208 protein-coding genes, 3 tRNA genes and 6 pseudogenes (1 of these 217 running past the window's edge) are annotated in these 224,518 nt (G+C 72.2%); 87 read left to right on the top strand and 130 right to left on the bottom strand.

Features of this window, described 5'->3' with window-relative positions:
* The 3 genes from AC0666_RS09640 to AC0666_RS09630 form a co-directional block, all read right to left on the bottom strand.
* Window positions 1–37, bottom strand: partial view of an ABC transporter ATP-binding protein gene (locus tag AC0666_RS09640; RefSeq protein ID WP_468965461.1) — the start only. It extends 779 nt beyond the left edge of the window; the window shows 37 of its 816 coding nt (coding positions 1–37); it begins with the start codon at window positions 35–37; its stop codon lies beyond the left edge, outside the window.
* Window positions 38–83: 46 nt separating this feature from the next.
* Window positions 84–611, bottom strand: a complete 528-nt coding sequence (locus AC0666_RS09635) for a hypothetical protein (RefSeq protein ID WP_478707356.1) — start codon at window positions 609–611, stop codon at window positions 84–86.
* Window positions 612–710: 99 nt separating this feature from the next.
* Entirely contained in the window at window positions 711–1,022 is a 312-nt protein-coding gene (locus AC0666_RS09630) for an SH3 domain-containing protein (protein ID WP_468965465.1), read from the bottom strand.
* Between the two features lie 107 nt (window positions 1,023–1,129).
* Between AC0666_RS09630 and AC0666_RS09625 the strand changes: the two genes are divergently transcribed.
* Window positions 1,130–3,274, top strand: coding sequence for a protein kinase domain-containing protein (locus AC0666_RS09625; protein WP_478707355.1), 2,145 nt, complete (start codon window positions 1,130–1,132; stop codon window positions 3,272–3,274).
* Between the two features lie 136 nt (window positions 3,275–3,410).
* Here AC0666_RS09625 and ilvD read toward each other — a convergent pair whose 3' ends face one another.
* The 4 genes from ilvD to AC0666_RS09605 all read right to left on the bottom strand — a co-directional run bounded on the left by ilvD (window position 3,411) and on the right by AC0666_RS09605 (window position 8,575).
* Entirely contained in the window at window positions 3,411–5,261 is a 1,851-nt protein-coding gene (gene ilvD, locus AC0666_RS09620) for a dihydroxy-acid dehydratase (RefSeq protein WP_468584142.1), read from the bottom strand.
* A 123-nt stretch (window positions 5,262–5,384) separates the two neighbouring features.
* Window positions 5,385–6,002, bottom strand: a complete 618-nt coding sequence (locus AC0666_RS09615; RefSeq protein ID WP_468584140.1) for a TetR/AcrR family transcriptional regulator — start codon at window positions 6,000–6,002, stop codon at window positions 5,385–5,387.
* On the bottom strand, window positions 5,999–6,835 hold the full coding sequence (locus AC0666_RS09610; RefSeq protein ID WP_478707354.1) for a sugar phosphate isomerase/epimerase family protein: 837 nt from the start codon (window positions 6,833–6,835) through the stop codon (window positions 5,999–6,001). Before AC0666_RS09610 ends, AC0666_RS09615 begins: the two co-directional genes overlap by 4 nt.
* Before the next feature lie 810 nt (window positions 6,836–7,645).
* Window positions 7,646–8,575, bottom strand: coding sequence for a Ppx/GppA family phosphatase (locus AC0666_RS09605; protein ID WP_468584138.1), 930 nt, complete (start codon window positions 8,573–8,575; stop codon window positions 7,646–7,648).
* A gap of 63 nt (window positions 8,576–8,638) precedes the next feature.
* Here AC0666_RS09605 and AC0666_RS09600 point away from each other — a divergent pair, with 63 nt between their 5' ends.
* On the top strand, window positions 8,639–9,454 hold the full coding sequence (locus AC0666_RS09600; protein WP_468965472.1) for a DUF3109 family protein: 816 nt from the start codon (window positions 8,639–8,641) through the stop codon (window positions 9,452–9,454).
* Window positions 9,455–9,476: 22 nt separating this feature from the next.
* On the opposite strand, the gene AC0666_RS09595 is transcribed toward AC0666_RS09600, so the two are convergent.
* Entirely contained in the window at window positions 9,477–11,195 is a 1,719-nt protein-coding gene (locus AC0666_RS09595; protein ID WP_478707353.1) for a BACON domain-containing protein, read from the bottom strand.
* Window positions 11,196–11,344: 149 nt separating this feature from the next.
* Here AC0666_RS09595 and radA point away from each other — a divergent pair, with 149 nt between their 5' ends.
* On the top strand, window positions 11,345–12,745 hold the full coding sequence (gene radA / locus AC0666_RS09590; RefSeq protein ID WP_356846677.1) for a DNA repair protein RadA: 1,401 nt from the start codon (window positions 11,345–11,347) through the stop codon (window positions 12,743–12,745).
* A gap of 286 nt (window positions 12,746–13,031) precedes the next feature.
* On the top strand, window positions 13,032–14,156 hold the full coding sequence (disA, locus tag AC0666_RS09585; RefSeq protein ID WP_468584133.1) for a DNA integrity scanning diadenylate cyclase DisA: 1,125 nt from the start codon (window positions 13,032–13,034) through the stop codon (window positions 14,154–14,156).
* Between the two features lie 78 nt (window positions 14,157–14,234).
* Here disA and AC0666_RS09580 read toward each other — a convergent pair whose 3' ends face one another.
* Complete coding sequence (locus tag AC0666_RS09580) at window positions 14,235–15,035, bottom strand: hypothetical protein (RefSeq protein ID WP_468966476.1); 801 nt, start codon at window positions 15,033–15,035, stop codon at window positions 14,235–14,237.
* Between the two features lie 239 nt (window positions 15,036–15,274).
* On the opposite strand from AC0666_RS09580, the gene AC0666_RS09575 reads away from it, so the two are divergent.
* From AC0666_RS09575 to AC0666_RS09550, 6 genes are all read left to right on the top strand, one after another.
* Complete coding sequence (locus tag AC0666_RS09575) at window positions 15,275–16,216, top strand: HhH-GPD family protein (protein WP_468965477.1); 942 nt, start codon at window positions 15,275–15,277, stop codon at window positions 16,214–16,216.
* 218 nt (window positions 16,217–16,434) lie between these two features.
* A complete protein-coding gene (locus AC0666_RS09570) occupies window positions 16,435–17,007 on the top strand; it encodes a SigE family RNA polymerase sigma factor (RefSeq protein WP_468965479.1) in 573 nt (190 codons plus the stop codon).
* Between the two features lie 122 nt (window positions 17,008–17,129).
* Window positions 17,130–17,765 (top strand): hypothetical protein, encoded by a 636-nt coding sequence (locus AC0666_RS09565; protein WP_468965481.1) that lies wholly within the window; start codon window positions 17,130–17,132, stop codon window positions 17,763–17,765.
* A gap of 31 nt (window positions 17,766–17,796) precedes the next feature.
* The gene (gene cseB, locus AC0666_RS09560) at window positions 17,797–18,510 is read left to right on the top strand and encodes a two-component system response regulator CseB (protein WP_361724671.1); all 714 of its coding nucleotides are present in this window, start codon (window positions 17,797–17,799) and stop codon (window positions 18,508–18,510) included.
* Window positions 18,507–19,820: a two-component system sensor histidine kinase CseC gene (gene cseC, locus AC0666_RS09555; protein ID WP_468584124.1), complete on the top strand. Its 1,314-nt coding sequence runs from the start codon at window positions 18,507–18,509 to the stop codon at window positions 19,818–19,820. Before cseB ends, cseC begins: the two co-directional genes overlap by 4 nt.
* A gap of 81 nt (window positions 19,821–19,901) precedes the next feature.
* Window positions 19,902–21,131: a LamG-like jellyroll fold domain-containing protein gene (locus tag AC0666_RS09550; RefSeq protein WP_468965483.1), complete on the top strand. Its 1,230-nt coding sequence runs from the start codon at window positions 19,902–19,904 to the stop codon at window positions 21,129–21,131.
* A gap of 54 nt (window positions 21,132–21,185) precedes the next feature.
* Here AC0666_RS09550 and AC0666_RS09545 read toward each other — a convergent pair whose 3' ends face one another.
* Together AC0666_RS09545 and AC0666_RS09540 are read right to left on the bottom strand one after the other, a co-directional pair.
* Window positions 21,186–21,791 (bottom strand): M23 family metallopeptidase, encoded by a 606-nt coding sequence (locus AC0666_RS09545; RefSeq protein ID WP_468965485.1) that lies wholly within the window; start codon window positions 21,789–21,791, stop codon window positions 21,186–21,188.
* Window positions 21,792–22,356: 565 nt separating this feature from the next.
* Window positions 22,357–24,882 (bottom strand): ATP-dependent Clp protease ATP-binding subunit, encoded by a 2,526-nt coding sequence (locus AC0666_RS09540; RefSeq protein ID WP_356846662.1) that lies wholly within the window; start codon window positions 24,880–24,882, stop codon window positions 22,357–22,359.
* A gap of 452 nt (window positions 24,883–25,334) precedes the next feature.
* On the opposite strand from AC0666_RS09540, the gene AC0666_RS09535 reads away from it, so the two are divergent.
* Window positions 25,335–25,940, top strand: coding sequence for an SCO3374 family protein (locus AC0666_RS09535; protein WP_478707352.1), 606 nt, complete (start codon window positions 25,335–25,337; stop codon window positions 25,938–25,940).
* On the opposite strand, the gene AC0666_RS09530 is transcribed toward AC0666_RS09535, so the two are convergent.
* The 7 genes from AC0666_RS09530 to AC0666_RS09500 form a co-directional block, all read right to left on the bottom strand.
* Window positions 25,919–26,257 carry a histone-like nucleoid-structuring protein Lsr2 gene (locus tag AC0666_RS09530; protein WP_356846658.1) on the bottom strand — a complete coding sequence of 113 codons (339 nt, stop codon included), beginning with the start codon at window positions 26,255–26,257 and terminating at the stop codon, window positions 25,919–25,921. The two genes, AC0666_RS09535 and AC0666_RS09530, sit on opposite strands and share 22 nt — an antisense overlap.
* A gap of 164 nt (window positions 26,258–26,421) precedes the next feature.
* Window positions 26,422–26,952 carry an amino-acid N-acetyltransferase gene (locus AC0666_RS09525; protein WP_468965491.1) on the bottom strand — a complete coding sequence of 177 codons (531 nt, stop codon included), beginning with the start codon at window positions 26,950–26,952 and terminating at the stop codon, window positions 26,422–26,424.
* 10 nt (window positions 26,953–26,962) lie between these two features.
* Window positions 26,963–27,487: a BlaI/MecI/CopY family transcriptional regulator gene (locus tag AC0666_RS09520; RefSeq protein ID WP_478707351.1), complete on the bottom strand. Its 525-nt coding sequence runs from the start codon at window positions 27,485–27,487 to the stop codon at window positions 26,963–26,965.
* Between the two features lie 155 nt (window positions 27,488–27,642).
* Window positions 27,643–27,810 (bottom strand): hypothetical protein, encoded by a 168-nt coding sequence (locus AC0666_RS09515; RefSeq protein WP_361712046.1) that lies wholly within the window; start codon window positions 27,808–27,810, stop codon window positions 27,643–27,645.
* Between the two features lie 14 nt (window positions 27,811–27,824).
* Window positions 27,825–28,439 (bottom strand): hypothetical protein, encoded by a 615-nt coding sequence (locus AC0666_RS09510; RefSeq protein ID WP_478707350.1) that lies wholly within the window; start codon window positions 28,437–28,439, stop codon window positions 27,825–27,827.
* A gap of 16 nt (window positions 28,440–28,455) precedes the next feature.
* Entirely contained in the window at window positions 28,456–28,719 is a 264-nt protein-coding gene (locus AC0666_RS09505) for a DUF397 domain-containing protein (protein ID WP_468965497.1), read from the bottom strand.
* 225 nt (window positions 28,720–28,944) lie between these two features.
* On the bottom strand, window positions 28,945–30,123 hold the full coding sequence (locus tag AC0666_RS09500; RefSeq protein WP_478707349.1) for a threonine aldolase family protein: 1,179 nt from the start codon (window positions 30,121–30,123) through the stop codon (window positions 28,945–28,947).
* A gap of 53 nt (window positions 30,124–30,176) precedes the next feature.
* Between AC0666_RS09500 and AC0666_RS09495 the strand changes: the two genes are divergently transcribed.
* The 5 genes from AC0666_RS09495 to AC0666_RS09475 are packed head-to-tail and all read left to right on the top strand — an operon-like array spanning window position 30,177 to window position 35,728.
* Window positions 30,177–31,118, top strand: a complete 942-nt coding sequence (locus AC0666_RS09495) for a Rossmann-like and DUF2520 domain-containing protein (protein WP_361712042.1) — start codon at window positions 30,177–30,179, stop codon at window positions 31,116–31,118.
* Window positions 31,115–32,152 carry a pantoate--beta-alanine ligase gene (gene panC, locus AC0666_RS09490; RefSeq protein ID WP_468584107.1) on the top strand — a complete coding sequence of 346 codons (1,038 nt, stop codon included), beginning with the start codon at window positions 31,115–31,117 and terminating at the stop codon, window positions 32,150–32,152. The genes AC0666_RS09495 and panC overlap by 4 nt, the downstream gene beginning before the upstream one ends.
* Window positions 32,149–33,918, top strand: a complete 1,770-nt coding sequence (locus AC0666_RS09485) for an L-aspartate oxidase (protein ID WP_468965501.1) — start codon at window positions 32,149–32,151, stop codon at window positions 33,916–33,918. The genes panC and AC0666_RS09485 overlap by 4 nt, the downstream gene beginning before the upstream one ends.
* A gap of 47 nt (window positions 33,919–33,965) precedes the next feature.
* Complete coding sequence (gene nadC, locus AC0666_RS09480) at window positions 33,966–34,919, top strand: carboxylating nicotinate-nucleotide diphosphorylase (RefSeq protein ID WP_478707368.1); 954 nt, start codon at window positions 33,966–33,968, stop codon at window positions 34,917–34,919.
* On the top strand, window positions 34,919–35,728 hold the full coding sequence (locus AC0666_RS09475; RefSeq protein WP_356846641.1) for a type III pantothenate kinase: 810 nt from the start codon (window positions 34,919–34,921) through the stop codon (window positions 35,726–35,728). Before nadC ends, AC0666_RS09475 begins: the two co-directional genes overlap by 1 nt.
* On the opposite strand, the gene AC0666_RS09470 is transcribed toward AC0666_RS09475, so the two are convergent.
* Window positions 35,698–35,952: a hypothetical protein gene (locus AC0666_RS09470; RefSeq protein WP_468584103.1), complete on the bottom strand. Its 255-nt coding sequence runs from the start codon at window positions 35,950–35,952 to the stop codon at window positions 35,698–35,700. The genes AC0666_RS09475 and AC0666_RS09470 overlap by 31 nt on opposite strands.
* A 107-nt stretch (window positions 35,953–36,059) precedes the next feature.
* Here AC0666_RS09470 and AC0666_RS09465 point away from each other — a divergent pair, with 107 nt between their 5' ends.
* Window positions 36,060–37,181: a DUF5937 family protein gene (locus AC0666_RS09465; protein ID WP_468965505.1), complete on the top strand. Its 1,122-nt coding sequence runs from the start codon at window positions 36,060–36,062 to the stop codon at window positions 37,179–37,181.
* A gap of 153 nt (window positions 37,182–37,334) precedes the next feature.
* Entirely contained in the window at window positions 37,335–38,891 is a 1,557-nt protein-coding gene (locus AC0666_RS09460) for a M28 family metallopeptidase (protein ID WP_468965507.1), read from the top strand.
* A gap of 170 nt (window positions 38,892–39,061) precedes the next feature.
* Here the strand turns inward: AC0666_RS09460 and AC0666_RS09455 are convergent, their stop codons facing one another.
* On the bottom strand, window positions 39,062–40,051 hold the full coding sequence (locus AC0666_RS09455) for an SAM-dependent methyltransferase (protein ID WP_468965508.1): 990 nt from the start codon (window positions 40,049–40,051) through the stop codon (window positions 39,062–39,064).
* A gap of 107 nt (window positions 40,052–40,158) precedes the next feature.
* Between AC0666_RS09455 and AC0666_RS09450 the strand changes: the two genes are divergently transcribed.
* Together AC0666_RS09450 and AC0666_RS09445 are read left to right on the top strand one after the other, a co-directional pair.
* Entirely contained in the window at window positions 40,159–41,361 is a 1,203-nt protein-coding gene (locus AC0666_RS09450) for a sensor histidine kinase (protein WP_468965509.1), read from the top strand.
* Between the two features lie 17 nt (window positions 41,362–41,378).
* A complete protein-coding gene (locus AC0666_RS09445) occupies window positions 41,379–42,056 on the top strand; it encodes a response regulator (RefSeq protein ID WP_468965510.1) in 678 nt (225 codons plus the stop codon).
* A 14-nt stretch (window positions 42,057–42,070) separates the two neighbouring features.
* Here the strand turns inward: AC0666_RS09445 and AC0666_RS09440 are convergent, their stop codons facing one another.
* From AC0666_RS09440 to AC0666_RS09420, 5 genes are all read right to left on the bottom strand, one after another.
* Window positions 42,071–42,676, bottom strand: a complete 606-nt coding sequence (locus AC0666_RS09440; RefSeq protein ID WP_478707348.1) for an alkaline shock response membrane anchor protein AmaP — start codon at window positions 42,674–42,676, stop codon at window positions 42,071–42,073.
* 28 nt (window positions 42,677–42,704) lie between these two features.
* Complete coding sequence (locus AC0666_RS09435; protein WP_468965512.1) at window positions 42,705–43,388, bottom strand: DUF6286 domain-containing protein; 684 nt, start codon at window positions 43,386–43,388, stop codon at window positions 42,705–42,707.
* A gap of 36 nt (window positions 43,389–43,424) precedes the next feature.
* Window positions 43,425–43,829, bottom strand: a complete 405-nt coding sequence (locus AC0666_RS09430) for an Asp23/Gls24 family envelope stress response protein (protein ID WP_468584089.1) — start codon at window positions 43,827–43,829, stop codon at window positions 43,425–43,427.
* The gene (locus AC0666_RS09425; RefSeq protein ID WP_361712031.1) at window positions 43,826–44,005 is read right to left on the bottom strand and encodes a hypothetical protein; all 180 of its coding nucleotides are present in this window, start codon (window positions 44,003–44,005) and stop codon (window positions 43,826–43,828) included. The genes AC0666_RS09430 and AC0666_RS09425 overlap by 4 nt, the downstream gene beginning before the upstream one ends.
* Window positions 44,006–44,080: 75 nt before the next feature.
* Entirely contained in the window at window positions 44,081–44,563 is a 483-nt protein-coding gene (locus tag AC0666_RS09420) for an Asp23/Gls24 family envelope stress response protein (protein WP_468965514.1), read from the bottom strand.
* A gap of 178 nt (window positions 44,564–44,741) precedes the next feature.
* Between AC0666_RS09420 and AC0666_RS09415 the strand changes: the two genes are divergently transcribed.
* The 3 genes from AC0666_RS09415 to AC0666_RS09405 are packed head-to-tail and all read left to right on the top strand — an operon-like array spanning window position 44,742 to window position 46,422.
* Window positions 44,742–45,389 (top strand): RNA polymerase sigma factor, encoded by a 648-nt coding sequence (locus AC0666_RS09415; RefSeq protein WP_468965516.1) that lies wholly within the window; start codon window positions 44,742–44,744, stop codon window positions 45,387–45,389.
* Entirely contained in the window at window positions 45,380–46,060 is a 681-nt protein-coding gene (locus tag AC0666_RS09410; protein WP_478707347.1) for a hypothetical protein, read from the top strand. Before AC0666_RS09415 ends, AC0666_RS09410 begins: the two co-directional genes overlap by 10 nt.
* Window positions 46,057–46,422: an Asp23/Gls24 family envelope stress response protein gene (locus tag AC0666_RS09405; protein WP_468965519.1), complete on the top strand. Its 366-nt coding sequence runs from the start codon at window positions 46,057–46,059 to the stop codon at window positions 46,420–46,422. The genes AC0666_RS09410 and AC0666_RS09405 overlap by 4 nt, the downstream gene beginning before the upstream one ends.
* 199 nt (window positions 46,423–46,621) lie before the next feature.
* Here the strand turns inward: AC0666_RS09405 and AC0666_RS09400 are convergent.
* The 3 genes and pseudogenes from AC0666_RS09400 to AC0666_RS09390 all read right to left on the bottom strand — a co-directional run.
* Window positions 46,622–47,011: pseudogene (locus AC0666_RS09400) on the bottom strand (DnaJ family domain-containing protein); the annotation flags it as partial.
* An 83-nt stretch (window positions 47,012–47,094) separates the two neighbouring features.
* Window positions 47,095–48,450, bottom strand: a complete 1,356-nt coding sequence (locus tag AC0666_RS09395) for a PH domain-containing protein (protein WP_468965522.1) — start codon at window positions 48,448–48,450, stop codon at window positions 47,095–47,097.
* Window positions 48,447–48,938 (bottom strand): PH domain-containing protein, encoded by a 492-nt coding sequence (locus AC0666_RS09390; protein ID WP_468965524.1) that lies wholly within the window; start codon window positions 48,936–48,938, stop codon window positions 48,447–48,449. Before AC0666_RS09390 ends, AC0666_RS09395 begins: the two co-directional genes overlap by 4 nt.
* A 31-nt stretch (window positions 48,939–48,969) precedes the next feature.
* On the opposite strand from AC0666_RS09390, the gene AC0666_RS09385 reads away from it, so the two are divergent.
* The 4 genes from AC0666_RS09385 to AC0666_RS09370 all read left to right on the top strand — a co-directional run bounded on the left by AC0666_RS09385 (window position 48,970) and on the right by AC0666_RS09370 (window position 51,749).
* Complete coding sequence (locus AC0666_RS09385; RefSeq protein WP_468584077.1) at window positions 48,970–50,112, top strand: NADH-quinone oxidoreductase subunit D; 1,143 nt, start codon at window positions 48,970–48,972, stop codon at window positions 50,110–50,112.
* A gap of 47 nt (window positions 50,113–50,159) precedes the next feature.
* Window positions 50,160–51,032: an arylamine N-acetyltransferase family protein gene (locus AC0666_RS09380; protein ID WP_468965526.1), complete on the top strand. Its 873-nt coding sequence runs from the start codon at window positions 50,160–50,162 to the stop codon at window positions 51,030–51,032.
* A gap of 90 nt (window positions 51,033–51,122) precedes the next feature.
* A complete protein-coding gene (locus AC0666_RS09375) occupies window positions 51,123–51,338 on the top strand; it encodes a hypothetical protein (protein ID WP_468584074.1) in 216 nt (71 codons plus the stop codon).
* A gap of 75 nt (window positions 51,339–51,413) precedes the next feature.
* Window positions 51,414–51,749, top strand: coding sequence for a hypothetical protein (locus AC0666_RS09370; protein WP_478707346.1), 336 nt, complete (start codon window positions 51,414–51,416; stop codon window positions 51,747–51,749).
* On the opposite strand, the gene AC0666_RS09365 is transcribed toward AC0666_RS09370, so the two are convergent.
* Window positions 51,740–52,624 (bottom strand): NAD(P)-dependent oxidoreductase, encoded by an 885-nt coding sequence (locus AC0666_RS09365; protein WP_478707345.1) that lies wholly within the window; start codon window positions 52,622–52,624, stop codon window positions 51,740–51,742. The two genes, AC0666_RS09370 and AC0666_RS09365, sit on opposite strands and share 10 nt — an antisense overlap.
* A 145-nt stretch (window positions 52,625–52,769) precedes the next feature.
* Between AC0666_RS09365 and AC0666_RS09360 the strand changes: the two genes are divergently transcribed.
* Window positions 52,770–53,372 (top strand): TetR/AcrR family transcriptional regulator, encoded by a 603-nt coding sequence (locus AC0666_RS09360; RefSeq protein ID WP_468965532.1) that lies wholly within the window; start codon window positions 52,770–52,772, stop codon window positions 53,370–53,372.
* Window positions 53,373–53,384: 12 nt separating this feature from the next.
* On the opposite strand, the gene AC0666_RS09355 is transcribed toward AC0666_RS09360, so the two are convergent.
* The 4 genes from AC0666_RS09355 to AC0666_RS09340 form a co-directional block, all read right to left on the bottom strand.
* Window positions 53,385–54,323: a hypothetical protein gene (locus AC0666_RS09355; RefSeq protein WP_468965534.1), complete on the bottom strand. Its 939-nt coding sequence runs from the start codon at window positions 54,321–54,323 to the stop codon at window positions 53,385–53,387.
* A 101-nt stretch (window positions 54,324–54,424) separates the two neighbouring features.
* On the bottom strand, window positions 54,425–55,411 hold the full coding sequence (locus AC0666_RS09350) for an ABC transporter substrate-binding protein (protein ID WP_478707344.1): 987 nt from the start codon (window positions 55,409–55,411) through the stop codon (window positions 54,425–54,427).
* 65 nt (window positions 55,412–55,476) lie between these two features.
* The gene (locus tag AC0666_RS09345) at window positions 55,477–56,142 is read right to left on the bottom strand and encodes an ABC transporter permease (protein ID WP_478707343.1); all 666 of its coding nucleotides are present in this window, start codon (window positions 56,140–56,142) and stop codon (window positions 55,477–55,479) included.
* Between the two features lie 4 nt (window positions 56,143–56,146).
* Window positions 56,147–56,833 carry an ABC transporter permease gene (locus AC0666_RS09340; protein ID WP_468584064.1) on the bottom strand — a complete coding sequence of 229 codons (687 nt, stop codon included), beginning with the start codon at window positions 56,831–56,833 and terminating at the stop codon, window positions 56,147–56,149.
* Window positions 56,834–56,986: 153 nt separating this feature from the next.
* Here AC0666_RS09340 and AC0666_RS09335 point away from each other — a divergent pair, with 153 nt between their 5' ends.
* Window positions 56,987–57,967: an ABC transporter ATP-binding protein gene (locus tag AC0666_RS09335; protein ID WP_468965541.1), complete on the top strand. Its 981-nt coding sequence runs from the start codon at window positions 56,987–56,989 to the stop codon at window positions 57,965–57,967.
* A 131-nt stretch (window positions 57,968–58,098) separates the two neighbouring features.
* Here AC0666_RS09335 and AC0666_RS09330 read toward each other — a convergent pair whose 3' ends face one another.
* Window positions 58,099–59,208 carry an alpha/beta hydrolase gene (locus AC0666_RS09330; RefSeq protein ID WP_468965543.1) on the bottom strand — a complete coding sequence of 370 codons (1,110 nt, stop codon included), beginning with the start codon at window positions 59,206–59,208 and terminating at the stop codon, window positions 58,099–58,101.
* A 152-nt stretch (window positions 59,209–59,360) separates the two neighbouring features.
* On the opposite strand from AC0666_RS09330, the gene AC0666_RS09325 reads away from it, so the two are divergent.
* From AC0666_RS09325 to AC0666_RS09300, 6 genes are all read left to right on the top strand, one after another.
* Window positions 59,361–61,214 carry a phosphatidylglycerol lysyltransferase domain-containing protein gene (locus AC0666_RS09325; protein WP_468584060.1) on the top strand — a complete coding sequence of 618 codons (1,854 nt, stop codon included), beginning with the start codon at window positions 59,361–59,363 and terminating at the stop codon, window positions 61,212–61,214.
* Window positions 61,215–61,519: 305 nt separating this feature from the next.
* A complete protein-coding gene (gene folP, locus AC0666_RS09320; protein WP_478707367.1) occupies window positions 61,520–62,383 on the top strand; it encodes a dihydropteroate synthase in 864 nt (287 codons plus the stop codon).
* Window positions 62,384–62,435: 52 nt separating this feature from the next.
* On the top strand, window positions 62,436–62,879 hold the full coding sequence (locus tag AC0666_RS09315; protein ID WP_468965545.1) for a nuclear transport factor 2 family protein: 444 nt from the start codon (window positions 62,436–62,438) through the stop codon (window positions 62,877–62,879).
* Between the two features lie 131 nt (window positions 62,880–63,010).
* Complete coding sequence (gene folB / locus AC0666_RS09310) at window positions 63,011–63,370, top strand: dihydroneopterin aldolase (RefSeq protein WP_356846612.1); 360 nt, start codon at window positions 63,011–63,013, stop codon at window positions 63,368–63,370.
* Complete coding sequence (gene folK, locus AC0666_RS09305) at window positions 63,367–63,975, top strand: 2-amino-4-hydroxy-6-hydroxymethyldihydropteridine diphosphokinase (protein WP_468965548.1); 609 nt, start codon at window positions 63,367–63,369, stop codon at window positions 63,973–63,975. Before folB ends, folK begins: the two co-directional genes overlap by 4 nt.
* 60 nt (window positions 63,976–64,035) lie before the next feature.
* The gene (locus tag AC0666_RS09300) at window positions 64,036–64,524 is read left to right on the top strand and encodes a DUF3180 domain-containing protein (protein ID WP_356846609.1); all 489 of its coding nucleotides are present in this window, start codon (window positions 64,036–64,038) and stop codon (window positions 64,522–64,524) included.
* 137 nt (window positions 64,525–64,661) lie between these two features.
* On the opposite strand, the gene AC0666_RS09295 is transcribed toward AC0666_RS09300, so the two are convergent.
* The 7 genes from AC0666_RS09295 to dacB form a co-directional block, all read right to left on the bottom strand.
* Entirely contained in the window at window positions 64,662–66,311 is a 1,650-nt protein-coding gene (locus AC0666_RS09295; RefSeq protein ID WP_468965550.1) for a PKD domain-containing protein, read from the bottom strand.
* A gap of 302 nt (window positions 66,312–66,613) precedes the next feature.
* On the bottom strand, window positions 66,614–67,222 hold the full coding sequence (gene folE / locus AC0666_RS09290; protein WP_361711998.1) for a GTP cyclohydrolase I FolE: 609 nt from the start codon (window positions 67,220–67,222) through the stop codon (window positions 66,614–66,616).
* Window positions 67,223–67,334: 112 nt separating this feature from the next.
* Window positions 67,335–69,359, bottom strand: a complete 2,025-nt coding sequence (gene ftsH / locus AC0666_RS09285; RefSeq protein WP_356846604.1) for an ATP-dependent zinc metalloprotease FtsH — start codon at window positions 69,357–69,359, stop codon at window positions 67,335–67,337.
* 209 nt (window positions 69,360–69,568) lie between these two features.
* On the bottom strand, window positions 69,569–70,129 hold the full coding sequence (hpt, locus tag AC0666_RS09280) for a hypoxanthine phosphoribosyltransferase (protein ID WP_243339812.1): 561 nt from the start codon (window positions 70,127–70,129) through the stop codon (window positions 69,569–69,571).
* A 67-nt stretch (window positions 70,130–70,196) separates the two neighbouring features.
* Window positions 70,197–71,225, bottom strand: coding sequence for a tRNA lysidine(34) synthetase TilS (gene tilS / locus AC0666_RS09275; protein WP_478707342.1), 1,029 nt, complete (start codon window positions 71,223–71,225; stop codon window positions 70,197–70,199).
* Window positions 71,226–71,456: 231 nt separating this feature from the next.
* Window positions 71,457–72,602: a zinc-dependent metalloprotease gene (locus AC0666_RS09270; protein ID WP_468965556.1), complete on the bottom strand. Its 1,146-nt coding sequence runs from the start codon at window positions 72,600–72,602 to the stop codon at window positions 71,457–71,459.
* Between the two features lie 46 nt (window positions 72,603–72,648).
* Window positions 72,649–74,073, bottom strand: a complete 1,425-nt coding sequence (dacB, locus tag AC0666_RS09265) for a D-alanyl-D-alanine carboxypeptidase/D-alanyl-D-alanine endopeptidase (RefSeq protein WP_468965558.1) — start codon at window positions 74,071–74,073, stop codon at window positions 72,649–72,651.
* A gap of 163 nt (window positions 74,074–74,236) precedes the next feature.
* On the opposite strand from dacB, the gene AC0666_RS09260 reads away from it, so the two are divergent.
* Window positions 74,237–74,731, top strand: coding sequence for an inorganic diphosphatase (locus AC0666_RS09260; RefSeq protein WP_030031597.1), 495 nt, complete (start codon window positions 74,237–74,239; stop codon window positions 74,729–74,731).
* 179 nt (window positions 74,732–74,910) lie between these two features.
* Window positions 74,911–76,557: a threonine/serine exporter family protein gene (locus AC0666_RS09255; RefSeq protein ID WP_468965560.1), complete on the top strand. Its 1,647-nt coding sequence runs from the start codon at window positions 74,911–74,913 to the stop codon at window positions 76,555–76,557.
* 80 nt (window positions 76,558–76,637) lie between these two features.
* Here AC0666_RS09255 and AC0666_RS09250 read toward each other — a convergent pair.
* The 6 genes and pseudogenes from AC0666_RS09250 to AC0666_RS09225 all read right to left on the bottom strand — a co-directional run.
* Window positions 76,638–77,297, bottom strand: a pseudogene (locus AC0666_RS09250) (DedA family protein); the annotation flags it as partial.
* 152 nt (window positions 77,298–77,449) lie between these two features.
* Window positions 77,450–78,208, bottom strand: a complete 759-nt coding sequence (locus tag AC0666_RS09245; RefSeq protein ID WP_478707341.1) for a MerR family transcriptional regulator — start codon at window positions 78,206–78,208, stop codon at window positions 77,450–77,452.
* Window positions 78,209–78,292: 84 nt separating this feature from the next.
* Complete coding sequence (locus AC0666_RS09240; RefSeq protein WP_468584046.1) at window positions 78,293–78,805, bottom strand: DinB family protein; 513 nt, start codon at window positions 78,803–78,805, stop codon at window positions 78,293–78,295.
* Window positions 78,806–78,959: 154 nt separating this feature from the next.
* Window positions 78,960–81,029 (bottom strand): annotated as a pseudogene (gene mrdA / locus AC0666_RS09235) (penicillin-binding protein 2); the annotation flags it as partial.
* An 85-nt stretch (window positions 81,030–81,114) separates the two neighbouring features.
* Window positions 81,115–82,572 (bottom strand): aldehyde dehydrogenase family protein, encoded by a 1,458-nt coding sequence (locus tag AC0666_RS09230; protein WP_468965565.1) that lies wholly within the window; start codon window positions 82,570–82,572, stop codon window positions 81,115–81,117.
* Between the two features lie 89 nt (window positions 82,573–82,661).
* On the bottom strand, window positions 82,662–83,540 hold the full coding sequence (locus AC0666_RS09225) for a helix-turn-helix domain-containing protein (RefSeq protein ID WP_468584043.1): 879 nt from the start codon (window positions 83,538–83,540) through the stop codon (window positions 82,662–82,664).
* A 317-nt stretch (window positions 83,541–83,857) separates the two neighbouring features.
* Here AC0666_RS09225 and AC0666_RS09220 point away from each other — a divergent pair, with 317 nt between their 5' ends.
* A complete protein-coding gene (locus AC0666_RS09220; RefSeq protein ID WP_468584041.1) occupies window positions 83,858–84,355 on the top strand; it encodes an ATP-binding protein in 498 nt (165 codons plus the stop codon).
* Between the two features lie 122 nt (window positions 84,356–84,477).
* Here AC0666_RS09220 and AC0666_RS09215 read toward each other — a convergent pair whose 3' ends face one another.
* Entirely contained in the window at window positions 84,478–84,693 is a 216-nt protein-coding gene (locus AC0666_RS09215) for a DUF397 domain-containing protein (RefSeq protein ID WP_051696354.1), read from the bottom strand.
* A 233-nt stretch (window positions 84,694–84,926) separates the two neighbouring features.
* Window positions 84,927–86,099: a DUF2786 domain-containing protein gene (locus AC0666_RS09210; RefSeq protein ID WP_478707340.1), complete on the bottom strand. Its 1,173-nt coding sequence runs from the start codon at window positions 86,097–86,099 to the stop codon at window positions 84,927–84,929.
* A 706-nt stretch (window positions 86,100–86,805) separates the two neighbouring features.
* On the opposite strand from AC0666_RS09210, the gene AC0666_RS09205 reads away from it, so the two are divergent.
* Window positions 86,806–88,476, top strand: coding sequence for a bifunctional 3'-5' exonuclease/DNA polymerase (locus AC0666_RS09205; protein ID WP_468965570.1), 1,671 nt, complete (start codon window positions 86,806–86,808; stop codon window positions 88,474–88,476).
* A gap of 5 nt (window positions 88,477–88,481) precedes the next feature.
* On the opposite strand, the gene AC0666_RS09200 is transcribed toward AC0666_RS09205, so the two are convergent.
* The 5 genes from AC0666_RS09200 to AC0666_RS09180 form a co-directional block, all read right to left on the bottom strand.
* Window positions 88,482–89,723, bottom strand: a complete 1,242-nt coding sequence (locus tag AC0666_RS09200) for a hypothetical protein (protein ID WP_478707339.1) — start codon at window positions 89,721–89,723, stop codon at window positions 88,482–88,484.
* A 56-nt stretch (window positions 89,724–89,779) separates the two neighbouring features.
* A complete protein-coding gene (locus AC0666_RS09195; RefSeq protein WP_468584035.1) occupies window positions 89,780–90,292 on the bottom strand; it encodes a SigE family RNA polymerase sigma factor in 513 nt (170 codons plus the stop codon).
* A gap of 80 nt (window positions 90,293–90,372) precedes the next feature.
* A complete protein-coding gene (locus tag AC0666_RS09190) occupies window positions 90,373–90,900 on the bottom strand; it encodes a GNAT family N-acetyltransferase (protein ID WP_468965574.1) in 528 nt (175 codons plus the stop codon).
* A gap of 95 nt (window positions 90,901–90,995) precedes the next feature.
* Entirely contained in the window at window positions 90,996–92,246 is a 1,251-nt protein-coding gene (locus AC0666_RS09185) for a serine hydrolase domain-containing protein (protein WP_468965576.1), read from the bottom strand.
* A 123-nt stretch (window positions 92,247–92,369) separates the two neighbouring features.
* Entirely contained in the window at window positions 92,370–93,002 is a 633-nt protein-coding gene (locus AC0666_RS09180) for a hypothetical protein (RefSeq protein ID WP_468965577.1), read from the bottom strand.
* 389 nt (window positions 93,003–93,391) lie between these two features.
* On the opposite strand from AC0666_RS09180, the gene AC0666_RS09175 reads away from it, so the two are divergent.
* A complete protein-coding gene (locus AC0666_RS09175) occupies window positions 93,392–93,775 on the top strand; it encodes a hypothetical protein (RefSeq protein ID WP_478707369.1) in 384 nt (127 codons plus the stop codon).
* The gene (locus AC0666_RS09170; protein WP_478707366.1) at window positions 93,729–93,938 is read left to right on the top strand and encodes a GNAT family N-acetyltransferase; all 210 of its coding nucleotides are present in this window, start codon (window positions 93,729–93,731) and stop codon (window positions 93,936–93,938) included. The genes AC0666_RS09175 and AC0666_RS09170 overlap by 47 nt, the downstream gene beginning before the upstream one ends.
* Before the next feature lie 69 nt (window positions 93,939–94,007).
* Here AC0666_RS09170 and AC0666_RS09165 read toward each other — a convergent pair.
* From AC0666_RS09165 to bldG, 10 genes are all read right to left on the bottom strand, one after another.
* A tRNA-Thr gene (locus AC0666_RS09165) sits at window positions 94,008–94,081 on the bottom strand.
* Between the two features lie 147 nt (window positions 94,082–94,228).
* Complete coding sequence (locus tag AC0666_RS09160; RefSeq protein ID WP_468965580.1) at window positions 94,229–95,800, bottom strand: alpha/beta hydrolase; 1,572 nt, start codon at window positions 95,798–95,800, stop codon at window positions 94,229–94,231.
* Between the two features lie 217 nt (window positions 95,801–96,017).
* Entirely contained in the window at window positions 96,018–97,229 is a 1,212-nt protein-coding gene (locus AC0666_RS09155; RefSeq protein ID WP_468965582.1) for a DNA polymerase III subunit delta', read from the bottom strand.
* A gap of 142 nt (window positions 97,230–97,371) precedes the next feature.
* Window positions 97,372–100,620, bottom strand: a complete 3,249-nt coding sequence (tmk, locus tag AC0666_RS09150) for a dTMP kinase (RefSeq protein ID WP_478707338.1) — start codon at window positions 100,618–100,620, stop codon at window positions 97,372–97,374.
* A gap of 201 nt (window positions 100,621–100,821) precedes the next feature.
* A complete protein-coding gene (gene topA, locus AC0666_RS09145) occupies window positions 100,822–103,668 on the bottom strand; it encodes a type I DNA topoisomerase (protein WP_468584023.1) in 2,847 nt (948 codons plus the stop codon).
* Between the two features lie 592 nt (window positions 103,669–104,260).
* Complete coding sequence (locus AC0666_RS09140) at window positions 104,261–105,781, bottom strand: DUF7059 domain-containing protein (RefSeq protein WP_478707337.1); 1,521 nt, start codon at window positions 105,779–105,781, stop codon at window positions 104,261–104,263.
* Between the two features lie 152 nt (window positions 105,782–105,933).
* On the bottom strand, window positions 105,934–106,497 hold the full coding sequence (locus tag AC0666_RS09135; RefSeq protein WP_468584020.1) for a small secreted protein: 564 nt from the start codon (window positions 106,495–106,497) through the stop codon (window positions 105,934–105,936).
* 136 nt (window positions 106,498–106,633) lie between these two features.
* Window positions 106,634–109,045: a sodium-translocating pyrophosphatase gene (locus AC0666_RS09130; protein WP_468965589.1), complete on the bottom strand. Its 2,412-nt coding sequence runs from the start codon at window positions 109,043–109,045 to the stop codon at window positions 106,634–106,636.
* A 294-nt stretch (window positions 109,046–109,339) separates the two neighbouring features.
* Window positions 109,340–109,810 carry an ATP-binding protein gene (locus AC0666_RS09125; protein ID WP_468965591.1) on the bottom strand — a complete coding sequence of 157 codons (471 nt, stop codon included), beginning with the start codon at window positions 109,808–109,810 and terminating at the stop codon, window positions 109,340–109,342.
* A 117-nt stretch (window positions 109,811–109,927) separates the two neighbouring features.
* Window positions 109,928–110,269, bottom strand: a complete 342-nt coding sequence (gene bldG / locus AC0666_RS09120) for an anti-sigma factor antagonist BldG (RefSeq protein WP_030152678.1) — start codon at window positions 110,267–110,269, stop codon at window positions 109,928–109,930.
* 82 nt (window positions 110,270–110,351) lie between these two features.
* On the opposite strand from bldG, the gene AC0666_RS09115 reads away from it, so the two are divergent.
* The gene (locus AC0666_RS09115; RefSeq protein ID WP_478707336.1) at window positions 110,352–112,832 is read left to right on the top strand and encodes a DEAD/DEAH box helicase; all 2,481 of its coding nucleotides are present in this window, start codon (window positions 110,352–110,354) and stop codon (window positions 112,830–112,832) included.
* 203 nt (window positions 112,833–113,035) lie between these two features.
* Here AC0666_RS09115 and AC0666_RS09110 read toward each other — a convergent pair whose 3' ends face one another.
* The 7 genes from AC0666_RS09110 to ssd form a co-directional block, all read right to left on the bottom strand.
* The gene (locus AC0666_RS09110; RefSeq protein ID WP_478707335.1) at window positions 113,036–113,461 is read right to left on the bottom strand and encodes an Rv3654c family TadE-like protein; all 426 of its coding nucleotides are present in this window, start codon (window positions 113,459–113,461) and stop codon (window positions 113,036–113,038) included.
* Window positions 113,458–113,835 (bottom strand): TadE family type IV pilus minor pilin, encoded by a 378-nt coding sequence (locus tag AC0666_RS09105; RefSeq protein WP_468584015.1) that lies wholly within the window; start codon window positions 113,833–113,835, stop codon window positions 113,458–113,460. The genes AC0666_RS09110 and AC0666_RS09105 overlap by 4 nt, the downstream gene beginning before the upstream one ends.
* A complete protein-coding gene (locus tag AC0666_RS09100; protein ID WP_478707334.1) occupies window positions 113,822–114,019 on the bottom strand; it encodes a DUF4244 domain-containing protein in 198 nt (65 codons plus the stop codon). The genes AC0666_RS09105 and AC0666_RS09100 overlap by 14 nt, the downstream gene beginning before the upstream one ends.
* 83 nt (window positions 114,020–114,102) lie before the next feature.
* Window positions 114,103–114,879: a type II secretion system F family protein gene (locus AC0666_RS09095; protein ID WP_468966487.1), complete on the bottom strand. Its 777-nt coding sequence runs from the start codon at window positions 114,877–114,879 to the stop codon at window positions 114,103–114,105.
* 5 nt (window positions 114,880–114,884) lie between these two features.
* Window positions 114,885–115,751: a type II secretion system F family protein gene (locus AC0666_RS09090; RefSeq protein ID WP_478707365.1), complete on the bottom strand. Its 867-nt coding sequence runs from the start codon at window positions 115,749–115,751 to the stop codon at window positions 114,885–114,887.
* A gap of 14 nt (window positions 115,752–115,765) precedes the next feature.
* Window positions 115,766–116,914 (bottom strand): TadA family conjugal transfer-associated ATPase, encoded by a 1,149-nt coding sequence (locus tag AC0666_RS09085; RefSeq protein WP_478707333.1) that lies wholly within the window; start codon window positions 116,912–116,914, stop codon window positions 115,766–115,768.
* Window positions 116,911–118,062: a septum site-determining protein Ssd gene (gene ssd / locus AC0666_RS09080; protein ID WP_478707364.1), complete on the bottom strand. Its 1,152-nt coding sequence runs from the start codon at window positions 118,060–118,062 to the stop codon at window positions 116,911–116,913. The genes AC0666_RS09085 and ssd overlap by 4 nt, the downstream gene beginning before the upstream one ends.
* A gap of 638 nt (window positions 118,063–118,700) precedes the next feature.
* Here ssd and AC0666_RS09075 point away from each other — a divergent pair.
* Entirely contained in the window at window positions 118,701–119,537 is an 837-nt protein-coding gene (locus AC0666_RS09075; RefSeq protein WP_361712054.1) for an HAD family hydrolase, read from the top strand.
* 519 nt (window positions 119,538–120,056) lie between these two features.
* Here AC0666_RS09075 and AC0666_RS09070 read toward each other — a convergent pair.
* On the bottom strand, window positions 120,057–120,878 hold the full coding sequence (locus AC0666_RS09070) for a Fic family protein (protein WP_468965600.1): 822 nt from the start codon (window positions 120,876–120,878) through the stop codon (window positions 120,057–120,059).
* 109 nt (window positions 120,879–120,987) lie between these two features.
* On the opposite strand from AC0666_RS09070, the gene AC0666_RS09065 reads away from it, so the two are divergent.
* Window positions 120,988–122,115 (top strand): ATP-binding protein, encoded by a 1,128-nt coding sequence (locus AC0666_RS09065; RefSeq protein WP_478707332.1) that lies wholly within the window; start codon window positions 120,988–120,990, stop codon window positions 122,113–122,115.
* Here AC0666_RS09065 and AC0666_RS09060 read toward each other — a convergent pair.
* Window positions 122,069–123,379, bottom strand: a complete 1,311-nt coding sequence (locus tag AC0666_RS09060; RefSeq protein ID WP_478707331.1) for a polysaccharide deacetylase family protein — start codon at window positions 123,377–123,379, stop codon at window positions 122,069–122,071. The two genes, AC0666_RS09065 and AC0666_RS09060, sit on opposite strands and share 47 nt — an antisense overlap.
* 257 nt (window positions 123,380–123,636) lie before the next feature.
* Here AC0666_RS09060 and AC0666_RS09055 point away from each other — a divergent pair, with 257 nt between their 5' ends.
* The 5 genes from AC0666_RS09055 (at window position 123,637) to AC0666_RS09035 (ending at window position 131,390) form a co-directional block, all read left to right on the top strand.
* Window positions 123,637–126,066 (top strand): SulP family inorganic anion transporter, encoded by a 2,430-nt coding sequence (locus tag AC0666_RS09055; protein WP_478707330.1) that lies wholly within the window; start codon window positions 123,637–123,639, stop codon window positions 126,064–126,066.
* A 164-nt stretch (window positions 126,067–126,230) separates the two neighbouring features.
* Complete coding sequence (gene acs / locus AC0666_RS09050) at window positions 126,231–128,228, top strand: acetate--CoA ligase (protein WP_468584006.1); 1,998 nt, start codon at window positions 126,231–126,233, stop codon at window positions 128,226–128,228.
* Between the two features lie 219 nt (window positions 128,229–128,447).
* Window positions 128,448–129,893 carry a Na+/H+ antiporter NhaA gene (gene nhaA / locus AC0666_RS09045; protein ID WP_478707329.1) on the top strand — a complete coding sequence of 482 codons (1,446 nt, stop codon included), beginning with the start codon at window positions 128,448–128,450 and terminating at the stop codon, window positions 129,891–129,893.
* 73 nt (window positions 129,894–129,966) lie between these two features.
* Complete coding sequence (locus AC0666_RS09040) at window positions 129,967–130,425, top strand: phage holin family protein (protein WP_468965610.1); 459 nt, start codon at window positions 129,967–129,969, stop codon at window positions 130,423–130,425.
* A complete protein-coding gene (locus AC0666_RS09035) occupies window positions 130,422–131,390 on the top strand; it encodes an alpha/beta fold hydrolase (protein WP_468584004.1) in 969 nt (322 codons plus the stop codon). The genes AC0666_RS09040 and AC0666_RS09035 overlap by 4 nt, the downstream gene beginning before the upstream one ends.
* A 344-nt stretch (window positions 131,391–131,734) precedes the next feature.
* Here AC0666_RS09035 and AC0666_RS09030 read toward each other — a convergent pair whose 3' ends face one another.
* The 3 genes from AC0666_RS09030 to nth form a co-directional block, all read right to left on the bottom strand.
* A complete protein-coding gene (locus AC0666_RS09030) occupies window positions 131,735–132,937 on the bottom strand; it encodes a MarP family serine protease (protein ID WP_468965612.1) in 1,203 nt (400 codons plus the stop codon).
* Between the two features lie 13 nt (window positions 132,938–132,950).
* Complete coding sequence (locus AC0666_RS09025; protein WP_468965614.1) at window positions 132,951–133,817, bottom strand: NUDIX hydrolase; 867 nt, start codon at window positions 133,815–133,817, stop codon at window positions 132,951–132,953.
* 136 nt (window positions 133,818–133,953) lie between these two features.
* Window positions 133,954–134,715, bottom strand: a complete 762-nt coding sequence (nth, locus tag AC0666_RS09020) for an endonuclease III (RefSeq protein ID WP_468965616.1) — start codon at window positions 134,713–134,715, stop codon at window positions 133,954–133,956.
* A gap of 332 nt (window positions 134,716–135,047) precedes the next feature.
* Here nth and AC0666_RS09015 point away from each other — a divergent pair, with 332 nt between their 5' ends.
* Complete coding sequence (locus tag AC0666_RS09015) at window positions 135,048–135,722, top strand: Crp/Fnr family transcriptional regulator (protein ID WP_003981529.1); 675 nt, start codon at window positions 135,048–135,050, stop codon at window positions 135,720–135,722.
* Window positions 135,723–135,911: 189 nt separating this feature from the next.
* Complete coding sequence (locus AC0666_RS09010) at window positions 135,912–136,715, top strand: nucleotidyltransferase domain-containing protein (RefSeq protein WP_468965617.1); 804 nt, start codon at window positions 135,912–135,914, stop codon at window positions 136,713–136,715.
* Between the two features lie 213 nt (window positions 136,716–136,928).
* Here the strand turns inward: AC0666_RS09010 and AC0666_RS09005 are convergent, their stop codons facing one another.
* The 5 genes from AC0666_RS09005 to AC0666_RS08985 form a co-directional block, all read right to left on the bottom strand.
* Entirely contained in the window at window positions 136,929–137,216 is a 288-nt protein-coding gene (locus tag AC0666_RS09005) for a hypothetical protein (RefSeq protein WP_478707328.1), read from the bottom strand.
* The gene (locus tag AC0666_RS09000) at window positions 137,213–138,058 is read right to left on the bottom strand and encodes an MBL fold metallo-hydrolase (RefSeq protein ID WP_478707327.1); all 846 of its coding nucleotides are present in this window, start codon (window positions 138,056–138,058) and stop codon (window positions 137,213–137,215) included. Before AC0666_RS09000 ends, AC0666_RS09005 begins: the two co-directional genes overlap by 4 nt.
* On the bottom strand, window positions 138,055–138,972 hold the full coding sequence (locus AC0666_RS08995; protein WP_468965623.1) for an NUDIX hydrolase: 918 nt from the start codon (window positions 138,970–138,972) through the stop codon (window positions 138,055–138,057). The genes AC0666_RS09000 and AC0666_RS08995 overlap by 4 nt, the downstream gene beginning before the upstream one ends.
* Before the next feature lie 196 nt (window positions 138,973–139,168).
* Window positions 139,169–139,642, bottom strand: coding sequence for a RidA family protein (locus AC0666_RS08990; protein WP_356846519.1), 474 nt, complete (start codon window positions 139,640–139,642; stop codon window positions 139,169–139,171).
* Complete coding sequence (locus AC0666_RS08985; RefSeq protein ID WP_007264966.1) at window positions 139,639–139,800, bottom strand: Sp36 family protein; 162 nt, start codon at window positions 139,798–139,800, stop codon at window positions 139,639–139,641. The genes AC0666_RS08990 and AC0666_RS08985 overlap by 4 nt, the downstream gene beginning before the upstream one ends.
* A 72-nt stretch (window positions 139,801–139,872) precedes the next feature.
* Here AC0666_RS08985 and bagA point away from each other — a divergent pair, with 72 nt between their 5' ends.
* Both bagA and bagB read left to right on the top strand, forming a co-directional pair.
* Entirely contained in the window at window positions 139,873–140,853 is a 981-nt protein-coding gene (gene bagA, locus AC0666_RS08980) for an ATPase BagA (RefSeq protein ID WP_361711875.1), read from the top strand.
* 86 nt (window positions 140,854–140,939) lie between these two features.
* On the top strand, window positions 140,940–142,193 hold the full coding sequence (gene bagB / locus AC0666_RS08975; RefSeq protein ID WP_478707363.1) for an ATPase BagB: 1,254 nt from the start codon (window positions 140,940–140,942) through the stop codon (window positions 142,191–142,193).
* Window positions 142,194–142,275: 82 nt separating this feature from the next.
* Here the strand turns inward: bagB and AC0666_RS08970 are convergent, their stop codons facing one another.
* Complete coding sequence (locus tag AC0666_RS08970) at window positions 142,276–142,626, bottom strand: WhiB family transcriptional regulator (RefSeq protein WP_030299276.1); 351 nt, start codon at window positions 142,624–142,626, stop codon at window positions 142,276–142,278.
* A 398-nt stretch (window positions 142,627–143,024) separates the two neighbouring features.
* Between AC0666_RS08970 and AC0666_RS08965 the strand changes: the two genes are divergently transcribed.
* A complete protein-coding gene (locus AC0666_RS08965; protein WP_478707326.1) occupies window positions 143,025–145,307 on the top strand; it encodes a transglycosylase domain-containing protein in 2,283 nt (760 codons plus the stop codon).
* Window positions 145,308–145,386: 79 nt separating this feature from the next.
* On the opposite strand, the gene AC0666_RS08960 is transcribed toward AC0666_RS08965, so the two are convergent.
* A complete protein-coding gene (locus tag AC0666_RS08960) occupies window positions 145,387–145,848 on the bottom strand; it encodes a GatB/YqeY domain-containing protein (RefSeq protein WP_361711871.1) in 462 nt (153 codons plus the stop codon).
* Window positions 145,849–145,916: 68 nt separating this feature from the next.
* On the opposite strand from AC0666_RS08960, the gene AC0666_RS08955 reads away from it, so the two are divergent.
* Entirely contained in the window at window positions 145,917–146,855 is a 939-nt protein-coding gene (locus AC0666_RS08955; RefSeq protein ID WP_361711869.1) for a metallophosphoesterase, read from the top strand.
* 114 nt (window positions 146,856–146,969) lie between these two features.
* Window positions 146,970–147,043: transfer RNA gene (locus tag AC0666_RS08950), tRNA-Pro, on the top strand.
* A gap of 269 nt (window positions 147,044–147,312) precedes the next feature.
* Here AC0666_RS08950 and AC0666_RS08945 read toward each other — a convergent pair.
* Window positions 147,313–147,708, bottom strand: a pseudogene (locus tag AC0666_RS08945) (site-specific integrase); the annotation flags it as partial.
* Window positions 147,709–147,988: 280 nt separating this feature from the next.
* Here AC0666_RS08945 and AC0666_RS08940 point away from each other — a divergent pair.
* Both AC0666_RS08940 and AC0666_RS08935 read left to right on the top strand, forming a co-directional pair.
* The gene (locus AC0666_RS08940; RefSeq protein ID WP_478707325.1) at window positions 147,989–148,558 is read left to right on the top strand and encodes a lytic polysaccharide monooxygenase auxiliary activity family 9 protein; all 570 of its coding nucleotides are present in this window, start codon (window positions 147,989–147,991) and stop codon (window positions 148,556–148,558) included.
* 100 nt (window positions 148,559–148,658) lie between these two features.
* Window positions 148,659–148,844, top strand: coding sequence for a DUF6009 family protein (locus tag AC0666_RS08935; RefSeq protein ID WP_468965631.1), 186 nt, complete (start codon window positions 148,659–148,661; stop codon window positions 148,842–148,844).
* Window positions 148,845–149,143: 299 nt separating this feature from the next.
* Here the strand turns inward: AC0666_RS08935 and AC0666_RS08930 are convergent, their stop codons facing one another.
* From AC0666_RS08930 to AC0666_RS08905, 6 genes are all read right to left on the bottom strand, one after another.
* Entirely contained in the window at window positions 149,144–149,488 is a 345-nt protein-coding gene (locus AC0666_RS08930) for a VOC family protein (RefSeq protein WP_468965633.1), read from the bottom strand.
* 42 nt (window positions 149,489–149,530) lie between these two features.
* The gene (locus AC0666_RS08925) at window positions 149,531–150,058 is read right to left on the bottom strand and encodes a DUF5956 family protein (protein ID WP_468965636.1); all 528 of its coding nucleotides are present in this window, start codon (window positions 150,056–150,058) and stop codon (window positions 149,531–149,533) included.
* 74 nt (window positions 150,059–150,132) lie between these two features.
* On the bottom strand, window positions 150,133–150,747 hold the full coding sequence (locus tag AC0666_RS08920) for an HD domain-containing protein (protein WP_478707324.1): 615 nt from the start codon (window positions 150,745–150,747) through the stop codon (window positions 150,133–150,135).
* Window positions 150,748–150,758: 11 nt separating this feature from the next.
* A complete protein-coding gene (gene codA / locus AC0666_RS08915; protein WP_478707323.1) occupies window positions 150,759–152,117 on the bottom strand; it encodes a cytosine deaminase in 1,359 nt (452 codons plus the stop codon).
* A gap of 42 nt (window positions 152,118–152,159) precedes the next feature.
* On the bottom strand, window positions 152,160–152,327 hold the full coding sequence (locus AC0666_RS08910; protein WP_356846504.1) for a hypothetical protein: 168 nt from the start codon (window positions 152,325–152,327) through the stop codon (window positions 152,160–152,162).
* A 173-nt stretch (window positions 152,328–152,500) separates the two neighbouring features.
* The gene (locus tag AC0666_RS08905) at window positions 152,501–152,665 is read right to left on the bottom strand and encodes a hypothetical protein (RefSeq protein WP_468965644.1); all 165 of its coding nucleotides are present in this window, start codon (window positions 152,663–152,665) and stop codon (window positions 152,501–152,503) included.
* Between the two features lie 101 nt (window positions 152,666–152,766).
* Here AC0666_RS08905 and AC0666_RS08900 point away from each other — a divergent pair, with 101 nt between their 5' ends.
* Together AC0666_RS08900 and AC0666_RS08895 are read left to right on the top strand one after the other, a co-directional pair.
* Window positions 152,767–154,572: a S9 family peptidase gene (locus AC0666_RS08900; RefSeq protein ID WP_468965646.1), complete on the top strand. Its 1,806-nt coding sequence runs from the start codon at window positions 152,767–152,769 to the stop codon at window positions 154,570–154,572.
* 109 nt (window positions 154,573–154,681) lie between these two features.
* Window positions 154,682–155,563: an SURF1 family protein gene (locus tag AC0666_RS08895; protein WP_468965649.1), complete on the top strand. Its 882-nt coding sequence runs from the start codon at window positions 154,682–154,684 to the stop codon at window positions 155,561–155,563.
* Here the strand turns inward: AC0666_RS08895 and AC0666_RS08890 are convergent.
* The 7 genes from AC0666_RS08890 to AC0666_RS08860 all read right to left on the bottom strand — a co-directional run bounded on the left by AC0666_RS08890 (window position 155,529) and on the right by AC0666_RS08860 (window position 161,640).
* On the bottom strand, window positions 155,529–156,626 hold the full coding sequence (locus tag AC0666_RS08890) for a hypothetical protein (RefSeq protein WP_478707322.1): 1,098 nt from the start codon (window positions 156,624–156,626) through the stop codon (window positions 155,529–155,531). The two genes, AC0666_RS08895 and AC0666_RS08890, sit on opposite strands and share 35 nt — an antisense overlap.
* On the bottom strand, window positions 156,623–157,357 hold the full coding sequence (locus AC0666_RS08885; RefSeq protein WP_361711846.1) for a SigE family RNA polymerase sigma factor: 735 nt from the start codon (window positions 157,355–157,357) through the stop codon (window positions 156,623–156,625). The genes AC0666_RS08890 and AC0666_RS08885 overlap by 4 nt, the downstream gene beginning before the upstream one ends.
* Window positions 157,358–157,514: 157 nt before the next feature.
* Window positions 157,515–158,603 carry an aspartate-semialdehyde dehydrogenase gene (locus AC0666_RS08880; RefSeq protein WP_468965654.1) on the bottom strand — a complete coding sequence of 363 codons (1,089 nt, stop codon included), beginning with the start codon at window positions 158,601–158,603 and terminating at the stop codon, window positions 157,515–157,517.
* The gene (locus AC0666_RS08875; protein ID WP_356846495.1) at window positions 158,600–159,880 is read right to left on the bottom strand and encodes an aspartate kinase; all 1,281 of its coding nucleotides are present in this window, start codon (window positions 159,878–159,880) and stop codon (window positions 158,600–158,602) included. Before AC0666_RS08875 ends, AC0666_RS08880 begins: the two co-directional genes overlap by 4 nt.
* Before the next feature lie 108 nt (window positions 159,881–159,988).
* Window positions 159,989–160,645 carry a DUF5063 domain-containing protein gene (locus AC0666_RS08870; protein ID WP_468583981.1) on the bottom strand — a complete coding sequence of 219 codons (657 nt, stop codon included), beginning with the start codon at window positions 160,643–160,645 and terminating at the stop codon, window positions 159,989–159,991.
* Window positions 160,638–161,237, bottom strand: coding sequence for a recombination mediator RecR (recR, locus tag AC0666_RS08865; RefSeq protein WP_468965657.1), 600 nt, complete (start codon window positions 161,235–161,237; stop codon window positions 160,638–160,640). Before recR ends, AC0666_RS08870 begins: the two co-directional genes overlap by 8 nt.
* Window positions 161,238–161,295: 58 nt before the next feature.
* On the bottom strand, window positions 161,296–161,640 hold the full coding sequence (locus AC0666_RS08860; protein ID WP_361711838.1) for a YbaB/EbfC family nucleoid-associated protein: 345 nt from the start codon (window positions 161,638–161,640) through the stop codon (window positions 161,296–161,298).
* A 254-nt stretch (window positions 161,641–161,894) separates the two neighbouring features.
* Here AC0666_RS08860 and AC0666_RS08855 point away from each other — a divergent pair, with 254 nt between their 5' ends.
* A complete protein-coding gene (locus tag AC0666_RS08855; protein ID WP_478707321.1) occupies window positions 161,895–162,659 on the top strand; it encodes an SLATT domain-containing protein in 765 nt (254 codons plus the stop codon).
* Window positions 162,660–162,707: 48 nt separating this feature from the next.
* Here AC0666_RS08855 and AC0666_RS08850 read toward each other — a convergent pair whose 3' ends face one another.
* The 4 genes from AC0666_RS08850 to AC0666_RS08835 form a co-directional block, all read right to left on the bottom strand.
* Window positions 162,708–163,358, bottom strand: a complete 651-nt coding sequence (locus AC0666_RS08850; protein ID WP_468583977.1) for a hypothetical protein — start codon at window positions 163,356–163,358, stop codon at window positions 162,708–162,710.
* A gap of 161 nt (window positions 163,359–163,519) precedes the next feature.
* Window positions 163,520–165,436, bottom strand: a complete 1,917-nt coding sequence (locus AC0666_RS08845; protein WP_478707320.1) for a glycosyltransferase family 2 protein — start codon at window positions 165,434–165,436, stop codon at window positions 163,520–163,522.
* Window positions 165,437–165,468: 32 nt separating this feature from the next.
* Window positions 165,469–166,149, bottom strand: a complete 681-nt coding sequence (locus AC0666_RS08840) for a GntR family transcriptional regulator (protein ID WP_468965666.1) — start codon at window positions 166,147–166,149, stop codon at window positions 165,469–165,471.
* Between the two features lie 144 nt (window positions 166,150–166,293).
* The gene (locus AC0666_RS08835) at window positions 166,294–167,667 is read right to left on the bottom strand and encodes an aminotransferase class III-fold pyridoxal phosphate-dependent enzyme (RefSeq protein ID WP_478707319.1); all 1,374 of its coding nucleotides are present in this window, start codon (window positions 167,665–167,667) and stop codon (window positions 166,294–166,296) included.
* Window positions 167,668–167,881: 214 nt separating this feature from the next.
* Between AC0666_RS08835 and AC0666_RS08830 the strand changes: the two genes are divergently transcribed.
* From AC0666_RS08830 to AC0666_RS08790, 9 genes are all read left to right on the top strand, one after another.
* Window positions 167,882–168,592: a DJ-1/PfpI family protein gene (locus AC0666_RS08830; RefSeq protein WP_478707318.1), complete on the top strand. Its 711-nt coding sequence runs from the start codon at window positions 167,882–167,884 to the stop codon at window positions 168,590–168,592.
* A complete protein-coding gene (locus tag AC0666_RS08825; RefSeq protein WP_468965670.1) occupies window positions 168,585–169,085 on the top strand; it encodes a MarR family winged helix-turn-helix transcriptional regulator in 501 nt (166 codons plus the stop codon). The genes AC0666_RS08830 and AC0666_RS08825 overlap by 8 nt, the downstream gene beginning before the upstream one ends.
* Window positions 169,086–169,371: 286 nt before the next feature.
* Window positions 169,372–170,478 carry an alpha/beta hydrolase gene (locus AC0666_RS08820; RefSeq protein ID WP_478707317.1) on the top strand — a complete coding sequence of 369 codons (1,107 nt, stop codon included), beginning with the start codon at window positions 169,372–169,374 and terminating at the stop codon, window positions 170,476–170,478.
* Window positions 170,471–171,685: an acyltransferase family protein gene (locus AC0666_RS08815; RefSeq protein WP_468965674.1), complete on the top strand. Its 1,215-nt coding sequence runs from the start codon at window positions 170,471–170,473 to the stop codon at window positions 171,683–171,685. The genes AC0666_RS08820 and AC0666_RS08815 overlap by 8 nt, the downstream gene beginning before the upstream one ends.
* A 10-nt stretch (window positions 171,686–171,695) precedes the next feature.
* Entirely contained in the window at window positions 171,696–173,003 is a 1,308-nt protein-coding gene (locus tag AC0666_RS08810; protein WP_478707316.1) for a sensor histidine kinase, read from the top strand.
* On the top strand, window positions 173,000–173,680 hold the full coding sequence (locus AC0666_RS08805) for a response regulator (RefSeq protein ID WP_468583963.1): 681 nt from the start codon (window positions 173,000–173,002) through the stop codon (window positions 173,678–173,680). The genes AC0666_RS08810 and AC0666_RS08805 overlap by 4 nt, the downstream gene beginning before the upstream one ends.
* Before the next feature lie 87 nt (window positions 173,681–173,767).
* The gene (locus AC0666_RS08800) at window positions 173,768–175,102 is read left to right on the top strand and encodes a sensor histidine kinase (protein WP_478707315.1); all 1,335 of its coding nucleotides are present in this window, start codon (window positions 173,768–173,770) and stop codon (window positions 175,100–175,102) included.
* Window positions 175,099–175,773, top strand: coding sequence for a response regulator (locus AC0666_RS08795; RefSeq protein ID WP_468965681.1), 675 nt, complete (start codon window positions 175,099–175,101; stop codon window positions 175,771–175,773). Before AC0666_RS08800 ends, AC0666_RS08795 begins: the two co-directional genes overlap by 4 nt.
* A 37-nt stretch (window positions 175,774–175,810) precedes the next feature.
* On the top strand, window positions 175,811–177,013 hold the full coding sequence (locus AC0666_RS08790; RefSeq protein WP_478707314.1) for a cytochrome P450: 1,203 nt from the start codon (window positions 175,811–175,813) through the stop codon (window positions 177,011–177,013).
* Window positions 177,014–177,103: 90 nt separating this feature from the next.
* Here the strand turns inward: AC0666_RS08790 and AC0666_RS08785 are convergent, their stop codons facing one another.
* Both AC0666_RS08785 and AC0666_RS08780 read right to left on the bottom strand, forming a co-directional pair.
* Complete coding sequence (locus AC0666_RS08785; RefSeq protein WP_478707313.1) at window positions 177,104–178,684, bottom strand: ABC transporter permease; 1,581 nt, start codon at window positions 178,682–178,684, stop codon at window positions 177,104–177,106.
* Window positions 178,681–179,628, bottom strand: coding sequence for an ABC transporter ATP-binding protein (locus AC0666_RS08780; RefSeq protein WP_468583954.1), 948 nt, complete (start codon window positions 179,626–179,628; stop codon window positions 178,681–178,683). Before AC0666_RS08780 ends, AC0666_RS08785 begins: the two co-directional genes overlap by 4 nt.
* Window positions 179,629–179,703: 75 nt before the next feature.
* Between AC0666_RS08780 and AC0666_RS08775 the strand changes: the two genes are divergently transcribed.
* Window positions 179,704–180,183: a GbsR/MarR family transcriptional regulator gene (locus AC0666_RS08775; RefSeq protein ID WP_468966501.1), complete on the top strand. Its 480-nt coding sequence runs from the start codon at window positions 179,704–179,706 to the stop codon at window positions 180,181–180,183.
* A gap of 36 nt (window positions 180,184–180,219) precedes the next feature.
* On the opposite strand, the gene AC0666_RS08770 is transcribed toward AC0666_RS08775, so the two are convergent.
* On the bottom strand, window positions 180,220–181,038 hold the full coding sequence (locus tag AC0666_RS08770) for a diacylglycerol kinase family protein (RefSeq protein WP_468584160.1): 819 nt from the start codon (window positions 181,036–181,038) through the stop codon (window positions 180,220–180,222).
* Between the two features lie 184 nt (window positions 181,039–181,222).
* Between AC0666_RS08770 and AC0666_RS08765 the strand changes: the two genes are divergently transcribed.
* A complete protein-coding gene (locus AC0666_RS08765) occupies window positions 181,223–182,506 on the top strand; it encodes an adenylosuccinate synthase (protein ID WP_468583953.1) in 1,284 nt (427 codons plus the stop codon).
* A 55-nt stretch (window positions 182,507–182,561) separates the two neighbouring features.
* On the opposite strand, the gene AC0666_RS08760 is transcribed toward AC0666_RS08765, so the two are convergent.
* Window positions 182,562–183,152 carry a TetR/AcrR family transcriptional regulator gene (locus AC0666_RS08760; protein ID WP_468583952.1) on the bottom strand — a complete coding sequence of 197 codons (591 nt, stop codon included), beginning with the start codon at window positions 183,150–183,152 and terminating at the stop codon, window positions 182,562–182,564.
* A 92-nt stretch (window positions 183,153–183,244) separates the two neighbouring features.
* Between AC0666_RS08760 and wrbA the strand changes: the two genes are divergently transcribed.
* On the top strand, window positions 183,245–183,856 hold the full coding sequence (gene wrbA / locus AC0666_RS08755; RefSeq protein ID WP_361711805.1) for an NAD(P)H:quinone oxidoreductase: 612 nt from the start codon (window positions 183,245–183,247) through the stop codon (window positions 183,854–183,856).
* Window positions 183,857–183,901: 45 nt separating this feature from the next.
* Here the strand turns inward: wrbA and AC0666_RS08750 are convergent, their stop codons facing one another.
* Window positions 183,902–184,375: a carboxymuconolactone decarboxylase family protein gene (locus AC0666_RS08750; protein ID WP_478707312.1), complete on the bottom strand. Its 474-nt coding sequence runs from the start codon at window positions 184,373–184,375 to the stop codon at window positions 183,902–183,904.
* A 409-nt stretch (window positions 184,376–184,784) separates the two neighbouring features.
* Window positions 184,785–185,021 carry a DUF397 domain-containing protein gene (locus AC0666_RS08745; protein WP_468966507.1) on the bottom strand — a complete coding sequence of 79 codons (237 nt, stop codon included), beginning with the start codon at window positions 185,019–185,021 and terminating at the stop codon, window positions 184,785–184,787.
* Between the two features lie 546 nt (window positions 185,022–185,567).
* Between AC0666_RS08745 and AC0666_RS08740 the strand changes: the two genes are divergently transcribed.
* On the top strand, window positions 185,568–185,930 hold the full coding sequence (locus tag AC0666_RS08740) for a hypothetical protein (protein WP_468965690.1): 363 nt from the start codon (window positions 185,568–185,570) through the stop codon (window positions 185,928–185,930).
* On the opposite strand, the gene AC0666_RS08735 is transcribed toward AC0666_RS08740, so the two are convergent.
* The 4 genes from AC0666_RS08735 to AC0666_RS08720 all read right to left on the bottom strand — a co-directional run bounded on the left by AC0666_RS08735 (window position 185,855) and on the right by AC0666_RS08720 (window position 189,648).
* A complete protein-coding gene (locus tag AC0666_RS08735) occupies window positions 185,855–186,739 on the bottom strand; it encodes an alpha/beta hydrolase family protein (RefSeq protein WP_468965692.1) in 885 nt (294 codons plus the stop codon). The two genes, AC0666_RS08740 and AC0666_RS08735, sit on opposite strands and share 76 nt — an antisense overlap.
* A gap of 167 nt (window positions 186,740–186,906) precedes the next feature.
* Complete coding sequence (gene kynU / locus AC0666_RS08730; RefSeq protein ID WP_478707311.1) at window positions 186,907–188,139, bottom strand: kynureninase; 1,233 nt, start codon at window positions 188,137–188,139, stop codon at window positions 186,907–186,909.
* Complete coding sequence (locus AC0666_RS08725) at window positions 188,132–188,977, bottom strand: tryptophan 2,3-dioxygenase family protein (RefSeq protein WP_468965695.1); 846 nt, start codon at window positions 188,975–188,977, stop codon at window positions 188,132–188,134. The genes kynU and AC0666_RS08725 overlap by 8 nt, the downstream gene beginning before the upstream one ends.
* A 257-nt stretch (window positions 188,978–189,234) precedes the next feature.
* Window positions 189,235–189,648: a DUF3151 domain-containing protein gene (locus AC0666_RS08720; protein WP_468965697.1), complete on the bottom strand. Its 414-nt coding sequence runs from the start codon at window positions 189,646–189,648 to the stop codon at window positions 189,235–189,237.
* Window positions 189,649–190,069: 421 nt separating this feature from the next.
* Here AC0666_RS08720 and AC0666_RS08715 point away from each other — a divergent pair.
* Window positions 190,070–191,161, top strand: a pseudogene (locus AC0666_RS08715) (IS701 family transposase); the annotation flags it as partial.
* 193 nt (window positions 191,162–191,354) lie between these two features.
* Here AC0666_RS08715 and AC0666_RS08710 read toward each other — a convergent pair.
* The 7 genes from AC0666_RS08710 to AC0666_RS08680 all read right to left on the bottom strand — a co-directional run bounded on the left by AC0666_RS08710 (window position 191,355) and on the right by AC0666_RS08680 (window position 197,906).
* Window positions 191,355–191,768: a hypothetical protein gene (locus AC0666_RS08710; RefSeq protein WP_478707310.1), complete on the bottom strand. Its 414-nt coding sequence runs from the start codon at window positions 191,766–191,768 to the stop codon at window positions 191,355–191,357.
* Window positions 191,769–191,950: 182 nt separating this feature from the next.
* A complete protein-coding gene (fbaA, locus tag AC0666_RS08705; RefSeq protein ID WP_361711786.1) occupies window positions 191,951–192,973 on the bottom strand; it encodes a class II fructose-bisphosphate aldolase in 1,023 nt (340 codons plus the stop codon).
* Between the two features lie 238 nt (window positions 192,974–193,211).
* Window positions 193,212–193,751 (bottom strand): orotate phosphoribosyltransferase, encoded by a 540-nt coding sequence (pyrE, locus tag AC0666_RS08700; protein WP_361711784.1) that lies wholly within the window; start codon window positions 193,749–193,751, stop codon window positions 193,212–193,214.
* Between the two features lie 21 nt (window positions 193,752–193,772).
* Window positions 193,773–194,570, bottom strand: a complete 798-nt coding sequence (locus tag AC0666_RS08695; protein ID WP_468965699.1) for an aldose epimerase family protein — start codon at window positions 194,568–194,570, stop codon at window positions 193,773–193,775.
* A 33-nt stretch (window positions 194,571–194,603) separates the two neighbouring features.
* The gene (locus AC0666_RS08690) at window positions 194,604–195,506 is read right to left on the bottom strand and encodes an SRPBCC domain-containing protein (protein ID WP_468965700.1); all 903 of its coding nucleotides are present in this window, start codon (window positions 195,504–195,506) and stop codon (window positions 194,604–194,606) included.
* Window positions 195,507–195,577: 71 nt separating this feature from the next.
* Window positions 195,578–197,224, bottom strand: coding sequence for a polyamine aminopropyltransferase (locus AC0666_RS08685; protein WP_468965702.1), 1,647 nt, complete (start codon window positions 197,222–197,224; stop codon window positions 195,578–195,580).
* Window positions 197,225–197,363: 139 nt separating this feature from the next.
* The gene (locus AC0666_RS08680) at window positions 197,364–197,906 is read right to left on the bottom strand and encodes a DUF2617 family protein (RefSeq protein WP_468583938.1); all 543 of its coding nucleotides are present in this window, start codon (window positions 197,904–197,906) and stop codon (window positions 197,364–197,366) included.
* Window positions 197,907–198,678: 772 nt separating this feature from the next.
* Here AC0666_RS08680 and AC0666_RS08675 point away from each other — a divergent pair.
* Both AC0666_RS08675 and AC0666_RS08670 read left to right on the top strand, forming a co-directional pair.
* Window positions 198,679–199,869 carry a pyridoxal phosphate-dependent aminotransferase gene (locus tag AC0666_RS08675; RefSeq protein ID WP_478707309.1) on the top strand — a complete coding sequence of 397 codons (1,191 nt, stop codon included), beginning with the start codon at window positions 198,679–198,681 and terminating at the stop codon, window positions 199,867–199,869.
* Between the two features lie 225 nt (window positions 199,870–200,094).
* Window positions 200,095–201,252 (top strand): hypothetical protein, encoded by a 1,158-nt coding sequence (locus AC0666_RS08670; RefSeq protein ID WP_478707308.1) that lies wholly within the window; start codon window positions 200,095–200,097, stop codon window positions 201,250–201,252.
* Window positions 201,253–201,288: 36 nt separating this feature from the next.
* Here the strand turns inward: AC0666_RS08670 and AC0666_RS08665 are convergent, their stop codons facing one another.
* Window positions 201,289–201,831 (bottom strand): type III secretion system chaperone family protein, encoded by a 543-nt coding sequence (locus tag AC0666_RS08665; protein WP_356846430.1) that lies wholly within the window; start codon window positions 201,829–201,831, stop codon window positions 201,289–201,291.
* Window positions 201,832–201,933: 102 nt separating this feature from the next.
* Window positions 201,934–204,534: an ATP-dependent chaperone ClpB gene (gene clpB / locus AC0666_RS08660; RefSeq protein ID WP_478707307.1), complete on the bottom strand. Its 2,601-nt coding sequence runs from the start codon at window positions 204,532–204,534 to the stop codon at window positions 201,934–201,936.
* A gap of 122 nt (window positions 204,535–204,656) precedes the next feature.
* Here clpB and AC0666_RS08655 point away from each other — a divergent pair, with 122 nt between their 5' ends.
* Window positions 204,657–205,070 carry a pyridoxamine 5'-phosphate oxidase family protein gene (locus AC0666_RS08655; protein ID WP_468583933.1) on the top strand — a complete coding sequence of 138 codons (414 nt, stop codon included), beginning with the start codon at window positions 204,657–204,659 and terminating at the stop codon, window positions 205,068–205,070.
* A 133-nt stretch (window positions 205,071–205,203) separates the two neighbouring features.
* On the opposite strand, the gene AC0666_RS08650 is transcribed toward AC0666_RS08655, so the two are convergent.
* Window positions 205,204–205,518 (bottom strand): (2Fe-2S)-binding protein, encoded by a 315-nt coding sequence (locus AC0666_RS08650; RefSeq protein ID WP_356846426.1) that lies wholly within the window; start codon window positions 205,516–205,518, stop codon window positions 205,204–205,206.
* Window positions 205,519–205,844: 326 nt separating this feature from the next.
* Here AC0666_RS08650 and AC0666_RS08645 point away from each other — a divergent pair, with 326 nt between their 5' ends.
* Window positions 205,845–206,858: a helix-turn-helix transcriptional regulator gene (locus AC0666_RS08645; protein ID WP_361711765.1), complete on the top strand. Its 1,014-nt coding sequence runs from the start codon at window positions 205,845–205,847 to the stop codon at window positions 206,856–206,858.
* Between the two features lie 79 nt (window positions 206,859–206,937).
* Here AC0666_RS08645 and AC0666_RS08640 read toward each other — a convergent pair whose 3' ends face one another.
* Genes AC0666_RS08640 through dnaK form a run of 4 tightly spaced genes read right to left on the bottom strand, consistent with a single transcriptional unit; the run spans window position 206,938 to window position 211,143 of the window.
* Window positions 206,938–207,408 carry a heat shock protein transcriptional repressor HspR gene (locus AC0666_RS08640; protein ID WP_361711763.1) on the bottom strand — a complete coding sequence of 157 codons (471 nt, stop codon included), beginning with the start codon at window positions 207,406–207,408 and terminating at the stop codon, window positions 206,938–206,940.
* A gap of 1 nt (window position 207,409) precedes the next feature.
* Entirely contained in the window at window positions 207,410–208,588 is a 1,179-nt protein-coding gene (gene dnaJ / locus AC0666_RS08635) for a molecular chaperone DnaJ (RefSeq protein ID WP_478707306.1), read from the bottom strand.
* 39 nt (window positions 208,589–208,627) lie between these two features.
* Window positions 208,628–209,287 (bottom strand): nucleotide exchange factor GrpE, encoded by a 660-nt coding sequence (gene grpE / locus AC0666_RS08630; protein ID WP_468583928.1) that lies wholly within the window; start codon window positions 209,285–209,287, stop codon window positions 208,628–208,630.
* On the bottom strand, window positions 209,287–211,143 hold the full coding sequence (gene dnaK, locus AC0666_RS08625) for a molecular chaperone DnaK (protein ID WP_468965714.1): 1,857 nt from the start codon (window positions 211,141–211,143) through the stop codon (window positions 209,287–209,289). Before dnaK ends, grpE begins: the two co-directional genes overlap by 1 nt.
* 325 nt (window positions 211,144–211,468) lie before the next feature.
* Here dnaK and AC0666_RS08620 point away from each other — a divergent pair, with 325 nt between their 5' ends.
* The 3 genes from AC0666_RS08620 (at window position 211,469) to AC0666_RS08610 (ending at window position 215,880) form a co-directional block, all read left to right on the top strand.
* Window positions 211,469–212,047: a sugar transferase gene (locus AC0666_RS08620; protein ID WP_478707305.1), complete on the top strand. Its 579-nt coding sequence runs from the start codon at window positions 211,469–211,471 to the stop codon at window positions 212,045–212,047.
* 110 nt (window positions 212,048–212,157) lie between these two features.
* The gene (locus tag AC0666_RS08615) at window positions 212,158–214,731 is read left to right on the top strand and encodes a (Fe-S)-binding protein (RefSeq protein ID WP_468965718.1); all 2,574 of its coding nucleotides are present in this window, start codon (window positions 212,158–212,160) and stop codon (window positions 214,729–214,731) included.
* Between the two features lie 249 nt (window positions 214,732–214,980).
* Window positions 214,981–215,880: a Yip1 family protein gene (locus AC0666_RS08610; RefSeq protein WP_361711751.1), complete on the top strand. Its 900-nt coding sequence runs from the start codon at window positions 214,981–214,983 to the stop codon at window positions 215,878–215,880.
* A gap of 97 nt (window positions 215,881–215,977) precedes the next feature.
* Here AC0666_RS08610 and AC0666_RS08605 read toward each other — a convergent pair whose 3' ends face one another.
* The gene (locus tag AC0666_RS08605; RefSeq protein WP_361717133.1) at window positions 215,978–216,475 is read right to left on the bottom strand and encodes a phosphoribosyltransferase; all 498 of its coding nucleotides are present in this window, start codon (window positions 216,473–216,475) and stop codon (window positions 215,978–215,980) included.
* Window positions 216,472–217,059, bottom strand: a complete 588-nt coding sequence (gene dcd / locus AC0666_RS08600) for a dCTP deaminase (protein WP_356852054.1) — start codon at window positions 217,057–217,059, stop codon at window positions 216,472–216,474. The genes AC0666_RS08605 and dcd overlap by 4 nt, the downstream gene beginning before the upstream one ends.
* A gap of 475 nt (window positions 217,060–217,534) precedes the next feature.
* Between dcd and AC0666_RS08595 the strand changes: the two genes are divergently transcribed.
* Window positions 217,535–217,608 (top strand) — tRNA-Gly (locus tag AC0666_RS08595).
* Between the two features lie 51 nt (window positions 217,609–217,659).
* Here AC0666_RS08595 and AC0666_RS08590 read toward each other — a convergent pair.
* The 3 genes and pseudogenes from AC0666_RS08590 to AC0666_RS08580 all read right to left on the bottom strand — a co-directional run.
* A pseudogene (locus AC0666_RS08590) lies at window positions 217,660–218,757 on the bottom strand (tyrosine-type recombinase/integrase); the annotation flags it as partial.
* A gap of 455 nt (window positions 218,758–219,212) precedes the next feature.
* Window positions 219,213–219,737, bottom strand: a complete 525-nt coding sequence (locus AC0666_RS08585; protein WP_468965723.1) for a hypothetical protein — start codon at window positions 219,735–219,737, stop codon at window positions 219,213–219,215.
* A gap of 289 nt (window positions 219,738–220,026) precedes the next feature.
* Window positions 220,027–220,317, bottom strand: a complete 291-nt coding sequence (locus tag AC0666_RS08580; RefSeq protein WP_468965725.1) for a hypothetical protein — start codon at window positions 220,315–220,317, stop codon at window positions 220,027–220,029.
* Window positions 220,318–221,449: 1,132 nt separating this feature from the next.
* On the opposite strand from AC0666_RS08580, the gene AC0666_RS08575 reads away from it, so the two are divergent.
* The 4 genes from AC0666_RS08575 (at window position 221,450) to AC0666_RS08560 (ending at window position 224,308) form a co-directional block, all read left to right on the top strand.
* A complete protein-coding gene (locus AC0666_RS08575; protein ID WP_403733636.1) occupies window positions 221,450–221,653 on the top strand; it encodes a cold-shock protein in 204 nt (67 codons plus the stop codon).
* 313 nt (window positions 221,654–221,966) lie between these two features.
* On the top strand, window positions 221,967–223,481 hold the full coding sequence (locus AC0666_RS08570; protein ID WP_478707304.1) for a DEAD/DEAH box helicase: 1,515 nt from the start codon (window positions 221,967–221,969) through the stop codon (window positions 223,479–223,481).
* A gap of 46 nt (window positions 223,482–223,527) precedes the next feature.
* A complete protein-coding gene (locus tag AC0666_RS08565; protein WP_468965729.1) occupies window positions 223,528–223,944 on the top strand; it encodes a CBS domain-containing protein in 417 nt (138 codons plus the stop codon).
* Between the two features lie 49 nt (window positions 223,945–223,993).
* Window positions 223,994–224,308, top strand: coding sequence for an SCO5918 family protein (locus AC0666_RS08560; RefSeq protein WP_468965731.1), 315 nt, complete (start codon window positions 223,994–223,996; stop codon window positions 224,306–224,308).
* The last annotated feature ends 210 nt before the right edge of the window (window positions 224,309–224,518 follow it).

Below are 224,518 nucleotides of genomic sequence, written 5' to 3'. Positions count from 1 at the left end.
CGGGGTCGCCGGTCGCCCGGCCCCGGTTATTCATCATGTGATGAATAATGCTCCTGCGGGTGCCGGGCGTCAACGCGGTGCGATTACTTCTTGCGCTTGGGGCGGCGCGCGGCCGGGTTGCCCGTACGGGTGCTGCGGCGGCGGGCGTACTCGGCCGTGGCCCGCTCGTACTCGGCACGGCACAACTTCTCGCCCGGCGCCTCGACGAAGCACCGCAGGAAGTACGCGATGAGGGAGCCGATGAAACCGATCGTCTTCAGCCCCTTGAGGGCGGCCTCGTCGGAGGAGGGACGCGGGCGGCGGCTGAAGGACTCCCAGGTCTTGGCGAAGGCGATGGAGCTGGCGATCGCGAAGAGGACGACGACGGAGATGCTGAGGAAGGGGCCGACGTTGCCGATCTCCAGGCCCTCGTAGGAGAGGCGGAGCAGGACGGCGGCGGCGATGGCCGTGACCAGCGAGCCGAGGGCGAGGGCGACGCGGCGCAGGGCGTAGCCGCCGTCGTGGTGCACCCAGGTGGTGCCGAAGAAGCGGATCGGCTCGGGCCGGGGGCCGGCGGCGCTCTGGTCGCGCGCGTCGCGCAGGTCTCGCTGGTCTCGCTGGTCGTCGCTCACACCGGCGATTATCCACCGCGGGGTGGGTCGGGCCGGGGTTGTCTCACGTGTCAGACGGCTGTCAGACGGCCGACTGCGCCGCCCGGCCCGGCGGTGCGGTCATGCGCAGCGGGTGGCCACGTAGCCGTCGCTGCCCGTCTTCACGTACGCGTCGGAGACGAAACGGCCGTTGCCGATGCAGTCCCAGATGTCCGAGGTGCCGTACGGGCCCGAGACGGTGGTGCCGTCGCACTGGCAGCGGATCGTGACGGTGGCGCCGTACGGCAGGGTGTCGATGACCGAGTAGTTGGTACCGGGGCCACTGCGGACGTTCAACCGGTAGCCGGGAGCGACCGGGAAGGTCGGGAAACCGGAGCCTTCGGCAAGGCTCGCGGCGCTCTCCATATGGCTGGAATCGTTCTCGACCGGCATGTGAAATCTCCCCCCCATGGGCGTTGCCGTGCGCAACTCGCGCAGGGTAGCAGGACCTTGGAGATTCATACGGCGTATCGACTAGGCTCCGGCGGGGGTGGTGAGCGGTGCATGCGCTGCGCGCGGATCACGCGGGGTTTCCGGAGTACGCCGGGCAATACCGGCTGGAGTCCGTGCTGGGATCCGGCGGCATGGGCGTCGTCCACCTGGCCACCTCGGACTCGGGGCTGAAACTCGCCGTCAAGATCGTGCACGCCGAGCATGCGGTCGACCCCGAGTTCCGGGCCCGCTTCCGGCAGGAGGTGGCGGCGGCCCGGCGGGTGAGCGGAGCCTTCACCGCGCCGGTCGTGGACGCCGATCCGGATGCCGAACGGCCCTGGATGGCCACCCTGTTCATCGACGCCCCGACGCTCGCCGAGCGCGTACGGGCCCAGGTGCTGGACGCCGCCGAACTCGGCAGGCTCGCGGCGGGGCTGGCGGAGGCCCTGCGCGACATCCACCGGGCGGGGGTGGTGCACCGCGACCTGAAGCCGAGCAACGTGCTGATGGCCCCGGACGGGGTCCGGGTCATCGACTTCGGGATCTCGCGGCCCGCGGACAGCGATCTGCGGACGGAGACCGGGAAGCTGATCGGGACGCCGCCGTTCATGGCGCCCGAGCAGTTCCAGCGGCCGCGGGAGGTGGGCTCGGCGGCGGACGTGTTCGCCCTGGGGGCCGTACTCGTCCATGCGGCCACGGGGCACGGCCCCTTCGACTCCGACAGCCACTACCTCGTGGCGTACCAGGTGGTGCACAGCGAGCCCGATCTGACGGGGCTGCCGCCGCTGCTCGCGCCCCTCGTGGCGCGCTGCCTGGCCAAGGATCCGGCGGAGCGGCCCACCGCCGACGAACTGATCGCCTCGATGCGGGCCATCGCGTACCCGACGGGTGAGGACACCCAGGCCTTCATCCCGCAGCCGCGCCGGCCCGTGGAGGCGGGGCCCGCCGGGGCCGGGGAGACCACCCACCGGCGGGACGGGATCGAAGCCCCCCTGCGGCGGCCCGCGGGGCGGCGGGGCAGGCGGACGGCGGTGGCGGCCGGGGCCGGGGCGGCGCTGCTGCTGCTGGCCGGCGGCGGGTACCTGCAGTTCGGGGCGGGGGCGAAGACCGCGGCCGGGCCGACCGGGTCGACGGCCGCGGCGGCGGCGCCCGCGCCGGTCACGCCGTGGGCCGTTCAGCTGGCCAGGGCGGGCGGCGGCGCGGGCGGGCCCGGGGCGTGTTCCTGGCAGGCGGGAGCCCTGTACTGCGCCGCCCCCGGCCTGGCCGCGGCCCGGATCGACCCGGCGAACGGCTCGACCGTGTGGTCCGTGGCGGCGAGCGGCCCGGCCGCCCGGACGGCGACGGACGGTGCCCCGCAGCACGCGGGCGGGCTGGTCCTCGTCGTGGCGCCGGGCAGCGAAACGCTCCAGGCGCTGGATCCGGGTACGGGTACGGAGCGCTGGAAGCGGAAGCTGACGAGCGGGACGCGGGCGGTGGCCGCCGGCGGGCAGGTGCTGCTCGTCGGACCGACGGGGGAGGTCGACGCACTGGACGCGGCGAGCGGCCAGGCCCGGTGGACCCGGCGGATCGGCGGCACCGGATCGGTGTGGTGGGCGGCCGAGGCGCCGGTGGCCGCCCTGTACGTGGCGACGCCCGAGACCGACGGCGGGGCGACGCAGGTGGCGTCGGTGGATCCGGCGAACGGAGCGCTGCACTGGCAGGTCCGCACCCCGGGGCGGCTGCGGCCGGTCGGGACGGCGCGGGAGGGCCTGTACCTGCTGGACAGCGACGCGTCCGCGAAGACGACGGCGGTGGTGCGGGTCGAGGCCGCGGGCCGGGGGGCGGCGCAGCGGGTGCGGTTGGCCGCGCCGCTGTTCGACGCGGAGGCGACGGTGGGTGCGGACGGGGTCGTGTACGTGTCCGGCACCTCGGGCGCGCTGGTGGCGGTCGGGGCCGGCAAGGAGCAGTGGCGACTGGAGACGGGCGTGACGGTGGCCTCGCGGCCGGTGTCCGCCGACGGCCGCGTGTACCTGACGGCGCCGGACGGGCGGCTGCTGGCCGTCGACGCGGGGACGGGGCGGCTGGCGGGCCAGACCGCCCCCCGGATGGGGGACGCCGGGAACCGCTTCACCGCGACCCTGGCGGCGCCGGTGGTTTCGGCCGGCCGGGTCTACGCCTCGGCCCCGGACGGCTCCCTCTTCGCGGTGCCGTCCACGAACCCGTCGGGCTGGTAGCGCGGCGCTCCGGGCCTGGCGGGAACCCCCGCGATGCGATCCCGGCCCGGCCCCCGGGCCCGCACAGGTGGGCGGGTTCGGGGCCGGGCCGGGGGACGGCGGAGGCCGTGGGGACGCCGTGGGACGGCGGGCGGGCTCAGCCCAGGCGGCTCACGTCGCGGACCGCGCCCTTGTCCGCGCTCGTCGCCATCGCCGCGTACGCCCGCAGCGCCGCCGAGACCTGGCGTTCGCGGTTCTTCGGGGCGTAGACCCCGCCGAGGGCCTCGCGGCGGGCCGCGAGGGTCTCCTCGGGGACCAGCAGGTCGATGCTGCGGTTGGGGATGTCGATGCGGATGCGGTCACCGTCCTCGACCAGGGCGATGGTGCCGCCCGAGGCCGCCTCGGGAGAGGCGTGGCCGATGGACAGGCCCGACGTACCGCCCGAGAAGCGGCCGTCCGTCACCAGCGCGCACACCTTGCCGAGGCCGCGGCCCTTGAGGAAGGACGTCGGGTAGAGCATCTCCTGCATGCCGGGGCCGCCGCGCGGGCCCTCGTAGCGGATGACGACGACGTCGCCCGCCTTGACCTCCTTGCGCAGGATCTTGTCGACGGCCTCGTCCTGCGACTCGCAGACGACCGCCGGGCCCTCGAAGGTCCAGATCGACTCGTCGACGCCGGCCGTCTTCACGACGCAGCCGTCCTCGGCGATGTTGCCGCGCAGCACGGCGAGGCCGCCGTCCTTGGAGTACGCGTGGGCCACGGAGCGGATACAGCCGCCCTCCGCGTCCAGGTCCAGGGATTCCCAGCGCTCGGACTGCGAGAAGGCGGTCGCGGAGCGCTTGCACCCGGGGGCCGCGTGCCACAGCTCCATGGCCTCCTCGGAAGCCGTGCCGGAGCGGGCGTCCCACGTGCCGAGCCAGTCCTCCAGGTTCGCGGAGTGGACGGTGGTGACGTCCTTGTTCAGCAGACCGCCGCGGTGCAGCTCGCCGAGGATGGCGGGGATGCCGCCGGCGCGGTGGACGTCCTCCATGTAGTACGTGCCGCCGGGCGCCACGTTCGGGGCGACCTTCGCCAGGCACGGGACGCGGCGCGAGACCTCGTCGATGTCCTTGAGGTCGTACTCCAGGCCGGCCTCCTGCGCCGCGGCGAGCAGGTGCAGGATCGTGTTCGTGGAGCCGCCCATGGCGATGTCGAGCGCCATGGCGTTCTCGAAGGCCTCACGGGTGGCGATGTTGCGCGGCAGCACCGAGGCGTCGTCCTGCTCGTAGTACCGCTTGGTGATCTCGACGACGGTCCGGCCGGCGTTCTCGTACAGGGCGCGGCGGGCGGTGTGCGTGGCGAGGACGGAGCCGTTGCCCGGGAGGGCCAGGCCGATGGCCTCGGCGAGGCAGTTCATCGAGTTGGCGGTGAACATGCCGGAACAGGAGCCGCAGGTGGGACAGGCGTTCTCCTCGATCCGCAGGACGTCCTCGTCGGAGACGTTCTCGTTGGAGGCGTCGACCATGGCGTCGATCAGGTCGAGCTTGCGGACGGTGCCGTCCACCAGCGTCGCCTGGCCGGCCTCCATCGGACCGCCGGACACGAACACGACCGGGATGTTCAGGCGCATCGCGGCCATCAGCATGCCGGGGGTGATCTTGTCGCAGTTGGAGATGCAGATCAGGGCGTCGGCGCAGTGCGCCTCGACCATGTACTCCACGCTGTCCGCGATCAGGTCGCGGGACGGCAGGGAGTACAGCATGCCCGCGTGGCCCATGGCGATGCCGTCGTCGACCGCGATGGTGTTGAACTCGCGCGGAACGGCGCCCGCGGCGCGGATGGCGTCGGAAACGATCCGGCCGACCGGGGCCAGGTGCGTGTGGCCGGGCACGAACTCGGTGAACGAGTTGGCGACCGCGATGATCGGCTTGCCGATGTCCTCGCTCGCTACGCCCGAGGCGCGCATCAGCGCACGTGCGCCTGCCATGTTGCGGCCGTGGGTGACGGTGCGGGACCTCAGCTCGGGCATCGGGTTCACTCCCCATGAGTGCGGCTGCGCGAGCGCAGCCGCGACGGTAGGTATGACTCAGTTACGAGGCTACGCCCCGGGCCCGCGATACGGACAGGATGTCCGGATGGCGGGACGACCGGCTCAGTCTTCGGTCAGGTACCGCTGAAGGGTCGGGGCGACCAGGGCCACGATGGCCTCCGGGTCCGCGGAGGCGAGCGGCTCGACCTGGACGACGTAGCGCAGGATCGCGATGCCGACCATGTGGGAGGCGGCGAGCTCGGCGCGGAAGGTGGGGTCGGGCACGTCCAGGTCGGCGGCGACCCGTTCCAGGACCCGGCGCAGCACCAGGCCGCGCAGGACCTTGGCCGCCGCCTCGTGGGTGAGGGCCGAGCGCATGACGGCGAGGAGCGGGGCGCGGGTGACCGGGTTCTCCCAGATGCCGAGGAAGTAGCGGGCCAGCCGCTCGCCGATCCCGTCCGGGCCCTCGCCGAGGACCGCGGGGACGACGAGGGCGGGCTCCATGCTCAGCTCGATGGCCGCGGCGAACAGGTCGTCCTTGCTGCCGAAGTAGTGGTGGACCAACGCCGGGTCCACGCCGGCGGCCTTGGCGATGCCGCGTACGGAGGTCTTGTCGTAGCCACGCGCGGCGAACTCGGAGCGGGCGGCGAGCCGGATGCGCTCCTGGGTCCCGGGCCCGTCGTCGGCCTCGTCCTGGCGGGGACGGCCGGGGCCACGGCGGGGCTTGGCGGGCTGGGTCATCGGCGGGGGCTCTTGATCGGGCTCGGGGCGGCGGTGGTCGCGAGGTGGAGGCGGGTGAAGGCGAGGGCCTCGGCGAGGTCGGCCTCGCGCTCCGCGGAGGACATGGCGCGGCGGGTGTTGACCTCGATGACGACGTGCCCGTCGAAGGAGACCCGGGCGAGCCGCTCCAGCACCTCCGCGCACGGCTGCGTACCGCGGCCGGGGACGAGGTGCTCGTCCTTCGCCGAACCGTTTCCGTCGGCGAGGTGCACGTGCGCCAGCCGCTCCCCCATGCGGTCGATCATGGCGGCGGCGTCGGTCCGCGCGGTCGCGGTGTGCGACAGGTCGACGGTGAAGTGCCGGTAGTCGTCCTTGGTCACGTCCCACTCGGGCGCGTACGCGAGCATCTCGCGGTCACGGTACCGCCACGGATACATGTTCTCGACGGCGAACCGCACCTCGGTCTCCTCGGCCATCCGCCAGATCCCGCTGACGAAGTCGCGGGCGTACTGGCGCTGCCACCGAAAGGGCGGGTGCACGACGACGGTGCTCGCCCCGAGGCGTTCGGCCGCGGACTGGGCACGCTGGAGCTTGGTCCAGGGGTCGGTGGACCACACCCGCTGGGTGATCAGCAGACAAGGCGCGTGAACGGCAAGGATCGGCACGTGGTGGTAGTCCGACAGCCGCCGCAGGGCGTCGATGTCCTGGCTGACCGGGTCCGTCCAGACCATGACCTCGACGCCGTCGTAGCCGAGGCGGGCGGCGATCTCGAAGGCGGTCGCCGTCGTCTCCGGATAGACGGAGGCGGTGGACAGGGCGACCTTCGCGGTCGGAATGCGGACTGGTTTTGCCACGGGGACAGGTTACGGTCCCCAAGCCGCCCCCCGCCGTGACAACGACCACCTCACCCCGTTCCCGCCCCCGGGCCCGCCGCGGCCAGCGGTCAGCCGCCCGCGGGGGATGCAGACGCTGCTGGAGAGCCGGGCACCGCCTCTGAACTCGAACGCTCCTGACGAACGACGTCCGTCGCCGCAGACCGACCCCAAACGCGACCCACGGCGGTTCGCCGCCCCCATCCAGCAGTATGTAACGGTCTTGGGCGGCTCACATCCAGCCCAGACGGCCCGGGGAGACGCTGAGACGCGAGAAGCGCGTAGCGATCTGGCGCGCGCGGCCCGCCTCCGCGCTCCTGAGCGTCATCTGGTCGTCGTCCGACTACGGCTGGGCCGCCCCCGACCCGGAAGGGGCCTGCACATGCGCCCGGCGTGGGTGTCGCCCCCTCGGGCACCTGCCCGGGCCTCGCCGATCGACCCGCATGCGTGTCCCTGCCCCGTGGCCGCCTTTTTGGGGGCTTCCCGACAGTCCTGTCTTTCCGGGGCGGGACGGGCAGTCACGGGTGGCCGAAGGCCATCGCGAAGCGACGCGACCGAAGGGAGCGCCCTTGACGGCCCGGCCCGCCCCGGAGAGACGATGGGACTGACGGGAACCCCCATGCCCGCTCTGATGCCGAGCGCAGGCACCGCCCCGCAGGCCACCGGCAGCCAGGCACACGACCCGCCCGGCACACCCGTACAGCCACAACCACAAGCACGGCCCCCACCCCGGAAGGGGCACCGCCCCGACCCCGGAAGGGGCACCGCCCCCACCCCGGCAGGGGCACCGCCCTACGACGGCAGGTGGTCCAGCCGCCGCAGGATGACGCCCTCACGGAGGGCCCAGGGGCAGATTTCGAGGTCGTCCACCCCGAAGAGGTCCATCGCGCCCTCCGCGACCAGGGCCCCGGCCAGGAGCTGGCCGGCGCGGCCCTCCGAGACGCCCGGGAGGGCGGAGCGCTGCGAGGTGGTCATCGCCGCCAGGCGCGGGACCCACTCCTCCAGGGACTTGCGGGTCAGGTCCCGCTGCACGTACAGGCCGTCCGCCGAGCGGGCCGCGCCCGCGATGCGGGCCAGCTGCTTGAACGTCTTCGACGTCGCCACCACGTGGTCCGGCGTCCCGAAGCGGCTGAACTCGCCGACCGTGCGCGCGATCTGCGCCCGTACGTGGCGGCGCAGCGCCCGGATGTCCGAGGGGTCCGGCGGGTCGCCCGGGAGCCAGCCCGTGGTGAGGCGGCCCGCGCCCAGCGGGAGGGAGACGGCCGCGTCCGGGTCCTCGTCGATGCCGTACGCGATCTCCAGCGAGCCGCCCCCGATGTCCAGGACCAGCAGTTTGCCCGCGGACCAGCCGAACCACCGGCGGGCCGCCAGGAAGGTCAGCCGGGCCTCGTCCTCGCCGCTGAGGATCGGCAGGTCGATGCCGGTCTCCAGCTTCACGCGGGCGAGCACCTCGTCCGCGTTCTTGGCCTCGCGCACCGCGCTGGTCGCGAAGGGCAAGACGTCCTCGCAGCCCTTGTCCTCGGCGGCCTGCACGGCATCGCCGATCACCGAGAGGAGGCGCTCGATGCCGTCCGGGGTGACGGCGCCGTGCTCGTCGAGCAGCTCCGCCAGTCGCAGTTCCACCTTGTGCGAGTGCGCGGGCTGCGGGCGCGCACCGGGGTGCGCGTCCACCACCAGCAGATGCACCGTGTTCGAACCCACATCAAGGACACCGAGTCTCATACGAGGAAACGCTACTGTGCGCCGAGATTCTGGGTGGAGTAAGGGGCGCTTAGGCTTGGGTTTGTGCCAAATACGAAGAAGGCCAACAAGTCCAAGATCATCAAAAAGCCCAAGAAGCCCGAGCCCACTCCCCTCAGCGACGAGAAGGGCCTCGACTTCCCCCGGGCCTGGGTGGAGTTCCAGGACCCCGCCGACGACGAGCAGGTCTTCCGCTGCGACCTGACGTGGCTCACCTCCCGCTGGACGTGCATCTTCGGCAGCGGCTGCCAGGGCATCCAGGCGGGCCGCGCCGATGACGGCTGCTGCACCCTCGGCGCGCACTTCTCGGACGAGGACGACGAGAAGCGGGTGGCCGAGCACGTGGCGCGGCTGACGCCCGACCTGTGGCAGTTCCACGACGTGGGCACCACCTCGGGCTGGGTGCAGAAGGACGAAGACGGCGAGCGCCAGACGCGCCGCTGGGAGGGCTCTTGCATCTTCCAGAACCGGCCCGGCTTCGCGGGCGGCGTGGGCTGCTCGCTGCACATCCTGGCACTGCGCGAGGGGCGTGAGCCGCTGGAGACCAAGCCCGACGTGTGCTGGCAGCTGCCGATCCGCCGCACCTACGAGTGGATCGACCGGCCCGACGACACGCGCGTGCTCCAGGTCTCGATCGGCGAGTACGACCGGCGCGGCTGGGGCCCCGGCGGCCATGACCTGCACTGGTGGTGCACCTCGGCCACCTCGGCGCACGGGGCCGGCGAGCCGGTGTACGTGTCGTACCGGGCCGAGCTGACCGAGCTGATGGGCAAGGAGGGGTACGAGGCCCTCGTGAAGCTGTGCGAGGCACGGCTGTCCTCGCTGCTCCCGATGGCCCCGCACCCCGCGGATCCCGTCTAGGCCGGAGCCGGCCACCGGCGTACTACGGCGAGCCGGGCACCGGCGTGTCCGGGTCGGAGGGCGGGGAAACCGTTCCTCCTGACGGGCTCGGCGTCGGAGTCGCAGTCGGATTCGGCGTGGCCGTATCCGTGTCCGCGGGGGTAGGCGTCGGAGTCGCGGTCGGCGTCGGCGTGGGCGTGGACGGCGGCGTCGGGGTGGGCGTCGGCGTGGGAGCCCGGCGGCCCCGGCCCCGGATGGAGACCACCGCTCCGCCCGGGTCCACACCGACCCGGGCCGCCCAGGCGCCGACGGGCTGGGCTTCGGTGTCGACGGTGATCCACAGGGTGACCGATTCTCCAGGGGCGAGGGTGCCCGAGGTACGGCTGGCCTGCAGCCAGGGGGCGTCGGACCACAGCCGCCAGTCGACCGGGGCGCCCCCGGACGCGGTGAGGGTGAGCATGGTGGTTGAGCCGTGCGGGGAGGCGGCCACGGTGAGCCGGCCCGCAGGGGCCGGCTGGTCGGAGGTGGCCGGCGGCCCGGTGCTGATCACCTCGACGGAGACGTCCGAAGCCGCGTCGGCGCGGGCGCCGGTGACGAAGCCCGGCTCGCCGGTGGTACGGGCGGTGTTGCCGGCGTTCTCGAAGGCCCGCAGCGGGCGCCCGTCGGTGTGCGGCAGCGGGATCTCGGACTCGCTCGCCCAGATCCGGGTGGAGTCCGGCCCGGCGGATTCGCCGGTGCTGGGGGCTCCGCGGTAGGCGGCCCACAGCGCGAGGACGGGGGCCGCGACGACGGTGGCGACGACGGTGGTGGTGACGGCCCGCGCGCGCAGCCGGTCCCGGCGGGCCGCGCGGTCCCGGGGGTCCATCGGGAAGCCGGTGCGGTCGAAGCGCGGGGCGGGCCGCCCGCGCCCTCGGCCCCCGGAGCGCAGCAGGGCCGCGCGGACGGCGGCGCGGGGCGCGGGTACGAGCGGGAGGGCCGCGTCGATGCCGCCGGAGCCGGGCCAGGGCGCGCCGGAGTCCACGCGTTCGGCGACGCGGCGGCATCGCGGGCAGTCGTCGACGTGGCGGACGAGCTCGGCCCGCAGGCTGGTGGACAGCAGCACCTGGCCGTCGCCGGTCAGCCGGGACACCGCGGGGCAGCCGCCGGTCTCGACGACGGCGAGGGCGGCCCGGGTCCGCTCCACCTCGCAGGCGGCGCCGGACAGCAGTTCGCGGGCGCTGGCGGCGGGCGTGCCGAGGACGGCGGCGAGCTCGGGGACGCCGAGGCGGTGGCGGACGGCGAGTTCCAAGGCTTCGCGCTGCTCGGGCGTGGTCCCGGCGGCCTCGGGCCAGGCGAGCCGGGCCAGCTCGGTGCGCCGGTACGCACTCACGTCCAGGGAGCGGTGCGCCCCCGGCGCATGCTCCCCCTCGGCGTGCTCCGGCGTGCGCCGGGCGGAATGCGCCCCCGGGCGGCCGCGCCGCTGCTCGGCCAGCCTGCGCAGGCAGGCCCAGCGGGCGAGCGCGTACAGCCAGGCCCGCCGGCCGCCCTCGTCCGGGCAGCGGCCCGGATGCCGCTCGGCGACGGCGAGTACGTCCGCCAGGACCTCGGTGGCCGTGTCGTGATCGCACAGGACTGACAGGCAGTAGGTGAACAGTCCGTCCAGATAGGGCTCGTACCGGAAGGGGGGCGGCTGTTCTCCTTCGGGGCCCTCGGAGGGCGTGCGCCCGTGCGCCCGGTGTGCGCCGGTGCCCTGGGCGGAGGTTTCCTGGTCGCTGCTGCTCACCCTGGCGAAGGTAGGCGGCACGCGGGTGACGGCCGTGAAGCCTTCAGCTGTTTTAGCCCTTACGGGTGAACAGATCGAACCCGCGCTGACCGCCGCCCTGACGCCCGCCCGCGCGAGCACTGTCACCGGCTGCCGCTACGGTGGGCCGCATGGCTGCCCGTACATCCCGTTCATCCGCCAAGGACCGGCCGTCCTACCGCTGCTCCGAGTGCGGCTGGACGACCGCGAAATGGCTCGGGCGGTGCCCCGAATGCCAGGCGTGGGGCACCGTCGAGGAGATGGGCGCGCCCGCCGTGCGCACCACCGCCGCGGGCCGGGTCTCGACCGCGGCGCTGCCGATCGCGCAGGTCGACGGCCGGACGGCGACCGCCCGCAGCACCGGCGTGGACGAGCTGGACCGGGTCCTGGGCGGCGGGCTCGTCCCCGGGGCCGTGGTGCTGCTCGCCGGCGAGCCGGGCGTCGGCAAGTCGACGCTGCTGCTCGACGTGGCGGCGAAGGCCTCCAGCGACGCGCACCGCACCCTGTACGTCACGGGCGAGGAGTCGGCGAGCCAGGTGCGGCTGCGGGCCGACCGGATCAACGCGCTCAGCGACCACCTCTACCTGGCTGCCGAGACCGATCTGTCCGCCGTCCTCGGGCACCTCGACGCCGTGAAGCCGTCCCTGCTGATCCTGGACTCCGTACAAACGGTCGCCTCCCCGGAGATCGACGGCGCCCCCGGCGGCATGGCCCAGGTGCGGGAGGTGGCCGGAGCACTGATCCGCGCCTCGAAGGAACGCGGGATGGCCACGCTGCTGGTCGGCCATGTCACCAAGGACGGGGCCATCGCCGGTCCGCGCCTGCTGGAGCACCTGGTGGACGTCGTCCTGAGCTTCGAGGGCGACCGGCATGCGCGCCTGCGCCTCGTACGCGGGGTGAAGAACCGGTACGGCGCCACCGACGAGGTCGGCTGCTTCGAGCTGCACGACGAGGGCATCACCGGGCTCGCCGACCCGAGCGGGCTGTTCCTGACCCGGCGGGCGGAGGCCGTCCCCGGTACCTGCCTGACGGTGACGCTGGAGGGCAAGCGCCCCCTCGTCGCGGAGGTGCAGGCGCTGACCGTGGACTCGCAGATCCCCTCTCCCCGGCGGACCACCTCCGGCCTGGAGACCTCCCGTGTCTCGATGATGTTGGCGGTGCTGGAGCAGCGGGGGCGGATCACCGCGCTGGGCAAGCGCGACATCTACAGCGCCACGGTGGGCGGCGTGAAGCTCACCGAGCCGGCCGCCGACCTGGCGATCGCGCTCGCGCTGGCGTCCGCCGCCAGTGACGTCCCGCTGCCGAAGAACCTGGTGGCGATCGGGGAGGTCGGCCTGGCGGGCGAGGTGCGGCGCGTGACCGGCGTACAGCGCCGGCTCGCGGAGGCGCACCGGCTCGGTTTCACGCACGCCCTGGTGCCGGTCGACCCCGGGAAGGTCCCGGCCGGCATGAAGGTGCTGGAGGTGGCGGACATGGGCGACGCCCTGCGGGTCCTGCCGCGCGGCCGGTCGCGGGCCGCGGCGAAGGAGTAGGCGACCGGAGGCACCGGCCACCGGAGGAGCACCGCCACCGCAGGCACACAGGCAGGAGGGGCACCGGCCACCGGGAAGCACCGCAGAAGGCGCACCGGCCGGAGGCGCACCAGCCGGAGGAGCCGCTGCTCAGGGGGCGGTACGGGGGGTGCCGAGGGGGCTCGTACGGGCCCCCGCCGGGGCGCACCTGGCCAAGCCACGGCGGGCGCACAGCGCGCGCCGGTAGACTTTGTGCTGGTCCGCCCGGCCGTACGCAGGCGGCGCAACCCGCGACCGGAGGAGTGCAGTGGCAGCCAAGGACGGGGCAGCAGCACCCGGGAAGTCCGGCGCGAGCTCCAAGCACGAGGCGTTGATGCGCGCTTCGCTGAGCGCGGTCGCCCCTGGTCAGCCGCTGCGCGACGGCCTGGAGCGCATCGTCCGCGGCAACACCGGCGGCCTCATCGTGCTGGGCATGGACAAGGCCGTCGAGGCGATGTGCACGGGCGGATTCGTCCTGGACGTGGAGTTCACCGCGACTCGGCTGCGCGAGCTGTGCAAGCTCGACGGCGCGCTGATCCTGGACAAGGACCTCACGAAGATCCTTCGGGCGGGCGTGCAGCTGGTGCCGGACGCGTCGATCCCGACGGAGGAGACCGGCACCCGCCACCGCACGGCGGACCGGGTCTCGAAGCAGTGCGGTTTCCCCGTGGTGTCCGTCTCGCAGTCGATGCGGCTGATCGCCCTGTACGTGGACGGCGAGCGGCGCGTCCTGGAGGAGTCCGGGGCGATCCTGTCGCGGGCGAACCAGGCACTGGCCACGCTGGAGCGGTACAAGCTGCGTCTGGACGAGGTCGCGGGGACGCTGTCCGCGCTGGAGATCGAGGACCTGGTCACCGTGCGCGACGTGACGGCGGTCGCCCAGCGGCTGGAAATGGTTCGCCGCATTGCCACGGAAATCGCCGAATACGTGGTGGAACTCGGCACCGACGGCCGCCTGCTCTCCCTCCAGCTGGACGAGCTGACGGTCGGCATCGAGCAGGAGCGGGAGCTCGTGATCCGGGACTACGTGCCGGAACCCACGGCGAAGCGTTCCCGCACGGTGGACGAGGCGCTGCCCGCGCTGGACGCGCTGACGCACCCGGAACTGCTGGAGCTGGCGATCGTGGCGAAGGCGCTGGGCTACACCGGCTCCCCCGAGACCCTGGACTCGGCGGTGTCCCCGCGGGGCTACCGGCTGCTGGCGAAGGTTCCCCGGCTCCCGGGGGCCATCATCGAGCGGCTGGTGGAGCACTTCGGGGGCCTCCAGAAGCTGCTGGCCGCGAGCGTGGACGACCTCCAGGCCGTGGACGGCGTCGGCGAAGCCCGCGCCCGCAGCGTGCGCGAGGGCCTGTCCCGCCTGGCGGAGTCCTCCATCCTGGAACGCTACGTCTGACCGGCCGGGTCCGCGCCGACCGGTCCCCCGGCACCGGCCCACCCCGCAGCAGCACCGGCCCACCCCGCAGGGCCCGGCCTAGTCCTGCTTCAGGACGAACGAGGTCCGCGCCACCGGCATGCCCGGCGACTTGACCTCCACCACGTACGTGTCGGCAGCCGCGCTTCCCGCCGGGGGCGCCTGGCACTGGTCGGCCGCGCTGAACCGCCGGTCCCACTCCACCGCCTGCTTCGCCTCACCCTGCGCCGGCACCCGGAAGAACGCGTTGGCCGGGCCCGACGGGCAGTCCGCCGAGGACCAGACGGCCTTGCTGGTGCTCGCCTGAAGGATCGTCACCACGGCCTGTCGCGGCCCGAGGTCGATCTTGCAGGTGGTGCCGGAGACGTTGCGCGTGACGAGTTCGAGACGGGGCTTCTCGTTCGTCTCGTACTCGTTCTTCACGCTCTTGACCTCCCACTGCAGCCCGCTCGGGGCACAGGAGGGCAGCGGTGAGTCCGCCGGGACCTGGACGCCCGCGCCGCCCGCGCCCCCGGCCCCGTCGCCGCCGGGGGCTGCGGACGATCCCGCGCCACCCCCGTTCGCGCCGCCGGCAGGGGGTGAACTCGCGCCCGGATCGGTGTTCTTGCCCGCGCCGTTCCCCGAGTCGCCGCGCCCGCCCGGGGCCTGACTGATCGCCGGCCCCGTCCCCGAGGGTCCAGGGGTGATCGAGGCGGCCGGGTGGGGGCCCTTCTGGCCCTTGCCGTTCGTACTGCTCGTCTTCCCGCCACCGGAACTGACGGTCCATACGGCGAGCAGCGCCAGGAGCGCGACGACGGAAGCCAGCACGGCCCTCCGTCGCCAGTAGATGGAGGAGGGGAGCGGCCCGACCGGATTGCGCATAGATCCCACGGACGGAACTTTACGAGAATCGGCGGGCCGATCTGCGCCCCACATGCCGCGCACCCGGCTTGTTTTGGCGATGATCATCCTGCGAGCGGACATCCGTGGGTCGAAAATCAGCCACGCACCCGAAAGGGCATGGAGCACCCTTGAACACCGTCGGTGAGCGCGGACACCTCGGCCATACGTTCACCGCCGCCACGCCAGGGGACCCGAAACATGCCAGGATGCGGAGTGCCATGACTGCATCCCCCGCCTCCACCGCGTCCCCCGCCGTCTCCCAGTCCCCCGCCGTCTCCCACGCGCTGCACTCCCCCGTCATCGCCTGGTTCGACGAGCACGCCCGCGATCTGCCCTGGCGCCGCCCCGAGGCCGGCCCCTGGGGCGTCATGGTCAGCGAGTTCATGCTCCAGCAGACCCCCGTCAGCCGGGTGCTGCCGGTGTACGAGCAGTGGATCACCCGCTGGCCCCGCCCCGCCGACCTGGCCGCGGAGGCCCCCGGTGAGGCCGTACGGGCCTGGGGGCGGCTCGGTTACCCCCGGCGGGCCCTGCGCCTGCACGGTGCAGCCGTGGCGATAACGGAGCGGCACGGCGGCGACGTACCGCGCGAGCACGCGCAGCTGCTGGCGCTGCCCGGGATCGGCGAGTACACCGCGGCTGCCGTGGCCTCCTTCGCGTACGGGCAGCGGCACCCCGTGCTCGACACCAACGTCCGCCGGGTCTTCGCCCGCACCACCACCGGGGTCGAGTACCCGCCCAACGCCACGACGGCCGCCGAGCGCCGCCTGGCCCGGGCCCTGCTGCCCGAGGACGAGGCCGTCGCGGCCCGCTGGGCGGCGGCGTCGATGGAGCTCGGCGCGCTGGTGTGCACGGCCAAGTCGCCGGACTGCGCCCGCTGCCCGGTGGCGGGGCTGTGCGCGTGGCGCCTGGCCGGCAAGCCCGCGCACGACGGGCCGCCGCGGCGCGGCCAGACGTACGCCGGCACCGACCGGCAGGTGCGCGGCAGGCTGCTCGCCGTGCTCCGCGAGGCGGTGGGCCCGGTTCCGCAGGCCGTGCTGGACACCGTCTGGGAGGAGCCGGTGCAGCGGGCCCGGGCGCTGGACGGGCTGGTCGCGGACGGGCTCGTGGAGCCGCTCGCCGGGGGCCTGTACCGGTTGCCGCAGGGACCCGCCGCGAGCTGAGCACGAGCCGGGTGGAAGCCCGCTGGAAGCCGGGTGGAAGCTGAGTCGAAGATTCCGCTTGTCTCGGTGTCACCGCAGCTCACAGCCGTTGTTACACAACCTATGGGTGTCCGTGCGTCCACCGCAGGCTGGCCCGCACAGGCTCGTGACAACGCCTCCGTACCGTCGGGATCCGCAGGGCAGCGGATGAGCGGTGCACGGAACGGAGGCGGTCTGAGATGGCGCACGGCGAGGTACTCGGGTTCGAGGAGTACGTACGCACTCGGCAGGACGCGCTGCTGCGCAGCGCCCGGCGCCTGGTTCCGGACCCCACCGACGCGCAGGACCTCCTCCAGACGGCCCTCGTGCGCACCTACGGCCGCTGGGACGGCATCGCCGACAAGTCCCTCGCCGACGCCTACCTGCGCCGCGTCATGATCAACACCCGTACCGAGTGGTGGCGTGCCCGCAGGCTGGAGGAAGTCCCCACCGAGCAGCTCCCCGACGCCTCCGTCGAGGACGGCACCGACCAGCGGGCCGACCGCGCCCTGCTGATGGACATCCTCAAGGTGCTCGCGCCCAAGCAGCGCAGCGTGGTCGTGCTGCGACACTGGGAGCAGATGAGCACCGAGGAGACGGCCGCGGCGCTCGGCATGTCGGCGGGTACCGTGAAGAGCACTCTGCACCGCGCACTGGCCCGCCTCCGGCAGGAGTTGGAGAGCCGGGACCTGGACATGCGCGCGCTGGAGCGCGGTGACCACCGCGGAGACCACACCATCCGGTACGAGGGGCGTGAGCGGTGCGTGGCCTGATGGGCCAAAGTCCGAGTCAGAGTCCGAGTCACAGCCAGGATGAAGGTCCGGGCCGCAGTCCGGGGAAGCCGCCGGGCAGAGGCCTCGGCCGGAGCCTGGACGGCAAGAGCTCGTTCGTACTGATGTCGGCGGGGACGGTCGTCCTCGCCGGCACCGTGCTGTTCGCGGCCGGCTGCTCCGGCGGCGGCACCGGGCTGCGCGACGGGGGGCCCGCCCGGACCGAGTCCGTGGGCAAGACCAGTGCGCCGGCCGCCCCGCCCGACCACGTCCCGGCCACTGCGGAGCCCTCGGTCAAACCCGCCCGGAACATCGATCCGGTCGCACTGCTGCGGGCCGACCCCAAGGTCAGCGCGGAGGTCAAGCGGGACCTCAAGCCCTGCAGCGGCAAGGAGTACCCGGTCGACGTGAGCTACGGGAAGATCACCGGGAGCAGCGCCGTCGACATCGTGGTCAACGTGCTGTCCTGCGCCGACGCACTGGGCCGCGGCTCGTACGTGTACCGGGGGGACGGCACGACGTACGAGAATGTGTTCGCCGACGAGCAGCCCCCCGTCTACGCGGAGATCGACCGGGGCGAGCTCGTGGTCACCAAGCCGGTCTACGCGAAGAGCGACACGCTCACCTATCCGTCGGGCGAGGACGTGATCACCTACCACTGGAGCGGCGAGCAGTTCGCCGAGCGGGACCGGGTGCACACCGACTACAGCAACATCGACGGCGGAGGCCAGCCCGCCCCGGCGACCAGCCAGAAGAACTGACCCACCAGAAGAACCGAGGCGAGGCGTGCGCATGGCCGAGACCCATGTCCTTTTCGTGGAGGACGACGACGTCATCCGTGAGGCCACGACCCTGGCGCTGGAGCGCGACGGGTTCGTCGTCACCGCCATGCCCGACGGCCTGTCCGGCCTGGAGTCCTTCCGGGCCGACCGGCCGGACATCGCGCTGCTCGACGTGATGGTGCCCGGCATGGACGGCGTCAGCCTGTGCCGGCGCATCCGCGACGAGTCCACCGTCCCGGTGATCATGCTGTCCGCGCGGGCCGACTCGATCGACGTGGTGCTCGGGCTGGAGGCGGGAGCCGACGACTACGTCACCAAGCCCTTCGACGGCTCGGTCCTCGTCGCCCGCATCCGTGCGGTGCTGCGCCGCTTCGGCCACGCGGGCGGCCCGCAGAACGGCGCTGCGGGGGCGGGCGGCGAGGATCCCGAGGAGGAGCGCGGGGTGCTCGTCTTCGGCGACCTGGAGGTCGACACCGAGGGCATGGAGGTCCGCCGGGCGGGCGACCCGGTGGCCCTGACCCCGACCGAGATGCGCCTGCTGCTGGAGTTCTCCTCCTCCCCCGGCACCGTGCTGTCGCGCGACCGGCTGCTGGAGCGGGTCTGGGACTACGACTGGGGCGGCGACACCCGCGTCGTGGACGTCCACGTCCAGCGGCTGCGCACGAAGATCGGCCAGAACCGGATCGAGACGGTCCGGGGCTTCGGATACAAGCTCAAGGCATGAGGCGCTTCACCCTCCGCACGGGGATCCGCTGGAAGATCACACTCGCCATCGCCGCGGTCGGCGCGCTCGTCGCCGTGGCGCTGAGCCTGGTGGTGCACAACGCTGCCCGCGTGTCGATGCTGGAGAGCGCCCGCGACGCCCAGCTGGAACGCGTGCAGTTCATCGCCCGCTACGCCGAGGCCGGGCGCAAGCTGCCGTTCGGCGCCAAGCTCAACGACCCGGAGCTGCCGGGCGAGCTGCGCGAGAAGGCCCGGTCGGGGCGGCGCGGGACCTACATCCAGGAGCACCCGCGGGCGGTCCCGGAGGTGTGGGCGGCGGCCCCGCTGGGGAACGGCCAGGTGCTGTCGCTGCACGGCCCGTTCAAGGAGAGCGCCAACCTGGTGCGTGACCTGGACCGGGCCCTGGTCGTCGGGTCGCTGTCCGTGGTGATCGCCGGTGCGGCGCTCGGCGTGCTGATCGGCGGGCAGATCTCGCGCCGGCTGCGCAAGGCGGCGGTCGCGGCCCAGCGGGTGGCGCACGGGGATCCCGACGTACGGGTGCGGGACGCGGTCGGCGGCGTCGTACGGGACGAGACCGACGACCTGGCCCGGGCCGTGGACGCCATGGCCGACACCCTGCAGCAGCGGCTGGAGGCCGAGCGGCGGGTGACCGCGGACATCGCGCACGAGCTGCGGACGCCGGTGACGGGCCTGCTGACCGCGGCGGAGCTGCTGCCTCCGGGGCGGCCGACCGAGCTGGTGCTGGACCGCGCGCGGGCGATGCGGGCGCTGGTCGAGGACGTGCTGGAGGTGGCCCGGCTGGACAGTGCGTCCGAGCGGGCGGAGCTCCAGGACGTGGCGCTCGGCGAGTTCGTGAGCCGACGGGTGACCGTGCTGATGCCGGAGGCGTCCGTACGGGTCGTGGCCGACGAGGTGGTGAGCACCGACCCGCGCCGGCTGGAGCGGATCCTCGGCAACCTGCTGGCCAATGCCGCGCGGTACGGGCAGCCTCCGGTGCAGGTCGACATCGAGGGCCGGGTGGTACGGGTCCGGGACCACGGGCCGGGCTTCCCGGAGGCGCTGCTGCGCGAGGGGCCGAGCCGGTTCCGGACCGGGTCCACGGACCGGGCCGGGGTGGGGCACGGGCTGGGGCTGACCATCGCGGAGGGCCAGGCCCGGGTCCTGGGCGCCCGGCTGACGTTCCGGAACGTGGCGGCGCCGGGCGGCACCGACCGCGCCGGGACGGCGGCGGGCGCCGTGGCGGTGCTGTGGCTGCCGGAGCACGCGCCGACGGCGACGGGCAGCTTCCCGGTGGTCAGGCTGTCGGGGTGAGCCGGCCCGGGCAGCGCCTCGGGGCCGTTCAGCGGGACCGGGCCGTTCGCCCCGGCGGGCCCGTGTTTTAGCATCCGTGGCATGACCGACGGTACGCATCCCTCCAGCAACCCGCAGCCCGAGCCCGCCCCGGGGAACGGGGGCTACGGGTTCCCGCCGGTCCCCCCGGCCCCGGGCAACGGCTACGGCTTCCCGCCGGGCGCGCCCGCCGCCGGCGGCGGCTTCGGCCCGCCGCCGCAGATCCCGCCCGCGGACGGCGGCGGCTACGGCTACCCGCAGCCGGGCGCCGCCCCGCCGAACCCGTACCAGCCGGCCCCGGCCGGCCAGCCGCAGCCGTGGGCCCAGGGGCTGCCGATCCAGAGCACGCAGCCGCCGGCCGCGCCCGGGCCGTTCCCGCCGCCCCAGTCGGACCAGCCGGACTGGGAGGCCCTGGCCGACCGCTCGGCGGCCGAGCGGCGCAAGAAGCGGCTGTGGATGATCGGCGGCGGCGTGACCGTACTGCTGCTGCTCGCCGGCGGTGGAACGTTCCTGCTGCTGGGTGACGACAAGGACAAGGAGGAGGCGGCTCCCACGCCCTCCCCGTCGGTCTCGGCCTCGCCCTCCCCCAGCGGGTCCAAGAGCAAGGCCCCCGTCGACAACACCCCCACCGTCAAGGACGACCCGACCCAGATCCGGGACCGCAGCGGCAAGGCCCCTCTGAAGATGGGCCCGGACGCGGGGGTCTTCCCGATCGAGAAGCGGTTCGAGATCCGCACGAAGGGCAACGAGAACTCGTACGCCGAGTCCGAGAAGCGCGTCGTGGACACGGCCAAGAGCTTCACCGTCTCGGCCCACGTCTGGAACCGGGCTCCGAAGGGGCGGCAGATCGCCGTCAGCCAGGGGAACGAGAAGTCCTTCTCGTTCGAGCTGGGCCTGGACCAGGTGAACGGGAAGCCGAGCTGGATCTTCAGGGTCCAGACCGGCGACCAGGGCGCGGAGGCGACCATGGTCACCGTGACCGGCGAGAGCCCGAAGATGGAGAAGACCTTCTCCACGCTGACGGCCACCTACGACGCCGAGCGCAAGCTGATCGCCCTGTACGTGAACGGGAAGAAGACCGGCGAGGCGCCGGTCTCGGGCATCTACCAGGCCCAGGGGCCGCTGGAGATCGCCCGTTCGCGCCACGAGGACAAGTGGACGGCCCCGTGGAGCGGCGCCATGGAGACCCTTCAGACCTACGACGTGGTGCTCTCGCCAGCGCAGATCGACACCCTCAAGCCGGGCCGCGTGGACGCGAAGACCAAGCCGACGGCCTCCTGGCTGCTGTACTGAGCCCGTCGCCGCAGGGGCTCCGGACGGGGCCCCTGCGGGAGGTCGGAGGTGGGGTCAGAGGGTGACGCCGGCGCTGCGCAGGAAGGCCACCGGGTTCACGGCCGAGCCGTAGTTCGGGGTGGTCCGGATCTCGAAGTGCAGGTGCGGGCCGGTGGAGTTGCCGGTGTTGCCGGACAGCGCGATCCGGGCGCCCTTGGAGACCTTCTGGCCGATCCGGACCTGGATCTTCGAGAGGTGCGCGTACTGGGAGTACGTGTTGTTCGCGTGCTTGATCACGATGGCGTTGCCGTAGGCCGGGCCGTCACCGCCGCCGTTCGGGCCGGCCTTGACGACGGTGCCGTCGTGGACGGCCTTGACGGGGGTGCCGACGGGGCAGGCGAAGTCCTGGCCGGAGTGCTTGTGCGACCACAGGTTGCCGCCCTTGCCGAAGGTCGCGGACAGCGTGTAGCGGGCGACCGGCTTCTGCCAGGAGACGGACTTCGAGGCGGCGGAGGCCTGGTCCGAGGCCTGGGCCGCGACCAGCTCGGCGGTACGCGTCAGGGTGGGGGCCTCGTCGGCGAAGGCGGCGGCCGTCCCGGCCCCGAGCGCCAGGGCCGCACCGAGAGCGGTTGCGCCGAGGACAAGACGGGTAGGACGGGTGCTGACGCGCTTCGCGGACATAGGAAGACCTCCGGGGCCGGGGACAGGAACGGTTCGCTGGCTCCGGCCCGCCGGGGCACGAAGCGACCCGGCACGCTGAGCGGGGTGCCGGGCTTGCCCATCCTTGGTAACCCGTGTCCCGCCACATCCCCAAACCTCCCGATTACTACGGGCGCTCGTAGGTGCGGAGTGTGACGCAGATCTGCTTGACCACGGCCTTCCTGGGCCAACATGGGGGACAAATCGGACACTGGATCTACGAAAGGTTCTAGTAGGTCCGATTTGTCCTGTGCGGCTTGTCACCGCAGGAGGGACGAATGGATCTCCTGCGGGTGCCGCGCCGCCGCCCGATGCACCGTCCTGCGACCGCAGCGGCTTCCCGGCCGCCCGGGGGCGGGTGGGGGCTCCGCAGCCACCCGGGAGCCGTCCAGGCCGGCCACCGGGACCAGGGGCGCGCCGGGCGGCGCAGGGCCGCGGGAACGGCACGGCGCTCGCACCGCTCACACCGTGCACGCACGGCAAAGGGGCGGCCCCGGAACCTTGTGGTTCCGGGGCCGCCCCTTGGACGCCTACCGAGCGGTGGCGCTTACGCGCCCTTGCTCAGGTCCGGGCCCGAGCCCGTGGCCTCGATCGGGGGGAGGTCCGGCAGGGCCGACTTCTCCTCACCGCGGAAGGTGAACTTGGCCTCTTCGCCGTCACCCTCCTTGCCGACGACCACGATGTGACCGGGGCGCAGCTCGCCGAAGAGGATCTTCTCCGACAGGATGTCCTCGATCTCGCGCTGGATGGTCCGGCGCAGCGGGCGGGCGCCCAGGATCGGGTCGTAGCCCCGCTTGGCGAGCAGGAGCTTCGCGTCGCCGCTCAGCTCGATGCCCATGTCGCGGTCCTTCAGGCGCTCGTCGACCTTGGCGATCATCAGGTCGACGATCTGGATGATGTCTTCCTGCGACAGCTGGTGGAAGACGACCGTGTCGTCGACGCGGTTCAGGAACTCCGGCCGGAAGTGCTGCTTGAGCTCTTCGTTGACCTTCGCCTTCATCCGGTCGTAACCGGTCTTGACATCACCCTGGGCGGCGAAGCCCAGGTTGAAGCCCTTGGAGATGTCCCGCGTACCCAGGTTGGTCGTCATGATGATGACCGTGTTCTTGAAGTCCACGACCCGGCCCTGGGAGTCGGTCAGGCGACCGTCCTCCAGGATCTGGAGCAGGGAATTGAAGATATCCGGGTGCGCCTTCTCGACCTCGTCGAAGAGGACGACGGAGAACGGCTTCCGGCGCACCTTCTCGGTGAGCTGGCCGCCCTCTTCGTAGCCCACGTAGCCGGGGGGCGAACCGAAGAGACGGGAAACCGTGTGCTTCTCGCTGAACTCGGACATGTCGAGCGAGATCAGCGCGTCCTCGTCGCCGAAGAGGAATTCGGCGAGCGTCTTGGAGAGCTCGGTCTTACCGACACCGGACGGGCCGGCGAAGATGAACGAGCCACCCGGGCGCTTCGGGTCCTTCAGACCCGCACGGGTACGGCGGATCGCCTGGGAAAGCGCCTTGATGGCGTCCTTCTGGCCGATGACCCGCTTGTGGAGCTCGTCCTCCATGCGGAGCAGTCGCGAGGACTCCTCCTCGGTGAGCTTGAAGACGGGAATGCCGGTCGCGGTCGCGAGGACCTCGGCGATCAGCTCGCCGTCGACCTCGGCGACGACGTCCATGTCGCCGGCCTTCCATTCCTTCTCGCGCTTGGTCTTCGCCGCCAGCAGCTGCTTCTCCTTGTCACGGAGAGACGCCGCCTTCTCGAAGTCCTGGGAGTCGATGGCCGACTCCTTGTCGCGTCGCACGCCCGCGATCTTCTCGTCGAACTCGCGGAGGTCCGGCGGCGCGGTCATCCGGCGGATGCGCATCCGGGAGCCGGCCTCGTCGATCAGGTCGATCGCCTTGTCCGGCAGGAAGCGGTCCGAGATGTACCGGTCGGCCAGCGTCGCCGCCTGGACGAGGGCCTCGTCCGTGATGGAGACGCGGTGGTGGGCCTCGTAGCGGTCGCGCAGGCCCTTGAGGATCTCGATCGTGTGGGGGAGGGAAGGCTCCGCCACCTGGATCGGCTGGAAGCGGCGCTCAAGGGCCGCGTCCTTCTCAAGGTGCTTGCGGTACTCGTCCAGGGTCGTGGCACCGATGGTCTGGAGCTCACCACGGGCCAGCATGGGCTTGAGGATGCTGGCGGCGTCGATCGCTCCCTCGGCGGCGCCCGCACCCACGAGGGTGTGGAGCTCGTCGATGAACAGGATGATGTCGCCGCGGGTGCGGATCTCCTTGAGGACCTTCTTCAGGCGCTCCTCGAAGTCACCGCGGTAGCGGGAGCCCGCGACCAGGGCGCCCAGGTCCAGGGTGTAGAGGTGCTTGTCCTTGAGGGTCTCGGGCACCTCGCCCTTGACGATCGCCTGGGCCAGGCCCTCGACGACGGCGGTCTTGCCGACGCCGGGCTCGCCGATGAGGACCGGGTTGTTCTTGGTACGGCGGGACAGCACCTGCATGACCCGCTCGATCTCCTTCTCGCGCCCGATGACCGGGTCGAGCTTGGATTCGCGGGCGGCCTGCGTCAGGTTGCGGCCGAACTGGTCCAGGACGAGCGAGGTCGAGGGGGTGCCCTCGGCCGGGCCGCCGGCCGTCGCCGACTCCTTGCCTCCGCCGGAGTATCCGGAGAGCAGCTGGATGACCTGCTGCCGGACTCGGTTGAGATCGGCACCCAGCTTCACCAGGACCTGGGCGGCGACGCCCTCGCCCTCGCGGATCAGGCCGAGCAGGATGTGCTCCGTGCCGATGTAGTTGTGGCCGAGCTGGAGGGCCTCTCGGAGCGAAAGCTCCAGGACCTTCTTCGCCCGCGGGGTGAAGGGGATGTGCCCGGACGGGGCCTGCTGGCCCTGGCCGATGATCTCCTCAACCTGCTGGCGAACAGCCTCGAGCGAAATCCCGAGGCTCTCCAGGGCCTTAGCGGCGACACCCTCACCCTCGTGGATCAAGCCCAGGAGGATGTGCTCGGTGCCGATGTAGTTGTGGTTGAGCATCCGGGCTTCTTCCTGAGCCAGGACGACAACCCGCCGCGCGCGGTCGGTGAACCTCTCGAACATCGTTTATCGCTCCTCAGAGCGGTCGGGCAGTTCGGGGTCGGTCCCCGCCCTGTCCTTCCGCATGCTAGTCCCGCGGGGCGGGACAGCTCATTCCAACTGCCGACATCCGTCTGCGGCTCACCCCCGTGTGCGTGGGGAAAACCAGCTTCAACAGCCGACAACTGCTCCAACCCGATGGTGCGAGACGATGTTCCCGCAGGCCAGGCAGATACCCGTCACAGGTGTACGCCGATGGCGAACGGGACCCGCCCAAATCAGCGTGTCGTCCCCCATCCACTAGGAATGTCTTACCCGCAAGGACTGACACTCCATGCCGGGGGCGCCGGTTCCCTCCGCTGAGGGCGAACAGGAATCTGTCCCGAATGTGGGACTCCGCCTCGATGGACCTTTACGTTCCGCATCGAGTCCGGTGCGGAACGTAACCCCGGAGCCTCTCGGGAGTTGCTCCGGGCATGGCCCTCACCGTTCCGCCGCCGCGCGTCACGCCCGAGGATGCGTACCCCGATGCGGATACCTATGCGTATGCCGCCTGGTACGAGCGCGTGCTCGGCTGGAGCACCGCGGGCGGTCCGCCGGCCCAGCTGGTCACCGGACTCCGGTTCGACGTCCTGGAGCTGCCCGCCGACGCGGGGGCGGAGCTGCTGCGCAGGCCGGTCGCGACCGGTCCGGTGGCGCTGATGGGGCGCAGGATGCGCTTCCTGGTGGCCCCCGGCAGCGCGGAGGAGCTGGAGGGGCTGCTCGACTGGCTGGAGTGGGGCGGGGTCGCCCTGGACCTCGGCGCCGTCGGTACGGGAGGCCGGATCACGGCCCCGGTTCCTCCAGGCTATCCCGTGCTGGGGAGTCCCCGGGGGGCCGCCGTGTGGCTGCGACCCCCCGAGCAGGGGTGTGAAGCACTGCTGCCGTCCCTGCCCGGTCCTGGGCAGGGCGCTGCCGGGCCCGCGCACGGGCCCGATCTCGTACGCCTGGTGGCCGCGGCGGCGACGGAGTGCCACCGGGCCCGCCTGCGTCGGCGTACGCCGCTACGGGACGCCGCGGGTCAGCCCTTGGCGTTCTCGTAGGCGTCGCGGATGTCCTGCGGGACGCGCCCGCGGTCGTTGACGTTCATCCCCTGGGCCTTGGCCCACGCGCGGATCTCGGCGGTGTCCGGGTTGCCCGAGGGCGCGGCCGCCCGGCCCTTGGTGCGGCCCGCGGCGGCACGGCCACCGGTGCGGCGGCCGCTCTTGATGAACTGCTCAAGCGCGCCACGGAGCTTTTCCGCGTTGGCGGTGGTGAGGTCGATCTCGTAGGTCTTGCCGTCCAGAGCGAACGTCACGGTCTCGTCCGCCTCGCCACCGTCGAGGTCGTCGACAAGAAGGACCTGAACCTTCTGTGCCACCGGATTTCCTTTCATCGAAAAGCAGTACGCGGAAAGGAAACCGCTTTTGCCTGGAAAACACAAACCCCCTGGGAGAGGTTCGAGACCGCAACGGGGAGGGAAACGTGCGCGATTCGGACATAGGCCACAGGTGTGCGGAGCACGGGAAAAGCCGCCGTGATCGTTCAGAGGTGCAGAAGCATCCGGCTGTTGCCCAAGGTGTTCGGCTTCACTCGTTCGAGACCGAGGAACTCGGCGACGCCCTCGTCATAGGAACGCAGGAGCTCCATGTACACATCGGTCGCGACCGGGGTCTCGCCGATCTCGACGAAGCCGTGCTTGGCGAAGAAGTCCACTTCGAAGGTCAGGCAGAAAACCCGGCTGACCCCCAGAGCGCGGGCCGTGTCCAACAACTGCTGGAGCAGCTGATGGCCGACTCCACCGCCCTTCAAGGTGCGGTCGACGGCGAGAGTACGGACTTCGGCGAGGTCTTCCCACATGACGTGGAGAGCGCCGCAGCCGACCACCTCGCCGTCGGAGTCGCGTTCCGCGACCCAGAACTCCTGGATGTCCTCGTAAAGGACGACGGGGGCTTTGTCGAGGAGGATCCTCTGCTGCACGTACTGGTCGAGCAGGCGGCGCAGCGCGGGAACATCACCGGTGCGGGCACGGCGGATCGTCACTGTTTTTGCTTGTGCAGCGGAAAACTCAGCCATGCCCCGGACGCTATCGCCCCGGACCCGCCGGGCGCTCGGCGGAGTCCTCTTCGGCGGGAGGCGCCTCGGGGGCTGCTCCGGCGGCGGCTCCGGGGGGTGCTCCGGGGCCTGCCGCGGGGGGCGCCGCGGGCGCCGCTTCCGGGTGGCCCGGGTGGCTGTCCGGCGCGGATTCGTCGTCGTAGCCGACGATCCGGAAGGCGTCGCGGAGGGCTTCGCGCTGCTCCGCGGACATCATGCCGAAGAAGGCCACCAGGGCGGCGGCGGGGTTGTCGCTCGTCGACCAGGCTTCGTTCATCAGTGCGGCCGAGTAGGCGGCGCGGGTGGAGACCGCGGTATATCGATAGGCGCGGCCTTCGGCTTCCCGGCGGACCCAGCCCTTCTGATGGAGATTGTCCATAACGGTCATGACCGTCGTGTAGGCGATGGACCGTTCCTGCTGAAGGTCTTCCAGGACTTCCCGGACGGTGACCGGGCGGTTCCACTGCCACACCCGCGTCATGACCGCGTCTTCGAGTTCTCCCAGGGGGCGAGGCACAACAGCACGATAGTGCGGGTTGTGCGGAATTGCCCGACTATAGCGGGGGCAACGCGCAAGAAAATCGGGCGCACGCTCCGGGGAGCGTGCGCCCGATGTCCTGCGGTACCGCAGCGTGCGGACCGCGTCCGCGCCGCTGTTGCTTTTGCCTGCTGCTACTTCTGCGGCCGGCGGGCGGCCTCGGCGCGGGCGAGCACGGCGTCGACCGCCGCGTCCTCCTTGGCCTTGTTGGCGCCGCCCTGGCTCTTCACGATCGTCACGACGAGGGCGATGAAGAACGCGGCCATCACGATGGGGGGCACGAGCGCGGAAACGTAGTCCATGGCCCCCAGCGTAGCTACCCGGCGGCCAGGTCCGCCCCGGGGGGCGGGGCCGGCTTGCGGCGGGGCGGGAAGACCTCGCCGGGGGTCGGGACGGGCCGCTCCGGCCGCGCGGGCTCCTTGGGGGCCGGGGTGGGCGCGGGCCCGGGCGCGGGGGCGGGCCGCGGGGGCTCGTCCTTGTCCTTGCCGCCGGCCAGGGCCAGCAGCCGGGTGCGCGGGGCGGGGGTGGTGGTCAGCCGGCGCCGTACGGAGCGCTCGGCGACGGCCTGGCAGCGGTCGAGCACCGCCGAGGCGAGCGGGTTGCCGCGCAGGGCGCGCAGGGCGGCGAGGTCGTCGGGGGTGGGCTCGTACCCCGCGGCCAGGGCGTCCTGGAGCAGCTCCAGATATCCGGGGAGGCTGCCGGGCAGGGCGCCCCGGTAGCGGGCGAGGTCGGCGAGGAGGAACTCTCTGAGTCGGCCCGCCTCCTGGACCGCGTCGTCCACCGACTGCGCGAGGCGCAGGCAGTCCTGGACCTCGGAGGTCGTCAGGGGGGCCGTGGAGGACTGGAGGGCGTGGGCGAGCGTTCGCCTGAGCAGGTGCAGCTCGGCGTCGCTGAACGCCATGCCGCCGCGGGATCCGTAAGGCGTGGGCATGGGCCGAAGATACGCGCTAATCGGACAAAATCCCCTGAGGGGCGCGATTCCGGCGCGGCGGGTGCGGGGCGGCCGCGGTGTCCGCGCCGGCCGGGCCGTCCGACGTCTTGACGGCGTCCAGGAAGGCGGTCCAGGCGGCCTGGGTGGTGGCCAGAACCAGGTGGGCCGGGTCGGCCCGGTCGGCCACCCGGACCAGGTGTCCGGGGGCGGCGGCAACGTACACGCAGGCCTCGCCCTCGCCGCAGTACGAGGACTTCCGCCAGGCGGGTTGAACGGTCATGGAGCGTCTCCTCCGGTCGACGGCGCAGGTGGTTCCCGTGGCAGGACGGTAACGCCGAGTGGGCTGCGTACCGGCGATTTCCGCGAAATCCGCCCTCCGCGCCCCCGCCGCGCGCCCCGGGCACCCCTGCCTGCCCGGCCGGAACGGGCGCCGGCCCCCGCGCTTCCCGGCCATGCTCACCGCCCCGCCTCCGCCGTGCTTCCCTGCCGCCCCCGGGTGCGGGGGTCAGAGGTGGAGGCGGGCCGTGAAGGCCTCGGCGGCCCGGTGGACGTCCTCGGGGGTCCAGGTGAGGCCCGGGGCGGTGACCTCCAGCTCCGTCATGGCGATGCCGGGCGCGCCGCCCTCCGCCGACCACGTGCGGAACAGCACGGTGCCCGTCTCCTCGGCGAGCCTGGCGCCCGCCTCCGTCAGCCGGTCGGCCCCGTACGGCAGCCACACCTGGAACTGGTGGGTGTGCGGGGGCTGCGGGTGGATCCGGAACCACGGGAGCCCGGCCGCGGCGAAGGCAGACTCCAGCTCCTGCGCGACCATCCGCGCCTGGGCGACGTACGAGGGCAGCAGCGGCAGTTCCCGGTCCAGCCCGGCCAGCGCCGACAGCGCCTGCGGGAACTGGCGGAAGACCTGGCCACCGTACCGGTGCCGCCAGACCTTGGCCTCGGCGATCAGGGAGGAGGGGCCGGCCAGGACCGCCCCGCTCAGCGCGCCCAGCGACTTGTAGAGGGACACGTACACCGTGTCCGCGAGCCCCGCGATCTCCGGCAGGCTCCGGCCGAAGTGCACCGTGGACTCCCACAGCCGGGCCCCGTCGAAGTGCACCACCGCATCCCGCTCGCGGGCCGCCTCCACGAGCGCCTCCAGCTCCTCCCACGAGGGGAGCAGGAAGCCCGCGTCCCGCAGCGGAAGCTCCAGCATCAGCGTGCCGAAGGGCTCCGGCAGGTCCGTGACCTCCGCGGCCGTCGGCTGGCGCGCCTCCCCCGTCGGATGCACGGTCCGCAGGCCGGAGACCAGCCCCAGCGCACCGCCCTCCCACCGTTCCGGGTGGCTCATCGGGTGCAGGGCCACCACCGGGTTCCCGGTCCGCCCCGCCCAGCAGCGCAGCGCCACCTGCTGGGCCATCGTCCCCGTCGGGAAGAACGCCGCCTCCTGCATCCCGAGCAGCTCCGCCACCCGCCGCTCCAGGCGGCCCACCACCCCGTCCCCGTACAGGTCGCCCGGCTCGTCCGGATCGGGAACGCCCAGCGCGGCCAGCTCGGCCACCAGCTCCCCCACCGTCGGCTCGCGCAGACTGCGGGAGAGCATCCGCTCCGCCCCCCGCCCCGCCGCGACCAGCCGCTTCCTCGATTCCTCGTCGCCGCTCATGCCCCTGATCATCGCCGACCGGCCTGGACGCCCAGGGGCTAGCATGGCGGCGTATCGTCCGGTACCCCCCGCGGACTGGAACGGAAGGCCCTCCCCGCGTGAACGCACCCCATCAGACGGAGCCACGGGATCCGTCCGACCGCCCTGCCCGGCTCACCGTCGGCGTCGTCGGCGCCGGCCGGGTCGGTCCCGCGCTGGCCCGTGCCCTCCAGCACGCCGGACACCGGCCCGTCGCCGTCTCCGGCGTCTCCGACGCCTCGCGCCGCCGGGCCGAGCGGATGCTGCCGGACGTGCCGCTGGTACCGCCCGCCCAGGTGCTGGAGCGGGCCGAACTGGTCCTGCTCACCGTGCCCGACGACGCGCTGCCCTCCCTCGTCGAGGGCCTCGCCGGGACCGGGGCGGTCCGGCCCGGCCAGCTCCTCGTCCACACCTCCGGGCGCTACGGGACCGCGGTGCTGGACCCGGCCCGGCGTGCGGGCGCGCTCCCGCTGGCCCTGCACCCCGCGATGACCTTCACCGGCACCGAGGTCGACGTCCAGCGCCTGGCGGGCTGCTCGTTCGGCGTCACGGCCCCCGAGGAGCTGCGGCTGGCCGCCGAGGCCCTCGTGATCGAGATGGGCGGGGAGCCCGAGTGGATCGCCGAGGAGGCCCGCCCGCTCTACCACGCGGCGCTCGCCCTCGGCGCGAACCACCTGGTCACGCTGGTCGCCCAGGCCATGGAGCTGCTGCGCAAGGCCGGGGTCGAGCACCCCGACCGGATGCTCGGCCCGCTCCTCGGCGCGGCCCTGGACAACGCCCTGCGCTCGGGCGACGCGGCGCTGACCGGGCCGGTGGCCCGCGGTGACGCCGGTACGGTCGCCGCGCACGTCTCGCAGCTGCGCGAGCACGCCCCCGGCGCGGTGGCCGGGTACCTCGCGATGGCCCGCACCACCGCCGACCGGGCCCTGGCGCACGGTCTGCTCAAGCCCGAACTCGCCGAGGACCTGCTCGGGGTCCTGGCCGACAGCGCGAACGGCGCGGATGGGAGCACGGACCGGTGAGCCGAGACCTGACCCGGGATCCGGCCCGCGATCTCCTGCTGATCGACACCGCGCAGGAGCTGGCGGGCCTCCCGCGCTCCGGCGCCGGCCCCCGGGCCGTCGTCATGACCATGGGCGCCCTGCACGAGGGGCACGCCACCCTGATCCGTACGGCCCGCGAGCAGGCCGGACCGGACGGCCAGGTCGTGGTCACCGTCTTCGTCAACCCCCTCCAGTTCGGGGCGAACGAGGACCTCGACCGCTACCCCCGCACCCTCGACGCCGACCTCCGGCTGGCCCGTGACGCGGGCGCGGACGCCGTCTTCGCCCCCGCCGTCGACGAGGTCTACCCGGGCGGCGCCCCCCAGGTGCGGATCAGCGCGGGCCCGATGGGCGAGCGGCTCGAAGGGGCCACCCGTCCGGGCCACTTCGACGGCATGCTGACCGTCGTCGCCAAGCTGCTCCACCTCACCCGCCCCGACCTGGCCCTGTTCGGCCAGAAGGACGCGCAGCAGCTGGCTCTGATCCGGCGGATGGTGACCGACCTGAACTTCCCCGTGGAGGTGGTCGGCGTACCGACCGTCCGCGAGGAGGACGGGCTCGCGCTGTCGTCCCGCAACCGCTACCTGTCCGCGCAGGAGCGCCGCACGGCCCTGGCCCTGTCGCGCGCCCTGTTCGCCGGGCAGGACCGCCTCGCCGCGCAGGCCGCGCTGCTCGCCCGCGCCGAGGCCGCACCGGCCAGCGACGAGCGGGCCACCGCGCTCGCCCGGCTCGGCGAGATCCGTGCCTCCGCGGACGCGCACGCCGTGTCGGCGGCCTGCGCCGCCGGCACCGACCTGCCGGAAGGCGTACGGGCGGCGGCACGCCACGTCCTGGAGGAGGCGGGCCGGCACGAGCCGCCGCTGGTCCTGGACTACCTCGCGCTGGTGGACCCGCAGGACTTCACCGAGGTCGGCCCCGACTTCACCGGGCAGGCCGTGCTGGCCGTCGCCGCGAAGGTCGGCACGACCCGGCTGATCGACAACATCCCATTGGAGTTCGGAGCACACACGTGAGCACCCCTGGCACCAGCGCCGCAGGCACCGGCCCTGCCGGTTCCGGCACCGGCATACGGCTGCACGCCCCCGCCCCCGGCTGGGCCCTCGAAGCCGACGTCGTGGTCGTCGGCTCCGGCGTCGCCGGCCTGACCGCCGCGTTGCGCTGCGCCGCCGCGGGCCGCCGAACCGTCGTGGTCACCAAGGCCCGGCTGGACGACGGCTCGACCCGCTGGGCCCAGGGCGGCATCGCCGCCGCGCTCGGCGAGGGCGACACCCCCGAACAGCACCTGGACGACACCCTGGTCGCGGGCGCGGGCCTGTGCGACGAGGCCGCCGTGCGGCTCCTGGTGACCGAGGGCCCGGATGCGGTACGCCGCCTCATCGCCACCGGAGCCGTCTTCGACACCTCCGCCGAGACCGGCGAGATCGAGCTGACCCGCGAGGGCGGCCACCACCGGCGCCGGATCGCGCACGCGGGCGGCGACGCGACGGGTGCGGAGATCTCCCGGGCGCTGGTCGAGGCCGTGCACGCGGCCGGCATCGAGACTGTCGAGAACGCGCTGGCCCTGGACCTGCTCCAGGACGCCGAGGGCCGCACGGCCGGTGTCACCCTGCACGTCATGGGCGAGGGCCAGCACGACGGCGTCGGCGCCGTCCACGCGCCCGCCGTGATCCTCGCGACCGGCGGCATGGGGCAGGTCTTCTCCGCCACCACCAACCCGTCGGTGTCCACCGGCGACGGCGTGGCGCTCGCGCTGCGCGCCGGGGCGGAGGTCTCGGACCTCGAATTCGTCCAGTTCCACCCGACGGTGCTCTTCCTCGGCCCGGACGCCGAGGGCCAGCAGCCCCTGGTGTCGGAGGCGGTCCGCGGCGAGGGCGCGTACCTCGTCGACGCGGACGGCGTCCGCTTCATGGTCGGACAGCACGAGCTGGCCGAGCTGGCCCCGCGCGACATCGTCGCCAAGGGCATCATGCGGCGCATGCAGGAGCAGGGCGCCCGGCACATGTACTTGGACGCCCGGCACTTCGGCGCCGAGATGTGGGAGCAGCGCTTCCCGACCATCCTGGCGGCCTGCCGTACCCACGGCATCGACCCGGTGACCGAGCCCATCCCGGTGGCGCCCGCCGCGCACTACGCGTCCGGCGGGGTCCGCACCGACCTGCACGGCCGGACGACCGTCCCCGGCCTGTACGCGTGCGGCGAGGTGGCCTGCACCGGCGTCCACGGCGCGAACCGGCTCGCCTCCAACTCCCTGCTGGAGGGCCTGGTCTTCGCCGAGCGCATCGCCGAGGACATCGTCGCGCACGCCCCGTCCGGCACCGGCCCGGTCGTCCCGGAGCCCGCGAAGGGCCCGCTCCAGCCGGCCGAGGCCCGCTACGAGGTCCAGCGCATCATGACGGACGGCGCGGGCGTGCTGCGTTCCGCGCAGTCGCTGGCCGGCGCCGCGACCGCCCTGGAGGACCTCTACCTCGCCGCCCTGAACGGCCTGGAGACCCACGGGAAGACCGCCGAACCGGGCGTCGACACCTGGGAGGCCACCAATTTGCTGTGCGTGGCCCGGGTGCTGGTCGCCGCCGCCCAGCGGCGGGCGGAGACCCGCGGCTGCCACTGGCGCGAGGACCACCCCGACCGGGACGATGCCGCCTGGCGCCGCCACCTCGTCGTGCGGCTGTCGCGCACCGAGAAGCGGGCCCTGGTCGTCACCACCACCGACTCCGCGGGCTTTCCGCCCGTACAGCACCAGTACCCCGAGCACCCCCTGAGCCAGGAGCAGTCATCGTGAGCACCCCCGAACAGCACGACCACGAGCACGGGCACGCGGAGCTTCCGCTGCTCGACGAGTCCGCGGCGGGCGGCGGCTGCGGCGACGGCTGCGCCTGCGGTGACGGCGAGGAGAGCGGCCTGGACCCGGCGCTGGCGCAGCTGCTGGCGGACGCCGGCCTGGACCCGATCGAGGTCGAGGACATCGCCCACATGGCGATCTCCGAGGACCTGGACGGCGGGGTCGACGTGACCACCGTCGCCACCGTCCCCGAGGACGCGGTGGCGTACGCGGACTTCACGGCGCGCGAGGCGGGCACGGTCGCCGGTCTGCGGGTCGCCGAGGCGGTGCTCTCGGTGGTGTGCGAGGACGAGTTCGAGGTCGAGCGGCACGTGGAGGACGGCGACCGGGTCCGGCCGGGCCAGGTGCTGCTGACGGTGAAGGCCCGGACCCGGGACCTGTTGACGGGCGAGCGCAGCGCGCTGAACCTGCTGTGCCTGATGTCGGGCATCGCGACGGCGACCCGCGCCTGGGCCGACGAGCTGGAGGGCACCAAGGCGAAGGTCCGCGACACCCGCAAGACCACGCCGGGCCTGCGTTCGCTGGAGAAGTACGCGGTGCGCTGCGGCGGCGGCGTCAACCACCGGATGTCGCTGTCGGACGCGGCACTGGTGAAGGACAACCACGTCATCGCGGCGGGCGGTGTCCGGGAGGCCTTCCAGGCGGTGCGCGAGCAGTTCCCCGACCTGCCGATCGAGGTCGAGGTCGACACCCTCCAGCAGGTCCGGGAGGCCCTGGACGCGGGCGCGGACCTGATCCTGCTCGACAACTTCACGCCGCTGGAGACCGAGGAGGCGGTGGCGCTGGTGCACGGCCGGGCGGTGCTGGAGTCCTCGGGCCGCCTGACGATGGCCAACGCCCGCGCGTACGCCGAGACGGGTGTCGACTACCTCGCGGTGGGCGGGCTCACCCACTCCGCCCCGATCCTGGACATCGGCCTGGACCTGCGCGAGGAGCGGTAATGCTGCTGACCATCGACGTCGGCAACACCCACACCGTGCTCGGCCTGTTCGACGGTGACGACATCATCGAGCACTGGCGCATCTCCACGGACCCGCGCCGCACCGCCGACGAGATGGCCGTGCTGATGCAGGGCCTGATGGGCATGCACCCCATGCTCGGCAGCGAGCTCGGCGACGGCATCCACGGCATCGCGATCTGCTCGACGGTGCCGTCGGTGCTGCACGAGCTGCGCGAGGTCACCCGCCGCTACTACGGGGACGTCCCCGCGGTCCTGGTCGAGCCGGGCATCAAGACGGGCGTCCCCATCCTCATGGACAACCCGAAGGAGGTCGGCGCGGACCGCATCATCAACGCGGTCGCGGCCGTGGAGCTGTACGGGGGCCCGGCGATCGTCGTGGACTTCGGCACGGCGACGACCTTCGACGCGGTGTCGGCGAAGGGCGAGTACGTGGGCGGGGTGATCTCCCCGGGCATCGAGATCTCGATGGAGGCGCTCGGCGTACGGGGCGCGCAGCTGCGCAAGATCGAGCTGGCGCGGCCGCGCAACGTGATCGGCAAGTCGACGGTCGAGGCGATGCAGTCGGGCGTGGTCTACGGCTTCGCGGGCCAGGTCGACGGGGTCGTCACCCGCATGGCGAAGGAGCTGGCGGGTCCGCACGGCGACCCGGACGACGTCCGCGTCATCGCGACGGGCGGCTTGGCCCCGATGGTCCTGGGCGAGTCCTCGGTGATCGACGACCACGAGCCGTGGCTCACCCTGATCGGCCTGCGCCTGGTCTACGAGCGCAACGCGCCGAACTTCGACTGAGGCCGGTGCCGCCTCCCCTGCTCCCCGGCCCGGATCAGGAGGCGGTGCAGGGCGGCGTGCCAGGGGTGCCGGGCCGGGCGGCCGTCCAGGACGGCCCGGAACTGCTCGTACGTACGGGCGGCCCGGACGACGGCGACGTCGTCCCGGCCCGGCGGCGGGGGCATCGGGGCGCCGTGCTGGGAGGCCCGGTACGTGTCGATGAGGTACTGCTCGATCGCGGTCATGCCTCCACCCTCGCCCCGCCGCGGGCGGCCCGCACGACGATTGACCGTCCCCGTCAATCGGGCGGTGTCCGTGCTGGTCGCAGCGGTGTGCCGGGGAGAATGGGGCGATGAGCGTCACCATCGACATCGCCGGGCTGCCCGCCGAGCGGATCACCTTCGCGCCGTCCCCGCTCGCGGAGCTCTGCATGGCCCTGCATGCGCTCTCACAGCCCGCCCACCACCCGGGGCTCGCCTCCTGGACCACCGCCACCGCCGCCGCGCTCGACCGCAGCCTCGCGGAGCGGCTGCTCGAAGCCGAGTTCATGTGGCGCAGTTCGTTCTCCGACATCTTCATGGCCTTCGCCGGGGTCCCCGGCGGGACCGGGCGGCCCGCCGCGACGCTGGCCGAGGAGCTCGACGTACTCGACCGGATGGATGACGAGCGGTTCGTGATGGCCGCCCTGGAGCACTGCTGGCTGGCGCTCTACAACGAGGGCGGCGGCCCGTCCCCGCTGCGCGATCCGGCCGCCCGGGCGAAGGCCCTGGAGGTGGCCGCCGCGCGCGGCCCGCGCCAGTTGGAGTTCTCGGTCCGGCTGCTGGACGACACCGCCGGGGTGCGGGTGTGGCTGCGCCGGCTGTTGGAGGACTGCGACGAGGCCTTCTTCGCCGAGACCTGGCAGCGCATCGAGGCGCAGCAGTCTGCCGACGCGCGGCACAAGACGCAGGTGCTGCGGCGCAAGGGGCTGGCCGCCGTGCTCCAGGAGGTGTCCCCGGCGCTGAGCGTCGACGAGGGCCGCACGGTCATCACCGCCGACAAGATGGTCAACGGCTCGGCCACCGCCACCGATCCGGCGGCCGGCCCCGGGCTGGTCTTCGTACCGACCCACTTCGGCTGGCCGCACCTGCTCGTCCTGCACGCCCCCGGCTGGATGCCGGTGGTCCACTACCCCCTCGGCTCGCCCGAGCTGCCCGCGCCCGGCTCCGTGGAACTGCTCCAACGGCGGATGGAGGCGCTGGCCCACCCGATGCGGATGCAGCTGTGCCGGAGCCTGGCCCGGGCCCCGTACACGACGAGCGAGCTGGCCACCGTGTACGGGATCACCGCGCCGGAGGTGTCCCGGCACCTGTCGGCGCTGAAGAAGGCCGGGCTGCTCCATACGCGGCGTCAAGGCCGCTACGCCCAGCACCAGTTGGACCTGACGGCGGTCGCCCGGATCGGATCCGACTTCATCGAGGGCATCCTCCGTTAGGCCCCCGACCGGTTGCAGACTGCGTGGATTCACCGATATACGGATTTCACGAACCGGAATCAGTGAAAGCTATGGCCAGATCGGCTTCTCCGTCTATACCGTGCGTCCACCGCTCACCTCATGCCTGCTCGCATCTGTCGTGGAAGGAACTTCATGCCCTCACGCCGTATAGCCGCAGCCACCGCCGCCCTGGCAGCCGCGGCCCTCGTCTCCCCCCTGCTGCTCGCCGGTCCCGCCGGAGCCGCGGGCAGCCCGCAGAGCGACGCCGCGCGGGGTGACGCACTGGCCAGGAAACTGGTCAAGGACGCGACCGGCAAGGGGGCTTTCAACCATCTGAAGGTCCTTCAGTCCATCGCCGACTACAACAACGGCACCAGGGTGGCCGGCTCCAAGGGCCACGTGCAGTCCGCCCAGTACGTCGAGGCCGTCATGCGGGCCGCCGGCTACAAGGTGACGAAGAACGAGTTCGAGTTCGTGTACGTCGAGACGATCGCCGAGACCCTCAAGGTCAACGGGACGGGCGGACGCGACGTCCCGGTCAAGCTGATGACGTACACCGCGAGCGGCCCGGAGAACGGCGTGACGGCGCAGCTCGCCGTGGCCCCCGTCGACGCGGACGGTACGAACGGCTGCGAGCCCGGTGACTTCGCCGCGGGCGCCTTCACCGGCAGGATCGCCCTGGTCAAGCGCGGCGGCTGCACCTTCGCGGTCAAGCAGGCCAACGCCGCCGCGGCGGGCGCGGTCGGCGCGATCATCTACAACAACACCGAGGGCGCCCTCAACGGCACCCTGGGCGACCCCAATGCGGGCAAGGTCCCGACCGGCGGCGTCACCAAGGCCGAGGGCGAACGGCTCGCCGCCGAGGCCGCGGCCGGCCCGGTCGAGGTCACCCTGGACATCCGCGAGCTGCGCGAGAACCGCAAGACGTACAACGTCATCGCGGAGACGCGGGGCGGCGACGAGAACAACACCGTCTTCCTCGGCGCCCACCTCGACTCGGTCTCGGCCGGCCCCGGCATCAACGACAACGGCTCCGGTTCGGCCGGCATCCTCCAGGTCGCCCAGCGCCTCGCGAGCAGCCAGAACAAGATCAAGAACAAGGTCAAGTTCGCCTGGTGGTCGGCGGAGGAGTTCGGCCTGCTCGGTTCCGAGGCGTACGTGGGCGGGCTGACGCCGGAGCAGAAGAAGCAGATCAGGCTGTACCTGAACTTCGACATGATCGCCTCGCCGAACGCCGCGTACTTCGTCTACGACGGCGACGACTCGGACCACGTCGGCTCGGGCCCCGGCCCCGAGGGCTCGGCGCAGCTGGAGAAGGGCATCACCGACTTCCTCGACGCGCAGAAGATCCCGCACGAGGGATCCGACTTCACCGGCCGCTCGGACTACGGCCCGTTCATCGAGGCGGGCATCCCGTCCGGCGGCACGGACACGGGCGCCGAGGGCATCAAGACGGCGGCGCAGGCCGCGAAGTTCGGCGGCCAGGCCGGAATCGCGTACGACGTGAACTACCACGGCAAGGGCGACACGATCGCGAACATCGACCAGAAGGCGCTCGACATCAACGTGGACGTCATCGCGAACGCGGTCGGCCACTACGCCTTCGACCTGGCCCCGCTGTCGCAGCCGGTCGTCGCGAAGCCGACGGACGGCGGCGCAGGGGCCGGCGGGGGCCTGCGCGAGGGCCACGGGCACGACGTCACGGAATAACCCCGCGGAACAGCCCCGCGGAACGAGGGATCCGCCTGCGCGGGGCCTCGCTGCGCGCGGCGGGCCCGGGTCGGTTCAGGGCCGGCTGCGGCCAGGGCCGGTCCGGTCCGGTCCGGTCCCGGGTTGGCCCCGGGTCGGTCCGGGCCCGCCGCGGCCAGGGCCGGTCCGGCTCAGCCCGGCCAGGGCGCGACGCCGACCGGCTGGACGAGCCACAGGAAGTCCCCCAGCCCGCCGCGCGCGGTGAGTTCCGCCGCCTCCCCCGCGGAGGCGAGCGCACGGACGTACCCCGCCGGATCGGAGGAGGCCAGGGCCAGCGGCGGCCGGGCCCCGGAAACACCGAGGAGGCCCAGCGCCTCCCGCTGGCTCAGCAGCGCCGACCCCGGCCCCCCGCACGCGTCCAGCGCCACGTGCGCGGTGACGTCGCAGCTCCCGTCGGGCACCGGCCGCACCTCCCGGCCCCCGCGGAACCCGGTCAGCGTGCCGTAGGGAGGCCGGGCCCCGCGGGTGTGGGCGTAGTCCACGGCCACCGCCAGCCCCGCCTCCAGGGTCGCGACGGCCGCCGCCCAGGCCTCGTCGCGCGGCCTGCCGATCTCCGCGCGCCCCGCGGGCCAGGCGTCCGGCCACCACCGCTCCAGCCAGACCCGGTCCGGGCCGTCCACCACCGGGCCCGGGGTCTCCGTACCGTCCTGGGCGACGAGCACGTAGCGCCCGTCCTGCGCGACGTCCACGGGTACGTTGTCCAACCACTCGTTCGCGAACAGCAGGCCCCTCGTCCCCTCGGGCGGCGCCGGCACCCATTGGATCCGCGGGTCCAGGCCCTCCGGCCGCCCGGCGCGCTCCACCGCGTACGGGCGCACCCGCTGCGCGACCTGCGCGGGCAGCGCGGCCAGCACCCCGGCCAGCAGCTCCCCCCGCCCGGCGCCGACATCGACCAGGTCCAGGTCCCCGGGGTGGCCGAGCTCGGCGTCCACCCACCGCAGCAGCCGGGCCACGGCCCCCGCGTACAGGGCGGAGGCGTGCACGGAGGTGCGGAAGTGCCCGGCGGGGCCCGCCCCGCCGGGGCGTACGTAGAAGCCGTCCGGACCGTAGAGCGCCCGCTCCGTCGCCGTGCGCCAGCGGACGGGCTCCGCCCCTTCACCCCGAGTGCTCTGCATGCTCATCCCCCAGAGGCTAAGGGCGCCCTCCACCTTGCGGAGTACACCCCCGTCCCGAGGTTCGCACCTGTGGTTGACTCCGGCACCCATCTGCGTTGCCTACGCTGGGTTACGTGCAGCGCCTCTACGACTTCCTCCGCAGACACCCGACGGGCGTCGACAGCTTCTGGGCTGTCCTCCTCGTCGGGATCGCGATGCTGGAGGTCGCCGAGCCCGGCCCCGCGGGCGCCGCGACCCGCATGGTCGCCGTGCCCTCCGTGCTGGCGATGGGCGCCGTCGTCGCCCTGCGCCGCAAGTGGACCGTGCCCATGTTCTGGCTGGCCGTCGGCACCGGTGTCTACCAGCTGCTGACCGGCAGCGACGTGCACGCCGGCGACTTCGGGATGCTGGTGGCCCTGTACACGGTCGCCGCCTCGGCCGAGGTCTCGCGCCGGTTCTCCCGTACGGCCTTCGCCATCGGGCTGACCGCCTCCCCGCTGTACGCCCTGCGCTTCCACGTGGACAAGGGCGGCACCACCGACAACGTCTTCTTCACCCTGTTCGCCATCGTCCCCTTCGCCCTCGCCTGGGTGCTCGGCGACTCCCTGCGCACCCGGCGCGCGTACTACGCACAGCTCGTCGAGCGGAACCAGCGCCTGGAGAAGGAGCGCGAGGCCCAGGCCAAGGTCGCCGTGGCAGCCGAGCGGGCCCGGATCGCCCGCGAGCTGCACGACGTCGTCGCGCACAACGTCTCGGTGATGGTGGTGCAGGCGGACGGCGCGGCCTACGTGATGGACGTGGCGCCGGACCAGGCCAAGGAGGCCCTGGAGACCATCTCCGGCACCGGCCGCCAGGCGCTGGCCGAGATGCGCCGCCTCCTGGGCGTGCTGCGGACCGGCGAGCCGCAGGAGTCCGAGGACTACGTGCCGCAGCCGGACGTCGAGCAGATCGAGGTCCTCGTCGAGCAGGTACGGGCGGCGGGCCTCCCGGTGGACTTCGAGGTCGAGGGCGCCCCGCGGCGGCTGCCCAGCGGCGTCGAGCTCACCGCGTACCGGATCGTCCAGGAGGCGCTGACGAACACCCGCAAGCACGGCGGCCCCGAAGCGAAGGCCAGCGTGCGGCTGGTCTACTTCGACGACGGGCTCGGCCTGCTGGTCGAGGACGACGGCCGGGGCGCGGCCCACGAGCTGTACGAGGACGGCGGCGCGGACGGCGCCGGGCACGGGCTGATCGGCATGCGGGAACGGATCGGTATGGTCGGCGGAACCCTGGACGCGGGCCCCCGCCCGGGCGGAGGCTTCCGGATCAGCGCCCTGCTCCCGCTCAAGAAGAAATGACGAGGTCGAGGTAACTGATGTCCATCCGAGTGATGCTGGTCGACGACCAAGTGCTGCTGCGCACGGGCTTCCGGATGGTGCTCGCCGCCCAGCCGGACATGGAGGTCGTCGCCGAGGCCGGTGACGGCCTGGAGGCGTTGGAGGTGCTGCGTGCCACGAAGGTGGACGTGGTGCTGATGGACGTGCGGATGCCGAAGCTGGACGGGGTGGAGGCGACGCGGCGGATCTGCGAGCGGCCCGAGCACCCCAAGGTGATCATCCTGACCACCTTCGACCTGGACGAGTACGCCTTCTCGGGCCTGAAGGCGGGTGCGAGCGGCTTCATGCTGAAGGACGTTCCGCCGGCGGAGCTGCTGGCCGCGATCCGCTCGGTGCACAGCGGAGACGCGGTGGTGGCGCCGTCCACGACCCGGCGCCTGCTGGACCGGTTCGCCCCGCTGCTGCCGACCGGCACGCAGGAGCCGCAGAACAAGGAGATCGAGCGGCTGACGGAGCGCGAGCGGGAGGTCATGCTGCTGGTCGCCCAGGGCCTGTCGAACGGCGAGATCGCGGGCCGCCTGGTGCTGTCCGAGGCCACGGTCAAGACGCACGTGGGCCGGATCCTGACGAAGCTCAACCTGCGCGACCGGGTCCAGGTCGTGGTCCTCGCCTACGAAACGGGCCTGGTCCGCGCCGGCGGCGGCGCCACCGGCTAGGTGCCTCTGCTCCGCTATTCGGCACGGTGCGTTTTGTGCGGGGCGACCTGCAGGCGTGCCCGGGCGGAAAGGCGGGCCCGGCCGGTGGACCGCCGTGCGCGTTCCAGAGGACCGTCGCACAGTTCCTGCAGAACGGCGCCGGGCTCGCTGTCGGGGGTGAGGACGAGGTCGATGTGTGCGGTCGGGTGGTCGGCGCGGCCGGTCATCCGCACCCGTGCGTGCTGCACGCCGGCCTGGTGACCGACATCGGCGGCGAGGGCGTCGGCCAGGGCGTGCTCGCGCAGTTCCACCCCGTCCGCCGCAGGTGTTCCTCCGACGGGTACGGGGCCGGGGTGCGTGCGGCGTAGCTGCGCCAACAGCCACCACAGTGCGAGCAGCACGACGACGGCCAGGACGGCGATCACCACGGGCCACCACCAGCTCTCGTCCGTCCAGCGGGTGCGGTCCGCCGCCTTGAGCAACACGGCGTGCGGGGTACTCACCGGCCAACCGTCGGGGGGCCGCAGGTTCCACCGCCGGTACACGTCGAAGCCACCCGCCAACATCAGCAGACCCGCGACGGACAGGACGAGGCCCGTCACGGCCAGCAGGACCCGGTTGACTGCGGATTTCCTCTTCATGGGATCCGTCTCCTGTTCTCCCCGCGAGTCACTTGCGGCGGCTGCGTACCCGGACGGTGAGCCGTGGCGGGCGGGCCAGGGCGAGCCGGTCGCGTTGCTCGCGCAGCGCGTCCAGCAGATCGGCCCTGACATCGGCTTCGGGACGGAAGCGGACCTCCGCACGCGCCGTGACGCGCTTTCGGCCGACCCGGATCCTGGCGGCACCGACGCCGGGGACGCGCATGGCGGCATCGCGCAGTACGAGAGCGGCGGCCCGGCGGTCCAGCCCGGCCTCTACCTGGTCATCGTGCGTGGTGAGGGGCAGCTGACGACGCAGGCCGGGGCTCAGTGCCAGGATGATCAGCCAGAGGCCGACGACGGTGAGGACGGCCGCTCCCGTGCGGATCCAGACGTCGTCCAGAGGGCGGGTGGCCAGTTCGTCGGCGAGGCGCGTGCGCCAGGCGGCGGCGGAGTGGCCCGCGCGGACCCTGACGACGTCGTACAGCAGGATCCCGGCCGCCGCTGCGATGACCAGGGCCGTCAACGCGGCAGGTATCCGGCGTGCGGACCACGGGCGGCGCGAGGGACGCGGACCGCCGGCCGCGTCGTTGCCGGACTCGCGCTGCGGGGTGTCGGGAGCCTGCTTGTCCAGCAGGTCCACCGTGGGGGAGGGGCCCTTGCCGGTGGCGGGGGGCGGCTCCCTGTCGGCCGTGGGGTCTTGGTCCCGTGTCATGCCTGCTCTCCTTCCGGGGGGGTTGCCCGGTCCAGCTCACTGCACACGTCTGTGTGCGCGTCCGCCGGAGGGGACCAGGTGCTCGATGGTCAGCGTGACCTCGGTGACCTTCATGCCGGTCAGCTGGGCCACGCGCTCACCGACGTAGTGCTGCACCTGGCGGGCGGTACCGGCGAGATCTGCCGGGTACGGCAGGTCCAAGGCCAGGCCCAGCCGTGCGGATCCGCCGGCGACGGCCACCGAGGCGCGCGGAGCAGCCAGTTCCGTGCGTGTCGCGCCTGCTTGCCCGTGCAGGGCCTCGCGTGCCGCGCGGGCCGCAATGCGGGCCACCACCTTGTCCGGGATGACCGTCGCACCACGCTCGGCCGCCGGTGGCAGCGCCCGTGGGGCGCCGGAGCCGGCGGCTCCCCCGGGCAGGGCGGGGGCGCCCTGCGAGGTCACAGCCGGTCCCGGGACCGCTTGAAGTCGGACATCTCCATGTCGCCCTGCAGCATGAGGCCGACCACCAGGCCCACGGCGCCCAGGACGGCCACGAGCAGGAAGGCCCAGAACCCGCCGAAGAAGGCGGCGAAACCCAAAGCCATTCCGGCCAGCAGGCCCACCATTGCTGCGCTCATCTCACTCACCTGCATCTCACGTCGATCGGTTCGTCCTGCCCGGCCGCGGAACGCGGGCGGGCCGGTGGCGCCACGTCACTGGACGCGGCCCTCGCCCTCCTCGCCTTCCTCCTCCTCGTCGGGCAGGTGAACGTCGTCGACGGCGATGTTCACCTCGACCACTTCCAGGCCGGTCATGCGCTCCACGGCCGTGATGACGTTGGTGCGGACGTCGCCGGACACGTCGACGATGGACACGCCGTACTCCACGACCACGTCCAGGTCCACGGCCGTCTGCCGTTCGCCCACCTCGACCTTCACGCCCCGGCTCACGCTGGAACGCCCTCCCGGAACCTTGTCCCGCACGGCACCCAGGGTGCGGGTCATCCCGGCGCCGAGGCTGTGGATGCCCGGTACCTCACGGGTGGCCATCCCTGCGATCTTCTCGACGACGCTGTCGGCGATGGTGGTCCGCCCCCGCGTCTCGGGCGCGGCGCCGACGCCGCTCTGGCCCTGCAGGGGGTTGCCCGCGCTGTCCGGCCGGCTCTGACCTGAGACGGGGCTGATGCTGTCCGACATGAGGACCTCCTCCAAAGGATGTCCGTGCGGGCGCCGGTGCGGTGCCCTCGAAGGATCAGACACACTGCAGACCAATTCCTCACGTTCCTCACGTTCGTCACGTTCCTCCCGCCGCACGTACCATCGAGGAGTACGTGCGAAGACCGAGACGACGCCTCCGACGGGAAGCGAGCGGCGGATGCACGAGCGGACCGGGTCCCCGACCCCACCAGGCGCGGCAGACCGGCGCCAGGCCGCCGCACAGTCCGTCGCCGATGGCCCGGCCGGCTCGGACGCGTCCGGTGGCGCTCTGTCGGACAAACTGCTGGCCGTCCGGGCTGCGGAAGGGGACGACGACGCGTTCGCCGTCCTGGTCCGCCGCCACAGCCATCGGCTGACAGCCCTCGCGTACCACCTGCTGGGCAACCGGCCGGATGCCCAGGACGCCGTCCAGGACGCCTTCCTCAGCGCTTGGCGACAGCTGCCCGAATTCCGCCATGGCGCCGGGTTCGGCACCTGGATGTACCGCATCGTCACCAACCGCTGTCTCAACGCACTGCGCCGCCGGCCCCCCGCCATCCCCCTGGACTCCGTCCCGGAGCCCCCCGCCACCGACGCAGGCAGCACACCACCCCGCATGGCCGAGAGCGACGCCACGGCGGCCGCACTGACCCAGGCGCTGAGGGGACTCACCCCCGAGCTGCGGACCTGCTGGGTCCTGCGCGAGCTGCACGGCCTGCACTACGACGAAATCGCCCACGTGACGGGCACCAGCGAGCAGACGGTGCGCGGCAGACTCTTCCGTGCACGACGAGCTTTGACGGAGGCGATGCGCCCATGGCGCTAGACGACCCGCACCCCACCTCGGGCGAGGACCCGACGGCCGCACGCACCCGGAGGGCGGACGGCACGCTCTTCCCCGAAGCGGAGCTGCTCGCCGGTGGCGAACTGCTGCCCTGCGGCCGCCCCCTCCTCGACGCCTGGCAACAGGCCCGCAGCCCCGGCGCCACGGCACTCGACGCGCACACCGGCGGCTGCCCCCACTGCCGACAGGCCGTCGAGGGGCTGCGCGCCCTCGACCGGGCCACCGAGTCCCTGCGCGCCAAGGAGCAACCCGACGTACACAGCCTCGCCAACCGGGTCATCAACGCGGTCCGGGCCGAGGTTCGGCTCGGTACGTCGCTGCCGCTGGACGACCCCGACCACAACCTGCGCATCGCCGAAAACGCCGCCGCGAAAGTGCTGCGCCGCGCCGCCGACACCGTGCCCGGCGCCCGCGCAGCCAGCTGCCACCTGAGCCCCACTCCCGACGACACCGCCGTCCATGTCGTCATGACGCTGGCCACCACTCTCGACCGACCAATGCGAGAGCGGGCCGCACACGTACGCCAAGCCGTCCTCCACGCCGCGCACCACGAGCTCGGCCTGGCCGTCACCGGCGTCGACTTGGACATCACCTCCCTGCTGGAGCCCCTCCACGCGCCCTGGGACGACGTACCCGCAGCGAGCAGACGATGACCCCCACCCCCGGCATGGACCTCCGCCAAGCCGCAGCCCGCGCTGCCCTCGACGTTCCCGGTGTGGCAGCCCTCCAGCCCGTCCTGGCCGACCGCCTCGCCGCCGTGGCCTCCCGGGTACGGCACGGCGTGGACGCCGACCCCCATCCCGCCGTGGCCGGAATCCGGGCCGAACGCGTCCCCGAGAGCGGCTGGCATGTGGAAGTGCGGTGCATGGTGCACGACGGCCACCGCGTGGTCGACGTCGCCCGACAGGTATGCGAAGACGTACAGGCCGCCGTCACCGCCCACTTGGTCCGACACGGCTCACCGGCACCCGTCACCGTCCAGGTCATGGTCACCCGCACCCTTTTGACCGCATGAGCATGCCGGGCCAGGCATCCGCCGTCCCGGGCAGCGTCCGCCGGACGTGGCCGGGCTAGGGCCGGTCCTGTCCGGGCTCGGGTCGGTCCTGTCCGGGCCCGGGCCGGTCCTGTCCGGGCCCGGGCCGGTCCTGTCCGGGCTCGGGCCGGTCCTGTCCGGGCTCGGGCCGGTCCTGTCCGGGCTCGGGCCGGCTGCCGGGCCCCGGGCGACGGGCCGCCAGCACCTCTTCGACGTCGAACTCCGCCAGGCCGAGGGGCGGGCCGGGCGGCGGCCTGCGCAGCGCCGCCCGTATCTTCTCGTTGATCTCGGAGAGGATCGCGCGGGCCTCCCGCTCGGAGCGCGCCGCCGAGACCGCCTCCAGGGCGTCCTCGGCCTCCTTGCGGAGCGCGAGCGCGGGCGGCAGGACCGCGAAGCCTTCGCGGTGCATCTTCTCCTTGATCCACCACATCTCGTCGTACGGGGCGTCGAGCGAGGGCAGCGGCTTTCCCAGCCCGGGCAGTTCCGCGAAGTCGCCGCGCTCGGCGGCCTCCCTGATCTGCCGGTCCACCCAGGACTCCACGCTGACACCCGGGGGTTTGCGCTCCGTCACGGTGCCCTCCTCGTCCCTCGCCCTGGCCTGGCCTGCCCTTTGAACGTACTGCCGCGGTCCACGGTTCCGCCCCGGCACCGCACTCACGTCATCCAGCGCTCCGGGCCGGCCGAGGCCCGGGACGTCCGGGAACGCGCCGCCTGGGCGTGCAGCAGCTCGGCGGCGTCGGCCGTCGCCCGCAGGCGGGCGGTGACCGTGGCGTTCGCACCGGTGTCCACGTGCACGTCGGCCACCCCGCACACCCGCTCCCACGGCCCCTGGCTCAGCCGCACGCTCTGCACCTTGGCGTGCGGGACGAGCTCCGTACGGCGGCACAGGCGCCCGCTCCGAGCGGCGAACACGTCGTGGGAGACGGCCACCGCGTAGCCCTTCCACCACACCGGGACCGCCCACCGGGCGCCGGCCGGTGAGGGCGCGAAGCCGAGGGCCGCGAGGTCCACCCCCGGCAGCACCCGGGCGATCACCGCCTGGGCGGCGGCCCGCGTGGCCACCGGGACCAGGACCGTGTTCTTCGAGCCGGCCACGGCCAGCTCCACCCGGACCCAGTTCCGGCGCCGCCACAGCAGCGGTTCCACGATCCGCACGCTCTGCACCCGCCCGGGCGGCACCGTCTCGTGGGCCCGGTCCAGCAGCCCGTGGTCCAGGCGCAGCCCGTCCGGGGACTCGGCGACCCGCCAGTCGTACTCGGCCAGGAAGCGGCCGGCGGTGCCCGCCCAGACCCCGCCCAGGACGGGCAGCAGGGTGCCGAGCGCCACCCAGGGGTTGGCGCTGACCCACCACACGAGGACGGGTGCGGCCAGGCCGACGGGGACCGCCGCCCACACGGAGAGGGTGAGGGCCAGCGAGCCGAGGAGTTCGCGGGGGCGGACGCGGAGCAGTTCGTGCTCCGGGGCCTCGCCCACCGCGGCGGCCCGTTCGGGCGCGAAGCCGGCCGCCCGGGCGAGCAGTTCGGCGCGCAGCGCCACCGCCTCGCGCTCGCCGAGGAAGGCCAGCTCGTCCTTGTCGCCGGTGCCGATGACGTCGAGCCGGAGCTTGGCGACCCCGGCCAGGCGGGCCGCGAGGGGGCGGGTGACGTCGACGGCCTGGATCCGGTCGAGGCGGAGGTGCGCGGTGCGGCGGAAGAGGAGCCCGGTGCGGATGCGCAGCTCGGTGTCGGTCACGGCGTAGTGCGTGAACCACCAGCTCAGGAACCCGTACAGGCCGAAGAGCAGGACCAGTGCGGCCGCGCCCGCGGTCCGCTGGGCGGTGGAGAGGTCCGCGAGCCACTGCGCCGCCCGCTCCCCCTGGTGGCCGGCCACGCCGAGGAGCGCGGCGATCGGCACCCAGGCGCGGCGCAGCGGGGTGAGCACGTGCAGCCGCCGCTCCCCGGCCGCCGCGGAGGCCGCCGCGTCGGCCGAGGCGGGGACGGAGGCGTCGGCGGCCGCGGGGTCGCCGGTCACAGCCCCGCCGACCTTGCCTCGCCGAGCTCCGTCAGCCGGTCCCGCAGCCGCTCCGCCTCGGCGGGCGCCAACCCGGGGATCTTGGCGTCCGTCGCCGCGGCCGCCGTGTGCAGCTGTACGGAGGCCAGGCCGAAGCGGCGCTCCAGCGGGCCCGAGGTGACCTCGACCAGCTGCATCCGCCCGTAGGGGACCACGGTCTGGGTCCGCCACAGCACCCCGCGGCTGATCAGCAGGTCGTCCGCCCGCTCGGCGTAGCGCCAGGACCGCCAGTTGCGGCCGAGCAGCACCCCGCCCCAGGCCCCGACGCCGAGCCAGAGCGCCCCCGCCGCCGCCCATGCGGGGCCGGCCGCCAGGCCCAGTACGACGGCCGTCCCCACGCCGAGCAGGCCCGTCCAGCCCCACAGCAGCAACCGCCGCAGCGCCAGCAGTCCCCCGGGCAGCCCCACCCACTCGGGGCGCCTCGTCTCACCCTCTGTCCCCGTTTCCATGCCCTCACCCTAGGACTGAGACAATGCGGCCATGACGGAGACCACGGTCGGCATCGGCGGTGCGGCGGAGAGCACCGACATGGTGCTCAACATCGGACCGCAGCACCCTTCGACGCACGGCGTGCTGCGCCTGCGCCTCGTCCTGGACGGCGAGCGGATCGTCAGCGCCGAGCCGGTCGTCGGCTACATGCACCGCGGCGCCGAGAAGCTCTTCGAGGCCCGTGACTACCGCCAGATCGTGATGCTCGCGAACCGCCACGACTGGCTCTCCGCGTTCTCGAACGAGCTCGGCGTGGTCATGGCCGTCGAGCGGATGCTCGGCATGGAGGTGCCCGAGCGGGCCGTGTGGATGCGGACCCTGCTCGCCGAGCTGAACCGGGTGCTGAACCACCTGATGTTCCTCGGCTCGTACCCCCTCGAACTGGGTGGGATCACCCCGATCTTCCACGCGTTCCGCGAGCGCGAGGAGCTCCAGGCCGTCATGGAGGAGATCTCCGGCGGCCGGATGCACTACATGTTCAACCGCGTCGGCGGCCTCAAGGAGGACCTGCCGGCCGGCTGGCTCGGCCGGGCCCGCGCCGCGATCGCCGACGTGCGCACCCGCATGGACGTGTACGACAAGCTGGTCCACGGGAACGAGATCTTCCGCGGCCGCACCCGCGGCGTCGGCGTCCTGTCCGCGGAGGCGGTCCACGCGTACGGGGTCTCCGGGCCGATCGCCCGCGCCTCCGGGGTCGACTTCGACCTGCGGCGCGACGAGCCCTACCTCGCCTACGGGGAGCTCCAGGACGTCCTGCAGGTGGTCACGCGCACCGAGGGCGACTGCCTGGCCCGGTTCGAATGCCTGCTGGACCAGACCCACAACTCCCTCGACCTCGCCGTCGCCTGCCTGGACCGGATGGCCGAGCTGCCGCCCGGCCCGATCAACCAGCGCCTGCCGAAGGTGCTGAAGGCGCCCGAGGGGGCCACGTACGCCTGGACCGAGAACCCGCTCGGCATCAACGGCTACTACCTGGTCTCGAAGGGCGACAAGACCCCGTACCGGCTGAAGCTGCGCTCGGCGTCGTACAACAACATCCAGGCCCTGTCGGTGCTGCTGCCCGGCCAGCTGGTCGCGGACATGGTGGCGATCCTGGGGTCGCTGTTCTTCGTCGTCGGAGACATCGACAAGTAATGTGCTCGGGCTGCGGAGTTGTCACACCCACCCCCTAGTCTGCGGGGATGACCCCAGAGATATCCGACGGCTACCTGCGGCGGCTGGGCTTCGCCCGGCCGCCGCGGCCCACCGCCGAGGCGCTGTTCGCGCTCCAGCGCGCGCACCTCGAACGCATCCCGTACGAGAACGTCGACATCCAGCTCGGCCGGCCGCCCGGCATCGACCCCGAGCTGTCGGCGCGCCGCTTCGCCGCCGGGCGCGGCGGGTACTGCTTCCACCTCAACGGTGCCTTCGCGCTGCTGCTCGAAACCCTCGGATACGAGGTGACCCGGCACCTCGGGGGCGTCCTCGGTGCGGGCGACCGGGAGCGGCGCGACGTCAGCGGCGACCATCTCGCGCTGACGGTACGGGTGGAGGGCGAGGAGTTCTTCGTCGACGCCGGGCTGGGCGACGGGCCGTACGAGCCGCTGCCGCTGCGGGCGGGGACGTACCGGCAGGGCGGGTTCACGTACGAGCTGGCCCCGCTGGAGGACGGCGGCGGCGGAGGCGGGGGCGGCTGGCGGTACGTCAACGACGGCGGGCCGTGCCCGGTGGTCAACTTCCGCTCCGCGCCCGCCGTGACGGCCGACTTCGAGGCCGAGCACCTGCGGCTGTCGACCTCCCCGGACTCCGGTTTCGTACGGACCCTCGCGCTGCTGCGGCGTGACGCGAAGGGCATCGACGTGCTGCGGGGGCGCGTGCTGAGCCGGATCGAGCCCGGGGAGGAGAAGAGCGAGCGGGTCCTGGACACGCCGGAGGAGCTCTGGGCGGTCATGGGCGGGCTGTTCGGGCGGGAGCTCGACGATCTGACGCCCGTGGACCGGGCCGCGCTGTGGGCCGCGGCGTGCCGGTCCCACGAGGCGTGGCTGGCCGACCGCGCGGACAGCTCCGTCGGCTGACGCCGGTGCGGGGCGCGGTACCGCCCTGCCGGTGCCGGGACGGGGCGCTGTCCGGCGGCCGATGTCGGTGCGGGGGTGCAGACTGGGGCCATGTCCCACTCCCCCAGACGGGCCTGCCCCGTATGCGGGCGCGACTGCGCCGTGACCGCCGGCCGGATCGCCCGTCACGACCCTCCCGCCGGGCGGGGCCGCGGCGATCTGGTGTCCTGCCCGGGTTCCCGGGCGCGGGTGGTGCTCGGCGCCTCGGCGCCGACCCTGGACGGCTTCGTACTGTCCCCTCTTCCGGGGCAGTTGCCGCTGTTCTGAGCTGAGTACGCGGCTGCGCGGGTCTGAGTACCCGCGCGGATCCGCCGTACCGCCCGCCCCGGACACGATGACGGCATGACCTGGTACCAGCAGCCCGCCGTCCTCGACCCCGCCTCGCCCGAAGCCGTTTCCCGGCGCCGGGGCCGGACCTCGCGGATGACCGCCGCGCTGTTCCCGCCCGCCCTGGTGGCCGCGAAGGTGATGGTGCTGGCCACCGAGCGGGGCACGGCCTGTGTGATGCAGGGCGGCTGCGCCCCCTTCCCCGGTGTGTTCTTCCTGGCCCTGCTCGCCGCCGTGGTGGCCTCGGTCGTGGTGGTGGCGGCCGCGCCGCGCCGCTTCCAGGGGCCGGCGCTGGCCGTTCAGCTGGCGCTGGAGACCGTCGCCGTGCTGATGGTCCTCGCCTACCCCTGAGCCGGGCTCCCCAGCAGCTGGACGAGGCGTGAGCTGCTCTCGCCGCCGAAACCGGCGTCGACCCCGCGCCGGTACAGCTCGGCGTGCGCGGCGAGGATGCCGGCGTCGACGCCCGAGTCGGCGGCGGTGTGCAGGACGTGCTCGACGCTCGCGGCGCACATGGACAGGCGCTGGTCCCGGCCGTCGTGGTCGTCCGCGTCGAGGGCCGCGGCGCTGTGGGTGTAGAAGCCCCGCATGCTGTCGGCCGTGTACCCCGCGTACGGGAGGATGTCGGCCGCCGTCAGCCCGTTGGCGCGGGCGACGGCGACGGCCTGGTACCAGCCGGTGTACGCCGTCCAGAACATGATCATGTTGAGCTGGTAGTAGAGCTGCGCGTATCCGGGGTCCTCGCCCCGGTAGTCGGTGGCGGCGAGGACGTCGAGCGCGTCGCGGTGCTCCGCGTAGGCGCGCCGCGGACCGCTGACGAAGATCGAGGAGCCTTCCTGTCCGATTCCGGCGGGCGGCACGTTGACACCGCCGGTGAGGTAGGAGGCGCCGCGCGCTTCCGCCCACCCGGCGGCCTTGCGCGCCTTGTCCGGGACGTCGGAGGACAGGTTGACCAGGACCCGGCCGTCGAGGTCGGCGCCCGCGAGGACGGTGTACATGGCCTCCACGTCGATGAGGCTGAGGACGGTGAGGGGGCCGGCGGCGACGGCCTCCGCGGCGGAGCGGGCCCGGCGGGCACCGCGTCCGACGAGGTCGACGTCCTTGCCGGCGCTGCGGTTCCAGACCGTGACCTCGTACCCCGCGTCGAGGTAGGCGGCGGCCATGGCCCGGCCCATGGGGCCGAGGCCGATGACGGTGACCGCGGCTTTGGTGCTGCTGCTCTGCTGCATGGCGGAGTTCTCCCCGGATTGGGTGGCGATGGCAGGGGCCTTGGAGGGGCGCTCTGTAGAACGAGCGCTCTATCCAGTGCCCGCGGCGACGGTAGCACGACACTAGAACGAGCGCTCTATCTATTTTCGCGGGTAGGATTCCGCCATGACAGCGACGAAGCCCGAACTGGGGACGCGCGAGCGGCTGGTCCGCACCGCCTCCCGCCTCATGCAGCACGGCGGGTACGAGAACACCCCGGTCAAGCAGCTCGTCCGCGAGGCTGAGGCCACCCTGGGCTCCCTCTACCACTTCTTCCCCGGCGGCAAGCAGGAGCTCGCGGTCGCCGCCCTCCAGTACGGCGACGCCGAGTTCGCGGAGCTGCTGCGGGCCGGACTCGCCGCGCACGCCGACCCGGCACGGGCCCTGGAGGAGGTCACGGGCCTGCTCGCCAACGCCCTGGCCGCCTCGGACTGGCGCGACGGCTGCCCCGTGACGGCGACCGCCCTGGAGACGGTCGGCCGCCTGCCCGACCTCCAGGCCGCCTGCGCCCAGGCCTTCGCCCACTGGCAGGAGTTGGTGGCGGCGAAGCTCCTGGCCTCGGGCTGGCCGGAGCCGGAGGCCCGCGACCTCGCGGTGACCGTCGTGAGCACGCTCGAAGGCGCGGAGATGACCTCGCAGGTCACCCGGAGCCGGACCCCGCTGCTGCTGGCCGGCCGTCACCTGGCCCGGCTGGTGGGCTCGTACGCCCCTGACTCGTACGCCCCCTGAGGGGGACGGGGACTACGAGATGGCGGTGCGCAGCCGCGCGACGTCGATCGGCTCGGTCTCGTCGTGGGCCGTCAGGTCGATGACCTGGCCGGGCGCCTCCTGCTCGGGGGCCGCCCCGGACTCCGGCTCGGCTGGGGCCTGCTCGCTCTCCGCCTTGTGGACCGCGAGGGCCTCGGCGCCGACCACGTCGGCCAGGTCCTCGTTCTGCACCGACTCGATCGCCGCGCGGGCCTGCGCCGCGCTCTTCGTGCCGAAGAAGTCGAAGCCGCCCTCGGTACGGGACGCCGTCCGCCGCGGACCCGCGTACGGGGCGACGGTCGCCGCCTGCCGCCGCGCCGGAACCGCGGATGGCGCGGGAGCGGCAGCCTGCTCCGCCCGTCGGGCCAGCGCCGCCAGCGCCGCGTGGGCACGGGCGTAGCCGACCGAGGTGGGCGCGCCGCCGGACGTGCGCTCCTCGGAGACCGGCGGGAGCTGCTTCGGGGCGGCCGGAGCCGCCGCGGCCTCGATGGCGAGCAGCCGGCGGCCCTCCAGGGCGCTGGCCCGCTCGGTCTCGGCGGTCGCGTACCGCCGCAGCAGCGCGGCGTGCTCGCCCCGCAGCCCGGCCAGTTCGACGCGCTTGGCCCGCAGCTTCGCGTCGAGCTTGGCGCGCAGCATCCGGGCCTCTTCGAGGTCGGATTCGAGCTCGGCTATGCGCTCTTCGGTCTTCCACTCGTCCTTGACCCGCTCCCGGGCCAGTTCCGCGACGCGGCGCCCGGCCGCGCGGTCCCAGGCGCGCATGACGACGGCGCCCGCGACACCCGCGGCGGCCGTGACGGCGACGAGCAGCCGCAGCGCCACTGGCTCCGCCAGCAGCCAGGCCGCTGCCGCGCTCGTGAGGGAGACACCGGCGACCGTCGTCGGCGTGAGCAACCGGTGCAGGGGTTCGGGATTGCGGTGGCGTCCACGGGGCATGGCCTGAAATTTACAGGGCGTGGACGTCGAGTGGGGTAACTGCCCGGCAATCTGTAGCCGGGCAGTTACCTGTCATTTCTCCATCAAACCGGTAGCTACTCCTACTTCAACAGGCCCTTCGCCTTGAGGTAGGCCTTCGCGACGTCCGCCGGCTTTTCCCGCAGGGCGTCCACGCTGTGGTTCAGGTCGACGAGGTCGGCGGTCGTGAGGACCTTGGTCAGCTTGTCGAGCACGGCGGCGACCTGGGGGGACCCGGCGTCCTTGGCGTTGACCACCGGCAGGACGTTGTCGGCGTTCTGCAGCTTCTTGTCGTCCTCCAGCAGCTTCAGGCCGAAGCCGTCGAGGGTGGCGTCCGTGGTCGTGGTGAGCGCCAGCTGGTCGACGCCGTCCTTGACGGCCTGCTTGGCCTGCGGTGTGCCGACGCCCTTCGGGTCGATACCGGAAACGTCGATTCCGTATGTCTTCTTCAACCCCGGGGCGCAGAAGGGCCGTACGGCGCATTCGTCACCGGCCGCGATCTTCACCTTCAATCCCGACTTGCCAAGATCGGAAAGTGTCTTGAGGTTGTTCTTCGCGGCGAATTCGGCCGATACCGCGAAGGCGTTCTGGTCGACCGCCGGCCCGGCCGGCAGCACCTTCAGCCCGAGCGGGGCCGCCAGCTTCTCCAGGCCCGACACGGTCGCCGCCACGTCGCTGGAGGCGACCGGCTTCTCCTCAGGCGCCTTGGGACCGTTCACCTTGGCGTTGAGGAACTCCGCGAGGGTGGCCGCGTACTCCGGGACCACGTCGATCTCGCCCTTCTCCAGCGAGGGCTCGTACAGCTCACGGTTGTTGACCGTGGTGATCGACGTCCTGTAGCCCGCGTCCCGCAGCACCTGCGCGTACAGCTCGGCCAGCACGTTCGACTCGGTGAAGCCGGCCGCGCCGATCACCAGCTTGCCCTTGCCGGATCCGGAGCCGGACTCCGTGGACGCGCTCCCGCCCGCGTCCTTGCTCTTCTCCAGGCTGTCGCCGCCGCACGCGGTCAGCGAGACGGTCAGGGCCACCGCCCCCAGGGCCGCGCCGAGGACGCGCGTGGACTTGCTCATGGTTGCTCCTCCAAGGGAGACGAGATGACAGGGACAGGGGACCGGCGGAGCCGGCCGGGCAGGACTCAGCGCGCCGCCGGACGCGGGAAGAGCCGGTCCGCCGCCACCAGCACGCCCTCCACCAGCAGGGCCAGCGCCGCCACCAGCAGGGCTCCCGCGACGACCTGCGCCGTGTTGTACGTGTTGAAGCCCGCCGTGATGATCCGGCCGAGGCCGCCCTGCCCGACCATCGCCGCGATGGTGGCCGTGGCGATCACCTGGACGGCGCCCGAGCGCAGCCCCGTCATCACCAGACCGCGTGCCAAGGGCAGTTCCACCCGCCAGAACAGCTGGCCGCCGGACAAGCCCATGCCGCGGGCGGCCTCCAGCACCGAGCGGTCCACCTCGCGCATGCCCACGTACGCGTTGGTCAGCAGCGGCGGGACGGCGAACAGCACGAGCGCGACGATCGTCGGCAGGTAGCCCGCGCTGCGCAGCGGCGAGACCATGAACAGCGCCAGCACGGCGAAGACCGGCACGGCCCGCCCGGCATTGGACAGGTTCACCGCGAGGGCGCCGCCCTTGCCGATGTGGCCGAGCCACAGGCCGAGCGGCAGCGCCACCGCACAGGCGAGGCCGAGGGCGATCCCGCTGACGTAGACGTGCTCGCCGAGACGGTGCCACACGCCGTTCTCCCCGGACCAGTTGGCGCCGTTCGCCAGCCAGTCCCAGGCCCCTGACAGCGCACCCATCTCCTCAGGCCCCCTTCGCCGGTCGGGCCGCCCGCGTCCACGGCGTGAGCAGCCGCTGGAGGCCGAGCAGCAGCAGGTCCGCCACCAGGGCGAGCAGCACGCACAGCACCGAGGCGGTGAGCACCTGGGCCTTGAAGGAGCTGTTCACGGCCGGGGCGATCAGGTTGCCCAGGCCGCCCTTGCCCACGATGGAGCCGACGGTCGTCAGCGCCACCGTCGACACGGTGGCGATCCGCACCCCGGCCAGCAAGGCGGGCAGTGCCAGCGGCAGTTCGACCTGCCACAGCAGACGGCCCGGCCCGTACCCCATGCCGCGCGCGGCCTCCCGCACCTCCTCGGGGACGGCTTCCAGACCGGCGATCACATTGCGGACCAGGATGGTCAGCGAATACAGCACCAGGCCGGTCACCACGAGCGCCGCCGACAGCCCGAAGAACGGCAGCAGCAGGGAGAACATGGCCAGCGAGGGGATCGTGTAGAGCAGGGTGGTCAGGCCCAGCACGGGTGCCGCCCAGCGGCGGCCGCGGCGGGCCAGCAGGGCGAGCGGTACGGACACGAGGAGGCCGATCAGCACGGACACGCCCGTGATCCAGACGTGTTGGAGCGTGGCGTCGGTGAGCTCCCGGGACCGGGAGCTGACGTAGTCCCAGCAGATCCAGTCGTTCGCCACCAGGCAGTTCTGCCCGCTCATGCCCCCACCCCCCTGCCGCCGCACGCACGTCTTCCCGTACCGGATGCCCTCACGAGCGACCATAACCCCCGCCGCCCGCCATGGCCGGAATCCTTCGCAGTGGGGCAACACTCCCTTTACAGAACGGCTGTGCCGGTAGGGAAGGATGGCGGTGTGATCCGATTCGAGCACGTGACCAAGCGGTACCCCGACGGGACCACGGCCGTCGAGGACCTGTCCTTCGAGGTGGCGGAGGGCGAGCTGGTCACCCTGGTGGGCCCGTCCGGCTGCGGCAAGACCACCACCATGAAGATGGTCAACCGCCTGATCGAGCCGACCTCCGGCCGGATCCTGCTCGGCGGCGAGGACATCTCCGGCGCCGATCCGGTCGAGCTGCGCCGCAGGATCGGGTACGTCATCCAGCAGGTCGGGCTGTTCCCGCACAAGACGGTGCTGGAGAACACCGCGACCGTGCCGCAGCTCATCGGCACCCCGAAGGCGAAGGCCCGCGCCCGGGCGGCCGAGCTCCTGGAGTTGGTGGGCCTCGACCCCGCGGTGTACGGCAACCGCTACCCCGAGCAGCTGTCCGGCGGCCAGCGCCAGCGCGTCGGGGTGGCGCGCGCGCTCGCCGCCGATCCGCCGGTGCTCCTGATGGACGAGCCGTTCGGGGCGGTGGACCCAGTGGTGCGCGAACGCCTCCAGAACGAGTTCCTCGCGCTCCAGCAGACGGTGCGCAAGACGATCCTGCTGGTCACGCACGACCTGGAGGAGGCCATCCGGCTCGGCGACCGCATCGCCGTCTACGGAGAGGGCACCATCGAGCAGTTCGCCCGCCCGGCCGCAGTGCTGGGCGCGCCGGCCACCCCGTACGTGGCCTCCTTCGTCGGCGCGGACCGCGGGCTCAAGCGGCTCGCGGTCACCCACGTCGAGGCCGCCGACCTGGCGCGGCCCGACGACCGCGTCCCGGGCGCCCCCGGCGCCCAGGCCGCCTCGGTCCCGCTGGGCGCGACGCTGCGCGAGGCCCTGGCGGCGCTGCTGCAGGAGGACTCGGGGCGGATCGGGGTCACCGACCCCGACTCTGGCGCGCTGGTCGGCGTCCTGACCCCGGAGGGCGTGCACCGGGCGCTGCGCCGGGCCCATGTGCAGGACGCCTGAGGCGGGCAGGCCCGGAAGGCACCGGGCAGCGGCCGGCGGCCGGCGGCCGGCGGCCGGCGGCCCCGGAACGACGTGTGACCGGCCTGGTCGGGCCGGTCACGGTCATTCCTGGCGGGCCGTCCCGCCGCGGGTCAGGCCTGGATGCGGTTGCTCAGCCACACCAGCATCGGCGGGATCTCGCGGCGCCAGGTGTTGAAGTTGTGGCCGCCGCTGTCGAGGATGATCGAGGAGACCCGGTCCGGTCCCTTGACCAGCTTGATGAACTTCTTGGTGTCCTCCAGGTTCGGCTCACCGGTCTGGCTGCTCGTCACGAGGAAGGACGTACCGGCCGGCTTCTTGTGCTCCATGCTGTAGAGGACGTCCGCGCGCTTCTTCAACTTGTCGTCGCCCTGGAACAGGTTGCCCGTCGTCGCGTCGTTCGCAGCGTCGTAGTACGCGGACAGGCCCACCCCCGCGCCGAAGGTCTGCGGGTAGTGCGCGGCGATCTTCAGGGCGCAGTAGCCGCCCGTGGAGTTGCCGATGAAGGCCAGGTTCTGGGGCTTCTTGCCGACCCGGAAGGTGTCCTGGATGGCCTGCGGCAGGTCCTGGGCGAAGAAGGTCTCGGTCTGCGGCCCACCCGGTATGTCCACGCACTCGGTGTCACGCGGCGGCGCGACGGTCGGGCGCAGCATGACCAGGATCATCGGCTTCATCTTGCCCGCCTTGGCCTGCTTGAAGGCCGTCATCGGGTAGTTCAGCCCTTTGATCAGGTTCTCGGCGGTGCCCGGGTAACCGGTCAGCACGATGGAGGCCGGGAAGTTCTTGTCCTTGTGCTGCGGCTGGAAGTACTCCGGCGGCAGCCACACGTACCCGGGGCTCGTTATTTTCGACTTCTGGCCGGTTATGGCAACCTTCAGGATCTGTCCGCCCACCTGGGGCTGGGCACCGCCCGGCACGTCGAGCTTCTGCTTGTCGACGACCTTGATGTCCTTGCTGGACAGCGAGTGGTCGACGACCTTGCCGACCGATGTCTGCTGGCCGAACAAGTCGGCCCATGAGCCGTAGAAGGAGAACGACTTGTTCGCCGCCAGACCGACTGCGGAGAACAGCGCCAGCTGGGTCGCGAGCAGGAGGCCGATCCGGCCGAGCAGCGCACGCCAGGTGCGGCCCGAGAGCCGAGGCCAGAACCACACCGTGGCTGCGAACAGCAGCACACCGGCGACGATGGCCAGCGCCAGAACCGTATTACTGGTGAGACCCATGAGCAGTCAGTCGACTTTCTGATGGCAGGACTAGTTTTTCTCGACGGAAGAGTGAACCCGCTCGGCCTCGATGTCGTCCTAGTGGACGCACCACACCCCGGAGGCTGTCGCGGCCTTCGGCCACATGATCTCTCGCGGAGCAACGGGAAGCGATGTCTAGCAGGATAGATGGCGATAAGTCGGGACAGGTTCCGAAGCGGGCCCGCCGAATCCTCCGTGGTCCCCGACCGGAGTCGGTGCCCGGCCTGGTGGGTACGGCCGTAACGGTCGTCGGCCTTCTGGACATCGCCGCGGGAGTCTTCCCGCGCTTCCGGCACAGCCGGATCCACGCGGTGACCGAGGTCCTGCCCGGCTCGCTGGGCCCCTTCGCGGCAGCGCTCGCCCTCAGCGCGGGCGTACTGCTCCTGCTGCTGGCCCACGGCCTCAAGCGCCGCAAGCGGCGGGCCTGGCGGGCCGCCGTGGTGCTGCTGCCGGCAGGCGCTGTGGCGCAGTTCACGTACCGGCACTCCGTCATCGGGGTCGTCATCGCGGCGGTGCTCCTCGGGCTGCTCGTGCGCCACCAGAGTGAGTTCAAGGCACTGCCGGACCCGCGCAGCCGCTGGAAGGCACTCGCCAACTTCGTGCTGATGGGCGCCGGCTCCATCGGCCTCGGCCTGGTCATCGTCAACTCGCACCCGGGCCGTGTCGTCGGCCATCCGGGTATTTACGAGCAGATCAGCCACGTCGTGTACGGCCTGTTCGGCTTCGAGGGACCGGTCGACTACGCGGGCCGGGTCTCCTGGACGGTGGGCTACTCCCTGGGCGCCCTCGGCATGCTGACCGCGCTCACCACCATCTACCTGGCCTTCCGCCCCGAACACCCGGCCGCCCGGCTCACCTCCGACGACGAGCTCAGGCTGCGCGAGCTGCTCGCCAAGCACGGCGGGCGCGACTCGCTCGGCCACTTCGCGCTGCGCCGCGACAAGGCCGTCGTCTTCTCCCCCAGCGGCAAGGCCGCCGTCACCTACCGCGTCGTCTCCGGCGTGATGCTCGCCTCCGGCGACCCGATCGGCGACGTCGAGGCCTGGCCGGGCGCCATCGAGCGCTTCATGGAGGAGGCCAAGGCCCACTCCTGGACCCCGGCGGTCATGGGATGCAGCGAGACCGGCGGCGAGGTCTGGACCCGCGAGACCGGTCTGGACGCCCTGGAGCTCGGTGACGAGGCGATCGTCGATGTCAAAGACTTCTCCCTCTCCGGCCGGCCCATGCGCAATGTCCGCCAGATGGTGAAGCGCATCGAGCGCAACGGCTACACCACCAAGGTCCGCCGCGTCAGCGAGCTGACGGAGGAGGAGCTGGAGCAGGTGCGCGGCGCCGCCGAGGCCTGGCGCGGCACCGACACCGAACGCGGCTTCTCCATGGCGCTCGGCCGGGTCGGCGATCCGGGCGACGGCGACTGCTTCATCGCCACCGCCCACCGCGTGGAGGAGGGCGACACCAGCCCCTTCGGCGACCTCAAGGCGATCCAGCACTTCGTCCCCTGGGGCAAGGACGGCATGTCGCTGGAGCTGATGCGCCGCGACCGCGCCGCCGACCCCGGTATGAACGAACTGCTGATCGTCGCCTCTCTGGAGGCTGCGCCGTCGCTGGGCATCGAGCGGGTCTCGCTGAACTTCGCGATGTTCCGCTCCGCGCTCGCCCGCGGCGAGAAGATCGGCGCCGGGCCGGTGCTGCGGATGTGGCGCAGCCTGCTGGTGTTCCTGTCCCGCTGGTTCCAGATCGAGTCGCTGTACAAGTTCAACGCGAAGTTCCGCCCCCGCTGGGAGCCCCGCTTCGTCGTCTTCCGGCAGACCCGCGACCTGCCCCGCATCGGCTTCGCCGCGATGCAGGCCGAGGGCTTCGTGACCCTGGCGCTGCCGCGGCTGTTCGCCGCCCGCCGCCGGCCCAAGCCGGTGCGCACCTGCGCCCACACCCACCTGACCGCCACGGTCCCGGCCCAGGCGGAGCGCGAGGTCCAGGCCGCGTAAGGAGTGTCCGGCCGGGCGGGGCCCGGCCGAGCCGCCCGGCGCCCCGGAGCCCGGCCCCCGCCGTCGCGGGGCGCCGGGCTCCGGCGTTTCCGGGGTCCGGCGGCAGCTGCCCGGCCCGGTGGCGACGGCCGGTGCCCGACCCGGAGCACCGGCCCACGGCGGGGGCCGGGGCCGGGCCCCGAACCGCGCCCCGTCTCCGCCCGAAGGCAGTGCCCGGGGCCACGCCCGGTACGGGCCGGAGGCGCCCGTACCCTCCTCACGCCCGGCCAGGGCAGTGGCGGCCCTACTCTGGGACCATGAACACGATGCACGGGGCCGCCGGACGGGGCCGGGTCGCAGGGCTGCCGGAATGGGACCGCTGCGGGGTCATGGGCGTCGTGAACGTCACCCCCGACTCCTTCTCCGACGGCGGCCGCTGGTTCGACACCACCGCCGCCGTCAAGCGCGGCCTCGACCTCGTCGCCCAGGGCGCCGACCTCGTCGACGTCGGCGGCGAGTCCACCCGCCCCGGCGCCATCCGTGTCGACGAGGAGGAGGAGCTGCGCCGGGTCGTCCCCGTGGTCCGCGGCCTCGCCTCCGAGGGCATCACCGTCTCCGTCGACACCATGCGCGCCTCCGTCGCCGCCCGGGCCGTGGCCGCCGGGGCCACGCTGGTCAACGACGTCAGCGGCGGCCTCGCCGACCCCGGCATGATCCCGGCGGTCGCCGCCGCCGAGGTGCCCTTCGTGGTGATGCACTGGCGCGGCTTCAGCCAGGACATGAACAGCCTCGCCGTGTACGGGGACGTCCTCGCGGAGGTCACCGCCGAGCTCCGCGCCCGCATCGACGCGGTCGTCACCGGCGGCATCGCCCCCGAGCGGCTCCTCGTCGACCCCGGACTCGGCTTCGCGAAGAACGCCGAGCACGACCTCGCCCTGGTCGCCCACCTCCCCGAGCTGCGCGCCCTCGGCTTCCCGCTGCTGGTCGCCGCCTCGCGTAAACGATTCCTCGGCCGGGTCCTGGCCGGCGCCGCCGACGCTCCGCCCCCGCCCGCCCGGGAACGCGACGCCGCCACCGCCGCCGTCTCCGCCATCGCCGCCCACCAGGGCGCCTGGGCCGTACGGGTCCACGAGGTACGGGCGACCGCCGACGCGGTTCGGGTGGCCCGCGCCGTGGAAGGGGCTCTGTGATCCGGCCCATCCGGCCCTCGGGTGGGACCCGTACAGCCTGGGAAGGGGAACGGTGAGCCGTACCGACGTCGAAGCGGTCGAAGAGACCAACACGGCCTTCTACGAGGCCATGGAGCGGGGGGACTTCGACATGCTGTCGGCGCTCTGGCTCGACGACGAGATCTCCTGCGTGCACCCCGGCTGGCCGGTGCTCTCGGGCCGCGGCGAGGTCCTGCGCTCCTACGCGCTGATCATGTCGCACACCGACTACATCCAGTTCTTCCTCACCGACACCAAGGTCGCCGTCATAGGCGACACCGCGCTGGTGACGTGCACCGAGAACATCCTCAGCGGCGGACCCGCCGAGGACGGCGGGGAGCTCGGCCCGCTCGTCGGCCAGCTCGTCGTCGCGACGAATGTGTTCCGACGCACATCCGAGGGCTGGCGGCTGTGGTCCCACCACGGTTCTCCGGTCCTGACGGAGTCCGAGGAGGACGAGGAGGAGGGCTCCGCCTGACCCCTCCGGCGGGGTCCGGGCCGTTTCGCAGGTAAATTCGAAGACGGACGACGCCGACCGCACTCGGCGTAGGCCCATGGATCCGGGGAGTCCCGGACCGGAAGCACCTACGAAAAGCAGGAGTGATTCGCGTGGATCGTGTCGCACTGCGCGGCCTGAAGGCTCGCGGGCACCACGGCGTCTTCCCCCGGGAACGCGAGGAGGGCCAGACCTTCATCGTCGACCTCGTGCTGCACATCGACGCCCGCCCTGCGGCGGCCGACGACGACCTGGCGAAGACCGTGCACTACGGGGTCGTCGCCGAGGAGGTCGTCGACGTGGTCCAGGGAGAGCCCGTCGACCTCATCGAGACCCTCGCCGAGCGGATCGCCCAGCAGTGCCTCAAGCACGAAGCGGTGGCACAGGTGGAAGTCGTCGTCCACAAGCCGGACGCGCCCATCACCGTCCCCTTCGACGACGTGACCATCACGATCACCCGGAGCCGCGTGTGAACAACGCACTGAACGCCCAGAGCGACCCCACCGTCCAGCCCGTGCCCGCCTCCGTCGTCGAGACGGTGGACGCGGCCGACGTGACCCTGTCCAACCCCAAATGGGCCGTGATCGCGCTCGGCGCGAACCTCGGCAACCGGATGGAGACCCTCCAGGGCGCCATCGACGCCCTCGGCGACACCCCCGGCCTGCGGGTCAAGGGCGTCTCCCCCGTCTACGAGACCGAGCCGTGGGGCGTCGAGCCCGGCTCCCAGCCCGCGTACCTGAACGCGGTCATCACCCTGAAGACCACCCTGCCGCCCTCCTCCCTGCTGGAGCGCGGCCACGCCATCGAAGAGGCCTTCGACCGCGTCCGCGAGGAGCGCTGGGGTCCGCGCACCATCGACGTCGACATCGTGTCGTACGCCGACGTGGTCTCGGACGACCCGGTCCTGACCCTCCCGCATCCCCGCGCCCACGAGCGGGCCTTCGTCCTGGCCCCGTGGCACGACATCGACCCGGAGGCGCGGATCCCCGGCCGCGGCCCGGTGGCCGCCCTCCTGGCCGCGATCGGCCCGGCCGGCATCACGCCGCGCCCGGACCTGGAACTCCGCCTGCCCGAGTAGTCGTTAGTAGCCTGGGCACGGCTGCCGACAGGCAACGGGACGGAAGCGGGGAGCGGGCACGTGAAGCAACTGAGGCCGGCGGTTCTGGCGGGGATCTTCGCCGTCGCCGGGGTCCTGTCCTGGGCCGGCGCCCGGCTGTGGAGCGCGTACGGGACGCTGCCCGGCGTCCCGCTGGCCGCCCCCATCGTCCTGGGCGCCATCGCGGTCGTCCTGCTGGCCACGGCCCTCTCGCTGCGCTCCCGCCTGAAGGCCCAGCGCGAGCGCCGTCCGGACGCCAAGGGCGTGGAGCCGCTCATGGCGGCCCGCGCCGTCGTCTTCGGCCAGGCCAGCGCCCTGGTGGCGGCCCTCGTCGCGGGCATGTACGGCGGTGTGGGGGTCTTCCTCTGGGCCGGCGGCCTGGAGGTGCCCGCCCGCCGCGACCAGGCCTGGTACGCCGGTTTCTCGGTCCTGGCGGGCGCGGCGGTCATCGCCGCCGCCCTCTTCCTGGAGCACGTCCTCAAACTCCCGGAGGACGACGACACCACTCCCCAGTCCTCGGCCCGCGCCTAGAGCGAGCATCCCGGAGAGCGTCACAGGCACGCGGCCGGGGCCCGCCTTGTGAGCGCGGGCCCCGGTGGTCCTGCCGTCAGGCGGTGAAGCCGGGCAGTCCGTCGACGGACGCTCCGGGAGACCGGTACTCCTGCGGATCAGTAGGCGTCGTACTCGCCGAACCAGTCGACGATGTAGTGGACCTCCCGGCTGCTCTGGTTCCAGAGGTCGACGATCTCGTGCGGGCCGGGCTTCGCCTGGACCAGGTTGGAGACGTCCTTGCCCGCCGTCCAGTTCAGGGCCGAGGAGGTGGGCCGGGGCGGCGGGACCGGGCGCCCGTCGCGGTACGCGTCCATCGAGTACGGGTCGGGGGCGACTGAGAGGTGGCCCGCTCCGGTCGTTGCGGCGACGGTGAGGTTCAGGACGTAAGCCTCGATGGGGAGATCACCGCGGTTCATGGAGTCCATGTTCATGGGGAAGTACCCGCCGGCGAGACAGGGCCAGCTGCCGGGGTGCATGCCCCGGGAGTCCATCAGCCGCCACGGTGCGCCCTCCCAGATGCCGGGCGTCGTGCTGGTGAAGGCCGCCTTGCTGCCGGCGCCGTAGTAGCCGACGACGTCGACGATGACGTCCGTTCCGGCCCAGGCGCCGTTGCGGACGTTGATCTTCCCGTCGACGCCGACGGGAACGATGACGGAGTTGGCGACCGTCTGACCGGGGGTGAAGTTCAGGCTGGAGGTGGACGGGGCCGCCTGACCACTCGGGAAGACGGTCAGGTGGCCTGCCTGCTTCGGGTTGGTGACGGTCACGTTGAGCGCCACGGCGGTCGCGCCTGCAGGAATGCCGCTCCTGCCCGTGATCTGGACTCCGAAGGTGCCCTGTCCGGCTACCTGGCCGCGCGCCGCGCCGAGGCCTTCGCGGGTGTCGACGAAGCGGACCGGGTTCAGCGAGGTGTAGCCGTCGGCGGCCGTACGGTCGAAGTAGCCGGTCACGTCCGCGATCAGGTCCACCGCGTTCCAGCCGCCGTTGTACAGCTCGACGTACCCGTCCTTGCCGACCGGAACGATCACCTGGTTCGGGACGGTCTGGCCGGTGCCGTAATTCAGGTTCGAGCTCTCGGGCCGCTTCCTGCCCGAGGGGTAGACGCTGACGTGCCCGGCGGCGGTTGTGTTGGTGACCGTGACGTTGAGGACCACCGCGGCGACCCCGGCCGGTACGTTCGCACTGCCCGCGATCTTCAACCTGATCGGCGTGTACGCACCGACCTTGGCCTTCGCCGCGCCGACGCCGGCCCGGGTGTCGAGCAGCCGGGTGGGGGCGTGCGGCACGAAGAAGGAGCCCGCTGTCGAGAACTGGAGCTGGTTGACGGCCTGGACGTGGTTCACGCTGTCCGTCGCGGTCACGGTGATGGTGTAGTCGCCGGGCCGGGGGTAGGTGTGCCTGACGTCGCGCAGGATCTCACCGCCGATGACGGTGGCCGTGTGCGTCGTGCCGTCGCCCCAGGCGACGGTGACCTCGTGGGGGACGGGCGCGCCCTGGTAGAGGTTGACGCCGAAGGACAGGCTTCGTGCGGTCCTGATGTCGGCCCACATGCCGAGTTCGAGGTTCGACGTGGTGGCGGAGGCCTCCGCCGAGCCGCCCTTGGCCGCACCGGAGGGCAGGACCGTACGGACCGTGTCCTCGCCCGGGCTGCGGAAGGTTCCGGTCTCCGCGGCGGCCGACTCCTCGGCAGCGGCCTCCGGGGGCGGTGCAGACACCCCGGGCGTGGCCGGGCCGGCGGCCTGCGCCGCGCCCGGTAGGAAACCCACGCCGACCGCGAGAGCGGCAGCTGAGACAACGAGTCGGCGACTACGCACCGGCCCCCCATTCCGTTGCTGATTGAACAAGCTCGAAAGCCTGTTCAGCGTACCGATCGGCACGGACATGTCATGAGCCTGACCGGGGCTGCGCAGGCCACGGTTTGATCACGCGGCGTCCGGGCAACCGCCCGGGCGGGTCCCACCGCGGGCCTGGCTCTTGACGAGGCGACACCCCTTGGCCGGCCCGCCAAAAAGCAGTCCCCTCTGCGATGTCACAGAGGGGACCGCGGCGGGCCGCACCGGCGACCTGCCTATCGAGCGAGGATGAGGCTCATGGCCTCGCTGCGCGTCGCAGGGTCACGCAGCTGGCCGCGCACCGCGGAGGTGGTGGTCTTGGCGCCCGGCTTGCGGATTCCGCGGACCGACATGCACATGTGCTCGGCCTCGATCACGACGATGGCTCCGCGAGCCTCCAGGATCGCCATGAGGGAGTCGGCTATCTGCGTCGTGAGACGTTCCTGCACCTGCGGCCGCCGGGCGAACACGTCCACGAGACGGGCCAGCTTCGACAAGCCGGTGATCTTGCCGCTCTCCGCCGGGACATAGCCGACGTGGGCGACACCGTGGAAGGGCAGGAGGTGATGTTCGCACAGGGACACGATTTCGATGTCCTTCACCAGGACCAGCTCATCGTGTCCCAGGTCGAACACCGTCGTCAGGACGTCCTCGGGCTTCTGCCACAGGCCCGCCAGGATCTCGCGGTACGCACGCGCCACACGGGCCGGGGTCTCCAGGAGGCCCTCCCGGTCCGGGTCCTCGCCGACCGCGATCAGGAGTTCGCGGACCGCCGCCTCGGCGCGCTTCTCGTCGAACGTGCCGATCGTGCCCTCGTCACCGGACAGGGTCACTGGGTCCGTCATCTTTTCCTCGTTCCTGTGTGCACTGGCGCATGCGGGCACATGAAAGTGCCGCGCCCCCACAGGCTAGAACCTGGGGGGCGCGGCATCCATTCCGGGACGGACCCGGCGCCGGCTACTCGGCGCGGTCCTCCGGGGAGGGCTCCTTCTCCACCGACACGACCGGCGCGCTCGCCGCCGACGTGCCGTTCGCCGCGTTCGTCAGCTGGAGCTCCTTGGGAGAGAGCACCGGCGGACGGGTCGACGGAGTGCGGTGGGCGGAACCGGTCCACGCCGGGCGGGCCGGGCGCTTCACGATCGTCGAGAAGATCTCGGCGATCTCCTCCTTGCCCAGCGTCTCCTTCTCCAGGAGCGCGAGGACCAGGTTGTCGAGCACGTCGCGGTTCTCGACCAGGATCTCCCAGGCCTCGTTGTGCGCGGTCTCGATGAGCTTCTTGACCTCTTCGTCGACCAGCGCCGCGACCTCTTCCGAGTAGTCGCGCGGGTGCGACATCTCACGGCCCAGGAACGGCTCCGTGTTGTCGCCGCCGAACTTGATCGCGCCCAGCCGCTCGGTCATGCCGTACTGGGTCACCATCGCGCGGGCCGTCGCCGTGGCCTTCTCGATGTCGTTCGCCGCACCGGTGGTCGGGTCGTGGAAGACCAGCTCCTCGGCCGCGCGCCCGCCCAGCATGTAGGCCAGCTGGTCGAGCATCTCGTTGCGCGTGGTCGAGTACTTGTCCTCGTCGGGCAGGACCATGGTGTAGCCCAGGGCCCGGCCGCGGGACAGGATCGTGATCTTGTGGACCGGGTCGGAGTTCGGGGACGCCGCCGCGACCAGGGCGTGGCCGCCCTCGTGGTAGGCGGTGATCTTCTTCTCGCGGTCCGACATGATCCGGGTCCGCTTCTGCGGGCCCGCGACGACGCGGTCGATCGCCTCGTCCAGCATGTGGTTGTCGATCAGCTTCCGGTCCGAGCGGGCGGTCAGCAGGGCCGCCTCGTTCAGCACATTGGACAGATCGGCACCGGTGAAGCCGGGGGTGCGGCGGGCGACGGCCGACAGGTCGACGTCCGGAGCGACCGGCTTGCCCTTCTGGTGGACCTTGAGGATCTCCAGACGGCCCTGCATGTCCGGACGGTCGACGGCGATCTGCCGGTCGAAGCGGCCCGGGCGCAGCAGCGCCGGGTCGAGGATGTCCGGGCGGTTCGTGGCGGCGATCAGGATGACGCCGCCCTTCACGTCGAAGCCGTCCATCTCGACGAGCAGCTGGTTGAGGGTCTGCTCGCGCTCGTCGTGGCCGCCGCCGAGGCCCGCACCGCGGTGCCGGCCGACGGCGTCGATCTCGTCGACGAACACGATCGCCGGGGCGTTGGCCTTGGCCTGCTCGAACAGGTCGCGGACACGCGAGGCGCCGACACCGACGAACATCTCGACGAAGTCGGAACCGGAGATCGAGTAGAAGGGGACCCCTGCCTCGCCGGCGACGGCGCGCGCCAGCAGGGTCTTGCCCGTGCCGGGCGGGCCGTAGAGCAGGACGCCCTTGGGGATCTTGGCGCCGACGGCCTGGAACTTCGCCGGCTCCTGGAGGAACTCCTTGATCTCGTGGAGCTCCTCGACGGCCTCGTCCGAGCCCGCGACATCGGCGAACGTCGTCTTCGGGGTGTCCTTGGTGATGAGCTTGGCCTTGGACTTCCCGAAGTTCATCACCCGGGAGCCGCCGCCCTGCATCTGGTTCATCAGGAACAGGAAGACGACGACGATGAGGACGAAGGGCAGGAGCGAGAGCAGCACGCTCAGGAACGGGCTGGTCTTGTCCGGCGCGACCTTGTAGCCGTCCGGGATCTGGCCGGCTTCGTACTTGGTCTGGAGGTTCTGGGCGAGCTGGACGCCCTGGTCCCCGATGTAGTTGGCCTGGAACTTCGAGCCGGAGTTGTCGGTGAGCTTCTGGTCCTTCTTCAGCTCGACCTTGATCATCTGACTGTCGCCGGTGGTGAGCTCGGCGCTCTGCACCTGGCCACTGTTGATCGCCTTGATGACCTCGCTGGTGTCCACCGTCTTGTAGCCGCCGCTGGAGCCGACGACATTCATCAACACGACCACGGCGAGGACGGCCAGCACGATCCACATGACCGGCCCACGGAAGTATCGCTTCACGTCCATCCATACGGGGCGCCGGGCGCCCCGTCCCTCCTGCCCGTAGGTAAATGCTGCTGTGAGTAAAGACTGTTCTTCGGAATGTACCCCTGTATTGTCACCCGCGGCCTCGTGGGACGGCTGACAGAACTGCTTTCCCCTGCTCCAACGGCGGGAATCGCTCCAGGGTTCCCGGTCGAGGGCCCCGGCCGGGGCCCTCGTGCGCCAGGGAGGCGTCAGCCGCCGTAGACGTGGGGCGCGAGGGTGCCCACGAACGGCAGGTTGCGGTACTTCTCCGCGTAGTCGAGGCCGTAGCCCACGACGAACTCGTTCGGGATGTCGAAGCCGACCCACTTCACGTCGATGGCGACCTTGGCGGCGTCGGGCTTGCGCAGCAGCGTGACGACCTCCAGGGAGGCCGGCTGGCGGGAGCCCAGGTTCGACAGCAGCCAGGACAGGGTCAGACCGGAGTCGATGATGTCCTCGACGATCAGGACGTGCTTGTCCTTGATGTCGGTGTCGAGGTCCTTGAGGATCCGGACCACGCCGGAGGACTGGGTACCGGCGCCGTACGAGGACACCGCCATCCAGTCCATCGTGAGCGGGGTGGACAAGGCGCGCGCCAGGTCCGCCATCACCATCACCGCGCCCTTGAGGACACCGACGATGAGCAGGTCCTTGCCCGCGTACTCCGCGTCGATCTTCGCGGCCAGCTCGGCCAGCTTCGCGTCGATCTCTTCCTTGGTGATGAGCACCGACTGGAGGTCGTTGCCCATGTCCTTCTCGTCCACCCGCATCACTTTCGTTGTCGGCCGGGGTCTCCGGGGGGTGCCCCCGGAGGACTCAGCCGTGTCTCAGCACCAATCAGCCCTGCCGGATGACAAGTCTGCCACCCTGCCGCTGGGCCTCGACCCGTCCGGGCAGGTTGATGGCGCCCTGACCCCGCCATCCGGTGATGAGCCGGTCGACTTCCTCGATGTGGCGGGCGAAGAGGGAGCCTGCGGGGGAACCAGCCGCGATCACGGCCCTGCGCAGCACGCGGCGGCGGACGGCCGGGGGCAGGGCGTACAGCTTGGCGCACTCCAGCCGGCCGTCCGCGTCCCGTACGCCGACCTCGGCCTCGGCGGCCCAGGCGTCCAGGGCGTCGGCGTCGTCGCGGGAGAGCTGGGCGGTGCGGGCCAGGGCCTCGACGACTCCCTTGCCGAGCGCCTTCTCCAGGGCGGGCAGTCCCTCGTGGCGCAGCCGGGAGCGGGTGTAGGCGGGGTCCATGTTGTGCGGGTCGTCCCAGACGGGCAGCGACTGGACCATGCAGGCCTTGCGGGCGGTCTGCCGGTCGATCTGCAGGAAGGGCCGGCGGTAGCGGTGGGAGCGGCCGGGACCGCCCGACACTTCCGCCATGCCGGAGAGCGAGCGGATGCCGGAACCGCGGGCGAGACCCAGCAGGACGGTTTCGGCTTGATCGTCCCGGGTGTGGCCGAGCAGCACGGACGCGGCGCCGAGCCGGTCGGCGGCCTCGTCCAGGGCGGCGTAGCGGGCGTCGCGGGCGGCGGCCTCGGGTCCGCCGTCGCGGCCGACGCGCACGGCGACGGACTCCACCGGGTCCAGGCGGAGTGCGGTCATGCGGGTGACGACCTCGGCGGCGCGCAGGTCGGAGCCGGCCTGGAGCCCGTGGTCGACGGTGACGCCGCCGGCCCGGATACCGAGCTTGGGGGCCTCGAAGGCGAGCGCGGAGGCGAGCGCCATGGAGTCGGCGCCGCCCGAGCAGGCGACGAGCACGAGCGGCGACTCGCCTCCCGCGGTCCGCTCGGCGAGGTCGGGGAGGTCGGTGAGGACGTCGTGGAGTACGCGGCGGACCGCCAGGCGTATCGCCGCGACCGCAGGATGGGGACCCATGTCCGGTGCCCTTCGGTGGAGTCGGATGCCTCGAAGGCGTGGGGTGTGGTGCTCGGGTGTGCCGGTCGCCCTCCCGCGCGGGCGCCCCCGCGGGAGAGAGTTGTCACTCAGAGTGCGTCGATGGTGACAGAATCGAGCGGTTCCCTGAGCATCGCACGGCGTTCCGCGCCCCACGGTCCCTCGGACGGGTGACGCTGCTTCCCCCAGTGAGACATGTTTACGCCCCCTGAGTCACTCCCCTTCGCTCTGTTCGCTCCCCTTGCGGTGGACGCGGGCCACCCAGTCGGCCGGGCTGGCGATCTCGGCCTTCGTCGGCAGCGTGTTCGGAGAGGTCCACACCCGGTTGAAGCCGCCCATGCCCACCTGTCCGACGACGGCACGGACGAAGCGCTCGCCGTCGCGGTACTGGCGCAGCTTGGCGTCCAGGCCCAGCAGTTTGCGCAGGGCGGCGTCCAGGCGGCCCGCGCCGCTGGCCCGGCGCTGCTGGAACTTCTCGCGGATCTCGGTGACGGAGGGCACCACCTCGGGGCCGACCCCGTCCATGACGAAGTCGGCGTGGCCCTCCAGCAGGGACATGACGGCGGTGAGCCGGCCGAGCACCTCGCGCTGCTCGGGGGTCTGGATGAGGTCGACCAGCGAGCGGCCCTCGTCGCCGGTCTCTGCGTCGGGGCGGCCCCCGACGAAGGACTGGGCGGCTTCGCGCAGCCGCTCCAGAATGGTCGCCGGGTCCATCTCGGTGGCGCCGAGGAAGGTCTGGATCTCGCCTTCGAGGTGGTCGCGCAGCCACGGGACGGCACTGAACTGCGTACGGTGCGTCTCCTCGTGCAGGCAGACCCACAGCCGGAAGTCGTGCGGGCGCACGTCCAGCTCGCGCTCGACCTGCACGATGTTGGGGGCGACGAGCAGCAGCCGGCCGCCGCCCGCGGCGGAGCCCGGCAGGTCGCCGCCGGCGGGCGCGAAGGTCTCGTACTGGCCGAGCACGCGGGAGGCCAGGAAGCTCAGCAGCATGCCCAGCTCGACGCCGGTGACCTTGCCGCCGACCGCTCCGAAGACGGCGCCCCCGGGGGAGTTCGACCGGCGGTCCTGCATCCGGCCGAGCAGGGGCCCGAGGAGCTCCCGGAAGCCGGCGACATTGGCCTTGACCCAGCCCGCGCGGTCGACGACCAGCACGGGGGTGTCGGGGACGGCGACGCCCTCGGGCATCATCCGCGTGAACTCGCGGACGTGGCGCTCGGAGGTCCTGGCATGCCTGCGCAGTTCCGCCACCACGGCCCGGGCCTCGTCCCGGCTGACCTCCGGGCCCGGCCGGACCAGCCGGGTCGCGGTCGCCACCGCGAGGTTCCAGTCGACCATCTCGGCACCACCGATGCTCGTCATGCGTCAACCGTACGTGGACCGGGGCCGGTGCGGATCCCCTGCGAATCTACGAAGCGCGCGCCACGGCGGCGGCCAGCTTGTCGAGGCCCTTCTCCGCGGCGGCCCCGTCGGGGGCGTTCGCCGTCAGGAACGCGAAGGCGAGCAGTCGCCCGGAGGGGTCGACCACCGTCCCGGCGAGTGAGTTCACCCCGGTCAGGGTGCCCGTCTTGGCGCGGACCAGGCCGGCGGCCGGGGAGGTGCCGGCGTTGCGGCTGCGCAGGGTCCCGGTGAAACCGGCGACGGGCAGCCCGGTGAGCACCGGCCGCAGCTCCGGCCGCTGCGGGTCGGCGGCCTTGGCGAGGAGGGCGGCCAGCAGACCGGTGTTGATCCTGTCCGCGCGGTTGAGGCCGCTGCCGTCGGCGAAGCGGGACCCGGAGACGTCGATGCCGAGGGCGGCGAGGCGGTCGGTGACGGCCTTCTCGGCGCCTTCGAAGTCGGCGGGCTGCCCCGAGGCGAGGGCGGTCTGCCGGGCCAGCGCCTCGGCGATGTCGTTGTCGCTGTTGGTCAGCATCCGCTCGACGAGGCCCGAGAGCGGGGCGGACAGGGTGGTGGCGAGCGGCGGGGCCCCGGCGGCGGGTCTGGCCCGGGCGGGTTCGCCGCCGACCTTGATGCCGCGTTCCCCCAGGAGGGCGGCGAAGGCGCGGGCGGCCTCCAGGGCCGGGTCCTCGACCCGGTCGACCGGTCCGGAGGTGGAGTCGTCGATACGGCCTTCGTCGGCCGTCAGGGCGCTGACCGGTGCGATGTTGGGGTTGAGGCCGATCGGATGGCGGGCGGGGCCGGTGTAGAGGGAGTCGTCGTAGCCGAGGACCACCGTGTCGGTCCCGGCGGCCTTGAGGGCCTGGGCCGTGTCGGCGGCCAGGGCGAGGAGGCTGCCCCCGGATCCGGCGGGGCTCTTCTTGCGGGCGGTGAGGGAGGGGTCGCCGCCGCCGACCAGGACGATCTGCCCGGGGGCGGTGCCGGGGGCGACGACGGTGCGGATCCGGTGCTCGGGGCCGAGCGCGGTCAGGGCGGCGGCCGCGGTGGCGATCTTGATCGTGGAGGCCGGAGTCATCGGCTCGCGCGAGCCGGACTCGTACAGCACCTGGCCGGTGGCGGTGTCGATCACGGAGGCGGTCCGCAGGGTGCCGAGCGCGGGGTCGGACAGCAGGGGGGCCAGGGTCTGCGCGAGGGACCCGGAATCGGCCGCGGCGGCCTTCCGGGGGGCGCCGGGGCCGATCCCGCCGAGCACCCCGGGAGCGCTCGGCGCGGCCTGCGGGAGCGGCCCGGTGCCGTGATCTGCGCCACCCGTGAGGCTCCAGGAGGCGGCCCTGTCCCGCTCGGCCTTACGCTGGCCGGAGTCCCAAGGACCGGCGGCGGTCACCGCTGCCACCGACAGGGCGAGGCCGGCGACGGCCGAACCCGCGATGAGCTGCCACGTCTTGACCAATGGCACCTCGGACCAGCCCCTTTCGCGATCACACACATGCGTGAGGGACACTTAACCACTGCGTCTTGCCGCGAGCATGGCACCCCACCCGGGAGGGCTGGGGCGGACGCGCACGCAGGTGAATCAACGCAGTCTCGAAGCAATGAAGCTGATCATGGAGGAGCAGGACGTGGAGTTCGACGTCACCATCGAGATCCCCAAGGGTTCGCGGAACAAGTACGAGGTGGACCACGAGACCGGCCGGATCCGTCTGGACCGTCGCCTGTTCACCTCCACCAGCTACCCGGCCGACTACGGCTTCGTCGAGAACACCCTCGGCGAGGACGGCGACCCGCTGGACGCGCTGGTCATCCTGGACGAGCCGACCTTCCCGGGCTGCCTGATCAAGTGCCGCGCGATCGGCATGTTCCGCATGACGGACGAGGCGGGCGGCGACGACAAGCTGCTGTGCGTGCCGGCGTCCGACCCGCGCGTGGAGCACCTGCGCGACATCCACCACGTGTCGGAGTTCGACCGCCTGGAGATCCAGCACTTCTTCGAGGTCTACAAGGACCTGGAGCCGGGCAAGTCGGTCGAGGGCGCCAACTGGGTGGGCCGCGCCGAGGCCGAGGCCGAGATCGAGGCCTCGTACAAGCGCCTTGAGGCGCAGGGCGGCCACCACTGAGCCCATGGGCTCCGCCGGGCGACCGGCAGGCGGGACCTCCCGCCGCCCCGTGACACCGCTCGGGCGGCACCCCCTCGTGCAGGGGGTGCCGCCCGTCGGCGTTTTCGGGACCGGCCCGCTTCGCGGCGGATGAGGGCGTTCCGCATACTGATACCCGGGCTGGGCGGACTGGAGGGCGCGTGACGGAGGCCGAGGGATTCGGGCCGGAAGACCGGAAGCCGACATCGGACGAGGCGCACAGCGCCTTCACCCCGCCGCCCGGGATGGAGCCGGAGGCCCCGGAGGACGACCAGCCGACCTCGGAGTTCTCCGTGCCCGGCGGCTTCGAGGCGCCGGCCCCCGCCCCCGAGGGCTCGGCCTTCGCGCCGCCGGCCACCTACAGCGCCCAGCACTCCCCGCCCGCCTACACCCCCGCGCACGGGTTCCCCGTCTCGCGCATGCCCGAGTCCCCCTGGCAGGACCGCATGCGCACCATGCTGCGCATGCCGGTCGACGTCCGGCCCGTCCCCGAGCACGTGCACAAGCACAGCGAGTCCGGGCCCGCCGTCGGCCGCGTGCTCGACCTGACCCTGCGCATCGGCGAACTGCTGCTCGCGGGCGGTGAGGGGGCCGAGGACGTGGAGGCCGCGATGTTCGCGGTGGCCCATTCGTACGGGCTGGACCGCTGCGAGCCCACCGTCACCTTCACCCTGCTGTCGATCACTCACCAGCCCTCCCTGGTGGACGACCCGGTCTCGGCGAGCCGGACCGTCCGGCGCCGCGGCACGGACTACACGCGCCTGGCGGCCGTTTTCCGGCTGGTGGACGACATCAGCGCCCCCGAGATCGACATCTCCCTGGAGGAGGCCTACCGGCGCCTGGCGGAGATCCGCCGCAACCGCCACCCCTACCCCACCTGGGTACTGACGACCGCCGCCGGGCTGCTCGCCGGGGCCGCCTCCACCCTGGTCGGCGGTGGCGTGGTCGTCTTCTTCGCGGCCGCGATCGGGGCGATGCTCGGCGACCGGCTCGCCTGGCTCTGCGCCGGCCGCGGGCTGCCCGAGTTCTACCAGTTCGTCGTCGCGGCGATGCCGCCCGCCGCGATCGGCGTGGCCCTGAAACTGGCCGACATCGACGTGCTCGCCTCCGCGGTGATCACCGGCGGGCTGTTCGCGCTGCTGCCCGGGCGGGCGCTGGTCGCCGCCGTACAGGACGGCCTGACCGGCTTCTACATCACCGCCTCGGCCCGGCTGCTGGAGGTCATGTACCTCTTCATCGGCATCATCATGGGTGTCCTGGCCGTGCTGTACCTCGGGCTCCAGCTGGGGGCCGCGCCCAAGCCGGAGGAGGCCATCCAGATCACCCAGCGGCCGCTGATCCAGATCGCGGCCTCGATGGTGCTGGTGTTCACGTTCGCGATCCTGCTCCAGCAGGAACGTTCCACCGTGTGGATCGTGACGCTCAACGGCGGGGTGGCCTGGGTGACCTTCGGGGCCCTCCACTACGCCGGCGGCATCCCGCCCGTGCCCTCCACCGCCGTCGCCGCCGGCCTCGTCGGCCTGTTCGGGCAGCTCTTCTCCCGCTACCGCTTCGCGTCCGCCCTGCCGTACGTGACCGCCGCGATCGGGCCGCTGCTGCCCGGCTCGGCGACGTACTACGGGCTGCTGCTCATCGCCGAGAACGAGCTCAACCGGGGCCTCGGCTCGCTGACGAACGCCGCGGCCATCGCGCTCGCCATCGCGATCGGCGTCAACCTCGGTTCGGAGACCTCGCGGCTGTTCATGCGGATCCCGGGGGCCGCGACCGCCGCCAAGCGCCGTGCGGCCAAGCGGACCCGCGGCTTCTGAGACACGTACGCCCCGGGACTCCGGCGGAGTCCCGGGGCGCGGGCCGCGTCCTGCGCGGCAGGCCGTCAGCGCTTGGCGTGGCGGCGGCGCTCGCCCACGGGCGGGCCGTCGGCCGCGGCGGCCCTGCCCTCCTTGCGGGCCTTCAGCACCTCGAAGATCACGGGGATGAGGGAGAGGAGGACGATCAGGACGAGGATCGCCTCGACGTTCTCCTTGATGAACGTGATCTGGCCGAGCCAGTAGCCCGCGACCGTCAGCCCCGCACCCCAGGCGATGCCGCCGATGACGTTGTACGTCAGGAAGGTGCGGTACTTCATGGAACCGGCGCCCGCGACCATCGGGGCGAACGTGCGGACGATCGGGACGAAGCGGGCGAGCACGATGGCCTTCGGACCGTGCTTGTCCATGAACTCGTGCGCCTTGTCCAGGTTCTCCCGCTTGAAGAGCTTCGACTTCGGCCGGTTGAAGATCTTCGGCCCGAAGAACTTGCCGATCATGTAGCCGACCTGGTCGCCGATGACCGCGGCGGCCGCGATCAGGGTGCACACCAGCCACAGCGGCTGCTTGATGTACTCGCCGTTCGCGACCAGCAGGCCCGCCGTGAACAGCAGCGAGTCGCCGGGCAGGAAGGCGAACAGCCCCGACTCCGCGAAGACGATGACCAGGATGCCGATCAGGCCGTAGTGCGAGATCAGATAGTCCGGGGACAGCCACTCAGGGGCGAGCGCAAGGGTGTACACGAGTTCCGGGCTCTCCTGGATCGGGGGGCGTCCGCGGGTGTCGGCGGTGCGGCGGACGAGAGGGCGGTCTCAATTATCAACGCACCCGGCCCCCGCCCGGTTCCAGGTACCGGGAGAGGGCCGTTTCACAGGTGCGGTGCAGGTGGACGTCGCTACACAGCGCGGACCGCGTTGGCGACGATCGCGTCCCGCACGAACGCCGCCAGGCCGGGGCGCATCGCGTCGTAGTAGGCCGTGAACCGCTCGTCCGCGACGTACATCTCACCCAGGCAGGTGTGCATCTCGTGCGAGCAGGAGTAGCAGTTGCGGTCGATCCAGCCGCGGTGCTCCTCGGCCAGGTCCATGGCCTCGCCGGAGTCCGCGGCCGCACCGGCCTCCATCAGCGCGACGAACCGGCGGTTGATGCCGTCCGCCTCGTCCTGGAAGCGCTTCCAGTCCTCCTTCGTGTAACCCGCCGTCCGGCGCGCGGACTCCTTGTACGCGTCCGTGTCGCCCCAGCGCTGGTACGCCTCGTCCGCGTACTGGTCGGGGTCGAAGTCCCCGAAGACCTCGAACTTCTCCTCGGGCGTGAGATTGATGCCCATCCTCTGTGCCTCCATGGCGCGCTCCACGGCCTCGGCCATCTGCTGGAGCCGGGCGATCCGGTCGGACAGGAGGGCGTGCTGCCGGCGCAGGTGCTCCCTCGGGTTCGTGTCCGGATCGTCCAGCAGGACCGCGACCTCTTCGAGCGGGAAGCCGAGCTCCCGGTAGAACAGGATCCGCTGCAGCCGGTCGAGGTCGGCGTCGTCGTAACGCCGGTGACCTGCGGTGCTGCGGTTGCTCGGGGAGAGCAGGCCGATCTCGTCGTAGTGGTGCAGGGTGCGCACCGTGACCCCGGCGAATCCGGCGACCTGTCCCACGGAGTAGCCCATCGTTTCCGCTCCTCTGTTTGGGTACGCCCTTCACTCTGGGTCCTCACGCCACGTGAGGTGCAAGTCCTCCGCGGGAGGGCGGGGCTATCCCATGGCCTTGGTGCCGTCCAGGGACTCCCGGATGACGTCCGCGTGGCCCGCGTGCCGCGCGAACTCCTCCACCAGGTGCAGCAGCATCCAGCGCATCGAGACCTTGCCGTTCTCGGGGAACCAGGGCGCCGGCGGCAGCGGGAAGGTTTCGTCGAGGCTGGGCAGCTCCCGCACGAAGCTCGTGAGCTCCGCCGTGACCCCTTCCCAGAAGGCCTGGACGGACGCGACGCTCTCGCCGTCGACGAGGCGGAAGGCCTCGCCCCAGGTCTCGGCGGTGCGCTGGATCTCGTTGGGCCGCTGCTGCGCCATGCGCAGCCAGCCCAGCTCGACCTCCGCCACGTGCTTGAGCAGCCCCGAGAGAGACAGCTCGCTGGCGCTGGGACGGCTCGCCGCCTGCTCCTCGGTCAGTCCGGCCAGCGCTTCGCGGATCGCCGTGCGCTGGGATTCGACGAAGAGCAGGAGGGTGCCGCGCTCGTCGCCCGGGATCTCTTCGGAGAGGTGAGCCATGACCAACCGCCTTTTTCCGTGGTTCTTCCGGTTCTTCCTGCTGACAAGAACCACGCTACTGAGCCTTGAGGTCAGATCCTGTCCTAAATCCCGATCTCTTGCCGACGTCCTCTTCGTCGACCTCTTGCCTCGCTGATCGCCCCTACTGGGCGACGCCGTCCGGCCGGATCACCGGCAGGGCCGTCTGGGGCTTGGGCAGCAGCGCCTTGGCCAGGTCCTGGTTGCCCTTCTCGTCCAGCCCGTACATCGCCTCGTAGATCTTGCGGACCGCCGGACCCGAGGCGCCCGAGCCCGTACCGCCCTGGGAGATCGTCATCACGATCGCGTAGTCCTCGGTGTACGAGGCGAACCACGAGGTGGTCTGCTTGCCCTGGACCTCCGCGGTGCCCGTCTTCGCGTGCATCGGGATCTGCTTCTGCGGCCAGCCGCCGAACCGCCACGCGGCGCTGCCCGTCGTGGCCACGGAGGCGAGCGCGCCGTCGATGTCGTCGCGCAGCTTCTCGTCCATCGGCAGTCGGCCCTGCTCCTTCGGCGCGATCTCCTTCACCGAGGTGCCGTCGGCGCTGACGATCGCCTTGCCGATGCCGGGCTGGTGGAGGGTGCCGCCGTTGGCGATGGCGGCGTAGATCGAGGCCATCTGGATCGGCGTGACCAGCGTGTCGCCCTGCCCGATCGAGTAGTTGATCGCGTCGCCCTCGCGCAGCTGGTTGCCCTGGCGGCAGTTCTCGTAGGCGATCTTCTCGGCGAAGCTGCCGTCCTTCTTGCCGTCGCGGCACCAGGCGGCCTTGTTCGCCTCGAAGAAGTCCTTCTTCCACTGGCGGTCGGGGACGCGCCCGGCCACCTCGTTGGGGAGGTCGACGCCGGTGGGCTTGCCCAGGCCGAACTGGTGGGCCGTCTTGAAGAACCAGTCGCTCGGCTCCTTCTTCGGGTTGATCCCGCCGTCTTTCTTCCACTCCTTGTCGGCGATCGCGTAGTAGACGGTGTCGCAGGAGACCTCCAGGGCGCGGCCGATGGTGATGTCGCCGTAGCCCTGGGACTCGAAGTTGGTGAAGGTCTGGCTGCCGACCGAGTAGGAGCTGGGGCAGCCGTACCGGCCGTTGAAGGGGTAGCCGGCGTTGACCGCGGCCGTGGACGAGACGACCTTGAAGATCGAGCCGGGGGCGGCCTGGCCCTGGATCGCCCGGTTGAGCAGCGGGTAGTTGGATTCCTTGTCGGTGAGCGCGGCGTAGTCCTTGGCGGAGATGCCGCCGACCCACGCGTTCGGGTCGTAGGTCGGGTTGGAGGCCATGGCGACGATCCGGCCCGTCTTGGCCTCCATGACCACGACCGCGCCGGAGTCGGCCTCGTAGTTCTTGTGCGTGTTCTTGTCGTACGTCTTGCGGGCCTCGACCATCGCGTTGTTGAGCTCGCGCTCGGCCACCGCCTGCACGCGCGAGTCGATCGAGGTCACGATGTTCGCGCCGGGCGTGGGCTTGTCGGCCTGGGCCTGCCCGATGACCCGCCCGAGGTTGTCCACCTCGTAGCGGGTGATGCCCGCCTTGCCGCGCAGCTCCTTGTCGTACGTGCGCTCCAGGCCCGAGCGGCCCACCTGGTCGGAGCGCAGGTACGGGGAGTCAGTCTTCTTGGCCTTGGTGATCTCCGCGTCGGTGACCGGGGAGAGGTAGCCGAGCACCTGCGAGGTGTTCGCCCCGTCGGGCCCGGCGTACCGGCGCAGGGCGGTCGGCTCGGCGGTGATGCCCGGGAACTGCTCGGCGTGCTCCCTTATCTCCAGCACCTGGTCGGTGGTCGCCTCGTCGGTGATGGGGATCGGCTGGTACGGGGAGCCGTTCCAGCAGGGCTTGGGGGTCTTGGCGTCGCACAGGCGGACGCTGTTGACCACGTCCTCGGGGTTCAGGCCCAGGACGCCGGCGAGCCGGGTCAGGACGTCCTTGCCCCGGTCCTTCATCTTCGTGAGGTCGGTGCGGCTGGCCGAGACGACCATGCGGGTCTCGTTGTCGGCGAGCGGGACCCCGCGGGCGTCCAGGATCGAGCCGCGCACGGCGGGCTGGACCACCTGCTGGACGTGGTTGTTCTTCGCCTCGTCCGTGTACTCCTGGCCGTTGCGTATCTGGAGGTACCAGAGGCGGCCGCCGAGGGTGAGCAGCAGCGAGAAGACGACCACCTGGATGATGACGAGGCGGTTCTGGACCCGGGGCGTGCGCCCCGTCTCCGGAATGTTGCTCAACTCAGGTCTCCCCCGGAACGCTGCCTGCCGCTGTCCCGGTCGAGTCTAGGGGTGAGGGGTCTGTGGGGAGTGAGGTGCCTGTGGGTCAGAAGGGGAAGCTGCTGCGGCCGTGCTGGACCGAGATCCACTTCTGGGTGGTGAAGGCCTCGACGGTCGCCTCGCCGTTCAGCCGGCCCAGTCCCGACGCCTTCTCCCCGCCGAAGGCGGCCAGCGGCTCGTCCCCGATGGTGGAGTCGTTGACGTGGATCATGCCGGTCTCGATCCGCTGGGCGAAGCGGACGCCGCGCTCGACGTCCCGGGTGTGGACGGCCCCGCTGAGCCCGTACGGGGTCGCGTTGGCCAGCCGTACGGCCTCCTCCTCGCCGTCGAAGACCACCAGCAGCGCCACCGGGCCGAAGATCTCCTGGCCCAGCAGGGGGGAGTCCTCGGGGATGCCGGTCAGCACGCTCGGCTCCACCAGGTTGCCGCGCGTAGACCCGTGCACGAGGGCCCGCGCCCCGTCCGCCACCGCCTGGTCGACGAGGGCGGTCAGGGCGTCGGCCTGGAAGGAGTTGATCAGCGGGCCGATGTGGGTGTCGGCCTCGCGCGGGTCGCCGGTCTTGAGGCCGCGCACGCGGGCGGTGAACTTTGCGGTGAACTCGTCGGCGACCGCGGCGTCGACCAGGATGCGGTTGGCGGCCATACAGACCTGGCCCTGGTAGACGAAGCGGCTGAACACCGCGGCGTCCACCGCGTAGTCGACATCGGCGTCGTCCAGGACGACGAGGGCGCTGTTGCCGCTGAGCTCCAGGACCGTGCGCTTGAAGTGCCGGGCCGCCACGGCGCCGACGTGCCGGCCGACCCGGTCGGAGCCGGCGAAGGATATGACCTTGGGGACGGGGTGCGTCAGGAGCGCGTCGCCTATCTCCGCTATGTCGGTGACCAGCACGTTGAGGAGCCCGGCGGGCAGCCCCGCCTCCTCGAAGATCTTGGCGATGACCCCGCCGCCGACCACGGGCGCGTTCTGGTTCGGCTTGATCACCACGGCGTTGCCCAGCGCGAGGGCCGGGGCGACCGACTTCAGGGTGACCAGGAAGGGGAAGTTGAACGGGCTGATCACGGTGACGACGCCGACCGGGAGGCGCTGGATCCGGTTCTCCTTGCCCTCGACGGGCGAGGCCACGATCCGGCCCTCGGGACGGATGGCCAGCTGGATCGACTCGCGGAGGAACTCCTTGGCGAGGTAGACCTCGTACTCGGCCTTGGGACGGGTCCCGCCGAGCTCGTCGATCATCGCCTCGATGATCTCCTTCTCGCGCTGCTCGGTCACCCGCAGGGCGCGCTCCAGGACCGCGCGTCTGGCGTAGGGGCTGGTGGCCGCCCAGTCTCTCTGGGCGCGCTCGGCGCCGCGGTAGGCCTGGTCGACCTGCTCGACGGTGGCCACGGTGATGGCCGCGAGCTTCTCCCCGTTGTACGGGTTGACGTCGATGATGTCCCACGAACCGGTGCCGGCCAGCCATTCGCCGTCTATGTACTGGTGGGCCACGTCGGTGAATATGGACATGCCATCCCTTACTGCGAGCGCGCGCCCGTGCGCTGCACCGGAGACCGATCGGTCATCATGCACTGATCAGACGTCATACTACGTGCGAATCAAGACAGTTGGAGAAGTCCGCGGAGAAGATCCCGCGTGCTGTCGGGGTCCGGGCAGTCGGCCTGGAGCCGTTCCATGGCCCTCTCGTACTGCCCCACTTCCTCGTCCTTGTCCAGGTAGAGGGCGCTGGTCAGCTGTTCCAGATAGACGATGTCCTGGAGGTCGGACTCCGGGAAGCGCAGCAGGGTGAAGGCTCCGCTCTCGCCCGCGTGTCCGCCGAAGGAGAAGGGCATCACCTGGAGCTGGACGTTGGGACGCTGGGAGACCTCGATGAGGTGCTCCAGCTGGCCGCGCATGACGGCGCGGTCGCCGTAGGGGCGGCGCAGGGCGGCCTCGTCGAGGACGGCGTGGAAGACCGGGGCGTTCTCGGAGACCAGGACCTTCTGGCGCTCCAGGCGCAGCGCGACGCGGCGGTCGATCTCGGCCTTCGAGGCGCCGGGCATGCCGCGGCTGACGACGGCCTGGGCGTAGGCCTCGGTCTGCAAGAGGCCGTGCACGAACTGGACTTCGTAGATCCGGATGAGCGAGGCCGCCCCCTCCAGACCGATGTACGTCTGGAACCACCCGGGCAGCACGTCGCCGTAACTGTGCCACCAACCGGCCGCGTTGGCCTCGCGGACCAGTCCCAGCAGGGACTCGCGCTCGGCGCCGTCCGTGACCCCGTAGAGCGTCAGGAGGTCCTCTACGTCTCTTGCCTTGAAGCTCACCCTTCCCAACTCCAAGCGGCTGATCTTCGATTCGGATGCGCGGATCGAGTAGCCGGCCGCCTCACGGGTGATGCCGCGGGATTCTCGGAGTCGCCTGAGCTGCGAGCCCAGGAGGATGCGGCGCACCACGGAACCGCTGGCTTCTGCGGTCACTAGTCCTGCCCTCCCCATCGCAATGTCTGCGCGTGGTCTGCGCGGTGGTGTGCGTCGCTGGGACCCCCGTACCCCAGGGGCCGAAGTCTGCCACCAAAACGCATCGGCCCGTACTCGTTCTGTAACGGAATCCCGGCTGCCGCAAAAGAAGTCCGTAAGTATGCGTAGGAAGAAATGAGCAAGAACCATCACGGGAGGGGACAGGTCCGGCGCGTGCACGTGCATCTGCCCTTGCATCCGGCTTCGGCATTCGGAACGATGGTGCCGCGCACCTGCGTGCCCCGCAGTTCTTTCGAATCCCGGGAGTGCCTCGCATGGGGACGAATGGATCGACCATGCTCGAGCCGTTACGGCAGGGGCTTCCCCCGGTCGACCCCACGGCTGTCTCCGGGTCCGCTTCCTGCGCCCTGCCCGCCCGCTTCGAGGCGGTGCGCGGGGCGCGCTCCTTCACCCGTTCGACGCTGTCCCAGTGGGGCCTGGACGAGCGCTTCGACGACGTGGCCCTGGTGGTCTCCGAACTCGTCACCAACGCGCTGCGCCACGCCCTGCCCGAGGACACGCGCCCCCGGGCCGTGGCGGCGGGCGAGCCGGAGGCCGCGGTACGCCTGCACCTGATGCGGTGGAGCACCCGGCTGGTGTGCGCCGTGCGGGACCCGAGCGAGGACCGCCCGGGCGGGTCGTTCACACCGGAGCACACGGAGGAGAACTGCGACCTGGAGTCGGGGCGCGGGCTGTTCCTCGTGGACTCCTACAGCGACAGCTGGGGCTGGCACCCGCTCGCGGGACGGCTGACCGGCAAGGTGGTGTGGGCGCTGTTCATGCTCCACGACTAGGAGCGCGACTAGGAGCGCGAACGCCGGGCACGACCGGGCGGAAATACGACGACTGGCCGGGACCGATCGCTGCGATCGGTCCCGGCCAGTGCACGTGAACGGCTTGATCAGTGCGCTGTTCCTCAGGCGATGAGGTGGTCGAACTCGCCGTCCTTGACACCCAGCAGCAGCGCTTCTATCTCGGCCGGCGTGTAGACGAGCGCCGGTCCGTCCGGGAAGCGCGAGTTGCGCACGGCGACGGCACCGCCCGGCAGCTTCGCGAACTCCACACAGGAACCTTGCGAGTTGCTGTGTCTGCTCTTCTGCCAGGTCACTCCGTCGAGTTCTGCAGCTGCCATCCCGTTGTACGCGTGGTCCACAGGAAGCCCCCGATAGTGCAGATGTCAACTGCACTGGATCATAGCTGTGTTCACTGGCAGCTGCATGGGCAGATGCACGTGCACGCGCAGTGCCGAGCTGATCACAGCTCAGGTCCGGAGCCTCCCGGAGACCTCTTCGAGCGGGTCCGGCGGCCGCCGGTTCGGCGCCCGCAGCCGGCTCCCGGGGCCGAGCGTACGGCTTCGGGGAGCGCCTATCCGGGCAGCGGGCGGCGGCGTCCGCCCATGTGGGCCCGGTCGGCGGCGGCGGTGCCGTCGGTCCAGCCCGCGTGGTCGGAGGCCCCGCGCAGGCGGGTCGTGGTGGTCCGGGGGAACATCTCGTCCGCGCGGGCCGTCACGGCGACGTCGCGGGCCACCAGGGCCGGCAGGTGGTCCGGGGCCTCGGTCGCCGTGTGCTCGGCGGTCTCGGCGAGGCGCTGGCCGAGGCGGCTGGCGTAGGCGAGCAGGAAGGACTGCCGGAACGTCTTGGTCCGCTTGCGGCCGCCGGAGCGCTGTGCCGCCTCGGCCCGGGTCATGGCGGCCGTGCCCTGCACGAGGAGGGAGGTGTAGAGCAGCTCGACGGCCTCCAGGTCGCTCTCGAAGCCGACCACCGTGGAGAAACCGAAGCCGCTGTTCCACACGGCCCGGCAGCGGTTGGCGCCGGCCACGGCGTCGAGCAGCACCGCCTTGGCCTCCTCGTACGGCGGGTCGACCCCGATCCGGCAGGCCCCGGGGACCTGGGCCGGACGCTCGCCGCGGGCGGCGAGCAGGGCCTCGTCGACGGTGTGCCGGGCCATCAGCTCCTGGGCCTTGGCGCTGAGGGCCTCCGCCTCCTCGGGGAAGGTGGTGGCCTCGGCCTTGGCCAGCAGGGCGCGGATCCGGGCGAGCATGCGGGGCTCGATGTGGGCGTGCCCGTGGAGGGTGTCGGCGGCCGGGTCCCCGGGGGCGGGGGCCACCGGCTCGATGGAGGGCAGCCGTATCAGCAGCCGGAACACCTCCAGCAGGGCGGTGGCCAGGCTGAACCGGTCGGCCCGCTCCCGCTGCACGAGCCGCTCCCCGTACTGCGGGTCCTCGCCCCACCAGACCTCGGCGTCGGTCCAGCGCTCGGGGAGGCGGGCGTAGCGGCGGGCCTCGGCGGCGATGAGGTCGCGGGTGATCCGCACGTGCCGGTCGTCGAGGTCGCGGCGGACGAGCCGGAGCACGTCGGCGGGCTGCCAACCCCGCTCCCAGGCCTGCCGCACGTACGTCTCCCCCCGCCCGAGCAACTCCCGCCCGACGTCCCCCCACCGCCCGGGCTCGGAGACGAGCAACGAAGCCCCGCTGTCCAGGCCGCTGTCGTCCGCCACGTAAAGGGCGACCTCACAGGCCCGCCCGACGATCTCTCTCACCCCCTCAGCTTGACACGCCGCGGGGACGGGGCGCGGGGGGCGGGGGCGGGGGGCCTCGCCGTCGGGGGGGGGCGCCGCCGGGGCGGGGGCGGGCTTCGCCGCGGGGCGGGGGCGGGGTTCGCGGCCAGGCGGGGCGGGATCCTGAGCCGGGGGCGGAGGCGAGTCCGGGGCGGGAGGCGGGCCCGGTGCGATGCCCGGACAACGGGCCGGGGTGCCGCTGAGCGGGACCGGCCTGTGGCGGGGCGGGGCCACTCCGGAAGTTCGTCTCGACTCGCGGATCCTGGCCGCATCAGGAACGGACTCGGCGGTGACCGCTCATCCTCGACTCACCACCGCAGTGTCCCCACCCCACCCGCCGATGGCCGACCGGATCCCCTTCCGCCCTTGCGATGCAGCACGGTCCCAATCCAGCCTCGCCCCTGCGATCAGGCACGGGCCCGCCGATCCAGCCCCGCCTTTGCGATCAGGCACGGGCCCAATCCGCCCCGCCCCCGCGATGCGGCGCGGGCCAAATCCAGCCCCGCCGGCGTTTGAGGCGCGGGGGCCCGGGGGCTGGCCCCCGGCAACGGCGCCGCACACGCAACGGGACCCGGGTGCGGGCCGGCCCGATCAGCCGGTGCGCGGCACATACAGCCCGCCGGCGATTGAGGCCCGGCACCGGCGCGGAGGCGGGGCGTTGTCGGAGGCGGGTGGGAGACTCGCATGCATGAGCGACCGCACCCCCCGCTGGGCCCTCGCCGAGGACGGCGACGGCCACTGGCAGGCCGGCCCCCTCACCGGCGGCCCGCCGATCGGCGTGCGGGATCCCGCCGAGGCGGTGCGGGCCGCGCCCGCCGGGACCCGGTGGGTCTGGCGGTCCACCGCCGCCGTGTACCCCCGTCTGCTCACCGCAGGGCTCCGCGTCGAGCGGTGCCACGACATCGAGAACACCGAGCTCCTCCTCCTCGCCCACGAGGGCCGCTCCGGCGAACCCCGCTCCGCAGCGGCCGCCTGGGCCCGGCTCACCAACGCCCCCGTACCCCCCGACCCCCCGCAGCGCGCCACCGCGCCCACCGCCCAGAGCCCCCTCTTCGAGGCACGGCCCGCCGCACCCCTGCCCCTGGACGCGCTCATCGCCGTCCACGAGGACCAGGCCCGGCGCCTCGCCGCCACCGTCCACCCCGACCGCATGCGCCTGCTGGCGGCCGCCGAGTCCGCCGCGTTCCTCGTCGCCGCCGAGATGAACCGCGCCGGCCTGCCCTGGCGGGCCGACGTGCACCGCGCCCTGCTCACCGAGCTCCTCGGCGAGCGCTACGCCGGCGGCGGGGAGCCCCGCCGGCTCGCCGAGCTGGCCGACGAGATCTCCGCCGCCTTCGGCCGGCGCGTGCGCCCCGAGCTGCCCGCCGACGTCGTCAAGGCCTTCGCCGAGGCCGGGATCCGGCTGAAGTCCACCCGCCGCTGGGAGATCCAGGAGCTGGACCACCCCGCCGTGGAGCCCCTCCTCACGTACAAGAAGCTGTACCGGATCTACACCGCCCACGGCTGGGGCTGGCTCCAGGACTGGGTGCGCGACGGCCGCTTCCGCCCCGAGTTCGTCCCCGGCGGGACCCTCACGGGCCGCTGGGTGACCAAGGGCGGCGGCGCCCTGCAGATCCCCAAGGTGATCCGCCGGGCCGTCATCGCCGATCCCGGCTGGCGGCTCGTCGTCGCCGACGCCGACCAGATGGAGCCGCGCGTCCTGGCCGCGATCTCCCGCGACCCGGCCTTCATGGAGGTGGCCGGGCGCCCCGAGGACCTCTACACCGCCATCTCCCGCCAGGGCTTCTCCGGTGACCGGGACATGGCCAAGCTCGCCGTCCTCGGCGCCGTCTACGGCCAGACCTCCGGGGACGGCCTGAAGAACCTGGCCGCGCTCCGCCGCCGCTTCCCCCGCGCCGTGGCGTACGTGGACGACGCGGCCAAGGCGGGCGAGGAGGGCCGCCTCGTACGGACCTGGCTCGGCCGCACCTGCCCGCCGCCCGCCGGCGCCGCCGAAGACGGCGAGGCGGGCATCCCCCAGGACCGGGAGGACGCCTGGACGCCGAGCTACGCCTCCACCAACACCCGGGCCCGCGGCCGGTTCACCCGCAACTTCGTCGTCCAGGGCAGCGCCGCCGACTGGGCGCTGTTGCTGCTCGCGGCCCTGCGCCAGGCCATCGCCGCCGCCGGGCTGCGGGCCGAGCTGGTGTTCTTCCAGCACGACGAGGTGATCGTGCACTGCCCGGCCGAGGAGGCAGGCGCCGTCACCGAGGCGATCCGGGCCGCCTCTGACCGGGCCGGCCGGATCGCCTTCGGCGACACCCCGGTCCGGTTCCCGTTCACGACCGCGGTTGTGGAGTGCTACGCGGACGCCAAATAGTCCGCTCAGCCCAGCCACTTCGGGTCGAGCGCGATCTTCCTGAGCTGCTCCAGAGTGAGGACGGGCTCGTCCCGGGTCGCCGGCTTGTTCTGGTTGCCGGTGTTGAAGGCGGATACCACCACGCGCCGACCGTCCGGGCGCAGGACGTCCACGCTCCACCACACCACGCCCCGGCCGCCCTTCTCCCCGGCCTTCTGCTCCGCCGCGACCTTGGTGCCGTCGGGCAGGACCGTGATCCCGGGCCCGGTGAAATGACCGGCGAGCAGCTCACCCATGTGCGACTGCACGTTGGCCTCGACGAGGGATGCGCCCTTGCCGTCGTCGAGTACGACGTACCCGTAGTCCTGTCGGCCGCCCTTGCTCACGACCGTGATGCCGCCGCCCGGCAGCAGGGACTGCAGGACCGCTCCGGCGTCCGCCACCCCGGACGACGGGGAGGTCTGGTGGCCCACCGGTGCGGCCGCCGGCATGTCGGCCAGGGCGGGGTGCCACAGCGGGGAGGTCACCAGCGCCTGCAACTGCTCCGGGTCGAACGGCGGGTTGGTGCGGGACACCGGCTTGCCCTTCTCGGCCGGCGCGTTCCACTCCTGCACGTCAACCTGGTAGCCCTCCGGGGTGACCAGCGTGGCCCGCCACAGCTTCGTGGGCACGCGGCGGTCCGGGTACTCGTAGCCCTGGAAGACCAGGAGTTTCGCACCGTCGGCGAGCGTCCGGGCGGTGCAGCCGTCGAAGTCGACGAGGTTCTTGTCGGGGCAGGCCACCGCCTGCGCGGTGGCCTCGTCCTTCGGGTCCACGCGGGAGAGCCCGATACCGACAGCCGCCTTGCCCTGACCGTCGTCGTAGACCGCGGAGACCATCGGGGGAACGGGCTCACCGGTGCCGCGGGCCTCCGTCTCCGAGAGGCTGCCGCCCGGCAGCAGCTGCTTGAGGACGCCGATCAGCTGCTCGGCGGAGACGGCCCCCGAGCCCGCGCCCTCGCCTCCCGGCGGGGCGGTCGGGAGCGCGGGCGGTGCGGCCACGGTGGGCGGCCCGGAGGCGCCCGCCCCGTCGAACAGGCCGCCGGTGTAGGCGGCCCCCGCCCCGATCACGGCCAGGGCCACCACCGATCCGCCGACCACCGCGGCCCGGCGACGGGCCACGAGACGGCGTCCGTGCTGCTCACCGGCATCCACGAGCGCGCGCCGGTCGGCCGTGAAACCGTCCCCCGCGCGGCGCAGGGCTTCGCCGAGGTCATCTTCAAAGGGCATGGGGAACCAGACCTTCCACCGAGTAGTAAGGGGCGAGAGGCACGCGGGAGGGTGCGTCAGCGGGACACGAACTCCGTCAGCGAACCGCCCAGTTGCTCCCGCATCCGGGACAGGGCCCGCGAGGTGCGGGTCCGCACGGCCGCCGGGCTGGCGTCCATCGCGTCGGCGGTCTCCTCGACGCTGCGGTCCTCCCAGAACCGCAGCACCAGCACCGCCCGGTCCTTGGGGGCCAACCGCCCCAACGCGTCCAGGAGCGTGAGGCGCAGCTCGGGATCCGGGCCGCCGGCCGCCGCGCCCGGCTCGGGGAAGTCCCCGACCGGGCGCTCGCGGGCCGAACGGCGGCGCCGCTGCGTCAGGAAGCTCCGTACGAGGACCATCTGCGCGTAGGCGGCCGGATTGTCGATACGGGAGATCCTGCCCCAGAGCAGGTACATCCGGCCCAGGGTCTCCTGGACCAGATCCTCCGCGAGGTGGGTGTCCCCGCTCGCCAGCAGACAGGCCGACCGGTACAGCGGCCCGGACCTGTCTTCGGCGAATTCACGGAACCCGTCCCTGCGCCCCTGCCGCATGTACTCCCCCTCGCGCCCGTCTCACCCCACTGACGCGATGGCGGTGCAGAAATGTTTCACCGCCCTGGCACCGCCCCCCGTCAGAGCCCCCGGAGGCCCTGGAGTCCGTGGAAGTAGATGTGGAACTCCTCGCGCTCGAAACCCTCCGCCTCGTAGAGCCCCTGCGCGATGTGGTTGTCGTACGCGGTCTCCAGCTGTACGCCGGCCACCCCGGCCTCCTTCGCGCGGCGCAGCACCTCGCGCAGCAGCGCCCGGCCCGCGCCGCTGCGACGGCCGGCCGGGGCGACGTACAGGTCGCTGAGGATCCACATCGGCCGCAGGGACAGCGACGCGAAGGTGCGGTAGACCTGGGCGAATCCGACGGTGCCGGCCTCGTCACCGGGCAGGTCGGCCAGCAGCACCAGCGACTCGTCGCGTGCGATCCGCTCCGCCAGGAAGGCACGGGGCAGATCCGGGTCCTGGACGGTCACCTCGTAGAAGTCCAGGTACCCGCGGAACAGCGTCGCCGCCGTGTCGACATCGTCCTTCGTCGCGGTGCGCACCACCACGCCGTCGAGCCCCCGGCTCTCCGTGCCCGCCGCGCTCTCCGTGCTGTTCGCGCTCTCCATGTACGTCTCCTTCTCCGACCCGTGCGGCCTCCATTGTGCGCGGGCCGCCGCACGCTCTCACAGCGGCGGCGGCCCGGCTCGGGCGGTGAGGGCCCTCAGTGCCCGGTGACGGGCTGGGCGGGGAGACTGAAGACGTGGTCCGGGGTGACGGTCCTGGTGATGGCCTCGCCGAACAGTGTGCTGGGTTCCGAACCCGCCGAGAGGATGTCGGTGTTGAGCAGCACCACCAACGTGGCCTGGGATTCGGGCAGGTAGATGGTCAGCGACTCGTAGCCCGGCAGCGAGCCGTTGTGCCCGATCCAGCCGTTGACCTTGAAGATGCCGAGGCCGTAGCCGGCGTCGGGCATGTTGGCCGCCGGCAGGACCTTCAGCCGCTCGGCCTGGGTGGCGGGCTTCAGCAGCTCACCGGTGGCCAGGACCTTGGCCCACTTCCGCAGGTCACCGAGGTCGGAGATCATCGCTCCGGCGGCCCAGCCCCAGGAGGGGTTCCAGTCGGTCGCGTTCTCGACCTTCCCGGAGGCGGTCTGGTCGGTGTAGCCCTGCGGGTGCGGCTCGGGGAACTCCGCGCCGGCAGGGAAGATCGTGTGCGTCAGTCCGGCGGGCTTCACCACTTCCTCGTGGATGAAGTCGGCCAGCTTCTGCCCGCTCACCTTCTCCACGACCAGTCCCAGCAGGATCAGGTTCGTGTTGCAGTAGAAGAACTTGGCGCCCGGCTCGAACATGACCGGGTGCTTGAAGGCGTACGCGAGCAGTTCCTGCGGCGTGAACGGCCGCTTCGGATTGGTCGTCAGGGCCTTGTAGAAGCCCTCGTCCTCGGAGTAGCTGAACAGCCCGCTCCGCATCTCGGCCAGCTGACGCAGGGTGATCCGGTCCCCGTTGGGGACGCCCTGCACGTACTTGCCGATCGGGTCGTCCAGACCGAGCTTCCCGTCGTCCACCAGCTCCAGCATGGCGGTCACGGTGAAGGTCTTGGTCTCGCTGCCGATCCGCACGTACATGTCGGTGGTCATGGGCGCCTTGGTGGACTTGTCGGCGACGCCGAAGGTCCGCACGTACGCGCCCTTGCCGGGCGCCGACAGGGACACCATCACCCCGGGCACCTTGGCGTCGCTCATCACCTTGCGGACGGCGTCATCCAACTTCTGCGCCATCGCGGGCGTGAGCTGCGGGAACTCGGAGTCGGAATCGAAGTCCGGGGCCGAGGGCTTCGCCGAAGCCGTGGCCGGGGCCGAGGGCTCGGGGGGCGTCGGCTGGTCCAAGGCGTGTCCCGGGCCCGCCCCGAGGGCCGCCACCACCAAGCCCACCGCGGCCACCCCCACCGCAACTCTGCGCAAGCGTGTCGTCATGCCGACCTCCTGCCACACGAACCACTGGGGTCCAGCCTTCCCAAGCTAGCCCGGCTCCGCCCGGCGGGCGAGCCGGGACGAGTACGCCGGCCGGTTGCGCAGGGTCACCGCCCTGCCGGCGGGTCAGGCCGACGTCGTCGCCACGCCGTCTTCCCCGGGCGTACGGCCCGCGCGTACGGCCGTGTACACGGCCCCCGCCCAGAGCACGGCCGCGCAGCCGAGGCCCGGTACGGCCTGCCAGACGGCGTCCGGCGCCCCCGGCACCAGCGAGGCCAGGGCCGCGACGGGGACGGTGGCGATCATCAAACCGCCGATCACCCGGAGCATCGGGGCACGCAGGGTGCGGGCCATCGGGAAGAAGTGCGCGCCCACGACCAACGCCGACCAGGACAGCATGAGTTCGGGGCGGTGCAGCCCGGTGCGCACGTAGTTGTTGCCGACCCCGAGGACGATGGCCTCCACGATCACGACGGTCATGAACCGCGGCCCGTCACCGCCCGGCACCACCGGCGCACCCTGCTGCTCGGCGGGGGTGCGCGCGGCCGCACGGAAGAGGTGGACGACCCCGCCGATGCTCGCGGCGAGCAGGACCAGCCCGGCCGCCAGCACGGCCGGCCGGGCGGAGCCCTCGACGGCGGCCTGGCCCAGGGCGAACCACATCAGGCCGAAGGCCGTCCCGATCAGGGACCCCCTGCCCCCGTTGCGGAGTTGCTCGCGTCGGGTGCGGAACACGGGGCGGGGGGTGGTCTCTTCCACGGGGTGATGCCTCCTGGTGATGCCTGGTGCTGTCTGGTGCAGCCGGACGGTTCGTCGGACGATCCGGGTCACGCGGTGTCGTGGCCGCGCGCCGGTCGGCACCCGCCGCGGCGGGGCGGGGCCGTCCGCCTCTTGGGACGGACCCCCATCTTTTCGCAGCGCCCGGACCGGCCCCCGGTCGGGTCCGACACGTCGTCACCTGCGCTTGCCCGCAGGCGAGTCGGCGACCGGCCAGTCCTCGTCGAGGCCCCGCCGCCCCGCCCGAACACGGTCGCCGAACCGGCCCGCACGGTCACCGCGAACGGCAAGGCCCGCACGTCAAGGGCTCTCCCCCGGCGCCGGTCCGAACGCACGCTCCGCCGGCGGCACCGCATGACATGCTCCCTCTCATGCCGCACGAACGCGCCCTCGACCTCGTCCAGATCACCGACCCGCGCGACGTCACCCCCGGACTCCGGCGCGAGCTGATCGACTGCTGGATCGCTGTCGCCAACGCGGGCGGCGCCGCCGGATTCCCCTTCCCCCCTGTCGGCGCTCACGACGTCGAGCCTGTTGCGGACAAGGTCGTCGGCCGACTCGACCCGCAACAGAGCCGGCTCCTCATCGCCAAGGCCGGGGGCGCGCTCGCCGGATGGGTCGTCCTCAACCGCGACCCCTACCGGCTCGTCCAGCACTGGGGCACCGTTCACCACCTCCAGATCCACCCCCGACCGGCGCGGCCGAGGCATCGGCGCCGCCCTCGTCCAGGAGCTCCGGAAGATCGCCCGCGATGAGCTGGGTCTGGAGCAGCTCCATCTCGCCGCCAGGGGAGGCGAGGGGCTTGAGGACTTCTACGGACGGCTCGGATGGCGCGAGATCGGCCGCTGGCCCGGAGCCCTCCGACTCTCACCCGACGACACCCGCGACGAGGTCCTCATGGTCCTCGCCCCCCTCTGATCACGGGACCCTTCCCCGGAAATAGCAAAAGCCCCAGGTCACGGCGAGTGAGTCCTGGGGCTTCTACAGAGCCGCCTTCGGGATTCGAACCCGAGACCTACGCATTACGAGTGCGTTGCTCTGGCCAACTGAGCTAAGGCGGCACCGCTGGTCCGACAAGTATTCCCTTGGGAGGGAGTGCTCATCAGCAGCGGCGCCAAGTCTACAGGCTCGAACGGGGTGCCCCGAACCGGGTTCCGCAGGGTGCGGCATATCGGGCGTATCGGTATCACATGGCCCCGCCCCGCGGGCTAGGAGCACTTCTTGCCGTTCTGCGGGGGCTTGCCCTCCAGGAGGTAGGTGTTGATCGCCGTGTCGATGCAGTCGCTGCCCCGGCCGTACGCCGTGTGGCCGTCGCCGTCGTACGTGAGGAGGACGCCCGAGTCGAGCTGGCCCGCCAGGGCCTGTGCCCACTTGTACGGGGTCGCCGGGTCGCGGAGCGTGCCGACCACCACGATCGGCGGGGCGCCCTTCGCGGTCAGCGGGTGAGCCGTGCCGGTGGCCTTGACCGGCCAGTACGCGCAGTTCAGCGAGGCCCAGGCCAGGCCCGCGCCGAAGACCGGGGAGGCCTTCTCGAAGGACGGCAGCGCGGCGTCGACCGCCTCCGGGCCGCTGAAGGCGGGAGGCTGGTCGAGACAGTTGACGGCGGCGTTCGCGTACATCAGGTTCGCGTACCGGCCGTCCGGCTCGCGCTCGTAGTAGCTGTCGGCGAGCGCGAGGAGCCCGGAGCCGTCGCCGTTCATCGCCCCGGCGAGGGCCTCACGCAGCTGCGGCCAGGCCGTCTCGTCGTACAGCGCCGCGATCACCCCGGTCGTGGCCAGGGACTCGCCGAGCGGGCGCGCGGAGTCACCGCTGGGCACGGGCCGGGCGTCGACCTTGCGGAAGAACTCCTTCAGGCGGTCCGCCACCGCCTCCGGGGTGCCCTTGCCGAGCGGGCAGTCCGGTTGCTTCACGCAGTCCTTGGCGAAGGAGCGGAAGGCCGTCTCGAAGCCCGCCGTCTGGTCCCGGTTCAGTTCGAGAGCCGGGCGGGAGGGGTCCATCGCGCCGTCCAGGACCAGGCGGCCCACCCGGCCGGGGAAGAGGTCCGCGTACGTCGCCCCGAGGAAGGTGCCGTACGAGGCCCCCACGTACGTCAGCTTCTCGTCGCCCAGCACCGCCCGCAGGATGTCCATGTCGCGGGCGGCGTCGACGGTGGAGACGTGCGGCAGGACCCGCTTCGAGCGGGACTGGCAGCCCGCCGCGAAGTCCTTGAACGCGGCCACCAGCCGCGCGCGCTCCGCCGCGTCGTCCGGGGTCTGGTCCACCTGCGTGTATGTGTCCATCGCCGGGCCCGTCAGGCACTCGACCGGGCTGCTGCGGTCCACTCCGCGCGGGTCGAAGGAAACCATGTCGTACTGGGCACGGACGGGCGCCGGGTACCCGACGCCCGCGTACGCCTGGAGGTACCCGATGCCGGAGCCGCCCGGGCCGCCCGGGTTGACCACGAGCGAGCCGAGCCGCGTGCCGGGGCCGGTGGCCTTGCGGCGGGCGACCGCGATGTCGACGTCCTGGCCGGACTCGGGGTGGGCGTAGTCCAGCGGGGCCTTCATCGTCGCGCACTGGAAGCCCGGGACACCGCAGTCGCGCCAGCTCAGCTTCTGCTCGTAGTACGGGCGCAGGGCCGCCGGGACCGCGGTCGGCTCGGCCGAGGGCGCGGCGCCCGCGGCGGAGGAGGACGCAGCGGCCGGCGGCCCGCCCGAGCCCCCCGAGGTGCATCCGGAGAGCAGCAGTCCGGCGGCTGCGATCACGGTTCCGGTGGTGCGCAGCACGCGCCTGGTGTCCATTCCAGGAGCCTACGTCCTGACCGGTGACCGGGCCCGGGGGATGTCCGTGCCCGCCCGGCCGGCCCCGTGCGGGACGGCGCCGCGACCGCGCCGGTACCCCCGCTGACCCGGGGCGGCCGCGGCGGGGGTCCGCCGCACGCGTCCCGCCGCGGCGGGACCGCCCGTACGGGTGAAGGGTCAAGCCCGCTGTCAGCGGATGCGGGTGCTCCGGCCCGGCTCAGCCCGCGCGCAGCGCCATCGTCATCGCCTCGACCGCGAGGAGGGGGGCCACATTGCGGTCGAGGGCCTCCCGGCAGGCGATGATCGCCTCGATGCGGCGCAGCGTGCGCTCCGGGCCGGAGGCGCGGGCGATCCGGTCCAGGTCCGGCCGTATCTCCTCGTTGGCGATGGCCAGGGAGGAGCCGAGCTGGAGGGCCAACACGTCCCGGTAGAAGCCGGTGAGGTCGGTCAGGGCCAGGTCGAGCGTGTCGCGCTGGGTGCGGGTGCGGCGGCGCTTCTGCCGGTCCTCCAGCTCCTTCATCACGCCCGCCGTGCCGCGCGGCATCCGGCCGCCGGTACCGGCTCCGGCCCCCAGTGCGGCCCTCAGCTCCTCGGTCTCCTTCGTGTCGACCTCTTCCGCCACCTGCTTGGCGTCCTCGGCGGCGGCGTCGACCAGTTCCTGCGCCGCCTTGAGGCAGCTGCCCACGTCGTCGATGCGGAGCGGGAGCTTCAGCACGGCGGCCCGGCGGGTCCGTGCGGCCTCGTCCTGCGCGAGCCGGCGGGCCCGGCCGATGTGTCCCTGGGTGGCGCGGGCGACGGCCGCGGCGACGGCGGGCTCGATGCCGTCGCGCCGGACCAGTACGTCGGCGACGGCGGCGACGGGCGGGGTGCGCAGGGTCAGGTGGCGGCAGCGGGAGCGGATGGTGGGCAGCACATCCTCCAGGGAGGGCGCGCACAGCAGCCACACCGTCCGCGGGGCGGGCTCCTCCACGGCCTTCAGGAGCACGTTGCCCGCACCCTCGGTCAGCCGGTCGGCGTCCTCCAGGACGATGACCTGCCAGCGGCCCACGGCCGGCGAGAGCTGCGCCCGGCGGACCAGGTCGCGGGTCTCCTTCACACCGATGGAGAGCAGGTCCGTGCGGACGAACTCCACATCCGCGTGCGTGCCGACCACGGTGGTGTGGCAGCCGTCGCAGAACCCGCAGCCGGGCTCGCCGCCGAGGGCCCGGTCGGGGCTGGTGCACTGCAGGGCCGCGGCGAAGGACCGGGCGGCGGTGGCCCGGCCGGAGCCGGGCGGGCCGGTGAACAGCCAGGCGTGGGTCATCTTGGATGCGGAGGGCGGCGCGGCCCCGGCCTCGACGGCGGTGACCAGGGCGTCGGCGTCACGGGCGGCGGCGGCCAGCTGCGCCTGTACCCGCTCCTGCCCCACCAGGTCGTCCCACACGGGCATCGCGCCCACCGCCTTCCACCGGCCGTCTTCCCCTGGCCGTCCGTGCCGTACCGTCCACGGCCGGACCTGCGTCCGTGCCGTGCGTGCCGTCCGTCGTATCGCTGCGTGCCCCAGTGTGGCGCGCACCACTGACAATCCCCCGTCAGCGGCGGCGGCGCGGGCCGCCCTCGCCGTCCTCGTCCTCGTCCCGGTGCGGGCCCAGCAGTTCGTCCGCCAGCGTCGGCAGGTCGTCCAGCGGGGTCTCCTCGGCCCAGTCGGGGCGCTCCCGGCGCGGGCGGCCGTCCTCGCCGAGGGCGGGCAGCTCGCGGGTCGCCTCGTTGCCCGGGTCGCGGAAGATGCCCGGCGGCACCCGGTCGGCCGGGCTCTCCTGCGAATGCCGGGCCGTGGGCCGCACGGCCTGCCCGTACGCGGCCTCACCGTACGCGGTCCGGGCCGTCGGGCCGCTCGGCGCGTCCTCGCGGGACGGGCGTACGGGGGGCAGGACCGCCGTCTCATCGGCCGGGACGGCCGGGGTCACCGAGGTCTCCGCCGCCGGGTCGGTCTTGGGCACCGGGACCGTCTGGGTCACGTCGTCCGGCTGGACGACCCGCTTGATCAGCGGCGTCTCGACCGTCACCGCGTCGTCCGGATACGGCTCCTTGGTCATGTCGACCTTGGGCGCGGCCGGAGCCTGGTGCGCAGCCTGGTGCGTCTGGTGCGCGGCCGGTGCCTGGTGGGCAGCCGGTGCCTGGTGGGCAGCCGGGGCGTGGTGCGCAGCCGCCGCGGGCGCAGCCGGAGCCGCCGCCGCAGCAGCAGCCGCCCGGGCCGCCGCCGCAGCCGCCTCGGCCTCCGCCTGCCTGCGGGCCTCCTCGGCCTTCAGCAGGGCCTCCTCGGCGCGCCGCTGCTTCTCCAGCCGCCGCTCCTCGGCCTCGGCCCGCAGCCGGGCCTCTTCCTCCGCCTGCCTGCGCAGTCGTTCCTGCTCCGCCGCGCGGGCCTTCTCCTCGGCCTCCGCACGCAGCCGCTCGGCCTCGGCCCGGGCCCGGGCCTCCTCCTCGGCGCGCTGCCGCTCCTCCTGCGCCCTGCGGGCGGCCTCGGCCTCGGCCCTGATCCGGGCCTCCTCGGCCTCGCGGGCCCTGCGGGCCTCCTCCTCGGCGCGCAGCCGCTCCTCCTCCGCCTTGCGCGCCGCCTCTTCCTCGGCCTTGCGCCGGGCCTCCTCCTCCGCGAGGCGCCGGGCCTCGGCCTGGGCGGCAAGCTCGGCCTCCGAGAGCGGGAGCATCCGGTCCAGGCGGTGGCGTACGACGGTGGTCACCGACTCCGGGTCCTGGCCGGCGTCCACCACCAGGTAGCGCCCGGGATCGGCGGCGGCGAGCGTCAGGAAGCCGGCCCGCACCCGCTGGTGGAACTCCGCCGGCTCGGACTCCAGCCGGTCCGGGGCCTCCGTGAACCGCTCCCGCGCCGCCTCCGGCGACACGTCGAGCAGCACGGTCAGGTTCGGGACGAGGCCGCCGGTGGCCCAGCGGGAGATCCGGGCGATCTCGGTCGGCGACAGGTCGCGGCCCGCGCCCTGGTAGGCCACCGAGGAGTCGATGTACCGGTCGGAGATGACGACCGCGCCGCGTTCCAGGGCGGGCCGGACGACGGTGTCCACGTGCTCCGCCCGGTCGGCGGCGTACAGCAGCGCCTCGGCGCGGTTCGACAGCCCGGCCGAGGAGACGTCGAGCAGGATCGAGCGCAGCCGCTTGCCGACCGGGGTGGCGCCCGGCTCACGGGTGACCACCACCTCGTGGCCCTTGCCCCGTATCCACTGGGCCAGCGCCTCGACCTGGGTGGACTTGCCGGCGCCGTCGCCGCCCTCCAGGGCGATGAAGAAGCCGGCGGCGGACGGCGCCTGCACCGGTTCACCGCCCCGCAGCGCCTCGCGCAGGTCGCGGCGCAGCGGTACGCCGCTGCGGTCGTCGGCCTTGGCGAGCACGATCACCGCGACGGGCAGCAGCAGGGCGCCGACCAGCATCAGCGTGAAGGCGCCGCCGCCGTGCGCGAAGACGAGGTCCCCGGCGGCCAGCCGGTGCGGGCCGATCGCGGCGGCCAGGACCGGCGCGAGGACGGCTCCGACGGCCACGGCCACCCGGACCACGGCCTGCAGGTGCTCGGTGACGCGGCCGCGGCGGAACTCCTCGGTCTCCTGGTCCAGCAGGGTGTGCCCGGTGTTGGCGGCGACGCCCGCGGCGAGGCCGGCGAGCAGCGACAGGAAGACCACCGTCGCCGTGTCCGGCACCAGCCCGGTCAGCAGCAGCGCCAGCCCGCTCACCGCTATGGCCAGGGCCAGCAGCCGCCGCCGGGAGAAGGCGGGGAGCACCTTCCCGGCCTGGGCGGCCCGGATGCCGAGGGCCGTACCGCCCAGCAGGGCCAGGACGATCAGCGCGAAGGAAGCCGGGCCGCCGCCCAGGTCGAAGGCGTGCAGCACGGCCACGGCTGCGGCGCAGGACACGGCCGCGGCCACCGCGGCACAGGCCAGCACGAGCAGCGGGATGGCCCCCGTACGGCCCTTGTCGGGGCGGTCCCCGGCCTTGGGGGGACGCAGGCCCTCCAGCGGGGAACGCGGCCGCGGGGTCTTCGCCTCGGGCAGCGTCAGCGGCAGCAGCAGCGAGACGGACGCCGCGAACAGGCCGGAGGCCACGTACGAGCCGAGGGCGGCCCGGTTCTCGGCGAACCAGTCCACCCCGAGGCCGAGGGCCTTGCCGACGAGGGTCGCGACGAGCAGGACGGCGGCGGCCAGGGGCAGCGCCGCGAAGGACGTACGCAGCGTCAGCCGGCGCAGGGCGTCGAGGTGGTCGGGCAGCGGACGTACGGTCGCACCCTCGGGCGGCGGCGCGGGCAGCAGGGCGGGCGCGGCGCTGTCCTTGGCCAGGCTCCACAGCCGCTCGGCGGCGCCGGACACGAAGACGGTGGCGAGGAGCGCCGTCAGCGCGTGCGCCGGGATCCAGTCGAGCCACAGCGGGGCCACGACGAAGAGGCCGAGCCGGATGCCGTCGGCGGCGACCATCGTCCAGCGGCGGTCGAGCGCGCCGCCGGGGGCGGTGAGCCCCGCGAGCGGGCCGAGCAGGACCGCGCCGAACAGCAGCGTGGACAGGATCCGCACCCCGAAGACGGCGGCGATGGTCAGGGCCCAGCCCTGGTAGCCGCTGCCGAAGGTCTCCTCGGAGACGGCCGCCTGGAAGGCCAGCAGGACCAGCACCAGCAGGGCGAGGGCATCACCGATGCCGCTCACCAGCTGGGCGCTCCACAGACGGCGCAGTCTGGGGGTGCGCAACAGTGCGCGCACCGCCCGCTCGCGGGAGTCCGCGGCGAGGGCTTCGTCGTAGGTGGGGTTCTCGGGGGCGGTCACGACCGTTGGCTGCTCGGCTCGCGTCATCCGCCCAGCCTATCCGCTGCGCTTGGTGCCTGCGGAAGCCTGTGGACAACCCCGGGTGTGACCCCGCCCGCACCTCTGGCCTGCGGGGCCGCGGGCCGGCTCCGCACGGGACGGCCGGGACCCCCTGCGCACTGCGCAGGGGGTCCCGGTCACGTCAGCGGTCACGTCAGCGGTCACGCCGCCCGGTCGCCGACCGGCGGACTACTCGTCCGACTCCGCCTCGGCGGTCGCAGCGGCCGAGGCCGTCTTCTTCGCCACCGTCTTCTTGGCGGCGGCCTTCTTGGCCGTCGTCGTCTTCGCCGCCGTCGTCTTCTTGGCGGCAGCGGTCTTCGTCGCCGTCGCCTTCTTCGCCGGGGCCTTCTTGGCCGTCGCCTTCTTGGCCGGGGCCTTCTTCGCGGTCTTCTTCGCCGGGCCCTTCGCCCGCTTCTCCGCGAGCAGCTCGTAACCCCGCTCCGGCGTGATCGTCTCGACGTCGTCGTCCCGCCGCAGCGTCGCGTTCGTCTCGCCGTCCGTCACGTAGGGGCCGAAGCGGCCGTCCTTGACGACCACCGGCTTCTCGCTGACCGGGTCCGTGCCCAGCTCCTTCAGCGGCGGCTTGGCCGCGGCCCGCCCGCGCTGCTTCGGCTGCGCGTAGATCGCCAGGGCCTCGTCCAGGGTGATCGAGAACAGCTGGTCCTCGGTCTCCAGCGACCGCGAGTCCGTGCCCTTCTTCAAGTACGGGCCGTAGCGGCCGTTCTGGGCGGTAATCTCCACGCCCTCGGCGTCCGCCCCCACGACCCGCGGGAGCGACATGAGCTTCAGCGCGTCGTCGAGGGTGACCGTGTCGAGCGACATCGACTTGAAGAGCGAGGCCGTCCGCGGCTTCACCGCGTTCTTGCCGGTCTTCGGGGTGCCCTCGGGAAGGATCTCCGTCACGTACGGCCCGTAGCGGCCGTCCTTCGCGACGATCTGGTTCCCGCTCACCGGGTCCTTGCCCAGGTCGAATTCACCGCTCGGCTTCGCGAACAGCTCCTCCGCGTACGCGACGGTCAGCTCGTCGGGCGCCAGGTCGTCCGGCACGTCCGCACGCTGGTGGCCCTCCGCGTCCTTCTCGCCGCGCTCGACGTACGGGCCGTAGCGGCCCACCCGCAGGACGATGCCCTCGCCGACCGGGAAGGAGGAGATCTCCCGGGCGTCGATCGCGCCCAGGTCCGTGACCAGCTCCTTCAGGCCGCCGAGGTGGTCCCCGTCGGCCGGCACGACCTCCGTGGCGTCCTCCGAGCCGAAGTAGAAGCGCTTCAGCCACGGCACGGCCTGGGCCTCGCCCCGCGCGATGCGGTCGAGGTCGTCCTCCATCTTCGCGGTGAAGTCGTAGTCGACGAGCCGGCCGAAGTGCGTCTCCAGCAGGTTCACCACGGCGAACGACAGGAAGGACGGCACGAGGGCCGTGCCCTTCTTGAAGACGTACCCGCGGTCCAGGATCGTGCCGATGATCGACGCGTAGGTCGACGGGCGGCCGATCTCCCGCTCCTCCAGCTCCTTGACCAGGGAGGCCTCGGTGTAGCGGGCCGGCGGCTTGGTCGAGTGGCCGTCCGCCGTGATCTCCTCGGCGCTGAGCGCGTCGCCCTCGGCGACCTGCGGCAGCCGCTTCTCACGGTCGTCGAGTTCGGCGTTCGGGTCGTCCGCGCCCTCGACGTACGCCTTCATGAAGCCGTGGAAGGTGATCGTCTTGCCGGATGCGGTGAACTCGGCGTCCCGGCCGTCCGACGCCCGGCCGCCGATCTTGACGGTGACCGAGTTGCCGACCGCGTCCTTCATCTGGGAGGCGACGGTCCGCTTCCAGATCAGCTCGTACAGGCGGAACTGGTCGCCGGTCAGGCCCGTCTCGGCGGGAGTGCGAAAACGATCACCCGAGGGGCGGATCGCCTCGTGCGCCTCCTGCGCGTTCTTGACCTTGCCCGCGTAGACACGCGGCTTCTCCGGCAGGTAGTCGGCCCCGTACAGCTGCGTGACCTGCGCCCGCGCCGCCGCCACGGCCGTCTCGGAGAGCGTGGTGGAGTCCGTACGCATGTAGGTGATGAAGCCGTTCTCGTACAGCTTCTGCGCGACCTGCATCGTCGCCTTCGCACCGAAGCCCAGCTTGCGCGAGGCCTCCTGCTGGAGCGTGGTCGTACGGAACGGGGCGTACGGGGAGCGGCGGTACGGCTTGGACTCGACCGACCGGACGGCGAACGAGGCGCCCTCCAGCGCGGCGGCGAGCGCCCGCGCGTTGGCCTCGTCGAGGTGCAGCACCTCGCTCTTGAGCTGCCCGTTCGCACCGAAGTCGCGGCCCTGCGCGATGCGCTTTCCGTCGACCGTGTTCAGGCGGGCGACCAGCGACGACGGGTCACTGGGGTCACCGGCGCGGCCGGTGGAGAAGGTGCCCGTCAGGTCCCAGTACTCGGCGCTGCGGAAGGCGATGCGCTCGCGCTCGCGCTCGACGACGAGGCGGGTGGCCACCGACTGGACGCGGCCGGCCGACAGGCGCGGCATGACCTTCTTCCACAGGACCGGCGAGACCTCGTAGCCGTAGAGGCGGTCGAGGATGCGGCGGGTCTCCTGGGCGTCGACCATGCGCTGGTTCAGCTCGCGCGGGTTGGCGACGGCGTCGCGGATCGCGTCCTTGGTGATCTCGTGGAAGACCATCCGGTGGACGGGGACCTTGGGCTTGAGGACTTCCTGGAGGTGCCACGCGATGGCTTCGCCCTCGCGGTCCTCATCGGTGGCGAGGAAGAGTTCGTCGGACTCGGCCAGCAGCTCCTTGAGCTTCCTGACCTGCGCCTTCTTGTCCGCGTTCACGACGTAGATCGGCTGGAAGTCGTGCTCGACGTCCACACCGAGGCGTCGGACCTCGCCCGTGTACTTGTCGGGGACCTCGGCGGCGCCGTTCGGGAGGTCGCGAATGTGCCCGACGCTCGCCTCGACGACGTATCCCGGGCCGAGGTAGCCCTTGATCGTCTTCGCCTTGGCAGGGGACTCGACGATGACGAGTCGGCGGCCGCCCTTTGCGGTCTCGCTAGTCGGGGACAACTTGGCTCTTCTCTCCGGTCGGCACTCGGTCGCAGTACGGCGACGCTGCGGAGTGTGACGGTACAACCCGCACCCGTGTCAAACGGCACAAGCCCGCAACGGCCACTCGAACGGTAACCCGACAAGTGCCATTTCTGCCGCCCGGATACCGCGCCGGACCCCTCCCGGTCACCGGGCCGAGTGCGCCGAGGGCCGTCTGGCCGCGCGCCCGCACCCCGTCTGACGTCCTGTTTCCGACGATGATCTACGGCCGGATGTGCCCGGGTGACCACGTCCGGCCGAGACTGCGGATTCGCCGGCGCCGGCCCGCCCGCCCCGGCGGGCGGCGCCGCCGCCACGGCTGCTGCGGCCGGCCCGGGGCGCGCGCTCTGCGCCATCGGGGCGCGGTGCAGCGCCCGCGCCCCGCCCGGACCGGTAGTGCGGCCCCGAACAGCAGGAACGCGGTCGCGGAGCGCTCCCCGGACCGCCTTCCCTGCCGTTTCCCCTTGGCCCCGGGGCCGCTCACAGGACCCTGCGGATCCCCCCGGATCCGCCTGGCTCCCCCCGGCAGGAGAGCCTGCCAGCCCCCGGGGAACAGCGGGCGAACCCCGGGTTACATCACGGGGGCGCGGCGGTCGACCGGCTCCAGGAACCCCTGCTCGACGAGGACACGGATCGCCTCGGGCGTCCGGTCCCGCAGGACGACCGGGTCCTCCTGCACCAGCTGCGCGATCGCGTCGAGGATCCGGCCCGCGGTGAGTGAGCCGTCGCACACTCCGGCGAATCCGGCCCCGACGGTGTCCACCTTGGTGGCGCGCCGCATGCCGCGGTTCTGCCGGAGCACCACGTGCTCCGGGTCCTCGGCCCCGGGCGCCCCGACCTGCTCCTGCACCACTTCGGCGGCCAGCACGAAACGGTCCTCCAGCAGGGACGCGTCGTCGTGTGCGCGCAGGTAGTCCTGGCGGGCGAAGTGCGCCAGGACGGCGTCGCCGAGCGGCTGCTCCACCGAGTGCGGCCACTCCTCGACCACGATCGACGGCTCCTGCGCATCGCTGCGGCGCAGGGTGATCCAGCCGAAGCCGACGGCCTTGGTCTTGCGGGCCTCGAACTCGTCCAGCCAGTCCTCGTAGCGGCGCGCGTACTCGGCGGGCTCGGTGCGGTGGTCGCCGGCGTCGCGCAGCCACAGCTCCGCGTACTGCGTGACGTCCTGCACGTCACGCTGCACGATCCACGCGTCGCAGCCGCGCGGCACCCAGGAGCGGACCCGGTCGTGCCAGTCCTCGCCCTCCACGTGCTGCCAGTTGCCGAGGAACTGCGCGTACCCGCCCGGGTTCAGGTGGGCGCCGGCCTCCTGGACCAGGGTCCGGCACAGGTCGTCGCCGCCCATGCCGCCGTCCCGGTACGTCAGGCGCGCCCCGGGCGAGATCACGAAGGGCGGATTGGACACGATCAGGTCGTACGTCGCCTCGCCGACCGGCTCGAACAGCGACCCGGCGAGCAGCTCGGCCTCCGGGGCACCGGACAGCGCCAGGGTCAGGCGGGTGAAGGCGAGGGCCCGCGGGTTGACGTCGGTGGCGGTGACCCGGGTGGCGTGCTGGGCGGCGTGCAGGGCCTGGATGCCGGATCCGGTGCCGAGGTCGAGGGCGCTGGCGACGGGGACGCGGACGGTGATGCCGGCCAGGGTCGTGGAGGCGCCGCCGACGCCGAGGACGACGCCTTCCTCGCGGCTGCCGATCCCCCCGGCGCCGCCGACGGCGCAGCCGAGGTCGGAGACGATGAACCAGTCCTCGCCGTCGGGCCCTCCGTACGGGCGCACGTCGACGGTCGCGTACACCTCGTCGCCCTCCCGGCGCAGCCAGCCGTCGGCCACCGCGGCCTCCACGGGCAGCGCGGCCGCGGCCCGCCCGTACGGCTCCGGCTGCTGGAGCAGGAACAGCCGGACCAGGCTCGCGAGCGGGCCGTCGCCGGGCCCGCGGGTGGCGCGCAGGGCGGGGACCGTCTCACTGCGCGCCAGCGCGGCGTAGGCGGGGGCGCCGAGCAGGTCGAGCAGCCCGTCGGCGGTGAAGCCGGCGGCGAGCAGGGCGGTGCGCAGCTCGGCGGCGCGGTCGGGCGAGGGAAGGCTGCTGGTACTCACCCGTCCATTGTGTCGGCTGCCGCGGGCAATCGGTGCGCCGCGCGGAGGGTCGGCGTGTGCCGGACCCCGGATGCGCGCGGGCGGCCGGCACGGGCAGGGTCCGGCCGCCCGGCTGGGCGCCCCGCGCCGTCACGGGGACGGCGGGCGCCGTCTCACTTCGTCGGCGACGGCGCGCTGACCTGGCAGCCCTTCTGGCGGTTCAGGGACTTGTCCAGGCCGCCGGTCTTGAGGCGGGCGCGGGCCTCGACGGCTCCCTTGGAGGCCTCGTCGATCCCGCCCGCGACCTCCTTGAGGCCCGCGGCGAACTTGCCCTGGTCCGCGGGGTCGAGGGCGTCCATCTTCGTCTTCAGGTCGGCATAGCCCTTGGAGGAGGTGTTGAAGCCCGTGGCGGCGGCCTCCGCGGTCGCGTTCCCGTCCTTGACCGGCGGGTCCCCGGCCGAGGTGAGGGCGGAGGCCATCGACTTGTAGGCGTCCGAGATCTGCTGGAACGCCGCGGAGTCGGTCGTCTTGACCTCGTCGGGCTTGCTGCTCTCGGTCGCCACGCGCTTGATGTCGGCGTTGGCGGTCTCGATCTTCTTCAGCTCGGGCGACCACTGGTCGCAGACCTTCTTGGCCCAGCTGTTGGCCTTCTCGTCCCCGTCGTCACCGCCGCAGCCGGACAGCACGAGCATCAGTACCGCACCGCCGGACACCGCGGCCGCAAGCTTCTTGTTCACCGGATTGGTCCCTTCGAAGGCTCTCGGCCCGGAAGATACACGCCCGTCATCACCGCACGCAGAAAGGCGGACAGACGGCGCGTCAGTCCGCGCCGCCTGTCCGCCGTTCGGTCGTATGTCCGAGTGGCCCCTCGGATCAGGAGACCACCGCGGGGTCGCTCGACTGCGTCACCCGCTCGGCGGGCGTCGCGGCGTCGCCGTCGGTGTCGTCGCCGACGGCGATGCCGCGGCGCTTGGAGACGTACACCGCGCCGATGATGACGGCGATGGCGATGGCCGCGACGACGGCCCGTACGGTCGCGCTCGTGTCTGCGCCGTAGCTGAACTGCACGACCGCCGGGGCGATCAGCAGGGCCACCAGGTTCATGACCTTCAGCAGCGGGTTGATGGCGGGACCGGCGGTGTCCTTGAACGGGTCGCCGACGGTGTCGCCGATGACGGTCGCGGCGTGGGCCTCGCTGCCCTTGCCGCCGTGGTGGCCGTCCTCCACGAGCTTCTTCGCGTTGTCCCAGGCGCCGCCGGAGTTGGCGAGGAAGACCGCCATCAGGGTGCCGGTGCCGATGGCGCCCGCGAGGAAGGAGCCGAGCGCACCGACGCCGAGGGTGAAGCCCACCGCGATCGGGGTGAGGACGGCGAGCAGGCCGGGCGTGGCGAGCTCGCGCAGCGCGTCCTTGGTGCAGATGTCCACGACGCGGCCGTACTCGGGCTTCTCGGAGTAGTCCATGATGCCGGGGTGCTCGCGGAACTGGCGGCGCACCTCGTAGACCACGGCGCCCGCGGAGCGGGACACCGCGTTGATGGCCAGGCCGGAGAACAGGAACACGACGGCCGCGCCCAGGATCAGGCCGACCAGGTTGTTGGGCTGCGCGATGTCCAGGCTGAGGTTCATCTCCCCGGCCTTGGCGCCGACCTCCTTCACCGCGTTGGCGATGGCGTCGTTGTACGAGCCGAACAGCGCGGCCGCGGCGAGCACGGCCGTGGCGATGGCGATGCCCTTGGTGATGGCCTTGGTGGTGTTGCCGACGGCGTCCAGGTCGGTCAGCACCTGCGCGCCCGCGCCCTCGACGTCACCGGACATCTCGGCGATGCCCTGGGCGTTGTCGGAGACGGGGCCGAAGGTGTCCATGGCGACGATGACGCCGACGGTGGTGAGCAGGCCGGTACCGGCCAGGGCCACCGCGAACAGCGCGAGCATGATCGAGGTGCCGCCGAGCAGGAACGCCCCGTACACGCCGAGGCCGATGAGCAGCGCCGTGTAGACGGCGGACTCCAGGCCGACGGAGATGCCGGCGAGGACGACGGTGGCGGCGCCGGTCAGGGAGGACTTGCCGATGTCCCGGACGGGACGGCGGTTGGTCTCGGTGAAGTAGCCGGTCAGCTGCTGGATCAGGGCCGCGAGCAGGATGCCGATCGCGACGGCGACGAGGGCGAGGACGCGCGGGTCGCCGGAGTGGGTGGTGATCGCGGGGTTGTCGACGCCGACGAGGTCCTGGTAGCTGGACGGCAGGTAGGCGAAGACGGCGATCCCGACCAGCACCAGGGAGATCACGGCGGAGATGAAGAAGCCGCGGTTGATGGCGGTCATCCCGCTGCGGTCGGAGCGGCGCGGGGAGACCGCGAAGATGCCGATCATGGCGGTGATGACGCCGATGGCGGGCACGATCAGCGGGAAGGCGAGGCCCAGGTCGCCGAAGGCGGCCTTGCCGAGGATCAGTGCGGCCACGAGGGTGACGGCGTACGACTCGAAGAGGTCGGCCGCCATGCCCGCGCAGTCGCCGACGTTGTCGCCCACGTTGTCGGCGATGGTCGCGGCATTGCGTGGATCGTCCTCCGGAATGCCCTGCTCGACCTTGCCGACCAGGTCGGCGCCGACGTCGGCGGCCTTGGTGAAGATGCCGCCCCCGACACGCATGAACATGGCGATCAGGGCGGCGCCGAGGCCGAAGCCCTCCAGGACCTTGGGGGCGTCCGCGGCGTAGACCAGGACGACGCAGGAGGCGCCGAGGAGGCCGAGGCCGACGGTGAACATGCCGACGACGCCGCCGGTGCGGAAGGCGATCCGCATGGCCTTGTGGGCGACGTCGGTGAGGTCCTTGGCGGGCTCGCCCTCGGCGGGGGTGGCCTCGCGTGCGGCGGCGGCGACGCGGACGTTGGCACGGACCGCGAGGCGCATGCCGATGTAGCCGGTGGTCGCCGAGAAGAGGGCGCCCACGAGGAAGAAGGCGGAACGTCCCGCCCGCTGGGTCCAGTCGTCGGCGGGCAGCAGGAACAGCAGGAAGAACACGACGACGGCGAAGACGCCGAGGGTGCGCAACTGCCGGCCGAGGTAGGCGTTGGCGCCCTCCTGGACGGCTGCCGCGATCTTCTTCATGCTGTCGGTTCCCTCGTCGGCGCTGAGGACCTGGCGGACCAGGATCTGCGCGACGACAAGTGCGGCAAGTGCCACGCCCGCGATCACCATCACGATGAGCCGATTGTCATCGGTGAGTACTGCGGCTGCCAGATCAGTAGTGCGATCCGGCGCGATAGGGGTGAAGAGCCCCGTCATTCGTCCTCCTTGACGTGATGAGCTCAAGATGTGGACGGATTGTAGGGAGCGGACTCGGATCAAAACAGTACGCGGGAAACGGAATTGGCCTTCTCTTGCTCCTCAGCAATAGATCCCGTCACTCCATTACCCTCGAAAGAAGTAATGGGGCAAAGGCATTGACGGAAGGTCATTGATCTAGAAAATGCCGCCAGAGCATGAAAAAGGCCCTGCTCAGCAGGGCCTTGAATAAGATCGGATGATCCGTTTTCCGTGGTGTCCCAGGGAAGGTTTCCGTGGTGCCCGGAGGGTGACCTAGGGGGCCTGGGTGTCGGCTCCGGCTTCCGCTCCGGTTTCGGACGACCTGGAAACGGGCCAGCTCATGCGGATCGTCCCGCCCGCCTCGCCCGTGGTGACCTCGACGTCGTCGACGAGGCCGCTGATGACGGCGAGGCCCATCTCGTCCTCGCTGTCCACGTCCGGGTCCAGGGCCGCGTCGAGGCCGGGCATGGCGGCGGCCGGCCCGCCGGCCGGCCCGGGAGCCCCGTCGCCGACCTCGATGGAGAACACCTTCTCCTCTTCGGTCAGGACGACCCGGACGGGATCGGTCAGCCGGTTGCTCAGGTGCAGTCCGACGGCGCGCGAACAGGCCTCGCCCACGGCGAGGCGGACCTCGTCGAGCACGGCTTCGTCCACCCCGGCCCGCCGCGCCACGGCGGCCGCGACCAGGCGGGCCGTGCGGACGTGTTCGGGCTGGGCGCTGAAGCGCAGTTCAACGATGGCCATGCGCGTCCCCCTCGGACTACGGGCGTGCCTTGCAGGGGCGCGAACCATTGCGGCCCGTGCCCCCGCTCCTCTTCGGCTCCCCCGGGGCGCCGGACGGCACCCCGGGACGCGGAGCCGTCAGTCGGTGGCCGCGACGGCGTCTTCCACCGTCGTGTGGATCGGGAACACCTTGGTCAGACCGGTGATGCGGAAGATCTTCAGGATGCGCTCCTGGTTGCACACCAGCCGCAGCGAGCCCTCGTGCGCCCGAACGCGCTTGAGACCTCCCACGAGCACACCAAGCCCGGTGGAGTCGAGGAAGTCCACTCGCTCCATGTCGACGACCAGGTGGTAGCTGCCGTCGTTCACCAACTCGACCAACTGCTCGCGCAGCTTGGGCGCGGTATACACATCAATCTCGCCACCGACCTCCACGACCGTGCGGTCGCCGACAGTGCGAGTCGACAGGGACAGGTCCACGGATCCTCCAGCACCTTGCTATCGAGCGGCGCCCCCCAGGGGCCTCCCCAACCCGTAGGCAAGGGAGGGATTGGCTGCCGCGATGGCATTCAATCACTTACCGGCAGGCGCGCACGACGCCTTCGGACCATTGTCCCGCACGCCGGTGACACACTCAGTTCCAATGGCCAACACTCACCGCCCCGGTCGGCCCACGGCCCCTGCGGACCCCCGACCCACTCCCGGCACGGTTCTGGACCGCCTGTCACGGGGGCCTTCCCGAGCTGCGCGCATCACTCATACGGAGCACTTGCCCCCTCGGGAGGGTCGTCATGCAGTGTGGCCCGACCGCATCCGAACGGATGTCGTAGCGGCCGTCCAGGCTGCGGGGATCGCCCATCCGTGGGAGCACCAGGCCGCAGCCGCCGAGCACGCCCTGGACGGCGCCTCGGTGGTCGTCGCCACCGGCACCGCCTCGGGCAAGTCGCTGGCGTACCTGGTCCCCGTGTTGTCGGCCCTGGCGGACGGGGCCGAGGCCCCGAACGGGCGTGGCGCGACCGCCCTGTACCTGGCCCCCACCAAGGCCCTGGCCGCCGACCAGTGGCGGGCCGTGCGGGGCCTCGCCGCGCCGCTGGGCAACGCCGTCCGGCCGGCCGTCTACGACGGCGACACGCCGGTCGAAGAACGCGAATGGGTGCGCCAGTACGCGAACTACGTGCTCACCAATCCCGACATGCTGCACCGGGGGATCCTGCCCGGCCACGCCCGTTGGTCCTCCTTCCTGCGCACGCTGCGCTACGTGGTGATCGACGAGTGCCACACCTACCGGGGCGTATTCGGCTCCCACGTGGCCCAGGTCCTGCGGCGGCTGCGCCGGCTGTGCGCCCGCTACGGCGCCGACCCGGTCTTCCTGCTGGCCTCCGCCACCGCCGGCGACCCGGCGGCGGCCGCCTCCCGGCTGACCGGGGTGCCGGTCATCGAGGTCGCCGACGACGCCTCCCCGCGCGGCGAGGTGGTCTTCGCCCTGTGGGAACCGCCGCTGACCGACCTGCGGGGCGAGAAGGGCGCCCCGGTACGGCGCACCGCCACCGCCGAGACCGCCGACCTGCTGACCGATCTGGTCGTCCAGGGCGTCCGTACGGTCGCCTTCGTCCGCTCCCGCCGCGGAGCGGAGCTGATCTCGGTGATCACCCAGGAGCGGCTGGCCGAGGTCGACCGGTCCCTGCCCGGGCGTGTCGCGGCCTACCGGGGCGGCTACCTGCCCGAGGAGCGCCGGGCCCTGGAGCGTGCCCTGCACTCCGGGGACCTGCTGGGGCTGGCCGCCACCACCGCCCTGGAGCTGGGCCTGGACGTCTCGGGGCTGGACGCCGTGCTGATCACCGGCTACCCCGGTACCCGGGCCTCCCTGTGGCAGCAGGCGGGCCGGGCCGGGCGGGCCGGCCAGGGCGCCCTCGCCGTGCTGATCGCCCGGGACGACCCGCTGGACACCTACCTGGTCCACCATCCCGACGCCCTGTTCCGCCGACCGGTGGAGGCCACGGTCCTGGACCCGGACAACCCGTACGTCCTGGCTCCCCACCTGTGCGCGGCCGCAGCCGAGCTCCCGCTGACCGAGGCGGACCTCGCCCTCTTCGGCCCGGCGACCGAAAGCCTCCTCCCGCAGCTGGAGGCGGCGAAGCTGCTGCGGCGCCGGGCGACGGCCTGGCACTGGACCCGCCGGGAGCGGGCCTCGGACCTGACGGACATCCGGGGCGAGGGCGGCCGCCCGGTGCAGATCGTGGAGGCGTCGACCGGCCGCCTGCTGGGCACGGTCGACGAGTCCGCGGCCCACACCGCCGTCCACGACGGGGCCGTCCACCTCCACCAGGGCCGTACCTACCTCGTGCAGCGGCTGGACCTGGAGGATGCGGTGGCCCTCGTCGAGGAGGCCAGTCCGCCCTACTCGACCACCGCCCGCGACATCACCTCCATCTCCGTCCTGGAGACCGAGGCCGAGGTCCCCTGGGGCCCGGCCCGGCTCTGCTACGGCTCCGTCGAGGTCACCAACCAGGTCGTCTCCTACCTGCGCCGCAAACTGATCACCGGCGAGGTGCTCGGCGAGACCAAGCTGGACCTGCCGCCCCGCACCCTGCGCACCCGGGCCGTGTGGTGGACGGTCACCGAGGACCAGCTCGACGAGGCCCGGATCAATCCGGAGATCCTCGGCGGCGCCCTGCACGCCGCCGAGCACGCCTCGATCGGCCTGCTCCCGCTGTTCGCCACCTGCGACCGCTGGGACATCGGCGGGGTCTCCATCCCGCTCCATCCCGACACCCTCCTTCCGACGGTCTTCGTGTACGACGGCCACCCCGGCGGCGCGGGCTTCGCTGAGCGCGCCTTCCACACGGCCCACGGCTGGCTGACGGCCACCCGCGATGCCATTGCCTCCTGCGAGTGCGAGGCCGGCTGCCCCTCCTGCATCCAGTCCCCCAAGTGCGGCAACGGCAACGACCCCCTCCACAAGGGCGGCGCCATCCGCCTCCTCACCCGCCTCCTCTCCGAGGCCCCACCCCTGCCCCAGGGCACCGCCCCGGACCCCTCGTAGCCCTGCCTCCTCCCTCACCGGAGCCCACCCGATCCGCCGACGCAGGGATTGAACCGACCCCGTTAGGCCGAACGGGTGAAAACCGCCCCGTTGGCCCCTCCGACCAGCCGCCCCACCGAGCCGCGCAGGCGGCCCGCCCCCTGCGGACGGCTCCGACCCGGTCGGCGGTGGCCCGGGCGGCGACCCGGCCCCGCCGTCGGTCCCTATGGGGGCGGTGGTCCCGATCCGGGCGGTGGGCTTGGCCCAGGTGGGGGGTCTGGGGGGGTCTGGGGGGGTCTGGGGGGGGCCGGGGGGTCCGGGGGGAGGGGTGGGCCCGCGCGGCCGGTGATCGGCGGGTGGAAGGGGCCGGTGGTGGGCCGGGCCGTCACCGCCGCCACCTCCCCCTGGACGGTGCAGGCGGTCAGGGCCGCTCCCTGGGCTCCGGCCACCCTCCGGGCGGCGGCGCAGGCCTGCTCCGGGCCGTGGGCCCAGGTGGCCGCCGCGGCGAGGGCCGCCAGGTCGGCTGCCGCCGCCGCACGGTGCCGGGCCACCACGGCCTGGCCGAGCAGGAGCACGCCGCCGAACACCGCGCCCAGGACCGTCGCCACCAGCGCGGCCCAGACGGTGGCCGAACCCCGGTCCCGGCTCACGGCGGCGGCCCCACGCTGTCCTCGGCCAGCGCCACCGCCTGCGCGCCGAGCCGTACCGGCAGGCCGTTCGGCCCGGGTGCGGGCGCCGTCACCCGCACCCGCCACAGATCCCCCTCCCGCTCCAGCCCCACCCGAGCCCCCGGCGGGGCGGCCGCCCGGGCCGCCGCCACCGCCCCCTCCGCCGTCTCCGAGCGGGCCGCCGCACGGGCGCCCGCCCGCGCCGCGTCCACGCACCGGATCTGCGCGGCCGCCGCCATCAGCGCCCACACCAGCAGCGTCGCGAAGAGCACCAGGGCCGGGATCACGAGGGCGGCTTCCGCCGTCACATATCCGCGGTCTCCCCCGGCCCTCCGCTTTCCCTCAGAACGGCACATCGAGCGCCTTCCCGATGGTCGACTGGAGGGCCGTGGAGACCCCTTCACTCGTCACCACCTTGTACAGAACGGCCGCGAATGCACAGGCCGCGATCGTGCCCATGGCGTATTCCGAAGTGGACATCCCCGCATCGCGCGTCCCGCCGCTCAGCGCCGTCCGCAGCCGAAACCAGATGATCCTCATGGCAACCTCCCATTGATCTTTTTTTGACGTGATCTCATTTGTGATTTCAGTACGCTGGTTCAGGGCTGGTTTGAGGGCCTGCTTCAGGTTCCGGAGAGAAGCCCGGAGGCCATTCCGATCACCACCGGAGCCACGCCCACCGCAAGGAATGCGGGCAGGAAACACAGCCCCACCGGCGCCGTGACGAGGACCGCCGCCCGCTGTGCCCGGGCGCCCGCCTGCCGGGCCCGGTCCTCCCGCAGGGCCGTCGCCAGGCGGGAGACCGGCTCCGCGGCCGGCGCCCCCGTCCGGGCGGCCCGCTCCAGGCATTCGGCGAGCGGCCGCGCCCCCGGTAGCGCGGCCAACCTGCCCCACGCCGCGCCCGGTTCGCCGCCGAGCCGCAGCTCCGCCCCGGCCAGCGCCAGCCGCTCACCCACCGGCCCGCCCAGCGACTCCCCCACCACCTCAGCGGCCTCCACGGGCGCGGCCCCTGCCGCCAGGCACGCCGCCAACAGATCGGCCGCAAAGGGGAGCTGACGCTCCGCCTCCCGCTCGTCCACCGCTGCCGCCGGCCGCTCCCGACTCAGCCACCGCCAGACGCCGAAGGCCACTGCACCGCCGGCCAGCACCCCCGGGACGCCTCCGACCACCACCCAGGCCGCCAGCAGGGCCCCGAGCGGTGCGGCCCACGCCGTCACCACCCGCCGGGCTACGGAGCCGAACAGCGGCCCGCGGCGCGCCCGTTCACCGGCCGGCAGCGCGGTGAACCTGCGCCGAGCCGCCCGGCGCCGGATCCGCGCCGCCACCGCCCTGGCCGCACACAGCCCCGCCACGGCGAGGCACAACGCCGTCCCCAGCCTGTGGATCAGCACCTCCTCCATCTCCATCACCGCTCCCCCACCCGCACGATCCGCCGGCACCACAGCAGCCCCAGCGCCTCCAGCACCCCGCCCGCCAGCAGGCAGCCCCACCCGACCGGGCTGTGCAGCAGCACCCGCAGCGGATCGGCTCCCAGCCCGGTGCCGATCAGCAGCCCGACCAGAGGCAGCAGGGCGAGCACCACCGTCGTCGACCTCGCGCCCGCCAACTGGGCCCGCAGTGACTCCCGGCGGTCCCGCTCGGCCCGCAAGGCCCCTTCCAGCCGGTCCAGCCCGGCCGCGAGCCCCGCACCGCCGTCCACCGAGATCCGCCAGCAGGCGGCCATGCCGGCCAGCCCCTCCGCGCCCGGTTCGGCCGACGCCATCCGCAGCGCCTCCGGCACGTCTCCGCCGAACGCCGCCGCGGCCAGCACCGCCGCTTCCGCCGGCCCCGGCCCGCCGGGCCCGGCCACCGTGCGCCGTATCGCCGCGGTCAGTGCCTGCCCGGGCTGCGCGCCCGCCCGCAGCTCACCCACCGCCGCCCCGCACAGGGCGATCACCTGCGCGGCCCGCGCACCACGCTCCTGCTCCCGGCCCCGGGCCCGCAGCCACCGCCGCACCAACGGCACCGCCGCGGCCCCCACCACCACCGGGATCAGCGATCCACCGAGCAGGCCCACGACGAGCCCGACACCGAGGCAGCCCCACTCCCGCCACCGCACGGCCCGCACCCGCACCGCGATCACCAGCCGCTCCCGGCGCACCGGCCCGCCCGGCGCCACGGCACCGCCCCCGGCCAGCACCACCCGGGCCCGCCGCGACACCCGGTCACCCCCGACGAGGCCCCAGGCCGCCGTACTCGCACAGAGCACACCGGTGAACAGGGACACCGACATCACCGAAACGCCGCTCACCGGACACCTCCCAGCAGCGGCCGCAGCCGCTCCCAGCCCCGCTCCCGGACGAACCCCCGCGCCGCCCAACGCAGCGCCGGTACGGTGACCACCAGTCCCGCGGCATCCCGCTCCAGCACGTGGAGCTCCGCCACCCGGCGCCGTCCGGCCCGGTCCCGGACCAGGTGGATCACCAAGGTCAGGGCGGCCGCCACCTGGCTGTGCAGGGCGGCCCGATCGAGCCCCGCCACCGTCCCGAGCGCCTCCAGCCGGGCCGGGACATGAGCGGCAGCATTCGCGTGGACCGTGCCGCAGCCCCCCTCGTGCCCGGTGTTGAGGGCGGCCAGCAGATCCGCCACCTCCGCGCCCCGGACCTCGCCGACGACGAGCCGGTCCGGCCGCATCCGCAGCGCCTGCCGAACCAGGTCCGCGAGGGTGACCAGGCCCGCCCCCTCCTGATTGGCGGGACGGGTCTCCAGCCGCACCACATGGGGATGGTCGGGGCGCAGCTCGGCCGAGTCCTCGGCCAGCACGATCCGCTCCCCCGGACCGACCAGTCCGAGCAGGGCGCTGAGCAGGGTGGTCTTGCCGGTGCCGGTCCCTCCGGAGACGAGGAAGGACAACCGGGCCTCGACCATCTCCCGGAGCAGCCGCTGCCCGCCCGGCGGCAGTGTCCCCGCCTCGACCAGCTCCTCCAGCGTGAACGCCCTCGGCCGCACCACCCGCAACGAGAGGCAGGCCGAGCCGACGGCGACGGGCGGCAGCACGGCATGCAGCCGGGTGCCGTCCGGCATCCGGGCGTCCACCCAGGGCCGGGCGTCGTCCAGCCGCCGACCCGCGACGGCGGCCAGCCGCTGGGCGAGCCGCCGCACGGCACCGGCATCGGCAAAGGTCACGCCGGTCAGCTCCAGCCCGCCCCCGCGGTCCACCCACACCCGGTCGGGGGCGGCCACCAGCACGTCGGTGACCTCCTGGTCGGCGAGGAGCGGCTCCAGCGGGCCGGCGCCGACCAGCTCGGACCGCAACTCGGCGGCCACGCCCAGCACTTCCGCATCCCCCAGCAGTCGGCCCTGAGCGCGCAGGGCCGCCGCCACCCGGGCCGGGGTCGGTTCCGCCCCACTCTCGGCCAGCCGCTGGCGCACCGCGTCCAGCAGCACGGCGCTCATGCCGCCACCCCCGGGGCGGGACCGAGCGCCCGCTGCCAGAAACCGTCGCAGAACCGGGCCAGCGCACCCCGCCCCTGCGCACCCGGCGGTTCCCCCTCGGCGACCCGCCCCGGGAGCCCCACCTCGACCGGCACCTCACCGGCCAGCGGCGCCCCCAGCAGCCCGGCCACCACCTCGGCGTCGAGGCCGCCCGGGCAGCGCCCCCGTACGACCACCCGCACGTCCCGGGCCACCATCCGCACCCCGGCCGCGACCCGGCCCGCGGCAGCCACCGCACGCAGCTCGCCCGGCACCACCAGCAACACCAGGTCCAGCTGGGCCAGCGCCTCGGCCACGGCTTCGTCCACCCGCCGCGGCAGGTCCACCACCACGACCCCGCCCCGGCGCCGTGCCGCCGCCACCACCGAGCGCATGGCAGCGGGCGGCACCACCACCCGCTCACCGCGGTCCCAGCTGAGCACCCGCAGTGCATGCAGCTCGGGCAGTGACTCCTCCAGCGCCCCGGCGCCGACCCGGCCCCGGGAGCCGGCGAAGTCGGGCCAGCGCAGCCCTTCGGCGCTCTCGCCCCCGAGCAGCACGTCCATCCCGCCGCCGAGCGGATCCCCGTCGATGAGGATGGTCCGCTCGCCGGCCCGGGCAGCCCGCAGGGCGAGCGCACAGGCCAGGGTGGAGGCCCCGGCGCCGCCGCTGCCGCCGATCACTCCGACGGCCAGGGCCGGCCTCCCCGCTCCCTCCACCACATCGGCGATCCGGTCGACGAGCCGGCTCTCGGCATCGGGGAGCCGCAGCACCTCCTCGGCCCCGATCTCCACCGCCCGCTGCCACACGAGGGAGTCGTCGAGGTCCCGGCCGACAAGGAACACGCCGTCGCGGCGCGGCGCCCCCCTTACCCGGCGGGCGGCATCATCGCCCACCAGGACGAGCGGGGCGGTCTCCCACCCGACGCTCCCGCGCCCCCGCTCCACGGCTGCGGCACCGCTCTCGCCCCATCCGCCCCCTTCACCGCTGCCGCCGCTGCCACCACCGCCTCCACCACCTCCGCCTGCACTGGGCTCGGGCACCGCATGCTGCACATGCGGCTCCGCGCCCGCGGCGGCACACAGCCGCAGCAGATCGTCGAGCAGCAGCGGGTCCTCGGTGATGATCAGCGGACGTCCGGGCCCGGGCCCCGCACCGCTCCCGGCCCCCGCACCGCCCTCGGCGGCCGCACGGCCCCCGGCACCGCCACGACCCGATGGCTTGATTGCGCCCGCCGTGACGAGCTCCGACGCTTCACACGACTTCGATCCAGCCACGATCTCCGCCTCCTTCTCACCGCAAATCCCGGCGCCGCGGACTTCGCGGCCGGAATCACCGTGCAGCGATCCGGAAAAAGAAGTGGATCTTGGTCGAAAACTGTGGACAACCGAAGCGTTGTGAATAACTCCGTCACACCCACAGGTGAGTTCCATAGCGCGGCGGAACCACTACGCACCGTCACGAGTCTGATGGGGTGAGGGCCTTCGCCGCGCGGCCCCACCGAAGAAGGAGGGCTGCAGGGATGGTCACTTAGGGCCGAAGGCAGGGACGCGAACCGCGTCCGGACATGCGACGACCCCCGCCGGGGGGGAGAGCGGGGGTCGTCCCCACGGTCCGACTCGGGGGGGGAGGAGCCAGACCGGGTTAGCACGGTCGCGAACGATCCGTGACTTCCATGGTGTACCCGAGAGCCTCCTCAGGCAAACCCACGCGCCACACCTTACGCCGAATGGTGGGCGCATATGCTCGGGGCGTGGAAATCCAGCCCTTGCCGCACTCGTCGCCCCGCACCGCAGCCTTCTTCGACCTGGACAAGACGGTCATTGCGAAGTCAAGCACTCTGACGTTCAGCAAGTCCTTCTACCAGGGCGGCCTGATCAACCGCCGCGCCGTGCTGCGCACCGCCTATACCCAGTTCATCTACCTGGTCGGCGGAGCCGACCACGACCAGATGGAGCGGATGCGGGAGTACCTGTCCGCCCTCTGCAAGGGATGGAACGTCCAGCAGGTGCGGGAGATCGTCGCCGAGACCCTGCACGACCTGATCGACCCCCTCATCTACGACGAGGCGGCTTCCCTCATCGAGGCCCACCACACGGCGGGCCGGGACGTGGTGATCGTGTCCACCTCCGGAGCGGAAGTGGTCGAGCCCATCGGTGAAATGCTCGGCGCGGACCGGGTCGTCGCCACGCGCATGGTCATCGGCGAGGACGGCTGCTTCACCGGCGAGGTGGAGTACTACGCGTACGGACCGACCAAGGCCGAGGCCGTGCGGGAGCTCGCCGAGTCCGAGGGGTACGACCTCTCGCGGTGCTACGCGTACAGCGACTCGGTCACCGACATCCCCATGCTGGAGGCGGTGGGCAACCCGCACGCGGTCAATCCGGACCGGGCACTGCGGCGGGAGGCCGTGGCCCGGGAGTGGCCCGTCCTGGTGTTCAACCGGCCAGTGCGGCTGAAGCAGCGGCTGCCCGGGCTGTCCATGCCGGCGCGGCCGGCGCTGGTCGCCGCCGCAGCGGTGGGCGCAGCCGCCGCCACCGCCGGGCTGGTCTGGTACGCCAGCCGCCGCCGGGCCAGCGCCCTGGCCGCCGCCGCCTCGGCCTGACCTTCACACCGTGGCCACCCAGGGCGGCCTCAGTACCGGCCCCACCGAGCCGGCCTCCGCACCAGCCGCACGGCCCCAGCTCCACCCGCCCCCGGGATCCCGCGACCGATCCCGGGGGGCCCGCCTGCGGCGATAGAGGGGTCCGACGCACGACACGTGGGTGTCCGATGCGTCCCGACCTGGGGTGGAAAGTAAAAAAAGTGGCCAGGGGTTCCGCTTCGCTCCCAAGCGGAGTAGAAAGGAGTCACGGCCCGCGAGACCAAAGAACATCCGAGAGGATCATCTTTAAAACGCAGTAAGGCCCACGGACCGAAGCAGGAACGCTTAGCACCCACGCGACGTCGACCCGTCGATTACGGGCCAGCCGCACCAGGTGACGGGCAAAGTTCCCGACCTGATGGGCAACCATCGAGGACGCTTGGTAACTGGGCGTGAATGCCAGCGGCGACACCAAAGCAAGACGGTGTCGCCGCAACCCTGTGTACAGGGCAGGTCAGCCCCCGAGCGCTCCCGGCCGACTCAGGCCGCGCCGCGCTGCAGCGCCTCGCAGACCGCCGTCGACTCGCGGGCACCGAGCTCGATCGCACGCCCGCAGTGAGCGATCCAGGTCGCCATCCCGTCCCCGGTTCCGGAGACATAGCCCTCGAAGGCCGCCAGGTAGGCCTCCGCGCCCTGCTCCGCGTGCCCCACCTCCGCCGGGCAGATCGCCTTCGGGTCCAGACCGCTGTTGATCAGCACGATCCGCTCCGCCACCCGCGCGATCAGGCCGTTGTACGAAGCGAAGGGCCGCAACGCCAGCAGCTCGCCGTGCACCACGGCCGCCGTGACGAGCGCCGGCGCCGAACCGCCCGCGATGATCAGCCGGGACAGCCCGTCCAGCCGCCCCGCGACCTCGTCCGCACCGGGCAGCGGCAGGTCGACCAGCGGCTCGTCCACCGGCTCACCGGCCAGCCTCGGCCGGCCCACCACGTCGCCGTCAGCGGTCGAGCCCGCTGCCACCAGGTGCAGGCGTGCCAGCACACGTAGCGGCGACTGGCGCCAGATGCTGAGCAGTTGGCCCGCCTCCGCCGTCAGCCGCAGTGCCGCGCCGACCGTGCGCGCCTCTGCGTCGGCGCCGAAGTCGGTCCGTCGCCGCACCTCCTCCAGCGCCCAGTCCGCGCCGGACAGCGCGGCGCTTCCGCGCGCTCCGCGCAGCGCCGCCTCCGAGGTGATCTCCCCGCTGCGCCGGCGCATCACCCGGTGCCCGTAGACGCGGTCCACTGCCTTGCGTACGGAATCCACGGACTCGGCGACACCGGGGAGGGATCCCAGGGCGGCCAGCGGGTCGGAAGCGCTACTCATAAGTAAGGAGCCTACGCACTGCGGCGCCATAGCACCGACCCCTCCTTGGAGTGGTCTTCTTCACTCACCTAGAGCACGTAGCGCTACCGACCCGCTACTCTTGGTGAACATGAAGATCGCTTTCGTGGGAAAGGGCGGCAGCGGCAAGACGACCCTGTCCTCCCTCTTCATCCGCCACCTCGCCGCCAATGAGGCCCCGGTCGTCGCGGTGGACGCCGACATCAACCAGCATCTGGGCGCCGCGCTCGGACTCGCCGAGGAGGAGGCGGCCGCCCTGCCCGCCCTCGGCGCCCACCTGCCCCTGATCAAGGAGTACCTGCGGGGCTCCAACCCGCGCATCGCCTCCGCCGACACGATGATCAAGACGACCCCGCCCGGTGCCGGCTCCCGCCTGCTGCGGGTCACCGAGGACAACCCGGTGTACGAGGCCTGCGCACGCACCGTGCTGCTCGACGGGGAGCCCGTACGGCTCATGGCCACGGGGCCGTTCACCGAGTCGGACCTCGGCGTGGCCTGCTACCACTCCAAGGTCGGGGCGGTGGAGCTCTGCCTGAACCACCTGGTCGACGGCCCGGACGAGTACGTCGTCGTCGACATGACCGCCGGCTCGGACTCCTTCGCCTCGGGCCTGTTCACCCGCTTCGACGTGACGTTCCTGGTGGCCGAGCCGACCCGCAAGGGGGTCTCCGTCTACCGGCAGTACAAGGAATACGCGCGGGACTTCGGGGTCACGCTGAAGGTGCTCGGCAACAAGGTGCAGAGCACGGACGACATCGAGTTCCTCCAGGACGAGGTGGGTGAGGACCTGCTCGTCACCTTCGGGCACTCCGACTGGGTGCGGGCGATGGAGAAGGGTCGGCCGGCGAGCTTCGAGCTGCTGGAGGCGAGCAACCGGCTCGGCCTGCAGTACCTCCAGGACGCGGCCGACGATTCGTACGCCCACCGCGACTGGCAGCGGTACACCGAGCAGATGGTGCACTTCCACCTGCGCAACGCGGAGATCTGGGGCAATGCCAAGACGGGGGTCGACCTGGCTGCCCAGGTCGACCCCGATTTCGTGCTGCGCGAGAGCTCCCTGCACGAGGGCTGCGCCGGCGACCGGGACGGCGACCGGGACCGCCGCGCCCACGCGGGCGATCAGGACGGCACCCGGGACCGTGACGGTGCCGGCGCCACGGCCGAAGACCTCGTCAGTCCTCGTCCGAACCGGCTTCAGCCGTCTCCTCAGCCTGCTTGACCCCGGCGGGGGCGGTCGGCGCGACCGGCGGCCCCGCCGTCAGGAGCTTGGTCCAGCCCTCCTTCGGCGCCTCGCCGACGTCGAGGGTGCGCAGCCACTCCAGGACCTTCGGGTCCTGGGCGTCCAGCCAGTCCGCCAGCTCGCGGAACGGCACGCACCGGACCTCCTTCTTCGTGCAGACGTGCTCGATGACCTCCTCGACCGCACGCATGTAGGTGCCGCCGTTCCAGGACTCGAAGTGGTTGCCGATGATCAGCGGCGCGCGGTTGCCGTTGTAGGCCCGGTCGAAGGCCTGCAGCAGGCCGTCGCGCATCTGGTCGCCCCAGTACTGGTGCTGCGAGGGGTCGCCCTGCGTGGTCGTCCCGGACTGGTTGACCAGGTAGTTGTAGTCCATGCTCAGGGTGTCGAAGGCGCGGCCCGGCATGGGCACCAGCTGCAGCGGCAGGTCCCAGAGACCGTCCGTCTTCTTCGGCCAGATCTGCTTGCTGATGCCGCTGGAGTCGTAGCGGAAGCCCATGCCCTTGGCCGCGAGCATGAAGTTCTTCTGGCCTTCGAGGCAGGGGGTGCGGGCGCCGATGAGCTCCTTGTCGTAGTCGAAGGGGAGCGGCTCCATGTCTTTGAGACCCGCGTTCGTCTTCCAGTTCTTCACGAAGGACTTGGCCTGGTTGATCTCGCTCTTCCACTCCTCCACGGACCAGGTGCCGACGCCTCCCTCGGGGCCGCAGAAGTGGCCGTTGAAGTGGGTTCCGATCTCGTTGCCCTCCAGCCAGGCGCCGCGGACCTGGGTGGCGGTGTCCTTGATGCCCTGGAGGTCGCCGAAGCCGATGTCGGAGCGGCCCGGCTCGTGCTGCGGCGCGGTGTAGAGGGAACGCTTCTCCTCGGGCAGCAGGTACACGCCGCTGAGGAAGTAGGTCATCCGGGCGTTGTACTTCTTGCCCACCCCGCGGAAGTGCGAGAAGAGCTTCTGGCTGTCCTCGCCGGCCCCGTCCCACGAGAACACCACGAACTGCGGCGGCTTTTCGCCGGGCGCCAGCTTCTGGGGCTTCTGCACGTTCGGCTGCGAGCCGGTGTACGCGGTCGAGCCGTCGCCGATGAGCCGGTTGACGCTGCCGGGGGCCGGGGCCCCGGGAGCGGGGGCACCCTTCTTGGCGCCCGGGGCCCCGGGGCGGGGCTCGGCGGGCTCGGAAGTGCTGCACCCGGCGACGCCCAGCACCAGTGCCGTGGCGACCACGCCTCCGGCGATCTTCTTCGTGGCGGCGATCATCCGTCCACCTCTCCTCGCAGTTCCCTCGCGGGTCTTCTCGCTCGCGGGCCTTCCGCTCTTCCGCGCCGCAACGTCCCATGCGCTCCACCATGAGGATGGTGTGACAAGCCGGACAAAATGCTTAATCACCCGCCAGGGGTAATTTCTCAGCTGTTTGCCCGCATTTCCTTTCGCAGCCCTTTACCTGCCATTACCTTTCATTTACCGAGTGTTGAGACTCCCGCCGCTTCACCCCTTCGCAGAGGAGACGGGACCTTATGACAGCCACCTCCCCCACCTGCTCCACCCCCACGAGCCCGCCCACACCCGCTGCCACCACGGCCCTCACCGCGCTGGGAGCCCTCAGAAACCCGCGGTCCCCCCAGGCACCCGACGGCCTGTCGGCGGACCTCTCCGCCTCCCTGACCGTCTTCCTGATCGCCCTGCCGTTCTCCCTCGGCATCGCCCTGGCCACCGGCGCCCCCCTCCAGGCGGGCCTGGTCGCGGCGGCCGTCGGCGGGATCGTGGCCGGGCGGCTGGGCGGCTCCCCGCTCCAGGTGAGCGGGCCCGCCGCCGGACTCACCGTGGTCACCGCGGAATTGGTCCAGCGCTACGGATGGCGCACCACCTGCGCCATCACCGTGCTCGCCGGCTGCTGCCAGATCGGCCTCGCCGCGCTGCGCACCGCCCGGTCCGCGCTCATGGTGAGCCCCGCCATCGTGCACGGCATGCTCGCGGGGGTCGGCGTGACGATCGCGCTGGCCCAGCTGCACATCGTGCTCGGCGGCACCCCGCAGAGCTCGGCGGTGGCCAATGTCCGCGGGCTCCCGGCCCAGTTGGCCGATCTGCATCCGGCGGCCCTCGGCGTCAGTGCGCTGACGCTGGCGGTCCTGCTCGGCTGGCCGCGGGTGCCCGGACGGGTGGGCGCCGCCCTGCGGAAGGTGCCGGCCGCGCTCGCCGCGGTCGCCGTGGCCACGGCCTTCGCCGCGCTGGCCGGGCTCAGCCTGCCGCGGGTGCACCTGCCGTCCTGGCGCAGCCACGCCCTGCCCGAGCTGCCCGAGGGACCGGTGCTGGGCCTCCTTGCCGCCGTCCTGACCGTCACCCTGGTCGGCAGCGTGGAATCCCTGCTCTCGGCGGTCGCCACGGACAAGGTGATCGCCTCCGAGCGGCGTACGGGCCACCGCCCGCGCCGCGCCGACCTGGACCGGGAACTGCGCGGCCAGGGCGCGGCGAACATCCTCTCGGGGGCGCTGGGTGGACTGCCGGTCGCGGGCGGGGCCATGCGCAGCGTGGCGAACGTCAAGGCCGGGGCCACCAGCCGGCGGTCGGTCATGCTGCACGGGCTCTGGATCCTGCTCGCGGCCGTACTGCTCGCCCCGGTCCTCGACCTGGTCCCGCTCGCGGCGCTGGCCGCGCTGGTGATGGCGGTGGGGGTGCAGATGGTCAGCGCCACGCACCTGCGTACGGTCACCCGGCACCGGGAGATCCTGGTCTACGCGACGACGATCTCAGCGGTGGTGCTCGGCGGAGTACTGGAGGGAGTGGGCATCGGCATCGCGGTCGCCGTGGCGGTCGCACTGCACCGGCTCACCCGGACCCGGATCACGGTGGAGGAGCGGGACGGGGTCCACCGGGTGCGGGCCCGCGGCCAGTTGACCTTCCTGGCGGTCCCCCGGCTGAGCCGGGTGCTCAGCCACATCCCGTACGACGCGCGCGTGGTGGTCGAGCTGGACGGCTCGTTCATGGACCACGCGGCCTACGAGACGCTCCACGATTGGCAGGACTCCCACCTGGCGCACGGCGGCGAGGTGGAGATCACCGGCCGCTCAGCCGACCCGTCCCGGAGCGGGCAGCAGCACCTCGACGGGAGCGGGGCCCAGCGCGCGGGCCACCACTGCTGCCGCCCCTGGACCCCGTGGAAGAACCACTGCGACCACCGGTCGGCCGCCGGGGACCCCGGCGGCGCGGAAGGCCGTACGGTCCCGGTCCCGACCGGGGCCTCCGACACCGAGGCGGAGACGCCCGCGCCCCGCCGCCGGGGCGCCGGCCAACTGGCCAGCGGAATCAGCGCCTTCCAGCGGGACACCGCGCCGCGCGTGCGGGACGAGCTCGCGCGGCTCGCCCGAGAGGGGCAGCAGCCCTCCCAGCTCTTCCTGACCTGCGCGGACTCCCGCCTGGTCACCAGCATGATCACGGCCAGCGGCCCCGGCGACCTGTTCACCGTGCGCAATGTCGGCAACCTGGTCCCGCTCCCGGGCGCCGAGGCATCGGACGACTCGGTCGCGGCGGCCATCGAGTACGCCGTGGACGTGCTCCAGGTGGACAGCATCACGGTCTGCGGGCACTCCGGATGCGGCGCCATGCAGGCGCTGCTGAACTCCGCGCCCGGCGCCCCCATGACCCCCCTGCGACGGTGGCTGCGACACGGCCTGCCCAGCCTGGAGCGGATGTCCAGCCCCCACCACGCCTGGGCGCGGATCGCGGGCCGGCTCCCGGCGGACGCGGTGGAACAGCTGTGCCTGACCAATGTGGTGCAGCAGCTGGAGCACCTGCGCGCCCACGAGTCGGTGGCCCGGCGGCTCGCCGAGGGCACCCTCGAACTACACGGGATGTACTTCCACGTGGGCGAGGCGCAGGCGTACCTGCTGTCCGGAGGAGAGGACTTCTTCGACTGCCGCGTTTTTGACAGTGTCGGCCGGCACGTCTGAGTGACGCCCGCCTGAACCGATACCCTCCCGTATCCGTGCAATCGGTTGGCCCCTTCCCGCACCCTGCAGCGGGAAGGGGCCACTCACGCGTGGGCTCCGGGCGCACATAGGTCTAAACCAATTCTCGGCCAACCCTTGTCACCCGGGCCCTGGACTGATGAGCTATGCCCGGGGACACAACGGACACCCTGGGAAAGGGAGATGTCGTGAGCAATGAAAGCCTGGCCAATCTGCTCAAGGAGGAGCGGCGGTTCGCACCGCCTGCCGATCTGGCCGCCGCCGCCAATGTGACGCAGGCGGCGTACAGCGAGGCCGAGGCGGACCGGCTTGGCTTCTGGGCCACTCAGGCCCGGCGCCTGACCTGGGCCACCGAGCCGACCGAGACGCTCGACTGGACCAACCCGCCCTTCGCCAAGTGGTTCGCGGACGGCAAGCTGAACGTCGCCTACAACTGCGTGGACCGGCACGTGGAGGCCGGGAACGGCGACCGTGTCGCCCTCCACTTCGAGGGCGAGCCCGGCGACAGCCGCGCGATCACCTACGCCGAGCTCAAGGACGAGGTCTCCAAGGCCGCCAACGCCCTGACCGAGCTGGGTGTCCAGGCCGGCGACCGGGTCGCCGTCTACCTGCCGATGATCCCCGAGGCGGTCGTCGCGATGCTCGCGTGCGCCCGCGTCGGCGCCGCCCACTCCGTGGTCTTCGGCGGCTTCTCCGCCGACGCCGTGGCCTCGCGCATCCAGGACGCCGACGCCAAGCTGGTGATCACCGCCGACGGCGGCTACCGGCGCGGCAAGCCCTCGGCCCTCAAGCCCGCCATCGACGAGGCCGTCGCCAAGTGCCCGCAGGTCGAGCACGTCCTCGTGGTGCGCCGCACCGGCCAGGAGACCGCCTTCACCGAGGGCCGCGACGTCTGGTGGCACGAGCTGGTGGGCCGCCAGTCCGCCGAGCACACCCCGCAGGCCTTCGACGCCGAGCACCCGCTGTTCATCCTCTACACCTCGGGGACCACGGGTAAGCCCAAGGGCATCCTGCACACCTCGGGTGGCTACCTGACGCAGGCCGCGTACACCCACCACGCCGTCTTCGACCTCAAGCCGGAGAGCGACGTCTACTGGTGCACCGCCGACATCGGCTGGGTGACCGGGCACTCGTACATCGTCTACGGGCCGCTCGCCAACGGCGCCACGCAGGTGATGTACGAGGGCACCCCGGACACCCCGCACCAGGGCCGGTTCTGGGAGATCGTGCAGAAGTACGGCGTCACCATCCTCTACACGGCGCCCACGGCCATCCGCACGTTCATGAAGTGGGGCGACGACATCCCCGCCAAGTTCGACCTGTCGAGCCTGCGCGTCCTGGGCTCGGTCGGCGAGCCGATCAACCCCGAGGCCTGGATCTGGTACCGCAAGCACATCGGCGGCGACCGCTGCCCGATCGTGGACACGTGGTGGCAGACCGAGACCGGCGCCATGATGATCTCGCCGCTGCCCGGCGTCACCGAGGCCAAGCCGGGTTCGGCGCAGCGGGCGCTGCCCGGCATCGGCGCGACGGTCGTCGACGACGAGGGCCACGAGGTGCCCAACGGCGGGGGCGGCTACCTCGTCCTCACCGAGCCGTGGCCGTCGATGCTGCGCACCATCTGGGGCGACGACCAGCGCTTCGTCGACACCTACTGGTCGCGCTTCGAGGGCAAGTACTTCGCGGGCGACGGCGCCAAGAAGGACGAGGACGGCGACATCTGGCTGCTGGGCCGGGTCGACGACGTGATGCTGGTGTCGGGCCACAACATCTCGACCACCGAGGTCGAGTCGGCCCTCGTCTCTCACCCGTCCGTCGCCGAGGCGGCCGTCGTGGGCGCCAAGGACGAGACGACCGGACAGGCCATCGTCGCCTTCGTCATCCTGCGCGGCAGCGCCTCCGAGACCGAAGGCCTGGTCGGCGAGCTGCGCGACCACGTGGCCGCCACGCTCGGCCCGATCGCCAAGCCGAAGCGGATCGTGCCCGTCCAGGAGCTGCCGAAGACCCGCTCGGGCAAGATCATGCGGCGCCTGCTGCGTGACGTGGCGGAGGACCGCGCGGTGGGCGACGTGACCACGCTCGCCGACTCCTCGGTCATGGACCTGATCCAGAGCAAGCTCCCGGCCGCCCCCAGCGAGGACTGAGGACGAGGGCTGAGAGCAGCAGCCGCACCGAAGGGGCATCCGGCGCACCGCGCCGGGTGCCCCTTTCGCGCCTAAAGTGATGATCGCCGGATACGTCCCGCGACCACTCGGGCTCCCCTGTAAGGTATGAGAAACGTAAAAACGTGACCCAGGGTGCGCCGGGAAGTCTGGTCGGCAACTGCTTCGCCATGCCGTCCAACCACCCGGAGGTGTCCTCTCGTGGCCGCGCCCCACCGCAGCGACAACACGGCCCACAAGCTCCTCGGCAGGCTCTCCCTGCCCGAGCGCCGGTTCGTGGCCGACGCCCTGCGCGCCGAGACGGTCGGCGGCGTCCTGCTCCTGGTGGCCGCCATCGCCGCACTCCTGTGGGCGAACATCCCCGCGCTCAGCGACAGCTACGCGAGTGTCCGTTCCTTCCACATCGGCCCCGCCTCCCTCGGCCTGGACCTCTCGATCCAGCACTGGGCGGCCGACGGCCTGCTCGCCGTCTTCTTCTTCGTCGCCGGCATCGAGCTGAAGCGAGAGCTCGTCGCGGGCGATCTGAAAGACGCCAAGGCGGCCGCCCTCCCCGTCATCGCGGCCGTCTGCGGCATGGCCGCGCCCGCGCTGGTCTACGTACTGGTCAACAGCACGGCAGGCGGCTCCCTGGGCGGCTGGGCCGTGCCGACCGCCACCGACATCGCCTTCGCGCTCGCCGTCCTCGCGGTGATCGGCACCTCGCTGCCGTCCGCCCTGCGCGCCTTCCTGCTGACCCTCGCCGTCGTCGACGACCTCTTCGCGATCATGATCATCGCGATCTTCTTCACGCACGAGATCAACTTCCCGGCCCTCGGCGGAGCGGTGGCGGGGCTGGTCCTGTTCTGGTTCCTGCTGCGCCGGGGCGTGCGCGGCTGGTACGTCTACGTGCCGCTGGCCCTGGTGATCTGGGGCCTGATGTACAACAGCGGCGTCCATGCCACCATCGCCGGCGTCGCCATGGGCCTGATGCTGCGCTGCACCCGCACGGAGGAGGAGCAGCACTCCCCCGGCGAGCACATCGAACACCTGGTCCGGCCCGTCTCGGCCGGTCTCGCCGTCCCGCTCTTCGCACTGTTCGCCGCCGGGGTCTCCCTCTCCGACGAGTCCCTCGCGCAGGTCTTCACCCGGCCCGAGACGCTCGGCGTCGTCCTCGGCCTGGTCGTCGGCAAGACGGTGGGCATCTTCGGCGGCACCTGGCTGGCCGCCCGCTTCACCCGGGCCGAGCTGAGCGAGGACCTGGCCTGGCCGGACGTACTCGCCGTGGCCACGCTCGCCGGCATCGGCTTCACCGTGTCGCTGCTGATCGGCGAGCTCGCGTTCACGGGCGACGCGGCCCTCACCGACGAGGTCAAGGCGGCCGTCCTCATCGGCTCGCTCATCGCCGCCGTCATCGCGGGCGTCATGCTCAAGCTCCGCAACCGCACGTACCGGGCGCTGACGGAGGCCGAGGAGCGCGACGAGGACCGCGACGGCATCCCCGACATCTACGAGCAGGACAACCCCGAGTACCACCTGCGGATGGCGAAGATCTACGAGGAGAAGGCGGCGGAGCACCGCCGCCGGGCCGAGGCTGCGGCTGCAGCGGTGCTCGAATCGACGGCCGAATCGTCGGCCGGGTCCAGCAACGAGGCCGACCGTCCGGCATGATCTGTCTGAAGCAGTGACCGACGGGGGACGGTCGGCGACCACACCCGCCGACGGACGACAGAGGGAGAGAGCGATGACCGCAGTGGACCAAGGGGCGCAAGGAGCCGAGCGCACACTCGGCCAGCTGGTCGCCTCGGCCACCGCCGAGATGTCCGCCCTGGTGCACGACGAGATCGCCCTCGCCAAGGCGGAGATCCGCCAGGACGTCAAGCGGGCGGGCATGGGCGGCGCCGCGATCTCCGTCTCCGGCGTGTTCGTGCTCTTCTCCCTGCCGGTGCTGAGCTTCGCCGCCGCGTACGGGATCCACAACCTCGGGCTCGGCCTCGCCTGGTCCTTCCTCATCGTGGGCGGAGCGTTCCTGCTGCTCGCGGGCCTGCTCGCACTCCTGGCCGTTTCGAAGTTCAAGAAGGTCAAGCCCCCGGAGAAGTCCATCGCCTCCGTCAAGCAGACCGCGGCTGTCGTCGGCACCGTCAAGCCGCACCCGCGATCGGTCAGTGACCAGGCGGTGGGTGTGGCACGCTCGTCCTCATGACAGCGCCCACACCGGATTCCAGCACTCCGCCCACCGCCGCCTCGGCGGTCAGGATCGACGTGCCCGGCGGGAGGGCGGTGACCCACCGCGACGTCGCGGCCAACGGAGCCAGGTTCCACGTCGCCGAACTGGGCGACGGGCCGCTGGTGCTGCTGCTGCACGGTTTCCCGCAGTTCTGGTGGACGTGGCGGCACCAGCTGGTCGCGCTCGCAGACGCCGGGTACCGGGCCGTCGCGATGGACCTGCGCGGCGTGGGCGGCAGCGACCGCACCCCGCGCGGCTACGACCCCGCCAACCTGGCGCTCGACATCACGGGGGTCGTACGGTCCCTCGGCGAGCCGGACGCCGCCCTCGTGGGGCACGACCTGGGCGGGTACCTCGCCTGGACGGCGGCGGTGATGCGGCCCAAGCTGGTGCGCAGGCTGGTGGTCTCCTCGATGCCGCACCCGCGGCGCTGGCGCTCGGCGATGCTGTCGGACTTCGGCCAGACCCGGGCGAGTTCCCACATCTGGGGCTTCCAGCGGCCGTTCATCCCCGAGCGGCAGCTCGTCGCCGACGACGGGGCGCTCGTGGCGGAGCTGATCCGGGAGTGGTCGGGACCGCGGCCGGAGGAGGACGGCGCGCAGGACGCCCTCGCGGTCTACCGGCGGGCGATGTGCATCCCGTCCACCGCGCACTGCTCGATCGAGCCGTACCGCTGGATGATGCGGTCGATGGCCCGGCCGGACGGGCTCCAGTTCAACCGCCGTATGAAGCGGCCGGTTCGGGTGCCGACCCTGCACCTGCACGGCTCGCTCGACCCCGTGATGCGCACGCGCAGCGCGGCCGGTTCCGGGGAGTACGTCGAAGCCCCGTACCGCTGGCGGCTGTTCGACGGGCTCGGGCACTTCCCGCACGAGGAGGATCCCGTGGCCTTCTCGACCGAGCTGATCAGCTGGCTCAAGGACCCCGAGCCGGACCGCTGACCATCTGACGGTCTTTCGTACGACAGGCTTACGGTTGTTCAATTGCCCGGCGCATAGGCCAATTGGCCGCCCGCGACGGGGTTACGGACCTTGGGGTCCGGGCACAGCTCGTTGTATGGGCTGGACGTACGACTACGGTGACACCGCACGCGAACGCCGCCCGGCAGCGACGCCGGGCACACACGGGAGGACGGGCCGGGACGGCCACGACCCCCGCCTCGGGATCCCTCGCATCCTGCGCCGCAGGGCCCGCTGGGTGTCGGCACGGCTGCGCCATCCCCGCAGTTAGAGCCGTCCCCGCAGAGCGGGAGTTGCGCCCGTAGGCACCGCGCAGCCGGGACGGTTCAGAGGGCGCAGCCCTGGCTGTCCACCCGCCGGTCGGAGAGCTTCCCGATCCGGACGTCGTCGCGGACCTCGTCCGCCGTCAGTGCGTAACCGGTGTTGGGGTCGTCGAGCGACTTCGCGAAGACGACCCCGTACACCTTGCCGTCGGGCGTCAGCAGCGGGCCGCCGGAGTTGCCCTGGCGGACCGTCGCGTACAGCGAGTAGACGTCGCGCCGGACGGTGCCGCGGTGGTAGATGTCCGGGCCGTTGGCATTGATCCGGCCGCGGACGCGCGCCGCGCGGACGTCGTACGCGCCGTTCTCCGGGAAGCCCGCGACGATCGCGTCGCTGCTGCTCGCGGCGTCCTTGTCGGTGAACTCCAGCGCGGGCGCCTTCAGCTTGGGCACGTCCAGGACCGCGATGTCGCGCTCCCAGTCGTAGAGCACGACCTTGCCGTCGTAGAGCTTGCCCTCGCCGCCGATCTGCACGGTGGGCTCGCTCACGCCGCCGACCACATGGGCGTTGGTCATCACCTTGCCGGGCGCGAAGACGAAACCGGTGCCTTCCAGCACCTTGCTGCAACTGGGCGCGGTACCGACGACCTTCACGATCGAGCGCTTGGCCGCCTCGGTGACGGGACTGCGGGTGAGCGCCGGGTCGGGGGCCCTCACCTCGGTGATGGGCTCGTTGGAGAACGGGCTGAAGACCTGCGGGAAGCCGTTGCGCGCCAGGGTGGAGCTGAAGTCCGAGAACCAGGTGTCGGCCTGGGCGGGCAGCACCCGCGACACGCCCAGCAGCACCTTGGAGTTGCGGACTTCCTTGCCCAGCGTGGGCAGGGACGTCCCGGCGAGGGCCGAACCGATCAGCCACGCCACCAGCAGCATCGCGACGACATTGACCAGGGCGCCGCCGGTCGCGTCGAGCGCGCGCGCCGGGGACCACGTGATCTGCCGCCGGAGCCGGTTGCCGAGATGCGTGGTGAAGGCCTGCCCGATCGAGGCGAAGACGATGATCACGACCACGGCGATCACGACGAGCGTGGTGGACACCTGGGTGCCGTTGTCCGTCACCCGGTCCCAGATCAGCGGGAGCAGCGACACGGCGACGAGGCCACCGCCCAGGAAGCCGATCACCGACAGGATGCCGACGACGAACCCCTGGCGGTAACCGACGATCGCGAACCACACGGCAGCGACCAGCAACAGGATGTCCAGCACGTTCACATGGGCCACCGTCTCATGCGCGCCAGTCGAGCGGGACCTGCCGGGACCGGTCCCAGGGCAGCTCCCAACCGGCGAAGTGCAGCAGCCGGTCGATCACCCCGGCGGTGAAACCCCAGACCAGGGCCGATTCGACGGTGAATGCGGGGCCGAGGTGGCCGCTCGGGTGGACGGCCATCACACGGTGCGCCGGGTCCGTGAGATCGGCCACGGGGACCGTGAAGACGCGGGCGGTCTCGGCCGGATCCACGACGCCGACCGGACTGGGGTCGCACCACCAGCCCAGGACCGGGGTCACGACGAACTCGCTGACCGGGATGTAGAGGCGCGGCAGCACGCCGAAGAGCTGCACCCCGGCGGGATCGAGGCCGGTCTCCTCCTCGGCCTCCCGCAGGGCGGCGCGCAGCGGCCCCGTGGTGTGCGGATCGCCGTCCTCCGGGTCGAGGGCGCCGCCCGGGAAGGAGGGCTGCCCCGGATGCGAGCGCAGGCTTCCGGCCCGCTCCATGAGCAGCAGCTCGGGGCCGCGGGGCCCCTCCCCGAACAGGATGAGCACCGCCGACTGGCGGCCCCGGCCGTCCTCGGGCGGCAGGAAGCGGCTGAGCTGGGTGGGCCGGACCGTACGGACGGCTTCGACGACGGGGTCGAGCCACCCGGGCAGGCCCTGCGTACCGAGGACGAGGCCGGCGCCGCCGTGGCCGCGCAGCTCCCCGTACGCGGCTGCGTACGGGCCTCCGGGAAGGCCGCGGTCCGCGGCGGGCCCGGCGGACCGGCCGGTGCGCGGCGCTGCGCCCTGCGGGCCGGAGCGCGGCGCTGCGCCCTGTGTCGGCGGGGCGGCCGCCTGGGCCACGCTGCTCTCGTCCCGCGCTCCGCGCGTCATAGGCACCCCTGCTCCCTGTCGTCCCCGACTCCGGCGCGACCGTGCGCTCCGCCACCGCTCCTACCCCGGGACAACGCCGCCCCGGGCCGGATTCGTTCCTCTGCGTCCTGCCCGCCCCCTGCGTCCTGCGCGTGCTCCGCGATCAGGACGCCTCCGGGTCCCCGGCGCCCAGCGGCGGGGCCGGCAGGCCCGGATAGTCCGGCGGCGGGCTGAGCCGCTGGCCGGGCCGGCCGCCCTTCTCGTACTTGAGCAGCTTCTTCGCCTTCTCCGGGTCCGTCTCGCCCTCTCCGTACGCCGGGCAGAGCGGGGCGATGGGGCAGGCGCCGCAGGCCGGCTTGCGGGCGTGGCAGATGCGGCGGCCGTGGAAGATCACCCGGTGCGAGAGCATCGTCCACTCGCTCTTGGGGAAGATCGCGCAGATCTCCGCCTCGATCTTCTCCGGCTCGGTCTGCGCGGTCCACTTCCAGCGGCGGACCAGACGGGCGAAATGCGTGTCGACCGTGATGCCCGGGACCCCGAACGCATTGCCGAGCACCACGTTCGCCGTCTTGCGGCCCACTCCGGGCAGCGTCACCAGATCGGCGAGCCGCCCCGGCACCTCACCGCCGAAGTCGTCCCGCAGGGCCTGGGAGAGGCCGAGGAGGGCCTTCGCCTTCGCCCGGAAGAACCCGGTCGGCCGGATGATCTCCTCCAGCTCCTCGGGCGCGGCCGCGGCCATGTCCTCCGGGGTCGGGTAGGCGGCGAACAGGGCGGGGGTCGTCTGGTTCACGCGCAGGTCGGTGGTCTGCGCGGACAGGACGGTGGCGACCAGCAGCTCGAAGGGATTCCGGAAGTCGAGCTCTGGATGGGCGTACGGATAGAGCTCGGCCAGTTCCCGGTTGATCCGCCGGGCCCGGCGCACCATGCCGAGTCGTGATTCCGTTTTCTTGGCCGAAGCTTTGCCCTGGGGGCTCGGCGGGGCCTTCTGGGGGGCTTGTTCGCCCACAGCTGAATTCGGGGCGTCCGTCACTCGTGCGGACCCCTTGGCCTGTGCTCTCACCGGCTTGTTGGACACCCGGCCAGCCTAAGGCCGGCCGCCGACACCCGCCCGGACCTCCGGTAACACCACTCCGATTGGTCCCACACCGCACAGCACGGCCGTCCGTCCGGCATCCTTGTGATTGATCGCACTGTTTGAGCCGTCCGGCAAAATGGGGAGCACGGTCCCCTGAGCTGGTCGACATAGGAGAGAGACTCGTGGACGACGTTCTGCGGCGCGCCCCGCTCTTCGCGGCGCTCGATGACGAGCAGGCCGCGGAGCTCCGCGCCTCCATGGGCGAGGTGACCCTCGCACGCGGTGACGCCCTGTTCCACGAGGGCGACCCCGGCGACCGGCTGTATGTCGTGACCGAGGGCAAGGTGAAGCTGCACCGCACCTCCCCCGACGGCCGCGAGAACATGCTGGCCGTCCTCGGCCCCGGCGAGCTGATCGGTGAGCTCTCGCTCTTCGACCCCGGCCCGCGCACGGCCACCGCCACCGCCCTGACCGAGGTCAAGCTGCTCGGCCTCGGCCACGGTGACCTGCAGCCCTGGCTCAACGCCCGGCCCGAGGTCGCGACCGCGCTGCTGCGCGCCGTGGCCCGCCGCCTGCGCAAGACCAACGACCAGATGTCCGACCTGGTCTTCTCCGACGTGCCGGGCCGGGTGGCCCGCGCGCTCCTCGACCTGTCGCGCCGGTTCGGCGTGCAGTCGGAGGAGGGCATCCACGTCGTGCACGACCTCACGCAGGAGGAGCTGGCCCAGCTGGTCGGAGCCTCGCGCGAGACGGTGAACAAGGCCCTGGCCGACTTCGCGGGCCGCGGCTGGCTCCGGCTGGAGGCCCGCGCGGTGATCCTGCTGGACGTCGAACGCCTGGCCAAGCGCTCCCGCTGAGTCCTCGGAGGGCCGGCCCGCCCGCCCACCGCGCCGGGTCCGGTCCCCGAGGCCACGCCTGAAGCGCCGGCGGAGCCGGAAAGGCCGGCCACCGGCGGCATGCCCGTACGGCCCCGGCAGCCCGGGCGCCGTGCACCTCGCGACGGAATTCCCGTTGGCCCCCGGCCGGGGGAGCGGCAGAGTGGGCCCATGCAGCCCGCCCCCCTCGACCCCTCCGGCCACTTGCAGCGCGAAGGCTCCCTGGGCTCGGTCCAGCCGGAGTTCGCCGCGGTCGTGGCCGCCGCCCGGGAGCGGGTCGCCGAGGCGTACGGCGCCCGGCTGCACAGCGCGTACCTCTACGGCTCCGTACCCCGCGGCACGGCCCGGCCCGGCCGCTCCGACCTCGACCTCCTGCTCGCCCTGCACCACGAGCCCTCCCACGACGACCGCGACACCGCCGAGGTGCTGGCCCGCGGGCTCGACGAGGACTTCGCCGTGATCGACGGCGTCGGCATCCTGCTGTACGGCCGGGACACGCTGCTCAGCGAGCAGGAGCGGTACGACATGGGCTGGTTCCTCGCCTGCCTGTGCACGCCGCTGCTCGGCGCCGACCTGGCCGAGCACCTGCCCCGCTACCGCCCGGACAGCAGGCTGGCCCGCGAGACCAACGGCGACCTGGCCGTCCTGCTCCCGCGGTGGCGGGACCGCGTACGGGCCGCCTCCACGCCGGCCGAGTACCGGAGGCTGAGCCGCCACTTCTCCCGGCACCTCGTCCGTACCGGCTTCACCCTCGTGATGCCCCGCTGGGGCGGCTGGACCAGCGATCTCACCGAGTCCGCGGAGATCTTCGGGCGGTACTACCCCGAGCGCGCCGCCCAGATGCGGGCCGCGGCCGCCGTGGCCCTGGACCCCGTCGCCGACCCGGCCGTCCTGCACGCCTACACCGAGGACCTCGGCCCCTGGCTCGCGGCCGAATACGCGGCCAGGCACGGTACGAAGCCGCCCCGTCCCTGAACACGGGGGCACGGGCCGGCGCCTGGCCGGCGGCGCCAGGCCTGTGGGCCCGCTAGTGCTGTGGCCGGGAAGGTTTGCCGGGTCGCGTTGTCCGGTGGGGTGCATCGCAAGGCGGAGGCCCGCGGCTCGTACTGGACGTACTTGCGCGGTCCGACAACGCAGCGAGGTGCCGTGCCGGGCGGCGCGACCCGGTGGACCTGTCCGGTCACAGCACTAGGCCGACAGGGCGTCGACCGCCGCCTTCGCCTCCCGCAGGTCCGCCCCGGTGATCCGGCGGTAGACGCGCATGGCCTCCACCGGACGGCCGTCCCGCACGAGCGCCCGGACCTCGTCCATGCCGGCCAGCTCGGGCTCCTCGATGCCGAAGTGGTCGAGGAGCAGCCCCAGACGCCGCTCCAGCCGCTCCGTGCGCCGCTCCAGGGCCTTCATCCGCAGGGTCACCGTCGAGGTGATCCAGGAGGCCGTGGCGATCAGCGCGAGCAGCAGGAACAGCATGGTCATTCGGGGCCCCCAGGGATCAGTCCGTGATCTTGAAGGTACTCCAGCTGCGCCCGTACGGACCATTCCGCGGCCGGCCACAGCGAGCGGTCCACGTCGGCGTAGACGTGGGCGACGACCTCCGCGGGGGTGACGTGCCCGTCCTCGACGGCGGTCTCGACCTGGGCGAGGCGGTGCGCGCGGTGGGCGAGGTAGAACTCCACCGCGCCCTGCGCGTCGTCGAGCACCGGCCCGTGTCCCGGCAGGACCGTGTGCACGCCGTCGTCCACCGTCAGCGAGCGCAGCCGCCGCAGGGAGTCCAGGTAGTCGCCGAGGCGGCCGTCGGGGTGGGCGACGACGGTGGTGCCGCGGCCCAGGATCGTGTCGCCGGTCAGGACGGCCCGGTCGGCCGGCAGGTGGAAGGAGAGCGAGTCGGCGGTGTGCCCGGGCGTCGCCACCACGTGCAGTTCCAGCCCGCCGGTGCGGATCACGTTCCCGGCGGCCAGTCCCTCGTCTCCCAGCCGCAGGGCGGGGTCCAGCGCGCGCACCTTGGTGCCGGTGAGCTCGGCGAACCGGCCGGCCCCGGCGGCGTGGTCGGGGTGGCCGTGCGTGAGCAGGGTCAGCGCGATCCGCTTGCCCGTCTTCTCGGCGGTGGCGATGACGGCGCGCAGATGTGCCTCGTCCAGCGGGCCGGGGTCGACGACGACGGCGAGTTCGGAGTCGGGCTCCGCGAGGAGCCAGGTGTTGGTGCCGTCCAGGGTCATGGCCGACGGGTTGGGGGCCAGGATGTTGTACGCACGGGCGGTGGCCCGCCCGGAGGTGACGGTTCCACGGGGCTGGCCGGGCAGTGCGGCGGCGTCGGTCATGCGGAACCTCCGAGTCCGAGGCGGACGCGCTTGGTGAACTCGTCGTGGCCCGGCCAACTGAGCACCAGCTCGCCGTCCTCCAGCGCGGCCTGGGCGAGTACGGGCGTCAGGTCCTGCGCCGAGGCCGCGGCGAGGGCCTCGGCGGCCCTCCCGTACGGCTCCAGCGAGCGCAGGGTGGAGATGGTGGGCGGCATCATCAGCAACTCGCCCTTGTCGTAGCCGTCGGCTGCCAACGCGGGGCGGATCCACACGGTCCGGTCCGCCTCGGTGGAGGCGTTGCGGGTGCGCTGCCCCTCCGGGAGGGCCGCGACGAAGAACCAGGTGTCGTAGCGGCGGGGCTCGAACTCCGGGGTGATCCAGCGGGCCCAGGCGCCGAGCAGGTCGGAGCGGAGCCGCAGGCCGCGGCGGTCGAGGAACTCGGCGAAGGACAGCTCGCGGGCCACCAGGGCCAGGCGGTCGGCCTCCCAGTCGTCACCGGTGGTGTCCCCGACGACGGTGTCGGCGGTCTCGCCCGCGAGGAGGACGCCGGCCTCCTCGAAGGTCTCGCGCACGGCACTGCAGACGATGGCCTGGGCGGTACGGGGGTCCGTGCCCAGGCGGGCCGCCCAGGCTTCCTGGTCCGGACCCGCCCAGCCGACGAGGTGGTCCTCGTCGCGGGGGTCGACACCGCCGCCCGGATAGGCGTACGCGCCCCCGGCGAAGGCCATCGAGGCGCGGCGGCGCAGCATGTGCACGGCCGGGCCTTCGGGCGTGTCGCGCAGCAGCATCACGGTGGCGGCGCGTCTGGGTTCCACCGGGGTCAGGGAACCCTCCGCGAGCGCGCGGATCCGGGCGGGCCATTCCGGCGGATACCACTGGCCCCCGGGCGGCGTGGCTCCGTGCGTCTGCTGCTGTCCCTGCTCACCGTTGGGCATGCGGGGATGCTACGACCATCCGCCCGGGAGTTCGAGAGCCCCGGGCCGGGCCGGCCCCGCGCCGCTCCCCTGCACCGCGCGCACGCCCCGCCCGCGCCCCTGCGGCGGCGGCCGCGCAGGGCGGCGACCGGGCAGGGGGCGGGCGGGACGGGTCGCGCGGGACCGGGTCAGGCCTACGGAAGACAGGCGTTCGCGGTCAGGCGTCCGGGGTCAGCTCGACCTGGATCTCGACCTCGACCGGGGCGTCCAGCGGGAGCACCGCCACGCCCACCGCGCTGCGGGCGTGGACGCCCTTGTCGCCGAGGACCGCGCCCAGCAGCTCGCTGGCGCCGTTGAGGACGCCCGGCTGCCCGGTGAAGTCGGAGGCCGAGGCCACGAAGCCGACGACCTTCACGACGCGCGCGATCCTGTCGAGGTCACCGGTGACGGACTTGACCGCGGCCAGCGCGTTCAGTGCACAGGTCGCGGCGAGCTCCTTGGCCTGCTCCGCCGAGACCTCCGCGCCGACCTTGCCGGTGACCGGCAGGCTGCCCTTGACCATCGGGAGCTGGCCCGCGGTGAACACGTAGGCACCCGAGCGCACGGCCGGCTGGTACGCGGCCAGCGGCGGGACGACCTCGGGCAGGGTCAGGCCGAGCTCGGCGAGCTTCGCCTCGACGACGCCGCTCATGCCTTCTCCCGCTTGAGGTAGGCCACGAGCTGCTCAGGGTTGTTCGGGCCGGGCACGACCTGGACGAGCTCCCAGCCGTCCTCGCCCCAGGTGTCCAGGATCTGCTTGGTGGCGTGGACCAGCAGCGGGACCGTCGCGTATTCGAACTTCTTGGTCATGGGGGCGAGGGTATCGCCTGCCGCGCAGGGGCACTGCGCGGCCCGGAAGGCGAGTGGTTAGGCTCAGACGCTGTGAGCAGGCTCCAGGTGGTCAGCGGCAAGGGCGGTACCGGCAAGACCACGGTCGCCGCAGCACTCGCGCTCGCCCTCGCGCGCGAGGGCAGACGGACGCTTCTGGTGGAGGTCGAGGGCAGGCAGGGGATCGCCCAGCTCTTCGGGACGGAGGCGCTCCCGTACGAAGAGCGGAAGATCGCGGTCGCCTCGGGCGGCGGCGAGGTCTTCGCGCTCGCCATCGACGCCGAACGGGCGCTGCTGGACTACCTCCAGATGTTCTACAAGCTCGGCTCGGCCGGCCGCGCCCTCAAGAAGCTCGGCGCGATCGACTTCGCGACGACCATCGCGCCCGGCCTGCGGGACGTGCTGCTGACCGGCAAGGCGTGCGAGGCGGTGCGGCGCACGGACAAGGCCGGCCGCCCCGTCTACGACCACGTGGTCATGGACGCGCCGCCGACCGGCCGGATCACCCGCTTCCTGAACGTCAACGACGAGGTGGCAGGCCTCGCCCGGTTCGGGCCGATCCACCACCAGGCGCAGGCCGTCATGAAGGTCCTGAAGTCCCCGCAGACCGCCGTCCACCTGGTGACGCTGCTGGAGGAGATGCCCGTCCAGGAGACCGCCGACGGGATCGAGGAGCTGCGCGCCGCCGGCCTGCCCGTGGGGCGGGTGGTCGTCAACATGGTCCGGCCGCACCACCTGGACGAAGAGGCCCTGCGCGCCGCGGCCGGCGAGCACCGCACCGAGGTCGCCAAGGCCCTGTCCCGGGCCGGACTCGGCGGCGCGCGCCGCGGCGGGCTGGCGGAGCGGCTGGTGGACCCGCTGCTCACGCAGGCCGCCGAGCACGCGAGCCGGGTGGAGCTGGAGCGCGCGCAGCGCACCGTACTGCGGGAGATGGACGTGCCGACGTACGAACTCCCCCTGCTCGGCGCGGGGATGGATCTGGCCGGGCTGTACGAGCTGGCCGCGGAGCTGCGGAAGCAGGCGGACGAGGTATGAGCGAGGCCACCGGCACCGGCGACACCACCGGGACCGACACCAGCACCGACGCCGGGACCAACACCGGCACCGGCACCGGCACCGGCATGGACGCCCCGCCGCGGCTGGCCGTGGACCGGCTGCTGGACGATCCCGGAACCCGGATCATCGTCTGCTGCGGCGCGGGCGGGGTCGGCAAGACCACTACGGCCGCGGCGCTCGGCGTACGGGCGGCCGAGCGCGGGCGCAAGGCGGTCGTGCTCACCATCGACCCGGCGCGCCGGCTCGCCCAGTCGATGGGGATCGACTCGCTGGACAACACCCCCCGCAAGGTCGCGGGGGTGTCCGGCGACGGTGAACTGCACGCCATGATGCTGGACATGAAGCGGACCTTCGACGAGATCGTCGAGGCGCACGCCGAAGGGGAGCGGGCCCAGGCGATCCTGGCCAACCCCTTCTACCAGTCGCTGTCGGCCGGCTTCGCGGGCACGCAGGAGTACATGGCGATGGAGAAGCTGGGCCAGCTGCGGGCCCGCGACGACTGGGACCTCATCGTCGTGGACACCCCGCCGAGCCGGTCCGCGCTGGACTTCCTCGATGCGCCGAAGCGGCTGGGGTCCTTCCTGGACGGGAAGTTCATCCGGGTGCTGATGGCTCCGGCGAAGGTGGGCGGCCGGGCGGGGATGAAGTTCCTGAACGTCGGCATGTCGCTGATGACCGGCACGCTCAGCAAGCTGATGGGGGCTTCGCTGCTGAAGGACGTGCAGACGTTCGTGGCGGCGATGGACACGATGTTCGGCGGTTTCCGCACCCGCGCGGACGCGACGTTCCGGCTGCTGCAGGCTCCGGGTACGGCGTTCCTCGTGGTCGCGGCGCCCGAGCCGGACGCGCTGCGCGAGGCGGCGTACTTCGTGGAGCGGCTGGCCGCGGAACGGATGCCGCTGGCCGGGCTCGTCCTGAACCGGGTGCACGCCAGTGGCGCAGAGCGGCTGTCCGCCGAGCGGGCGTTGGCCGCCGCAGAGAATCTTGAAGAGGGCGGCATTGTCGATCAGGAGTCCGGGAAAGCTGGACTTCGTGACTCGGCCGCCGAGGCCGCGAAGACTTCCCAGGACGGCTCCCCCAGCGCCGAAGGCCCGGGAACGGATGCCGACGTGGACGAGATCACGGCGGGGCTGCTGCGTCTGCACGCCGAGCGGATGCAGGTGATCACGCGCGAACAGCGCACGCGTGACCGCTTCACCTCGCTGCACCCCGAGGTGGCGGTGGCCGAGGTGGCCGCCCTGCCCGGCGATGTGCACGACCTCGCCGGGCTGCGGGCCATCGGAGAGCGACTCGCGGCCGGGGTGCCGGCCGGAGCTTAGGCGTTCGTACGCGGACCTCCGCTCGGCCGCTCGGTTGGACCGGCTCGCGGAGGTGTCCGTACGCGGGACCGCGCGGGTGGGTCTACCCGGCTGCCGCGTACGTCTCGTACGGAACGTCGATCTCCGCATCGACATCCACGGTGAGGATGCCCGTACTGCGCTCGTACTCTGTACGGGCGGTTTCGAGCAGCCGTCGCCACGAGGTGACGGTGGGACGTCGGCGCAGTAGTGCGCGACGCTCCCGCTCGGTCATTCCGCCCCATACTCCGAACTCGACACGATTGTCGAGCGCGTCGGCCAGGCACTCGGTCCGCACCGGACACCCGGTGCACACCGCCTTGGCCCTGTTCTGTGCCGCTCCTTGAACGAACAGTTCATCCGGATCGGTAGTGCGGCAGGCTGCCTGCGCACTCCAGTCGGTAACCCAGCCCATCACGGCGCCGTCCTCTCCCGAATCGAGGCTCCCCCACGGCGGCAAGCGGCATATTCACCGCTGCCAGTTGAGGACGTTACGGAAGGCGAGCACAGTGCAACACCCCCGACGGGCCCAATCTTGAATGGTCCGAACGGACTATGGGTAAGCGGCAGATCACCCGACGGAGTGATCCGGCGACATGCCCGACCATTCCGGCGATTCGGGTGGAATCGGCAGAGTGCGGGCGATGGGCCATCAGAGTGAAGGGCGAGATTCGGACATGCGTCCACCCCATTCGGGAAGGGTGAAAAACAAGCCGAGGGGTTGATGTCGCACCGCACTGCTGTGACAGTTGGGGACAGCTTAGGCCAAGGCATTCGCGTGTGTCCGGCGAATGAGAACGTAGGCTGCCCTCCATGGGAAAGAAGCGCTCGGGCGCCGGGCTCACGGGGCCGCAGCAGGCCGCCAAGTTCCTCGGGGTGTCCGTTCTCTCCGGAGTTGTGCTGGCCGGCATCGCGATCCCGGGCGCCGGCGCCCTGGGGCTCGCCGCGAAGGGGACGGTCGAGGGATTCGATGAGATCCCGGCCAACCTGAAGACGCCGCCGCTGAGCCAGCGCACGACGATTCTGGACGCCGAAGGTGGCTTGATCGCCACCGTCTATTCACGTGACCGGCAGGTGGTCCCGCTCACGGCCATCTCCCCGTACATGCAGAAGGCGATCGTCGCGATCGAGGACTCGCGTTTCTACGAGCACGGGGCGGTCGACCTCAAGGGCATCCTGCGCGCGGTCAACCGCAATGCCCAGGAGGGCGGCGCGGCCCAGGGCGCCTCGACGCTCACCCAGCAGTACGTGAAGAACGTCTTCGTCGAGGAGGCCGGCGACGACGAGACGAAGGTGCGCGAGGCCCAGGAGAAGAGCCTCGGGCGCAAGATCCGCGAGCTGAAGTACTCGATCCAGGTCGAGGAGGAGCTCGGGAAGAAGAAGATCCTGGAGAACTACCTCAACATCACGTACTTCGGCCAGCAGGCGTACGGGATCGAATCCGCCTCCCAGCGCTACTTCAGCAAGCCGGCGAAGGACCTGACCCTGGAGGAGTCGGCGCTGCTGGCGGGCGTGGTGCAGTCGCCCACCCGGTTCGACCCGGTGAACGACACCCAGGAGGCGATGAAGCGCCGCAACGTCGTCCTCCAGCGGATGGCCGACATCAAGGACATCTCGCAGGCGGAGGCGGACGAGGCGAAGAAGAAGCCCGTCCAGCTGAAGGTGACCCGGCCCAGGAACGGCTGCATCACCGCGGTCAAGGGCGCGGGCTTCTTCTGCGACTACGTGCGCAACACCTTCCTGACCGACCCGGTGTTCGGCAAGACGCGCGAGGAGCGGGCCAAGGTCTGGAACCAGGGCGGCCTGACGATCCGTACGACACTGGACCCGCAGTCGCAGGACTCGGTCAACGAGTCGATCAAGGACCACGTCAACCAGGACGACAAGGTCGCGACGGCCGTGACGCTGGTGCAGCCCGGCACCGGCCGGGTGCTCGGCATGGGCCAGTCCAAGCCCTACGGCTTCGGCAAGAACGAGACCCAGATCAACTTCTCCGTGGACAAGCGGATGGGCGGCTCGAACTTCGGCTTCCCGACGGGCTCGACCTTCAAGCCGTTCGTCGCCGCCGCGGCCATCGAGCGCGGGGTCTCGCCGGCCAAGACGTACCCGTCGCCGCACGACATGGAGTACCCCAGCCCGGTGCAGACCTGCGGTGACAAGCCATGGGTCAACACCACCAAGGACCGGGTGGAGAACGAGTCGGAGTCCGAGGTCGGCCCGTACGGCATGAGGGACGCGATGGCGAAGTCGGTCAACACGTACTTCGTGGAGATGATCACCGAGACCGGGCTCTGCCCGGTGACGGAGATGACCACGAAGCTCGGGGTGATCCCGGCCGACGGCACGAAGCTGCCCGAGGTCCCGGCCATCGCGCTCGGCACCGAGGGCATGTCGCCGCTGACCATGGCCAACGCCTACGCGACCTTCGCCAACCGCGGCGTCTACTGCACGCCGATCGCCATCGAGTCGATCACCGACACGCACGGCAAGGCCCTCGCGGTGCCGAAGTCCCAGTGCGACCGGGTGATGACGGAGAGGACGGCCGACACCATCAACATGCTGCTGCTCGGCGTGGTCGACTCCGGTACGGGTACCGCCGCGGGCCTGACCGACCGGCAGAACGCGGGCAAGACCGGCACCACCGACAGCCGCTACAACGCCTGGTTCGTCGGGTACACGCCGAACATGGCCGGCGCGACCTGGGTCGGCTCCGGTGGCGCCAAGCAGGTGTCGATGGAGAACATCACCATCGGCGGCCAGTTCTACGACAAGGTCTACGGCGGCGGGCTGCCCGGCCCGATCTGGAAGCAGGCGGTCTCGGGCGCGCTCGCGGGCCGGGATGCGCCCAACTTCGCCACGGTCGGCATCCCGGACGCGGGGGCACCGCCGGCCGGAGGCGGCCGCCCCACCCCGTCGAACCCGAACCCGAGCCGGCCGGGGAAGCCGGGGAAGCCCGGCCGTGACGGCAAGCCCGGCGGCCAGGCGGTCGGCGGAGCCACGGGCGGCGGTGCGACGGGCGGCCTCACGGGCGGCACCAACCCGTTCCCGGGGATCACCCTGGAGCCGGGCGTGATCGGCGGCCCGGAGGCTCCGTAGAACAAGAGAAGGGGGAGGGCCCGGCCGACGGCCGGGCCCTCCCCCTTTCTTACTGGCTTACGGGCTTCTTGCGGGCGGTCTAGGAGAGGCGCTTCTTCACGGCGGCGGCCACCCGGCCGCCCTCCGCGAGCCCCGCCACCTTCGGGTTCACGATCTTCATGACCGCACCCATGGCCCGGGGCCCCTCGGCACCCGCCGCACGGGCCTCCTCGACGGCCTGCGCGACGATCGCGTCGAGCTCCTCGTCGGTGAGCTGCTTGGGCAGGTAGGTGTCCAGGAACTCGCCCTCCGCCGTCTCGCGGGCGGCCTGCTCGGGACGACCACCCTGCGCGAAGGCCTCCGCGGCCTCACGGCGCTTCTTCGCCTCCTTGGCGATCACCTTGAGGACTTCCTCGTCGGAGAGCGTGCGCGCTTCCTTGCCCGCGACCTCCTCCTTGGTGATGGCGGCAAGGGTCAGTCGCAGCGTGGACGAGTGCAGCTCGTCGCGCGCCTTGATGGCGGTGGTGAGGTCTTCCTGGAGCTTGGCCTTGAGCGTGGTCATGGACCTGAGTCTGCCAGGTGCGGGGGCGGCGGCGCCCGCTGGTTTTCCGGGTCTGAGACGATGGGGCCATGCGTGCGCGTTACGGAGTACCCCTGAAGGTCACCGCCGGAATCGCGGCGGTGGGGGCCGCTGGTGTGGCCTATGCCGCCGGTTTCGAGGCGCGGTCGTTCCGGCTGCGCCGAATCACGGTGCCGGTGCTGCCTCCCGGGATGCGCCCGCTGCGCATACTGCAGGTCTCCGACATCCACATGGTCGGCGGCCAGCGCAAGAAGCGCGCCTGGCTGCAGTCCCTGGCGGGCCTGCGCCCCGACTTCGTCGTGAACACCGGCGACAACCTCTCCGACACGGAGGGCGTCCCGGAGGTGCTCGACGCCCTCGGCCCGCTGATGTCCTTCCCCGGCGTGTACGTCTTCGGCTCGAACGACTACTACGGCCCGCGGCTGCGCAACCCCGGGCGCTACCTGATCGAGAAGGTCCAGGGCCGGCACGGGTTGAACGGCAACAAGCCGGTCGTCGGCGCCGTCCACAACCCGTGGGAGGAGATGCGGGACGCCTTCGACGCGGCCGGCTGGGTCAACCTCACCAACACGCGGGGGCGACTGAAGCTGGACGGCATGGAGCTGGCCTTCACCGGCCTGGACGACCCGCACATCAAGCGCGACCGCTACGAGCGGGTGGCCGGCGGGCCGGAGGCGGACGCCGACTTCTCGATCGCCGTGGTGCACGCCCCGTACCTGCGGGTCCTGGAGGCCTTCACGGCGGACCGCTACCCGCTGATCCTGGCCGGGCACACGCACGGCGGCCAGCTGTGCATCCCCTTCTACGGGGCGCTCGTCACCAACTGCGACCTGGACACGAAGCGGGTGAAGGGCCTCTCGACGCACGAGGCCGCCGGCCACCGCTCGTACCTCCACGTCTCGGCGGGCTGCGGCACCAACCGCTACACCCCGGTCCGCTTCGCCTGCCCCCCGGAGGCCACGCTCCTCACCCTGGTCCCGAAGCCGTAGCACCCCTCACGACGCCCGGCCCCGTCCCCCCGCGAAAACCGGATTTCGTCTCCGGCCAAGGGTCCGCTAAAGTAATCGATGTCGCCAGGACAGCAAACGCTGCAAGGCGGCGATCGGGGTGTAGCGCAGCTTGGCAGCGCGCTTCGTTCGGGACGAAGAGGTCGTGGGTTCAAATCCCGCCACCCCGACAGAGAAACACCAGCTCAGGGCCGGTCTCCTTCCGAGGAGACCGGCCCTGACTGCTTCTGCCAGGACTTTCGGGAGAATCTTGGGAGAAATCTCCGCCGAAACGGTTCCCCGCGCTCCCCTAGCCGCCCTCCCTCAGCAGGGCGTCCAAAACCGTCACGGGCGACCCTGGCGACATCCGCCGGCGAGCCGCGAGCGCCTCCTCCCACATGCCGGTCAGACCGGCAAGGAGCTCCCGCCGCATCTCCGGCGTGATGTGGGAGTAGCGGGGGGTGTCGATGGTCCGGTACGAGTCGTCCTTGGGGGACAGCGGCGCATCTCCCCCGAGTCCAACTCGTAGAGCTGGTGCTCGACTCGCACAGCAGCCGGGCGCACGAACTTGGTCTCCAGCCCGACGATCTCTCCCCTCGCATGCCGTTGTAGCCCTTGAGCAGGACCGCGACGAACTCGTCGTCCCTCCCGGACAGCAGGGCGGCCCGCTCGGCAATCAGCAGAACCCGAGAGTGGACGTCACCGCCTTCTCCGGGCCGCGGCTCCGGGACCGGCCGGCCCGTCTGCCGTGCCCTCTGCGGCGAGTTGCCGGGGTCGAGTCCCGCAACTCCTCGTCAACCGCATCGGCGAGGATCAGGTGCAGGGTGCCACGCCGGGTCTTGATGCTGCTGGCGGACCGCATCAGTTGTCCTGGTCTTTGTCCAGTTCACCGACAATCGCTGTGGTTCACCGCCGGACGCCGACCAGGTGGGAGCACCCGCGAACGTCTCTGGACGGGGCTGCGGACTGGAAAGCATGCGCGGGGACCTGGCGGCTCAAGGGACCGGTCAGCACCACTTCGACCCGGCCGACGCCATCAACGCCGACTAGCCGGATGAAGAGAAATGAGCGGATAAAGGACACATCCCCCGGTAACGTTCCGTACGCATATTCACACCCAGCGTAAGGAGCATCTCGTGCAACCCAAGCATGGAGCCGTCGGCTCTCCCCCCTCCCGAGCCCAGCTCTACCTGGAGAGCTGGCAGGCCAACGGCCTGGAGGCCGGCAAGTTCTTCCCGGCGAACCAGGCGGGCCTGCGCGATCCCTTCGCCCCGGACGACGTGGTCAACGCCCAACCGCCGGCGGACGGGCAGATCGCCAGCGCCGGAAAGGACTTCGCCGCTTCCCTGGACGAGGTCGGCACCGACTGGAAGAAGCACCCGGTCACCTCAGGCGAGAACCTGGAACTCACCTGGGGTTTCCACGCGCCCCACAAGACCCGCCGCTTCAACTACTTCCTCACCAAGAACGGCTGGGACCCTACCCAGCCCCTGTCCCGAGCCCAATTCGACAGGGAGCCCTTCCACAGCGTCCAGCTCAGCGGACAGCCCTACTGGTCAGCCGATGACCTCGTCCCCAGCGAGCCCACCACCCACACCATGCGCCTGCCCCAGCGCGGCGCCGGGCACCAGGTCCTGCTCGCAGTATGGGAGGTCGCCGACACCGGACACGCCTTCTACCAGGTCATCGACCTCCAGTACACGTAGGACCACCGCGCCCCGGGCGCGACCGGGTGCCGGCCCTGCCACAACGGCAGGGCCGGCACACACCGCTCGTCGGCCACAAACGGCCGGTGGTCCCACTTCGATGACAACCGGTCCAACTTCGGTCACAGGACAGCCGCGTGTTCTGGGTAAGGAACACGACCGGTTCGAGCAGCTGGCGGGGACGTACAGCTCAGGCGCACCCACTGATGCGGTCGATCCTCGGACAGTGGCGCCGCGTACTCCCGGTGAGCTGACAGAACGAGCCCGGGGCGGAAAGCTTTCATGACCCCGTCGTGCGACCACGCATGAGTAAGCCACAGGGCTCCGGGCCGCCTCAAGGGACATGGGCGCTGGAAGAATCCTGGGAGAAAATCTTGTGAGGAAGGCTCTTGGGAGCCTCCCGGAGCCGACGCTAACGACGCTCTGACCTGCACATTCCTTGAAAATGGCGTGCGGGCCTAAGACTCGAACCTCATTCGGGACGAAGAGGTCGTGGGTTCACATCCCGCCACCCCGACTGTGTCCCGGCGGTCGCGCCGGGACGATACGGAGGGATCGGCCCGAACCGGCCGTGCCCGCGGCCCCTCAGCCGCTCACGAGGCAGAACTCGTTGCCCTCCGGGTCGCGCATGGCCTGGAAGGAGCCCTGGTCGTCGGTGACCGCGGCGCCCACCCGGGCGGCGCCCAGGGCCACCGCCTCCTCGGTGGCCGCCGCGAGGTCGTCGACGGCGAGGTCCAGGTGGAGCCGGTTCTTCCCCGCCCTGTCCTCGGGAACCGGCTGGAAGGCGAGCCGGGCCACCCCCGGCAGGTCGACGTGCGACCAGCCCCGGGCCCGGTCGACGGGCTCACCGCCCAGCAGCCGGGCCCAGAACCGCACCAGGGCCCGCGGCTCCCGGCAGTCGACGACGATCTGCTGCAGACGCACACGCATGCAGGCACCCTAAGCCGCACCCGGGTGTCCTCGCCCCAGGCGTCAGTCCATGTGCTGGGCCAGTGAGCCGAGTTCGGCGCCGGCCAGGGCGAGGAAGGCCGCGCTGCCGGCCCCGGCCTCCACCCCGCGCTCGGCCGCCACCGTCCGCAGGTGGTCGAGCACCGCCCCGACCGTCGGGAAGGGGCCGACCGGGCGCAGCAACCACAGCCGGCCCGGCGGCCGGGGCGGCAACCCGAGGGCGGCGAGCACCTCCTCGGCCTCCCGGTCGAGCTCGTGGACGTCCGGCTCCGGGAGCGGGGCGCACTCCACGCCGGTGATGTGGCCGTGGCCGTCGAGGCGGGTCTCCACCGCCCAGTGGGTCGAGCGGTCCGGGACCCAGGTGCGGTGCTCCGGGGGCCAGACGTACGGGAGGAACACCCAGAGCAGGTCCTCGGGCGCGGGCTCCCAGCCGAGCACCTCCAGCTCCCGCACCTCGGGCAGCCGGTCCGGCTCCTGCTCGCTGCGCCCGGCCCGGAGCCGGGCCAGCGGATGCGGTGTCCCGGCCTCGTCCCAGTCCCAGTCCCACGGCATACGGGCAGGCTATCTCCGCCACCCCGCGGGACGGACCTTTGACGAGCCTTCGACGGGACTTCGACGGCCCGGGCCTAGAGCCGGACGCCGCCGCGGTGGTCCAGGGGGTTGGCCGCGATGCGGGTCGCGGCGCCGCCCGCCACGTACGAGGCCGCCGCGCACTCGGGCTTGCGGACCGCCTGGTCCTCGACCAGGGCGAGGAAGGCCGCGCCGAAGCCGGCCCGGGGGTACGCCTCCAGCAGGGCGGCGGTGAAAGCCGGATCGAAATCGGCCACCCGCAGGCCCGACACGTCGGCGCTGGTACCGACCTGGAGGAGGTGGCTCTCGACGTCCTCGGCCACCGTGACGTCGTCCCGCATGTGCAGCACGATCACCTCCTCGGCCCGGGCCCGCCGGTCCGCCGGCCAGCCCAGCCCCGCCGTCAGCACGCGCGCCACATGGCCGCCCGCCTCCTCGAAGGGCAGCGTGTGGCTGTCGAACGGCGCCGTCAGCCCCAGGTCGTGCAGCAGCGCGCTGACGTACAACAGGTCCTCGTCGTACGCGAGCCCGTGCCGGGCCGCGTACTCGGCGGCGAAGGCGTACGAGCGGACGGAGTGGTTCAGCAGCGCCTCGTCCGCGTACTCGGAGGCGATCTCCAGGGCCGTCCGGCCCGCCGCAGTGTCCCGGGTCCAGTTCCCACGTGTCGTCATGGGAGCGCAGCCTACGGGCGGTTGAAGTCCACCTCGGAGGGGGCCTCCCCCGGCCAGGACAGGAGGGTCGGGGCCGGCGGGGTCTCGGCGAGTACGGTGCCGTGCGAGACGACGTAGCGGGGCCGGACCTGGCGGCGGATCGCCTCCTGCGGCGAGGCCGCGGGCAGCAGCACGAAGGAGGCGGGCGCGCCCGGCGTGATGCCGTACTCCGCGTCCGACAGGCCGAGCACCCGCGCCGCCCGGTCGGTCACCATCGAGAAGGCCACCGGGATCTCGTCCGCGCCGGTGAGCTGGGCGGCGTACAGCCCGACGAGGGCGGTCTGCAGCGGGTTGGCGGTGCCCAGCGCGTTCCACGGATCCATCACGTCGTCGTGCCCGAAGGCCACGTTGACCCCCGCGGCCAGCATCTCCTTGACCTGGGTGAGGCCGCGCCGCCGCGGATAGGCGTCGAAGCGGCCCTGGAGGTTGAGATTGGCGAACGGGTTGGAGACCAGGCTGATTCCCGACCGTGCCAGCAGGCGCTGGAGTTTGAAGCTGTACGCACCGCCGTAGGAGCCCATCGCCGTCGTGTGCGAGGCGGTGGCCCGCTCCCGCAGGCCCGAGCGCAGGGCGAGCGTGGCCAGCACCTCCACGAAGCGGGACTGCTCGTCGTCGATCTCGTCGCAGTGCGCGTCCACGCGCAGCCCGTGCTCCTCGGCCACCGCGAAGGCGATGCCCAGGGAGGCGACCCCGTCCTCCCGGGTGTCCTCGAAGTGCGGGATCGCGCCCACCACGTCCGCACCGCGGGCGACCGCCTCGCGCAGCAGGACCTCGCCGCCGGGGAAGGACACGATGCCCTCCTGCGGGAAGGCCACGATCTGGAGGTGCATGGCGTCGCGCACGCGGTCGCGCACCTCCAGCAGCGCGTCCAGCGCGGTCAGCGAGGGGTCGGTGACGTCGCAGTGCGTCCGCACGTGCAGCACCCCCTGCGCCGCCTGCCAGCGCAGCACCTCCGTGGCCCGCGCGATCACGTCCTCGCGCGTCAGGGTCCGCTTGCGCTCGCTCCAGCAGGCGATGCCCTCCCAGAGCGTCCCGGAGGCGTTCGGACGCGGCTCGCCCGCCGTCAGGGCCGTGTCCAGGTGGATGTGGGGCTCGACGAAGGGGGCGGTGAGCAGGGCGCCGTGCGCCTCGATGAGCGTGCCGGTCGCCGACGGTTCCTTCTGGTCGTCGTACGGGACCACCCGCGCGATCCGGCCGTCCTCGGCGACCTCGACGTCGAAGAGCCCTCCGGCCCCACCGGCCCCTCCCACCCCGCCGGGGTCATCGGTGCCTTTGGTGCCGTCGGTTCCGTCGGTGTGCAGCAGCCGGGCGCCCCGGACGATCATCCGCATGCCGGCCACCCTACGGCCGGGGCCGCAGGGTGGGCGGGCGACTCAGCCGCGCTTGGCCTGAGCCTTCTGCTGCATTCCCCGCGTCTTCGCGGAGAGCGTCTGCGCGTCCCGGGCCGCGGCCTTGGCGCGCGCCTCGGCCGCCGTGTTCTTCGCGCGCTCGTGCTCACGCTCGGCGGCCTGCGACGTACCGCTGCGAGCCTTCTTGGCCATGATCGGGCCTCCTCGGGGCGCTCCGGAGGGCGTACGCCCTCCACTGTCCCCCCGTTCACCCGACACGGCATCCGGAGCGAGCGGGCGATCCGGGGCGGGGCTCACCCCGGGGGCGGGACGACGCGCGCGGGGGCGGCGCCCCCACGGGGGTGCCGCCCCCGCAGGGGGACGCGTCAGCCGCGCCCGCCCTTCATGCGCTGCTCGCGCATCCGGTCTTCCTTCAAGGCCATCACCTGGGCCTCGCGGACGTCCTCGACCAGCTGTGTCGACTTCTGCGGGGACCGGGACTCCGCAGAGCCGCGGTTCTCCTGCGTCGGCTCCTTGCGCTTCTTCACCATGATCACTCCTCACGGGAAAACAGCAGGCTGGGTCCCGGCCCACGCTGCCCCCTCCCGCTGCCGGGGACCATCCGACAGCGCCGATCGGGTTACATGGGGGTATGACTGACAACACGGCCGTGCCCGACTGGGAGAAGCGCTTCCGCGCCCCGCGCGTCGGGCTGCCCGACTGGGCCGAGGACGCCCCGGACCGCTGCCTCTTCGTCTCGAACGCGACGGGGACGTACGAGCTCTACGCCTGGGACCGCGCCACCGGCTCGCAGCGGCAGGCCACCGACCGTCCCAACGGCACCACCGACGGCACCCTCTCCCCCGACGGCGAGTGGATCTGGTGGTTCTCCGACACCGACGGCGACGAGTTCGGCGTGTGGGTGCGCCAGCCGTTCGCGGGCGGCCCCGACGAGCCGGCCACCCCCGGCCTCGACCCCTCCTACCCGGCGGGCCTGGCCCTCGGCCGGGACGGCACGGCCGTCGTCGGCCGGTCCACCGACGAGGAGGGCACGACCATCCACGTCGTGCGGCCGGACGGCACGCTGCCCTCGGTCGTCTACCGGCACCGCGAATCGGCGGGCGTCGGTGACCTGTCCCGCGACGGGACCCTGATCGCCGTCGAGCACACCGAGCACGGCGACGCCATGCACGCGGCGCTGCGGGTGCTCACCCTCGACGGCAGCACCGTCGCCGAGCTCGACGACTCCCGCGGCGGCACCGTGGAGCTGGGCCTGGAGGTGCTCGGTTTCGCGCCGGTCGCCGGCGACACCCGGCTGCTGGTCGGCCACCAGCGGCGCGGCCGCTGGGAGCCGATGGTGTGGGACGTGGCCACCGGCGCCCAGGAGGACCTGGCGGTCGACCTGCCCGGCGACGTGGCCGCCGAGTGGTATCCCGACGGCTCCGCGCTGCTCATCGAGCACAGCTTCGAGGCGCGCAGCGAGCTCTGGCGCTACGACCTCGCCGCGCAGGAGCTCGTACGCGTGGACACGCCGCCCGGGACGGTGTCGGGTGCGACGGCACGGCCCGACGGGACGGTGGAGTACCAGTGGTCCTCGGCGGCCGAGCCCTCGGCCGTACGGTCGACCGCGGGCGGGATCGTCCTCGAACCCCCGGGCTTCCGGGCGCCCGGCTCGGTGCCGGTGGAAGACGCCTGGGTGGAGGGCCCCGGCGGGCGGATCCACGCGCTCGCGCAGCGGCCCGCGGGCCACGGCGAGGGCCCCTTCCCGACGATCTTCGAGCTCCACGGCGGGCCCACCTGGCACGACAGCGACGCGTTCGCCGCGACCCCGGCGGCCTGGCTCGACCACGGTTTCGCGGTCGTCCGGGTCAACTACCGGGGCTCGACGGGATACGGCCGGGAGTGGACGGACGCCCTCAAGCACCGCGTCGGCCTGATCGAGCTGGAGGACATCGCGGCGGTCCGGGAGTGGGCGGTGGCCTCCGGGCTCGCCGACCCGGCCCGGCTGGTGCTCTCGGGCGGCTCCTGGGGCGGCTACCTGGCGCTGCTGGGCCTCGGCACCCAGCCGGACGCCTGGGCCGTGGGCCTGGCCGCCGTACCGGTCGCCGACTACGTCACCGCGTACCACGACGAGATGGAGGCGCTGAAGTCCCTGGACCGCACCCTTTTCGGCGGCACGCCGGAGGAGGTCCCGGACCGCTTCGAGGCCTCCTCGCCGCTCACGTACGTGGACGCGGTGAAGGCTCCCGTCCACATCGCGGCGGGCGTCAACGACCCCCGCTGCCCGATACGGCAGATCGACAACTACGTCGAGAGGCTGGCGGCCCGCGGCGCGGTGCACGAGGTGTACCGCTACGACGCGGGGCACGGCTCGCTCGTGGTGGAGGAGCGGATCAAGCAGGTCCGGATGGAGCTGGAGTTCGTCCGCAAGCACCTTCCGGAACGCCTTCCCGTCTGATCCGGAACGCCTCACCGCCCGGCCCGGCACGCCTTCGTGCCCGGGCCCGGTACGCCTTCGCGCCCGACCCGGCCCCGGTGATCCGGTGCACCCCCCGTACCGTGGTGGGGTGCACCGGTTTCTCCTGACCCCGCGCTGGTGGGGGATCAACGTCTTCGTCGCGCTCGCCGTTCCCGTCTGCCTCTTCATGGGCACCTGGCAGCTCGGCCGCTTCGAGGACCGCGTCGCCACCCACCGGGAGGCGGCCTCGCAGCACCCCGACCGGCCGGCCGAGCCGCTGGAGTCGCTGCTCCCGGTGGACAAGACGACCTCCGGGCGGCTCGCCTCCGCCTCCGGCGAGTACGCCGACCAGCTGCTGGTACCGGACCGGCAGCTGGACGGGAAGTCCGGCTTCTACGTCCTGACCCTGCTGAAGACCGACTCGGGCAAGGCCGTCCCGGTGGTCCGGGGCTGGCTGCCGGGCCGGGCGGACCCGGCGAAGGCGCCCGCCGCGCCGACCGGAAGGGTCGAGGTCACCGGCGCCCTCCAGGCCTCGGAGAGCGCCACCACCAAAGGAGTGCACGCCGAGGGCGGCCTGCCGGCCGGGCAGCTCGGGGTCATCGGGGCGGCCTCGCTGGTCAACCTCGTGCCGTACGGGCTGTACGACGCCTGGCTGACGGTGCAGAGCCCGGCGGACGGGCTGACGCCCGTGCCCGCGCAGGCGCCGAGCAACACCGGGCTCGACCTGAAGGCCTTCCAGAACCTCGGCTACACCGGCGAGTGGTTCGTCTTCATCGGCTTCCTGCTGTTCATGTGGTTCCGGCTGTACCGCCGCGAGGTGGAGACCCTGCGCGACGCCGAGGCCGGGCTGCTGCCCGAGCCGCAGCCCCAGCCGCAGCCGCAGCCGCAGGAGCCTGCGGAGCCGGCCGCGCCCGCTGCGGCCGCGCCCGCTGCGGCCGCGGCCGCTCCGGCACCGCCTACGGCGTCGGCTTCGGCCCCTCCAGCGGAATGACGCCCGTCCGGTAGACCGTGCCCCCGCAGGCCGCCGGGATGGTGGTCTGCGTGACCGGCGCGCCGGGCACCGCCGTGTTCGGGGTGTGGGACACCGCCACCCCGGTGGGCTCCGGCGCCGTGCCGCCCGTCTGCGGATCGCTGTGCCGGGTGGCCTCGTCCCCCGCCGCCCGTCCGGTGCTCTGCGCGGAGCCGCCCGACGGGGGCTCGCCGATCGGGGGTGGGGTGGCCGCCGGGCAGGACTGCGCCGAGGGCACCCATGCGAAGCGGACCTCGTAGGCCGTGTACGGCTGGAGCAGCAGCTGCGGTGTCTCCGCCGACGGATCGGGCAGCCCCGCCGCGGGGTCCCCGGCCGTGTGGCCGACCACGGTGACCCCGGAGCTCTTCCCGGGCGCCGAGGGCGTCACCGAAGCCGCGGTCACCGTGTCCGGGCCGAGGACCGCGCAGCCCCGCGTGGAGACGTTGGTGACCTTGAAGCTGCCGTACACCGTGCCGTCGGGCTCCGGTGCGCCCGCGCTGCCCTGCACCCCGAGCTGCTCCCCGCTGCATCCCGGCACGCCCGGCACCGCCACCGGGGGCAGCGGGCCGGTGCCCAGGCCGGCGGAGGCGCCGGCCGAGGGAGCGGCCGAGGCGCCGCCCGACGGGGATCCGCCCGCGCGGGAGTCCGGCCGGTCGCCGGAACCGCCGGCGGCCGGGTCCTTCCCTGCGCTCGGGCTGGACTCCGGCGCGGCGCCCGCGCCGTTCTGGTGGGGGTCCGAGCCGGAACCGCCCACGGCCGTGCCGGGCTCCTCGTGGCCGGCCATCGCCGAGTGCTCGCCGGTGTCGCCCTCCGCGCCCGTGGGGTGCAGGTGCAGGGCCGCCGGGACCGCCGCCCCGGCCAGCAGGACGCCCACGGCCGCACCGACCAGGGCCCGCCGCTTGCGGGTCCTGCGCACGGGTACGGCGTACCGCAGCCGCTCCAGCGCGTCCTCGGCGGGCTCCAGGCCCTCGACGGCCCCGCGCAGCAGGCTGCGCAGTGCCTGCTCCTCGCTCTGCCCGCCCGGCGGCATGTGGTCGTCCGTCATGACTGCGCAGCCTCCATCGCCACCCGCAGCGCGGCAATGCCCCGCGATCCGTACGCCTTCACCGAGCCGAGCGAGACGCCGAGCGTCTCGGCGACCTGGGCCTCGGTCATGTCCGCGAAGTACCGCAGCACCAGCACCTCGCGCTGGCGCCGCTGCAGTCCGCGCATCGCCTTGATGAGATCGTCCCGTTCCAGCTGGTCGTAGGCGCCTTCCTCGGCGCTGGCCATGTCCGGCATCGGCTTCGACAGCAGCTTGAGGCCGAGGATGCGCCGGCGCAGGGCCGAGCGCGAGAGGTTGACGACGGTCTGGCGCAGGTACGCCAGGGTCTTCTCGCGGTCGCGGACCCGGTTGCGGGCCGAGTGCACGCGGATGAACGCCTCCTGGACCACGTCCTCGCAGGAGGCGGTGTCGTCGAGGAGCAGCGCGGCCAGGCCGAGCAGGGAGCGGTAGTGGGCCTGGTAGGTCTCGGTGAGGTGGTCGACGGTGGTGCCGGCGACGACGACGGGCTCGGCTGCCGCGGCCGCGCCCTCCGCCTCCGCGCCATCACGCGGCGCGGGCACGCGGCCGCCCCGGGTCGGCAGGACGGTCGGTGCGGCCGGCTGCACGGGCGGCACCACCGGCGGGACGGGAACGATCACCGGGCGGCCGCCGGGCACCGGGAGACGCCGACGCGGCGCAGCGGGCACGCTGCGGGCCGGAACGACGGCGAAGTCGAGAAGTGCCTCTGCCACGCCAGTTGGACACGCGTCCCCCCACCAGGGTTGTACGCGCGAGGCAGCCTCACCAGCAAAATCCCTCTTGCCCTCATGCGTACCCGCTCTTCCTGATTGCCCCGCCCGTCCAGGCGGCAGTCAGGCCATCACCTTGATCAAGGGATCAGCACTGATCCTACAAAGTGAAATACGCGAATTCACCAGCGATCAGTTCCGCGGTCTGCAGGGCGTTCAGTGCGGCCCCGTGCCGCAGATTGTCGGCGCACACGAAGAACTCCAGGGAGTGCGGATCGTCCAGGGAGGCCCGCATCCGCCCGACCCAGGCCGGATCCGTGCCCGCCGCGTCCACGGGGGTGGGGAACTCCCCCGCCGCCGGGTCGTCCGCGAGGACCACGCCGGGCGCGGCCTCCAGGATCTCCCGCGCACGGCCCGCGTCCACCTCGGACTCGAACCGGGCCCGTACGGTCAGCGAATGCCCGGTCAGCACCGGTACCCGTACGCAGGTCACCGCCACCGGGAGCGCCTGCAGCTCCAGGATCCGGCGCGTCTGGGACCGTACGGCCAGCTCCTGCGAGGACCAGCCGTCCTCGCGCAGCTCCCCGGACCACGGCACCACGTTCAGGGCGAGGGGGGCCGCGAAGGGACCGGTGTCCTCGCCCACGGCCCGCCGTACGTCCCCGGTCTGCTCTCCCAGTGCGGTGCCCGCGACCAGCGCGGTCTGGCGGCGCAGCGCCTCCGTTCCCGAGCGGCCGCCGGCACTGGCGGCCTCGTACGAGGAGACGGTCAGGTCGACCAGCTCGTACGCGGCGTGCAGCGCGCCCAGAGCCGCGATCATCGCGGCGGTCACGCAGTCGGGGCCCGCGACGATGCCGCGCGGCCGCATCCGGGCGGCCTTCCCGTTGACCTCGGGCACCACCAGCGGCACTTCGGGGTCCTCCCGGAAGGCCGCGGAGCGGTCGACGACGACGGCCCCGCGGGCCGTCACGGCGGGCGCCCACCGGGCCGACACCTCGGCCGGGGTCAGGAAGACCGCCACATCGCCGCCGCCGAGGCCGTCGAAGGCGTCCTCGGTGAGGGCGAGCACCTCGACCTCCTCCCCGCGCACGGCCAGCCTGCGGCCGGCCGAGCGCGCGGAGGCGATCAGGCGTATGCCGCCCCAGACGTCCGCGCGCTGGGACAGCATCTGGAGCAGGACCGAACCGACTGCTCCGGTCGCCCCGACCACGGCGAGCGCCGGAGCCGGGGTCGACCGGGTCGCGGTCATCGTCCGGTGCCTCCGTAGACGACGGCTTCGTCGCTGTCGGAGTCCAGCCCGAAGGCCGTGTGCACGGCGCGGACGGCCTCGTTGACGTCGTCCTGGCGCGTCACCACCGAGATGCGGATCTCGGAGGTCGAGATCAGCTCGATGTTGACGCCCGCGTCGGACAGCGCCTGGAAGAAGGAGGCGGTGACGCCCGGGTTCGTCTTCATGCCGGCGCCGACCAGGGAGATCTTGCCGATCTGGTCGTCGTAGCGCAGGGAGTCGAAGCCGATGGCGCCCTTCGCCTTCTCCAGGGCGTCGATGGCCTTGTGGCCCTCCGCCTTGGGGAGCGTGAAGGAGATGTCCGTGAGCCCGGTGGAGGCCGCGGACACGTTCTGCACGATCATGTCGATGTTGATCTCGGCGTCCGCGATGGCGCGGAAGATCGCCGCGGCCTCGCCCGGCTTGTCCGGGACGCCGACGACCGTGATCTTGGCTTCGGAGACGTCGTGGGCGACTCCGGAGATGATGGCGTGCTCCACCTGCTCGTCCCCTTGCGACTCGGGCTTTTCGTTGCTGACCCAGGTGCCCGGCAGTCCCGAGAAGGACGAGCGGACGTGGATCGGGATGTTGTATCGGCGTGCGTACTCGACGCAGCGGTGCAGCAGCACCTTGGAGCCGGAGGCGGCGAGTTCGAGCATGTCCTCCGAGGAGATCCAGTCGATCTTCCGCGCCTTCTTCACGACGCGGGGGTCCGCGGTGAAGACGCCGTCCACGTCGGTGTAGATCTCGCACACCTCGGCGTCGAGCGCGGCGGCCAGCGCCACGGCCGTCGTGTCGGAACCACCGCGCCCGAGGGTGGTGATGTCCTTGCTGTCCGCGGACACGCCCTGGAAGCCGGCGACGATGGCGATGTTGCCCTCGTCCAGCGCGGTGCGGATCCGGCCCGGCGTGACATCGATGATGCGCGCCTTGTTGTGGACCGAGTCGGTGATGACGCCTGCCTGGCTGCCGGTGAACGACTGGGCCTCGTGGCCCAGGTTTTTGATCGCCATGGCCAGCAGGGCCATGGAGATACGCTCTCCGGCGGTCAGCAGCATGTCGAATTCGCGCCCGGCAGGCATCGGGGATACCTGCTCGGCGAGATCGATCAGCTCGTCCGTCGTGTCGCCCATCGCGGAAACCACGACGACCACCTGGTGGCCGTTCTTCTTGGCGTCCACGATCCGCTTGGCGACGCGCTTGATGCCTTCGGCATCGGCTACGGAGGAGCCTCCGTACTTCTGCACGACAAGGCCCACGTGCGCTCCTCGCTCAGTCCGTCTCATTGCTGGTGCAGTCTAACGAGCGGCCGCGATCCGACCGTTCCGTACCGCATGATGAGACGTTCGGAACGAAGCCGGAGTTCCCTATTTCCCCGGCAGACCCAGCCGTGCGCCGATTTCCTCGGCCATCACCCGTCCGGCCTGTTCGGCGAGGTCGTCCTCGGCCAGGTCCTCGTCGGTGTCCAGACCGTCCAGGGCCTCCAGCGGCTGGTCCAGCCGGACGTGGGCGACCAGGGACTGCAGGGCGCGCAGGGTGGCCGAGGCGGTCGGGCCCCAGTTGGTGAAGTACGAGAACTGCCACCACCACAGGGCCTCGGTGGTCCGGCCGGCCCGGTAGTGCGCCAGGCCGTGCCTCAGGTCCGCCACCACGTCGGCGAGGTCGTCGGAGATCCGGTGCGCGACCGGCGCCTTGCGCGGCTCGTAGGGGTCGAAGACCTCGGAGTACACGTCGACCGGTTCCAGCAGGTACGCGAACCGCTCGCGCAGCTCGTCCACGTCCGGCTCCGGGCCGAGGTCGGGCTCGTAGCGCTCGTCGGGCAGGACGTCCTGGTACGCGCCCAGCCGGCCGCCCGCCAGCAGGAGCTGGGAGACCTCCAGGAGGAGGAAGGGCACCGCGCTGTCCGGGTCCTCGCCCTTGGCCACCTCGGTGACCGCGACGATGAAGGACTCGATCTGGTCCGAGATCTGGACCGCGAAATCGTCCGGATCCTGAGCCAGGGCGTGCAGCGTTGCGTCAGACATCGAGAAGTCGCCTTCCTTCAAAGGCCCGCCCGAGCGTGACCTCGTCCGCGTACTCCAGATCTCCCCCGACGGGGAGCCCGCTGGCCAGGCGGGTGACCTTCAGGCCCATGGGCTTGATCATGCGAGCGAGGTACGTGGCGGTCGCCTCCCCCTCCAGGTTCGGGTCGGTGGCGAGGATCAGCTCGGTCACCTCACCGTCGGCGAGCCGCGCCAGCAGCTCGCGGATACGCAGGTCGTCCGGGCCGACGCCCTCGATCGGGCTGATCGCACCGCCCAGGACGTGGTACCTGCCGCGGAACTCGCGGGTCCGCTCGATCGCGACGACGTCCTTCGGTTCCTCGACCACGCAGATGACGGCGAGGTCGCGGCGCGGGTCGCGGCAGATGCCGCACCGCTCCTCCTGCGCCACGTTTCCGCACACGGCGCAGAACCGGACCTTGTCCTTGACCTCCAGCAGGGCGTGCGCCAGCCGCCGGACGTCGGTGGGCTCGGCCTGCAGGACGTGGAAGGCGATCCGCTGCGCGCTCTTGGGCCCGACGCCGGGCAGCCTGCCCAGTTCGTCGATCAGGTCCTGGACCACGCCTTCGTACAACGGACTGCCTTCTTTCGGTGTTCAGTGTTCGGGGTCGGTGCGGGTCGGGAAGGTCGGGCTAGAACGGCAGGCCGGGGATACCGCTCCCGCCGCCCAGCCCCTGGGCCAGCGGCCCCAGCTTCTCCTGCTGGAGCGCCTGGGCGTTCTCCGTCGCCGCCTGGACCGCCGCGACGACCAGGTCCGCGAGGGTCTCGGTGTCCTCGGGGTCCACGGCCTTCGGGTCGATCACCAGGGCGCGCAGCTCGCCGGCACCGGTGACGGTCGCCTGGACCAGGCCGCCGCCGGACTGGCCCTGGACCTCGGCACGCGCCAGCTCCTCCTGGGCCGCCGCGAGATCCTGCTGCATCTTCTGGGCCTGCTGGAGCAGCTGCTGCATGTTGGGCTGACCACCACCGGGAATCACAGGTCACTCACTCCGTACATCGGGACGCTCGGTCAATCCGAGCCTACGTGAGCCCCGGGCGGCGCGCCCTACGCCGAGAGGACCAACTCTTTCGAGTGAGAGAACGGACATGCGCGTACCTGATGGAGAGCTCCTTGCGGGCGGAAATCCGGGGATTCCATGCCCATGGGCCGCCATTCGAAGGTAGGAAGAGCATGCGCATCATTGCGCACACGCGCACCACCACACGTCAGCGCAGGCAGAGGGAGTGCCGGGTGAGCCAGCCGGAGATGCAGCCCGAGGGGCCACCTCGGGATCCCCGGGATCCCCGGGGGTCCCGGGAGGAGGGCGGCGGACCCATGGCGGCGGGCGATCTGACCGGTGGCCCCTTTCCCCTCGGGGACTGGGGCGAGCCCGCCGAGCGGCTCGACGAGCTCTACCGGCGGGTCGAGGCCGACGCGCTGCGCACCGCCGAGTGGTACCTGTCCGACCGGGCCTGGAAGCGCCGGGGCGCGCGGATCCTGCGGGTGGGCGCCGCGGTGGGGGCGGTCGTGGGCGCCTCGATGCCGCTGCTGGAGGTGACGGGCTCGCTCCGGGGAGCGGCTGCGTACGGGTACCTCTCGCTGCTGCTGGGCGCTGCCTGCCTGGCGTGTGACCGCTTCTTCGGGATGACCTCGGGCTGGATGCGGGACGTGGCGACGGCCCAGGCGGTGCAGCGGCGGCTCCAGACGCTCCAGTTCGACTGGGCCTCGGAGAACGTGCGCGAGGTTCTCGGGCCGACGGAGGGCACGGCGAGCGAGGCGGCGGAGCGGTGCCTGACGGTGCTGCGGCGGTTCTCCGAGGACCTGACGGAGCTCGTGCGGTCCGAGACCGCGGAGTGGATGGTGGAGTTCAGCTCGTGGCCGGCGCCGCTGGTGATGCAGTCCCTGTCGGGGGCCTCCTCCCGGCCGGAAGCGGGTTTTCCCCCGACCCGTTTCCCCCTCCCGCCGGGGACCCGCCCCAACATGCCCCGCCAGCGGCCGCCGGAGCAGCCGCGCTGATCCCGCGGCCCGGGTCCGGCCCGTTCGGCCGGGCCCGGGCGGGGCGGGTCAGCTGAAGATGATCATGGAGCCCTGGGCGAGGCTCCGGGTGGCGGCCGCGTGCAGGCCCAGCCAGACGTGCCGCTCCCGCGCGAAGGGACTGGAGTCGTACGGGATCGGCCCCGCCGGCTCCTCCAGCGACGTCGGCCGCCCCGGCGGCGCAGGGGCCGCCGGGGGATTGCCCGGGTCGATCCCGATCGCGGGGGCCACGAAGCCCAGCTCCCGCAGCAGCCCCTGGGCCGAGCCGAGCGGACCGCCCCCGGCCAGCAGCTCCTCGTTGGCCAGCGGAGCCGCGAAGTCCACCGGTACGTAGGCCCCGGCGTGGTCGTAGTGCCACACGAGGTGCGACTGCTGGGCCGTGGCCTCGAACATCTCCAGCAGCTGCTCGTAGTCCCCGCCCAGCTCGTCCACCGGCGTCACCGGCAGCCCGCAGACCTGGAGCAGGTACGCCCGGCGCAGGAAGTGCAGGGCGTCGTAGTCGAAGCCGGCGACCGGGGCCACGTCCCCGCTCAGGCCCGGCATGTAAGCGAAGACGGGCACGGACGGCAGTCCGGCCTCGCCCAGCGCCTTGTCGTACGCGGCGATCTCCTCCGCGAAGGGATTGTCGGGGCTGTGGCACAGCACATCGACAAGAGGGACGAGCCACAGGTCACAGGCCACGCGGCCTCCGATCAGTCGTTGCCGCCGATCGTGCCAGCGTAATGCGCCGAACACCCTCAGCGAAGGGCTGCGCAAAACCTGGCACGCGAAGCCCCGGGCTCCGCCGCCGGGAAGCCGGTCCCTTTCGCGCGAAGACGGTCCCGGCGGACGCGAAGACGGTGCTAGCGGACCGGTGCACCCGCGTCATGCGGCGGGGTCGCCGCCGAGCCCACCCGCCAGACCCACACGTCCCGCACCTGCTCGGGCTGCGACCCCAGCAGCGCGGTCAGCAGCTCCCGCAGCTCCGCGTCGCGGTCCTGGGCCGGCAGTACCACCGCGCCCGCCTTCCAGTACGCCAGGTCCTGCCGGGCCTGCTCGCGCCACTCCGGCGTGACCTCCGGCGGCTGCGCCCCGTAGCGGACGTCCCGCAGCAGGTTCGACAGGTGCCGCGGCGTCGCCCCGTAGATCCCGATCCGCTCGGGGCCCCAGGGCCCGTTGAAGTAGCCGCCGGCCAGCCGGAAGCCGAAGTCCGCCTCGACCTGCCAGTGCAGTGCGTCCGCCTGGCCCGGATCCGGCAGCGGCACCGGGACCAGCGCCTCCCCCTCGCGGAGGTACGGCTTCCACGCCCCCGAGGTGATGAACTCCGGTACGGGTGCCCGCTCCCGCACCGCCAGCGGCAGCGGCAGCACCGGGACCAGCGCCGCCGCCACCCCCAGCAGCCCGAGGGTGCGCAGCTCGCGCGGCCGCAGCCGGACGATCCGGTCGAGCGCCAGGGCCAGCAGCACCCCCAGCACCGGCGCGCACACCATCGCCACGCGCCCCTCGATCACCGACTCGAACAGCGGCAGCTCGACCATCAGCCGCCAGGGACCCGGCAGCACCACGTCCGTCCGTGGCACCGGCACCCGCGGCCCCAGGGACAGCAGCAGCGCCGCGCATCCGGTGATCGCGAGCGCGCGGACGACCGGGCGCCGCCACAGCCACACGCACACGGCCGCGCCGAAGGCCAGCAGCGGCCAGCCGTAGAAGGCGTTCTGCTCGGTGGTGTTCAGGGCCAGCCGGCCCGCCGTCTCGGGGTCGCCGAAGAGGGAGCGGGCGGCGTACTCGATCAGGGCCCGCGGGCTGTTCCCCGCGTTGTCCCCGTGCAGCACCGAGTGGTAGCTCTGCGGACCGAGGAACTGCCAGTACAGCGGGACGGCCAGCAGCGGCAGGCACACGGCGAGGGCGACGGCCAGGCCGCGGCCCAGCGGCCGCGCGGCGGCGAGGGCGCCCCGGCGGTCGACCAGCAGGTAGGCGAGGCAGAAGACCAGCATGCCCAGCGCGGCGATGAGCAGCGGCTCCTCGCCGATGAAGATCTGGTACGCGGCGAACAGACCGAGCAGGATCCCGTCGCGCACCGGGGTGCGGCCCTCGCACAGCCGCAGCGCCCGGTCGATGATCAGCGGGATCATGAACAGGACCACGAAGTTCGGGTGGCCGTTGGCGTGCGAGACCATCGGCGGCGCGAAGGCGGCGAGCGCCCCGCCCGCCGCGGCGGCCCAGCGGCTGTCCACGAGACGGCGGCGGATCAGCCAGTACCAGGTCCAGGCGCTGGCGGCCATGCCGAGCGTGAGGACCAGCGCGAAGGTGACCGTCTCGCCGAAGAGCAGGGTGACCGGGATGAGAGGGACGGTCAGGCCGAGCATGGTCGCGTTGGCCATCAGGTTCACGCCGTCGGGCATGCCCTGGGCCCGGGTGAAGAGCGGATTGCGCAGGTGGGTGATGTTGTCGGTGGTGACGCCGACGAACCACTCCCACTGGTTCTGGTCCTGGAGCGCGTCGTTGAGGTAGCGGCCGTCGAGGTCCGCCCACAGGCCGTGGAAGACGTAGAGGGAGAGGGCGAGGAAGGCGAGGACGACGGTGAGGCCGCCCGCGTTCCGGCGCAGCAGGGCGGCGGGCGTGCGGCCGGGTCCGGCGGCGGAGCCGGAGCCGGCAGGGCGGCCCGGTCGGGCCGGGCCACCGGCGGGTTCGGGGATCGCCGTCCGGCCGCCCTCGAAGCGGTGCACGCCGGCCATGCCGTCGAAGCGGTCCACGCCGCTCACATCGCTTACGTCACTCATGTCGCTTACGCCGCTCACGTCGCTCACGTCGCTCACGCGTCCGCCGTCCGCAGCCCTGCGGCCCAGTCCAGGCCGTGCTGGTTGTAGGCGTGCACGAGGCGGCGTACCTCCTCGGCGTCCGCGCGCGTCACCGCCTCGACCAGCTCGCTGTGGCCGGACCACAGCCCGGCGTGCGGATCGGCGGCCGCCTTCAGGTGCGGCACGGCGAAGACCCAGCACTGCACGCGCAGCCGGTGGAGGAACTCCGAGATGTACATGTTGCCGACCAGCGCGCTCAGCTCCCTCCAGAAGCGCAGGTCGTAGCCGATCAGCACGTCGAGCGAACCGCTCTGAGCGGCCCGACACGCCTCCTCGGCCCGACGGCGCACCGACACCAGCCTTTCGCCGGAGCCGGGCGGGATGCCGCGCTCGACGAGCCGCCGGAAGATCCCGTCCACGACGAGCGTACGGGCCTCGATCATCCCCCGGTAGTCGTCGACGGAGTACACCCGGACGCGGAAGCCCCGGTGCTGCACCAGCTCCAGCAGTCCTTGGGCCGAGAGGTCCACGAGTGCCTCGCGTACCGGCGTCGCGGAGACCTCGTACTGCTCGGCGATCTGCTTGACGGTGAACTCGGTCCCCGGCGGCAGGCGTCCCGCGAGCACCTCGTCACGCAGCGCGTCGGCGATCTGCTGGCGAAGTGTGTTGCGGGTGACAGCGCCGCTGCCTGGCATAGGGGTCCGTCTCCTCCGTAGAACTTCGGACACCTTAGGCCAGGCAGCGCGGCTGAAACCGATCGTGTGAGAGCCGTTATACGGCGGATGCCGCCCCTTGCCCGGACGGACCCCGTCGTCGGGACGAGGTCCGCGTCCGGGCGGTCACCCGCCGGTGGTGTGCCGATCCGCCACCGTCAGCGCCTCGTCCAGCAGGGCCAGGCCCTCCTTCGCCTCGGCCTCCGTGATGGTGCAGGGCGGGACCACGTGCGTCCGGTTCATGTTCACGAACGGCCACAGGCCCGAGGCCTTGCAGGCCGCCGCGAATTCGGCCATCGGCGCGTTGTCCGCACCGGCCGCGTTGTACGGGACGAGCGGCTCACGCGTCGCCTTGTCCCGTACGAGTTCCACGGCCCAGAAGGTGCCCAGGCCCCGGACCTCGCCGACCGAGGGGTGCCGCTCGGCGATCTCGGCGAGCGCGGGACCGATCACGTTCTCCCCGAGGTGGGCGGCGTGCTCGACGACGCCCTCCTCCTCCATGGCGTTGATGGTGGCCACCGCGGCGGCGCAGGCCAGCGGGTGGCCCGAGTACGTCAGTCCGCCGGGGTAGGGCCGGGTGGCGAAGGTCTCGGCGATCGCGGCCGAGATGGCGACACCGCCGAGCGGGACGTAGCCGCTGTTCACGCCCTTGGCGAAGGTGATCAGGTCGGGCGTGACGTCCCAGTGTTCGGCGGCGAACCAACGGCCCGTGCGCCCGAAGCCGGACATGACCTCGTCGAGGATGAAGACGATGCCGTGGCGGTCGCAGAGCTCGCGGACGCCGGCGAGGTAGCCGGGCGGCGGGGTCATGATGCCCGCGGTGCCGGGCACGCTCTCCAGGATGATCGCGGCGATGGTCGCCGGTCCCTCGAAGGCGATGGTGTCGGCGAGGTGCGCGAGCGCGCGCTCGCACTCCTCGGCCTCGGTGGTGGCGTGGAAGGGCGAGCGGTAGAGGTACGGGCCCCAGAAGTGCACGACGCCCGCGGCGGCGGTGTCGGAGGGCCAGCGGCGCGGGTCGCCGGTGAGGTTGATCGCGGCGGCGGTGGCTCCGTGGTAGGAGCGGTAGGTCGAGAGCACCTTGGCGCGGCCCGTGTGCAGACGGGCCATCCGTACGGCGTTCTCGACGGCCTCGGCGCCGCCGTTGGTGAAGAAGACCTTGTCCAGATCGCCCGGCGTGCGCTCGGCGATGAGGCGTGCGGCCTCGGAGCGGACGTCGACGGCGAAGCCGGGGGCGAGGGTGCAGAGCCGGGCGGCCTGCTCCTGGACGGCGGCGACGACCTTGGGGTGCTGGTGGCCGATGTTGGTGTTGACCAGCTGGGAGGAGAAGTCGAGGTAGCGCTTGCCGTCGTAGTCCCAGAAGTACGAGCCCTCGGCCCCGGCGACGGCGAGCGGGTCGATCAGGGCCTGGGCGGACCAGGAGTGGAAGACGTGGGCGCGGTCGGCGGCCTTGACGGCCGCGCCGCTGGCGCCGGTGGCGACGGTGGCGACGTGAGGGGTCATGCGGCCACGCTAAAAGTGCGCAGGTGAGGAGGGATATCGGCGGATTGTATGCGGGTGGGGGCCGGGCCTCGGCAGTCTGTCGCCACCGGTTGCCGCCATTGACAGCACACTGGCTTGATGACAGCCTGCTGTCATATCGGGGTACGGCGACGGACCTACGAGGGCTCGGAGAGCCGACAGAGCCTCCGCGAGCCCCGGACGGGAGGCCAGGACGATGAAGACGACATCGACGGCGGGCGCGGGGACGAGCACGGGCGCGGGGACGAGCGCGAGGGCGAGCTCGGCGGCCGCGGAGACGACGCCGAGCAGGAGGACGACGGTCCACCTGGCGGTCTATGACACGTACGCGGACTGGGAGACCGGCCACACCACCGCCCACCTCACCCAGCGCGGCTACGCGGTCCGTACGGTCGGTCCCGCCGCCGAGCGACCGGTCACCACCATGGGCGGCGTCCGCATCCAGCCCGACCTGGCCCTCGCGGACCTGGCCCCGCAGGACTCGGCGCTGCTGATCCTGACCGGCGCCTCACTGTGGGACTCGGGCGACGAGCTGGCCCCCTTTACGGCCAAGGCCCGGGAGTTCCTGGCGGCCGGGGTCCCGGTCGCGGCGATCTGCGGAGCCACGGCGGGGTTGGCCCGGGCTGGGCTGCTGGACGGGTACGCCCACACCAGCGCCGCCTCCTTCTACCTGGCGCAGCAGCCCGGTTACGCCGGGGCCGAGCGGTACGTCGAGGCCGACGCCGTGACGGACGGCGACCTCATCACGGCGGGGCCGACGGAACCGGTGGCCTTCGCCCGGGAGGTCTTCGCCCGGCTGGGGGTCTACGAGCCGGAGGTGCTGGATGCGTGGTACCGCCTGTTCCACGACTCGGACGCGAGCGCCTACCCGGTCCTGATGGCCGCATCGGAGCGGGGCCATGCCTGAACCTCGCGGCGTGGCGGACCTCTCCACCCGGGCCCGGCAGGACCTGCTGAGCCGTACCGCGCTCGGGATCTTCGGGTTGAACGGCCGCTTCCTCGCCCTCTCGGAGGAGCTGGCCCGGCCGGCCGGGCTGACCGCGGCGTGGTGGCAGGTGCTGGGCGCGGTGCTCGGGGAGCCGCTGCCGGTGGCGGGCATCGCCCGGGTCATGGGCATCACCCGGCAGAGCGTCCAGCGCGTCGCGGACCTGCTGGTGGCCAAGGGCCTGGCGGAGTACGTCCCGAACCCGGCCCACCGGCGCGCGAAGCTGCTGCGCCCGACGGAGGAGGGCCGCGCGGCGATCGCGCGCATCGGCCCGTCCCACGCGGCCCTGGCGGACCGGCTCGCGGAGGCGCTGGGCGAGGAGGCCTTCGCGGAAACGGTCCACACCCTGGACCGCCTGGCCCAGGCCCTGGACACCCTGATGGGCTTCCCGGGCGGGGACCCGGCCGAGAGGTGAGCCCCGCCGTGCACGGCGAGGAGGCGTTCTCCGACGAGAGATCCGTCAACCTCCTGTGCATCCTCGCCGACGGCCACCTCGTCGACAGCCCGGGGAACCCCTTCCCCGGTATGAACTCCCCGCCTGGCGGCTGCCTCTCAGGTATGCCCTGTCATACCTGAGAGCCATGTGAAAAGGCGGCTCCGCAGCAGGACGCCAACGAGGCCTCTCAATTCCTAACTTCGAGACCGGAGACAGCGCGACGAGCGCCAACTCCTCCGGACCGAGGGAAGGAAGAGAGACCGCGATGAGCCGCCCCGAAGGTTTCGGCGAGGTAGAGGTACGGGACGCCGCCCGCCGCCCCCGCGGTCCCCGACGCGCCCGCGGCCGTCTTCGCCGCACCCTGCTGGCCGGCCTCGTCGCCGCGGCCGTGGTGGTCCCGGTCACCGCCGCCGCCTCCCCCGACGTCCCGGCCCCCGCACCCGCGGCCGTCGCCGAGTCGGCTCCCGCCCCGTCCGTGTACGCCGCCCATCTGGCCAATATCGCGGAGGCCGCCCGCATGGCGCAGGACGCGGGCCGTACGGGGCGTGCCGCGAAGCTCCGGGCCATGGAGGCCGGAGGGACGGCCCGGTTCCTCGCCTTCGACGGCCGCGGCCGGGGCCGGGCGGTGGAGGTGTTCGGTGATGTGGACACCGCCGACCGGATCAGCGTCCTGGTGCCCGGTTCCGATACGACACTGGACACCTACCAGAGGTTCCGTGCCGGGGCCCTCGCCCTGCAGCAGCGCCTCCAGGCCGAGCATCCGCGCTCCGCCGTGGTCGCCTGGCTCGGGTACGACACCCCCGGCACGGTCAGCACGACGGTTCTGACCGCCGACCGCGCGGACCGGGCCGCCGGTGAACTGGGCCCGTTCCTGTCCCGGTTGGAGCAGCGCGCCGCGCCGGACGTGCGGCTCTCCCTGCTGTGCCACTCCTACGGATCGGTGGTCTGCGCCCGGACCCGGACCGGCCCGAAGGTCACCGACATGGCCCTGTTCGGCAGTCCGGGTACGGGCTCCGGGTCCGCCGCCGCCCTGCCCACCGGGGCCCGGGTCTGGGCCGGGCGGGGCGGCGCCGACTGGATCGGCCACGTGCCCCATGTGCGGCTCGGCGGGATCGGCTTCGGCACCGACCCGGTCCACCCGGCCTTCGGCGCGCGGGCGTTCACCGCCGGCCCCGGAGGCCACAGCGACTACCTGAAGCCGGGCAGTCCGTCCCTCGACAGCCTGGCCCGCATCGTCCTCGGCACCGCCGACACCGCCCCCGGCACCAGCACCGCCGCGGGCACCGGCACCGCCGACACCGCCCCCGGCACCAGCACCGCCGCGGGCACCGGCACCGCCACCACCGCCCTCCGGGAGGTCCCCCGTGCGTAAGCTCCACGCCCGCTGGTCTGTCCTCGCGGACCGGGTGGACACCGCCACTCCGGCCGACCGTGACCGCGCGGTGGACGCCCTGCGCGCCTTCGCCATCCTCGGGGTGGTGCTGGGCCACTGGCTGGTCACCGCCCTGACCACGGCCAACGGCGGTCTGAGCACCACCAGTCCGCTGGCGCACATGCCCTGGCTGGCACCGGTGTCCTGGGCGTTCCAGACGCTGTCCGTGTTCTTCCTGGTGGGGGGGCATGTCGCCGCCCGCGGCCACGCCTCGGCCCGGGAGCGCGGCGTGTCGTACGGGGTGTGGGTGGGGCAGCGGCTCTCGCGGCTGTTCCGGCCGGTCGCGGCCGTGCTCGCCCTGTGGGCCGTCGCGGCGGGCGGCATGCTGCTCGGCGGGGCGGAACTGGGCACCGTGCAGACGCTGCTCAAGCTCGTCCTGTCCCCCTTGTGGTTCCTCCTCGTGTTCACCGCGCTCACCGCCGCGACCCCGCTCGTGGCCCGGCTCCACCCGGTGTGGCCGCTGGCCGTGGTGGCCGCCGTGGACCTGGGGCGGTTCGGGCTCGGGGCGCCCGAGTGGATCGGCTGGATCAATGTGGCCGCCGGCTGGCTCGTCCCCTTCACCCTCGGTGCCGCCTGGTCGAGCGGGGCCTTCGCCCGGCGCACCCCGGCCGCGGTCCTGCTGGGTGGAGGAGTGGCGGCCACCGTCGCCCTGGTGGTGTGGGGCGGGTATCCGGCGTCGATGGTGGGTGTCCCCGGCGCCGCGGTGTCGAACCTGAACCCGCCGACGCTGGCGGCCGGGATGTTCGGCCTCGCCCAGTGCGGGCTGGCCCTGCTGCTGCGCGAGCCGCTGGCCGCGGCGATGCGCCGGCCCCGTGCCTGGGCCACGGTGGCGCTGGTGAACCTGTCCGCGATGACGATCTTCCTGTGGCACCAGACCGCGATGATGGCCGTCACCGCTCTCGGCCTGCTGGCCCCCGCCGACCTGCCGGGCCTGCACACCGTGCCCGACTCCCCCCAGTGGATAGCCACCCGGCTGCTGTGGCTTCCGCTCTTCGCCGCCGCACTGGCGGTGTGCTGGGCCGCGTTCCGTATGTACGAGCAGGCGCGGCGGCGCCCAGAGCGGATGACGCCGTCCCGGCCGGACGCGGCGACCGGCACCATCCCCGGCCCCCGGGCGGCCTCCGACCTGGCGGTCCGCCATGCCTAGGGTGGACGACGTGACCGTGACCGAGGAGAGCGCACGCCCCGCCGTGCCCGCAGCCGGGGCCGCCCGACGCCCCCTGGCCCGCGAGCTGTTGACCATCCGGCGGGACCCGCTGCCGCGGATGTCCCGGCCGCGGTGGCTGGCCTGGCTGCCGCACGTGGTGGTGGGGTACCTCGCGCTGTTCTTCGGGGTGCTCACGGTCTTCCAGCTCTCGGACGTCTACGGGGTCACCGGTGACACGGCCACGGCCTCGGTCCTGACCGGTGCGGCCGTCCTGCTCGCACTGTTCCGTCCGATCGCCGCCTGGTGGCTCTCCCTGGCAGCGGCGGGGCTGGCCGCCTGGCAGATCTACGACCACATGGGCCAGGGCCAGATATGGCCCTGGATGCCGGGCAGCCTCTTCCCCTTCTCGACGGTGCTGCTGCTGGTCGCCCTGCGCGTGCCACCCCGGGTGACCGTCGCCGTCGTGGGCATTTCCATCGTCCTCAGCGGCACGGCCGACGTCCTGTGGCATCCGGACGGCTCATCGACCAGCACCCCGGCGGCCGCCCTGCTCTTCGGCTTCGCCGGCCTCCTCGGATATGCACTGCGCGCCACCCGGCTGGCCCGCACGAAGCTCGTCGAGCAGGAGACCCTCACCGAGGAGGAGCGGGCCCAGCGCACCCTGCTGGAGGAGCGCAGCCGGATCGCCCGCGAGCTGCACGACGTCGTCGCCCACCACATGTCGGTGATCTCCATCCAGGCGCAGGTCGCCCCGCACCTGGTGGAGAACCCGTCCGAGGAGCTGAAGGAAAATCTGGCCGGCATCCGGGAGAACGCCCTGGAAGCCCTCACCGAACTGCGCAGGGTACTGGGCGTACTGCGCTCCGAGGACCCCGGGGATCCCGCCCATCCCCACCATCCGCAGCCCACCCTCGCCGAGCTCGACGGCCTCGTGGAAAACGTCCGCAGCGCCGGGCTCGACGTCACCACCGAGATCGCGGGCATCCGGCGGCCGCTCGCCCCGGGCGTCGAGCTCACCGCGTACCGGATCGTCCAGGAGGCGCTGAGCAACTGCCTGCGCCACGCGCCCGGTTCCCGGGTGGAGGTCGGGATCGCGTACGGGCCGCGCGAGCTGCACCTGTGTGTTGCCAACACCGCCCCGACCCGGCCCGCCCCGCCCTCGCTCGGAGCGGGGCACGGGCTGCTGGGGATGCGCGAGCGGGCAGGCATGCTGGGGGGCGAGTTGGCCGCCGGCCCGTGCCCCGGCGGCGGGTACGAGGTGAGCGCCGTACTCCCGACGGATCCCCAGCCGAAGACCAAGACCGAAGAGGACGCATGAGCACTCCGGCCGACCCGATCAGGGTGATGATCGCCGACGACCAGATGATGGTCCGGCAGGGTTTCACCGTCCTCCTCAATGCCCAGCCCGACATCGAGGTCGTCGGCCAGGCCGTGGACGGCGCCGACGCGGTGGTGAGAGCCGGTGAACTGCGCCCGGACGTGGTCCTGATGGACATCCGCATGCCCGGGATGGGCGGTATCGAGGCCACCTCCGTTATCACCGGCGAGCCCGGCGCCACCGTCAAGGTGCTGGTGCTGACGACGTTCGACCTCGACGAGTACGTGTACGAGGCGCTGCGCGCCGGGGCCTCCGGGTTCCTGCTCAAGGATGCTTCGGCGGACCAGCTAGCGGAAGCGGTCCGGGTGGTGGCCGCCGGGGAGGCGCTGTTGTCGCCGAACATCACCAAGCGGCTGATCACCGAGTTCTCCCGGATGGGCGCGCCGCGGGCGCCGTCGAAGGCGCGGCTCGGTGAACTGACGGAGCGGGAGACGGAGGTGCTGTCGCTGATCGCGCAGGGCCTGTCCAATGCGGAGATCGCCGGGCACCTGGTCGTGGCCGAGCAGACGGTGAAGACCCATGTGGGCCGGATCCTGGTGAAGCTGGGCCTGCGGGACCGCACACAGGCCGCGGTGTTCGCGTACGAGACGGGTCTGGTCCGCCCGGCGGGGTACTGAGGCCCACGGGTAGTACCTGAGAGGGAGGGCGCGGAATCCCCTTCAGCGGCGACGCGGACGAGGGAGGCGGCGGCCTACGGTGTGGATATGACCGAGACCCCCGGGGCGACCCCCCGCACACCCGAGTTCCGGCTCGCTTCGGGCCTGTTCGAGAGCCTGCGCCAGGATCTGATCACGGACGCGTTCGCCTACCGGCCTCTGCCACCGATCCGGACGGACGGGCCGCTGACGCGGCGGCTCCCCAAGCGGATACGGCCGCGCGCGGCGTACCTGCCGCATGCGGTCGTCTGCGCGATCGCCTTGATCATGGTGCCGACCTCGGCGACCTCCGACGAGTATGTGTGGCCCCCCGCCGCCCTGATGCTCGGACTGATCGCGGCCGTCCCGGTTCTGATGACCCTGGTGCGCCCCGTGGGGGCGTTCTGGGCGGCGCTGACGGCCACGCTGGTGCATGCGCTGGCGGCCCCCCATGCCTTCACCTGGCCGTGGTCGCCGGGCGCCTTCGTCTCCTGTCTCGCCGTGGTGACCATCGTGGCCCTGCGGACACGTCCCCGCACGGCTGCGTGGATGTGGCTGATCACGCTGGCGTTCGGGTTCCTCCTGCCCATCGTGATGGGGCGCAGCCAGTCCGCCGATGTCGCGCCGATGGCCTTCTTCCTGACGTTGGCCCTGCTGGTGGTCACGGTCCGCAACACCCGCAAGGAGGCCGCACGGGAAGTCAGCGCCCAGCAGGAGGTGACCGCCGTCGAGCGCGATCGCCGCACCTTGCTGGAGGAGCGGACGACGATCGCCCGGGAGCTGCATGATGTGGTAGCCCACCACATGTCGGTGGTGGCGATCCAGGCGGAGGCCGCGCCCTACCGGGTGAAGAATCCGCCCGCGGAGCTGGAGGCCGCGTTCGCCACCATCCGGGAGAACGCGGTGGCGGCCCTGACGGAGCTGCGCCGGGTGCTGGGCGTGGTGCGGTCCGCGGACTACGAGGCGCCGGACGCCCCGCAGCCGACGCTGGCCTCCTTGGACGGGCTGCTGGCCAATGTGCGGGAGGCCGGTCTGCGCGTGGAGAAGACGGTGACGGGCGCGGTGCGGGAGCTGCCGCAGGGCGTGGAGCTGTCGGCGTACCGGATCATCCAGGAGGCCCTGAGCAACACCCTGCGCCACGCGCCGGGGGCAGCGGCCGAGGTGGAGGTCTCCTACGTCCTGGGCGGCCTGGGGATACGGGTCGTCAATGAGGCGGCGACCGGGGATGTGCGCCCCTCGCAGGGCGCGGGGCACGGGATCACGGGGATGCGCGAGCGGGTGGCCATGCTGGAAGGGGAGATGACGGCCGGGGCGACGGCGGCCGGCGGGTACGAGGTGGCGGTGTTCATACCGGTGCGGGGCCGGCAGGACGCGGCGACGGAGAGCGTGCGGGAGCCGGCATGACGATCAGGGTGTTGATCGTCGACGATCAGATGATGGTCCGCGAGGGGTTCTCCGTCCTGCTGAACGCGATGGACGGCATCGAGGTGGTGGGGGAGGCGGTGGACGGCCGCGAGGCCGTCGCCCGGGTGGCGGCGCTCCGGCCGGACGTGGTGCTGATGGACATCCGGATGCCCGTGATGAACGGCCTGGAGGCGACGCGGGAGATCGTCGCCGCGACTGCGCTTCCCGGGGCGGCGGACACGAAGGTGCTGGTCCTGACGACCTTCGACCTCGACGAGTACGTGTACCAGGCGTTGCGGGCGGGGGCGTCCGGCTTCCTCCTCAAGGACGCCTCGGCTCGCCAACTGGCCGAAGGAGTCCGCGTGGTGGCCTCCGGCGAGGCGCTGCTGGCCCCGACGGTGACCAAGCGGCTGATCCTGGAGTTCTCGAAGCTGTCGGCCGCGCCGAGGCTCGCGGACCCGGCAGGGATATCGGAGTTGACCGAGCGGGAGACGGAGGTGCTGGTGCTGATCGCGCAGGGCCTGTCCAATGCGGAGATAGCGGCCCGGCTCATCGTCGCGGAGTCGACGATCAAGACGCATGTCAGCCGCATCCTGGTGAAACTGGGCCTGCGGGACCGCACACAGGCGGCGGTCTTCGCCTACGAGACCCGGCTGGTGACCCCGGCATAAGGGGGAAGGGAGGGACCGGGCGGCCTAGAGTGCGGGCATGGGCTTTGATCCGTGGGATGCCGCGTTCGTCGCCGACCCCTACCCCGCCTACCGGGAGTTGCGGGAGCAGGGCCGGGTCATCTGGTCCGAGGCCACCGGCCAGTGGCTGGTGCCGCACTACGCGGACGTGAGTGCACTGCTGCGGGACCGGCGGCTCGGGCGGACCTACTTGCACCGCTTCTCGCACGAGGAGTTCGGGCGGCAGGCCCCGCCGGTGGAGCACGAGCCGTTCCATGTGCTCAACGGGAACGGCCTGCTGGACCTGGAGGACCCGGCGCACGGGCGGGTGCGGCGGCTGGTGTCGAAGGCGTTCACCCCGCGCACGGTGGAGCGGCTCGCGCCCGCCGTGGAGCGCCTCGCCGGGGAGCTGGTGGGCCGGCTCCTCGCGGACGGCGGCGGGGACCTGCTCAGCGCCGTGGCGGAGCCGCTTCCGGTGGCGGTGATCGCGGAGCTGCTGGGTGTGCCGGAGGCGGACCGGGGGCTGCTGCGGCCGTGGTCGGCGGCCATCTGCGGGATGTTCGAGCTGCGGCCCGACGAGGAGACGGCACGGCGGGCGGTCCGGGCGAGCGTGGAGTTCAGCACCTACCTGCGGGAGTTGATCGCGGAACGCCGCAAGGAGCCCGGCGAGGACCTGATCTCCGCGCTGATCGCCGCGCACGACGAGGAGGGCAGGCTCAGCGAGCAGGAAATGATCTCCACCTGCGTGCTGCTGCTGAACGCCGGACACGAAGCCACCGTGAACACGACCGTCAACGGCTGGTGGGCGCTGTTCCGTCACCCGGAGCAGTTGGACGGCCTCCGCGCCCGTCCCGAAAAGTTGTCCACAGCTGTGGATGAACTCATGCGCTTCGACACACCGCTCCAGATGTTCGAGCGCTGGGTCCTCGACGACATCGAGATCGGGGGCACGGCCATCCCCCGCGGAGCCGAGGTCGCGCTGCTCTTCGGCTCCGCGAACCGCGATCCCGCACGCTTCCAGGACCCCGACCGACTGGACCTCGTACGGGCGGACAACCCCCACCTCAGCTTCGGGGCCGGGATCCACTACTGCCTGGGGGCGCCACTGGCCCGGCGCGAGCTGACAGCCTCGTTCGGGGCGCTCCTCGCAGCCGGGGTCCCGCCCCTGCGACTCGTCCGGGAGCCGCAGTGGCAGGACGGCTACGTGATCCGGGGCCTGCGGGAACTCCTGGTGGAGTTCTAGATCCCGGCGGGTCAGGGCGTCGCCGGCACGGCCCCCGGCGCCCGGGGCCCCGGCCCCGCCACCCAGGGGGCCCGGCCCCCGGGGTGCTCCCTACGTCTGGGCGACCAGGTCGCGGCGGCGGAGGGCGGTCAGGCCTGCCGCCAGGAGGACCGCCGCCAGGAGGGTCAGGGTCACCGGCGGTGCCCAGGCCAGGGCTTCCGCACCCGGCAGTTTGGGCAGGTGGGCGAAGGGCGAGAGGTTCAGGACGGCCTGCGGCAGATGCAGGGCCGGGCCGATCCAGCCGAGGGCCAGCGCCGCCCCCGCCACCGCCCAGGCGGCCACCGCGTACCGGGGGGCGGCCCCGTACAGCAGGACCGCCAGGGCTCCGATCACCCAGACCGCCGGGAGCTGGACGAGCGTGGCGCCGATGGCCGCGCCCGCGTCCTGCCCGTGGCCCACACCCAGTCCGAGGCCGCCCAGCAGCAGGATCAGCGCCGAGCCTCCGAAGGCCACGGCCAGGTGCCCGGCGGCCCAGCGCAGCCGGCCCACCGCGTTCGCGAGCAGCGGTTCGGCGCGCTGACCCGCCTCCTCGCCGCTCAGCCTCAGCACCGCCGAGACGATGTGGAGGGCCGCGACCATGCCGAGCATCCCGGCCATGGCGGCGAGGAAGGCGTCGGTGATTCCGCTCTGCCCGCCCATCCGCTCGATGATCTCGCGGGTCCGCGGGTTGTCGCCGACGAGCTGCGTGGCGCCGTCCGTCATCGCCCCGAAGACCACTCCGGCCGCGAGGAATCCGAGGCTCCAGCCGATCAGGCTGCCCCGCTGGAGCCTCCAGGCCAGTGCGCCCGCACTGCCGAGGCGGCCCCGCGCCGGCCCCGGCCGGGCCGGCAGGAAGCTCATGCCCAGGTCGCGGCGGCCGGCCAGCACGTACGCAGCCGCCACCTGCACCGCCACGGCCGCGGCGAACAGGCCGAGCACCCCCCAGCGTTCGGCCGCGAAGGCCCGTACGTGCTCCAGCCAGCCCAGCGGTGACAGCCAGGTCAGCACGCTCCCACCGGAGGTGCTCCCCGCATCGCCGGCGGCGCGCAGCACGAAGGCGGCGCCGACCAGCGTGCCCGTGAGCCCCTTCGCGAGCCGTGCGCTCTCGGTGAGCTGTGCCGCGATGGCGGCCAGGGCGGCGAACAGCAGGCCGGTGGCACCGATGCCGAGTCCGAGGGCCGCCGCACCGCCCGCACCCCGCCCGGCGAGTCCGGCCGTCACCAGCAGGGCGGCCCCGCCGTTGGCGGCCAGCGCCGCGAGCAGCGCGGCGGTCAGCGGGGCATGCCGACCCACCGCGCCCGCGCCGACCAGTTCCTGACGGCCCGTCTCCTCTTCCTCGCGAGTGTGCCGGACCACGACGACCAGGCTCATGACCCCGGCCAGCAGCCCGGCGAAGACCCCGCCCCGCCATGCGGTCAGTGCACCGATCGAGTCCCCGAACACCGGCCCGTACAGGGCGCGGAGCGAGCCGTTGGCGCTCATCGTGGCGAGGAGCCGGGCCCGTTCGGCGGCCGTCCCGTACGTCGATTCGAGTGCGGCCGGCAGGCTGAGCACCGTCATCGCCACGACCGTGATCCAGACCGGCAGCATGACGCGGTCCCGGCGCAGGGCGAGGCGCAGCAGCATCCCGGTGCCGGCGAGTTGGTCCCTCATCGCGATGCGCCTGCCTCGCTCTGCGTGCCGCCGACGCCGCCATGGCTCCCGCCGCCGTGGCCGTCGTCCGCGTAGTGCCGCAGGAAGAGCTCCTCCAGCGTGGGCGGAGCCGAGGTCAGCGCGCGGACGCCGGAGCCGGCGAGCGAGCGCAGTACGGCGTCCAGCGTGTCCGTGTCGGCCTGGAGCCGCACCTTCCGCCCCTGCACCCGGAGGTCGTACACGCCCGGCAGCTGCGCGAGGCCGTTCGGCGGGCCGGCGAGCTCGGCGCTGATCGTCGTGCGCGTCAGGTGCCGGAGCTCGGCCAGGGTGCCGGTCTCCACCGTGCGGCCCTTGCGGACGATGCTGACCCGGTCGCAGAGGGCCTCGACCTCGCTGAGGATGTGCGAACTGAGCAGCACCGTGCGCCCGGCGGCGCGGGCCTCGCCCACGCAGCGCCGGAAGACCTCCTCCATCAGCGGGTCCAGGCCGGAGGTGGGCTCGTCGAGGATGAGCAGTTCGGCGTCGGAGGCGAACGCGGCGACCAGGGCGACCTTCTGACGGTTGCCCTTGGAGTACGTGCGCCCCTTCTTGGTCGGGTCGAGGTCGAACCGCTCGATCAGCTCGGCGCGGCGCGCGCGGTCGAGGCCGCCGCGCAGGCGCCCGTAGAGGTCGATGACCTCGCCGCCGGAGAGGTTGCGCCACAGGGTGACGTCGCCGGGGACGTAGGCGACGCGGCGGTGCAGCCGTACGGCGTCGGCCCAGGGGTCGCCGCCGAGGAGCAGCGCGGTCCCGGTGTCGGCGCGCAGCAGGCCGAGCAGGACGCGAATGGTGGTGGACTTGCCGGCCCCGTTGGGACCGAGGAAGCCGTGCACCTCGCCGGTGGCGACCGAGAGGTCGAGCCCGTCCAGGGCACGGGTGCGGCCGAACGCCTTGTGGAGTCCGGCGACGCTGATTGCCTTCGTCATTTTTCTGAACATACGCTACTTTCACAAATTTGTGAAGCTCGGGAATCACGTAAAGTCTGAGGCGTGGCGGAGACGATGGACGTACGGGACGAGGAAGCGGTCTCCCGCTTCGTGGAGCGGTTCGCCGGGCAGCTGACCGAGGCGGGCATGCAGCGCATGGCGGCGCGCGTCTTCGCCCAGCTGCTGGCGAGCGACGACGGGGCGATGACCTCGGCCGAACTGGGCGAGGCGCTGCAGATCAGCCCGGCGGCGGTGTCGGGGGCCGTGTCGTACCTGGCGCAGGTCAACATGGTCAGCCGGGAGCGCGAGCCCGGCTCCCGGCGGGACCGGTACGTGCTGCACGACGAGCTCTGGTACGAGACCTTCACCCGGCGGGACCAGGTCCTCAGCCTGTGGGAGAAGACCCTGCGCGAGGGCGCGGCCGGCCTCGGCGCCCACACCCCGGCCGGGGCGCGGGTCGCGGAGACGGCGGCCTTCTTCGAGTTCATGCAGAAGGAACTGCTGGGCCTGATGGACCGCTGGCGCGCCCACCGCGCCACGCTGGACCTCTCCTGAGCCCGCCGGGGAGCGACACCAGCCCCGGCCGCCCCCTCAGCGCGGCAGCGGCAGGGTCAGGCTCCACGCCGCCCGGCGCAGGGTCCACGTGCGCCGGCGCACCGGGCCCACCACCGCCGCGTCCGCCCGGTAGCGGAAGTCCGCGCCCGAGACCGTCACCGACTCCGCCCGCGCCCTGACCACCGAGCCGCCCGCCCGCACGACCACCTCCACCAGCGCCTCCCCCGAGCCGCCCGCCGGTCGCGGGACCAGCGAGACGCCCTCCACCAGCCGGTCCACGTCCGCGAGCACCACCCCGTCCGCCTCCACCCGCAGCCGGTGGCCGACGGCGGGCACCGGCACCAGCGTCCGCACCAGCGAGCGGTACGCGCTCCACACCGACGGCCGCCCCGAAGCCCGCAGCCCGGATCCGGTCGGCGGAATGCGGATCCCGCCCAGCACCACCCCGTCGCTGTCGTCCACCAGCAGGTCGCACGCCCGGACGCACCCGTCCAGGACCGAGCGGGCCGCGGAGACCGCCGACAGGGGGACGCCCAGCGAACCGGCCAGTCCCAGCGACCCCGCCTGCCCCACCGGAACCAGCGAAACGGCCCCCTCGCCCAGCCCCCGCTCCCGGTGCAGCAGCCCCACGGCCCGCACCAGCGCCCGGTCGTCGCCCACGATCACCGGCCTGCGATGGCCCCGGCGGGCAAGCGCCCGCGCAAACTCCTCAGGCGAATCCGGGAGGCAGATTTTCGCCGCCGCCCCCGCCGACAGGACATCTTTCGCGATCCGCACGGACTCGCCGTCAAGACGGCGGGCGACCGGGTCGACGAGCACGAGCAGGCCGCCGACCGGCGCGCCCGCATGGCTCATGGTGGGCTCTGGAGCCGACACCTCGGTCCTTCCTCGGGTAGCATCTTTGTGCAAGAGGCCCTTGCGCTATTGCGCCAGGGCCTTCGTCTATTCCGGGGTACCGGTCCGACGGCTCAGCCTGCGGTGTACATCGTCGTACGCCCCCTGACCTTGGACATGCCCCATCCGGAAGAGGTGTACGCCTGTGCCCGCTCTTGTGCTGCTCGGAGCTCAGTGGGGTGACGAGGGCAAGGGAAAGGCCACCGACCTGCTCGGTGGATCCGTTGATTATGTGGTGCGCTACCAGGGCGGCAACAACGCCGGCCACACGGTCGTCGTAGGCGACCAGAAGTACGCGCTCCACCTCCTCCCTTCCGGCATCCTCTCCCCCGGATGCACCCCGGTCATCGGCAACGGCGTCGTCGTCGACCCGTCCGTACTCCTCTCCGAGCTGCGCGGGCTCAACGAGCGCGGCATCGACACGTCCAAGCTGCTGATCAGCGGAAACGCCCACCTGATCACGCCGTACAACGTCACCCTCGACAAGGTCGGCGAGCGCTTCCTCGGCAAGCGCAAGATCGGCACGACCGGCCGCGGCATCGGCCCGACGTACGCCGACAAGATCAACCGCATCGGCATCCGCGTCCAGGACCTCTACGACGAGTCGATCCTCCAGCAGAAGGTCGAAGCGGCGCTGGAGGGCAAGAACCAGCTCCTCGCCAAGCTCTACAACCGGCGCGCGATCGACGCCGCCGCGATCGTGGAGGAGATGCTCCAGTACGCGGAGCAGATCAAGCCCTACGTCGCCGACACCACCCTGATCCTCAACGACGCGCTCGACGAGGACAAGGTCGTGCTCTTCGAGGGCGGCCAGGGCACGCTGCTCGACGTCGACCACGGCACGTACCCCTTCGTCACCTCCTCGAACCCGACCGCGGGCGGCGCCTGCACCGGTACGGGCGTCGGCCCGACGAAGATCAGCCGTGTCATCGGCATCCTCAAGGCCTACACGACCCGCGTCGGCGCGGGCCCGTTCCCGACCGAGCTGTTCGACCAGGACGGCGAGGACCTGCGCCGCATCGGAGGCGAGCGCGGTGTGACCACCGGCCGCGACCGCCGCTGCGGCTGGTTCGACGCGCCGATCGCGCGCTATGCCACCCGCGTGAACGGCCTGACGGACTTCTTCCTCACCAAGCTCGACGTGCTGACCGGCTGGGAGCAGATCCCGGTCTGCGTCGCATACGAGATCGACGGCAAGCGCGTCGAGGAGCTCCCCTACTCGCAGTCGGACTTCCACCACGCGAAGCCGATCTACGAGAACCTCCCCGGCTGGTCCGAGGACATCACCAAGGCCAAGACCTTCTCGGACCTCCCGAAGAACGCCCAGGCGTACGTGAAGGCCCTGGAGGAGATGTCGGGCGCCCCGATCTCCGCGATCGGCGTCGGCCCCGGCCGCACCGAGACGATCGAGATCAACTCGTTCCTCTAGCAGGACCACCCGGAGGGGCGGTGCGCAGGCTGCGCACCGCCCCTCCGGCGTACCGTCAGCCGCCGAGCAGCGCGTCGATCGCACCCTTGATGCGGTCCGTCGACACTCCGCGGTTCACCGTGAGGTGCTCGAAGAGGCTGGGCGCGAACGGCGCCAGCAGCAGGTGCGCCATGACCGCCGCGTCCGCCTGCGGACGGGTCTGCCGCACGAGCATCGTGACGTGCGTGTGCATGGTCAGGTACGCGCCGCTGTCGTAGCGGGCGCCCGGTGACGCGGCTTCGGCCGCGGCCATCACCGCACGGTGCTCGACCAGCCGCTCGGCCTGCGTGTGCAGGAACGCCCGCAGCCGCTCCTCCGGCGGCGCCTCAGGCCCCAACGGCGGCGGCCCGCTCAAGAAGGCCTGCTGGAACCGCTTCTCGTCGTCGTCGAGCAGCGCGTAGAGCAGCCGGCTGACATCGCCGAACCGCCGGTAGACCGTGCCGACGCCCATCCCCGCGGCGTGCGCGACCGCGTTCATGCTGACGGCGTCCGGCCCCTGCTCGGCGACCAGCTGCGCCGCCGCGTCCAGGATCTTGCGCCGGTTGCGCGCGGCGTCCGCCCGCTCGGGCGGAGCCTGCCCCGCGACGGGGAGTTCGATGCGGCTCATGGACAGAGGTTACCGGACCCCCTTGCAAACCGGATTCTCATCCGCTTAACTCTCATTCAAACGGATAGCAATCCACTTACCGGAGGACTCCCATGAGCGCCAAGGTCGCAGTCATCTACTACTCGTCGACCGGCAACGTCCACGCCCTCGCGAGCGCGGTCGCCGAGGGCGCCGAGAAGGCTGGGGCCGAGGTCCGCCTGCGCCGGGTGCCCGAGCTCGCCCCCGACGCCGCCATCGACTCCAACCCCGCATGGCGCAAGCACGTCGAGGCCGCCAAGGAGATCGAGGTGGCCACCCTCGACGACCTCACCTGGGCCAACGCCTACGCCATCGGCTCCCCCACCCGCTACGGCAACATCGCGGGCCAGCTGAAGCAGTTCCTCGACACCACCGGCGGCCTCTGGCAGCAGGGCGCCCTCGCCGACAAGCCGGCCACCGGCTTCACCAGCGCCCACAACGCCCACGGCGGCAACGAGTCCACGCTGCTCGCCCTCTACAACACCTTCCACCACTGGGGCTCGGTCATCGTCGCCCCGGGCTTCACGAACCCGGCCGTCTTCAGCGCCGGCGGCAACCCGTACGGCACCTCGCACCCGGGCAGCAGCGGCGAGGTGACCGAGGAGACCCTCGCCGCCGCCCGCTACCAGGGCGAGCGCCTCGCGAAGTTCGCCGCCCGCCTCGCGGCCACGACCGACCTCACCTGACGGCCGGACCCGTCCCGCGGCACACCCACGGGACGGGTCCCCCGCTCAGCCGAACTGGCCGGGCTGGTAGTCGCCCGCGGGCTGCTGGATGATGACGTTCATCCGGTTGAAGGCGTTGATGAGGGCTATCAGCGACACCAGAGCGGCAAGCTGCTCCTCGTCGTAGTACTTGGCAGCGTCCGCCCACGCCTCATCGCTCACGCCACCGGCCGCTTCACCGAGCCGGGTCCCCTGCTCCGCCAGCTCCAGCGCCGCCCGCTCGGCGTCGGTGAAGACCGTGGCTTCCCGCCACGCCGCCACCAGGTGCAGCCGCACCGAGGTCTCACCGGCCGCGGCCGCGTCCTTGGTGTGCATATCAAGACAGAAGCCACAGCCGTTGATCTGACTCGCGCGGATCTTCACGAGTTCCTGAGTCGCGAGCGGCAAGGTCGAGCCCTCCAGGGCCTTGCCTGCCGAAACGAAGTGCTTCAGGACCTTGCCGGCGGTGGGGCTGCCGAAGACGTTCAAACGGGCGTCCATGGTGTGCTCCTCTTGTCGATGGCTACACACACATGACCGAACAGCCCCCCGGAATGTGACAACACAAAATGTGACCTGCGCCACCCCGCCACCGCCCGCAGACGCCGGCCCCGGGATGCACGCGGCGACCGGATGTGCCAGGAGCGAGCACGGGCGGCAAGGAAGGAGCGAACGGCCACCACCCACAGGCTGTCGCCCCGCCCGCCCCCTCCCCCCTCCCCCGGGGGCCCGGACAGTCTGTGGCGTTACGGGGCGGCGGTCGGGGTCAAGGGTGGCCGAAGGCCATCGCGCAGCGACGCGACCGGAGGGAGCGCCCTTGAGGCCGGCCGCCGCACCGGAATGACACTCGGACTAACCGGGCCCCCGGGGGAAGGGGGTTCCTCCCTGATACCGGGTGCGCGTCTGCCGGTCAGCGCGCCGCCCAGGCGGCGAAGTCGGCCCAGGCGGTGGGGGCCACCGCGAAGGCCGGGCCGAGGTTCTTGGAGTCCCGCACGTGCACGGCGTGCGGGCACGAAGCCACCTCGACGCAGTCGCCGCCGCTGGGGTTGCTGTAGCTCGACCTGTGCCAGTCGTAGGCCACCTCGACGCAGTTGCCGCCACCGTCGTCGCTGTAGCTCGACTTGAACCACCGCAGGGTGCCACTCATTGCGATACTCCGCTGCTCCAGTGCCGCAAAGTCCTGGAATTGGGTGGGATACCTGTCCAGCCGCACCAGTTCTCGGGCCGCCTCAAAAACCCCGAGGCCCCCTCCGATCACCTCCTCCAGACCGACCAGCATCTCGTCGCTCGCCGGCTGCGCGCAGGTCTCCAGCGCACTGATCGCCGCAGCCGAGTACCCCAGCCTGTGTCCCAGTTGCTTCTGGGTCGGCTTCTCCTTCTGCCTCAGTGCACGGGCCAGGTGGGGCACCAGGCGAGTTGCCCCGCCTGCCGTCTCCTTGTTGGCGGCCTTGGCCATGGAGAGCACCCCCACTCAACCGGACTCAACCAGGCTCAACCAGCACGGGCCGAGTTCCTGCCGTTTTGGCCCCTCGACTCGGAGCTCTAGAAAACCGTAGACCGGGGCCGCCAAGGTAAGTGCATGAACACAGAAAGTCACACCCCCAACTTGCCCACCCCCAGCTGGGTTCCAGCCACCGGCATCGGATTCCGCAAGGCAGGAGTGCTATTTGACGCCGTACGTGTGGACGGTGACATGGGACGGGATCTCGCCGACCTCCTCGTCACGCTCACTGGCGGTGACCCCGGGCCGATCGTCGTACAGGCCAACGGGCGGCGGTCCGTGTACTTCCTCGTGGCCGTCGGGAGCGCCGCGTACCGCGTCTGGCCCGCCGGGTTCACCCGGCTCAGCTCCGGGCCGCGGCGGACCACCTACCTCCCCGTCCCGGCGCGGGACGGCGCCTGGCCCCTGGCCTGGCGGTGCCCGCCCACCGCCGAGGGCCGCTTCGTACACGCCCTGCTCCTCTACCGGGCCGCCGGGCTCTACCAGGCCAGCTGCGAGATCTCCTCCGCCACCACCGCACACGCGTCCGCCGCCGGGTCGATCAGCGGGAAGTGACCGACGCCGTCGAGCAGGGTCAGGCCCACCGTCTCCCCGGCCTTGGCCGCCGCGGCCACGTACGACTCCGCGACCCTCGCCGGGACCACGATGTCCTCCCGCCCGTGCACCACCGCCGTCGCGATGCCGGTCGGCAGCAGGGCCACCGGGTCCGCGTACGGCACCCGCTGCGCCCAGTGCTCCTGCCCGCCCAGCAGCTGCGCCGACGCACCCCCGCACACACCCAGCTCCTCCGCCACCTCGAAGTCCGAAATGGGGGCCAGCGCCACCACGCCGCGCAGCAGCGGCGGGGAAGGCAGCCTCCAGCCGGCCGGGGCGTCCGCGGGGAGGACGTGCCGGGCGGCCGCCCACAGCGCGAGCTGACCGCCCGCCGAGTGGCCGGTGAGCACCGTACGGCGCACATCGGCCTGCGGGAGGGCCGCCGAGGCGAGCTTCGGGAGGGCGTCCATCGCCGCGGCGACGTCGTCGAAGGTTTCCGGCCACCGGCCGGCCACCGGGCCCCCACCGTCCTGCTGCGGTACCGAACCGCCTCGCCGGTACTCGACGTTGGCCACCGCGAAACCACGGCGGGCCAGGAAGTCCACCAGCGGCGTCACGTGTTGCCGGTCGTACGGGGCACGCCATGCGCCGCCGTGCAGGACCGCGACCAGCGGGGCGGATCCGGTCGCCGGCTCCGTCCGCGGTGCGTAGAAGTCGATCACCTGGTCCGGGTGCTCCCCGTACGCCGCAGACGCGTCCGGGGCGACCGGCGGGTGGGCGAAGGCCGAGGCGGCCTCGGCGGCGTCCCGTTCGACTGCGGGGTCCGTCATCGGCTCAACCTCTCGGTAACGCGTGGGACTGGTGGTCCGGCAGAGCCGGACCGTACCAGGCTGGAACAGGACGTTCCGTGAGAGGTCCCGCCTATGGCCGGAAAGTGCGGAGGCGGACGGGAGCCACAGCCCCGCCCGCCCCTGTGAGGTGACGTTTCACCCCGCCGTCACCCGAAAATGTGACCCAGTGTCCTGGCCGCCCGTTCCGCGTCGGCAAAACCGACGTACAGCGGCGTGAAGCCGAAGCGGAGGACGTCCGGGGCCCGGAAGTCCCCGATCACGCCGCGGGCGATCAGCTCGTCCATCACCTCGCGGGCGTTCTCGGTGCGCAGCGAGACCTGGCTGCCGCGCCGCTCGTGCTCCGCCGGCGTGACCGATTCGACCCGGCCCGCCGGCACGTACGCCGCCACGCACTCCAGGAAGAAGTCCGTCAGGGCCAGCGACTTGGCCCGTACGTCTTCCACCGCCACCCCGTCCCAGGCGTCGAGGGCCGCCTCCAGGGCCAGCATGGACAGGATGTCCGGGGTGCCGACCCGGCCGCGGACCGCGCCCTGCGCCGGCGCGTAGTCCGAGGTCATCGCGAAGGGGTCCGCGTGGCCGTTCCAGCCCGGGAGGGGGGAGTCGAAGGCGGCCTGGTGGCGTTCGGCGATGTAGAGGTACGCCGGTGAACCGGGTCCACCGTTGAGGTACTTGTACGTACAGCCGACCGCGAGGTCCACGCCGTGCGCGTCCAGGCCGACGGGCAGGGCACCGCCGGAATGGCACAGGTCCCAGACGATCAGGGCCCCCGCCGCGTGGGCCGCAGCCGTCAGGGCCGGGAGGTCGTGGAGGCGGCCGGTGCGGTAGTCGACGTGGTTGAGGAGGACGACGGCGGTGTCCGGGCCGATCGCCCCCGCGGCCTCGGAGGGGTCGACCGGCGTGACGGTCAGGCCGGTCATCCGGGCGGCGGACGCGGCGATGTAGCCGTCCGTCGGGAAGGTGGACGCATCGACGAGCAGCTGCGTCCGGCCGGGCCGGGCCAGGCGGGCGGCGCCGACCAGGGCCTTGAACAGGTTGACGCTCGTCGAGTCGCCGACGACCACCTGGCCGGGGGCCGCACCGACCAGCGGGGCTATCTTGTCGCCGATCCGCTCGGGGGCGGTCCACCAGGTGCCGGTGCTCCAGGAGCGGATGAGCTCCCCGCCCCACTCGTGGGCGACGACCTCGGCCACGCGCTGCGCGACGCCCTGCGGGAGGGCGCCGAGGGAGTTGCCGTCCAGGTAGACGACCCCGTCGGGGAGGGTGAAGCGGTCGCGGAGCCGGGCCAGGCCGTCCGCGGCGTCCAGTTCGGCGGCCCGGGCCTCCAGGCCGGACTTCAAGCCGGTCATCGTGGTCACCGTGTTCGTCGCGGTCTCAGACATGGCTGCGCGCCGTCCACAGCTCCGGGAAGACGTTCTTCGCGGCGCGCTTCTCCAGCCAGGTCACCCCGGCCGAACCGCCCGTGCCCGTCTTCGCGCCCATCGCCCGGCGCGTGGCGACCAGGTGGTCGTTGCGCCAGCGCCACACGAGCTCCGCGACGTCCGTGAGGACCTCGCCGAGGCGGTGCAGGTCGTGCTGCGCGTCCGGGTCCGCGTACAGGGCGGTCCACACGGCCTCCACCTCGGGCGAAGGCTCGTAGCGCTGGGAGAGGTCGCGGTCCAGGACCGACGCCGGGACCGGCAGGCCGCGCCGGGCCAGCAGGCGCAGGACCTCGTCGTACAGGCTCGGCTCGTACAGGGCCTTCTCCAGCTCCGCGTGGACGCGCGGGGCGCCGCGGTGCGGGACCAGCATGGAGGCCGACTTGTCGCCGAGCAGGAACTCCATGCGGCGGTACATCGCCGACTGGAATCCGGATCCCTCGCCGAGGGCGGACCGGTAGGAGTTGAACTGGGCGGGGGTGAGCTGGGCCAGGGGGCGCCAGGAGGCGTTGAGGGCTTCCAGTTCGCGGAGGGATCGTTTCAGCGCGTCCATCGCAACGGGGACGCGGTCCTCGCGGAGGGCCTTCGCGGCCGTCTCCCACTCGTGGACGATGACCGTGAACCACAGCTCCATGACCTGGGTCGTCACCAGGAAGACCATTTCGCCCGGGTCGTCCGAGCGCAGGTGCTGGAGGTGGGTGAGGACGTCCGCCTGGACGTAGTCCTCGTACGGGGTCGTGCCGTCGAAGTCGAGGTTCGGGGTGTCCGAACCGGCTCCGGAGGCATCAAGGGTGTTCGACATCGCTGTCTCCTCGACACGTGCTTCCGGGTAGCGGTCCGCTCCTTCCGATGGGTGAGTGGAGCCCCGGTCCCCTGCCCGCATCATAGGACCGGTTCCCGGGCCGCCTCCAATGGGAGGTGACCGGGGTCACATGCGTTTTCGGCCACGCGGGCAGGCTCCCGGGCAGGCCGGGACCCGTGCGGGCCCCGGCCGTACGGCCGGAATTCCGGCTCGGGCGCTGTTCGGAGCGACAGCTCAGGCGCCGTTCGAGCGACCGCTCAGGCGCCGAGGGCGTCCGCCGCCGTCGCGGACGAATCGCGCAGGAAGGTCGAGCAGCGCTCGTACTCCTCCTTCTCGCCGATGGCCTCGGCGGCGCGGGACAGCGCGTAGAGGGCGCGCAGGAAACCGCGGTTGGGCTCGTGCTCCCAGGGCACCGGGCCGTGGCCCTTCCAGCCGGCGCGGCGCAGGGCGTCGAGGCCGCGGTGGTAGCCGGTGCGGGCGTACGCGTACGACTCGATCGTGCGGCCGGCTGCGAACGCCTCGTCGGCGAGGGTCGCCCAGGCGAGTGAGGAGGTGGGGTGCGCGGCGGCCACCTCGACGGCGGGTGCGCCCGCGGCGAGGGCCTCGCGGCCGGGCTCGTCGGGGAGGTGGGTGGGGGCGGGGCCCCCGAGCAGGTTCTCGTGAATGGACATGGATCAAGTCTGGGGCATCCGGGCGACGGGCCGCAGGCAGCCGGCCCGCAAGCAGCCCCGCCGGCAGCCAGCCCGGCCCGCGGGCAGCCCCGCCCGCAGATGACCCGGGCCGCAAGCAACCCCGCCCGCAGGCAGCCCAGGCTGCCGGTAGCCCGGCCCCTCCCCCCGTCGGGCGGTCGCCCCCCGGGGTGGTGGTCCCACCACCCCGGGGGCTGCGGTGGGCGGGGGGTGGTGGTCGCCCCACCACCGGTCGGCCGAGCCGTGTGCCCGGCGCACCTCCCCCGGAAGGGGGCCGCGGGCGGACGGTAGGAGGGCCATCGACGAAGGGGGAGTCGTGAACGCCACCACCATCACCAGCCCGCACCGGAGCGTCCGCCCGCGACGGGACCGCGCTGCCGGGGCCGCCGGCGGCGCCGGTGCCATCGGTGCCATCGGTGCCGCCGAGGCGGCCGAGGAGCTGTGCTCGGCGGTGTTCACCTCCCTGCGGCGCCGGGACCAGCGGGAACGCGGGCGGCAGTACGTCCGCGGGCTGCTCGCCGCACAGGGCCGCAAGTCGATCCGAAACATCGCGCAGCAGACCGGGCCGGGCGACGCGGCCCTGGAGCAGAGCCTGCACCACTTCATCGCTGCCTCCACCTGGGACTGGCGGCCGATCCGGGCGGCGCTGTCGCAGTACCTGGGGCAGTCGGCCCCGCTCAACGCGTGGGTCGCACAGCCGATGGCCATCCCCAAGGGCGGGGAGCACTCCGTGGGGGCCGGGCACCGCTTCGACCCGCACCGCGGTCAGATGTTCCGCGGCCAGCAGGCTTTCGGGATGTGGTTCACCTCGGCCGGGGTGGTCACGCCGGTGGGATGGCGGCTGTTCGGCCTGGGCGAGGAGGAGTCGTACGAGGGCTGCGCGGTCACCGGCGTGCTGGACACGGTGCGGGCGTCGGGGATGCCGACGCGGCCGGTGGTGCTGGACATCCGCGACATCGCGACGCGGGCGACGCTGAACCGCTTCGCGGAGGCCCGGGTGCCGGTGGTCGGGCGGATCAGCCCGGAGGCCCGGCTGCTGGTGACGGACCCCCGGCTTCCGGGCTTCGGCGCGGGGACGCTGGCGGCCCGGGACATCCTGCAGAACGTGCGGGGGCTGCGGATGCCGGTGGAATGGGCCGACCCGGACCAGCCGGGCGGGCGGCGCACGTCGCTGGTGGCCGCGGTGCGGGTGATGGTGCCGGATCCGGCGCCGGGGCGGCGGCGCGAGGTGCTGCTGTTCGGCGAGTGGGAGGCGGCTCGGCGGCTGCCGACGCAGGTGTGGGTCACGGACATGGTGCGTACGGAGCCGGGGGCGCTGGTGCGGATGACCAAGACGGCGCACCGGGTGTCCGCGGCGGCGGGGGCGAGCGTCCAGGAGGTGGGGCTGCGGGACTTCTCCGGGCGGTCCCTGCCCGGGTGGCACCGCCACGTGACGCTGGCCTCGGTGGCCCATGCGGCGCGCTGCCTGGGGGCCGCGGCCACCCCGGCTCCCGCGGTCGCCCCGGCTCCTGCGGCCGCTCCGCTCGCCCCGGTCGGGTCCGCCGCGGGGCGCTTGGTGGTCCGGCGCCCCGCAGCCGCGGGGCGGCCCCGTGCGGGGGCCCTGGCGCCGGCCCACTGAGCCGGGTCCCGGCCGAAGTGCGCCTCCCAAAAGATGCCCACGAGTAGGTTTCCGGCCGCGCGAGTCGGTTTCAGGAGGGGCAGGTGCAGGTGCAGGGGCCCGCGGGATGGAGCGCCCGGGCCCCGCGGGCGGGTGCCGTGTCGAGGCGGACGGCCACGGCCGGGACCACCAGGCTCGGCATCAGGCCCGTGTAGAGCGCCGACACCTCCCGGTCCAGGTCCAGGCCGAGCGTGTGCGACATGACGTTCAGGCCGGCGAACGCGCCCACCACCGTCCGCGCCGGCTCCCGCGGGTCCACGTGCGGCAGCAGTTCCCCGCGGGCCTTCGCCTCCACCAGCAGCGGCGTGTGCAGGTCGATCCACCCCTGGTACGGCGCGGCCCGGTCCAGACCTCGGTTCCGGCCGTTCTCCAAGGTCAGGCGGGCACTGCCGCGCATCAGCACGTCGTGCTGGAGGCGGTGCGAGAAGATCATGCCGATGTCCACGAGCTCCTGCGCCTTGACTCCTGCGGCAGGAACACCGGCTCAGAGGCCGCCTCCGGGGGGAACGGGGGAGACCCCGAGGGCCGGTCCGGAAACGACGAAGGGCCCGGTACGCCGTCTCAGGACGGGGTACCGGGCCCTTCGCTGCTCGGCCTACGGCAGCCTGCAGGGTCCTGCTTGACGCCCTACTTGAGCTTCGTGCCCGTGGAGCGCAGGTTCGCGCAGGCCTCGGTCACGCGCTGGGCCATGCTCGCCTCGGCCAGCTTGCCCCAGGTGCGCGGGTCGTAGGTGGACTTCTTGCCGACCTCGCCGTCGACCTTCAGCACACCGTCGTAGTTGCGGAACATGTGGTCCGCGACCGGGCGGGTGAAGGCGTACTGGGTGTCGGTGTCCAGGTTCATCTTCACGACGCCGTTCTCCAGCGCGGTGGCGATCTCCTGCTCGCTGGAGCCGGAGCCGCCGTGGAAGACGAAGTCGAAGGGGGAGGGCTTGCCGAACCGCTCGGCGACGCCCGCCTGGAGGTCCTTCAGCAGCTCCGGACGCAGGACGACGTTGCCCGGCTTGTAGACGCCGTGCACGTTGCCGAACGAGGCGGCCAGCAGGTAGCGGCCCTTCTCGCCCAGGCCCAGGGCCTCGGCGGTGCGGATCGCGTCCTCGACGGTGGTGTAGAGCTCGTCGTTGATCTCGTGGCTGACGCCGTCCTCCTCGCCGCCGGTCGGGGTGATCTCGACCTCAAGGATGATCTTCGCGGCGGCGGCCTTCGCGAGCAGCTCCTGGCCGATGGCCAGGTTGTCCGCGAGGGTCTCGGCGGAGCCGTCCCACATGTGCGACTGGAAGAGCGGGTTCTGACCCTTGGCCACGCGCTCGGCGGAGATGTCGAGCAGCGGGCGGACGTAGCCGTCCAGCTTGTCCTTGGGGCAGTGGTCGGTGTGCAGGGCGACGGTGATGTCGTACTTCGCCGCCACGACGTGCGCGAACTCGGCCAGGGCGACCGCGCCGGTGACCATGTCCTTGCTGTACTGGCCACCCAGGAACTCCGCACCACCGGTGGAGATCTGGATGATGCCGTCGCTCTCGGCCTCCGCGAAGCCGCGCAGTGCAGCGTGCAGGGTCTGGGACGAGGTCACGTTGATCGCCGGGTAGGCGAACTTGCCTGCCTTCGCCCGGTCCAGCATCTCGTTGTAGACCTCGGGGGTTGCGATGGGCATCTGTCCGCTCCTTGGATGTGCGGGGAGTGTGCGATTGCTGACCCTGACCTGGGGGCGACGTTGCCGTCGCGCCTATCTTTCCAGACTCGACGGGACAGTCGACCCGCACCGGGTGGAGCGTTTCACGTGAAACATTCCCCCCGGCCGGGACAGACGGGAAAAGACCAGGTCAGCGCCTACGCGGAGAGTTCCGGGACCCCCGGCCCCGGCGTCTCGCCCCGTGGACGCAGCCCTCGGACTAGGCCAGCCCGAGGTCTCCCAGCCGGTAGCCGGTGAGGTAGGGGAGACCGGCCTCGGCGATGGCGTCCGAGGCGCCGCGGTCCACGATCGTGGCGACGGCGACGACCTCGCCGCCGGCCTCGCGGACGGCCTCGACGGCGGTCAGCGGGGAGCCACCGGTGGTCGAGGTGTCCTCGACCACCAGGCAGCGCTTGCCCTTCACATCGGTGCCCTCGATACGGCGCTGCATGCCGTGCGCCTTCTGCGCCTTGCGCACGACGAAGGCGTCCAGGCGCTCACCGCGCGCGGCGGACGCGTGCAGCATCGAGGTGGCGACCGGGTCGGCGCCCAGGGTCAGGCCGCCGACGCAGTCATAGTCGAGGTCGGCGGTGAGGTCGAGCATGACCTGCCCGACCAGCGGGGCGGCCTCACCGTCGAGGGTGATCCGGCGGAGGTCGATGTAGTAGTCGGCCTCCTTGCCGGAGGAGAGCGTCACCTTGCCGTGCACGACGGCCTTGTCCTTGATCTGCTGCAGAAGCGCATCGCGTACGTCAGTCATGGCTCCGAGCTTAATTGCGCTCTAGGAGAGCCGGCGCCAGGTCCAGGTCGTGGAGATCTCCAGCGGGTCCACGGGGGTGACCAGCTGCGGGAGGGTGTTCAGGCCGTTGGGCGGACCGGACTGCGGCTCGACGCAGACGGCCTCGGGCTGCTCGTCGTAGACGACCACCCATTCGGCCCGGCTTGTGACCTTCAGCTCCAGCGCGCCGGGCCAGGTGAGCGTGACGTCGACGCCGTCCGGCATGCCGAAGCAGTCGTCCCAGGGGCCGGGAAGGGGCTCGATGCGGCGTCCGGTGGGCAGGTGGTCGCTGCCGCGCTCCTCCTGCCAGGCCGGGGCGAAGTCCACGCGTACGTCCTCGCCCGTGCCGGTGCCCGCACCGAGGTTGCGGTGGAACCAGGGGTGCCAGCCCGCCTGGGCGGGGAAGGAGTCGCCGTACGTCTCCACCCCCAGGGTGAGGGTGAGCGAGTCCGCGTCCAGCGCGACGAGCTGGGTGACGCGGCCGGGGTACGGCCAGGGCTCGGTGAGGTCGTACGTGAACGCCGCCTCGGTGGCGCCCACCCGGGCCCGGCGCCAGGGCGCGTCCCGGCCGAAGCCGTGGATGGCGTGCGGCGGCTGGTTGATCGGCAGCTGGTGGACGGAGGCCCCGTCGCGGAACTGCCCGTGCGCGGTGCGGCCGCACCACGGGACCATCGGAAAGCACCCGTAGCGCGGGCCTTGGCGCAGCAGCTCCGTCCCGTCGATGCGCAGACTGCTGATCCGGCAGCCGTTCTCCTGGTCGACGGTCACCTCGGCGCCCCCGGCGCTCAGTTGCGTACTCATGCAGCCGAGCCTAGGCGGTGCCCTGCCGACGGGTCAGCGCCGGCGGCGCAGGGCGCGGCCGAAGACGACGGCCGAGGCCAGGGCGAGGGCGGCCGCCGGGGCGATCCAGCGCAGGCTCGCTCCGGCTGTTCCCGCGGACGGGGCGGGGACCGGGGCGTAGCGGCCGCGCGGGGGCGCGTGGTCGACCTCCTCGGCGCTGCGGCCGATCATGGTGCGGCGGGCGTGGGCGGCCTCGGCGGGGGGCTGGGCGGAGCCACCGAGCTCGTCGAGCTCACCGAAGTCGCTGAGCTCACCGAAGTCGCCCTCCAAGAAGGGGTCCAGGGAGCGCTCCGCGGCCGGGTCCAGGGGTGCGGACGGGTCCAGGGACGGGGGCGGGACCTCCGTGTCGAAGACGGAGGCCGTGACCTCGCCCGTGTCGTCCTCCGCGGCATCCGCGGCCTCCGCGTGCCCCGAAGCCTGCTCGGCCTCCTCGGCCTGCGCGATCACGTCGGTCACCGGCTCGGCCGCCGTGGCCACCGCCGCCAGCTGCTGCGCGGCCCGGTCCAGCAGCCGCTGGGCGGCCGTCGCAGTGGCCTCCGGTGCGAAGGCGGCGGCGCGCCCGTCGGCCGCGGCCTCGGCGGTGAACTCAAGCCGGGTCCCGCCGTCCACCGGCGTCAGGCGCAGCCCGAGCGACAGCTTGACCGTCCCGCTGCCCCGGATCTCCGTGCCCTCACCGGCCACCACGAAGTGATCGGGCTCCCGTTCGGCGATGCTCAGTGCCCCGCGGTAGGTGACGGTGTGGCCGCCGACCCGCAGTCTCAGCCGGCCCGCCAGGGCGCCGGACGCGGCGTCGGCGTCCTGCTGGAGGCCGGGGACGCAGCGGGCCACCCGGGCGGGGTCGCGCAGCACGGCGCGGAGGTCGTCTGCCGGTACCGGAACGAACACCTGATGCTCCATGCGGTCGAGCCTACCGACGTGAGCCCCTCCCGTACGCGGTCCGGCACCGACCAATCCCGCGATCCCGCGGCTCAGGAATACCGGGGGTGCGGAAGCGTGGAGGGCAGGACTCCGGCCGGCCGGGCCCGTTCCGCGTCGCGCGCCGCGTCCTGGAGGGACCGGGTGGACAGGGAGCGCAGCCCGGGCGTGTTGTGGTCCACCCGCAGCTCCGGGACCCGGTCCCGGCCGGCCAGGACGAAGCCCCAGTCCAGCGGCTGCGCCCCGGTCGCGCCGGGGCTGCGGCGGTCCGGGCCCGCGGCGAAGCCCGAGAGCCGGCCGCCCGCGCTGTAGGGGGATGTCCGCAGGCCGGCCGCGCGCAGGGTGGCCTCCACCGTCCAGTACGTGTGCGGGCGGGTGGCCAGCGGCCCCGCGTGCACGGCGATCCGCCCGCCGGGGCTCAGGGCCCGCGCGGCGAGCCCGTAGAACTCCTGCGAGTACAGCTTCGTGCTGGGGGTGATGCCCGGGTCGGGCAGGTCGGAGACGATGACGTCGAACCGGTCCCGCGCGGCCGGCCCCCGCAGCCAGCCGAAGGCGTCCTCCGTGACGACGCCCAGCCGCGGATCCTCGTAGGCCCGGCCGTTGAGCGCGGACAGCATGGGGTCGGTGCGGGCGAGCCGGACCACGCCGGGGTCGAGCTCGACGACGGTGACGGAGGCGACGTCCGGGTAGCGCAGCACCTCGCGGGCGGCGAGCCCGTCGCCGCCGCCGAGGACCAGCACGCGGCGGTGCGGGCCGGTCATCGCGGGGTGCACCAGGGCCTCGTGGAACCGGTACTCGTCGTAGCCGCTGACCCGAAGCCGCCCGTCGAGGAACAGGTCGAGCGAGCGCGGGGAACCGCTGGAGGGGCCGGTCAGGACCAGTTCCTGCACGCCGGTCTGCCGGGCGACGCGGACCTCGGCCCCGTAGACGGCGCGGCGGGCCACCCGCTCGAAGTCGGCGGCGAGGGCGGTCGCGCAGGCGAGGAGGGCCAGCACGGTGAGGTTCGAGGCGATGAGCACCCAGCGCCCGCGCCGGCTCAGGTCGCGGCGGAACAGCCACAGCACGAGACCGCCGCCGACGACGGCGTTGACGGTGCCGGTCAGCATGGCGCCGGTGAGCTGGCCGAGCACCGGCAGCAGCAGGAAGGGGAAGGCCAGCCCCCCGACCAGGGCGCCCACGTAGTCCGCGGCGAACAGGTCGGCGACGGCGCCGCCCGCGTCCTGGCGGCGGATCCGCTGGATGAGCACCATCAGCAGCGGGATCTCCGCGCCGATGAGCACGCCGATCACGAAGGAGAAGGCGACGAGCGCCGGCCGGGACTCCCCCAGCCAGGCGAAGCTCGCGTACAGCGCCATCGCGGAGAGCCCGCCGACGAGCGCGAGGCCCGCCTCGATGGCGGCGAACCCGAAGGCGGGCCGGGACCGCAGCTGTTTGGCGAGCAGGGATCCCACGCCCATGGCGAAGACCATGACGGACAGCACGACGGACGCCTGCGTGACGGAATCTCCGATGAGGTACGAGCCGAGGGCGAGCAGCTCCAACTCGTACACCAGACCGCAGGCAGCGCAGACGAACACGGTGGCCAGGACGAGGAGTCGGCCGGTCCGGGGCCGTACGGGCAGGGCGGCCGCCGGACGGGTCGCCCCGCCCCGAGGCTCCGGAGCCGGGAGCACCCGGCGCGGGACGGAACGGTCGATCATGCAGCGAACCGTACGTCACCGCCCACTTGCGCCCCGTCACCCACATGGGTGCAACCGGCGTGCGGTTTCACCCAGTTGGCGCAGCCGGCGCGGACGGGCCGCATCGTCCGCGCCCCCGAGAAGCCTTGGCCGCCACCGTCTAGAGAGCGGCGGGCTCCAGGTTCCCGGCCGGGGCACCCGTCCGCACACCGACCCTCGTTCGAGTGGCCACCAACTGGCCTTCCTGCGGGTAGGCGTGCCAGGTACGCCAGCGCACCTGGCCCTCGTGGCGCTGGGCGAGCATCGCGGTGAAGGCGTGCGGACTGCCCGGAAAGGTCCCGGCCAGTCCGTTCGGATGGTCCGCGACCAGGGCGAGCAGTTCCTGGGCCCGCCCCGCGAAGGAGCCCCGCGACAGCGTCTCGACCCGCGCGGCGAACTCGTACTCCCAGTCACCCATCCGCTTCGCCACGCCGAGCGGCAGCGGCGTACTGCTGCCGGGCATGCAGGCGACCGTCTCCGAGCAGAGCACCGCGCCTTCCTCCAGGAGCACCTGATGAGAGGCCCCGAGCAGACGCAACTCCACCTTTGCGCCGGTCAGTTCGAGGTTCAGTACGGCCAGGGCGGGCAGCCTGTCCCGCCCCAGAGCCCAGGCGAGGTCGGCGGCACGCGTGTCGGTGTAGGAGGTCTGGAGGGTCGTGAGCATGAGTCGGCTCCGCAAACGCGCGAGGGAGATGGGCCGGGGCCCGCCAGCGGTAATCAACGGGTGGGGGGACACCGGCACGGGTCCACAGGAAGTCCAGGAGGGTCCGAGGACTGGTCTACTCAACCGAGGGAATCATGAAAGGCACGGCACTCACAGCGCTTTTACCCAACTTGATTGGGTTTACATCCCCCCGGGGGCTACTCAGTTCACGTGTTCAACACCGTCCGTCCCGCGCGTCGTCATACGGCCGATCGGGAAAGCCCGACGGACGCGGGGGCGCACACGGGCGCGAGGCCGCGGGACGGACGCGGGACGCTCAAGGACGTGAGGGCGCCCGACGGCGGCACGCGCCGCCGGGCGCCCTGACGTACGCGGTGCCAGCTGCCCCGTGTCAGCTGGAACCGCAGCCCCCGCCACCGCAGGAGGACGACGATCCACCGCAGGACGAGGAGGAACCACAAGACGAGGACGAACCGCAGGAGGAGGACGAACCGCCGTCCCCCGCCCACCACGAAGAGCCCGAACCGGAACCGGAACCGGAACCCGAACCCGAGCCGGACGCCTTCTTCACCAGGAACACGAAACCTGCGATGACCAGCGCGACGAACAGCACACCGAAGACCAACATCGTCCTCACCTTCCCCCTCACCCCCGGTCCCCCCGAGGTGTCGAACCGCGGTCGTTCGCGGGCCGCGGCCCCGCGTGACAGGGGGATGCCCGCACGCCACCCCGGCCAAAGCACACTTGAGCAAGTCCAGAGGTTCCCCGCAGGATGGCCGCCATGAGCGCACCCGCGGGCGGCAGCCGCCCCTTCCTCAACCGCCGGCTCGCGGCCTTCGGTACGACGATCTTCGCGGAGATGTCGGCCCTGGCCGCCCGCACCGGGTCGATCAACCTCGGCCAGGGCTTCCCCGACACGGACGGCCCTGCGGAGATCGCCGAGGCGGCCTCCCGCGCGGTCCTGTCGGGCCTGGGCAACCAGTACCCGCCCGGCCCCGGCGTCCCGGAGCTGCGCACCGCCATCGCCCGCCACCAGCAGCGCTTCTACGGCCTGGGCTACGACCCGGACACCGAGGTCCTGGTCACCGCAGGCGCCACCGAGGCCATCGCGGCCTCCCTGCTGGCCCTGCTCGAACCGGGCGACGAGGTCATCGCCCTGGAGCCGTACTACGACTCGTACGCGGCCTGCATCGCGATGGCCGGGGCCACCCGCGTCCCGGTCACCCTGCGCCCGCACGCCGGAGCGTTCGTCCTCGACCTGGACGAACTGCGCGCCGCGGTCACCCCGCGCACCCGGCTCATCCTGCTGAACACCCCGCACAACCCGACGGGCACGGTGCTGAGCGCGGCCGAGCTCGCGGCCGTCGCCGAGCTGGCCGTGGAGCGCGACCTCCTCGTCGTCACGGACGAGGTCTACGAGCACCTCGTCTTCGAGGGCGCCCACACGCCGCTGGCCTCCCTGCCCGGCATGCGCGAGCGCACGGTCACCATCTCCAGCGCCGGCAAGACCTTCTCGTTCACCGGTTGGAAGGTCGGCTGGATCACCGCCACCCCCGCGCTCATCTCCGCGGTCCGCGCGGCGAAGCAGTTCCTGACGTACGTCGCGTCGGGCCCCTTCCAGTACGCGATCGCCGAGGCCCTGCACCTTCCCGACAGCTACTTCGAGGGGTTCCGGGCCGACCTGGCCGCCAAGCGCGACATCCTCGCCGACGGGCTCACCGCGGCCGGCTTCGAGGTCTTCCGCCCGCAGGGCACGTACTTCATCACCACCGACATCTCCCCCCTCGGCGAGAAGGACGGCCTCGCCTTCTGCCGCGCCCTGCCCGAGCGCTGCGGTGTCGTCGCCATCCCGAACCAGGTCTTCTACGACGACCAGGCCGCCGGGGCCACCCAGGTGCGCTGGGCCTTCTGCAAGAGGACAGGGGTGCTCCAGGAGGCCGCCGACCGGCTGCGCCGGCTCTGACGCGCCGGTCCTTCAAGGGGCCCTTCGGGGGTCCTTCAAGCGGCGGACCCGGTCGGCGGCGTCGGACGGCGCGCCGCCGCACGCCCTCATAGGGTCTCCCTCATGACGACGCGGAGCGGGAGCAGGCTCTTCACCGAAGGTTCAGGAGCGCTTCCCGCCGCAGCACGACGGACGGCCTCACGCGAGCCCGAAGCTCTCTCCACCAACGGCTGAAAGACGGGGTTCATGACGGCGACGGGCAGCACGTCGGCTTCCGTACGTCCGCAGCTGGTGCGCACCGCCGCCGTGCGCGCCCTGCCCGCCCCCGTGGTCGCGCTCGGGGTGTTCGCCGCCGTCCGCGGGGCCGGGGTGCTGCTGCTCGCCGTGGGCTCGTGGTGGGCGGGGCGCAGCCCCGTGCGGGTGCTCGGCTTCTCCTGGGACTCCGTCTGGTACCTCGCCATCGCCTCGCACGGGTACGGCCGCACCCAGATGTGGGCGGACGGCGGCTGGGTGCAGAGCGACTGCGCCTTCTTCCCGCTGTACCCGCTGCTGGTGCGGCTGGCCGGCGCCACCCCCTGGGCGGGGCTGCTGGTGGCGTGGACCGCCGCGGCCGTGGCCGCCGTCGGGGTGTACCGGGTCGGGGAGCTGGTGTACGGGCCGCGCGTCGGGGTGCTGCTGGTGACGGTGTGGGCCGTGGTGCCGCACGCGGTGGTGCTGAGCCTCGCCTACACCGAGCCGCTGCTGTCGGCGCTGGCCGCCTGGGCGCTGTACGCCCTGCTGCGGGAGCGCTGGCTGTGGGCCGCGGGTCTGGCGGTGCTCGCCGGGCTGACCCGCCCCACCGGGATCGCCGTCGCCGCGGCGGTGTCCGTTACGGCGCTGCACGCGGTGTGCGTGCGCAGGTCACGCGCGCCCGAGGTGTGGGCGGCCGGGCTGCTCGCCCCGGTGGGCTGGGCGGCGTACGTCCTGGCCGTGGGAGTGCGCACCGGGGATCCCGCCGGGTACTTCACCGTGCAGCGGCGCTGGGGCTCGCGCTTCGACTTCGGGGTCGGCGCGCTGGACTCGGTCGAGCGGGTGCTGAGCGGCGGGCAGGTCGTGCTCGCCACCGTCGTGACGGTGGCGGTGCTGGCCGTGGCGGCCCTCATGGCGGTGCTGCTGGTCCTCGACCGGACCCCGCTGCCGCTGCTCGTCCACACCGCGGTCCTGCTGGTGATCACCTTCGGCGGGGCCGGGTTCTTCGAGTCGAAGCCGCGCTTCCTGCTGCCCGCCTTCCCGCTGCTGCTGCCGGTCGCGGCCGCCATGGCGCGAGCCCGGCCGCGCTCCGCGGTCGTGGTGACCGCGGGGCTGGCCGGGCTCTCGTACGGCTACGGGCTGTACCTGCTGCTCGTGGCCCGCGTCCCGCTGTGACGGCCTGCGGCGCGCCGAAGGCCGACGGTCAGACGGTCAGTCGTCGTCGCCGTTCTGGTCGTCGCCGTCGGCGGAGGACTCGATGTCCTTCTCCAGTCCGAGCTGCTCCACGAGCCACTTGTCGAACTCGATGGAGGCACGGACCCAGCTGACGGTGGAGGAGACGAAGTGCTCCAGGCTGACGCCGGTGCCGATCAGCATCTGCGCCTCGCCGATCAGGCGGACGGAGCCGTCGTCGTGGGTGTGGCTGTAGACCTTGGGCCACAGCGTGCGGCGGTTCCAGTCGTCGATCGACTCCAGGAGCTGCGCCTTGTCTTCGATGGCGTGCGGGCGGTCGTAGAAGGTCCGCACCGAGAAGACCTGCTGCTCGTCCTCGCCGCGGAACATGAAGTACGTCCGGAACTCCTCCCACGGCGCCGCGAGGTCACCCTCGTCGTCGACGACGTACTTGAGCTCCATCTGGTCAAGCAGCTGCTTGACCAGATCCTGGTCGGGGACGACGGGGCCCGCCGGTCCTGTGGCCTGCGGATCGGGCTGCTGCCCTCCGAAGTTCGGAATCGAGGCCGGGTCGATGCTCACCGTGTACTTCCCTTCGTGCGGATACTGCCATCCTCCACCATCGCTCCCACCCCGTGTCCAGCCCTCCACGCCCGATCCGCTCCGGGCGGACAGGAGCCGCGATCAGAGGGCCTTGCCGACCAGGAGGTCGTCGGCCGCCACGTCCACGCGGACCGTGTCCCCGTCCCTTACCTCGCCCGCCAGGATCTCCTTGGCCAGCCGGTCGCCGATGGCCGTCTGGATCAGGCGGCGCAGCGGCCGGGCGCCGTACGCGGGGTCGTTGCCCTTGTCCGCCAGCCAGGCCAGCGCCTCGGGGGTGACGTCCAGGCTCAGGCGGCGGTCCGCCAGGCGCTGGGCGAGGCGGCCGATCTGGAGCCGGGCGATGTGCGCCAGCTCGTCGGCGCCGAGGGCCGAGAAGACCACCACGTCGTCCAGCCGGTTCAGGAACTCCGGCTTGAAGGAGGCCCTGACGACCTCCAGGACCCTGGCCTTCTTGTCCTCCGGGGAGGCCAGGGGGTCCATGAGGAACTGGCTGCCGAGGTTCGAGGTCAGGATCAGGATGGTGTTGCGGAAGTCCACGGTGCGGCCCTGGCCGTCCGTGAGGCGGCCGTCGTCCAGGACCTGGAGCAGGATGTCGAAGACCTCGGGATGGGCCTTCTCGACCTCATCCAGGAGCACGACGCTGTACGGGCGGCGGCGGATCGCCTCCGTCAGCTGGCCGCCCTCCTCGTAGCCGACGTAGCCGGGGGGCGCGCCGACGAGCCGGGCCACGCTGTGCTTCTCGCCGTACTCCGACATGTCGATGCGCACCATGGCCCGCTCGTCGTCGAAGAGGAAGTCCGCGAGGGCCTTGGCCAGCTCCGTCTTGCCGACGCCCGTGGGCCCGAGGAACAGGAACGAGCCGGTCGGCCGGTCCGGGTCCGCGATGCCGGCGCGGGTGCGGCGTACGGCGTCCGAGACCGCCCGTACGGCCTCCGTCTGGCCGATCAGGCGGCGGCCGAGCTCCGCCTCCATGCGCAGCAGCTTCTGCGTCTCGCCCTCCAGGAGCCGGCCCGCCGGGATGCCGGTCCAGGCGCCGACCACGTCCGCGATGTCGTCGGGGCCGACCTCGTCCTTGACCATCGCGTCCTTGGAGTGACCGGTCTTCGAGGCCTCCTCCTCCGCCTCGGTGGCCTCCGCGAGCTCGCGCTCCAGGGCCGGGATCTCCCCGTACAGCAGCTTGGAGGCGGTGTCGAAGTCGCCGTCGCGCTGGGCGCGCTCCGCCTGGCCGCGCAGGTCGTCCAGGCGCTCCTTGAGCTCGCCGACGCGGTTGAGGGACTGCTTCTCCTTCTCCCAGCGGGCGGTCAGGCCCCGCAGGTCCTCCTCCCTGTCGGCGAGGTCCTTGCGGATCTTGTCCAGGCGCTCGCGCGAGGCCGGGTCCGACTCGTTCTTCAGCGCCAGCTCCTCCATGCGCAGCCGGTCCACGGCGCGCTGGAGCTCGTCGATCTCCACCGGGGAGGAGTCGATCTCCATGCGCAGGCGCGACGCGGCCTCGTCGACCAGGTCGATGGCCTTGTCGGGCAGGAAGCGGGAGGTGATGTACCGGTCGGAGAGGGTCGCGGCGGCCACCAGCGCGCTGTCGTTGATCTGGACCTTGTGGTGCGCCTCGTAGCGGCCCTTGAGGCCGCGCAGGATGGCGATGGTGTCCTCGACGGTCGGCTCGGCGACCAGCACCTGCTGGAAGCGGCGCTCCAGCGCCGGGTCCTTCTCGATCCGCTCGCGGTACTCGTCGAGGGTGGTCGCGCCGACCATCCGCAGCTCGCCTCGGGCCAGCATGGGCTTGAGCATGTTGCCGGCGTCCATGGCGGAGTCCCCGCCGGCGCCCGCGCCGACGACGGTGTGGAGCTCGTCGATGAAGGTGATGATCTGGCCGTCGCTGGACTTGATCTCGGCGAGGACGGTCTTCAGGCGTTCCTCGAACTCGCCGCGGTACTTCGCGCCGGCGACCATCGCGCCGAGGTCGAGGGCGACGAGCCGCTTGTTCTTCAGGGACTCGGGGACGTCGCCCTTGACGATGCGCTGCGCGAGTCCCTCGACGACGGCGGTCTTGCCGACGCCGGGCTCGCCGATGAGCACCGGGTTGTTCTTCGTACGGCGCGACAGAACCTGGACCACGCGCCGGATCTCCTGGTCGCGGCCGATGACCGGGTCGAGCTTGCCCTCGCGGGCAGCCGCCGTGAAGTCGGTGCCGAACTTCTCCAGGGCCTTGTACTGGCCCTCCGGGTCGGGGGTGGTCACCCGCCGTCCTCCTCGTGCTTTCTCGAAGGCGTCCAGCAGCTTCTGCGCCGTCGCGCCCTGCCGGGTGAGGACCTCACCGGCCGCGCCGCCCTTGGCGGCGATGGCGATGAGGAGGTGCTCGGTGGAGAGGTAGTCGTCACCGAGGCGCTCGGCCTGGCCGTCCGCCTCGGCCAGTACGGCGAGCAGGTCGCGGCTGGGCTGCGGGGGCGCGACCGTGGAGCCGGTGACGCTGGGCAGGCCCGCGAGGACCCGCTCGGCCCCGCTCCGGACGGCGGCCTGGTCGGCGTCGACCGCGACGAGCAGGTCGGTGATGTTCTCGTTGTCCTCGCCGGCGAGGAGGGCCAGCAGCAGGTGTGCGGGGGTCAGGTCGGCGTGGCCGTCCTTCACGGCCCGGCTGGTGGCCGCGTTCAGCGCGTCCCGGCTCCTGTTGGTCAGCTCGGCGTCCACGGGCGGCTTCTCCTCTCCCTCTCCATACGAAACGAATACTGACAAGCTCAACGTGCGCAAAGTTGAGTCTATTCCACTCAAGGTGGTGAGGGTAGCCGCCGCCCGTGGATACGCTGCGGCGCATGTCCCACGACGTACTCAACCCGACGCCCGAATACCTCGCCTTCTGGCGGGAACGGCACGTCTGCACGCTGACCACGCCCCGCCCCGACGGCACCCCGCACGTGGTGCCGGTGGGCGTGACGTACGACCCCGAGGCCGGCCTGGCCCGGGTGATCAGCAACAAGCACAGCAAGAAGGTCCGCAACGTCCTGGCGGCCCAGGCGACGGCACCGGGCTCGGCCCGGGTCGCGGTGTGCCAGATGGAGGGCCGCCGCTGGGCGACGCTGGAGGGCCGCGCGGTGGTCCGTACGGACGAGGCCGCGGTGGCCGAGGCCGTGGCGCGCTACGCCGAGCGGTACGGGCGGATGCCCTCGCCCAATCCCGACCGGGTCGTCCTGGAGATCACCCTCGACCGGGCGATGGGACGCGCCTGAGCCCGGGCCGGAAAGAAGTCGCGTTCAACCCCTGGACGCGGACATCACAACGGCGCCACCGTGGTCAGGTCCACGATGGCGCCGTTGTGTGGGGGAAGCACCTGGAGCGATCTGCAACGACGGGGGAATCGCTTCAGGCACTGCGGGGGGTGGCGGTGGTGATATCGGGTTCGAAGAGCTGGTGGTCGCGCTGATCAAGGTTCACGAAGACCATGCCGTAGCGCACCTCGCAGCGGACGGGCTGCGGCGCGCCGCGGGGGCGGCGCAGGCAGCGGTACGCCCGGACGTCCTCGTCCTCCTCGCGCGTGACGACGATCGGTTGGCCGAACAGGGTGACCATCAACGAGTCGCCGGGGTGGGGGATGGCCGTGGCGAGATCGATGAACTGCCAACCGGATCGGTAGGCGGAAGCCATTTCACGTCGGAAACCGCGGTCGTCGGGGGTCATCCCGCGTTCTCCACGACAAGGGCGGCTGGATCGGCATCGGCGGGCGCGGACCGCCATCCGCTGTCCATCGGTGCCGCACGCCATCCACTGTCCTCCAGCGGCGCCGCATGCACGTCCGCGGCACCTCCCGTGGCGCCCCCCAAGGTGACTCCGGCAAGTCCCAGACCGGCCAGCGCCGAGAAGATGACGGTGGCAAGCGCCGAGCGAAGCATTCTCTTGTTCATGGTCGGCTTCGTCCTCACTTGATGAAATCCTCTCCCCCGCCTGTCAGACGATGGCTCATTCAGGCACGTTGCTGCCACAGGGACGATGCATCATGTTCTTGCATGTTCAGGACCCTGGGGGGTGGAGATTTGACCATAAACAGAACAAAAGCGACACATCCCCACTCGGTCACCGAGCTGTGCAGTGAGGGGGCGCGGCTCTACACCAGCGCGCTGCGCACGGGACGCATTGCACGTGGGGACGTGAAGACGGCGCCTTGTCTGCTCGATCTGGCGTTGTTGCAGCCAGACCCTGATGACGTCAATTCGCTCCGCCCGGTTCCCCCCGCCGTCGCCCTCGCACAGCGGCTGCATCCGATCGAACGGGAGATCCGCGACCGGCGCCGCGACTCCCTCGAACTGTCCGAGGCTTTCGAGCCGTTTCTCGCCATCAGCGCGCAGAACCCGGCGAGCACCCACGCCATCACCGTGCTCGAAGGCTTCGACCCCATCAACGCGGCCCTCAACCTCGCCACCGCCGAGTGTCACACGGAAATGCTCACCATCCAGCCCGGCGGCGCCCGCCCGAGCCTGGAGCTGACGGAGGCCCTGGAGCGCGACCAGCCGCTGACCGACCGCGGCGTGCGCATCCGCACCCTCTACCAGCACACGGTCCGGCACAGCCGCGGCACGCTCGCCTACGTCGACCTCCTCAAGGCCGGCAAGGTCGAAGTGCGCACGCTGGAGGAGCTGTTCGAGCGCCTCATCATCTTCGACCGGACGGTCGCCTTCATCCCGGCCAGCGACGACCGGCAGGTCGCCCTGGAGCTGCGCCACCCGGGCCTGGTCGACTACCTCATCAAGGTGTTCGAGCAGCTGTGGCACCGGGCCGTGCCGCTCCAGGAGGAAGTGACGTACCAGCACACCCGCAGCGGCATCTCCGGGGTGCAGCGCACCATCGCCCAACTGCTCGTCGAGGGACACGTGGACGAGGCCATCGCGCGCCGGCTGGGCATGAACGTCCGGACCTGCCGGGCGCACATCGCCAAGCTCGCCAGCCACCTCGGCAGCGGCAGCAGAGCCCAACTGGGCTTCCTGATCGCCCGTTCGGGGATCCTGGAGGACGAGAACGACTGACGTCGCGAAGGCCCCGCCCGGGAACCGGACGGGGCCTTGAGTGTGCGTCAGCGAACGGTCGCGCCGGGCGGCCTTGCGGTCAGTCGGCCTGGCGCTTCGGCGCGGGCCGCCAGACGACCAGGGCGTTGCCCGCCACGGGCGGCTGGTACTTGACCAGGTCCCGCCGGTACGACGCGTGCACCTGGGCCTCGCGCTGCTGGAGCACGGCCGCCGCGCCGTCCACCGCCGCCGAGAGCTCGGCCACGCGCTGCTGGAGCGCGGCGACCTGGTTCTCCAGCTCGATGATCCGCTTGATTCCGGCCAGGTTGATGCCCTCGTCCTGGGACAACGTCTGCACCGTGCGGAGCAGTTCGATGTCGCGGGCCGAGTAGCGCCGGCCGCGGCCGGCCGTCCGGTCCGGGGAGACCAGGCCCAGGCGGTCGTACTGGCGCAGGGTCTGCGGGTGCAGCCCCGAGAGCTGGGCGGCCACCGAGATCACGTAGACCGGGGTCTCGTCGGTCAGCTCGTACGCCCCGCTACCGAACCGGGCCTGCCGTCGGCGGCCGTCCATGTCATGCTCCCTTCGCGGACTCGAACAGCACGGCGCGCGGGTCCTCCGCCCCCGTCGCCTCGCGGTACATCTCCAGCGCCTCGCGGGCCTTGTCCGACAGCTCCGAGGGGACCGCGACCTCCACCGTCACCAGCAGGTCCCCGCGGGTGCCGTCCTTGCGGACCGCGCCCTTGCCGCGGGCCCGCATCGTCCGGCCGTTGGGGGTGCCGGGCGGCAGCTTCAGCGTCACCGCGGGGCCGTTCAGCGTCGGGACCTTGATGTCGGCGCCGAGCGTTGCTTCCGCGAACGTCACCGGCACGGTCACCGTCAGGTTGTCGCCCTTGCGGCCGAAGACCGGGTGGCTGTCCACGTGGACCCCCACGTACAGGTCGCCGGACGGGCCGCCGCGCTCGCCCGGGCCGCCCTTGCCGCGCAACCGGATCCGCTGGCCGTCGGAGACGCCCGCCGGGATCCGGACCTGCATGGTGCGGGAGGACTTGGCCCGTCCGCTGCCCTTGCAGATCTCGCAGGGGTGCTCCGCGATCAGGCCGCGGCCCTTGCAGTCCGCGCAGGGGTCGGTCAGCGAGAAGCCGCCGCCGCTGCCGCGGGAGACCTGGCCGGTGCCGACGCAGGTCGGGCACACCCGGGGCGTGCCGTTCTTGTCGCCGGTGCCCGAGCAGGCCTTGCAGGGGGCCTGGGAGGACATCCGCAGCGGGACCGTGGCCCCGTCCACCGCCTCCGTGAAGGAGAGGGTGACCTCCGATTCGATGTCCTGGCCGCGGCGCGGCTGGGTACGGGTGCCCGCACCCGCGCCGGCGCGGTTGAACAGCCCGCCGAAGACGTCGCCCAGGCCGCCGCCGAAGCCGCCGCCCGCGCCGCCGCCCGGCTGGGAGCCGCCGAACAGGTCCCCCAGGTCGAAGTTGAACGAGCCGCCCCCGCCCGGGCCGGGGCGGAAGCCCCCGTTGCCGAACAGGGTGCGGGCCTCGTCGTACTCCTTGCGCTTCTTGGGGTCGCCGAGGATGTCGTTGGCCTCGGAGATCTCCTTGAAGCGCTCCTCGGCCGCGGCGTCGCCCTTGTTGGCGTCCGGGTGGAACTCGCGTGCGAGCTTCCGGTACGCCTTCTTGATCTCGGCCTCGGTCGCGTCCTTCGGGACACCGAGGACCTTGTAGTAGTCCTTCTCGACGAAGTCCTTCGTGCTCATCCCCGGTGTCCCTCCTCCCGTGCCTTTACTGGTTCAACATCAGCCCTTGTCGGGGGCATCCGTGTCCTTGTCCGACGGCGTGTCGGCCTCGGCCGACTCGGACTTCGGGGCCGCGCCCGGCTGGGGCTCGGCCACCGCGACCCGCGCGGGGCGGATCGTGCGCTCGCCGATTCGGTACCCCGGCTGCAGGATCGCCACGCAGGTCGTCTCGGTGACGTCCGGCGCGTACGAGTGCATCAGGGCCTCGTGGATCGTCGGGTCGAAGGGCTCGCCCTCCTTGCCGAACTGCTGCAGCCCCATCTTGGCGGCGGCCGTCTCCAGCGATTCGGCCACCGACTTGAAGCCGCCGACCAGCTCGCCATGATCCCGTGCCCGGCCGATGTCGTCCAGGGTCGGGAGCAGCTCCGTCAGGAGGGACGCGACCGCGATCTCCTTGACGGCGATCCGGTCCCGCTCCACCCGGCGGCGGTAGTTCTGGTACTCGGCCTGGAGCCGCTGGAGGTCCCCGGTCCGCTCGGCGAGTGCCGTACGGGCCTGGTCCAGCTGCGCCAGCAGGGCAGTGTCCTGTGCTCCGGAGTCCCCGGCCGGGGCCGCCGCCTCCTCCTTGGCGGAGTCGGCGGCCTTCGGCTCGGCGTCGTCAGGCGTGGCGCCGGTGGGGACTTCGGGCTTCTCGTCAAAACCCGGGGTCTCCTCCGACATCAGGCAGCGCCGCCCTTCGGCTTCTCGTCGTCGACGATCTCGGCGTCGACCACGTCGTCGCCGGCGTCCGCCGCTCCGGCCTGGCCCGCGTCACCGGCGGCACCGGCCGCGCCCTGGGCGGCCTGCGCGTCGGCGTAGATCGCCTGGCCGAGCTTCTGGCTGACCGCGGCGACCTTCTCGGTCGCGGTGCGGATCTCCGCCGTGTCCTCGCCCTTGAGCTTCTCCTTCAGCTCGGCGACGGCGGCCTCGACCTCGGTCTTGACCTCGGCCGGGACCTTGTCCTCGTTGTCCTTGACGAACTTCTCCGTCTGGTAGACGAGCTGCTCGGCCTGGTTGCGGGTCTCGGCGGCCTCGCGACGGCGGTGGTCCTCCTCCGCGTACTGCTCGGCCTCCTGGCGCATCCGGTCGACCTCGTCCTTGCCGAGCGAAGAGCCGCCGGTGACGGTCATCTTCTGCTCCTTGCCCGTGCCGAGGTCCTTGGCCGTGACGTGCATGATGCCGTTCGCGTCGATGTCGAAGGAGACCTCGATCTGCGGAACGCCGCGCGGGGCCGGGGGCAGGCCGGTCAGCTCGAACATGCCGAGCTTCTTGTTGTACGCCGCGATCTCACGCTCACCCTGGTAGACCTGGATCTGCACCGACGGCTGGTTGTCCTCGGCCGTCGTGAAGATCTCGGACCGCTTGGTCGGGATCGTGGTGTTGCGCTCGATCAGCTTGGTCATGATGCCGCCCTTGGTCTCGATGCCGAGGGACAGCGGGGTCACGTCGAGGAGCAGGACGTCCTTGACCTCACCCTTGAGGACACCGGCCTGGAGGGTGGCGCCGATGGCGACGACCTCGTCCGGGTTGACGCCCTTGTTGGCGTCCTGGCCGCCGGTCAGCTCCTTGACGAGCTCGGCGACGGCCGGCATGCGGGTGGAACCGCCGACCAGGACCACGTGGTCGATCTCGGACAGCTGGATGCCGGCGTCCTTGATGACGTTGTGGAACGGGGTCTTGCAGCGCTCCAGGAGGTCGGCCGTCAGCTGCTGGAACTGCGAGCGCGTGAGCTTCTCGTCCAGGTGCAGCGGGCCCTCGGCGGAGGCCGTGATGTACGGCAGGTTGATCGTGGTCTCCGTGGAGGAGGACAGCTCGATCTTCGCCTTCTCGGCGGCCTCGCGCAGACGCTGCAGGGCCATCTTGTCCTTGGACAGGTCGACGCCGTGGCCGTTCTGGAACTGCTTGACCAGGTAGTCGACGACGCGCTGGTCCCAGTCGTCGCCACCGAGGTGGTTGTCACCGTTGGTGGCCTTGACCTCGACGACACCGTCGCCGATCTCCAGGAGCGACACGTCGAAGGTGCCGCCACCGAGGTCGAAGACGAGAATGGTCTGGTCGTCCTTGTCGAGGCCGTAGGCCAGGGCGGCCGCGGTCGGCTCGTTGACGATGCGCAGGACGTTCAGGCCCGCGATCTCACCGGCCTCCTTGGTCGCCTGGCGCTCGGAGTCGTTGAAGTACGCCGGGACGGTGATGACCGCGTCGGTGACCTTCTCGCCCAGGTAGGCCTCGGCGTCGCGCTTCAGCTTCTGCAGGATGAAGGCGCTCATCTGCTGCGGGTTGAAGTCCTTGCCGTCCAGGTTGATCTTCCAGTCGGTGCCCATGTGGCGCTTCACCGAGCGGATGGTGCGGTCCACGTTCGTGACCGCCTGGCGCTTGGCGACCTCGCCGACGAGGACCTCGCCGTTCTTGGCGAAGGCGACGACGGACGGCGTGGTCCTGGCGCCCTCGGCGTTGGTGATGACGGTGGGCTCGCCGCCTTCGAGAACGCTGACGACGGAGTTAGTGGTGCCCAGGTCGATGCCGACCGCACGTGCCATTTTGATTCCTCCAGCTGACTTGAGTGCAACAGACTCAAGGATGCAGTACCGCCGCCTCGGCGTCAACAGACCTGAGTCCAGGCGGCTCAACTCTTACGCCACCCTTACGCTCACCCCGGCCGTGAGCAGGCACAATCCGGCAGGGCGCGCGTACAGCTCCGACGGCGTAGCAGGGGCCGGACGGGCGCGGCGGAGGAGCCGGACGGGCGCTGCGGACGGCCAGCGGGCGGGCCGGCCGGCGGGCGTGGGGGCCGAGCGGGCGACGGCGGGCGGCCCCGCCGCGCGGCGCACCGGAACCGCCGGAGCCGCTTGGCACGGTGCCCCCATGCCCCTGCGCCTGCTCTCGCCGCGCCCGCCGTCCGACCCCGGGCCGGCCGTCCACCCCGCCCGCACGCCCGCCCGGAACGCCCTGCCGGACTGCTCGGCGAAGCGGGTCTTCGACCTGCTCGGGGCCCTCGTACTGCTCCCCGTCTTCCTGGTCCCGCTGCTGCTCGCCGCCGGGCTGCTGTGCGCGGCCCGGGGCGGGCGGGTCTTCGTACGGGAGCCGGCGGTGGGGCTGGGCGGGCGGCCGTTCCGCACCTGGCGGCTGCACACGCGGGGCGCGGGGCGGATCGGGGCGGCCGTGGAGTGGTGCGCCCTGGACGGGGTGCCGCAGCTGCTGAACGTGCTGCGGGGGGAGATGTCGCTGGTCGGGCCCCGCCCGCAGGTGCGTACGGACTGCGCGGACCGGCTCTTCGTACGGCCCGGAATGACCGGCTTGTGGCAGGTCAGTGCGCGCTCCGACCTCCCCTGGGAGGAGATGGCGCTGCTGGACCGGCACTATGTGGAGAGCCACTGGCTTGGGATGGATCTCGCGATCCTGGCCCGGACCCCTCGGGCGGCCTGTCGACACAGGCATGCCTGAGCGACACAGATCACCGCACGCACGCCTACATTGCGCGGCGGAGAATGGGTAACCTCAAGCCTTGACTCAATAAGTTACCGCTTAGTAAGTCCCGCCCGAGGAGCCCTCCCATGCAACTCGCCGCGATCATCGTGTCGCTGGTCCTGACCGTGGTCGGCGTCGCGCTGCTCGCCCGAGCCGTGGCGCAGATCTACCGGTTCGTGAAGCTCGGACAGCCCGTGCCGGCAGGCAGCCGCACGGACCGCCCGAAGGCCCGAACGCTCACCCTCGTCCGGGAGTTCCTCGGCCACAGCAGGATGAACCGCTGGGGCATCGTCGGCTTCGCGCACTGGTTCGTCGCGATCGGCTTCCTGACGCTGCCGCCGACGCTGGTCCAGGCGTACGGGCAGCTCTTCCAGGCCGACTGGACGCTGCCGGTCGTCGGCGGCTTCCTGCCCTTCGAGCTCTACATCGAGTTCATCGGCATCATGACGATCCTCGGCATCGCCGTGCTGATCGCCATCCGCCTGCTGTCGCTGCCCTCCCGGGCGGGCCGCAAGTCGCGCTTCGCCGGCTCCAAGGCCTGGCAGGCGTACTTCGTCGAGTACGTGATCCTGACCATCGGCCTCGCGATCCTGACGCTGCGCGGCCTTGAGGGCGCGATCCACCACGTGGACCACTACGAGGCCGCGTACTTCGCCTCGTACCCGCTGGTCCTGGCCTTCAAGGGCCTCTCGCTCGGCGCCCTGCAGAACGCCATCTACTTCACCGCGATGATCAAGATCGGCGTCTCGCTGATCTGGATGATCGTCGTCTCGCTGAACACCAACATGGGTGTCGCCTGGCACCGCTTCCTCGGCTTCCCGAACATCTGGTTCAAGCGCAACGCGGACGGTGCGACCGCCCTCGGCGCACTCCAGCCGATGACCAGCGGCGGCAAGCAGATCGACTTCGAAGACCCGGGCGAGGACGACGTCTTCGGCGTCTCCCAGGTCGAGCAGTTCTCCTGGAAGGGCATCCTCGACTTCTCCACGTGCACCGAGTGCGGCCGCTGCCAGTCGCAGTGCCCCGCCTGGAACACCGGAAAGCCCCTCTCCCCCAAGCTGCTGATCATGTCGCTGCGCGACCACGCGCACGCCAAGGCCCCGTACCTGCTCGCGGGCGGCGGCAAGACGATGGAGGGCGAGGAGCGCGCCACGGCGGAGCAGCTCGCCGGTGTCCCGGCCGCCGCGCTGGCCGAGGCCGAGCGCCCGCTGATCGGGACCGTCGAGGAGAACGGCGTCATCGACCCGGACGTGCTGTGGTCCTGCACGACCTGTGGTGCGTGTGTGGAGCAGTGCCCGGTCGACATCGAGCACATCGACCACATCGTCGACATGCGGCGCTACCAGGTGATGATCGAGAGCGCGTTCCCGTCCGAGGCGGGCACGATGCTCAAGAACCTGGAGAAGAAGGGCAACCCCTGGGGCCTCGCCAAGAAGCAGCGCGTGGAGTGGACCAAGGAGGTCGACTTCGAGGTCCCGATCGTCGGCAAGGACGCCGAGGACCTGTCCGAGTACGACTACCTCTATTGGGTCGGCTGCGCCGGCGCGCTGGAGGACCGGGCGAAGAAGACCACGAAGGCCTTCGCGGAGCTGCTGAACATCGCGGGCGTGAAGTTCGCGATCATGGGCGGCGACGAGAAGTGCACCGGCGACTCCCCGCGCCGCCTCGGCAACGAGCCGCTGTTCCAGCAGCTCGCCCAGGAGAACGTGGCCATGCTGAACATGGCCTTCGGTGAGGACGACGAGGACCCGTCGACCAAGAAGCCGAAGTCGGCGAAGCGGATCGTCTCGACCTGCCCGCACTGCTTCAACACCATCGCGAACGAGTACCCGCAGCTGGGCGGCGAGTACGAGGTCATCCACCACACGCAGCTGCTCCAGCACCTGATCGACGAGGGCCGGCTGCTGCCGGTGACGCCGGTGGACGGGCTGATCACGTACCACGACCCGTGCTACCTGGGCCGGCACAACAAGGTCTACACGCCGCCGCGCGAGATCATGAGCGCCGTCCCGGGCCTGCGCCAGCAGGAGATGCACCGTCACAAGGAGCGCGGCTTCTGCTGTGGCGCCGGTGGCGCGCGGATGTGGATGGAGGAGCGGATCGGCAAGCGCATCAACAACGAGCGCGTCGACGAGGCCCTCTCCCTGAACCCGGACATCGTGTCGACGGCGTGCCCGTTCTGCCTGGTGATGCTGACGGACTCGGTCAACGGCAAGAAGAACGAGGGCCAGGCGAAGGAGTCCGTCCAGGTGGTGGACGTGGCCCAGCTGCTCCTGGAGTCGGTGAAGGCCCCGGAGCCGGACGCGGAGGCGCTCGCCGCCGCGGAGGCCGAGGCTGCTGCCGCGGCGGAGGCCGAGGCGGAGGCTGCTGCCGCCGCGGAGGCCGAGGCCAAGGCCAAGGCCGCCGAAGCGAAGGCCAAGGCGGAGGCGGAGGCCAAGGCGAAGGCCGACGCGGAGGCGGAGGCTGCTGCAACGGCCGAGGCCGAGGCGGACGCCAAGGCGAAGAGCGGCGCGGAGGCCGAGGCTGAGCCGGAGACTGCGGCTGCGGCTGCGGCCGAGCCCGAGGTTGCGCCCAAGGCCGAGCCCGCGGCAGAGTCGGCCGCGGCCGCTGAGGCCGAGCCCGGGGCGAAGCCGGAGACTGCGGGCGAGAGCGCCAAGTAGGCAGGCCAGGCCCGCGTACGACACCGGAACGGCCGGTCCCCGACCAGGGGACCGGCCGTTCCGCGTCCCGGCGTCCGGGGCGCAGCCCCGGTGACGCACGCCGGTTCCGCGTCCCGGCGTCCGGGGCGCAGCCCCGGTGACGCACGCCCCCCATTCCTCCCCCTAGGGGATGTCACAGGTCAGCCGCAAACGACGCATCTTCCGGCCGCCCGTCCACCGGGATCCGCCGGACCAGGTACGTTCGATCACGTGGCTGGATTCAGGATCGGACGCGGCCGGGACAACAACCGCGCGCCCCAACAACCCCCGCGGCAGCAGCCGTACGGTCAGCAGCAACCGCAGCAGGCACCGTACGGCGGGCAGCCCTACCCTCCCCAGCAGCAGTGGCCCCAGCAGGGCGCCACCGCCGGAGGCCACGGCGAGCCCGAGTACTTCGACCCGTACGGCCAGCAGCCGCCGGCCCCGCAGGCGGCGCAGCCCCCGTACGGCCACGGAGGCTCGTACGCGGACGACAACCCGGGGCACACCCAGGTCTTCGCGTACGGCGAGGACCCGTACAGCCAGGGCGCGACCTACCAGGCGGGCGCCGGCGCGGCCGCGCCGACCGGCCCGAGACTGCCCTGGAAGGAGCTGCTGCGCGGCATCGTGATGCGGCCCGGGCCGACCTTCCTCCAGATGCGCGACCACCCCGTGTGGGGCCCCGCGCTGATCGTGACGTTCCTGTACGGCCTGCTGGCGGTCTTCGGCCTCGACGACGCCCGCAAGGACGTCATCAACGCCACCCTCTCCCAGGCCGTCCCGATCGTCCTCAGCGCCGGTGTGGCCTTCGTCGTCTGCGGGCTGCTGCTGGGCGTCGTCACGCACACCCTGGCCCGCCAGATGGGCGGCGACGGCTCCTGGCAGCCCACCGTGGGCCTGTCGATGTTGGTCATGTCCATCACGGACGCCCCGCGCCTGCTCTTCGCGGTGTTCCTGAGCGGCGACAACATGCTGGTGCAGGTCCTGGGCTGGGCGACCTGGGTAGCGGCCGGCGCCCTGTTCACCTCGCTGATCAGCAAGTCGCACGACCTGCCCTGGCCGAAGGCCCTGGGCGCCTCGGCGATCCAGCTGATCGCCCTCCTGTCGATCATCAAACTGGGCACGCTCTGACCGCCCGCACGCCCGCATGACAGGTGAGGGGCCCGCGCCGATGGCGCGGGCCCCTCACCTGTCATTCCTCGTTCTTCACACCTCGTTCGTCACGCCGTCAGGCGTCGAGGACCTGACCCTCGCGCTTCACGACGGGCGGCTCGACCGACCAGGGGAACTCGATCCAGTCGTCGGTGCGCTTCCAGACGTACTCGCACTTCACCAGCGAGTGGGACTTCTCGTAGATCACCGCGGACCGGACGTCGGCGACCGTCCCCAGGCAGAAGTCGTGGACGAGCTTCAGCGTCTTGCCGGTGTCGGCCACGTCGTCGGCGATGAGGACCTTCTTGTCGGAGAAGTCGATCGCGTCCGGGACCGGCGCCAGCATGACCGGCATCTCCAGCGTGGTGCCGACGCCGGTGTAGAACTCGACGTTCACCAGGTGGATGTTCTTGCAGTCCAGCGCATACGCCAGCCCGCCCGCGACGAAGACCCCGCCCCGGGCGATGCTCAGGATGATGTCGGGCTCGTAGCCGTCGTCGGCGATGGTCTGCGCCAGCTCGCGCACGGCGCGCCCGAAGCCCTCGTAGTTCAGGCTCTCGCGTACGTCACTCATGCCTCGTGCCTCACCTGGGTGCGGTGGAAGTTCTGGAACGAACGCGAGGCCGTGGGCCCCCGCTGGCCCTGGTACCGCGATCCGTACCGCTCACTCCCGTACGGGAACTCGGCAGGCGAGCTGAGCCGGAACATGCACAGCTGCCCGATCTTCATGCCCGGCCAGAGCTTGATCGGCAGCGTGGCGAGGTTCGACAGCTCCAGGGTCACGTGCCCCGAGAAACCGGGGTCGATGAAGCCGGCGGTCGAATGCGTCACCAGGCCCAGACGGCCCAGGCTGGACTTCCCCTCCAGTCTGGAGGCGATGTCCTCGGGCAGCGAGATGACCTCGTACGTGGAGGCGAGCACGAACTCGCCCGGATGCAGAATGAACGCCTCGTCGCCCTCGGGCTCGACGAGCCGCGTCAGGTCGGGCTGCTCGATGGCGGGGTCGATGTGGGCGTAGCGGTGGTTCTCGAACACACGGAAGAACCGGTCGAGGCGCACATCGATGCTGGAGGGCTGCACCATCGATTCCTCGAACGGGTCGATGCGAACCCGTCCGCTGTCGATCTCGGCCCGGATGTCTTTGTCTGAGAGAAGCACGTCCCGAGGATACGCAGGCGCGCGGGCCACCCCCAATCGAGAGCGGACCCCGCGCGCCCTGATCGCCTTCCGCTACCGCTTGGCCGCCCCGCCCACGGGCACGGCATGCCTCAGCCGCGCGCACCGCGGACACCGCAGCAGCCGTCCGGGACCGATCCGGCCGGCACCGAGGTGCTGCAGCGGGAACGAGGCGGTGCTGAATACGTGCCCTTCGGCACAACGGACGACGGTGTGCTCCATCGAGTCCCTTTCCCCAACCAGCTGTACTGCGACGAATCGCCACATTAGGGGATGTTCAGGATCCGTCTCCAGCCGCCACTCCATCGGCACCCGCACCGGTACGTTACGCCCCAACTCCCGCCCCCACGACCCCCGGTGCCCCCCAGACACGACGACGACCCCGCGGCCGATTCACCGGGGGTCGATCTTGGGGTAGAGTGTCCAACGATAGGGCTCCAGGCAACTGGAATCCTGCGCGGATGTAGTTTAATGGTAGAACATGAGCTTCCCAAGCTTATAGCGCGGGTTCGATTCCCGTCATCCGCTCCACGACAAAGCCCCAGGTCAGCGACCCGGGGCTTTTGTGTTGCCTAGACCTCTCTACCCCTCCCGTGCCAGATCCGTGCCAGATGCGGAGCCGGAGGCCTTGGCCCGCAGCGCCTGCACCCGGGCGTCGATCCCGGCGGCGACCTCCCGCTGACGCTCAAGATTCGAGTGCTGGTAGATCATGGCCGCCTTCTCCGACGACTGGCCGGCCCGCACCATAGTGTCCTTCAGCGTGGCCCCGGACTGCGTCGAGAGGGTGTGCCCGGTGTGACGAAGGTCGTAGAGCGTGAAGCCCTCGGGCAGTCCGACTTTCTTCCGGGCTTTCTTCCACTTCCGTCCAAAGGTCGTCCGCCGGAAGGGGGCACCCCGCTCCCCCACGAACAACAGCCCGTCGGGCTTCTGCTCTGCGTAGAGATACATGTGCAGCTTGAGATCGCCCCGCATGAACTCCGGCAGCACGATGAACCGCTTACCTGCCTCGGACTTGGTTTCGCCGGGCGCCCGCTTCCCCGTATTCAGCTCGGGCTCAGCGGACCGCACCCAGACGCCGACGTTCGCCAGGTCGACATCGTGCCGGCGCAGGGCCGCCTGCTCCTCAGGCCGGGCGGGACCGTAGGCGGCGATGTAGACGAGCAGCCGCCACCTCGACCCCAGCTCACGGGCGAGCGCGTCGACCTGATCGACGGTGGCGGTGGGCCGCTCTGCAGGAGACTCCTTGCCCGCGCCTTTGATCCGACAAGGGTTTCGACGGATCAACTCGTCATCGGCAGCGGTCTCCATGATCGCCTTGAGCAGCCGATAAGCCTTTGCCACGGTCGTGGCCCCGGTCTCCTTGAGCCGCTCTGCCCGCCAGGTGCGGACCCGGGGCGGGGTGATCTCGTCGAGGTCGTACTCCTCGAAGACCGGCAACAGGTGCAGCCGCAGAAGCCGCCGGTACAGCTCATCGGTCGTGGCGGCTAGCCCACGCTCTTCCACCCACTGAAGCGCGTAGTCCCGGAAGTTGATCGCTCCAGCGTCGGGGTCCCTCCAATCCCCCTTCTTGATCTCGGTCTGCTTCTCGGCAAGCCAGTCGTCCGCGTCCCGCGAGGTCGCGAAGTTCTCGGGCGCGGGCCGCATGACGCCGTCAGGACCTGGATACCGCGCCTGGAACCGTGCGCCATCTGCAGCTTGATGCGGCCGTCTTCCGCCAACCGATACCGCTTACTCCAGCACTCTGCGTACGCCACATAGGCGTTTTTCCGGGGCTCCCTCAGGGACTTCCGTTGGTCGGCTTGAACCTGAACCCTGGCCTGAGAGCGAGCCAGCAGCGCCGCGGCCACTGCCGCTCCGCCTGCGCCTAGCGCACCTACGGTCGCTCCGAGTACAGCTGCCACCCCCGCATCCATGCGGGCATTCTGGCGCCAGCCCCCAACTCTCCGCAGGAGATCCGTGAAGCAGATCCGTCTCAGTTTCCGTCTCGTTCAGCAGCGTCCAACTTGGTTCGGCGCAGTTCAAGATGGCTGCTGACGACTGGCCGACCCGCCTATGAACGCTGGCGAACAGCGATGAATGGCGCCCAACGCGTACCACCAGGCTTGGAAAGAGTGCTGTTCGCCGGCCAGACGTGGCTACAAATGGCGGGCGCCCGGGCTGAGGATGGCTGGATCTTCGGATCGCAGCCGGAACTTTGCATGGACGCCGAGGCTGTTGCGTGCGGCAATGTAGAACTCATCACGCTTCTCCTGAAACTCCCGGAATGCCCTCATCCAGTCGTCTGACGTACCTGGGCGCATGTCTCGAACGAACTGTTCCAGTACCCAGGCGTGCCGCTGTAGCGATCTGGCTGCCGAGATGGATTCCGCGTCTCCCATAAGGAGCACGGCTTCGAACGCATAGCCACGCTCAAGCTCAGCTTCGGCCAGCAGCTCCAGGCCGGCCTCCCTGGCGAGTGGCTGAGGCAGGTCGAAGAGTCCCTTGCCTGCAGCCAGACGACCTGCCAGCGAGGCGAACCTCTTGACCGCGTCGGCAAACCGGAGATAGCACTCCAGGCGACGTTCGTCCCACCGTGTGGAAAGTTGGCGCCGCCACCGAGATCTCTCCATCAGGGCTCCACCGACGTACGACGCAACCGCGCCGACGAGCACACCGATCAAGGTGAACAATTGTCCTGACATGCCCCGCCTATCATGTATCTGTCAGGAGGAAACATACGGCCGGAGGCTCTGACGCGTAAGGGCCTCAGGCTGGTATGAGAGCTGAACGGCCTCTCAGCGGAGCCGGGATCAACGGCCGGATGCCACTACATCTCCGGAGCCCTCGGGCAGTTGCTGTACCGCAGCGAAGTACAGCAACCCCAGCAACCGGCAGCGCCCAGTACAGGCCCTCAGGGACTTCCGGGCGGCCTGTATGACCTCAAGTGACCGATCTTGCTAGAGCTACGGATCAAATGCTGTCCGCTGTGCCCAGCTCAGCCTTTCGCCGACGGGCATAGCCCTCCAGGTCGCGCTTGATCGTTGTGACCTCTTCGACGGGGATGCGGATCGGCCGGCAGTGCTGAGCGTCGCATGAGCGTGGGAAGCTTCCGTCGATGAGCGAGATGCCGCTGAGCACTACCCAGCCGTCATCGTCGATCTCCGTACAGAGAACCGGGTGGAAGAAGCAGTCCTCGTAGATGTCCCCCACCCTGATGCCCGCCGGGTTGCGTGGGTTGCGTGGGTCTATCGCATCGTTCATGCCGCACAACATGCCACGGCGGACACAGAAGCGCTGAAACGAGCGGCTGAGTTTCGTGAGAGGGGGGTGGGGTTGGAGCCCCATCGGGTTCCCGGAGCCCAGCAGGCACGGGGAACCCTATCCGGCCACCCCCTTGGCCGCCGTGGTCCGCAGCGGGAACCATCGAACCGGCCCATCACGTAGTCGGAGGCTAACGCCCGACACTGACACGCTCAGCCGCCGCCAACCGCGCGCGTGCCGGACACGTGCCAGGTAGGACGGAGAACAGCGGTCAACGACGGGTGCCCGGACGAGTTCCGGAGCTGCCTATGGCGCCTGTTTTCGCAGTTCAGGAGCCAGATGGCATGGGCAAGATCGGTGATTCCCAAGCTTATAGCGCGGGTTCGATTCCCGTCATCCGCTCTTGAACGAAGCCCCAGGTCAGCGACCTGGGGCTTCGTCGTTGTCTAGACCTCTCAGCCCTCGCCGTGCCCTCCGCGTGCCCCAACTCGCCTGAATGCCCTGACCAGCAGCCCCTTCGCGCACCACTTGCACCGCAGGAGCGCGATGTCGTCGCGCACCGAGCAGCAAGTCGCGTGACCCGCGCCACAGGTCCACCCCCATTCGCCCGTTCGCACCCTGAAATGCGGACGATCAACCGCCCCGCCCGCGCTACCCAGTTCGCACCCGCCGCTCCGTCACCGTCGCCGCCTTCGCCGGGGCGCTGGGGCACGGGAGAAATGCGCAGAGGCGCGCCCGCTCCGGGCGCCCGGGCCGCCACGTCCGCAACCGGCCAACTTCGTGATGACCCCGCTGCCGCGCCCTGCAGCCGGCGGCGATCACTCAAAAACGCTGCGCTCGGGGTGAATCAATATCTGTCACCGCGACCTGAGAATTTAACGGATCCCGCGAGGAGGGTTTCTACCGCCACACCACGGCCGGAAATATTCAACGCACACAAGCCGCTGGAGCGTGCTACTGTCGATCTCGGTTGCAGTTTTGGTACCCAAGAACTTCAAGCGCCTCCAGCCGGAAGTCATTCCACACGGAAGCGCTTTGTATTTCCCGGTCATTTACCGGGCGGGGCATCATCGCGGCGACACGGCGTCCGCACAGTGCAGACGTCGATGTATTGCCCCAAAGGAGATATGACATGGCTACTGGTACCGTTAAGTGGTTCAACGCGGAAAAGGGTTTCGGCTTCATCGAGCAGGACGGTGGCGGCGCTGACGTGTTCGCCCACTACTCGAACATCGCCGCCCAGGGCTTCCGCGAGCTGAACGAGGGCCAGAAGGTCACCTTCGACATCGCGCAGGGCCAGAAGGGCCCGACGGCCGAGAACATCGTTCCCGCCTGACGCTGACACGCTTCTGCAGCTGGGGCCCGCATCCCTCGGGGTGCGGGCCCCAGCTGCATGCATTTCCCGCGGTGCGTTCACCCGCGGTCTCAAGCATTGAGAGATCCGGCCGACTGGCCCTCTCGGAGCTGCACCCGATTTTATTTTCTGGTTGTCGCGCCCACACGGCGCCACCATATTTCAGCGTCTGAGCCCACAGGCCCCCTGTCCGCCAGATCCGCTTTCGCATTCGATTCGGCCCGTTCTCGCAATTCTCTGCGCCGCTCCTACGCTGCGGGAATGCCTTGATAGGTGCCGTCAAGGAAGGTTCCGCATGAACCCCACACGTACGAACGAGCGCTCGTCTCGCACCCGCGGCCGCAGCGGCGGCCCCGCTTTCGGCACCGGCGCCGGTTCGGGGCGGGGCAGCCGCTTCGGCTCGTCGGCCCCGAGCCGCTCCGCAGGTCCGAGCCGCTCGGGCGGGTACGGCCGCCGGCCCGCCGCGCTCCAGGGCGAGTTCGCACCGCCGAAGACGATCACCCCCGCGCTGCCCGCCGTCGAGGCCTTCGCCGACCTCGCCATGCCGGCCCAGCTGCTGGCCACACTCGGCCGCGAGGGCATGACCACCCCGTTCCCGATCCAGGCCGCCACGCTGCCCAACACCCTCGCGGGCCGTGACGTCCTGGGCCGTGGCCGCACCGGCTCGGGCAAGACCCTGGCCTTCGGCCTCGCCCTGCTGGCCCGTACGGCCGGCCAGAGCGCCGAGTCGGGGCAGCCGCTCGCGCTGGTCCTCGTACCGACGCGTGAGCTCGCCCAGCAGGTCACCGCCGCCCTCACCCCCTACGCCCGGGCGGTCAAGCTGCGCCTGGCCACCGTCGTCGGCGGCATGCCGATCCACCGCCAGGCCGGTGCGCTGCGCGCCGGGGCCGAAGTGGTCGTCGCCACGCCCGGCCGCCTCAAGGACCTCATCGACCGTGGTGACTGCCGGCTGAACCAGGTCGCCATCACCGTCCTCGACGAGGCCGACCAGATGGCCGACATGGGCTTCATGCCCCAGGTCACCGCCCTGCTCGACCAGGTACGGCCCGAAGGCCAGCGGATGCTGTTCTCCGCCACCCTCGACCGCAACGTCGACCGGCTCGTACGCCGCTACCTGACCGACCCGGTCGTGCACTCCGTCGACCCCTCGGCCGGCGCCGTCACCACGATGGAACACCACGTTTTGCACGTCCACGGCGCCGACAAGCAGCGGACGACGACGGAGATCGCGGCCCGCAACGGCCGGGTGATCATGTTCCTGGACACGAAGCACGCCGTGGACCGCCTCACCCAGGACCTCCTCGACAACGGGGTCCGCGCCGCGGCCCTGCACGGCGGGAAGTCCCAGCCGCAGCGGACCCGGACCCTGGCCCAGTTCAAGACCGGCCACGTCACCGTGCTGGTCGCCACGAACGTGGCGGCGCGCGGCATCCACGTCGACAACCTGGACCTCGTCGTCAACGTCGACCCGCCGACCGACCCCAAGGACTACCTGCACCGCGGCGGCCGTACCGCCCGCGCCGGCGAGTCCGGCAGCGTCGTCACCCTCGTCACCCCCAACCAGCGCCGCGAGATGGCCCGCCTGATGACGGCCGCGGGCATCACCCCGCAGACCACCCAGGTCCGCTCGGGCGACGAGGCCCTGAACCGCATCACCGGCGCCCAGGCACCCTCCGGCATCCCGGTCACCATCACCGCCCCGGCGGCCGAGCGGCCCAAGCGCAGCACCTCCTCCCGCGGCCGCCGCGGGGCCGCCTCGGCCGCCCGGCGCACGAGCGCACGGCAGTCCGCCTTCGACGCGGCGGCCTGAGAACCACTTGATCCGGAAACTGGCCCATCTCTGCAGGAGGCACGTTGTGACGCTGGTCCAGATGCAGACCCGCCCGGCGCCTGCCGAGGCCCATGCCGACCTCGTCCACCAGACGGTGGACGAGGTCATGAAAGCGGCCGGTCCGCAGGTCTGCGACGACATGACCGTCGAGGTTGCCCTGGCCGTCATGGCCGGCTCCCGCACGGACCATCTGCTCGTCTGCGACGAGGACGGCCTGTGCACCGGGCTGGTCATCCGCGTCCAGCTCGCCGCCATCCGCGACAGCACGGCGTACACGGACCGGCTCCGCCTGCGCGATGTCCTCGGCGACCGTGGGCCGTTCACCTCGCCCACGACCACGATGGCCGAGGCCGAGCACGCGATGCGCTACCGCAAGCTCGCCGCCCTGCCCGTCGTCGATGAACAAGGCAGCGCTCTGGGCGTCCTCGCCCTCGCCCGCTGAACCACCTCACCGTGGTCGGACCGTTCCCCTCTTCTCTCTGTGAGGCAACATGCGCTGTGTCATCGCCCGCTTCCCGTTCGACCTGACCAAAAGCGGTGTCCTGGAGTCGATGAAGGGCATCAAGCCCGAGCAGGTCCTCGGCGAGTCCGTGATCATCGGCCGCCGCACCTACCCCGTCAAGCAGGTCGGCCAGGTCATCACCCGCCAGGACCGCCGCGACTTCAGCGTCGGCGAAGTCGTCCGGGCCATGACCCAGCTCGGCTTCACCTGCCGCGGCGGCCTTCCCCGGACCGCCGTGCCCACACGCGTACTCAGCCCCCTCCAGCGGGCCTCCGCGATGCTCGGCACCCCCGTGACCGCCTGACGGGTAGCCCGGCGATGCCGCCACCAACCCGATGAGCGAAAAGGGCCCGACCGGCACACGCCGCTCGGGCCCTTGCGCGTACCCACAGGGAAGCGCAGATGGGTGGACCGCCCCTCCCCTGCACGTACCGAGTCCTGACCACCGGGACTACGTGCGGAAAGGCGCTGCATCGGCTGCCCGCCTGCGGGCCGCAGCCATCCGCGGTTCCGG

Source organism: Streptomyces sp. NPDC043680 (genome assembly GCF_056436685.1).
Note: the sequence above shows the minus strand (reverse complement) of the source record. Positions and strands in the feature narration are given on the sequence as shown.

Bases quoted from the DNA above. Each gene is read 5' to 3' on its own strand.
- AC0666_RS09630 (WP_468965465.1), bottom strand. From the start codon at position 1,022: ATGCCGGTCGAGAACGATTCCAGCCATATGGAGAGCGCCGCGAGCCTT.
- ilvD (WP_468584142.1), bottom strand. From the start codon at position 5,261: ATGCCCGAGCTGAGGTCCCGCACCGTCACCCACGGCCGCAACATGGCA.
- AC0666_RS09615 (WP_468584140.1), bottom strand. From the start codon at position 6,002: ATGACCCAGCCCGCCAAGCCCCGCCGTGGCCCCGGCCGTCCCCGCCAG.
- AC0666_RS09605 (WP_468584138.1), bottom strand. From the start codon at position 8,575: ATGAGACTCGGTGTCCTTGATGTGGGTTCGAACACGGTGCATCTGCTG.
- radA (WP_356846677.1), top strand. From the start codon at position 11,345: ATGGCTGCCCGTACATCCCGTTCATCCGCCAAGGACCGGCCGTCCTAC.
- AC0666_RS09580 (WP_468966476.1), bottom strand. From the start codon at position 15,035: ATGCGCAATCCGGTCGGGCCGCTCCCCTCCTCCATCTACTGGCGACGG.
- AC0666_RS09575 (WP_468965477.1), top strand. From the start codon at position 15,275: ATGACTGCATCCCCCGCCTCCACCGCGTCCCCCGCCGTCTCCCAGTCC.
- AC0666_RS09570 (WP_468965479.1), top strand. From the start codon at position 16,435: ATGGCGCACGGCGAGGTACTCGGGTTCGAGGAGTACGTACGCACTCGG.
- AC0666_RS09565 (WP_468965481.1), top strand. From the start codon at position 17,130: ATGTCGGCGGGGACGGTCGTCCTCGCCGGCACCGTGCTGTTCGCGGCC.
- cseB (WP_361724671.1), top strand. From the start codon at position 17,797: ATGGCCGAGACCCATGTCCTTTTCGTGGAGGACGACGACGTCATCCGT.
- cseC (WP_468584124.1), top strand. From the start codon at position 18,507: ATGAGGCGCTTCACCCTCCGCACGGGGATCCGCTGGAAGATCACACTC.
- AC0666_RS09550 (WP_468965483.1), top strand. From the start codon at position 19,902: ATGACCGACGGTACGCATCCCTCCAGCAACCCGCAGCCCGAGCCCGCC.
- AC0666_RS09545 (WP_468965485.1), bottom strand. From the start codon at position 21,791: ATGTCCGCGAAGCGCGTCAGCACCCGTCCTACCCGTCTTGTCCTCGGC.
- AC0666_RS09540 (WP_356846662.1), bottom strand. From the start codon at position 24,882: ATGTTCGAGAGGTTCACCGACCGCGCGCGGCGGGTTGTCGTCCTGGCT.
- AC0666_RS09535 (WP_478707352.1), top strand. From the start codon at position 25,335: ATGGCCCTCACCGTTCCGCCGCCGCGCGTCACGCCCGAGGATGCGTAC.
- AC0666_RS09525 (WP_468965491.1), bottom strand. From the start codon at position 26,952: ATGGCTGAGTTTTCCGCTGCACAAGCAAAAACAGTGACGATCCGCCGT.
- AC0666_RS09515 (WP_361712046.1), bottom strand. From the start codon at position 27,810: ATGGACTACGTTTCCGCGCTCGTGCCCCCCATCGTGATGGCCGCGTTC.
- AC0666_RS09510 (WP_478707350.1), bottom strand. From the start codon at position 28,439: ATGCCCACGCCTTACGGATCCCGCGGCGGCATGGCGTTCAGCGACGCC.
- AC0666_RS09505 (WP_468965497.1), bottom strand. From the start codon at position 28,719: ATGACCGTTCAACCCGCCTGGCGGAAGTCCTCGTACTGCGGCGAGGGC.
- AC0666_RS09500 (WP_478707349.1), bottom strand. From the start codon at position 30,123: ATGCTAGCCCCTGGGCGTCCAGGCCGGTCGGCGATGATCAGGGGCATG.
- AC0666_RS09475 (WP_356846641.1), top strand. From the start codon at position 34,919: ATGCTGCTGACCATCGACGTCGGCAACACCCACACCGTGCTCGGCCTG.
- AC0666_RS09470 (WP_468584103.1), bottom strand. From the start codon at position 35,952: ATGACCGCGATCGAGCAGTACCTCATCGACACGTACCGGGCCTCCCAG.
- AC0666_RS09465 (WP_468965505.1), top strand. From the start codon at position 36,060: ATGAGCGTCACCATCGACATCGCCGGGCTGCCCGCCGAGCGGATCACC.
- AC0666_RS09460 (WP_468965507.1), top strand. From the start codon at position 37,335: ATGCCCTCACGCCGTATAGCCGCAGCCACCGCCGCCCTGGCAGCCGCG.
- AC0666_RS09455 (WP_468965508.1), bottom strand. From the start codon at position 40,051: ATGAGCATGCAGAGCACTCGGGGTGAAGGGGCGGAGCCCGTCCGCTGG.
- AC0666_RS09445 (WP_468965510.1), top strand. From the start codon at position 41,379: ATGTCCATCCGAGTGATGCTGGTCGACGACCAAGTGCTGCTGCGCACG.
- AC0666_RS09440 (WP_478707348.1), bottom strand. From the start codon at position 42,676: ATGAAGAGGAAATCCGCAGTCAACCGGGTCCTGCTGGCCGTGACGGGC.
- AC0666_RS09435 (WP_468965512.1), bottom strand. From the start codon at position 43,388: ATGACACGGGACCAAGACCCCACGGCCGACAGGGAGCCGCCCCCCGCC.
- AC0666_RS09425 (WP_361712031.1), bottom strand. From the start codon at position 44,005: ATGAGCGCAGCAATGGTGGGCCTGCTGGCCGGAATGGCTTTGGGTTTC.
- AC0666_RS09420 (WP_468965514.1), bottom strand. From the start codon at position 44,563: ATGTCGGACAGCATCAGCCCCGTCTCAGGTCAGAGCCGGCCGGACAGC.
- AC0666_RS09415 (WP_468965516.1), top strand. From the start codon at position 44,742: ATGCACGAGCGGACCGGGTCCCCGACCCCACCAGGCGCGGCAGACCGG.
- AC0666_RS09410 (WP_478707347.1), top strand. From the start codon at position 45,380: ATGGCGCTAGACGACCCGCACCCCACCTCGGGCGAGGACCCGACGGCC.
- AC0666_RS09405 (WP_468965519.1), top strand. From the start codon at position 46,057: ATGACCCCCACCCCCGGCATGGACCTCCGCCAAGCCGCAGCCCGCGCT.
- AC0666_RS09390 (WP_468965524.1), bottom strand. From the start codon at position 48,938: ATGGAAACGGGGACAGAGGGTGAGACGAGGCGCCCCGAGTGGGTGGGG.
- AC0666_RS09385 (WP_468584077.1), top strand. From the start codon at position 48,970: ATGACGGAGACCACGGTCGGCATCGGCGGTGCGGCGGAGAGCACCGAC.
- AC0666_RS09380 (WP_468965526.1), top strand. From the start codon at position 50,160: ATGACCCCAGAGATATCCGACGGCTACCTGCGGCGGCTGGGCTTCGCC.
- AC0666_RS09375 (WP_468584074.1), top strand. From the start codon at position 51,123: ATGTCCCACTCCCCCAGACGGGCCTGCCCCGTATGCGGGCGCGACTGC.
- AC0666_RS09370 (WP_478707346.1), top strand. From the start codon at position 51,414: ATGACCTGGTACCAGCAGCCCGCCGTCCTCGACCCCGCCTCGCCCGAA.
- AC0666_RS09365 (WP_478707345.1), bottom strand. From the start codon at position 52,624: ATGCAGCAGAGCAGCAGCACCAAAGCCGCGGTCACCGTCATCGGCCTC.
- AC0666_RS09360 (WP_468965532.1), top strand. From the start codon at position 52,770: ATGACAGCGACGAAGCCCGAACTGGGGACGCGCGAGCGGCTGGTCCGC.
- AC0666_RS09355 (WP_468965534.1), bottom strand. From the start codon at position 54,323: ATGCCCCGTGGACGCCACCGCAATCCCGAACCCCTGCACCGGTTGCTC.
- AC0666_RS09350 (WP_478707344.1), bottom strand. From the start codon at position 55,411: ATGAGCAAGTCCACGCGCGTCCTCGGCGCGGCCCTGGGGGCGGTGGCC.
- AC0666_RS09345 (WP_478707343.1), bottom strand. From the start codon at position 56,142: ATGGGTGCGCTGTCAGGGGCCTGGGACTGGCTGGCGAACGGCGCCAAC.
- AC0666_RS09340 (WP_468584064.1), bottom strand. From the start codon at position 56,833: ATGAGCGGGCAGAACTGCCTGGTGGCGAACGACTGGATCTGCTGGGAC.
- AC0666_RS09330 (WP_468965543.1), bottom strand. From the start codon at position 59,208: ATGGGTCTCACCAGTAATACGGTTCTGGCGCTGGCCATCGTCGCCGGT.
- AC0666_RS09325 (WP_468584060.1), top strand. From the start codon at position 59,361: ATGTCTAGCAGGATAGATGGCGATAAGTCGGGACAGGTTCCGAAGCGG.
- folP (WP_478707367.1), top strand. From the start codon at position 61,520: ATGCACGGGGCCGCCGGACGGGGCCGGGTCGCAGGGCTGCCGGAATGG.
- folE (WP_361711998.1), bottom strand. From the start codon at position 67,222: ATGACGGACCCAGTGACCCTGTCCGGTGACGAGGGCACGATCGGCACG.
- ftsH (WP_356846604.1), bottom strand. From the start codon at position 69,359: ATGGACGTGAAGCGATACTTCCGTGGGCCGGTCATGTGGATCGTGCTG.
- hpt (WP_243339812.1), bottom strand. From the start codon at position 70,129: ATGCGGGTGGACGAGAAGGACATGGGCAACGACCTCCAGTCGGTGCTC.
- tilS (WP_478707342.1), bottom strand. From the start codon at position 71,225: ATGGGTCCCCATCCTGCGGTCGCGGCGATACGCCTGGCGGTCCGCCGC.
- AC0666_RS09270 (WP_468965556.1), bottom strand. From the start codon at position 72,602: ATGACGAGCATCGGTGGTGCCGAGATGGTCGACTGGAACCTCGCGGTG.
- AC0666_RS09245 (WP_478707341.1), bottom strand. From the start codon at position 78,208: ATGGGCTACTCCGTGGGACAGGTCGCCGGATTCGCCGGGGTCACGGTG.
- AC0666_RS09240 (WP_468584046.1), bottom strand. From the start codon at position 78,805: ATGGCTCACCTCTCCGAAGAGATCCCGGGCGACGAGCGCGGCACCCTC.
- AC0666_RS09230 (WP_468965565.1), bottom strand. From the start codon at position 82,572: ATGTCCATATTCACCGACGTGGCCCACCAGTACATAGACGGCGAATGG.
- AC0666_RS09225 (WP_468584043.1), bottom strand. From the start codon at position 83,540: ATGGGGAGGGCAGGACTAGTGACCGCAGAAGCCAGCGGTTCCGTGGTG.
- AC0666_RS09220 (WP_468584041.1), top strand. From the start codon at position 83,858: ATGCTCGAGCCGTTACGGCAGGGGCTTCCCCCGGTCGACCCCACGGCT.
- AC0666_RS09215 (WP_051696354.1), bottom strand. From the start codon at position 84,693: ATGGCAGCTGCAGAACTCGACGGAGTGACCTGGCAGAAGAGCAGACAC.
- AC0666_RS09205 (WP_468965570.1), top strand. From the start codon at position 86,806: ATGAGCGACCGCACCCCCCGCTGGGCCCTCGCCGAGGACGGCGACGGC.
- AC0666_RS09200 (WP_478707339.1), bottom strand. From the start codon at position 89,723: ATGCCCTTTGAAGATGACCTCGGCGAAGCCCTGCGCCGCGCGGGGGAC.
- AC0666_RS09195 (WP_468584035.1), bottom strand. From the start codon at position 90,292: ATGCGGCAGGGGCGCAGGGACGGGTTCCGTGAATTCGCCGAAGACAGG.
- AC0666_RS09190 (WP_468965574.1), bottom strand. From the start codon at position 90,900: ATGGAGAGCGCGAACAGCACGGAGAGCGCGGCGGGCACGGAGAGCCGG.
- AC0666_RS09185 (WP_468965576.1), bottom strand. From the start codon at position 92,246: ATGACGACACGCTTGCGCAGAGTTGCGGTGGGGGTGGCCGCGGTGGGC.
- AC0666_RS09175 (WP_478707369.1), top strand. From the start codon at position 93,392: ATGCCGCACGAACGCGCCCTCGACCTCGTCCAGATCACCGACCCGCGC.
- AC0666_RS09160 (WP_468965580.1), bottom strand. From the start codon at position 95,800: ATGGACACCAGGCGCGTGCTGCGCACCACCGGAACCGTGATCGCAGCC.
- AC0666_RS09155 (WP_468965582.1), bottom strand. From the start codon at position 97,229: ATGCCCGTGTGGGACGACCTGGTGGGGCAGGAGCGGGTACAGGCGCAG.
- tmk (WP_478707338.1), bottom strand. From the start codon at position 100,620: ATGACGCGAGCCGAGCAGCCAACGGTCGTGACCGCCCCCGAGAACCCC.
- AC0666_RS09130 (WP_468965589.1), bottom strand. From the start codon at position 109,045: ATGACGGGGCTCTTCACCCCTATCGCGCCGGATCGCACTACTGATCTG.
- AC0666_RS09125 (WP_468965591.1), bottom strand. From the start codon at position 109,810: ATGGCCATCGTTGAACTGCGCTTCAGCGCCCAGCCCGAACACGTCCGC.
- AC0666_RS09115 (WP_478707336.1), top strand. From the start codon at position 110,352: ATGGCATTCAATCACTTACCGGCAGGCGCGCACGACGCCTTCGGACCA.
- AC0666_RS09105 (WP_468584015.1), bottom strand. From the start codon at position 113,835: ATGTGCCGTTCTGAGGGAAAGCGGAGGGCCGGGGGAGACCGCGGATAT.
- AC0666_RS09100 (WP_478707334.1), bottom strand. From the start codon at position 114,019: ATGAGGATCATCTGGTTTCGGCTGCGGACGGCGCTGAGCGGCGGGACG.
- AC0666_RS09095 (WP_468966487.1), bottom strand. From the start codon at position 114,879: ATGGAGGAGGTGCTGATCCACAGGCTGGGGACGGCGTTGTGCCTCGCC.
- AC0666_RS09090 (WP_478707365.1), bottom strand. From the start codon at position 115,751: ATGTCGGTGTCCCTGTTCACCGGTGTGCTCTGTGCGAGTACGGCGGCC.
- AC0666_RS09085 (WP_478707333.1), bottom strand. From the start codon at position 116,914: ATGAGCGCCGTGCTGCTGGACGCGGTGCGCCAGCGGCTGGCCGAGAGT.
- AC0666_RS09070 (WP_468965600.1), bottom strand. From the start codon at position 120,878: ATGAGTAGCGCTTCCGACCCGCTGGCCGCCCTGGGATCCCTCCCCGGT.
- AC0666_RS09065 (WP_478707332.1), top strand. From the start codon at position 120,988: ATGAAGATCGCTTTCGTGGGAAAGGGCGGCAGCGGCAAGACGACCCTG.
- AC0666_RS09060 (WP_478707331.1), bottom strand. From the start codon at position 123,379: ATGATCGCCGCCACGAAGAAGATCGCCGGAGGCGTGGTCGCCACGGCA.
- AC0666_RS09055 (WP_478707330.1), top strand. From the start codon at position 123,637: ATGACAGCCACCTCCCCCACCTGCTCCACCCCCACGAGCCCGCCCACA.
- acs (WP_468584006.1), top strand. From the start codon at position 126,231: ATGCCCGGGGACACAACGGACACCCTGGGAAAGGGAGATGTCGTGAGC.
- AC0666_RS09040 (WP_468965610.1), top strand. From the start codon at position 129,967: ATGACCGCAGTGGACCAAGGGGCGCAAGGAGCCGAGCGCACACTCGGC.
- AC0666_RS09035 (WP_468584004.1), top strand. From the start codon at position 130,422: ATGACAGCGCCCACACCGGATTCCAGCACTCCGCCCACCGCCGCCTCG.
- nth (WP_468965616.1), bottom strand. From the start codon at position 134,715: ATGGTGCGCCGGGCCCGGCGGATCAACCGGGAACTGGCCGAGCTCTAT.
- AC0666_RS09010 (WP_468965617.1), top strand. From the start codon at position 135,912: ATGCAGCCCGCCCCCCTCGACCCCTCCGGCCACTTGCAGCGCGAAGGC.
- AC0666_RS09005 (WP_478707328.1), bottom strand. From the start codon at position 137,216: ATGACCATGCTGTTCCTGCTGCTCGCGCTGATCGCCACGGCCTCCTGG.
- AC0666_RS09000 (WP_478707327.1), bottom strand. From the start codon at position 138,058: ATGACCGACGCCGCCGCACTGCCCGGCCAGCCCCGTGGAACCGTCACC.
- AC0666_RS08995 (WP_468965623.1), bottom strand. From the start codon at position 138,972: ATGCCCAACGGTGAGCAGGGACAGCAGCAGACGCACGGAGCCACGCCG.
- AC0666_RS08990 (WP_356846519.1), bottom strand. From the start codon at position 139,642: ATGAGCGGCGTCGTCGAGGCGAAGCTCGCCGAGCTCGGCCTGACCCTG.
- AC0666_RS08985 (WP_007264966.1), bottom strand. From the start codon at position 139,800: ATGACCAAGAAGTTCGAATACGCGACGGTCCCGCTGCTGGTCCACGCC.
- bagB (WP_478707363.1), top strand. From the start codon at position 140,940: ATGGACGCCCCGCCGCGGCTGGCCGTGGACCGGCTGCTGGACGATCCC.
- AC0666_RS08970 (WP_030299276.1), bottom strand. From the start codon at position 142,626: ATGGGCTGGGTTACCGACTGGAGTGCGCAGGCAGCCTGCCGCACTACC.
- AC0666_RS08965 (WP_478707326.1), top strand. From the start codon at position 143,025: ATGGGAAAGAAGCGCTCGGGCGCCGGGCTCACGGGGCCGCAGCAGGCC.
- AC0666_RS08960 (WP_361711871.1), bottom strand. From the start codon at position 145,848: ATGACCACGCTCAAGGCCAAGCTCCAGGAAGACCTCACCACCGCCATC.
- AC0666_RS08955 (WP_361711869.1), top strand. From the start codon at position 145,917: ATGCGTGCGCGTTACGGAGTACCCCTGAAGGTCACCGCCGGAATCGCG.
- AC0666_RS08935 (WP_468965631.1), top strand. From the start codon at position 148,659: ATGACAACCGGTCCAACTTCGGTCACAGGACAGCCGCGTGTTCTGGGT.
- AC0666_RS08930 (WP_468965633.1), bottom strand. From the start codon at position 149,488: ATGCGTGTGCGTCTGCAGCAGATCGTCGTCGACTGCCGGGAGCCGCGG.
- AC0666_RS08925 (WP_468965636.1), bottom strand. From the start codon at position 150,058: ATGCCGTGGGACTGGGACTGGGACGAGGCCGGGACACCGCATCCGCTG.
- AC0666_RS08920 (WP_478707324.1), bottom strand. From the start codon at position 150,747: ATGACGACACGTGGGAACTGGACCCGGGACACTGCGGCGGGCCGGACG.
- codA (WP_478707323.1), bottom strand. From the start codon at position 152,117: ATGCGGATGATCGTCCGGGGCGCCCGGCTGCTGCACACCGACGGAACC.
- AC0666_RS08910 (WP_356846504.1), bottom strand. From the start codon at position 152,327: ATGGCCAAGAAGGCTCGCAGCGGTACGTCGCAGGCCGCCGAGCGTGAG.
- AC0666_RS08905 (WP_468965644.1), bottom strand. From the start codon at position 152,665: ATGGTGAAGAAGCGCAAGGAGCCGACGCAGGAGAACCGCGGCTCTGCG.
- AC0666_RS08900 (WP_468965646.1), top strand. From the start codon at position 152,767: ATGACTGACAACACGGCCGTGCCCGACTGGGAGAAGCGCTTCCGCGCC.
- AC0666_RS08890 (WP_478707322.1), bottom strand. From the start codon at position 156,626: ATGACGGACGACCACATGCCGCCGGGCGGGCAGAGCGAGGAGCAGGCA.
- AC0666_RS08880 (WP_468965654.1), bottom strand. From the start codon at position 158,603: ATGACCGCGACCCGGTCGACCCCGGCTCCGGCGCTCGCCGTGGTCGGG.
- AC0666_RS08870 (WP_468583981.1), bottom strand. From the start codon at position 160,645: ATGTCTGACGCAACGCTGCACGCCCTGGCTCAGGATCCGGACGATTTC.
- AC0666_RS08845 (WP_478707320.1), bottom strand. From the start codon at position 165,436: ATGAGTGACGTAAGCGATGTGAGCGGCGTGGACCGCTTCGACGGCATG.
- AC0666_RS08840 (WP_468965666.1), bottom strand. From the start codon at position 166,149: ATGCCAGGCAGCGGCGCTGTCACCCGCAACACACTTCGCCAGCAGATC.
- AC0666_RS08835 (WP_478707319.1), bottom strand. From the start codon at position 167,667: ATGACCCCTCACGTCGCCACCGTCGCCACCGGCGCCAGCGGCGCGGCC.
- AC0666_RS08830 (WP_478707318.1), top strand. From the start codon at position 167,882: ATGAAGACGACATCGACGGCGGGCGCGGGGACGAGCACGGGCGCGGGG.
- AC0666_RS08825 (WP_468965670.1), top strand. From the start codon at position 168,585: ATGCCTGAACCTCGCGGCGTGGCGGACCTCTCCACCCGGGCCCGGCAG.
- AC0666_RS08820 (WP_478707317.1), top strand. From the start codon at position 169,372: ATGAGCCGCCCCGAAGGTTTCGGCGAGGTAGAGGTACGGGACGCCGCC.
- AC0666_RS08805 (WP_468583963.1), top strand. From the start codon at position 173,000: ATGAGCACTCCGGCCGACCCGATCAGGGTGATGATCGCCGACGACCAG.
- AC0666_RS08800 (WP_478707315.1), top strand. From the start codon at position 173,768: ATGACCGAGACCCCCGGGGCGACCCCCCGCACACCCGAGTTCCGGCTC.
- AC0666_RS08795 (WP_468965681.1), top strand. From the start codon at position 175,099: ATGACGATCAGGGTGTTGATCGTCGACGATCAGATGATGGTCCGCGAG.
- AC0666_RS08790 (WP_478707314.1), top strand. From the start codon at position 175,811: ATGGGCTTTGATCCGTGGGATGCCGCGTTCGTCGCCGACCCCTACCCC.
- AC0666_RS08785 (WP_478707313.1), bottom strand. From the start codon at position 178,684: ATGAGGGACCAACTCGCCGGCACCGGGATGCTGCTGCGCCTCGCCCTG.
- AC0666_RS08780 (WP_468583954.1), bottom strand. From the start codon at position 179,628: ATGACGAAGGCAATCAGCGTCGCCGGACTCCACAAGGCGTTCGGCCGC.
- AC0666_RS08775 (WP_468966501.1), top strand. From the start codon at position 179,704: ATGGACGTACGGGACGAGGAAGCGGTCTCCCGCTTCGTGGAGCGGTTC.
- AC0666_RS08770 (WP_468584160.1), bottom strand. From the start codon at position 181,038: ATGAGCCATGCGGGCGCGCCGGTCGGCGGCCTGCTCGTGCTCGTCGAC.
- AC0666_RS08760 (WP_468583952.1), bottom strand. From the start codon at position 183,152: ATGAGCCGCATCGAACTCCCCGTCGCGGGGCAGGCTCCGCCCGAGCGG.
- wrbA (WP_361711805.1), top strand. From the start codon at position 183,245: ATGAGCGCCAAGGTCGCAGTCATCTACTACTCGTCGACCGGCAACGTC.
- AC0666_RS08750 (WP_478707312.1), bottom strand. From the start codon at position 184,375: ATGGACGCCCGTTTGAACGTCTTCGGCAGCCCCACCGCCGGCAAGGTC.
- AC0666_RS08745 (WP_468966507.1), bottom strand. From the start codon at position 185,021: ATGAGTGGCACCCTGCGGTGGTTCAAGTCGAGCTACAGCGACGACGGT.
- AC0666_RS08740 (WP_468965690.1), top strand. From the start codon at position 185,568: ATGGGACGGGATCTCGCCGACCTCCTCGTCACGCTCACTGGCGGTGAC.
- AC0666_RS08735 (WP_468965692.1), bottom strand. From the start codon at position 186,739: ATGACGGACCCCGCAGTCGAACGGGACGCCGCCGAGGCCGCCTCGGCC.
- kynU (WP_478707311.1), bottom strand. From the start codon at position 188,139: ATGTCTGAGACCGCGACGAACACGGTGACCACGATGACCGGCTTGAAG.
- AC0666_RS08725 (WP_468965695.1), bottom strand. From the start codon at position 188,977: ATGTCGAACACCCTTGATGCCTCCGGAGCCGGTTCGGACACCCCGAAC.
- AC0666_RS08720 (WP_468965697.1), bottom strand. From the start codon at position 189,648: ATGTCCATTCACGAGAACCTGCTCGGGGGCCCCGCCCCCACCCACCTC.
- fbaA (WP_361711786.1), bottom strand. From the start codon at position 192,973: ATGCCCATCGCAACCCCCGAGGTCTACAACGAGATGCTGGACCGGGCG.
- pyrE (WP_361711784.1), bottom strand. From the start codon at position 193,751: ATGACTGACGTACGCGATGCGCTTCTGCAGCAGATCAAGGACAAGGCC.
- AC0666_RS08695 (WP_468965699.1), bottom strand. From the start codon at position 194,570: ATGAGTACGCAACTGAGCGCCGGGGGCGCCGAGGTGACCGTCGACCAG.
- AC0666_RS08690 (WP_468965700.1), bottom strand. From the start codon at position 195,506: ATGGAGCATCAGGTGTTCGTTCCGGTACCGGCAGACGACCTCCGCGCC.
- AC0666_RS08685 (WP_468965702.1), bottom strand. From the start codon at position 197,224: ATGATCGACCGTTCCGTCCCGCGCCGGGTGCTCCCGGCTCCGGAGCCT.
- AC0666_RS08680 (WP_468583938.1), bottom strand. From the start codon at position 197,906: ATGCTCACGACCCTCCAGACCTCCTACACCGACACGCGTGCCGCCGAC.
- AC0666_RS08675 (WP_478707309.1), top strand. From the start codon at position 198,679: ATGGCCGCCATGAGCGCACCCGCGGGCGGCAGCCGCCCCTTCCTCAAC.
- AC0666_RS08670 (WP_478707308.1), top strand. From the start codon at position 200,095: ATGACGGCGACGGGCAGCACGTCGGCTTCCGTACGTCCGCAGCTGGTG.
- AC0666_RS08655 (WP_468583933.1), top strand. From the start codon at position 204,657: ATGTCCCACGACGTACTCAACCCGACGCCCGAATACCTCGCCTTCTGG.
- AC0666_RS08650 (WP_356846426.1), bottom strand. From the start codon at position 205,518: ATGACCCCCGACGACCGCGGTTTCCGACGTGAAATGGCTTCCGCCTAC.
- AC0666_RS08645 (WP_361711765.1), top strand. From the start codon at position 205,845: ATGTTCAGGACCCTGGGGGGTGGAGATTTGACCATAAACAGAACAAAA.
- AC0666_RS08640 (WP_361711763.1), bottom strand. From the start codon at position 207,408: ATGGACGGCCGCCGACGGCAGGCCCGGTTCGGTAGCGGGGCGTACGAG.
- dnaJ (WP_478707306.1), bottom strand. From the start codon at position 208,588: ATGAGCACGAAGGACTTCGTCGAGAAGGACTACTACAAGGTCCTCGGT.
- grpE (WP_468583928.1), bottom strand. From the start codon at position 209,287: ATGTCGGAGGAGACCCCGGGTTTTGACGAGAAGCCCGAAGTCCCCACC.
- dnaK (WP_468965714.1), bottom strand. From the start codon at position 211,143: ATGGCACGTGCGGTCGGCATCGACCTGGGCACCACTAACTCCGTCGTC.
- AC0666_RS08620 (WP_478707305.1), top strand. From the start codon at position 211,469: ATGCCCCTGCGCCTGCTCTCGCCGCGCCCGCCGTCCGACCCCGGGCCG.
- AC0666_RS08615 (WP_468965718.1), top strand. From the start codon at position 212,158: ATGCAACTCGCCGCGATCATCGTGTCGCTGGTCCTGACCGTGGTCGGC.
- AC0666_RS08605 (WP_361717133.1), bottom strand. From the start codon at position 216,475: ATGAGTGACGTACGCGAGAGCCTGAACTACGAGGGCTTCGGGCGCGCC.
- AC0666_RS08580 (WP_468965725.1), bottom strand. From the start codon at position 220,317: ATGAACGATGCGATAGACCCACGCAACCCACGCAACCCGGCGGGCATC.
- AC0666_RS08575 (WP_403733636.1), top strand. From the start codon at position 221,450: ATGGCTACTGGTACCGTTAAGTGGTTCAACGCGGAAAAGGGTTTCGGC.
- AC0666_RS08570 (WP_478707304.1), top strand. From the start codon at position 221,967: ATGAACCCCACACGTACGAACGAGCGCTCGTCTCGCACCCGCGGCCGC.
- AC0666_RS08560 (WP_468965731.1), top strand. From the start codon at position 223,994: ATGCGCTGTGTCATCGCCCGCTTCCCGTTCGACCTGACCAAAAGCGGT.